Here is a 230,686-nt window from a genome sequence, read left to right as displayed (position 1 = left end):
TGTAATTACAGACACCAATGTTGAAAGCGGCGTAGCAAAGGCGATACATGAAGTAATATAAGTTGTAAGTTGTAAGTAAGGGTGTCAGGCACCATGTGAATATTTCACATGGTGCCTGACACCCTTTAGGTTTTGTTTTTACATAATCTCAATTTTTAATGAATTCACCTGTGAAACTAGGAGTTCTTCGTAATCTTTTTGGGCTTGGTAGTAGATTTCTTGTTCGCCGGCTTTAGGGTTTTCTTTTTTGGCCTTGGTAATTAAGTCTTTTTGGATCTTCTGGGACATGACAATCATTTGATACTGCTGCTTTTCTGTTGCCCAAAATTTTTCTTCTCCGTACTCGTTGATCAGCTTTTTAGCGGACTCAAATTGATTATATTGTCCGCGTGCTTTGCTAAGGGCTGCATCTACTTCCGTCTCCGTTGCTTTATGACCCTTTTCATCCGCGAGTAGAGCCATCGCCCGGAGGCGGATGATTTGTGTTAATAGCTGATTTTTATCTTCAAGTGTTTTTTCCTGTGCCTCTAAATAAGTTAGTTCTTCCTCTAACTGCTCGCCCTTATATTGTTTCTGTGCGCTCTCACGGTTGATGGCCAGCTGCAATTGATTAATGAACTTATAAAAGCTGACATCCTCATCAGTGATCCACTCGCCATTCACCTTGGCAACCCCTTTTGGCTTGGTTACGTTCATTTCAATGACTTTCTCGGTCTTTTTCCCATCCTTTTTAAGCGTAAATACGGCCTCATATTTACCGCCCATCGGCAAATTCACTTTGCCAGTATAGGTGCCATTTTTCCCTTCCTCCAGCTTGACATCATAACTGCCATGATCCATTTCCGTCATTGCTAGGTGGGCAGATACATCTAGCCCTTTTACGGCTTTCTTATTTTCGGTTACTTTTACTTCAAACGGCATGGCTGTATCCTTAACGAAATAAAGATCCTTCGTGACGTCCACTTTATAGTCAGGGTCTGAACTGCATCCTGCTATCACGGCAACCAGAAGAAGGATGGCGAATATTATCCGTATCTTCATGAGCTGATTCCTCCTAAATTATGAGTTTGTAAAAACTCGTCTACTTTATATTTCCTCATTTTTCTATTTTCCAAATATGCTACATGGGTACAAATCTGTTTGATTTCGTCCAGATGGTGCGAAGACAGCAGAATCGTCTTATCCTGAAGGGAATGGAGTACATCTAAAATTTCTTTTCTTCCGAGCGGGTCTATTCCGCTCGTCGGTTCATCAAGAATCAGCAGGCTGGAATCTTGATAAAGGGTGATCGCTAAACCAAGACGCTGCAGCATTCCTTTCGAGTACTTCTTGACTTGTTCATGGCGGTCGTCCCACAGGCTGACCGAGCGAAGTACCTGCTCAATTCGTTCCCGGTTGGCGGTCTTCGTTACCGCCTCGGCAAAGAACGTCATATTTTCCAATCCGGTCAGCATCGGATAAAGCATAAATTTTTCCGGCAGATAGGCGATTGCTCGTTTCCACTCCTCATTTTTCTTGTTCACGGCAATCCCATTTATTAAAATTTCTCCTTGTTTGACTGGCAGTAATCCAAGCAAACTATTGATAAATGTCGATTTCCCGGCACCGTTTCGGCCAACCAGGGCACAAATTTCATTCCGGTGAATGTCTAGATTGATGGAATCCAAGACTGTTTTTTTTCCGAATGATTGGTTTAAATTCTTGACGTTGATCATTCGTATCCCTCCTTACGATTGAATACAATCGCTGTGGAAAATGAAGCGATGAGCCAGAACAATAGATTTCCAAGCAGGAAGAAGGCCGGCTTCGTCCACATAAACGCTTGTAAGAGTCTCGACATATGGCCGAAGGAATATACCCCCGTGCCTGTTTCTAAAAACATTCGAACAGCCTGAAGCGGATTTAAAAAGTAGACGGAAGAAAATAGTTTTACATTTTCATGGGTCACATTCGGTAAGAACGACAGCAAGATAAAATCGTGCAAGAAGAAAAAGTAGAACCAGACGAAGATCGTAAACCCTAATATCTGCATCCTCGAGCGGCTGATACTGCCGATGGCGGCGCCCATTTGCAAGAAGACGAGGCACATGCAAACAATCGCTGCTACAAAGATGAAATAACTTTTCATATCAAGTTGAAAGTTAAATTTTAATAGTAACAAATAGACGAAAAACCAAGTGATCAGCGGGATAAGGACAACGGTATAGAGTCCCAGGCTTTTTTTGATTAGGAAGCTTCCGAAATGGTCTGTCTTTGTCAGCAGCATAATCAAAGTCTTTTGTTCTTTTTCTTGAAAGATCGAGAATGCCCCGATAAATAAGCATAGAATTGGAATAAAATAGATAATCGTATCAAACAGGTTGATTAAGAGCACATAAAAGCCTTTATCAAATGAAAGGGCTGAGGAACGAAATAAAATTGCAATTGAAATCAGAACAATAATACTTAAACTTAGCCAAAGTCCTTTTCCTCTTATATTTTCCTTCCATTCCTTCCAAATGTAATGCATAGTAGGTGTCTCCCCTTTAGTAAAATCCCCACGATAAGCAAGGTGGCAATAAGGATAATTGCTTTCGAATGTGTTCCTTTTGACGCTGATAGCGGGTGTGGGTCATGGAACATGATGGCTTCCTTTGACAGAGTCGCGTTCATTTTTTCATATATCTTCAATGCGGGACTTTTTAAAAATAAATAGGATAATTCTTGGTCTTCAATTAATTGGTATAAAGAAGAACGATAGGTTATTGGAAAATCCCCAATGTGGTCTTGGTCTAAATCGGTTATTGGGAACGCGCTGCCCCAGTCATTCCCTTTGCCATCCTTGCTCCAGGAATTATTCTCACTATTGCCGCCAAGAGTTACAGCAGGAATCGTATTTTCGGTAATTTGGTTTAAGGTAAATACTTGTTCGTTGGAACTCGACCACAGTTCAATTCCGATTTGGTTTTGAACGATTTTGTTGTGGCGAAATTCATTTCTGGTTGCTTGATCAATATACATACCGCGTTGGTTCATATAAAAGGTATTATCGGCAATATCATTGTCATTGGCTTGGAGTAATAGTAATCCAAAGGATTGATTGCCGTAGTTCACGAGAAATTGATTATCCTCGAGTTTCAAATGGTTTGAGTTCATAATCGCGGCCCCGCCGGTATTCATCGTGAATATATTTTTCTTGAAAATGTTCTCGTCGGAATACATGTAATGCAAGCCATATCTTGTGTGGCTAATATTATTTTCATAGCTTTTATTGTTGTTGGCATATTCAAAGAACATCCCGTCCCGGGTGCCTTCAATCGTATTTTTTTCAAGCAGATTATCATTGGCATAATAAACGTGAATCCCATTTCCCTGGGCTGCAATTTCGCCTTTGCCCAGGCCCTTAATCTGGTTGGAACGAATGGTATTATGGTGCGCCTGGCTTAAATAGATGCCGTGAAAGGAGTCGCGGATGCTGATGTGTTCAACGACATTGTTGTTTGTGTAAATCTTAATGGCCGCGTACTCCTCAGCAGAGTTCCGGTTCATCCCTCCATGCATGACGGTTAGATGGCTCAGTTTCACATCAGGGGCTTTTATGGAAATGACATTGCCCGATCCGTCTCCTTTAATTACCGTCTTTTTTGAGCCAATGATTGTTATCGGTTTGTTGATGACAATATTGCCCTGGTACGTTTTATTTTCAAGCTGGAGGACCGCCCCTTCTTTCAGGCTGTCGATAGTTGCTTGTAATGGTTCGGCTGCCAGCTTTTTCTCAGGGCTCATGACTAGCAATAGAGAAAAAATGAAAGATACGAGCGCAAGTTTTTTCATTTACTTTCGATCCTTCCATAACGGAATGAGTAAGAGAATAAACGCAGCGATCACCAAGTATGTTCCGAGGCCAAGCAGGCTGTTGGTTTGGAAATTTGCCACCGTATTATGACCCAAAATAGGCGGAACAAACGGATCCATTTTGATCGGAGCTTCAGGACTTAGATTGGTGCCAAACTTTTTCAATGCATGGTGAAGATCATATACACCGAGTCCGCCGCCAATCACAAATAGGCCAATCAATCCGTAAAGAACGGATTTTTTTCGGAGCAGGGCGGTTAAAAGCGTAAGAGCCGCTAATCCTCCAACTAAATAAGGTAAATACGCTAATTCAGGGAAGTTTTTTTCACTGAAGTTGGCCATCCCAATATAGTGGTTAAGCCCATTCACGATATCAATTTCCCCTGCGAGCTTATTCGGATACACAATGATATTTAACCCTTCTGGATATTGCGGAGCAACAAAGACCATTTTCCACCATGGGAAAAATAGTGAGATGACTATTAAAATAGTTGAAGTAACAAGTAATAATGAAGAAACTACTGATAATTTTTTGGTTTTACCCTTCATGTTAACATCGCCTTTTTAATGAAATCGGTAGTAAACGGAGAAGGGTATCAATCTTTTTCATTGATACCCATCACCAACATATTGCTTAAATTACTGTTTTGGTTTGACAAGGAAGTAACCGGTCATTTCTTGGTGCAGCGCAGAACAGAAGTTTGTGCAATAAAGTGGGTAGGTTCCTGCTTTATTCGCGACAAATTCCATTGTGTTGGTTTGTCCCGGCTGGACTTCCATGTTTAAGTTATAGCTGTTGATGGCAAATCCGTGGGTAATATCTTCATCGAAATCAATATTTGTCAGATGAATCGTCACATGATCTCCTTCATTTACTTCGATCACATCAGGACGTTTTGCTTTGGCATCAAAGATAAATTTCGAACGCATCGCGATACCATATACATCGACTTTGTTACCATTACGAACGATTTTTGTATCGCTCTGCTTGTAAACAGCTTCCTTATTCTTTGTGTCCTTCGGATAGACTTCAATGGTTTTGATTTTATCCGCTTTAATCATTTGGGCATAGTGTGGTTCTGGGTTAACGGGTGCTGATTGAATGATCTTCATCTTACCGCTGATATCAATCAACTGCATCGATTCAGGATGAGAAGGTCCAACGGATAAATAGCTGTCCTTCGCAATCTTATTTAAGGCAATGATATATTTTCCATCTGGTGCAACCGTGTCACCTTCTGCGGCAACAGAGTGTCCTGGAGAATATTGGACAGGGACACGATCTAATGTTTCACCTGTTTTTGGATCCCATTTCACAATTTCCGAAGAAATAAACATCGTTGTGTAGGCCATGCCTTTGTCATCAAATTGCGTGTGCAGTGGTCCTAAGGCATTTTCAGGGTTAACTTCTCTTTCCATCACGGATTTGTAATTAAGGACTGGAATCCCATTGCGTTCACCAGCGAAGTCTTTGTTTGCGACAGCTATAAATGCTTTTTCAAACGAGAAGACGGTCATGGTTGGCGCTAATTTTCCGGAAGCGATAAAGTGCTTGCCATCTGGTGTTACGTCGACACCATGTGGTGATTTTGCGACTGGAATTAAATAAATGCCGCCTTTTTGCTTCTCAGGGAAGATCATTTTCTGACCGCCCACATTTTCGTACTTGCCTTCCTTGACCATTTTCTCAAGCTCTTTCCAGTTGAAAAGAACAATATAGTCACGGTCAGCTTGTGAAGCGTTAATTTCAAGGTTTGTTGTTGATTCTTCGGTATTATAAGTCGTCATAACCGCCCAATCCGCTGATTCTTTTTTACCTGCATCAGAAAGGTCATAGGACCATGGTGGAAGGGCGACTTGGTAACCAATATTTAGCTTTTGTTTGTTTTGATCAAATGTGACAGCAGACATCACGCCGCGATATTTTGTACTGTAATCATCTAGTGATTCGTATTTGTGCTGCAGCGGCACGGCGAAGCGAGTCGGCAGGAACATATACTCGGTATTTTCCGTAACGAAGGCCGCACAGTGTGGTCCGCTTGTATTTGGAACGTTAATGATGTCTTTCACGGTGAATGTTTTTAAGTCCATCGCGGCTGCACGGCTGTTACCAACATCGGTCGCGAACATGTATTTCCCGTCATAGTCACCTTTTGTTTCAGAGAAGGCCGGGTGATGTAGGTCTCCCCATGTATAACCGCCCATTAATTTCTTCGAGTGTTCATCGAATCCGTACCCTGTAGCCGAATCCTGCGAGAAGACCGGAACCGTTCGAATATGACGCATGGATGGCACACCATAAATAAACATTTGACCGGAGTGGCCGCCGGAAGCAAATAGATAGTAATCATCTTTTTGGCCGAATGGGACATATACCTTTTCGGCATCGCTCTTTGTGCTTGGCGCTGCTTGCGTTTCAGTCTTAGCTGAGAAATCTGCAAACGTAATCGTTGCTGCGACAAACCCGGCTAAGAGACCCGATGCAATCGGAATCCATTTTTTCATTATGTACACCACCTTTTTTATTTTTCAGAGGCTTGTTTAAGTAGGTCTAATACTTGCTTACGTTCCTCGTCAGATAATGGGTTTTTCCCAATCACACCTGACATGACAGCAGAAGTAGGCGCTTTTAAAAATTCTTCAATCGGCTTGCCATGCTTGCCTTCTACGTTTACAAACGCTTGGGAAAGATCTGGGCCAACTGCTCCACCCGTAATTTTTAGAGATTCAACACTGTGGCAGCCGAGGCAGCCTTTCTTGTTAAGGATGTTATCCTCATTGGCAGAAACCGTTGTTGCTTCTTTTGAGTCGGTCGTTGTTTCTTCTTTAGCAGCAGAAGTTTCTGTCGTCTCTTTCGTTTCTGTTTGTGCCACTTGAGGCTGTTTTGCGGAATCCCCCATGATCACGCCAAACACTAAGTAACCTAATCCAAAGCCGAGTAATGTACAAATAACAAAACTGATAATGGCTTTATTCATCTTTTTCCCTCCTTTTTTCTCAAATGAACATCTTCATCCTAAACACTTCCATGTCAGAAAAATGTGACCTACCGCACACCTTTGTTATAGTTTTTGAACGTTTTGTGAAAGGGCTTAATATCACGTGATTTGAAAAGATGAACGTTTTGTGAAATTCGTCACTACATCAAGTGACGCAGTTCTTTACAATAAAAGTAAGTGATCATCAAAAGGGGATTTTTAATAAGGGTGGTGAAAAGGATGATTCAAGTCGATTGTTTAAAAGAGCCGAATCTAGCAATCTATCAACAGGTTGCCCAAATGGATTTACTTCGGAAAATTGTTATCTTTAAGGATTTATCGGAGAAGTCGCTAGCGATTATTGAAAAAAGGATTCAAACACTCGAGTTGAAAAAAGGGGAAAGGATCATTTCGGAAGCGGAAGTGGCCAAGGGGGTTTATTTGTTCATACCGGTGCAGTGAAGTTAACGAAGCAGGATGAACAGGGAAATGAAATTATTGTCTGTGTGAAGCAACAAGGGGATGTGTTTGCAGAAGCCTGTTTGTTTACAAAAAGGACAGAGTACTACCCGGCAACTGCGACCATGCTTCAGGACGGGAAAGTCTTATTTTTAGATAAATTGGAACTTGAACGGGATTTGTTCAACCATCCGGAATTATCGATTCAAATGATTAGTTATATGAGTGATGTGCTCCGGGAAATGACCTCGCAATTACGAGACGTGGCTTTGCTCGATGTGTATGCGAAGACTGTTAAGACATTAGAGCGCCTCGGTAATAAATTTAATAATGGCCTGAACAGATGGGATATAGAGATTCCCTTGACCATTCAGGAATTTGCTACCGTGGTCGGAACAACCCGGGAAAGTGTCAGCCGCGTTTTCTCCAGGTTAAAAAAAGATGGCATCATCGAAATGAAATCAAGGAAGATTATTATTCGCGATTGGTGTACGCTGTGCACGCTGCTGCATCGGGAATATTGACATAGAAAAAAGCCCTTCACTATGAGGGGCTTTTCGTTTACTTAGTAAATTTATACGTCCAAAACCGTTCATTATTAATCCACTTCATTACTTGCGGGTCTTGTTTTTTTAATTTCTCTTCCATTCCGATAAACATTTGCTCGGTTTGCGAACGGTGCGCCTGGATGGCGGCCATTTTTGTTTTGGCAACAGGGCTGATGTCATTGAGAATATCTGGTTCCCCGAGCTCATCAACACAATTGTTTGAGAAGGCAACACAGTGTAAGGTTGGCCGTGCGGCTGGGCTCATTTTTTCAACCGCGCGAACGACCGCCGCACCAGTGGCATCATGGTCCGGGTGGACTGAGTAGCCTGGATAAAACGTAATAATAAGAGAAGGATTAACTTCCTCAATCAAGGCTAACATTTGATTGGCAAGTTTCTCTTCATCTTCAAATTCAATCGTTTTATCGCGGAATCCGAGCATGCGCAAGTCTTGAATGCCCAGTACCCGTGCCGCTTCCTTCAATTCTTCTCTTCTAATCTTCGGCAAGTTTTCACGATTGGTAAACAGAGGATTTCCCATGTTGCGTCCCATTTCACCTAACGTTAAACAGGCATAGGTAACAGGGGTTCCGTTCTGCACATGGGTGGCAATGGTGCCTGACACCCCAAATGCCTCATCATCAGGGTGAGGGAAAACAACCAATACTTGGCGTTCTTTTTCCATAAATTCTTCTCCTTTCGGGCCTTGCATTCTTATTCAAAAGGGGTGCTGGAAATCTCCAAGGCAACCGCTAGTTTTCCATCATGGTCGTGACCGGCTAATAAGAGACGATTGTCCTCATCAATTTCGTAATGAGTGATCCCTTCTGCGTAAATCCAGCCAAGCTGAATCTTTAACCCAACCCGAAACGGGCCATTCCCTGTTATTTTCCCTAATTCATAACGGACAAGGGCATTGCGGATGAATGCACCGGCTGAAAAGAAGCTTTGATCGTTATGTGAAGCATAGGCACCGTTGGTCGTTTCAAGGTGAATATAGACATCTTTATTAGCAAAGCTGTTAATGGCATCTTGTGCACCTTTTACATCAATAAGTTCCAAAATGAAGCCTCCTTTCCCATCATTAATTTTGAGATTATGTCTAATGTCTATTTTAGTTAATAATGTAACTATCATACTAAAATCAGGTAAAAAATGCGAAACTGGTGCCTGACACCAACAAATGACCTCAAAAAAGAAGAGTCGATCAAGCGATCGGCTCTTCGTGACTCTTTCTTATTCCACACAATCTTCGCAGTACTCGGTAACAGCTTTCGCTCCACTGCGGTAAGCCCCATGCCAGGTTGGTCCAACGTATTCGTTGAGACGGAAACCTTGCTGGATGGCTGCTGTGATAAATTCCTTTGCGACATCGACCGCATCATAAACGGATTTTCCTTTTGCTAATTCCGCTGTAATTGCTGATGAGTAGGTGCAGCCCGCCCCATGAGTGTAGGTCGTTTCAAATTTTTCCGACTCATAAAGCATAAATTCTTTTCCATCATAAAGCAGGTCAACGGCTTTTTCTTCTGATTCAAGCTTGCTGCCGCCCTTAATCAGCACGAATTTGGCCCCTTGTTCGTGGATTTTTTCTGCGGCTTCCTTCATTTCCGCCACAGTACGCGGGGTTTTCATGCCAGCCAGCTGTCCTGCTTCAAATAAATTAGGAGTCACGACTAAGGCGCGTGGTAATAGAAACTCACGCATTGCATCGGTAGTTTCTGGATTTAGGACCTCATCTTCACCTTTACAAACCATAACAGGGTCAATCACGACACGTTCAAGTTTGTTTTCATCGCTTTTCCGAGCCGCTAATTCAATAATCTCAACAGTGCCAAGCATGCCGGTTTTCATCGCATCGATCCCAACAGAAAGAATGGTTTCAAGCTGAGTCTCAAGCGTATCAACAGCAATAGGGAAAACATTATGGTGCCAATGGTTTTTTGGGTCCATTGTCACGATGGATGTCACTGCAGTCATTCCATAAACGCCAAGTTCCTGAAAAGTCTTTAAGTCCGCTTGTAGGCCAGCGCCGCCGCTTGTATCAGAACCAGCGATTGTCATCACTTTGTTGATGGTCATATGTATGTACTCCTCCTTAAATTTTTACTCTTAATTATTATAGAACATTTTTCAAAAATTAACAGGAGTCACAAAAGGCTTGATCTATATGGTCAGTTTGAAATTCAAGTTTGCGAAGGTTGTAATGGCTATATTAAAATTATTGATACACGTCAATATATTGAAAAGCCAACAGCTGCCTTACTGGATTTAAACTCGATTCATTAGGATTATGTGGCACAGGATAATGGCTATCAAGCTGTGGGCGTGGATATTGATGTAAATGAAGAGGGTGCAGGGTTGATGAAGGCTGGGGCAATTATTTTATCAGGTGGAAAATCAAGCAGGATGGGCACCAATAAGGCCCTTCTAAAAATAAACGAGAAAACGAACATTGAGAGAATGGCTGATGCACTAAACCTTTCGTTTATTGATATAATTCTTGTAACCAATCATCCTGAAGACTACCAATTTTTAGAAGTGAAGATGGTCTCAGATCTGTATCCTGGTCAGGGCCCCCTTGCAGGAGTACATGCAGGACTGCTGGCATCTCCATTTGAAACGAATTTTGTCGTAGCTTGTGATATGCCGTTTGCTTCCGCGGAACTTGCCGAACTGCTTGTCAAAAAAAGCAGCGGTTTTGATGCCGTCATCCCAATCATTAATGGAGTCCAGCACCCATTGTTTGCCGTCTTTCAAAAAAGGGCAGCGGACGTGGCAGCACAAATGATTGAAGCGGGACAACTTCGGATGAAACATTTGCTTGAACGCTTAAATGTCCTGTATGTAACAGAAAAAGACCTTCAGGCATACAGCAGCATCGATTTAGAGCGGGTCTTTTTTAATATGAATCACCCAAGTGAGTACGAAGATGCTAAAAAGTGGGCGGAAGATAGATAAGGTGGAAAAAGGGGACCGACTACACGGTTCACATAATTGGTGAAATTGGTGGATACCAAGTGATCAAAAAATGCAGAGCCTAAGTGCTTAGGGGTAGGGGTGTAAACCGATGATGTACGAAATTTCAAAAGAACCAATCGATATTCAAGCGGTCATAGATAAGGTTGTCCAGCGTAATGCCGGTGCGATTACCACGTTTATCGGCACGGTTCGGGAATTAACCAAAGGTAAAAAAACATTATTTTTAATTTATGAAGCGTACGAAGCGATGGCGGTTAAGAAGTTGGCGCAAATCGGCAAGGAAATTGAACAACGCTGGGAAGGTGCGTGCGTGGCTATCACCCACCGCGTCGGCCGTTTAGATATTACCGATGTGGCAGTGGTTATTGCCGTCTCGACGCCGCACCGTGCTGATGCCTATGAGGCGAACCGCTATGCGATTGAACGGATTAAAGAAATTGTTCCAATTTGGAAGAAAGAACACTGGGAGGAAGGCGAAGCATGGATGGGAAATCAGCTCGAAACAGTTGCCTATCCGAGCGGTAAGCCAGAGGAGAGTGACTTAAATGAATAAGGTGTTATTTTTTGCTCATTTACGTGATGCGGTCGGCGGTGCAGAGTTCCTATCTGTCGATGCCGGTGGTAAAACGGTAGCGGAGTTAAAGGCAGAGTTAGCGGCTAAGTATGATCTGCCAAAGATGGATACGGTGATGACGGCCATCAATGAAGAGTTTGCCGCAAACGATGAAGTGATTCAAGCGGGGGATGAAATTGCCTTTATTCCGCCTGTAAGCGGGGGCTGACCAGCATGGACGAACGGTATTCACGGCAGGTCCTCTTTGCGGGGATCGGCAAAGAAGGACAAGCAAAGATCCGCAGCAAGCATGTGCTGATTATCGGGGCAGGGGCCTTAGGATCCGGAAGTGCGGAGGTGCTGACGCGGGCAGGTGTCGGCAAGATTACGATTATTGATCGCGATTATGTGGAAGCCAGTAACCTGCAGCGCCAACAGCTTTATACGGAAGAAGATGTCGCTGAGAAACTTCCCAAGGCTGCCGCGGCGGAGAAACGTCTGCGTGCGATTAACTCAGATGTGGAAGTGGTCTCGATGATCGGTGATGCTACCCCTGAGTTATTAGAAGAGCTTGTTGTGGACGTTGATGTGATGATGGATGCGACTGATAATTTCGAAACGCGAATGGCGATGAATGATGTCTCGCAAAAATACAAGGTTCCATGGATTTACGGGGCCTGTGTCGGCAGCTTTGGGATGACATTTTCGATGATTCCTGGGAAAACCCCGTGTTTGAATTGTTTGTTGCGCTCTATTCCGCTCCAGGGGATGACCTGTGATACAGGAGGAATCATTTCTCCAGCTGTCCAAATGGTCATTGCTCATCAGACTGCGGAAGCGCTGAAGATGTTGGTGGAGGATTGGGACGCGGTCCGGACTTCCTTTGTCAGCTTTGATTTATGGAGAAATCAGTATACAAGCTTGAAGATGTCGAAGGCGAAGTTTGCCGGCTGCTTATCTTGCGGCGAGGAGCGGACCTATCCCTATCTCGATCAGGAAAATATGACGAAGACGACGGTACTGTGCGGACGTGATACCGTGCAAATCCGCCCATCGTCGGCAGGTGAAATCTCGTTAGAACGCCTCGCCGGTCAGCTTGGTTCACTAGGATATGTGGTGAAGGGCAACCCTTATTTGGTTTCGGTTGAAATGGGCGTAGAGCGGATGGTTATTTTTCAAGATGGCCGCGCCCTCATTCACGGCACCAAGGATTTGACACATGCCAAATCAGTTTACCAGCGGATTTTAGGATAATTTGAACCCGTGCCGTCATTGGTGCGGGTTATTTTTTCAGCGTTCGACTTGTTTCACGTGAAACATTGAAGATCATGTCGAAGTGTGATATCACTTTGCGGGCTAATTTTTCGAAAAAAAGGCGATACTCATGTAGAATAGAATCGAGACTGAAATTAGAGGTGCTAGACAAGTGAATATATCTGTCCAAAAACTATTAGCGAAAATAGAAGCGGAATTGAAACTAGCGAAGAGCAGTACAAAAGAAGAAAGCATGCGTGAAAAAGTCTACTCTATTAAAACATTATGTGAGTTATTGCTAGATGAAACACCCACGCGGAAGAGTGAGGCTCCAGCCGCTCCAGTGCAAGCAGTTCAGCAGGCTGTCTCGTTCCAGGCCTACCAACAGCCTGTGATGAATCAGCCCATCATACAACAAGCACCAACAATACAGCAGCCCAAAAAACTGGATATGGAAGACGAAGCAAACGGAGATTCATTGTTTGATTTTTAAAAGGGGGAAATATTATCATGAAAGCTTTTATCATAGTCGGTGCCATCAATGCTTTTATCGCAGTTGCGCTTGGCGCCTTTGGAGCCCATGGATTAAAGGATAAACTCGATGCATATTATTTGGATATTTGGAAAACAGGGGTCACATATCAAATGTTCCACGCAATCGGGATGTTAATTGTAGGTCTGTTAATTGGAAAAATAGCCACCGCCAGCCCGCAATTCACTTGGTCAGGATGGTTAATGCTGGCGGGAATTATTTTTTTCAGCGGAAGTTTGTATGTGCTGAGTTTAACAAAAATCGGCATCCTAGGAGCAATCACACCAATTGGCGGGGTCTGTTTCTTAGCCGCATGGATCCTAATCGTTGTTGGAGCAGTGAAACATTTATAATTGAAAGACAGGCATTGGGGGCGCCCGATGTCTTTTTTTGTCTCTCAAAAAAATAGGCTATGATGATTTTGGCACCATGTTGATTGGAGCGAAACGCCTGAAGCGGAAATCAACATGCCAATATAACATAACCAAAAAAATAAACACCAATTGATGGTCAATTGGTGTTGGCTTCATAGGATTTACCTTGGCGGGAAAGTCGCTGGAGCGGAACTGCCATATGGATATTCATACTCAATTTCCTCTGGAAATTGAATATAATCGACAGCAACCATTGGGATAAGCCAACGGGTCCCGGCTTGTGGGTCACTTAAAACCACATGATCTCTTCCTGCCGCTTCAATAATCCCCGTAAATTCTTTTGCATTCCATTTGTTATTGCCCTCAAAGGTGGCAAAGACAGTGCACAATTTTCCTTTATTCAAGCGTAAAATATTTTCGATGTATGACTGTTCAAGTGGCAGTTGGCCTGGAGCCATCCCTGCAGGTGCGCCAGCCCCCCCGCCCCCGGCACCGGCTGGCGGAAATTGTGGGAATCCTTGTGCACCTGGTGCTGGATAAAAACTTTGCCCGCCCCCCGGCATCCCTTGAGCTCTCTGTTGTTGCTCTGCTGCTCCAGTATAAGGCTGAAAGCCCTGTGGATTGTAGAATTGATTCATCCTTTTCCCTCCTAAAAAGTGAATAAAACGAGTGGAACAACTTCCTATTAATACTCCTTTTATCCCAAATTGGTTACAAATAGGAAAAATAATAGCTCTGAGATTAATGGAGTTCTTTCTAAGACTCGCTGTTTAAATAGTATGAGCACATGGAGAGAAATATGACTAGCTAGCAGGGGAGGAACAGCAAAAAAAGTCCCCAGCCGCAGCTGAGAACTTTTAAAATTAAACATGTAAGAAATTTGCTACACGTTCTTCCTCTAAGATGTTACCCACAAAGAAAGAACCAAATTCTCCATATCTAGCACTTACTTCATCAAAACGCATTTCGTAGACAAGCTTTTTAAACTGAAGGACGTCATCTGCAAACAAGGTTACGCCCCACTCATAATCGTCAAAACCAACGGAACCGGTGATGATTTGCTTTACTTTTCCAGCGTATGTACGACCAATCATTCCGTGGCTGCGCATTAAATTCTTACGCTCTTCCATCGGCAGCATGTACCAGTTATCGTTACCCTCACGTTTCTTATCCATTGGATAGAAGCAAACATGCTTGGTTTTAGGAAGCGCTGGATAAAGCCGCGCTAGGATTTGTGGATTTTGGTATGGATCCTCCCCAGCAGGCAAATAGTTACTGAGCTCGACAACCGACACATAAGAATGGGCAGGAATCGTAAATTCAGCCAATTTTGTTTTATTGAATTCGGTTTCAATTTGGTTTAGTTCTTCCATCGTTGGACGAAGAATCATCATCATGAAATCGGCTTTTTGACCAACAATTGTATATAAAGCATGACTGCCTTCTTTACGTTCCTGTGTGGCATTCCACTTCTCAACTAGACTTAAAAACTCGTGGATGGCGGCCTGGCGTTCATCACTAGGGAGCATTTTCCAAGTTGTCCAATCAACCGTCCGGAAATCATGGAGGCAATACCAGCCATCTAGCGTTACTGCTGCTTCACTCATTATAATCACTCCTAAATAATCATTCTTCTTATTAACAATCTTTACTATAACATAGTTTGACCCAGTGGCGCGCGAATAAACCTATCTAAGCAAATCAATGGATATTTTTCATGGAAGAAGTAAATCATAAAAACGTGCGCGTAATTTTTTGAAAACATAAACTTTTTTATGAAAACGCTATCTTTGATTCTTATCATTGAAATTTAAAAAGGGTAAAGTATGCTAATTTATGTAGGTTGATTAAGGGAGGATTTAGTAGTGAGTGATTTATTTGAAGGATTAAAGCAAAAAATTTCAGGCCGTGATTTGAGAATTGTTTTTCCAGAAGGATTAGATGAGCGGATTGTCAGAGCGGCAAGCCGTTTAGCAGAGGAAAAACTGATCACACCGATTTTAATTGGCAATATCGAAAAGGTTCAGGCGAAAGCAGCAGAGCTTGGCGTTTCTTTAGATGAGGCAGAAATTTATGACCCAGCAAGCTATGCGGGCATGGACGAGCTGGTTTCAGCTTTTGTTGACCGCCGCAAAGGGAAGGCAACCGAAGAGGATGCACGCAAAATTTTACTTGATGAAAACTACTTTGGCACTATGCTTGTTTATTTAAATAAAGCACACGGTCTTGTCAGCGGTGCGGCCCACTCCACGGCTGATACAGTGCGCCCGGCATTACAGATCATTAAGACAAAAGAAGGCGTCAAGAAAACGTCCGGCGTATTTATCATGGTTCGTGAGGATGAAAAGTATGTGTTCGCTGATTGTGCAATTAATATCGCTCCAGACAGCAATGATTTAGCAGAAATTGCGATTGAAAGTGCGAAAACCGCTCACATGTTTGATATGGAACCGCGCATTGCGATGCTCAGCTTTTCAACGAAGGGTTCAGCGAAATCTCCTGAAACCGAGCGAGTGGCTGAGGCAGTCGCGGAGGCAAAGCGTCGTGACCCATCGCTTGTTTTAGACGGGGAATTCCAGTTTGATGCAGCATTTGTTCCATCGGTGGCAAAAAGCAAGGCACCCGATTCTCCGCTGCAAGGAGATGCGAATGTGTTCATCTTCCCGAGCCTTGAAGCTGGAAACATCGGCTACAAAATTGCACAGCGCTTAGGCGGATTTGAAGCAGTTGGACCGATTCTGCAAGGCTTAAACGCTCCAGTAAACGATTTATCACGTGGATGTAATGAAGAAGATGTCTACAAGCTGGCGTTAATTACAGCAGCACAAGGGGTATAAGAGTTAGTTTGCAAGGAAGGGCTGGTCCATTGTTAAGGTGGATTGGCCTTTTTGGGTTTGTTTTACCAATTTTTGTATAAATGTGCTGAGGCTTTGTAAAATTATCATGATTTTCGTAAATAAAGTATAATACTTTGTATAATAACTACCCAACTTTGTAAAAAAACTATTAAATTCAACTCAAGGAGCCACCGAAATGGAAGGATTACTGCGTCAGCCGCAATGGCGGATTATCGATCAATCAGCGGCGGGCATTCATTTTCAAGCATTGCAATCATTCGGGACCGATGATACCCTGTGTGCCTCCGTTGGTTCGGGTCAGGCACCAGCCACAGCCAGGACGTGGGTTCACCACAATACGATCGTTCTCGGCATTCAGGATACTAAGTTGCCATTTTTACCAGCAGGTATTCAGTTTTTACAGGAGCAGGGCTATCATGTGATTGTCCGAAACTCCGGCGGCCTCGCGGTTGTTCTCGATGAAGGCGTCCTCAATATCTCGTTGATTTTCCCAGAGGCGGAAAAAGGGATTGATATTAATCGCGGCTATGATGCGATGTGGCAGCTCATTCAACATATGTTTGCTGATTTCCCGCATCAGATTGAGGCTCGGGAAATTGTCGGTTCTTATTGCCCGGGAAGTTATGATTTGAGCATTGCGGGGAAAAAGTTTGCCGGTATCTCGCAGCGCCGTCTTAAAAAAGGGGTTGCTGTCCAGATATATCTCTGTGTGAACGGCAGCGGCGCTAGGCGAGCCGAACTGGTGAGGGAATTTTATAAACTAGCAAAACAGGATGCAGAAACGAAATTTGCATACCCAGAAATTGTTCCAGAGGTTATGGCGTCGCTTGCGGAATTGCTCGGAACCGATCTTACCGTTGCCGACGTGATGCTCCGTCTACTAAACCAGTTAAAGGATCACAGCGGGCTCTTGTATGCGGGTCCATTAAATGAGTATGAGCTGGGGTTATTTCCAGGTTATTATCAACGGGTCATTGACCGAAATGAAAAAATTAACGCCATGTAAAAAGCCGTAAATCCCGAATAGTCGGATTTACGGCTTTTTTTCAAAGAGATGTTGCGCTTTTGCTCTTCTCCCTAATGCTCTTTATTCAGCTACCTTTTCTAAATTTCCGTTTCGGTCCATTTTAAATTTCGTAGCCGGTCTTTCTTCTTCTTCAAATAACACAAGCTTGCGGGCGCGGTTCATGATCTTCATTAAGGTCTCGTAATCTTCTTGAATTGTTTCTGTATTTTGCTCAAGACCCTCAATTTTAGCGGCCATTTCTTCATTTTGGCGTCTTACTTCTGCCAACTCTCTTTTTAATCTTTCATTCTCACTTTTTAATGCTTCATTTTGCAGATTGGAATGATGAAAGTTTTGCAAGTAAGTAATAACGGAATCAAGCGAAAGCTCTGTGTTATTTGCCTGACGATAGGTTTGAGCTGGTGTTTGAACCTGTGCTTGGGTATAAACAGGTGCTTGTGATGGTGTCGAAGCAGAAGGGTTTACATACGTTTCCTCTGCCATCTCTGCTGCCATATCTGGCATGTCAAAGCTAGTTTCCAGCGGCATGTCCATTTGAGCTGGGATTGCATCAAACTCCGGTGCTCCAGTGAGCGGCGGGCTATATAACAACTTTTTCTTGCCGCCTTGCTCTTTCCCTAACACTCTTTGTCTTTGTTTTCGCTGCTTTTTCGCTAATTGTAGTGCTTTTTCGTAACGATGACGAACAACAGCATTCCATCTGAATCCACAAGCAGCTGATGTACGATTCAGTTTATCGCCTACTTCTTCAAAAGCGTTTAGCTGCGTACTTCCTTCTCTTACATGCCTAAGGACAGTTTCGGCTAAAAGCAAATCATTCTCATCTGTCCATGCGTCTTGACGAACTTTCATATGTTCAACTCCCTTTTCTAGTTTTTGGATGAACCCGCCCATGCTTCTTGACGAGTTTTTAAAAGTTCTAGTCTTAGGATGGACAAGTTTTTGAACCTTTATACCAAAATGGTTGCAAGGATAGTAGATTTTTTTAACGAGTTTAGTAAAGATTGCAACTTGCATTCGAAAACAAGAAAATGTAAAATACCAGAGGAGTTAATCGGTTGTTTTAAGCTATCCAAGCTGGATAAACTATAGATATAGATTGCAATAGACAGTTATTAAGAAAGGGGTGTCTTACATGTCCAATGAATTTCGCGTATGCGACGATTGTCAGGCCGTGAATTTAAAGACATTGATCCCTCGGTTAAAAGAACTAGATCCTGAGGCTGAAGTCAAAATTGGCTGCCAATCCTACTGCGGACCTGGCCGGAAAAAGACCTTTGCCTTCGTCAATAACCGCCCCGTTGCCGCATTAACGGAAGAGGAATTAATGGAGAAAGTGAATAAAAAGATTAGAAAAGCGGAAGCGCCCGTTTAGAGACGTATGGACTGGAGCGATTCGACCAAGATAAAGGAAACACGAGGAGCGTAGCGATTCGATGTTGACTTATCGAAGGGAGAAGAGTGAAGTCCACTAGTCTCTGGGTGCTGAAGCTAGACAATTATCAAAGTTAATAGAACCTTTCTAATTTACTAAAAAAATCACCTCTGTTTAATAAACGCAGGTGATTTTTTTCCCCATCCATGTCGAAAAATCGTGTAGAATTTTGCTGAAAATAGGGTGGTTTTTGGGATATAATAGAAAATAATAAAGTAAAGGGCATGAGGCTCTTTAACGCCAGGAGCAAGTTTACGAGGGAGAGGGAAGTCTATGGCCTATTCGGCGGAAAAACTTAGTGAAGAGAAAGTCTTTAAAGACCCCGTCCATCGCTACGTCCACGTACGTGACCTGGCCATCTGGGATTTAATCGGAACGAAAGAATTTCAGCGCTTACGGCGCATCAAACAGCTCGGAACAACATTTTTAACCTTCCATGGGGCAGAGCACAGCCGTTTCAACCATTCTCTAGGTGTCTATGAAATTGTCCGCCGCATAATTGATGATGTGTTTGCGGGGAGACCGGAATGGAATGATGATGACCGCCTGTTGACCCTATGTGCCGCGTTGCTCCATGACCTTGGCCATGGTCCGTTCTCCCATTCATTTGAAAAAGTATTTGATTTTGACCATGAGGAGTTCACCCGGCAAATTATTTTAGGGAATACCGAAGTCAATAACGTGCTGCTGCGTGTGGGGCCAGATTTTCCTAAAAAAGTAGCTGAAGTGATCGCGAAAACATCGGAGAAAAAGCTGGTGGTCAGTATGATTTCCAGTCAAATTGATGCCGACCGGATGGATTATTTACAGCGAGATGCCTATTTTACCGGCGTCAGCTATGGTCAATTTGATATGGAACGTATTTTGAGGGTGATGCGGCCGCGCGAAGATCAAGTAGTCATTAAGAAGAGCGGCATGCACGCAGTCGAAGATTATATTATGAGCCGCTACCAGATGTATTGGCAGGTATATTTCCACCCGGTATCGCGCAGTGCGGAAGTTATTTTGACAAAAATTCTCCACCGCGCTAAGCAATTGTTTGAAGAAAACTATACTTTTAAATACGAACCCATCCATTTTACGTCGATTTTCAATGAAAAGGTAACCTTAGAAGACTATGTAAAATTAGATGAATCAGTGATTTTATATTATTTTCAAATTTGGCAGGAAGAGTCAGATCCTGTTTTAAGCGACCTCTGTCGTCGGTTTGTTAACCGCAATCTCTTCAAGTTTGTTGAATTTGACCCAGCAAAGGAATACAAAAAGCTCGCTGAACTAGGTTCCTTATTCAAAAAGGCAGGGTTGGACCCTGAATACTATTTGGTGGTCGATTCCTCGTCGGATTTGCCGTATGATTTCTATCGTCCCGGTGAAGAGGAAGAGCGGCTGCCGATTCATTTGTTGATGCAAAATGGGGAATTGAGGGAGCTTTCTCGCGAATCGGAGATTGTTGATGCGATTTCGGGGAAAAGAAGAACCGACCATAAGCTCTATTACCCGGCTGATTTTGTTCTTGATGATTCGACTAAAAAGAATGTGAAAAAGCAAATCCGTGCCCTTTTAGAGTTATAGATCGATTGGTAATAGGTGATTGGTGATTGTTGTTTGGTGCCTGACACCCAAATGGAGTAGGAGATGACGAACGTTGTTAAATGATCATGCGAAACTGATGCAGGCGGTTATGGTTTCCGGTGAGATTATCGGGCGTAAGAAGCTGCAAAAGATGATATATATTGCGAAAAAGGTGGCATTTCCTTTTCAAGAACGGTTCCAGTTTCACTTTTATGGCCCCTACTCAGAGGAGTTGACGTTACGGGTTGAGGAGCTTTGCAATATGGGCTTTCTCAATGAGGTGAAGGAGAAAAAGGGCGGCTATTTTCAATATCGCTATACCTTGACGGAGCCGGGGAAAGAGTTTTTAAGTTTGAATGAGGTGGACATGCCGTTTTTGCAGGATTGTCTCGTTGATATGAATGAACAGAATGCTAGATTCTTGGAATTGGTCTCGACGGTTTTATATTTTGATAATCTTTCAAAAGAAGAAGTGGCGGGCAAGGTGTTTACGTTAAAGGCAAGCCAGCGCTATACTGAGGCGGAAATTGATGAGGCCTATCAGTATATCGAATCGTTAAAGAGAAAAATTCAATAATAAGGTATATAAACACTGCTTGAACCGTGTGCGTGCGTGATGGTTCAGGTGGTGTTTTTTGTTCTTTTTAATGGTAAGTTTTGTTTTGATTCAATTTTCTGAAAAATAATTATTCTTTTGAATGGAGATTTGTTATGATTTGGATAATGAGGTAAAAAATATACATTTGAGGGGGTTCCCGCAATGACAGGAACGATTGCAGTCATTATGGTATTTGGCATACCGATTACAGCCATTATTACTACCCATTTTCAGAAACAGTCAAAAATCAAGGCAGGTATGCTGAAGGATGAACTCGAGCTAGAAAAACTTAAACACGTGAATTACTTAGCCGAAACCGAAAAAATGAAACTTGAACTAGAGAAACTGAAGCTAGAAAGCCCAAAAGACGAGATGAAGTTTTTGTAGGAACTAAAAAGGTGTCAGGCACCATGTGAAATTTTCACATGGTGCCTGACACCCAATCTTCGCTTTTCTATTTATTGATCGCTTTTTCGTACGCCGGCGATTCCAAGGTTGTTTTTGCTCATTTCTTCGATCATTACATGGATGGCTTCTTTTGGTGCGCCTGTTGTTTCGCTGACTGCATCCGTTACTTTTGTAACTAGGGCACGCTTTTGATCGTCGGTACGTCCTTCAAGCATTTTAACTGTTACATATGGCATGTTTTTTTCCTCCTCCGTTATTATGTATTTAGTGATTAAGCCGCGAAACGAACGCTGCAGCTATTCTATGTTAGTGTTCCATAATTCGACGAAAAGTGCAATAATCGATGACACTTTTGATTTTCTTTTTCTAAACGGTTTCATGTATACTAAAAGGAATATAGATAGATAGAAAACGGAGTCTGCACATGTAAACGTGGCATCCGTTTGAGATGGAAGGAGATATGGTGTTGGAAAATTTTAATTTTCTTGCCTATCCGTTAAGCATGATTCCTTATTTGGCAATTACCCTGATGATTGCCTTTACGTTTCATGAATTTGCCCATGCGTTCGTTGCCTATAAATTCGGTGACATGACCGCACAAAAACAAGGCCGGTTGACGTTAAATCCGCTCAAACACCTTGATCCAATCGGCACGATCTTAATATTTATTGCCGGCTTCGGCTGGGCCCGTCCGGTACCGGTGAATCGCTTTTTCTTTAAAAAGCCTCGTCTTGCTGGAATTCTTGTTTCTGTTGCCGGGCCGCTCAGCAATCTGATTTTAGCTTCACTCGGATTTGTTGTCGCATTCGGGTTAAGCCGTTTCGGTGCAGCCCCGTCTGAAAGTTTTTATGATTTTCTGGAAATCTTTATCCGCCTTAATATTGTTTTGTTTATCTTTAACTTGCTGCCATTCCCGCCGCTCGATGGGTACCGGATCATTGAGGACTTAGCGCCGAACCATGTGCGCGCGAAAATGACGCAATATGAACAGTATGGCGGGTTGATTTTTCTAATTTTAGTGTTTACCCCGCTTGATCGCTATACGATCGAACCTATATTTGCGGTTGTCATTCCGTGGGTATGGGATGGGTTAAGTCAATTCTTCAGGATGTTGTTTTTTTAGGAGGTTTTGAATTTAATGGAAGAAAATAAAAAGAAGCTTGGTTTTAATATCATCAAGAGTGATCCGACCGATGGCCATAAAGGCTTTGGTAAAGGTGCTTTGAGTCTTGATAATGTGTCACCTGTCATCATTGATGTCGACGCTGGCGAAGCGGAGATTGATGTCGGTGCCATGCATGCCCGCAGCGTCGTGGAAAAGGGCATTAAATTTTTGAAAAATCAAGAAGAGGTGCCGAACGGAAAACCGTATTGGCTTGTGTGGGTAACGATTGACCGCAACGAAGAAGGCCCATACTACGCGGGTGTGACGGCCTGCTTCATGACCGTTGACCGCGAAATCCGGCGCGGCTACAAATCCTTGCCCGAGCACGTCAACCGCATGGATAAGTCGCTGAAGCGTCACATCATTGTCGACGATATGGATGAGAATTCGAAAAGGGTATTAGCGGAATTCTTACGTAATCATAATCAAGTTTTGTGGGACAACTCAACGGATGAACTCAAACAGGGTTTATTGGCAAAATAGGAAATTAATGCTTGTAATTTTTTTGAAAATTATAGTATCATATTGAGTGTAAAAACAATGTATTACTAGGACAAGAAAAGCTCCGGAAGTTTCCGGAGCTTTTCTATTTTAATAAAGTATTCTTCTAAGTCCACGGCATAATTTTCTTATACCAAGGAACTTTCTTCGTGCTCTTATGTTTCTCTGGCAGTGCCTCGTGATTGCCTAGATGTTCGGTGCAATATTCCGTTGGTTCGGTACCGCTGACGAAGTAGGTGAAGCGGCGCACCGGGCAATCCTTGGTCGCCAATTTGCCATTCTCGGGGTTGACATATACCCCTTTGACCCCTTCCTTCGGTGCCTTAAACGCCTTGACGGGCTTGCCTTTGAGGGCCTCTTCCATAAAATTGGCCCAAATATTTTTCGCATACGTTTTTTCAGCCACCAGCTCAATCGGTTTTCCCATATCATAGCCTGCCCAAACCGCTGTCACGAGCTGCGGGGAGTAGCCAATCATCCAGCTGTCGGTTTCAGTTGAGCCCGATTTTCCTGCATAAGGCCGGGTAATATCATTGATGACCGTGCTGCCTGTGACTTTTGCATATCCGTTAAGTTTTGGATCAAAAATCCCCGTCAGCATTTGCGTCATCACGTACGCCTTAGCTGGGTCTAACACCTTTTCTGTTTCTTCTTCTTTTTCATAAATCACGTTGCCATTGTAGTCTTCCACTCTCGTAATCAAGGTTGGGTGAACCTTTTTCCCGCCATTAGCAAACAGACTATAAGCATTCGCCATTTCGATGACGCGGACACCAGAAGTCCCCAATGCCAAGGACGGTACATGTGCCATTTTTGAAGAAAGCCCGAATTTCTTCGCCGTCTCGATCAAAGTCTCTTCTCCTAAAAATAAATGCGTTTTGACGGCAAAAATATTATCGGAGACAGCAAGAGCCTGAGCGAGGGTGATTTCCCCGTTGGCATATTTATTGTTAAAGTTATGCGGCGTATAGTCCGGCTGGCCATCATCAAAATGGAAGGTCGTAAACTCACTGCGCATCGTCGATGATGGTGTAAAGCCTTGCTCAAGGGCCGCGTAGTAAAGAAGCGGTTTGATCGTTGAACCAGGCTGCCTGATGGCTTGAACGGCACGGTTAAAGGGACTTTTTTCATAGTCCCGGCCGCCGACCATCGCTTTGACATAGCCGTTTTTGGGATCCATCGCAACAAGACCGACTTGAATTTCTGATAGATTCGCTACATATTTATGAACTTGATTTTCTGCTGCTTCCTGCTGCTTGCGATTCAGCGTAGTATAGACCTTTAATCCGCCGAGGGCAATCGTGCGGTCATCTAAATGCAATTGATTTTTCAAAGCATTTCTGACGGCATCCTGAAAATAAGGGGCAACCTTCACTTTTTGCTTATTGTGAGTACCTGCGATGGTCACAGGCTGCATCGCTGCATCGAGGGCGTCCTTTTTATTGATGTAATGATTGGATACCATACTTTTTAAAATAATCGCTTGACGGCTTTTCGCATGTTCCATTGAGGCCAGCGGAGAGTAAATGCCCGGACCTTTTGGAATCCCCGCCAGCATGCTTGCTTCAGCAAGCGTCAAGTCAGCTGCCTTTTTTCCAAAATAATATTGGCTGGCTGCCTCTACCCCATAGGCACCGTTGCCATAGTAAATCGTATTTAAATAGCCTTCAAGAATTTCTTTTTTGGAATAATTCATCTCGATGCGGATGGTATAAAAAGCTTCGTGCAGCTTCCGCGTCCACGTCTTATCATGTTCGAGGAATAGATTTCGCGCATACTGCTGAGTGATTGTGCTTGCACCCTGTACTTTTGAAAGGGCTTGGACATCGGCTAGCAGCGCACCAGCGATTCTCTTAAAATCAAAGCCATGGTGCTCGTAGAAATTTTTATCTTCAATGGAGATGGTCGCATCAACCAAATCCGGTGAAATATCCTTCAAATTGGTCCAATACCGTTTTTGTCCGCTGTTGCTCTCGCCAATCAATGTCCCGTCATCTGCAAAGAGTAAGGTGGATTGCGGAACAGCGAGCGGTGGTGCTCCTAGAATTTTTGCATAGGCAAGAATTCCGAGGAAGAGAATAAGCATACAAACCATGCCTATCAAACTGATGATAATAACTGCCCGTAAATATTTAATGGTCTTTCGAAACCCTTGATCCGTCATGATTTCCATGATGTTCACCACCCCTTTTTGAAATGCGGAGGCGCTTTTGCCAGCCTCGTTTTTTCCAGTTTTTAAAAAATTAGATAGTAATAGTATTGAAAAAATAGAGTCTTTTTAAACATTTATTGGTTTATTTATTTAAATTTTGCTAGACTTTTTCTTGTGTTTGTAATTCAATGGTTTGGGTACTATAAAATTGAATGATTACTTGGTATGTATAAAACTGAGATCAGTTGAAAGGAAGCGGTAAGCATGTCAATTTGGTTTACAGAAAAGCAAACTGAACATTTTGGAATCACGATGAGAGTAAATAAAACCTTACATACAGAACAAACTGAGTTTCAAAAGCTGGATATGATTGAAACTGAAGAGTGGGGCAATATGCTTCTTTTAGATGACATGGTGATGACATCGGTCCGTGATGAGTTTGTATACCATGAAATGGTGGCACATGTTCCGTTATTTACGCACCCGAATCCGGAGAATGTCCTAGTGGTCGGCGGCGGCGATGGCGGTGTCATTCGTGAAGTGTTAAAGCACCCGAGCGTGAAAAAAGCGACGCTTGTTGATATTGATGGCAAAGTTATTGAGTACTCCAAGAAATTTTTGCCGGAGATTGCTGGCATGCTCGATGACCCGCGTGTCGATGTTCAGGTGGATGACGGCTTTATGCACATTGCGAACAGTGATAATCAGTATGATGTGATAATGGTCGATTCTACTGAGCCAGTTGGTCCAGCTGTGAACCTATTTACCAAAGGTTTCTATGCAGGAATCTCGAAGGCGTTGAAGGAAGACGGAATCTTTGTGGCGCAGTCGGATAATCCGTGGTTCAAAGCGGATTTGATTCGTAATGTCCAACGCGATGTTCGCGAAATCTTCCCGATTACACGTTTGTATGTCGCGAATATTCCAACGTATCCAAGCGGCTTGTGGGCATTCACAATCGGTTCAAAGAAATATGACCCATTAGAAGTAAGCGAAGACCGCTTCCATGAGATCGAAACCAAGTACTATACCAAAGAACTGCACAAAGCCGCCTTCGTGCTGCCGAAATTTGTTGGGGATTTGGTGAAGTAATAGATGGTCTTGACGACCGAAGATGGGAAAAAAGAGGCTTTAAGGTAGCCAATGGGGCTTCTTGACGACCGAACTTGAGAAAAAAGAGGTCATAGGGTCGTCAATAATCATTTAAGGAACCGTAATAGGTACTAGATAGAGAGTGAGGGATACATAGATGCGTTTTGATGAGGCGTATTCAGGAAATGTGTTTATTAAGAGTCATCCGAATTTTGAGGAGAGTCAGGTTGTATTGTACGGGATGCCGATGGATTGGACGGTTAGTTACCGCCCGGGTTCACGGTTTGGTCCGGCCCGCATCCGCGAGGTGTCGATCGGTTTAGAAGAGTACAGTGCCTATCTTGACCGCGAGTTAGAAGAGGTAAAATACTATGATGCAGGCGATATTCCGCTTCCATTCGGAAATCCGCAAAAGAGCATCGACATGATTGAAGACTTTGTTGACCAAGTCCTTGCTGCAGGCAAGTTCCCGCTTGGTATGGGCGGAGAGCATCTAGTTTCATGGCCGGTTATGAAAGCTATGTATAAAAAATATCCAGATTTAGCGATTATCCATTTTGATGCACATACAGATTTGCGTGAGGAATATGAAGGTGAACCGTTATCACACTCGACCCCAATCCGCAAGATTGCGGAACACATTGGACCGAGCAACGTCTATTCGTTCGGGATTCGTTCCGGGATGAAGGAAGAGTTCGTGTGGGCGAAGGAAAATGGGATGCATATTTCTAAATTTGAAGTGCTCGAGCCGTTAAAGGAAATCCTTCCAACACTTGCTGGCCGTCCGGTCTATGTGACAATCGATATCGATGTCCTTGATCCAGCGCACGCACCAGGCACAGGAACGGTGGATTGCGGCGGTATTACGTCGAAAGAGCTGCTAGCTTCTATTCATGCGATTGCCCGTTCCGAGGTGAACGTGGTCGGCGGTGACCTTGTCGAAGTGGCACCGATTTATGATCCATCCGAGCAAACAGCGAATACCGCTAGTAAGTTAATCCGTGAAATGCTCCTTGGCTGGGTGAAATAAACAGAAAAGTGGTTTTTGGTGCCTGACACTTTTGATGTCAGGCATTTTTTGATTTGTTCACCAGCAATGTTTATAATAGAAAAAGTATGCATTAGAGCAGATACGTCAATTATGAGGACTAGAACCATTCCAAAGAATGAATCTGAGTTCCTTTTTAAAAAAGAAAAGTGCAAGCGCCCTGGTCAGCGGCGTATGGCCTGGAGCGCTCCAACCGAGATAAAGGAAACACGAAGAGCGCCAGCGATTCGATGTTGACTTATCGTAGGGCGGAGAGCGAAGGACACTAGCCGCTAGGGCGCTGGAGCTAGATTATCAAAGAAAAAAGGGAAGTGCCATTAGGTTTGTCTACGATTGAAATTCCGATGAAAATTAATGTGAAAACGACGATTCATCAGCAGGGGGGCAAGGAAGTGTATGAGCTGGCGGTGTTTGGCCGCTATCTTGAAAAAGACGGTGCTTCGTTTCTTAAGTATGAAGAAGTGCAGGATGAGGGCACTGTCCGGACGATTGTGAAGGTGGCTGATGATGAGGCACTGATTTTGCGCGGTGGTGCCGTGAAGATGCGCTTGCCGTTTCGCTTGCATAAGAAGCTGCGCGGCAGTTATGAAATGCCGTTTGGGTCCTTTGAGACGATCACGCTGGCTAAACGGATTGAGCATGCTGATGGTTTGATTGACATTCTTTATGATTTTTCGATGCAGGGGAAGCCTGCTGGTACATACCATTTGGAAATTACCTTTCAGGAGGATAACAATGAACATAGTTGAACAAGTACAAAGTAAATTAAAAGAAGAGATTCGGGCGGCAGTGCTGAAGGCGGAACTGGCGTCTGAGGAACAAATTCCGGATGTGATTCTGGAAACACCAAAGGAGAAGGCGCACGGCGATTATTCAACGAATATGGCGATGCAGCTGGCTCGTGTAGCAAAGAAAGCACCGCGTGTGATTGCGGAGGCCCTGCTTGCGAATATCGATCACTCGAAGGCATCGATTGAAAAAATCGAGATTGCTGGTCCAGGATTTATTAATTTTTATATGAATAATAGTTATTTAACTGAACTGATTCCGACAGTGCTGAATGCTGGGGAGAAGTACGGGGAAACAACAGTTGGCGGCGGCCAGAAGATTCAGGTCGAGTTTGTGTCAGCGAATCCAACGGGTGACTTGCACCTTGGACATGCCCGCGGTGCGGCGGTGGGTGACTCGCTTTGTAATATTCTAGACAAGGCGGGCTTTGATGTTTCGCGTGAATATTATATTAATGATGCGGGAAATCAGATTAATAATCTTGCATTGTCGGTGGAGGCGCGTTATTTCCAAGCTCTAGGTTTGGAAAAAGAGATGCCGGAGGGCGGCTACCACGGTGCGGACATTATTGGCATTGGGAAAACGATGGCCGAGGAGTTTGGGGACAAGTATGTGCATGTGTCCGAAGACGAGCGCCAAGAGTTTTTCCGTGAGTACGGTCTGAAATATGAAATGGCGAAGCTGAAGCAGGATCTTGAGGATTTCCGTGTTGGATTTGATGTTTGGTATTCAGAGACTTCGCTTTATAAGAATGGAAAAATTGATGAGGCTTTGGCGGCGCTGCGTGCGAGTGGGTATGTGTATGAGGAAGACGGTGCGACGTGGCTCCGTTCGACGGAATTCGGCGATGACAAAGACCGGGTGCTGATTAAGCAGGATGGTTCATATACGTACCTGACACCGGATATCGCCTATCACAAGGACAAGCTGGACCGCGGGTTTGAAAAGCTAATTAACATTTGGGGTGCGGATCACCACGGCTATATTCCGCGGATGAAAGCAGCGCTTCAGGCGTTGGGTTATGACCGTGAAACTCTTGAGGTGGAAATTATTCAGCTCGTTCACCTTTATAAAAATGGCGAGAAGATGAAGATGAGTAAGCGGACCGGTAAAGCCGTAACGATGCGTGATTTGGTTGATGAGGTCGGCCTCGATGCGACGCGTTATTTCTTTGCGATGCGCAGCTCGGATACGCATATGGATTTTGACTTGGATTTAGCAGTGTCGGAATCGAATGAGAATCCTGTTTATTATGCTCACTATGCCCATGCGCGGATTTCTAGTATCTTGCGTTCCGGAGAGGAGCAGGGTGTTCAAGTGACGGCAAATGCGGATTTTTCGTTGGTAACATCAGAGAAGGAAATGGATTTATTGAAGAAGATTGGGGAATTCCCGGCAGCTGTAGGGGAGGCCGCAGTGAAGCGCGTCCCACACCGGATTACGAACTATATCGTAGAATTGGCGTCGACGTTCCACAGTTTTTATAATGCAGAAAAGGTGCTTGATCTTGAACATATCGAGCGCACTAAGGCGCGCCTCGGGTTGGTGCGGTCTGTGCAAATTACGCTCCGCAATGCGCTGGCATTGATTGGGGTTTCCGCTCCGGAAAAAATGTAAATGTTGATGGCTCTCTTACTTCGGTAAGGGGGCTTTTTTCATGGGTTTGTCCATAAAAATGAATAGTACCAAATTGTTGTCAAATACTAGTAGGGATATGAAAACTAGGGAGTGGATGAGACCAATGAATGTGGGACGAGCCAAGGAAATTGCTGAATCGGCCGATATGATTCATGTTACCTACGAGGGAACGCCAGTGATTATTCAACATGTGGATGAGGCGGCAAAAGTAGCGAGAATTTATTCACGGAATGATCCGGACAATGAGCGTGACGTTCCTGTTATGAACTTAATTGAGGAATAAAAAAAGAGTCTTCGAGCGTGTTCGAAGACTCTTTCTATATGGCCTTTTTATTTAACCTCGACCGCACCGCCGCTTATCCGCTTAAACCCACGAAGCTTACTCAGATCTTCGATTAATTTCAGTGCCGCCTGATCCTTTGCTTTGGCCTCGATCATGAAATCAACATCAGCCCCGATTTCGCGGACCATGTTCAAAAACGGCATGATAAATTCCGGATCCACGAAGTCAGCATGGGAACGGAATTCCTTCTCGTTTTTTGGGGAGGAAATATGGACCTTCGGGATGCCGTGCGGTCCATGCCCATGCTCCCAAGTTCGGAAAATCCGCGGCAGCAGTTCCTCGAGTGAAGTCTTGGACAAGTTGGCCATATGGTGGTGATAGTCGAACACAAACTGGATGGCTTCTTTTTCACAGGCTGCTAACGTTTCTTCGGCATTGTACGTTTTATCGTCATTTTCTAATGTCATAACCTGTTTAATGGGCGCAGGCAGTGTCGTTAAATTTTGATGAAAGCGCGGTAGAGTTTTTTGTTTATCACCATAGGCACCACCAATATGGATATTAATCAGCCCTTCCTGCTCAAGGCCCATTGCTTCAAACATACGATAATGGTAACGCATATCGACCACCGCGTTTTCGGTAATCTTCGTTTGCGGTGAGGTGAACAAGGTGAACTGGTTCGGATGGAAACTGACCCTTAATTTCTTTTTTTTCACCAACTCGCCAATCTCTAGCCATTCCGTGCGAAAAGGAGTCACAAAGTCCCAGTTCACCTCCGGATGGGTCGCGAGCGGGACGATCGAACTCGACATCCGATACAGTTCAAGTTCATGAGCAAGATTGTAGTAGAGCATGCGCAGGGTATGATTCAAGTTCTGCCTCGTCACCTCAAGCAGCTTTTCCATGCGCTCCTCAGGGCTTAGCTGCTGATACCGAGTAAACGTCAGCGTCTTCGCCGGCGAAGCATCCCACAAACTAATCGCATGAGAAACATAACCAAACCGAATCTTCATAAAAATAACTCCTTTAATAAAAGGCATTGTAAAAGGTAATTTGGAACCATGTTGATTGGAGCGGAAATCAACAGACCTTATAGAAAATAGGATACGATCGCTGCAATGCCTTCTTTGATTGTACGGACCGGATTCGGTTTGTTAAGGAACGTTAAAGTCAGCGGAACAGAATCCTCAATATCCTTTTCTAAAATCTCCATCAAACGTCCAATAAAGGCCGGGTCATAAATATAACAATTGATTTCCTTGTTTAAATACATACTTCTTTTATCAAAGTTAGCCGTGCCGATATCGCAAATTTTGTCATCAATCACAAGTGTCTTCGCATGGTAAAAACCCTTTTTATATTGAAAAACATCAGCACCTGCCCGAATCAGCTTACGTAAATAGCGGAACGAGCCTTCCTGGACCAACGGATGGTCAGCTGCATAAGGAACGATCACCTTAAGATGAACGCCGCGCTTTAAGGCAGTGAGTAACGCCGCTAAGATTTTTTGACAGGGGATAAAATAGGGCGAACCAATGATGATCGAATCGTTTGCCTGATGGATGAGGGTGAGATAATTTTGTTCTAACTGCTGGGCTTCTGTCGGAACAAATCGGTGGCGAACCTGACCGTCAGCCAAGACAGGAAAATAAGCTGAATCCTTCATAAGATCCTCACCCGCATATTCGTGCCAATCGATTAAAAACTCCGTCTGCAAAAAATTAACGCTCTGTCCGGTAATTTTCAAATGGTAATCGCGCCAAATCCCCAAGGAAGGATCTTCATCGATATATTCCTTGCCGACATTATAGCCGCCGAGGTAGCCAATTTCCCCGTCAATAATCGTAATCTTACGGTGATTCCTGACCTGAGAAGAATAAAACAGAAAGGGAAGTCTAATATGATTGCTAAAAGCGAAGCGAATGCCTTCCTCACGCAATGACTGGATCACCGCCTTTTTAACCTTCCAGCTGCCAAGGCGGTCAATGAGAAGCCGAACTTCCACCCCTGCACGGGCTCTTTCTTTTAAAATCGAGAAAAATTCCTGACTGATTGCATCATCTTTAACAATATAAAAGAGCACATGAATATGCTTGTCTGCATTCCGAAGTTCATGAAAATAGTCGGCAAACAACTTTTTTCCATGCGTAAAAATATCAATGTCACCATGAATAATGGTCGTTTCCCTTCTACTGACAATGGAAAGATGCTTCTTTCGACCTAAATGAAAATCCAAAACGATCCAAATAATGATGAGAAAAAGGAGTAAGCTCAACATGAGTACCACATTCATCTGGGTTCTTTCCTCCAATCAGTTTCGTTAGTTTTACCGAAAGTATCCTTTTCTATAAGTTAACGCAACTTAACAAAAAATCATTTGACTGAATGCTCATTCATAATATAATAGAGTTAAGTATAGATTCTGAAAATTAATTATTTTCAAAGTCATTTTAGGGGATAACAAGGAAAGGGGCATAACTATGAATGGATTACTTTGGGTTAACTTGATTGCGTTTCTTTTTGTAACCGCTTACGCAATCAGTCTGTTCGTGTATGTAGTCAAGACCCGGATTGAATTTATTAAGCTTGGGAAAAAGGTTGAGTTCGATGACAATGTCAAAGAGCGGCTTCGCAAAATTTGGGTCAATGTGTTCGGCCAAAAGAAATTGCTAAAGGATAAAAAAAGCGGGATTATGCACGTCATGTTCTTCTACGGATTTATTCTCGTCCAATTTGGCGCCATTGACTTTATTATCAAAGGGATTAAACCGGGGGCACATCTTCCACTTGGACCGCTTTATGCCGGGTTTACTTTTTTCCAAGAGCTCGTCACACTGATGATTTTAGTGGCCGTTATCTGGGCTTTTTACCGCCGGTATGTTGAAAAATTAGTCCGCTTGAAACGCAACTTTAAATCGGGTCTGGTTCTTATTTTCATCGGCGGCTTGATGCTTTCTGTGTTACTAGGAAATGGAATGAGCCTTATTTGGCATGGTGAAGGGACGTCTTGGACTGAACCTATTGCTTCGCTGATTTCAGTTATTTTTTCAGGGATTGGTGAAACCGCCTCTATTGTGATTTTCTACATTGCCTGGTGGGCTCACTTATTATTCTTGTTAACCTTCTTAGTGTACGTACCACAATCCAAGCATGCCCACTTAATTGCGGGACCTGCGAATGTATATTTTAACCGTTTAGATAAACCAGGAAAATTGAAAAAGATTGATTTTGAAGATGAAACCCAGGAATCGTTTGGGGTAGGGAAATTAGAGGACTTCACGCAGCTCCAAATGATCGATTTTTATGCCTGTGTGGAATGCGGCCGCTGTACAAATATGTGTCCGGCTACGGGGACAGGGAAAATGCTGTCACCAATGGATTTAATCGTAAAAATGCGTGATCATTTAACCAATCATGGTGCCTCTGTTACCTCTAAGCAGCCGTGGGTGCCAACCTTTGCGTTTGGGAATACGACGGGAAATCAACTGGCCCTAGCGTCAGCGGGCCAAGGCGCCCAGGAATCCGCAGCCGCTGCAGCCTATAGCCCAAGCTTGATTGGTGATGTGATCACGGAGGAAGAGATTTGGGCTTGTACGACCTGCCGAAATTGTGAGGATCAATGTCCTGTCATGAACGAGCACGTTGATAAAATTATTGATTTACGCCGTTATTTAGTGTTAACCGAGGGGAAACTGGACGCCGATGCGCAGCGTGCGATGACCAATATCGAACGCCAAGGCAATCCATGGGGCTTGAATAGAAAAGAACGTGAAACATGGCGTGAAGCCCGCGAGGATGTTCATGTACCAACCGTGAAAGAAATGAACAAAGCAGGTGAGGAATTTGAATACCTCTTCTGGGTTGGGGCGATGGGATCATATGATAACCGCAGCCAAAAGATTGCTTTATCGTTTGCGAAACTGCTTAATGAAGCTGGCATCAAATTTGCCATCCTCGGAAACAAAGAGAAGAACTCTGGCGATACACCGCGCCGACTCGGCAATGAATTCTTGTTCCAAGAGCTGGCAACGAAAAATATTGAGGAAATTGAAAAAGCAGAGGTCAAGAAAATCGTCACGATTGATCCACATGCTTATAATATTTTCAAAAATGAATACCCTGATTTTGGTTTAACCGATGTTGAGGTGTTCCATCACACCGAGGTTCTTTATGAGCTGGTTCGCGATGGGAAGCTCGTACCGAAACACGCGGTAAATGAGACAATTACATTCCATGATTCTTGTTATTTAGGGCGATATAATGATGTCTATGATGCACCACGTGAGATTCTAAAATCGATTCCAGGCGTGAAACTTCTTGAAATGGAGCGGAACAGAGAGAAGGCGATGTGCTGTGGTGCAGGCGGCGGCTTGATGTGGATGGAAGAAGAAACCGGGCAGCGCATTAACGTGGCTCGAACCGAGCAGGCACTGGCTGTGAATCCTTCGGTCATCAGCTCCGGCTGTCCGTACTGTTTAACAATGCTCTCGGATGGAACGAAGGCGAAAGAGGTCGAAGAAAAGGTATCAACATACGATGTAGCAGAGCTGCTGGAAAAAGCGGTTTGTGGTGAAGTCGCATAGGTCTTGATGGAGTGTAGAAGTTGATTTGTTTATTTAATTCGTAAAATTTTTAAAATTTTGTGTAAAACATTTCAACTTCTACGCTTTTTTATGTAAAATATAATTGTAAATAAAACGCTTACATTACCATTTTAAAAAAGCAGAGAACTGCGTTTCTTTTTTGTTTGTGTCCGAGCGAGCGTTCAGTCACCGGAATTATTTTTTATAAAAGTTTATCTGAATATTATGATTAGGGGAGTGTGTGAAAGATGGGAAGAACGGTTATTTTAAGCGGAGTTAGAACGCCTTTTGGAAAATTAGGAGGGGGTTTGAGCAGCTTTACTGCTTCACAGTTAGGAGGAATCGCGGTAAAAGAGGCATTAGTTCGTGCGGGCGTGAAGCCAGAAGAGGTTGAGGAAGTCATTCTTGGAACGGTCTTACAAGGGGGACAGGGGCAGATTCCATCGCGTCAGGCGGCGAAGCATGCGGGACTGCCATGGAAAGTGAAAACAGAAACCATTAATAAGGTTTGTGCATCCGGAATGCGCAGTGTCACGTTGGCTGATCAAATCATCCGCGCCGGCGATGAGGAAGTGATTGTGGCAGGCGGGATGGAATCGATGAGCAATGCTCCATATGTACTTCCAAAAGCACGCTGGGGCTTCCGCATGGGAGACGCACAGGTGAAGGATTTAATGATTCAGGACGGTTTAACCTGCAGCTTTACTGGCGTCCACATGGGGACTTATGGCAACGAAGCGGCTCAAGATATGGAAATCAGCCGTGAGGCACAGGATGAGTGGGCACTTAGAAGTCATCTGCGCGCGATTGAAGCGATAGAGAGTGGGAAGTTGGCGGAAGAAATTGTTCCGGTAGAGGTTCCACAGCGCAAAGGAGCTCCAGTGGTGGTGGCGACAGATGAAGCACCGCGAAAAGATACGTCTTTAGAGCGTTTGGCTAAATTAGCACCGGTATTTAATTCAACGGGAACGATTACGGCAGGGAATGCGCCAGGTGTCAATGACGGTGCGGCCGCCCTCGTGTTAATGAGTGAGGAACGTGCGGCTCGCGAAGGCCGTGATGCTGAAGCTGTGATTGTCGGCCATGCGGCGGTTGCGGTGGAAGCAAAGGATTTCCCAAAAACTCCGGGACTTGTCATTAATGAGCTGTTACGAAAAACAGGCAAAACAGTAGATGAAGTTGATTTATTTGAAATTAATGAAGCTTTTGCGGCGGTTGCTTTAGTCAGTGGGAAAATTGCCGGCTTGGATCCAGAAAAGATCAATGTTAATGGCGGTGCGGTCGCTTATGGTCACCCGATTGGGGCAAGCGGGGCACGCATTATTCTCACATTAATGCATGAATTAAAACGCCGCGGCGGAGGACTTGGAATTGCTGCAATTTGCAGCGGGGGCGGCCAGGGCGATGCGGTGATGATCGAGGTTCCGCGCGGATAATAGTTTTTAAGATTAGTAGATACCAAATAAAAAATGCTAGGCCGGACTCATTTCCGGCCTTCTTGGAGGGAATAGAATCGAATGAAGATTTCAAAGCTGATGGTCATTGGTGCCGGACAAATGGGATCCGGAATTGCTCAAGTTTGTGCCCAGGCAGGGTACATGGTTGTACTTAATGATTTAAAACAGGAGTTTGTGGAACGCGGCCTAGCCGGAATCAATAAACTACTTACACGAAACGTTGACAAAGGGCGCCTCACGGAAGAGCAGAAACAAGAAGTTCTCAGTAACATTACTCTGTCCACCGATCTAAATGATGCCCGTGACGTCGATCTCGTCATCGAAGCTGCCGTGGAAAACATGAACATCAAAACCAACATCTTTGCCCAGCTGGATGAAATTACCCCAGCACACGCGATACTCGCGAGCAATACCTCATCATTGCCGATCACGGAAATTGCGGCGGCCACTAAGCGTCCAGAAAAGGTAATTGGTATGCACTTTATGAACCCCGTTCCGGTTATGAAGCTTGTTGAAATCATTCGCGGTCTTGCAACATCCGATGAAGTCTACCAAGTGATTGAAGATATGACCAAAACCTTGAGTAAGGTACCCGTTGAAGTCAATGACTTTCCAGGATTTGTTTCCAATCGTATTCTGATGCCAATGATTAACGAAGCGATTTATACACTTTATGAGGGTGTGGCTACAAAGGAAGCGATCGATGAAGTCATGAAACTCGGCATGAACCACCCGATGGGGCCGTTAACCTTGGCTGATTTTATTGGTTTGGATACATGTCTTTATATCATGGAAACACTTCACCAAGGCTTTGGCGATGACAAATACCGTCCTTGTCCGCTCCTGCGCAAATATGTGAAAGCAGGCTGGCTTGGCAAGAAATCAGGGCGCGGTTTTTATACGTACGAATAGACACAGCATTTCTTCGAAAAAGGGGTCGTGATAATGATGAGCACCACGATAGTACATTCCTCCAAAGGGGAGACCACCATGAATCTTACATTCACCGAAGAACAAGAAATGATGCGAAAAATGGTCCGCGATTTTGCGAACAGCGAAATTGCCCCATTCATTGAGAATATGGAAAGAGGAGAATTTCCGCGCGAAATTCTCCGCAAAATGGGGGAGCTTGGGTTAATGGGGATTCCTGTCCCAGAGAAATATGGCGGTGCGGCGATGGACTTCACCTCCTATATCCTAGCAATCCATGAACTTTCTAAAGTAAGCGCTACCATTGGGGTAATCCTTTCTGTGCATACCTCGGTCTGCACAAACCCAATCCTTTATTTTGGAACAGAGCAGCAGAAAGAGAAATACGTGCCGAAATTGGCTTCAGGGGAGTATCTCGGTGCATTTTGCTTAACCGAACCGAGTTCAGGATCGGATGCGGCCAGCTTAAAGTCCCGTGCCGTCAAGAAAGGCGATCATTACGTCATCAACGGATCGAAGGTGTTCATTACGAACGGCGGAGAAGCTGATGTGTATATTGTTTTTGCGAAAACAAATCCTGAACTAGGCAGCAAGGGGATTTCAGCGTTTATTGTTGAAAAAAATACTCCTGGCTTTATCGTCGGCAAAGATGAGAAGAAAATGGGCTTGCATGGCTCGAGAACGGTCCAACTTACGTTCGAGGATATGCATGTTCCGGCTGAAAACCTGCTGGGTGCTGAGGGCGAAGGCTTTAAGATTGCAATGGCCAACCTTGATGTCGGCCGCATCGGGATTGCGACCCAGGCGCTTGGGATTGCTGAGGCCGCACTGTCAGCCGCAACCACCTATGCTGGGGACCGCCACCAATTTGGAAAGCCGATTGCCGCTCAACAAGGGATTGGCTTTAAATTAGCGGACATGGCGACCAGTGTGGAAGCAGCGAAACTATTAGTCTATCGTGCGGCGTATTTACGGACGCATGGAAAAAAATGTACGTTGGAAGCGTCAATGGCGAAATTGTTCGCGACGAAAACGGCGGTGGAAGTCACCACCGAAGCGATTCAAGTTTTCGGCGGCTACGGATACACCGAAGACTATCCGGTCGAGCGCTATTTCCGAGATGCAAAAATCACGGAAATTTATGAAGGAACAAGTGAAATTCAACGGATTGTTATTAGTAAGCATGTATAAATTTGGCTCTTATATGCGAAAACAGCCTTAAACATATCCACTAGGAGGACTTGAAATGAACTTTAAACTCTCTGAAGAACATGAAATGATTCGGAAAATGGTTCGTGATTTTGCCCGGAATGAAGTGGCTCCGACGGCAGCGGAGCGCGATGAGGAAGAACGCTTTGACCGTGAGATTTTTGACAAAATGGCGGAGCTGGGTTTAACCGGGATTCCGTGGCCGGAAGAGTACGGCGGCATTGGCAGTGATTATCTGGCGTACTGTATCGCAGTAGAAGAGCTTTCCCGCGTTGACGCATCAACGGGCGTTATGCTCTCAGCCCATACTTCTCTAGCGGGCTGGCCGATTTATAAATTTGGCAGTGAGGAGCAAAAACAAACCTACCTGCGCCCAATGGCAGAAGGGACAAAAATTGGCGCCTACGGCTTAACAGAGCCTGGCAGCGGTTCGGATGCCGGCGGAATGAGAACGACTGCTCGTCGTGAAGGCGATCATTATGTTCTCAATGGCTCGAAGATTTTCATTACGAATGGTGGGGTAGCGGACATTTATGTGGTGTTTGCATTAACCGACCCTTCAAGCAGACAAAAAGGAACCACCGCATTTATTATCGAGAGCGACTTCCCAGGCTTTTCAGTTGGGAAAAAAGAAAAGAAACTCGGAATTCGTTCTTCACCGACCACTGAAATTATTTTTGAAGATTGTAAGGTTCCAATTGCTAACAGACTCGGAGAAGAAGGCGAAGGCTTTAAAATTGCTATGATGACGCTTGATGGCGGCCGCAACGGTATTGCTGCTCAAGCAGTGGGGATTGCTCAAGGGGCGCTTGACGCAGCCGCAGACTATGCCAAGGAACGTCATCAATTCGGCAAACCAATCGTCGCAAATCAAGGGATTGCCTTTAAACTCGCAGATATGGCCACAGGGATTGAGGCCTCACGACTATTAACGTATCAAGCCGCATGGCTCGAGTCGCAAGGTCTGCCGTACGGCAAGGAGTCGGCGATGTCGAAGTTATTTGCAGGCGATACGGCGATGAAGGTAACAACCGAGGCTGTTCAGATTTTTGGCGGCTATGGCTATACAAAGGATTATCCAGTGGAGCGCTTCATGCGCGATGCAAAAATTACGCAAATCTATGAAGGCACACAAGAAATTCAACGACTTGTGATCTCGCGGATGATCACGAAGTAAGGCGGGTTAGAACATGATAAAAAAACGAGAAGTACTGGCTTCTGTAAAGGATGAACGTCTTGTTCAGAAACGGCGGGACCAAATGATTAAAGGGGCCGTCAGCCTTTTTAAAGAAAAAGGCTTTCACCGGACGACAACGAGGGAAATCGCCAAAGCCGCAGGATTCAGTATTGGGACCCTTTACGAATACATCCGCTCGAAGGAAGATGTCCTGTACCTCGTCTGTGACAGCATTTATGAACATGTGAGTGAACGCCTTGAGCAGGATTTGGAGCAGAAAAAAGGCACCCTTTCAAGTCTGAAGCTTGGGGTGGGGCATTATTTCCGGGTTATGGATGAGATGCAGGATGAAGTGCTGGTCATGTATCAAGAAGCCAAATCGCTGACGAAGGACGCCCTTCCATATGTGCTGAAAAAAGAAATTGAAATGGCGGCGATGTTTGAGAGCCTAATGGTCCGCTGTGTCGAAAATGGAGAACTGGAGTTATCGGAAAAACAGATCGCACTGATTTCCCATAACATTATTGTTGAGGGACAAATGTGGGCGTTCCGGCGCTGGGCCCTTCAAAAATTATATACGCTAGATGAATATATTGAACTGCAAACAGAGCAATTGTTTCACGGGATTCATACGTCAACACAGGCTAGGTCGTAATGTTGACCAGGTGACGATGCTGATTGGAGCGGAAATCAACATCCAAGTTTAATACAGCCTATAAAAAGGGGGAGAACGATGGGGAATTATCAACCGAAACATCATATTCGCTTTGTCACAGCTTCAAGTTTGTTTGACGGGCATGATGCTTCCATCAATATTATGAGGCGGATTCTGCAGGCGAGCGGGGCGGAGGTCATCCATCTCGGCCATAATCGCTCGGTAGAGGAAGTCGTAAACGCGGCGATCCAGGAGGATGTGCAGGGAATTGCGATCTCTTCATATCAAGGCGGGCATGTCGAGTATTTCAAATATATGTACGATTTGTTGAAAGAAAAGGGTGCGCCGAATATTCGTATTTTTGGCGGCGGCGGCGGGGTAATTATCCCGCGCGAAATCGATGAGCTCCATGAGTATGGGATTTCGTGGATCTTCTCCCCTGAGGATGGCCGCAGGATGGGGCTGCAGGGCATGATTGACCGGATGATGGAGGAGTGCGATTTTGCGACGGTCCCGCACGATGTAGCCAATCAAATCGAGAAGCTGCCGAGTGGGGATGTCAATGCGGTGGCAAAGCTGATCACGATTGCGGAGCTTCATGTCGATGGGACAAATGAAGCAGCGGCAACGGCTGAGCGAGTGCTCGATCAAGTGAAGTCACTCGAGAAAGAGATTCCTGTCGTTGGGATTACGGGAACGGGCGGTGCCGGGAAAAGTTCATTGACCGATGAATTAATCCGCCGCTTTATTAATGAACTGCCTGATAAAAAGGTAGCAATTCTGTCAGTTGATCCGACGAAGCAAAAGACGGGGGGCGCCCTGCTTGGGGACCGAATCCGCATGAATGCGATTTTTTCCCCGAACGTGTATATGCGCTCGCTGGCTACAAGGAGTTCCAAAAGTGAACTTTCACTGGCAATTAAGGATGCGGTTGCTGTTACGAAGGCAGCTGGCTTTGATCTCGTCATTGTCGAGACGAGCGGAATCGGCCAGGGAGATGCGGGAATTACGGAGATTTGCGATGTTTCTTTGTATGTGATGACGAGTGAGTTTGGGGCGCCGTCCCAGCTCGAGAAGATTGACATGATTGATTTTGCGGACCTGATTGTTATCAATAAGTTTGAGCGCAAGGGCTCGGAGGACGCGAAGCGCCAGGTGCAAAAGCAATACCAGCGCAGCCATATGCTTTTTGAAAAAGACATTGATGACATGCCGGTATATGGAACGATTGCGAGTCAGTTTAATGATCCGGGAACAAATGGCTTGTTTGCAGCGCTGATTGAAAAAATTAACGATAAAATGGGTACGGGCTGGGTGACCAATTTTACTAAAGATGCCTTAGTGGAAAAACAGAACGTGATTATCCCAACCGACCGCCGTTATTATTTACGGGAAATTTCTGAAACGGTGCGCGGCTATCACCGGAAAGCGGAAGAACAGGCGGGGATTGCCCGGAAGTTATTCCAGTTAGAAGGGGCGATGGAAGCGGTCAGCGATGCGGCAGTGATTGCAGCGTTAGAGGCGGTTATGCAAGAGACGGAAGCGAAACTGACACCTGAATCTCGGAAAATTCTTGAGGGCTGGGCAAAAACGCGGGAGGCGTATTCCGGCGACAAGTTCGTGACGAGAATCCGTGATAAAGAGATTATTACCGTGTTGAGATCGAAAAGCTTATCAGGGCTCGATATTCCGAAAGTAGTGCTGCCAAAGTATAAGGATTACGGGGAAATCCTCCGCTGGGTTTACCAGGAAAACGTCCCGGGTTCTTTCCCATATACGGCTGGGGTATTTCCGTTTAAGCGCGAAGGCGAGGATCCAAAACGCCAGTTTGCTGGGGAGGGGACACCGGAGCGCACGAATCGCCGTTTCCACTATTTATCGAAGGATGATGAGGCGAAACGCTTAAGTACGGCGTTTGACTCCGTGACCCTGTATGGTGAAGACCCGGATCACCGTCCGGATATTTTCGGGAAGGTCGGCGAAAGCGGCGTTAGTGTTTGTACATTAGATGATATGAAAAAGTTGTATGATGGCTTTGATTTATGTCATCCGTCAACCTCGGTATCCATGACCATTAACGGTCCCGCACCGATTATTTTAGCAATGTTTATGAATACAGCGATTGATCAGCAGGTGCAGCGGAAGGAAGCCGAGCTTGGCCGGGTGTTAACGGTGGAGGAATTTGCGGAAGTTCGTGCCTATACACTCCGTACGGTGCGCGGTACAGTGCAGGCTGATATTTTAAAAGAAGACCAAGGTCAAAATACATGTATCTTCTCAACGGAATTTGCGCTGCGGATGATGGGCGATATTCAGCAATATTTCATTGACCATCAAGTGCGCAACTATTATTCCGTCTCGATTTCGGGGTATCATATTGCCGAAGCAGGCGCCAATCCGATTTCACAGCTAGCGTTTACGTTGTCTAATGGGTTTACCTATGTAGAGTACTATTTGAGCCGCGGTATGAAGATTGATGATTTTGCACCGAACTTGTCCTTCTTCTTCTCAAATGGCCTGGATCCGGAGTATACCGTAATTGGCCGGGTGGCCCGCCGTATTTGGGCGACAGTGATGCGCGATAAATATGGGGCAAACGAACGAAGTCAAAAATTGAAGTACCATGTTCAGACGTCGGGGCGTTCGCTGCATGCACAGGAAATTGATTTTAATGATATTCGGACGACACTGCAGGCTTTAATGGCCTTGCAAGATAATTGTAATTCCCTTCATACGAATGCTTATGATGAGGCGATTACCACGCCAACTGAGGAATCAGTACGCCGCGCGATGGCGATTCAGATGATTATTACGAAAGAGCATGGCTTATCCAAAAATGAAAATCCGCTCCAAGGATCATTTATTGTGGAGGAGTTAACGGATCTAGTGGAGGAAGCGGTACTGCAAGAGTTTGAACGCTTGAATGATCGCGGCGGTGTGCTTGGGTCCATGGAAACCCAGTATCAGCGCGGCAAAATTCAGGATGAATCGATGTATTATGAAATGAAAAAACACACGGGTGAATTACCGATTATCGGTGTGAATACGTATCTGAATCCAAATCCTCCGTCAGAAGAAGACGTCAATAATATGGAATTAGCGCGCGCGTCTTACGAAGAGAAGGAACTGCAAATTCAAAATCTGCGTACCTTCCAGGAAAGTCATGCAGCGTCGGCGGGAGAAGCATTGCAACGTTTGAAAGAAGCTGCCGTCAAAAATGGCAATATCTTCGCCGAGTTAATGGAAACCGTCCAAGTCGCCAGTCTCGGCCAAATCACCAGAGCCCTTTACGAAGTCGGCGGGCAATATCGCAGGAATATGTAAGTAAGAAAAGCGCAAGTGCCCTGTTCAGCACTGGAGCTGGACAATTTTTAAAGTCGAAAATTATTTCTTATCATTTAGGGTGTCAGGCACACATGGTGCCTGACACCAATTTTTGTAATAAAACTCCTTTTATGAGATATTATTATTTGCGGTGATCTTATATAATGATTTAGCGTACATACTTCGAGGGATTTGGGCAGGTGGAGCAAATGAGGTTTAGTTATATTTTAATCATTTTAGTTGTGTTTGCCTGGCCGTTAAATTATCTCTATCAACGTCAGTTGGGAGCAGTCTCGTTCTTCTTGCTAGCAATCTTCTTTCTAGTGATTGCGCTGAAAGAGATGAAAAAGCAGAAGCAGGCAAAGGAGAAAGATGGAAAAAGACCTCGTCCATAAAAATTCAGATGAAACAACTCACTAGCACTAGCATAAACCGGAAGAATTTGTTTATAATGAAGAATATGCTTATTTTGGGCAGAAACTAGATTAGACAGTTTATATCAATTTATTGATAGTCCGTTATTCACTCATTTAAGAGTGTTAAATAGAGAAAGGAAGTGCCGATATTGAGTTTAGCACAATACTCAAAAGAGGAATTACAAGAATTTTCCCTAATGGAAATGGCTTATGAATACTTGAAAAATAGTAAACAGCCGATTGCCTTTAATGAACTAGTAGAAGAAATTAAACAAGCTTCAGGGATTTCTGATGATGAAGTTCGTTCCCGACTTGCTCAATTTTACACCGACATCAATGTGGATGGCCGTTTCCTTTCATTAGGAAGTAACCGCTGGGGACTTCGTGTCTGGTATCCAGTCGATACAGCTGAAGAAGAAGTGGTTGCCGTTGTGAAACCGAAGAAGAAGAAGGCGAAGAAGGTTGTCGATGAAGACGATCTCGAAGATTTCGATGAAGTCGATGAGATTGAAGATGACTTTGATGACTTTGACGATGAAGATGATCTGCTTGATGATGAAGAAGATCTTGATATCGATGAAGATGATGATCTTGATCTTGACGACGATGATGATGCCATTGAAGATGATCTTGACATTGAATTGGATGAAGAAGATGATCTAGACGATGACCTTGAGGATGAAGAAGAAGAATTTGATGATGAGGAAGAAGTCGAAGAAGATTAATCCACTTGACTTTTTTTCCACGCCCTTGTATTATCTTTTTTGGGCTCCTTAAAAAGAGGACGATACATTATTTACTTATAATACGCTCCCTACCACAAGTAGGCGAGCGTTTTTTATTGTTCAAAAAACTCATGTTTCACGGAGTTTTTTCATTTTTTACGGGCGTAAGGAAAATATTTTTTTACAAAAACCCTTAAACAAACTGAATAATGTACAAACTGTATAAGAGGGGGAAATATTTATGACAAAATATATTTTTGTAACTGGTGGTGTGGTTTCATCACTAGGAAAAGGAATTACGGCAGCATCATTAGGCCGTTTATTGAAAAATCGGGGCGTGAATGTAACCATTCAAAAATTCGACCCATACATTAACGTCGACCCGGGAACGATGAGTCCTTATCAGCACGGTGAAGTGTTCGTAACAGGTGATGGCGCTGAAACCGATTTGGACTTAGGTCACTATGAGCGTTTTATCGACATTAACTTAAACAAGTATTCAAACGTAACAACCGGAAAAATTTATTCAACGGTTTTACGGAAAGAGCGCCGTGGTGATTATTTAGGGGCAACGGTTCAGGTTATTCCGCATATCACCAATGAAATTAAGGAACGTTGCTTCCGTGCCGGGAAAGAAACAAATGCTGATGTCGTGATTACGGAAATTGGCGGAACGGTAGGGGACATTGAATCTCTTCCATTCCTTGAAGCGATTCGCCAAATCAAGAGCGATATCGGTTCCGAAAATGTAATGTATATTCATTGTACATTAATTCCGTACATCAAGGCAGCGGGCGAAATGAAAACAAAGCCGACCCAGCATAGTGTCAAAGAACTGCGCAGTCTTGGTATTCAGCCAAATATTATTGTTGTGCGTACAGAAATGCCGGTTTCACAGGACATGAAGGATAAAATTGCCTTGTTCTGTGATATTGACTCAAAAGCTGTGATTGAATGTATGGACGCAGACACGCTGTATTCGATCCCACTTGCCCTTCAAGAGCAAAACATGGATCAAATCGTGTGTGACCATTTGAAATTATCCGTAAAAGAAGCGGATATGACCGAGTGGAAAGTACTCGTAGACCGCGTAACTCATCTTTCCGGCAAGACACGTATTGGTCTAGTCGGAAAATATGTGGAACTTCAAGATGCTTATATTTCTGTGGTTGAAGCAATGAAACATGCAGGCTATGCGTTTGATGCCGATGTGGAAATCAAATGGATTAATTCAGAAGATGTGACGCGTGAAAATGTAGCGGAACTTTTGGATGATGTGGATGGAGTTCTTGTTCCAGGCGGCTTTGGTGACCGCGGGATTGAAGGGAAAATTGAAGCAACTCGTTATGCTCGTGAGCAGAAGAAGCCGTTCCTTGGTATTTGTTTAGGAATGCAGCTAGCAACCATTGAATTTGCCCGTAATGTGCTTGGATTGGAAGGGGCGCATTCCGCAGAATTTGTACCAGAAACAGCTTATCCAATCATTGATTTACTCCCTGAACAGAAAGATGTGGAGGATTTGGGCGGAACATTGCGTCTAGGTCTATATCCAGCTCGTATTGTTGAGGGTACGAAGGCGTTTGAAGCGTATGACGAAGAGGTTGTTTATGAGCGTCACCGTCATCGCTATGAATTTAACAATCATTTCCGTAAAGACATGGAAGCAGCAGGCTTCATTTTCTCAGGTACGAGCCCAGACGGCCGCTTAGTGGAAATTGTTGAGTTGAAGGACCATCCGTGGTTTGTGGCATCACAATTCCATCCGGAGTTTGTCTCAAGACCAAATCGTCCACAGCCGTTATTCCGTGACTTTATTAAAGCATCTTTACAAAAATAAGGTAGTATTCAGGACCAGTTATCTGGTCCTTATTTTTTTTGATATCATTTTTTGGTGTCAGGCACCAGTGGGTGTATTCCCAAAAATTGTATAATTGTACAAAACACCTCAATATTTGTACAAAAGTATGGAAAACTTGTACATAACCTTGCGAAATATCAACAAAAGGGTCCCGAAATGGTACAAAACTCCTTAAAAGTCGAATAACCCCAAGTTTACCTCCCGGGAAATAATCAAGGGCAATAAAAAAACGGGTTCAAAACCCGCTTTTACTCTTCATATTCTGCCAAAATCTCTTCAATTGTAAATTTCAAGCCGTAATAAACGAACAAAGCTGCCATCGAAGAGGGATATCCGTACCGATTTCCTTCATCATCTGGGAGCAAGGCTTTGGTCAGCCGCAAATCAATCAGGAGATCCGCTGATTCCTGTAAGAGTTCACCACCCGGAACGGAGGTCGCCACCGCAACAAATGGAATTCCTTTTTCGCGAAGCTGTTCGGCAAGCTTAAGTCCAGACTCATCATTAGAATAACGCGTGAACATCAATACACGATCGGATTCGGTTAATTCCTCAACACTGTTAAAAATCTTGGCACCCGAAAACGGTTCTGCCCCTTCCAAAGCCTCGAACTCGACCGCTTTCATTTCCTTTGTAGTAAAAATATATATAGACCCATCGCCAACCGGTGCCTGGGCAAGCAATCGGGCTCCGTCTTCAAACGAATATTCTTCTTTTTCTTCAAGCCGTTTAAACAAACCGGTTAATTGGGTAGTAAACATTTTTAACATAAAAACCCTCCTTTTCACCCTTTTATTATAAGCGTTTTTTCGATATTGCAAAAATATTAACAAAATCCGAGAAATTTTGCAGGAGATTATTTTCCAAATAGAGAAATATAACAAGTGATAAATAGTGGGATAATAAAAGTGCATCAAGTAAACAAGGAAGAGGTGGAGTTATGAAAGAGAAAATTTTAATCGTTGATGATCAGTTTGGCATTAGAATTTTACTAAATGAAGTGTTTCAAAAAGAGGGGTATCAAACATATCAGGCAGCCAATGGCATTCAGGCCCTTGAAATTGTGACAAAACATGACCCCGACCTTGTCCTATTGGATATGAAAATCCCTGGAATGGATGGAATTGAAATTTTAAAACGAATGAAGGTAATTGACCCGGATATCCGCGTCATTATTATGACAGCTTATGGTGAACTGGATATGATTCAAGAGGCCAAGGATCTTGGTGCGATTACCCATTTTGCGAAGCCGTTTGATATTGATGATATACGCGCAGCTGTTAGGAAACACATTCCCCAAAAAATGAATTAAATTTTGTTTTTTGGCCTTGAAATATAAGGAAAGTGCTTACATAGAAAATGGGCGCGCTTTCATTATGACAGTTTACAAAACTGCATTTAAATAATGGCATTTCGCCCCCTGGTTTGATATGATACATATGAACTTTTTACTGGTTGTTTATCTTTTTAAGGAATACATAATCCGTAAAATTGAGGGAAAACCTTAATATGGAAGACCGAATTGAAAAGATATCTGCCTAATTTAAGGAGGAATAGAAATGCCATTAGTTTCCATGAAAGAAATGCTCATTAAAGCCAAAGCTGAAGGCTATGCGGTTGGGCAATTTAACTTAAATAACTTAGAATTTACTCAAGCGATTCTTCAAGCTGCACAAGCTGAGAATTCACCTGTAATTCTTGGTGTTTCTGAAGGGGCAGCTCGTTATATGTCCGGCTTCAAAACAGTTGTAAAAATGGTTGAAGGCTTAATGGAAGATTTGAAAATTACCGTTCCTGTAGCAATTCACCTTGACCACGGTTCAAGCTTTGATAAGTGTAAAGAAGCGATTGATGCAGGTTTCACATCTGTTATGATCGATGCTTCCCACCATCCATTTGAAGAAAATATTGAAATTACTTCAAAAGTAGTTGAATATGCACATTCAAAAGGTGTGTCTGTTGAAGCGGAATTAGGAACTGTTGGCGGCCAGGAAGACGACGTTGTTGCTGATGGCGTTATCTACGCAGATCCTAAAGAATGTGAAGAATTAGTAAAACGCACAGGTATCGACTGTCTTGCACCAGCTTTAGGTTCTGTTCATGGTCCTTACAAGGGTGAACCAAACCTTGGATTTGCTGAAATGGAAGAAATCGGAAACATTACTGGTCTTCCATTAGTCCTTCACGGCGGAACTGGTATCCCATTAAAAGATATCCAAAAATCTGTTTCTCTTGGAACAGCGAAAATCAACGTGAACACTGAAAACCAAATCGCATCTGCAAAAGCAGTACGTGAAACATTAGCTGCGAAGCCAGAAGAGTACGATCCACGTAAATATTTAGGACCAGCTCGCGATGCAATCAAAGAAACAGTTATCGGCAAAATCCGCGAATTCGGTTCTGCAGGTAAAGCTTAATCGAACAATGGCAAATGTCTAACCACATTTCATATTTGTTCTAGAATATGATAAAATGTAAACCGTCCTGGTAGTACTATTAGGACGGTTTCATTCTGTAAAAAGAAATTTGAATATTTAGTCGGAAAATGGAGGGATTAATTATGAAGTTTTTTATTGATACAGCTAATTTAGACGAGATCCGCGAAGCCCATGACCTTGGATTACTTGCAGGTGTAACTACTAATCCATCATTAGTCGCTAGAGAAAAAGGTGTTTCTTTTCACGACCGCTTAAGAGAAATTACGGCACTTGTGCCTGGTTCTGTTAGTGCAGAAGTTATTGCGCTTGATGCAGAAGGCATGATTCGAGAAGGAAGAGAGCTTGCAGCAATCGCTCCGAATATTACCGTAAAAGTTCCAATGACTCCAGATGGGTTAAAAGCAACTCATGCTTTTACACAAGAAGGAATCAAAACAAACGTAACCCTCATTTTTAGTCCGAACCAGGCCTTACTTGCGGCAAGAGCTGGAGCCACCTATGTTTCTCCATTTCTAGGCAGATTAGATGATATCGGCCAAAACGGTTTAGATCTAATTTCAACTATTTCAGACATCTTCAACGTGCATGGCATTGAATCAGAAATCATTGCAGCCTCCATTCGTAATCCAATTCACGTCACAGAAGCAGCGTTACGAGGCGCTCATATTGCAACCATTCCATACAAAGTATTAATGGGATTATTCCATCATCCATTAACAGATAAAGGGATTGAAGGCTTCTTAAAAGATTGGAATTCCCGAACAGAAGCATAATTATTCCCATTTCGTGTAAATTTTTTTAATTGCCATACATGAAAATAAAAATTTGGTGTAAACTAAAGGATAGACAAGTTGTCGGATTTTGACTTTTAATGCAGGAAAAATATACCTAGAGCCTCATTTCGTAATAAGCGGATTGTACCGTTTGACTTACAGGGCTTAGAAGGGAGTCGAATATGGAAAAACTTAAAATTGCGGGTGGCTATCCGTTAAAGGGAACGGTTCGGATCAGCGGGGCGAAAAATAGTGCCGTTGCGTTAATCCCTGCAACCATTTTAGCGGAATCACCAGTGACAATTGAGGGATTGCCGGACATTTCAGACGTTGAAATCTTGAAGGACCTCCTTGAAGAAATCGGCGGTAACGTTCAGCTTTCTGATAACGAGATGACGGTTGACCCATCGACCATGATTTCCATGCCCCTGCCAAACGGGAAAGTAAAAAAGCTCCGTGCTTCTTATTACTTAATGGGTGCTATGCTTGGCCGTTTTAAAAAGGCAGTCATTGGCCTTCCTGGCGGATGCTATTTAGGTCCAAGACCGATTGATCAGCATATTAAAGGTTTCGAAGCACTCGGGGCTCAAATTACCAATGAGCAAGGTGCGATTTATTTACGTGCGGACGAGCTTCGCGGTGCCCGTATATACCTTGATGTGGTCAGTGTGGGTGCGACGATTAATATCATGCTGGCAGCGGTTCGCGCCAAAGGGCGGACGGTCATTGAAAATGCGGCGAAGGAACCGGAAATCATTGATGTCGCGACATTGTTAACGAGTATGGGTGCGAAGATTAAAGGGGCTGGAACGGACGTCATTCGTATCGATGGGGTGGAAGCGCTTCATGGCTGCCGTCACACGATTATTCCAGACCGGATTGAAGCTGGTACGTATATGATTTTGGGTGCCGCCGTGGGCGAGGGTGTCCTCATCGACAACGTTATCCCGCAGCATTTAGAATCATTGATTGCCAAATTGCGAGAAATGGGTGTCCATGTGGAGTCTGGCGATGACCAAGTGTTTGTGGACGGGTCTTCGAAATTGAAGGCCGTCGATATCAAGACGCTCGTCTATCCTGGATTTCCAACCGATCTCCAGCAGCCATTTACCACCCTTTTGACAAGAGCAACCGGCTCAAGTGTCGTAACTGACACGATTTACGGTGCCCGTTTCAAGCATATTGATGAACTGCGTAGGATGAACGGCAACATTAAAGTTGAAGGTCGTTCTGCCATCATCAATGGTCCAGTTCAATTGCAGGGAGCGAAAGTGAAGGCAAGTGACCTTAGGGCAGGCGCAGCACTGTTCATTGCCGGCCTGATGGCAGAGGGAATTACCGAAGTAACCGGGCTCGAGCATATTGACCGCGGCTACAGCGACCTCGTTGGAAAACTAAATGGCCTCGGCGCCACAGTTTGGCGGGAAGCTTTAACGAAGGAAGAAGTAGAACAGATGAAGAATAATTGATTTTTACCATATGGATAAAGCTTAGGCGTTGACTATAAGCTACTGAAGTTGAAGAGACATCTAAAGAGACTTAAGGGAGATGGAGACGATGGAAAGAAGTTTAACGATGGAGCTTGTCCGTGTCACAGAAGCCGCAGCACTTGCTTCAGCCCGCTGGATGGGCCGTGGGAAGAAAGATGAGGCGGACGGTGCAGCTACATCGGCCATGCGTGATGTGTTTGACACCGTGCCAATGAAGGGAACTGTCGTAATCGGTGAAGGGGAAATGGATGAAGCACCGATGCTTTATATTGGCGAGAAACTAGGGACAGGCTATGGTCCGCGTGTTGACGTTGCGGTTGATCCGCTCGAAGGCACCAATATTTTAGCATCAGGCGGCTGGAATGCCTTAGCGGTTTTAGCGGTCGCAGACCATGGAAATCTTCTTCATGCTCCTGATATGTATATGGAAAAAATTGCGGTTGGCCCTGAAGCAGTCGGACATATTGATATCAATGCGTCTGTTCTTGATAACTTAAAAGCTGTGGCCAAAGCGAAGAATAAAGATATTGAGGATGTTGTGGCGACTGTCTTAAATCGTCCGCGTCATGAGCATATCATTGCCCAGCTTCGTGAGGCTGGCGCACGGATCAAATTGATTAACGATGGTGACGTGGCAGGTGCGATTAATACCGCCTTTGACAATACCGGCGTCGATATTCTTTTTGGTTCTGGCGGTGCCCCTGAAGGCGTTCTTTCAGCGGTGGCGTTAAAATGTCTTGGCGGTGAAATCATCGGAAAATTACTGCCGCAAAGTGATGCGGAACTCGAGCGCTGCATCAAAATGGGACTTGATGTTAATCGTGTCCTCCGGATGGAAGACCTGGTAAAAGGCGATGACGCCATTTTTGCTGCAACCGGGGTCACAGACGGCGAATTACTGCGCGGTGTTCAATTCAAAGGTTCATACGGCTCAACACACTCCATCGTCATGCGTGCCAAATCAGGCACCGTCCGCTTCGTCGAAGGCCGTCACAGCTTAAAGAAAAAACCAAACCTAGTGATTAAATAAACGGTGCCAAAAGTAAGGGTGCCTGACACCAATTGGGTGTCAGGCACCCTTCATGGCATCATCACTTAAATGACAGGCTGTGTTAAAACGCCCGCGAACCGCTCGCGCTTGGAACGGAAATCGACAGACAAGTTTAACGCTGCCAATAACTCCTATTACACTCCATTAGGGATTATCCTTCAAGAAGAAATTCCCAATGAACGAAAATAGAAAAATAAGTTGATTAATTTTTTGCATAGAGGGTAAAATAGTAATTGTTTTATTATGCATTATATCTGCAATTCTATTCATTTCATTTCTACTTCTATCATTATTCCTCAACTCTCTTAATAACATCGGATTGAAAAAAATAAAAGTGTGGTGCACAAATGGAATTAACAATTTCAAGTTTAGAAAATATGAAGCTGAAGGAACTTTATGAGCTGGCACGCGAATACAAAGTGACCTACTACAGCAAATTAACAAAAAAAGAATTAATTTTTGCCATCCTGAAATCCCGCGCGGAACAGCAGGGATACTTTTTCATGGAAGGCGTCTTAGAAATTATCCAGTCAGAAGGATTTGGATTCTTACGACCAATCAATTACTCGCCAAGCTCAGAAGATATCTACATTTCTGCATCGCAAATCCGCCGCTTCGACCTTCGTAATGGGGATAAAGTTTCCGGTAAGGTACGACCTCCGAAAGAAAATGAGCGTTATTATGGACTATTGCACGTAGAAGCCGTGAACGGGGAAGATCCGGAATCGGCGAAGGAACGGGTATACTTCCCAGGCCTGACACCGCTTTATCCTAACCGCCAGATGAAATTGGAGACTACTCCAAAATATCTTTCAACAAGGATTATGGATGTCATCGCACCGGTTGGTTTTGGGCAGCGTGGATTGATCGTTGCACCTCCAAAGGCTGGTAAAACGATGCTCTTAAAAGAAATTGCCAACAGCATTACGACGAATCATCCGGAAGTCGAATTAATTATGCTGTTGATTGACGAACGTCCAGAGGAAGTAACCGATATTGAACGTTCGGTTGCTGGGGATGTGGTTAGTTCGACGTTTGATGAAGTGCCGGAAAACCATATTAAAGTGGCGGAACTTGTGCTCGACCGCGCGATGCGTTTAGTCGAACATAAGCGTGATGTGGTCATCCTGATGGATAGTATTACGCGTCTTGCACGTGCCTATAACTTAGTGATTCCGCCAAGCGGCCGGACACTTTCCGGGGGGATTGACCCGGCAGCATTCCACCGTCCGAAGCGTTTCTTCGGGGCTGCCCGTAATATTGAAGAAGGCGGCAGCTTGACGATTCTGGCGACTGCGCTGGTCGATACCGGCTCACGGATGGATGACGTCATTTATGAGGAATTTAAAGGGACAGGTAATATGGAACTGCATCTCGATCGTTCGCTTGCAGAGCGCCGTATTTTCCCTGCGCTTGATATCCGCCGCTCTGGTACTCGTAAGGAAGAGCTTCTTATTCCGAAGGATCATTTGGATAAATTATGGGCAATCCGTAAATCGATGTCCGATTCACCCGATTTTGCGGAGCGTTTCTTGAAAAAATTACGCCAGACCAAGTCGAATGAGGAGTTCTTTGCCCAACTAGGGGAAGAGCTGAAATCGAGACGCTCGTAAACTGCTTGACGGAGTGCTGGCAAATAAGCCGGACCTAGTTAACTTCGTAGAGGACAAGCATGGTAGAGGGGCTTGGATAGGTTCCTTTTTCAAAGACAATGGTTGTTAATTTGCGCTCCTGTTGGTTGGAGCGGAAGGCACGAAGACTCCTGCGGGAGGACGGGGCAGGGGAGACCCCGCAGGAGCACAGCGACGAGGAGGCTCGCCGGACCGCCCGCGGAAAGCGAAGTGCCTGGAGAGGAAATCAACAGGCATGTTTAAATGAGCTTTTTTTAAAAAAAGAACCAACAAATCCCAACTTGCAAAAATAGGATGCCCTTGTTATAATGGGTGCAGTGTGTTTTTAGTATTTCAGTGCATGTCTTCGGACAGGTGCTTTATATAACTCTGTTTCGAATGATTCAGGGCGGAAGGAGATGAAAAGAATGAAAGCAGGAATTCATCCAAATTATAAAACAGTAACGGTGTCATGTGCATGTGGTAATACATTTGAAACTGGTTCTGTTAAAAACGAAATTCGTGTTGAGACTTGTTCAGAATGTCATCCATTCTACACTGGTCGTCAAAAATTCGCTGAAGCTGGCGGACGTGTTGACCGTTTCAACAAGAAATATGGCATCAAAACTCAACAGCAACAATAATTGTAAAACAGTACAGGCAAGAAGCAACACTTACTTGCCTGTTTTTTATTTAAATAAATTCACTTTTTGAAATAGATTTTATGGATTTGCTAGGAAGGAGACGCCGTTTTATGTATTTAATGAAGCAAAGCGGATGGGTTGAGGTTATCTGTGGCAGTATGTTTTCTGGGAAATCGGAGGAATTGATCCGCCGTGTGAGACGGGCTCAGTTCGCTAAACAAAAAATTGCTGTGTTTAAGCCGAAAATTGATAATCGCTATCACGATCAACAGGTTGTGTCCCATAATGGTTCTTCTTTTCATGCGAAACCAATTGCTCATTCGATGGAGATTCTCCACCATGTGGAAGCCGATATCGATATTATTGCGATTGATGAGGTTCAGTTTTTTGATGAAGGAATTGTGCGGATTGTGCAGCAGCTGGCTGACAGCGGCCATCGAGTGGTTTGTGCCGGTTTGGATATGGATTTCCGCGGAGAGCCGTTTGGTCAAATGCCAGCGTTGATGGCCATTGCTGAATCAGTGACGAAGCTGCAGGCAGTCTGTTCGGTGTGCGGTTCACCATCAAGCCGAACGCAGCGCTTGATTGATGGACATCCAGCTTCTTACCATGACCCAGTCATCTTAGTGGGCGCCTCTGAAGCATACGAGCCACGCTGCCGCCATCACCACGAAGTCCCAAAGACTGCAGTCTCCCGGATAAGCATCGAGCAAGAAGCAACAAATTAATATCAGGGTGTCGTCAGTTTACATAATTAGTGCCTGACACCGTAAATGAGCTAAACACTATGATTAACTACAACTGTCTGAGAAGGGGATTCTCGGGCAGTTTTTTTGTTTGGTTAGGGATTGTGGTTTTTGGTTTTTAAGTGTGATTTTTGGGCGTTGGCGAAATTGTTGGATGGTTTGGCGAAATTGTTTTTGAGTTGTGCGAAATCTCGGGTATGTTCGGCGAGATCCCGATGTTGTTTGGCGAAATTCAGCACAGGTTCGGCGAAATCCCATTCAAACTCAGCCGAATTTTACTGCTTGGAAAGATTTCACTCGTCCAGTTGCAGCAAACTCCGGGCATGATAGTAATGGGAGGTGTAAGATGCAAAAGTTTTTGTTGTTTCTCTCATTATGTATGATGTTTTTAGTCAGCGGCTGTAATGGGAATGAAGGTGGGAATCATGGCAATGAAGCGGCATATGACCTTAAGAATGACCGGTCTGCACCAAATTATATGTCCAACCGTGACGGCAATACGCCAGCAAATATGTCCAACCGCGGTGAAAATAAGCAGCGGATGGTGGAAGATGATATTACCAACCAAAATCCTAATTTCCTCAACCTGAATCGAACGGGTAGCGGCTCTGAAACGGGCGGCGGAAAAGACACAGGCGAAGATATCAACAAGGCCAAACAAGTGATTGCTCATTCAAAGGAATTTACGGCCGATTCGGTCTGGGTCAATGGTGACCGGATGTGGGTATCTGTTTATAAAAAGGGAATACAGTCTGAGCAGGGAAAAGTGAAGGCAGAGGCCCGGCTTCATCACAAACTCATTCAGGCTTTGCCGCGCTATAAAATAGAGGTACGCGTAAAGGAAGATCGTAGGTAGCATGCTCTGAATTTCAGGGCATGTTTTTTTAGTGCTATGACACACTGTCACTTTTTTGTTGACACATGACACAGTGTCATATATAATCAGTTTATGACAAGATGTCACATACGTATAGGAGCGAAGCAATGCCAAAACAAACCTATTTTCACTTACCGAAAGATAAGCAGGATAAATTAATTGAAGCTGCTAAAGAGGAATTCTCCAGAGTCCCATTACATGAAGCATCTATTGCAAATATCATCAAAAGTGCGGGAATTCCAAGAGGGAGCTTTTACCAATATTTTGAGGATAAAGAGGATATTTATTATTTCTTGTTGAACCAACTTGCGCAAAAAAATAGTGATCGATTTATTGGCATCCTTAAAGAAAAGAATGGGGATCTATTTGAGACCTTTATGGAGTCATTTCAATTTTTGATAACATTCCATAAAAATCAAGAACACCAAAACTTTTTTAAATATGCGTTTTTAAATATGAATTATAAAGTAGAGAAAACTTTCGCCAATCATGTTTATGAGCAAAATCAAAAAACTCAGTTTTTAAATACAGTCAGCCTCATCAATAGAGAAAATTTAAACGTCGAAAGTGATGAAGAACTACACCATATTTTAAAAATGATGGGTGCGGTAACCTTTCAAAATTTGATCCAAATGATTGTAAAGGAATGGACGGATGAAGAAGCGCTGAGGAATTATAGAGAGCAAATGGACTTACTAAAAAGAGGATTTTATAAAAAAGAATCTAAATAAAGGACAAGGGGATAGGATAGATGGGTACAACATTACAACAAAGAAAACCACCATATTTAATGATCGCAATTTTATTTATTGGGGCAATGGTTTCTTTTCTCAATAACTCACTTTTAAATGTAGCGCTGCCATCGATTATGGTGGACTTAAAAATAAAAGATTATTCAACGGTTCAGTGGTTATCGACAGGATATATGCTGGTCAGTGGGATATTAATTCCTGCATCAGCCTTTTTATTAACACGTTTTTCAAATCGTCGCTTATTTATTACATCGATGGCAATTTTCACCCTAGGGACTGCAGTGGCGGCCTTTGCTCCGAACTTTGGACTGCTGCTCACAGGGCGAATGATTCAAGCGGCGGGTTCTTCGGTCATGGGACCATTATTAATGAATATTATGTTAGTAAGTTTTCCACGTGAACAGCGTGGGACGGCAATGGGTATTTTTGGATTAGTTATGATTACAGCCCCGGCAATTGGCCCTACATTATCAGGTTACATTGTAGAGTACTATGACTGGCGCGTTCTTTTCGAAATGATTTTACCGTTAGCGGTTATTAGTTTATTATTAGCTGTTTGGAAACTTGAAAATGTAATGGAACAAAACAAAAGTGCAAAACTTGATTATATTTCTGTGGTATTATCTAGTATTGGTTTTGGCGGCTTGCTATACGGCTTTAGTTCGGCGAGTTCAGATGGATGGACAGATACAATTGTGTTAACTACATTAATCGTGGGTGGGATCGCGCTCCTAGCCTTCATTGTTCGTCAATTAAAAATGAAAGAGCCATTATTAGATTTGCGTGTATACAAGTACCCAATGTTTGCGCTTGGATCGGTAATTGCGATTGTGAACGCAGTGGCCATGTTCTCTGGTATGATTTTAACACCGGCTTATGTTCAAAATGTACGGGGGATTTCACCACTTGATTCAGGTTTAATGATGCTGCCTGGTGCCATTGTGATGGGGATTATGATGCCCATTACAGGGAAACTGTTTGATAAATTTGGTCCTCGTATTCTAGCAGTAGTCGGACTTGTGGTTACAGCAATTTCAACTTACATGCTAGCAAACTTGCAAATCGATTCTAGTTACTCCTATATTGTTCTAGTTTACACATTAAGGATGTTTGGTATGTCAATGGTCATGATGCCAATCATGACAAACGGGCTAAATCAATTACCAACACGCTTAAACCCGCATGGGACAGCGATCAACAATACAGCACAGCAAGTGTCTGGTTCGATTGGTACCGCTATTCTGATTACGATCATGAATTCTGTGACAAAAACAGAAGCAACCAGCTTAATGTCTGGGGTCGATCCGACAACGCTGACAGAAGCGTCTACTGCTCTATTAACTAAGCAAGCATTATTAGCGGGTATTCAATATTCATTTTATGTTACTCTTGCCATTAATATTGTCGCGCTTGTATTAGCCTTATTCGTTAAACGTGTGGATACAAGTGAAGCAGTGGTCAAACAGTTAGACCAGCAAGAAAACAACCAAATGAAGCCTGCAGCCCTTCAATAAAAATTGATCTTTTAGGTTGGCTTATCGTGATGACGGTAAGCCAGCTTTTTTATATTTTGATCCAAAAATCTCTTTTTTAAAAATATCTCCCTAGAATTTGGTTTTGACGGTTGTTTTCACCTATACTATAATTAGAATGTTATGGACAAAAAATTGAGGTGAATTGACTGTGTTTGATCGTCTTCAATCGGTGGAAGATCGCTATGATAAGTTGAATGAACTTTTGAGCGACCCAGAGATTATTAATGATTCAAAAAAACTACGTGATTATTCAAAAGAACAATCTGATATACAAGAAACAGTACAAACGTATCGTGAATATAAAGAGGCGCGCTCACAGCTTCAGGATGCGAAAGCGATGCTGGATGAAAAGCTGGATGCTGAGATGCGTGAAATGGTGAAGGAAGAAGTTAACGAACTGGAAGCGCAAATCGTGGATTTGGAAGCGAAGATGAAGATCTTGTTGATTCCGAAGGATCCAAACGATGACAAAAACGTTATCTTTGAAATCCGCGGCGCAGCGGGCGGAGACGAGGCGGCTTTGTTTGCTGGAAATTTATATCGCATGTACAGCCGTTTTGCGGAAGCGCAAGGCTGGAAGATTGATGTACTTGATGCGAGCCCGACTGGTCTTGGCGGATACAAGGAAATCAGCTTTATGATTAATGGCCAGGGTGCTTATTCAAAATTGAAGTTTGAAAACGGCGCACACCGTGTACAGCGTGTTCCGGAGACGGAATCAAGCGGCCGGATTCATACGTCAACGGCGACAGTGGTTTGTTTGCCTGAAGCAGAAGAAGTAGACGTAGAAATCAATGATAAAGATATCCGTTTTGATGCGTTTGCATCGAGCGGCGCCGGCGGACAGTCCGTTAATACGACGATGTCAGCGGTTCGTTTAACGCATATTCCGACGGGGATTGTTGTTTCAATTCAAGATGAGAAATCGCAGCATAAGAATAAGGATAAAGCGATGAAGGTACTACGTGCCCGCATTTATGATAAGTATCAGCAGGAAGCACAAGCGGAGTATGATTCTGTGCGTAAATCAGCGGTTGGTACGGGTGATCGTTCAGAACGGATTCGCACGTACAACTTCCCGCAAAACCGGGTGACGGACCACCGCATCGGCTTAACGATTCAAAAGCTTGATCAAATTTTGGAGGGCAAGCTCGATGATATCATCGATGCGCTGATTATGGATGATCAAGCGCGCAGGCTGGAAGATTCCTCAAATGAGTAAAAAAGTATTCGAAGCTCTTCAATGGGCTTCTTCTTTTTTAGGTCCAGCGGGTAGGGATGCCAATGCGGGTGAGCTTTTGCTGCGCCATTTCACTGGGATGAGCCGGGCGCAGTTGTTTGCGAATATGCGTGACGAGTTAGCGCCGGGTGTGTGGGAGGACTTTGAACAAGCGGTTTTTGACCATGCGAAGGGTGTGCCGGTCCAGTATATTATCGGGACAGAGGAGTTTTACGGACGGCCGTTTCTCGTCAATGAAGAGGTACTGATCCCGAGACCGGAAACAGAAGAACTCGTCTACGGTGCCCTCCAGCGCATCAAGCGGCTGTTTGGCGGCACGAAACAAGTCATCAAGCTGGCCGACATCGGAACCGGCAGCGGCGCCATCGCCATCACCATGAAACTGGAAGAAGCAGAACTTAGGGTGGTGTCAGGCACCAATAGAACTACGGAAGTAGGGTTAATGGTGTCAGGCACCAATAATGGCACCGATAGTACTGCGGAGCCAGTGTTTATGGTGTCAGGCACCGATATTGCGGAGGCGTCTTTGGCTGTGGCGCGGGAGAATGCGGAGCGGCTTGGGGCTGAGGTGGAGTTTTTGCAGGGGGATTTGCTGGGGCCGTTTTTGGAGAGTGGGACTCGGTTTGATGTGGTTCTCTCGAATCCGCCTTATATTCCGCTCGGGGATATCACGACGATGTCGGAGGTTGTGACGGAGCATGAGCCGCATCGGGCGTTGTTTGCGGGGACGGATGGTTTGGATTTCTACCGCCGCTTTATGGTCGAGCTGCCGCAGGTGTTAGAAGCGCGTGCGCTGGTTGGTTTCGAGATTGGGGCCGGTCAGGGCGAAGCGGTAGCGGGGCTTTTGCGAAAGGCCTTTGAAGGCTCCAAAGTGGAGATCGTGAATGATATTAATGGCAGGGACCGGATGGTGTTTGCGGAGATTGGCTTCGGGGCTTAAGTTCCGAGGCTTTTTTGAATTAACGGAAAAATTCCCACACCATAACTCTCTGAAATATATTAAAATTTAATAGTTTAAGATTCTGGCATTTTGTCCAAAATGAAGATATCGAAGGGACGGTGCTAGAATTGAAAAGTAAAATGATTGTTTGGGGATATCTTATCGTTTTATCATTAGGAACGATGTTGAATTTATATATGCCAAAGACGGAAGCAGCTCAGAAGGAATCAATTGTGATTCCCGGGGAAGCGATTCGGCTCAGAATTCTAGCGAATAGTGATTTTGAAAAGGATCAAGCGATTAAGCGGAAGGTACGCGATGCAGTGAATGCGCAGATTACACTGTGGGTACAGGATTTAACGTCGATGGAAGAGGCAAGAAAGGTCATTAATGCGAAGCTTCCTGAGATTCAAACCATTTCGGAAAAGGTGGTTCGTGACCAAGGGTCGACGCAGTCGGTGAAAGTCGAATTTGGTAAGGTTCAGTTTCCAACGAAATTATATGGTCAATTTTTATACCCAGCAGGAGAATATCAAGCGATTTTAATTACATTAGGTGAAGGTGAAGGTGCGAACTGGTGGTGCGTGCTTTATCCTCCATTATGCTTCCTTGACTTTTCAAATGGTGTGGCTGTAAGTGATGGGTTTGAAGAGAAGAAGGCAAAAGCAAAAACAGTGAAAGCAAAAACAGTGAAAGCGGAAAAGCCGCAGGCGAAGGTGGAAAAGGGGAAAGAAAAGGCAAACAAGACGGATGATGAAGAAAAAGTGGCCATGGTTAAGGATGAGTCGGAGAGTAAAGTAGCTAAGGTGAACGAGGAAACCGTGGTAAAGGAAGAAAAAGCGGCTGTGCAACACGAACCTGTTGCAGAGAAGAAAGAAAAAGTGGTTGAGAAAAAAGATCAAGTCGTGAAAAAGCCGGAAAGGCTGATTGAAAAAGAGAAGCCTGTGTTCAATGAGATTTTGATTGAGGACGAGGGAGAGTCAGTGGAAGTGGCTAAGAAGGAAGCGCCTGTGTATACTTCCGAAGATGAAAAGCCGGTAGAAGTGAAGTTTTTCGTAGTAGAGATGTGGGAGAAGATGTTTAACTAGACCAGTTCCAATCGAGGAGCTGGTTTTTTTCGTGTTATGAATAAATTTACTAGATTCCTGAATCTAGCGGTTCTATTTGTTCTAGTTCATCCATATTCATAGAGTAGAATCTTAAAAAGAGGTGGATGATTGGATGCAGGCATTGATTCGCAGGGCTAAAAAAGAAGACTTGGGCAATTTACAGGCATTTTTATCGAGGGCGGGGCTGGGGACGGATGGATTAAATGACGATTCGATTGACTATTTTCTGTTGTTAGAGAGTGAAGATGGAACATTAAAGGGGACGCTTGGGATGGAGGCGTACACGGAATTTGGACTATTGCGTTCCCTTGTGGTGGCACCTGGACAAGCGGAGAAGGAAATCTTCGTCCTATTTGATCAAATGGTCCAATTGGCGAATGAAAAGGGGATGAAAGATTTGTTTTTGGCAACAAATAAGAGTGTGGCTTTACCGTTTTTTGAGCTAATGGGCTTTCAGAGAGTTGAACGGGAGGAATTACCTAGCGAATTTTATCAGTCAGAACATATTCGACACGTTTTAAATGTGGATAACTCATTATTTTTAAAATTTTCATTGTAATTGTGGATATATCCACAAAGTTATCCACTTTTTCACGGAAGTTGTGCACAATTTGTGGATAAAGCTTGTATTTATACACAGCTTCTTTTATACTTTCAAACGTATTAAGTGAAAAATATGAGTCTAGGTGACTAAATTCGCCAAATTTCGCTAGTAGACTCGCTTGAGATAAAGGTGGATAACTATGAACACGAAAGTTTGGAAAGTGGATAAATATGTGGATAAACTTGAAAATAATCCACAAGTTGTGGATGCAGCGAATTTTTTAAGGGATAACGAAGTGGTCGCTTTGCCGACGGAGACAGTCTATGGCCTGGGCGGGAATGCGAAAAGTGATGCGGCAGTGGAAAAGATTTTTGCCGCGAAAGGCAGACCGAGTGATAATCCACTGATTATCCACATTGCGGAAAAAAATCAGTTGAGTGAGTTTGTGGCTGAGGTACCGGAGAAAGCGGAGCGATTAATAGAAGGTTTTTGGCCGGGCCCGTTGACGATTATTTTTAAAAAGAAAGAGGGCGTCCTTTCGGAAATAGCAACAGCAGGCTTAGCGACGGTTGCGGTCAGGATGCCGGACCACCCTGTTGCGCTGGCGCTGTTGAAAAGTTGTGGATTGCCGATTGCGGCGCCGAGTGCGAACAGTTCGGGCAAGCCGAGTCCAACGACAGCCGATCATGTTTTGGACGACTTAAATGGAAAAATTGCTGGTGTGATTGACGGCGGTGCCACAGGAATTGGCGTGGAATCAACAGTGGTTGATTGTACGGAGTCCATACCGGTGATTTTGCGGCCAGGCGGGGTAACGAAAGAACAACTCGAATCCGTTGTGGGTGTGGTTCATGTCGATGCTGCGTTAACCGATGAAGCGGCACGGCCGAAGGCACCAGGTATGAAATACCGTCACTACGCCCCGAATGCCCCACTTTTTATGGTGTCAGGCACCACGGAATTTCTTCAAGGTTTAGTAGAAGAAAAGCGGCAGGAAGGGTTGCGGGTCGGAGTGCTGACGACGGAAGAGAATGCCCGGTTGTTCGAGGCTGATGTGGTGCTTGCGTGCGGGAAGCGGGCAGAGCTGGAAACAGTGGCCGCCGCACTTTATGACACGTTACGAAGATTTAATCAGGAAAAGGTCGACGTTATTTTTAGTGAAATCTTTCCGAACGCAGGTGTCGGACATGCCATCATGAACCGCCTTCAGAAAGCTGCGGGAAATAAATTGATTACCGAATAACACTGCCACCAGGTTCTCCTCTTAGTAGGGGACTGGTGGTTTTTTGATGTCTTTTTTGGGGTGTCATTTTTGGTGTCAGGCACCATTAATCATATGAAGACGATGGAAAGGGTGTCAGGCACCATATGTGACGAAGGTTCCGCTTTCCCAGCTTGACTTCTAAATTTGTTTGGACGTGCATATGCTTAGTTTAGTTAGTCCAAGGGGGCGGGGTCCGAATGTCTGAGATGATTAGTGAATTGATAACTTTGATGTTAATGGCGTTTGCGCTAGGGATGGATGCATTTTCAGTCGGGCTTGGCATGGGAATGTACAAACTTCGGCTTAAGAAAATATTCAATATCGGCCTAACAATAGGCTTGTTCCACGTTTGGATGCCGCTTTTAGGGTTGCTTGCTGGGAAATTTTTATCGGATAAGTTTGGTACGTTTGCAACCTTTATCGGCGGTTTTCTGTTGATTTTGCTAGGTATACAAATGGTCTGGTCAACCCTTAAAAAGGGGGACGAGAAGGTCATTTCCCCTGTTGGCTTTGGCTTGTTGATCTTTGCCTTGAGTGTAAGTCTGGATAGTTTTTCTGTTGGTCTTACTTTAGGTATTTATGGTGCGAAGACAATCATGGTGATTATCTGTTTTGGCATCATGGCAACCGTGCAAACGTGGTTAGGATTACTGCTCGGCCGGAAGATGCAGGGCTGGGTGGGGGCCTATAGTGAAGCGCTTGGCGGCGCGATTCTCCTTGCGTTTGGGATAAAGCTGCTTGCTCCGTTCTTGTAAGGAGGAAATCCTTTGCGTACCTATGGTAAAATCATTACATAAGAATCATGCAAAAAGGAGGCACACACATTGCAGCGCATTTTATTTGTATGCACAGGAAATACCTGCAGAAGTCCAATGGCCGAAGCGATTTTGAAAAATAAACAAATGGACGAGATTGAAGTGAGGTCCGCAGGAATCTATGCAGCGAACGGTAGTGAGGCATCCACACATGCGAAAAAGGTGCTCGAGGACAATGGGATCGCGCATAATCACCGTTCCAGCTTGTTAACCGGTGTCGAAGTCAATTGGGCCGACCTCATCCTCACTATGACGTCTTCACACAAGATGGCGATTCTCCAGCAATACCCAGAAGTGGGCCATAAGGTCTTTACCTTAAAGGAATACAGCGGGGAAGGCTTCAATTCAGATGTGGTCGATCCTTATGGCGGCTCCCTGGCGATGTATGAGCAAACCTTTCGTGAACTAGATGAATTAATTGACAAGGCCATTGGAAAACTAAAGTAATACTTGATGGAATGCTCTCTTTCTTTAGAAGAGGGCTTTTATTTTTGAACAGGGAACTTTCTATTTCAGCGAGGGTATGTCAAAATAAATCAGGAGAGCGGAAGTGTCCATTTGTTGTTGGGCCTGCGCTGGGACATACATAATAGCAAAAGGAAAACAGGAGGGATTTTTCATGAAAGTAGCTTTAGCATCAGACCATGGCGGGGTTAATCTTCGCAAAGAAATTGCCAGCTTACTCGTAGAGCTGGGCATTGAATACCAAGATTTTGGCTGTGAGTGCGAAACTTCGGTCGATTATCCAGATTATGCACTGCCGGTTGCTGAAAAAGTGGCGAAGGGTGAATTTGACCGCGGCATCCTGATTTGTGGGACGGGGATTGGCATGAGCATTGCGGCCAACAAAGTAAAAGGAATTCGCTGTGCATTGGTTCATGATACCTTTAGTGCGAAAGCAACGCGCGCCCATAATGATTCCAATATCTTAGCGATGGGCGAACGCGTCATTGGTCCTGGCTTGGCCCGTGATATTGCCCAAGTTTGGCTGACCGGTGAATTCGAAGGCGGCCGCCATGCTGGCCGGGTTGGTAAAATTGGCGAATACGAGGATAAGCACCTTTAATTCACTTAGATCAAGAGTCGAACGCGAAATCTGTTAGGGGGTAAGGCTTATGATTCAAGAAAGTGAAAAAGAGCTGGAAACAATTTTAGCAGAATTCAAAGAACAGGCTAATTTGAGACCGGGACAGCTGCTTGTGGTCGGCTGCAGTACCAGTGAAGTGATTGGAGAGCGAATTGGAACATCCGGGACAGTCGAAGTCGCGGAAATGATTTTTCGCGGCTTGAAAAAACTTCAAGGGGACACAGGGATTGATCTGGCGTTCCAATGCTGTGAGCATTTAAATCGAGCCTTGGTCGTTGAACGGACGGTGGCAGCTGCAAAACGCTTTGATGAGGTCTCGGTTGTCCCTGTCCGAAAAGCAGGCGGGGCAATGGCAACCTATGCCTTTGGGGAGCTGGAGGATGCAGTCGTGGTGGAGTTCGTGAAGGCAGATGCCGGAATCGACATTGGCAATACCTTGATTGGTATGCACCTAAAACATGTAGCAGTTCCTGTCCGGGTGACCCAAAAAAAGATTGGACAAGCCCATGTAACGCTCGCCAAAGTGCGTCCGAAACTAATTGGCGGGGCGCGCGCTGTCTATGAGCGCAATCAAGAAAACTCAAGCTGTTCATAAAAGACATGGGTGTCAGGCACCATCATTCAGGCTTGTATATACGATGGCAAATTATGATAGAATAATTAGTTTATTACCAAAAACACGAACATTACTGTCAGAAAAAATATTTTTATTCGTGAAATAAGATTGGAGTGCATAGAAACGCTCGCTTTGGGTTAAAAAAATAATTAAAATACGAAAAATGTTTCTCTTTTAATTTATGAGTGTTTCATGCTAAAATAAAAAAGAATTTTTGAAAATGTAAATAGTAGTCACTCACATACAAGGGGGATTTTTTGTCATGAAGCATTTGCCTCAAGCGGATGAACAGGTTTTTCAAGCGATTCAAAAAGAATTAGGTCGTCAACGCTCTAAGATTGAATTAATTGCCTCAGAAAACTTTGTTAGCGAAGCAGTCATGGAAGCACAAGGCTCTGTGTTAACGAACAAATATGCAGAAGGCTATCCTAACCGTCGATATTATGGCGGCTGTGAATATGTCGATATTGTTGAAGACTTGGCCCGCGACCGTGCGAAGGAAATTTTCGGTGCGGAATATGTGAACGTGCAGCCGCACTCAGGTGCCCAAGCCAATATGGCAGTATACTTCACGGTGCTTGAGCAAGGCGACACGGTTCTTGGAATGAACTTATCCCACGGCGGCCACTTAACACACGGCAGTCCGGTTAACTTCAGTGGTGTTCAGTATAACTTTGTTGAATATGGCGTAGATGAAACAACTCAACGCATCAACTATGATGATGTTCGTGCCAAAGCACTTGAACACAAGCCAAAGATGATTGTTGCTGGGGCAAGTGCCTACCCGCGTGCGATCGATTTCGCGAAGTTCCGCGAGATTGCTGATGAAGTCGGCGCGTACTTAATGGTTGATATGGCGCATATCGCTGGCCTTGTTGCGGCAGGTTTGCACCAAAACCCAGTTCCATATGCAGATTTCGTGACTACAACAACGCATAAAACATTGCGCGGTCCACGCGGCGGGATGATCCTTTGCAAAGAGGAATTTGGCAAGAAGATTGATAAATCTATCTTCCCTGGAATCCAAGGCGGTCCATTGATGCATGTCATCGCAGCTAAAGCCGTTGCGTTTGGCGAAGCACTTCAAGACAGCTTTAAAGATTATGCAGGCCAAATTATTGCTAACGCTCAGCGCCTGGCTGATAGTCTTCAAAAGGAAGGCTTGCAGTTAGTTTCCGGCGGTACGGACAACCACCTTTTATTAGTGGACGTAACGACGCTTGGATTAACTGGCAAGGTTGCTGAAAAAGTCCTTGATGAAGTTGGAATCACAGTTAATAAAAACACGATTCCATTTGATCAACAAAGCCCGTTCGTAACAAGCGGTATCCGTATCGGAACGGCGGCAGTTACAAGCCGTGGCTTTGCTGAAGCAGAAATGGACGAAATTGCTTCAATTATCGCGTTTACTTTGAAAAATCATGAAGATGAAGCGAAGCTTGAGGAAGCGGCGGGACGTGTCGAAGCTTTAACAGGCAAATTTACCCTATATCCAGAATACTAAACATCTAAGAATCGGCCTCCTAGCAGGCCGATTTTTTTTGAAAAATCTAACTAGTTATTCTGATTTGCTCATTGGATTGTTTTTCTGTAAAATGAGACGAAGTGTTTGTTAATTTAATAAAAGGGGCGATTATTGTGGCCAAGGTATTCGTTTTCGACCATCCATTAATTCAGCATAAGCTAACTTACATACGTGATAAAAACACAGGAACAAAGGAATTCCGCGAGCTTGTCGATGAAGTTGCCACATTGATGGCATTTGAAATCACAAGAGACATGTCGCTTGAAGATATTGATATCGAAACACCTGTCTGTTCGACGAAATCCAAGGTATTATCGGGTAAAAAAATGGGCGTTGTGCCGATTTTACGTGCAGGAATCGGTATGGTCGATGGTATTTTAAAATTAATCCCAGCTGCAAAAGTGGGCCATATCGGTTTATACCGTGATCCGGAAACTTTGATGCCAGTTGAATATTACATTAAGCTGCCAAGCGATGTCGAAGAGAGAGATTTCATTGTGGTTGATCCAATGCTGGCAACTGGCGGTTCAGCGGTGGAAGCGATTCGCTCTTTGAAAAAGCGCGGCGCAAAACATATTAAGTTTATGTGTCTAATTGCAGCACCAGAAGGCGTAGAGGCAGTCAAGGAAGCCCACCCTGATGTCGATATCTATATTGCGGCATTAGATGAGAAATTGAATGACCACGGCTACATTGTCCCAGGTTTAGGTGACGCCGGGGACCGGTTGTTTGGTACGAAATAGGATCCTTCCTGAAAAAAGTCGAGAAATTACTCGGCTTTTTTTGTTTTTTTGCTAAAAATCCGATATCCATATAAAATTTCAGCTTTTTAATAATAGGTCATCGTTGGATTATGAACGACTTCACTCATTATTGGCGAAGGCTTGATACCTTTTGAGCGAATTCTAGAGTGTAATGAGCGAATCTTAGGAAGTAATGGGCGAATTTAGTGCGTCAATGAGCGAATTTAAAAAATATCCATTTTTGCATACTTTCCCCCCTCAATGAAAACGATATGGAAAAAGGGGAAATCTGCTGATGAAACTTCTACTGGCATTACTGCTAGCTTTTCAAACTCCTAAAATACTCATTCATCCTTCCATTACCGAAAGCATGCAGGAAACCACCGCGATTATTATTCTGGACAAACCGCACACCGACGAGGAAATCCGACAGCTCCTACAACCTTACAAAGGCGTGAAGCTGCGGCGAATATATCACGAGGCACTGGATGGTTTCTCTGTCCAAGGCAGCGCCGCCTCCCTCGCAAAACTCGCAGCGACGAGCCAGAAACAAATCACCAATGTCTCACCGGTCATACAGTATCAGGCTGAGACCGAGGAGAGTGTGGAGATTATTGGCGGGGAGGAAGTCCGCAAATTTTTCGATCATAAAAATCAACGACTTACCGGAAAAGGAGTCACGGTGGGGGTGATTGATACCGGCGTCGACTATACGCATCCGGACCTCAAGCGAAACTATGCCGGCGGCCGCGATTTGGTCGACAATGACCGTGATCCGATGGAGACGCTTGCCCTCGGTAAGGCGACCATCCACGGGACCCATGTCGCAGGGATCATTGCGGCCAATGGAAAAATCAAGGGCGTCGCCCCGGAGGCAAGAATTGTCGCGTACCGGGCGCTTGGACCGGGCGGGGGAGGGACAACAGAGCAGGTACTGGCCGCGATAGACCAAGCCATCAAGGATAAAGTCGATATTGTTAATCTTTCCCTCGGAAATGATATTAATGGGCCAGACCTGCCGATCAGCCTTGCCCTTAACCGTGCGGTCGACCGCGGCATCGTGGCGGTGGCGGCCTCGGGGAATTCTGGGCCCAATGTGTGGAGCGTCGGCTCACCAGGAACGGCCTCGAAAGCAATCTCGGTGGGGGCATCAACGCCTACCCTCGAGACTCCATATATATCTATAGTAGGAAGTCGGGAACAATTCCAAATTGAGCCGATGGAAGGCTCAGCCACGTGGAATCTCGACCGTTCCATAGACTTAGCGGATGGAGGGCTCGGACGGCCTGATGAACTGAAACATGTCGATGGGAAAATTGCTCTCATCGAACGAGGCGTCCTAACGTTCACACAAAAGGCAGAAAATGCTCAAAAGGCGGGGGCAAAAGCGGTGCTGATCTACAATAATGTCAGCGGGGGCCGCTTCATGGGAAACCTGGACTCTCAGCTGACCATCCCTGTCGGAGCACTCGCGAAGGGTGACGGAGTTATTTTACAAAAAGAAATAAAAAAACAAACGACCGCGGCAAGGGTAGTGGTTAGCGAAGAGCGGGATCAGCTCGCCGACTTCAGCTCGCGCGGCCCTGTGACAGGCTCATGGGAAATTAAGCCGGATATTGTTGCACCTGGGGTCGCCATTAATTCGACGATTCCGGGCGGCTACCTGTCTTTGCAGGGGACGAGTATGGCCGCACCGCATGTCGCAGGGGCCTGTGCGTTAATCAAGCAGGCACATCCGGATTGGTCCCCGGATCAGATCAAAGCGGCACTGATGAATACGGCAATACCACTGGCTAAATCGAGCACGGCAACGAACCCTAGACAGAGTTATTACCGCACCTTTGAACAGGGAGCCGGCCGAATTCAAGTGGATCAAGCAATCAAAACGAGCACACTCGTATCGCCTAGCAGTATGCACTTTGGGAAATTTACCGAGCAGAGTGATGTCCAGAAAGTCTCCCTCACTGTGGAAAATACGGGTTCGCGTACCCAGACCTATTCGTTCGATATCCCGCCGCACGTCGATGGGCTCCACTGGCGGCTGCCGTTATCGTTTACGCTGGAACCGAAACAAACAAAGGACATCACTGTGGAGTTAACGGTTGACCCGAACGTGTTTATGGGAAAAATACAAGACGGCTTCCTCAAGCTCCATGCAGGGGCCGCAACCGTTCGAATTCCGTATCTCTATGTGTTGGAGGAGCCGAACTACCCGCGCGTGATGGGCTTTGATTTTACAAATGGCGACAAACCAGGGCAGTATAAGTATGAGGTGTATTTGCCGGGTGGGGCAGAGGAATTTGGAATAGCGTTGTTTAACCCAGAGGATTATCGCTTTGTCGGCTTTTTAGATACGATTACCAATGTGAAAAAAGGACTAATTCATAGGGACATACCGAAGGAACAACTTCCACGGGACGGATCGTATTTGGTGAAAATTTTTGCGAAAAAAGCGAATAAAGAGGATTTTCTCGAACGTATGATAACAATTGAGAAAACACCAGATGAATAATCATGCCCATTATAGGGGAAATTCCTTCTATATTTATGTACCATAATAAAAGTTCATAAAATTGTACCATTAGTATAATTCTAAACGTTCACAAAATAGACACAAAATAGGCAAATATCCTTCACAATTTACAATACAATAGGGATGTTGGATAAAGTTCTGGAATGGAAAATAATTCAGCGAATACTTTGTGGTATAATTCACGTAAATTCATTGACATTGACAGGGTGCTATTGTATGCTAACAAAGGGTGTAAATGATAGGGTTTTCATGTAAAAATATCTATCTGAAGATAGTATTTTGGCTATGAATTTTACCATTGCCCGCTTGACATTCTCTCCAGAGTGAGGATGTGTTTATATGCGTAAAAACAACCGCAATCCATTTCAAGCTATGGCTTTAATGTCCGCAATTGTCTCCCAATTAGTAGGTTCCATTCTAATAGGTATTTTCTCAGGCAGATGGCTGGATCGTCAGTGGGGCACCGAGCCAATTTTCTTAATAATCGGACTGCTCATCGGTCTTGCAGCGGGCACCTATTCCATGCTTTTATCCATCCGCCATTTCTATTCAGGAGAAAAATAACTATGCCAGATTTCAGAGTTATGTACAACAGGCAGCGCAAATGGATTTTTTACTTGTTGTCCATTTATGTTCTTGGCTGGGGCTTCACTTCATATCAAACCGTATTTTTAGGACTGATTCTTGGGACATGCTTCAGTTATCTGAACCTTTGGTTCTTGGTTAGAAAGACGGAGAGTTTTGATAAAAAAGTAACTGAGGGCAAAAAGCCTAAATCCTTAGGGTCGCTCTCGAGAATGGCGATGGCTGGAATTGCCGCATTAATCGCCTTGAGATATCCAGAGCAATTCAATATGATTTCCTTAGTGGTAGGATTGATGACATCCTATATTGTCATTATGATAGATTATTTTTACCATGCTTTGCATGTACATAAATGAAGCGGAAGCGAGGTGAGTTTACATGCATCATGAGGCTCCAGAGTTTGAATTTATGGGTCTTTGGTTTAATGGCGCAAATATGCTGATGATTACGATTGCTAGTTTAATCGTTTTCTTAATAGCTGTCCTTTCTACACGAAAGTTAGCAATGAAACCCACAGGGATGCAAAACTTCTTTGAATGGGTGATGGACTTTGTAAAAGGGATCATTAACAGCACGATGGACTGGAAAGAAGGCGGAAGATTCCACATCCTTGGAATTACATTAATTATGTATATTTTTGTATCCAATATGTTAGGCCTTCCATTTTCAATCGTGGTTGATGATAAGCTTTGGTGGAAATCACCAACAGCCGACCCAATCATTACTTTGACATTGGCCGTTATGGTATTGGGACTATCCCACTATTATGGCGTCAAGTTAAAAGGTGCAAAGGGTTATGGAGAAGGGTTCTTCGCTCCGATGAAATTCTTATTCCCTTTGAAAATTATTGAGGAATTTGCCAATACGCTGACTCTTGGTCTGCGTCTATATGGTAACATTTACGCTGGTGAGTTGCTTTTATCACTATTAGCAGCAGGATTAGCGCATCAAGGTATTGCCGGTACGATCGCAGCGATTCCGCTGACAATGGTATGGCAAGGGTTCTCTATTTTCGTTGGTACGATCCAAGCTTATATTTTCACAATGTTAACAATGGTTTACTTGGCTCATAAAGTGAGTCACGACCATTAATAATACACCGTTCATTTTTATGAACACTATAAAAAAATAATTTATGTTTCATACATTTAAGGAGGAAAAAAAGTAATGACAGGATCAATTGGTGTTTTAGCAGCAGCAATCGCAATCGGTTTAGCAGCAGTAGGAGCAGGTATTGGTAACGGTCTTATCGTAGGACGTACAGTAGAAGGTATCGCTCGTCAACCAGAACATCGTGGTTTACTACAAACAACAATGTTTATCGGGGTTGCGTTAGTTGAAGCATTACCGATTATTGGGGTAGTTATCGCGTTCATGGTATTAAATAAATAATTTTAGGCAAATTTACATTGGCGATGATCAACAAATCTTCGCCATTCATTTATGCGTTTTTTCTATCGTTAAGCAACTCTTGAAAGGAGTGAACCGAGGGTGTTAACAAACAGTTTTGTATTAGCGACTGCTGCGGAAGGCGGCGGCCACATTAATACTGGAGATATCTTCTTCCAGCTCATCGTTTTTATTGTTTTGTTAGCCTTGCTCAAAAAGTTTGCTTGGGGTCCATTAATGGGCATCATGAAACAGCGTGAAGAGCATATTGGTAACGAAATTAGTGCGGCGGAAAACAGCCGTTTAGAAGCACAAAAGATTTTACAAGAGCAGCGCGATCTTTTAAAAGAAGCTCGTAATGATGCTCAAAACCTAATTGAAGGTGCGAAGAAGCAAGGCGATATCCAGCGTGAAGAGATTATCGCAGCGGCCCGCACGGAAGCTGATCGTATGAAAGAATCAGCGAAGCTTGAAATTGAGCAGCAAAAAGAAAAAGCAGTTGCCGCGATTCGTGAGCAAGTTGCGTCCCTGTCTGTATTGATTGCTTCTAAAGTAATTGAAAAACAAATCACAGCAGCAGACCAAGACCAACTGATTAGCGAATATATTAAAGAGGCAGGAGAAGAGCGATGAGCAACTCTATGGTAGCTAAGCGCTATGCGTTGGCTCTTCTAAATATTGCAAAAGAGACGAATTCGCTCGGAGTTATTGAAGAAGAACTTCGTGTAGTGAAGGAAGTTGTACAATACAATCCTGAATTAAAAGCCATCTTAAATTCTTCTAAGCTTTCACTTGAAAAGAAAAAAGAAATTATTAAGACTGCTTTCGCATCAGTTAATGTAAATGTACTCAATACACTGTTGATCTTAATCGACCGCCACCGTGAAGACCAAATCATTGATTTGGCGAATGAATTTTTAGAGCTGGCAAATGAAGAAATGGGCATTGCCGAAGCTGAAGTTTACAGCACACGTGCGTTAACGGATGCAGAACGCGAAGCGATTTCATCTGTATTTGCTGCTAAAATTGGCAAAAAGTCACTAAAAATCGAAAATATCGTAGATTCCAACCTGCTTGGCGGCATCCGCCTCCGCATTGGAAATCGTATATATGACGGGTCATTAAGAGGTAAACTCGATCGTTTAGAACGTAAATTGTTAAGCTAGAACGAAAAGCGGAAGCGACCGTTTAGCGACGTATGGACTGGAGTGGTCCGACTGAGATAAAGGAAACACGAAGAGCGTTAGCGTATTCGTGCTTGACTTATCGCAGGGAGGAACGCGAAGTACACTAGTCGCTGGGAGCTGAAGCTGGACAATTATCGAAGTCGCATGTTGCGACATTTTATGTAAATGTAGATTAGGGGTGAAACTCATGAGCATCAAAGCTGAAGAAATTAGTTCCCTGATAAAAAAGCAAATTGAAAACTATCAGGCGGAAATTCAAGTAACGGATGTTGGTACAGTTATCTCAATCGGTGACGGTATCGCACGTGTTCATGGCCTGGACAATGTCATGGCTGGAGAACTTGTTGAATTTTCAAATGGCGTTATGGGTATGGCACAAAACCTAGAAGCTAATAACGTCGGTATTATCATTCTTGGACCTTTCACTGAAATCAAAGAAGGTGACGAGGTTCGCCGTACAGGACGCATCATGGAGGTTCCGGTTGGTGAGGAACTTATTGGTCGCGTGGTTAACTCCCTTGGACAACCAGTTGATGGTATGGGTCCAATCAACACGACAAAAACACGCCCAGTGGAAGCAGTTGCTCCAGGCGTTATGGCTCGTAAATCCGTTCATGAGCCATTACAAACAGGTATCAAAGCGATTGACGCCCTTGTGCCAATCGGACGTGGTCAACGTGAATTAGTAATCGGTGACCGTCAAACAGGTAAAACATCTGTTGCTATCGATACAATCTTGAACCAAAAAGGTCAAAACATGATCTGTATCTATGTTGCGATCGGTCAGAAAGAATCTACAGTTCGTAACGCCGTTGAAACACTACGTAAATACGGCGCATTAGAATACTCAATCGTTGTTACTGCATCTGCATCACAACCTGCTCCATTGCTTTATTTAGCTCCATATACAGGAGTTTCAATGGCTGAAGAGTTTATGTATAATGGCAAACACGTATTGATCGTATATGATGATCTTTCTAAACAAGCAGCTGCATACCGTGAGCTTTCCTTGCTGCTTCGTCGTCCTCCAGGTCGTGAAGCATATCCAGGGGATGTATTCTACTTACACAGCCGCTTATTAGAGCGTGCAGCGAAAATTAACGATACACTTGGTGCTGGTTCAATCACTGCGCTTCCGTTCATTGAAACACAAGCGGGTGACGTTTCAGCGTATATCCCAACAAACGTTATTTCAATCACTGATGGACAAATTTTCTTACAATCTGACTTATTCTTCTCCGGTGTACGTCCGGCGATCAACGCTGGTTTATCCGTATCACGTGTAGGTGGATCTGCACAAATCAAGGCGATGAAAAAGGTATCTGGTACACTAAGACTTGACCTTGCATCATACCGTGAATTAGAAGCATTTGCTCAGTTTGGATCAGACTTAGATAAAGCAACGCAAGCGAAATTGAATCGTGGGGCGCGTACGGTTGAAGTTCTTAAACAAGACCTGCACAAGCCGCTTTCAGTTGAAAAGCAAGTTGCAATCCTTTACGCATTAACACGCGGCTTCCTTGATGATATTCCATTAGAGGATGTACGTCGCTTTGAATCAGAATTCCTTAATTGGTTAGACCACAACCGCAAAGAGTTGTTAGACCATATTACAAAAACGAAGGATCTTCCTTCTGATGACGATATGGCTTCTGCAATCAACGCCTTCAAAAAGACGTTTGCAGTTTCCGAACAATAGGGTCTGACATTTAGTACGGTAAGGTGAGCGGCACTGTGTGAAGATTTCACATGATGCCGCGCGCCTTCCAGACATTCTTTGAAAAAGGGTGGTGAGAACCTATGGCTTCATTACGTGAGATAAAAACTCGTATTAATTCAACGAAAAAGACGAGTCAAATTACGAAAGCAATGGAAATGACCTCTGCTGCGAAGTGGAATCGTGCCGTCGTGAATGCAAAGCAATTTGTTCCTTATATGGAAAAAATCCAAGAGGTAACGGCGTCAATCGCGCTTGGCTCAGGCGGAGTAAATCATCCCATGCTGACAAGTCGACCTGTTAAGAAAACCGGTTATGTTGTAATGACTTCTGACTCAGGACTTGCTGGTGCATTTAACAGCAACGTGCTCCGTCGTGTGAGTCAAACAATTAAAGAACGTCATAAATCGAATGATGAATTCGCGATTATTGCAATCGGACGTGTAGCTCGTGACTTTTTTGTCAAGCGCGGCATGAATGTGGTCCTTGAGACAATCGGGATCCCAGCGCAGCCAAACTTTGCTGACATTCAAGACATAACCCGTGCAACCGTTGGAATGTTTGCTGATGGCACATTCGATGAACTATATATTTATTACAGTCATTATCTAAGTGCGATTTCACAGGAAGTCCTTGAGAAGAAGCTTCTTCCACTTACGGATTTAACGACTACTCAAAAGACGATTTCCTATACATTCGAGCCATCTGCAGAAGAAATATTAGAAGTTCTCCTGCCTCAATATGCTGAGAGCTTAATTTTTGGCGCTCTCCTAGACAGCAAAGCGAGTGAGCACGCTGCTCGGATGACAGCAATGAGAAATGCAACAGATAACGCAAAAGAACTAATCAATCACTACACACTAGTCTTCAACCGTGCCCGTCAAGCATCGATTACACAAGAAATCACAGAAATCGTCGGCGGTGCGGCAGCGTTAGAATAAGAAAAGCGGAAGCGCCTTGTTCAGGGGCGACAGGCATAAGTCGAGCCGGCGAGAAGGTTGCTCTTTAACCTTCTTGACGGATTGGCTTATGACCCCGAGCCCCTAGGCGCTGCAGCTAGACATTAATAACAAGTCTGGTGCCTGACACCAGTATAACCATTTAGATTCGAGCAGGGAACGATCATACCGTTCCCGACTCATTTTGTTCAGTTTAGAACAATGCGCGCGGGCCACACTGAGGTCATTTTTCAAAAATGCTTAGGGGTGGTTTTCGCGTAAGAGTAAGTTAGGAGGGAAAACGATGAGCAAAGGACGCGTTCTTCAGATTATGGGTCCGGTAGTTGACGTAAAGTTCGAAAGCGGTCATCTGCCTGCGATTTATAATGCGTTGAGAATTTCAAGTAAAGCGAGTAATGCTTCCGAAGTTGATATCAACATTACCCTTGAAGTAGCTCTTCATTTAGGTGATGATACAGTTCGTACAATTGCGATGTCAACAACTGACGGTTTAACTCGTGGAATAGAAGTTGAAGATACTGGTGCACCAATTTCGGTACCAGTTGGTGATGTGACTCTTGGTCGTGTATTTAACGTATTAGGAGAAACAATTGACCTTGATCCTGCAATTCCAGCAAACGAACGCCGTGATTCCATTCACCGCGAAGCACCAACATTTGAAAACCTTTCTACTCAGGTAGAAATTCTTGAAACAGGTATTAAAGTAGTAGACTTACTTGCTCCTTATATTAAGGGTGGTAAGATCGGTCTATTCGGTGGTGCCGGTGTAGGTAAAACGGTATTAATCCAGGAATTAATCAACAACATCGCACAAGAGCACGGTGGTATTTCCGTATTCGCTGGTGTTGGTGAGCGTACACGTGAAGGTAATGACCTTTACCACGAAATGACGGATTCTGGCGTTATCAAGAAAACAGCGATGGTATTCGGACAAATGAATGAGCCGCCTGGCGCACGTATGCGTGTTGCTTTAACTGGTTTGACCATGTCTGAGTATTTCCGTGATGAGCAAGGACAAGACGTGTTGTTCTTCATGGATAACATCTTCCGTTTCACGCAAGCAGGTTCTGAGGTTTCCGCGCTACTTGGCCGTATGCCATCAGCGGTAGGTTACCAGCCAACTCTTGCAACTGAGATGGGTAAATTACAAGAACGTATTACATCTACAAACTTAGGATCAGTTACATCAATCCAAGCGATTTATGTACCAGCCGATGACTATACGGATCCGGCTCCGGCTACAACATTCGCTCACTTAGATGCAACAACAAACCTTGAGCGTAAGCTTTCTGAGATGGGTATTTACCCAGCGGTGGATCCTTTGGCTTCAACATCTCGTGCTTTGTCACCTGATATTGTTGGCGAAGAGCACTATAATGTAGCCCGCCAAGTTCAATCAACATTACAACGTTATAAAGAATTACAAGATATCATCGCGATCCTTGGTATGGATGAACTTAGTGATGATGATAAGTTAACGGTACAACGTGCGCGTCGTATCCAAGTATTCTTATCTCAAAACTTCCACGTTGCAGAGCAGTTTACTGGCCAGCCAGGGTCTTATGTACCTGTTAAGGAAACAGTTCGTGGATTCAAAGAGATTCTTGAAGGTAAGTATGACCACCTTCCAGAGGATGCGTTCCGTTTAGTTGGACGTATTGAAGATGTGCTTGAAAATGCAAAACGCATGGGCGTTGAGGTCTAAACTGAGCCTGGAGGGTAAAAAATGAAGACGATTAAAGTCAGTATTGTTACTCCCGATGGCCCGGTGTATGAATCAGATGTAGAAATGGTAAGTACCAAGGCAACAAGTGGTGATTTAGGGATTTCCCCTGGTCACATGCCGTTGGTTGCCCCGCTGGAGATTACTTCTGTTCGTCTTAAAAAAGGCGGTAAAACGGATTATGTTGCGATCAGTGGTGGATTTTTAGAGGTCCGTCCTGATCAAGTGACGATTTTGGCTCAATCAGCGGAACTTGCTTCTGAAATTGATGTGGAACGTGCCGTAAAAGCGAAGGAACGTGCAGAACAGCGTATGAGAGATCATCAAGCTGAGCATACCGATTTCAGACGTGCGGAGCTTGCTTTACAGCGTGCCATCAATCGCCTCGCCGTATCGGAAAGAAGATAGTAGTATAGATAAAACCCCTTTGGCGGCAATTTTTCCGAAATTGTTGCTGGAGGGGTTTTTTTGGTTGTGATGTATTCTGGGGAATCTTTCTAAAAATAGGGATTTTAAAAGGTATTTCCCGGAAATTTGAATAGTCCATTGACCGTCTTGTTCAGCTGGACTGGTGCTCGATATTGGATTATTTGCATGAAATGGGAGCTTGTGAATATGATGGTAGAGGGACATGTTATTTGTTTTAGAAAAATTGCTTTTTTAGAAGAATAAAAGGGATATTTGAAAAAGAGAGATGAGATATACGCTTTATGACAAATCTCACTGACATTGTTCACATTTTGTTGTTAAATAGAGGTTGTTGTCGAATTTATTAGGTGTTTGACTGGGGACTTCTAGTTGGCACGTTATCTTCTGCTCAAACTGCACTTGCAAAATTCCCGCTTGAAGGTCTCTTTTGGCAGCGACCACTTAAGAGCCTTTCAACCGGGAATTTCGCGGCGGATAGAATCCCAATTTTTATGAAGGCGGCTTGTCGACATGGGTTTGTAACAATGCTATAATGAATTCGGTTACAATATTTACTAGTATGAAAATTTACAACATTGGAGGGGATAGACATGGAACTTCTAAATGTATATCAGAATAATTATCTGATTGTTTTTGCATTTCTGTGTCTTGGGGTGCTGCTGCCTGTGGTGGCGTTATATTTAGGTAAGCTTCTGCGTCCTCATAAACCGAGTGAGGCGAAGTATACCACATATGAGAGCGGTATTGATCCATTTCACGATTCCCGTGTACAGTTCAATGTCCGCTATTATATTTTTGCCCTAATGTTTGTTATTTTTGATGTAGAAACGGTGTTTTTATATCCTTGGGCGGTGGCCTATGATAGATTAGGGATTTTTGCGCTAATCGAGATGTTAATTTTTGTTATTATGTTATTAATTGGCCTTGTATATGCCTGGAAAAAGAAGGTGCTACGATGGAATTAAAACTAGATGGCATTTCACAACAAGAAATGGCAGAGTTACAGCGAAATGTATTTATGACAACGCTAGAGCAAATTAAAGCTTGGGCCCGGAGCAGTTCGATCTACCCAGTGACATTTGGTCTGGCTTGTTGTGCGATTGAAATGATGGGTGTGGGTGGAGCAAACTATGATTTGGACCGTTCAGGTTCGTTTTTCCGGACGTCGCCGCGTCAGTCGGATTGTATGATTGTGTCGGGCACCGTGACAAAGAAGATGGCGCCAATTTTACGGCGATTATATGATCAAATGCCCGAGCCAAAATGGGTCATTGCGATGGGTTCTTGTGCAACAGCAGGTGGGCCGTATGTAAAATCTTATTCAGTCGTTAAGGGAGTCGATCAAATCGTTCCTGTCGATGTATACATACCTGGATGCCCTCCAAACCCAGCCGCTTTAATTTATGGAATCAATAAATTAAAGGAAAAGATTCGCTATGAAGCGAAGACTGGGAAGAAGGTGATCTAACCAATGAGTGGGGAAAAAGATCTGGAACAGTTAAAGAAGGAAGCGGTTGCGAAGGCCAAGGCAGCAGCGGCAGCAAAACGAGCAGCGAAGGATGCTGGGGAAGCGGCACCAGCTCCAAAGCAGGAAGAAAAGCCGGCCGAACCAGTTAAAGCTGAAGCTCCAGCTCCAGCAAATGACGCAGATGATCTTGCGAAGAAAAAGGCCGAGGCTGTTGCGAAGGCGAAGGCGGCGGCCGCAGCGAAACGGAAGGCGATGGAGCAAGGCGGCACTTCAGCTCCAGCGGAAGATACCACGCCAGCAGAACCATCAGAACCAGCAGCGGACGATAGCGATGACCTCGCGAAGAAAAAGGCGGCAGCGGTGGCGAAAGCGAAGGCTGCGGCCGCGGCGAAGCGTAAAGCGATGGAGCTTGCCGGTGGAGAAACTCCAGCCGAAGAAGCGGCGCCAGCGGAACCAGCAGCAGAAGATGGCGACGATCTTGCGAAGAAAAAGGCAGCAGCGGTAGCGAAAGCGAAGGCCGCGGCGGCGGCAAAGAAAAAAGCGATGGAACTTGCCGGTGGAGCCCCAGCCGAAGAAACCGATTCTCCAGCTGGTGACGATGCCAAGGCGAAAGCGGCAGCAGCGGCCAAGGCGAAAGCAGCAGCGGCAGCCAAGGCAAAGGCAGCGGCGGCGGCCAAAGCTAAAGCTGGCGGAGCTGGAGCAGACGCAGCGGGTGTCGATGACGAGAAAGCAAAAGCGATCGCGGCCGCAAAAGCGAAGGCGAAAGCAGCGGCAGCAGCCAAGGCAAAAGCCGCAGGTGCAGGAAAAACGGATGACACGGCAGCACCAGCAGCTGCAGAGCAGCCATCACCAAACCAGCCATACCTAGACAAGTATGTGAGGGTCATAACTGAGCACCTAGGTGCAGATGTTTTAGAAGATTCTTATATTAATAAACTTTCTAAGGATGTTCCCACCCTTGTGGTGAAGCCTGATACCTATTTCAAAGTAGCTCAATTTTTAAAGTACAATGAGCAGTTAGGGTTTGATTATTTATCAGAACTTCATGGGACAGACTTTGTGACACATATGGAAGTATATGTTCACTTATACTCATACAAAAATCGTCAATCGGTTGCTTTTAAAGTGAAGATTGACCGCAGCGAACCAACAATCGAGTCCTTGCAGCCGCTTTGGGCCGGGGCAGAATGGCCTGAGTGCGAAGCCTATGATTTACTTGGAATTAAGTTTCCAGGACATCCGGACTTACGTCGTATCCTGCTTGGCGAAGATTGGGTTGGCCATCCACTGCGCAAAGATTACGAGCCGTACGACGTGGAGGTGTAACCAATGATCAGAACAGAAGAAATGATATTAAACGTCGGTCCTCAGCATCCAAGTACGCACGGAGTGTTCCGTCTCGTCGTTAAAATTGATGGGGAAATTATTACCGAAGCAACGCCTGTCATCGGTTACTTACACCGTGGGACAGAAAAATTAGCTGAAGATCTGCAATATACGCAGATTATTCCATATACAGACCGGATGGACTATTTGTCCTCCATGACCAATAACTATGTCATCTGTCATGCCGTCGAAACGATGATGGGGATTGAAGTGCCTGAGCGAGCTGATTTCTTGCGCGTGATTGCGATGGAATTGAACCGGATTGCCAGCCACCTTGTTGCCTGGGGAACTTATATCCTCGACCTTGGTGCAACCAGCCCGTTCATTTATGCCTTCCGTGACCGTGAAATGATTATCAATATGCTGAATGAATTATCAGGGGCACGTTTGACCTTCAACTATATGCGCGTTGGCGGTGTGAAGTGGGATGCACCTGAAGGCTGGATTGAAAAAGTAGGCAGCTTTGTTCCTTACCTGCGCGGACAGCTGAAAGGCTATCACGAACTGGTGTCCGGCAATGAAATCTTCCTTGACCGGGTAAAGGGAATTGGGAAGTACACGAAGGAAGAGGCGCTCCAGTATTCCTTGAGCGGACCGAATCTTCGCAGTACCGGCGTGAAATGGGATCTCCGTAAAGATGAACCCTATTCTGTCTATAATCGTTTTGAATTTGATGTGCCAACTTCAGAAGAAGGCGATTGCTTGGCCCGCTACCATTTGCGCCTGGCTGAGATTGAACAATCCTTGAATATCCTTGAACAGGCAGTGGAACAATTCCCAGCCGAAGGACCAATTTTAGCGAAAGTGCCGAAAATCATAAAGGCACCTAAGGGAGAGGCATTTGTCCGAATTGAATCACCGCGCGGAGAGATTGGCTGCTATATTTATAGCGACGGTAAAAAAGAGCCGTACCGCTTAAAGTTTAGAAGACCGTCCTTCTATAACCTGCAAATTCTCCCGAAACTATTAAAGGGTGAAAATATTGCAAACATGATCGCTATTTTAGGGGCAGTGGATATTGTCCTTGGGGAGGTTGACGGCTAATGATAGAAGAATTGCTCCAGTCAAGTCCGGGTTGGGCTAACTTTGGAATTTTCTTTTTACTCGGCGCTGTCTTGCTTTTAATTGTATTAGGATTCGTTACCTACGGAATTTTAGCAGAGCGGAAAGTCTTGGGTTACATGCAGCTGCGTCATGGTCCAAACCAGGTCGGCGGTAAATGGGGACTCTTGCAAACCGTTGCTGACGTTCTTAAGCTGTTACTAAAAGAGGACATCATTCCGAAAGCAGCTGATAAACCATTATTTATCATTGCGCCGGTCATTGCCTTCGCACCTTCGTTTATGGTGCTGGCCACGATGCCGTTCACGGATGCCTTTCAGTTCGCTGATATCGGTGTTGGATTACTTTACTATATCGCAGTGAGCGGATTAACCACCTTCGGCATGCTGCTTGGCGGCTGGGCCTCGAATAACAAGTACGCTCTCTTAGGAGGCATGCGTGCATCAGCTCAGATGATTTCCTACGAAATCCCGTTAGTTATGTCGGTACTAGGTGTCATCCTTTTAACAGGAAGCTTAAATCTAAATGATATGGTCGAAGCACAAAAGCATGGCTGGTTTATACTCTTACAGCCAATCGGCTTTATTATCTTTTTCATCGCCTCGATTGCCGAGTTAAACCGGACACCATTTGACTTGCCGGAATCGGAAAACGAGCTTGTTGCTGGATACCACGTCGAGTATACTGGATTCCGCTGGGCCTTCTTTATGCTCGCAGAATATGTGTATTTATTCGCAATGTCTGCCTTGATTACCGTCGTCTTCCTTGGCGGCTGGCTGGCGCCATTTGGTTTCTTGGACTTTATCCCAGGTGCAGTCTGGTTCGCGGTTAAATTCAGCGTCGTTGTCTTTGTTTATATTTGGCTGCGGGCCACCTTACCGCGTTTCCGCGCCGACAAACTCATGGAATTCGGCTGGAAAGTCCTCCTGCCAATCGCACTAGCGAATATATTCTTAACTGCATTAATTAAGTCACTATTCTTTTAATGGGCTATACTGGTGCCTGACACCAAGCAAGGTGTAGACAGTAGAAATGATGGCAACACCATAAATGGTGCCTGACACCAATAACAATCTTTAAAATGTAAAAGGGGTGAAAAACGTGCTTGGATTAGCAAAAGGCTTGAAATATACCCTTAAGAACTTGACGCGCGAAAAGGTTACTTATGATTATCCAAATAAGCCGATTCCACTGCCAGACCGGTTCCGCGGGATTCAAAAGTTTTATCCGGAGAAGTGTATTGTGTGTAATCAGTGCATGAATATCTGCCCGACGGATTGTATTAATTTAACGGGTAAAAAGCATCCGGACCCTGCAAAAAAAGGGAAAATCATTGATACCTATGATATCAACTTTGAAATTTGCATCCTTTGTGACCTATGTACGGAGGTGTGCCCGACAGAAGCAATCATCATGACCAATAACTTCGAGCTCGCTGAATACAGCCGTGACATGTTATTTAAAAACCTAGAATGGTTAGATGAAAACGACGAAAACATGCGGCAGGTGAATAAACCATGACCATTTCGGGGGAATTCCTCGCATTTATGGGGCTTGCACTTGTTGCCATTATCGGCGGTGTGCTGCTTTTAAACCTTACCAAGGTTGTGCATATGGTCGTTTCACTGATTTTCACCTTTGTAGCAATCGCTGGTATTTACGTAGTCCTGTCCGCTGAATTTGTGGCCGCAGTGCAAATCTTAATCTATTCCGGTGCCATTACAATCATTATGCTATTTGGAATCATGTTAACGAAGCATAATGATGAGCATGAACCGAAAACAGGCAAATGGAGAAAAATCCTTGTTTTCTTAGGGATTGTCGGCTTTGCGTTTGCCGTTTATCTTGGGATTTACGATTTCAATATCGAACAGGTTCCGACCACTTTGCATGAAAATAACACGATGCAAATTGGTAAAGCACTTTACTCAAAATACATCATTCCATTTGAGTTAACGTCTGTTTTACTATTAGTCGCCCTAGTTGGTTCGATTATCTTAGCGAAAAACGAGAAGAAGGAGGCGGATGATAAATGAGTTCCGTTCCCGCTTCAGCCTTCCTGGCACTAGCTTTAATCTTATTTTGCATCGGCTTATACGGTGCACTGACAAAAAGAAATACCGTTATTGTCTTGATTTCGATTGAATTGATGCTGAATGCCGTGAATATTAATCTCGTCACCTTCAGCAAATATGGAATGGCGCCGTCGATCACGGGCCAAATCTTCGCTCTGTTCGCCATCAGTGTGGCAGCGGCCGAAGCAGCCGTTGGTCTAGCGATCTTAATCTCGCTCTACCGCGCTAGAAAAACCGTCAACATCGATGAGATGGACACAATGAAAAACTAGACACAAGAAATTGTCTTTCAACAAAATTCGAATGGTGATGTTTGTATCATTCGAAAGGGGATAGTGATAATGATGGAGAATGCATGGCTCATACCGCTTTTCCCGCTATTATCGTTTTTGATCCTTCTTCTTTTCGGGAAGCGACTGAAGGAAGCAAGTGCCTATGTGGGGATTCTTCTCACGCTGGCATCACTTGTCTACTCGATTTTGGTTTTATTCGAGCGCTTCAAAGAGCCGACCTATGTCACGAAATTCGACTGGCTCACGATAGGAGATATGCATCTAACAGCGGGCTTTGAAGTGAATCAATTAAATGCATTAATGCTGTTTATCGTATCGCTCGTAAGTTTCTTGGTACATACCTACTCCAAAGGTTATATGCAAGGAGACGAGCGGTTTCCGGTATTCTATGCCTATTTAGGATTATTTACGTTTGCGATGCTTGGCCTAGTTATATCGCCTAATCTGCTGCAAACCTACATTTTCTGGGAACTTGTCGGTGTCGGTTCCTTCCTATTAATCGGTTTTTATTTTTACAAAGACGAAGCCAAAGCTGCGGCTAAAAAGGCATTCATCATGACCCGGATCGGGGATGTGGGCTTATTTATCGGCATGATTCTGCTATTCTGGGAAACCAAAAGCTTTGAATATAGTGAAATTTTCGCGGCGGTTGATGCCGGTGCGGTGTCAGGCACCATGATTACCTTAACCGCGATCCTAATTTTCATTGGAGCGGTTGGTAAGTCAGGTCAGTTCCCGCTCCACACGTGGCTTCCGGATGCGATGGAAGGTCCGACGCCAGTGTCGGCGTTAATCCACGCGGCGACGATGGTTGCGGCTGGGGTTTACTTGGTTGCGGCACTATTTCCATTGTTTGAGGCGAGCCATACAGCGCTCCTTACGATCGCTGTGATCGGTGCATTTACGGCAATTTTCGCCGCAAGCATTGGTCTTGTACAAACCGATATCAAACGGGTACTCGCGTATTCAACGGTTTCACAGCTTGGCTACATGATGCTGGCCCTAGGATCTGCGGGCTATGTGGCGGGGGTATTCCACTTGATGACACATGCCTTCTTCAAGGCGCTTCTGTTCTTGGCAGCTGGTTCTGTCATTCACGCGGTACATACTCAGAACATCGAAGAAATGGGCGGACTTTGGAAAAAGCTCAAGCTTACTGGACCGCTATTCCTAATTGGAACACTGGCAATCAGCGGTGTCCCAGGGCTTTCCGGATTCTTCTCAAAAGATGAAATTTTAGTAGCGGCCTGGGAAAGCGGACATCCTGTTCTCTTTTTCTTAGCCCTTGCGGCGGCCTTCATGACGGCATTCTATATGTTCCGCTTGTTCTTCCTAGTCTTTACGGGTAAAGCACGCGGCAACCAACAGCATGTCCATGAATCGCCATCCAATATGACCTTACCAATGGTCGTTCTTGGCGTTCTAGCCATAATCGCTGGTTATGTCAATACACCGTGGTTCGGAACATTCCTTGGCGATTGGCTCGTTGATGGCAACGAAGCGTTGGCACACCAAGGCCACGTGGAAGGACCGGCTTGGATTATGATTGCTGCAACGGTCGTTTCCCTAGCAGGAATTTTCCTTGCCTACTTGATGTACAACAAACGTTCCATCGCCCGCGACTGGTTAAGCGGATCGGGCGATACGCTGCATACGATTTTATTAAACAAGTATTACGTTGACGAGTTTTATCAACTGACAGTGGTGGCATTCACAAAAGGTGTCAGCTACTTCTTACGTTTCATTGATGTGTTCCTTGTTGAAGGACTCGTCAAAGGCGTGGTCGGAATTGTTCAAGGACTTGGCGCCGCAGGGTCGAAACTGCAATCCGGACAGGTTCAAACGTACGGTGCGGTGGCCTTTGTCGGACTCGCGGTTCTCGTCGTCATCTTTGCATTAACAGGGGGGTACTTACGATGAATTTAACATCTGTTCTTTCACTCCTAGTATTCTCCCCTTTACTAGGTATCGTGCTTTTAGCGTTTATGCCGAAAACGGCAGAAAAACCAATCAAAGCGGTCGGCTTTCTAGGGACCTTGCCGGCCTTGCTGCTTGCCCTGGCTGCTTACCTTCATTTTCAATTTGGTAAGGATCTAGCCGACTTTGCGGTTACAGCCAAATGGATCCAATTCCATGGGATCAATGCACCTGAACCATATTTTTCCGTTTACTATGAACTTGGCTTAAGCGGTTTTCAGCTTCTGCTCGTTGTCCTGACAGCGGTAGTTGCGACGCTATCGGCGATTGCCGCAGCAAAGTTTGTGAAGAAAGAATGGAAGGGCTATTTTATGCTGTTCCTGCTCCTAGAGATAGGAATGCTTGGCGTGTTTACGGCCGAAAACTTAATTCTGTTCTTCATCTTCTTTGAAATCACGCTCATTCCGACCTTCTTCTTAATCGGAAAATGGGGTTATTTTGAAAAAGAAAAAGCAGCCTACAGTTTCTTAATTTATAATGGACTAGGTTCTGCGATTCTATTAATTGTGATTATGATTCTTTTTGCAAAAACAGGATCAACCAATATTAACTATTTAACCGAATTAATGGCGAATCCAAAAGCACCGCTTTCTAGCGATCTGAAAATGGGCTTATTCATTGGCTTCTTGCTAGCGTTTGGCGTCAAATTGCCGATATTCCCATTACACAGCTGGATGTTAAAAGTCCACGTTCAAGCACCGCCATCCGTGGTTATGATTCACTCAGGGATTCTTTTGAAAATAGGTGCGTACGGATTAATTCGTTTTGGAATGGGCATTTTTCCCGGGCAATTCGGGACTCTTGCGACGCTGATTGCCATCCTAGGAGTGATTAATCTTCTCTACGGGGCGTATCTAGCGTTCATTCAAACAGATTTTAAAATGGTTTTAGCTTATTCATCGATTTCCCATATGGGAATTGTGCTAATCGGACTGGCTGCCATGAATGAGGCCGGGATTCAAGGGGCGATTTTCCAAGTGATTTCGCACGGATTGATTTCCGCGCTGTTATTCTTCTTGGTCGGCGTCCTGTACGAACGCACCGATACGTCACTTATCGAAAATCTCGGCGGAATGGCGAAGGGCATGCCGATTGCAGCTGGCTTCTTGTTGGCTGGCGGGATGGCGTCGCTTGGCTTGCCAGGGATGTCTGGATTTATCAGTGAGTTTATGGCCTTCCTCGGTCTATTCAAAGAAATGCCGGTGATTGCAGCGGTAGGTACGCTCGGCATTATTATGACGGCGGCTTACTTGCTTCGCGCGGTTTTAGGAATCACATACGGCAAGGCGCACCGTGAATTTACAGGCATCCTTGATTTGAAAGGCGTCGAATTCGTGCCTGTGCTGGTACTTATGCTGTTAATCGTAGTAATTGGTGTTTACCCAAGTGTCCTAAGCGCGCCATTAAAAACTACACTTGAAACCATCATGCTAGGGATAGGAGGGTGATGAAGGATGAGTCTTGATACCTTGCAGCAATTTCATTGGAGTGCCATGACACCAGAGTTCATCATCCTTGGTGTATCCGCACTTCTTACACTTTTAGATTTATTTATGCCGAAAAATCAAGACCGAAGAGTTCTCGGCTGGATCGGAATTGTTGCGATTATCGCTGCAACCGTGTCCGTGCTTAGTTTAGTGGGCGGACCTGTGAGGTCGATTTTGGACGATTCGTTCCGCTTAGATAGTTTTGCGATGGGCTTTAAATTATTACTGCTAGTAGGGGCAGGTCTGGTAATGCTTTTGGCCGTCAGCTACCCAGCGAAGGATGGTTTAGAGGAATATCGCGGCGAGTTTTATTATTTGTTCTTATCTGCCTTGCTCGGCGGCATGATTATGACATCGAGCGGCGATTTAATTACGCTGTTCATCGGCTTGGAATTGTTAACTGTTTCTTCTTATATTTTAGCGGGGATACGCAAGTATCATTTAGAGTCGAACGAATCTGCGATGAAATACGTCATCAATGGCGGAATTTCCACAGCGATCACGTTGTTTGGGATGAGCTATATCTATGGATTAACCGGCTCAACCAACTTAGTGAAGATTGCCACTACCTTGACGCAGGTGTCAGATGGCCAACAGGCTTACCTGTTAACATTGGCATTTTTAATGGTACTTGTGGGGTTAGCGTTTAAATTGGGGGCAGCTCCATTCCATATGTGGGCACCTGACGTCTACCAGGGTGCGCCAACACCGGTGACGGCATTTCTAAGTGTTGTTTCAAAAACAGCTGGTTTTGTGATTGTACTTCGGATTTTATTAACCGTCTTTCTCGCCGCTGCATCGGTCGAAGGTCCAGAAAAGCCAATCCTGATTCAAATGCAGGATTACTTGGCCTTGATCGCTGGAGTAACGATGATTATCGGGAACGTCGTGGCATTGAAGCAGTCGAACATTAAACGGATGTTTGCGTATTCTAGTATCGCACATGCCGGTTACATTCTCGTGGCACTAACTACACTGAACTCGAACATCTTTTACTCGATTTGGTTTTATCTGCTCGCTTACTTACTCATGAACATGGGTGCGTTTGCCATCATCCAGGTCGTTACCGAAAAATCAGGTTCAGCGAAGATTGCTGATTTTGCTGGCTTGTACCGCCGTTCACCTGTGCTTGCGGTCGTTATGGGGATCTTGCTTGTATCGCTGGCAGGTTTCCCGGGCACAGCCGGGTTCATTGGAAAATTAAACATTTTTATCGGCGCATTTGCTGGTCAGACACCACATTATGTGCTCGCTTCAGTGATGATTGCGACGACGGTGGTTTCGTACTTCTATTACTTTGGTGTGATGACACAAATGTTTTTCCGTCCGGCGAGTGACGACAGCAAGTTTAAGATTCCAGCGGGGATTTTAATCGTGTTGGTGGTTGCAGTTGTCGGTTCCATATTATTTGGTGTAATGCCGAATTTTGCGTTAGACTTTATGCAAAATAACCTGAATAACCTATCGGACTTTTTCAGTTAGGTTAGGTGCGGTCGGAAAAGCAGGATGCTTTGGGGGAAGCATCCTGTTAAATTAAAGGGGTATTCATACATGAAAAAGGAGAGGCTGGGGGAGCCTCTCCTTTTTTTATTGGCTTTTAAAAGGTGCTTATTACATCATTTTGAGAATTTATCACATATTTTGGGAGACTTATTACATCATTTTGAGAACTAATAACCTATTTCTGGACACTTATGACACATTTTGCGAAACTTACGACATTTGCTGGATATAAATTGGAAAACCCTAGATTGCAGTACCCACTAATGCCAAAAAGCTGCAAACAACATAATCGTTGCTGCAGCTTGTGTATTAGAACTTGGTATTCAAGGCTGGATTTCGATCTCGAATGGTGTCATATCGTGATTCTTCTTTATCAGGTGTTGGTTCCACATCTATTGGAGCCTCTTGCACCATATCCTTATCAGAGTGATCTCGTTTATTAACCAGGACGAGAATTTTTCCTTCTTCAACCGACTCTTGATAATATTTGGCGTCATCGTCTGGAATTCCAAGGCCGATGAGTGCGCCTGCTAGTCCGCCTACACCAGCTCCTGTTATAGCACCCAAGATGCTTGACGCGATAGGACCTGCGGCGACAATCGGGCCAATACCTGGGATGGCCAGAGCGCCAAGTCCTGCTAATAATCCGGTTGCACCACCGATTGCACCACCTGTTAGCGCGCCAGTCGCAGCCGTATCTTCAACAGCAGTGCCTGTTTCTTCTGTGATGGTATCCAAATGATTATGATCCTTACCGATTACACTGATTTCCGACTTATCGTATCCCCATTTTATCAGGTCCTCTATGGCGGCAATCGCCTCTTGTTCCGATTGATACACACCTACAATATTCTTCCCATGCTTGTCCATTTTTTCTCCTCCTCTAATTTAATAGGTTGGATAAATGCTATTTTGATAGTTTATCTTTCACTTCGCCTACGCCTTCTTTTACTTTACCTTTGGCTTTATCGACTTTTCCTTCTACCACCTTTGAATCATCATCTGTTAAGCGGCCCCATTGCTCTTTCGCTTCACCTTTCACTTGGTCAATACTGCCTGAAAATTTATCTTTATTCATATTATTTAGCCTCCTAATATTAGTTATCTAATTCATCTTTCTTTTCGCCATCGCTAACGCCATTATCTTGATCTACTCCATCACCAACACCGTCCTCTTTTAATTTTTCCTCCACATTATTCACTGCTTCTTCAATATTCTGCTTTGCATCGTCCATTGTTGCGTTGGCTTCCTTTTTCGTATCAGTGTCTACTGCATCTTTTTGTTGTCCATCACTGATCCCGTTATCCTGGTCGACCCCATCGCCACATCCAGCTAACCCGCCGAATGTCAGCGATACAGCCAATCCGCCAACTAGTAATCGTTTCTTCCAATTCATTTGCATTGGTAGCTCCTCCTTCTAATTGAACTGTTTAGAAGTGCAAGTCTGCCTTGCATATTGGTTATATTCCCGCTGATAAGGACTTGAAACCTCATTTTTTCCTAAGAGGGCCTTCCGTTGTGTTCCTACTATTAAATGCTTTTTTTGAAAAAATATTATTTTTAAAAACTAGGTTTCGATTCAAAAATACAGGTTATATATCCTATAGAAAAACTGAAAAATCACGAAAAGGAGTTTGATAGGATGGAGATGGATCACATGATGAATGGCTGGTACTCATATTTTCAACAGCTGCCAACCTTGCTGTTTGCTCTATTGGTATTATTGGTTGGCTGGCTCATCGCAAAGTTTATTGGAAAAGGTGTAGAGTCCCTTTTAAAGAAAACGAGCTTTGATGACCGGCTGTTTTCCAACCTAGGAAAGAGTAAATACTCATCTGAAGTGATAATCGGAAAAATCGTGTATTATATTTTACTCGTGTTTGTCTGGATTATCTTTTTCAATATGCTGAACTTAAGCTTCATTGCCACACCTCTTGTGGAAATGTTATCGACGATTACGGCCGCGGTTCCTAATGTTCTAAAAGCGGCCCTGATTTTATTGCTTGCATGGGGAGTTGCCTCGCTGCTGCGCCTCTTGTTTAAAAAAGGGACAGCCATGATTCATGGAGAACGTCTCTTAGTAAAATGGAAGATGGCAACTAATGAAGCGGAGGCCGTACGTAAGGTTAACAGTATCGGCAAAGTGCTTTTCTACTTTGTGTTCTTACTATTTTTACCGGGGGTATTGGATGCACTGCAAATAGAAGGCGTATCAGAACCTTTCGCTAACACCCTATCAACCTTGCTAACCTTTATCCCTAAGTTATTTGCTGCGGCCCTGATTGTGTTTGTCGGCTGGCTGATTGCAAAAATGGTCCGCGATATTCTAACAAACTTTTTAAGCAGCGTCGGTACGGAGCGGCTTGGTCAACGTTTCGGTCTAAACACGGCAGGAGAGGGAACCAGTCTTTCGAGTATGATTGGGAACATTGCGTTTATCTTAATCTTAATTCCTACGATTATTACAGCGCTAGAAAAGCTTGATCTAAAAGGAATTTCTGACCCAGCCATTTCGATGCTTCATCATGTGCTCGCGCTCATTCCAAACATCGCCGTCGCTGTCATCTTAATCTTAGCGGGCTTATGGCTTGGTAGATGGGTTGAAAAATTGGTGTCGCAAATGCTGTGGCGATTACGATTTAACAACATCTTTCACCATATGGGGATTGGGTCGTTAAATCCAGAGCAATCCAAGTATAATCTTTCACAAATCGTTGGTATGATTGCAAAAATTGTAATTGTCCTATTATTTACAGTGGAAGCATTACAAATTGTTCACCTAGAGTTCTTAGTCACTCTAGCAACAGGCGTGATTGCCTATTTACCGATGTTACTGGCTGCACTTGTGATTTTAGGAATTGGTTTGTATGTAGGTCACTTAGTCGAGCGTATTTTACAAAATGTGTTAAAGAACAGCTACTCCCGGACACTAGCCGCTGTAGGGAAATATGCGGTCTTCGCGATCACCGTCTTTATGGCATTAGACCAGCTTGGAGTTGCCCATTCGATTGTTAATGCTGCCTTTATTCTCGTCTTAGGGGGAGCAGCCTTAGCATTTGGACTGGCATTTGGTCTCGGAGGAAAGGAATTCGCCAGCAAATATCTTGATAAGTTAGATAATAAGTTAGACAAGAAAATAATCGAATAAAAGATGATAACAATCCGAAACTTTTCGGATTGTTATTTTTTAAAAAAAGAGAGGGAGTGAAGCTTCTCTTGACGATCATCCATTTACTCTTAATTGCGGTATTAATCGCACTAACCGGATTTTTCGTTGCGGTCGAATTTGCGATGGTTAAAGTCCGTCCATCGAGAATAGATCAGTTAATTGCGGAAGGGAAGAAAGGGGCTGTTTCGGCGAAAAGGGTGGTCACCCACCTGGATGAATATTTATCTGCCTGCCAACTTGGGATAACCGTGACCGCGCTGGGCCTGGGTTGGTTAGGTGAACCGACCGTAGAAAAACTATTGCACCCATTCCTAGCGGCACTAGACCTCAATCAATCCGTGACACATATTTTATCGGTTAGTTTGGCCTTTGTGTTGGTTACCTTTTTCCATGTAGTGGCAGGGGAATTGGCACCGAAAACGGTAGCGATTCAAAAAGCTGAGGCGATTACGCTTTTCTTCGCTGTACCAATTATCGGGTTTAACAAAATCATGTTTCCGTTTATTTGGCTCTTAAATGGTTCAGCCCGGCTGCTAACGGGGATGTTTGGCGTAAAGCATTCATCGGAACACGAAGGAGCTCATTCGGAAGAAGAGCTGCGAATTCTCTTGTCAGAAAGCTATAAAAGTGGTGAGATCAATCAGAATGAATTACGCTATGTGAACAATATTTTTGAATTTGATGAGAGAGTGGCAAAGGAAATTATGGTGCCGCGGCCCGAGATAAGCAGCCTGCCGATGGACGCGACGGTGGATGAGTTCTTAAAAAGGGTGAGGGATGAAAATTTTACCCGCTATCCGGTTATGGATGGGGATAAGGATCACATAATCGGCATTATTAACGTGAAATCACTGTTAACGTCGTTTATGTTGCATACTGATAATCTGGATGAGTTGCAGGTAAGTTCCTTTATCAGTCCCGTGATACATGTGATGGAAACTACTCCCATACATGATTTACTGGTGAAAATGCAAATTGAACGGACGCATATGGCCATTCTTATGGATGAATTCGGCGGGACTTCGGGTTTGGTTACGGTGGAGGACATTATTGAGGAAATCGTTGGCGAAGTGCGTGATGAGTTCGATGCCGATGAAGTGGCCGAGATTCAAAAGATCAAGGAGAACCATTATGTTGTTGATGGGAAATTATTACTTGAGGACGTGAACGATTTACTAGGGGTCAACCTAGCCGACCCGGGTATTGATACCATCGGCGGCTGGTACCTGACGCAAAACTCTAATGCGCCAATCGGCAGTAAAGTGGAATCAGAAGGGTACGTGTTCCAGGCCATTGCCAGTAAGGGGTATCATATTTTGAATGTGGAAGTGAAAAAGATTTAACGTGAAGAAGCCTCGAGACTCGAGGCTTTTTTAGTGGTTTTGGCTACTTCGCCAGTAAAAAGTGGTTATGCGCCAGTAAATTTGTGCTATCCGCCAGTAAGTGGCGGCTATGCGCCAGTAAACGGTGGTTATGCGCCAGAAACTGGCCGCTCCGCCAGTAAACGGCGGCCATGAGCCAGTAATCGACCGCCATCCGCCAGTAACTGACCATCATCCGCCAGTAAATGCAGTCGGTGGTTGCTGATTCTTCAGCTTTTTCTTCATGATTCGAATATCATGTTGAAAGAGCTTGTTTATGGCCTCTTTATCTCCATATAAAAGCAGCTGATCCCCTTCCTGTAATTTTTCGTTGTAGATATTGCACCGTATTTTCGATTGACCTCTTTTAATAAAAAGCACGATAAACTCTGGCCGCTCTTGGTCATTAAACAGCTGGTTAATTGTTTTATAGACAAGCAAAGAGTCGGTATAGATATGCAGATTGAGCAGAAAATCGTTCTTTTCCGTTAAAAACACGTCCCGAATCGGCAAATCGCCGAGTTCCATCTGCTGCTTCATCTCTCTATGAAATAATTTTGATAACAGGTTTTGAATGCAGGCGAGTTTTAATACGCCAAAAACAAGCATGACGCCGCCTGCAATGTAAAAAATATGAATCATCCGTAGGTCGTCCGAAAGGAAATTACTGATTGTTGAAATAATGACGGCAAGGGAGAAGGCCCCAAACAAGATCAGGAATGTAGCGAGTTTCCGGCGAATCGGGTGGCCTAAAATAAGCTCCGATTCCTCCGTTGTAAAGCCCGTGCCGGTCATTAACGAAATTACCTGAAACCTTGACACCTTTAAATTGAGCCCCGTTAATCGAAATAAAACAACGTAAATTTCGATAACCGCTGTAATGATGATGAAATAGACGAGTAAAAAAAGTAAATTCATCCAACCAGCCACCTCAAAAAATTAGTTGGGGTAGTCACCTGCCCCAACTGTTTTATCACTGCATCTTCTCATTATAAAATTGAACGGAATACATGGCCCCTTCACTGACCATGTTATTATCCTCTAAATCACGCGGGTGTGGATGTCCTCCTTTTTCTATCGGGAGTTCTTCACTTTTATCAAACGGAGTAGGTTTAATCTTTCGTTTCCAGTCTCTCAGTACACTTTCCGCTTTTAATCGGTTCGGTTTAGATGATAGCCACATTGCGGCCGAAGCTCCCATTCCAGCAGCGACAATAATCGATGTAACAGGTACCATACGTTTCATATTAAAACCTCCTATTAGTTTCTCTTAAAATAGGACTTTTAAAAAAGTTCTATTTCTAGTTGTAATACCCGCTTCTGTTTCTCTCAAACCATATTTCCGAAGTTTCATTAGTTCCGGATTGGGGGATATAGGTAGAAAACATTTGTGAAAGGAGATCCGATGGCTATCGATTGGAAATGGTATCAGGTTAAAAAAGATGAGGATGAGCACATCCAACCAATTTTCGAACAAAATCGTTCTGGATGTAACGAATGGCTGAATCAAGTGCGCAAGAATAAAACTAATTCCTTAAGGATAAAGCTTCTTGATTCAGGGGAAAAAGTGGTGACGGGTTCGCTTATTTATAAGCAAAATTTTGAAGAGGAAGGGGACTACAAAATTTTCCATTATTATGTAACAGAGGAGCAGCTGATTACGGTCGATCTTAATTTTTCCAACTTAAAACATATCCGTCCTGAGCCGCTTTTTAAGCAAATAAAGAAAGCTGAAAACGCGGTGGATGGATTTTTTATGCTCCTAGGCGAACTGATGCATGAAATGTTAGTTGAAATCGATCAATTCGAAGAAGCGCTGAAAACACTGATCTGGAGTATCCGAAAGCGGAATGGAACGAGCATTCTTGAAGAAATTTATATGCGAAGGCATGAGCTGCTGGTCTGGAAGAGTCTATTGATTCCGATTAACGAGTTAAAAATAGGAATTGAGGAAGTGAAACTGAATGAAGTCAGCAGAGAGGAGATTTTTACGCTTCTTGTTAAACGGATTGAACGAATGACCGCCCTGCTCAACGAGTACGAGCATGAGCTGGATTCGATTATCAATTTAGAAGAGGTCATTTCTTCCCATCGCGGCAATGAAATTATGAAAACCTTAACAGTGATCACGATCCTGTTTACCCCGATTATGGCATTTGGGGCTTTATGGGGAATGAATTTCAAGCAGATGCCTGAACTCGAATGGCGGTACGGCTATCTTCTTTCGGCCATTTTTATCGTGATCTCGACACTCCTGCTCTATGGCTATTTAAAGTTTAAAGGATGGACAGGCGATCTGTTAAAAGGAAAAAAGAAAGATTCCTATTTTAAGTAATGATTCGGCTTGCCCATGGGCAGCCCGTTTTTTTCATAAAAATAACGACCCTGTGAAAGGGCCGTTACGTCTTTGAGCCGCTATTGCTGCGGATCGGGTGTTTGCTTTTCTTCCTTCTTCAGCTCCGTACCGGTTTTCTCCTCCTCCATTTCCTTGCCGAGCTTCTTTATTTCCTCTAGATTCTGTGCCATCGAACTATTGTTGGACTTCTCGACTTTCTCCTTTAATTCTCTTTTTTTAGTCTCCATGTGAACACCTCTCCTTTGTAATCCTGTCATACCCCATTATTTAAAAAATGAAACCTAACAGGTAGATAGGTCGATTCGTCTAATTTGAATATTTTGGTATAATATTGGGACTAGAACTGGTGTCAGGCACCATGTGAATTCTTCACATGGTGCCTGACACCACCAAAAACAGCTTAGTTTAATAGAATTTTTTTATAAAGAAAGGTTTAGACTTTGAAAATAAGGGTATATACACTATAAATCTTTCAGGGGTGATGATGAGAATGAATATAACCATAGATAAACAACAACGTGATGAGGAAATCTTAGTGCTTGTGGCGGGGGAAATTGATGCGTACACGGCACCAAAACTTAGAGAGGAATTATTGGCGCTGGCAGAAGAGGGAAATAAGTCGATTACCGTTAATCTACAGGATGTGTCCTATTTAGATAGTACCGGTCTGGGGGTGTTTGTAGGTTTATTCAAACAGCTGAAGGAAAAGGGCGGCGAATTAAAGCTGATTCAATTATCGGATCGACTAAAGCGGCTGTTTGAAATTACTGGCCTAAGTAAGGTCATGAACATTTCTGCTACGACTGAGGAGGGGAGACGATGAGCCAAGTGATGGATTATATCGAGATGAAAATTCCTGCCAAGCCGGAGTATGTGGGCGTGATTCGATTGACATTATCGGGAATTGCCAGCCGGATGGGTTTTACATATGAGGAAATTGAAGATCTTAAGATTGCGGTAAGTGAAGCTTGTACGAATGCTGTCCATCACGCCTATCCCAAAGACGAAGGCGGAGAGGTGATTATCGGGTTTGGCATTTATGAGGACAAGTTAGAAACGATGGTATCTGATAGTGGAAAGAGCTTTAATTTTACCCAGAAGAAAAATGAATTAGGCCCCTACACGGAAGCAAGTACAGTGGAGCAGCTGGCAGAGGGAGGGTTAGGGCTATATTTAATTGAAACGCTGATGGATGAAGTGAGTGTTGCGAATCATTCCGGGGTGACGGTTTTCATGGTGAAGTATCTAAGTGGGGAGCGTGAAAATCATGACACAACCATCTCAACCCAAGAAACGAACTAGGGAAGAGATTGACGCCCTAATCGTCGAGTTTCAGCAGAACGAGAGCTCGCATTCGCAAACCATCTTAGTCGAACATTACACGGCCCTTGTCGCAAGTCTTGCGCGAAAATATTCAAAAGGGAAATCGTTTCATGAGGACCTTGTGCAAGTAGGGATGATTGGGTTGTTGGCGGCAATCAGAAGATTTGACCCAGGCATGGGAAATCCCTTCGAGTCGTATTTAATTCCAACCGTTATTGGGGAAATTAAACGGTTTCTCAGGGATAAAACATGGAGTGTCCAGGTACCGAGACGGATCAAAGATTTATGGCCAAAGATTAGAACGGTGGCAGACGAGCTGACCAATCAATATCAGCGTTCACCGAAGGTCGAGGAAATCGCGGATTATTTAGAGATCTCCGAAGAGGAAGTATTGGAAGCGATGGAGATGGGGAAAAGTTATCAAACAGCGTCTGTTGATCAAACGATTGAAACGGGATCGGATGGGAGCACGTCGACGACCCTGGACATTGTCGGATCCGACGATGAGGGCTTCGAAAAGGTCGACCAAAAGCTCCTGCTCGAGAGTGCGATGCATGTTCTATCAGAGCGAGAAAAGGAAATTATCCAATTCACGTTTGTAGCAAATAAAAGTCAAAGGGAGACCGGAGAGCTTTTGGGGATTTCGCAGATGCATGTGTCCCGTCTACAAAAAAAGGCGATCGAGAAGTTACGAAAGGCACTCTTGTGTGACGCCTATCAAGGAGTCAACGATGCTTGATAGGATACCTGGTGCCTGACACCGCAAAGTAGATAACTGGTGTCAGGCACCAGGTAAATGAACTGACGCTTGGGAAAGGGGGAATCGCTATGGCCATGAAAATTGCGGTGGTTGACGATAATCAAACTAATCTGATGATTATCGAGAAAATTCTACGGAAGGCTGGTTATAATCGGTTGGTTTTGCTGACATCTGCCAAGGAGTTATATCAATGTTTGCAGCTGGATGAGGTAAATGCCGAGGAGGTTCCGTTCGATTTAATTCTAATGGACTTGATGATGCCGGAAATAGACGGAATGGAAGCATGCAGAAAGGTTCTTGCGGATGAGAGGTATGCTGACCTGCCAATCATCTTCGTTACAGCCATGGGAGATTCCAACAAAATGGCCGAGGCGATGGATGCAGGTGCCCTTGATTATGTCCTGAAACCCATTAATAAAGTGGAGCTGCTGGCGCGGATGCGTTCCGTCCTTCGATTAAAGCAAGAGAAGGACTTACGGAAGGAACGGGATAAACGGCTCCAATATGAGTTGGACCTGGCGAAGCAGGTGCAAGGAAGCATCCTAAGTGATCCGATCGAAGAAGAGGATGTAACGATTTCGGCTATCTATAAGCCTTCCTTTGAGCTGGCTGGAGACTTGTATGCCTGGTATCCAATCAGCGAACATCGGTATGGTGTGATTTTGCTTGATATGATGGGGCATGGAATTTCATCCTCACTCGTATGTATGTACATATATTCGGCATTGAAGGATACGATTACGGGGATGTGTGATCCAGAGCGGGTCATGAGAGAACTGAATCGGCGCATGTATCAGCTGAAGATGCCTGATCATTTGATTAACTATTATTTCACCGCGATTTACCTAGTACTCGACACTGAAACGCAAACGATCGAGTACGTCAATGCCGGTCATCCAGCGGGAATCGCCATCGTGGATGATGAGGTGAAACTATTAACGGACGGGTGCTGTGCTCTTGGTTTTTTTGAAGACATCGATGTAACCAAAGGCGTCATTCCTTACAAGCGGGGCGCGCGGACGCTGCTCTTTACCGATGGCCTGTCGGAATGGCTGGAGGAGGATTATGAGGATGCGATCGCGAAACTCATCAGCACCTTACAAGCGAAAGACATCGACACTCCTGATGCATTTCTTCACCAGCTGCAGCCAAGTCTGGAACCGCACAATGCCCCGAAGGACGACCTTTGCTTGGTGATGATTTCGACGAATGGTTAAAAAATACAAGGGTGTCAGCGGAAGAGCTGGCACCCTGTTTACTAATTGGTGGGTTTTGCTGGAAAAATGGTTGCTGAGGAAAAGGTAGCGTGCTGGTTGTGAAGGGGGCGTTCTAATCTTGCCCGCGAGCCCTTTTTTTTGAAGGCGATGGGAACAAATAGGTACTAATCGTGCCCATCCGCCTGTTTTTTAGAAGGAGAAGGGAACAATTAGCCATTAATTGTGCTGCCCATCCAACCCGCTTTTTAAAAGAGGACGGGAATAATTCCCCGTCCCCCCGTCAAATTCTACTCTGCCAAATACGCTTCGAGCATCCATCTATGCTTTTCCAAGGATGTGCGAACGGCGATGAACAGATCTGCTGTCGGTTGGTCCTCGTTGTCCTCGGCAAGGGTGATTCCCTCTGTAAGCTCAGTGCAGACAGTGTTAAAGTCATCAGCTAGACTCTTGATCATTCCCTCCGCATTTTCGTCGCCCGCGCCTTCCTTGATGGAAGAGATTTGTAATTGCTCCTTCAATGTCGCCGTTGGCAATGCTCCAAGCGACAACATTCGTTCCGCGATGGTATCAAGATGCAGCGCCGCTTCCTTATACAGTTCTTCAAATTTTGGGTGCAGCGTGAAGAAATTCTCTCCTTTAACATACCAGTGGTAGTGGTGCAGTTTCATATAGAGCACGGAAAAATTAGCGACCTGTGTGTTAAGAGACTCTGTTACTAAGTTGTTTTTCTCTTTTACTTTTGCCATGTTTATTACCTCCGTTTGTTGGAATAGTGTTGATATTTATTCCTTACCCTGGACTTTATCGGTTGAAACCTTGGAAAAAATTTTTTCCAAAGAGGTTTCAAGAATAATAGATTCGGGTAATAAAAAGTATTTAGGAAGAAATTTTCAATCTCAAATAAATATAGAGCTATGGTAGAATAAGGATATTTTAATAGACCACTTTTGTCAGGAGGGGATTACAATAAAAGGCTTCAACTACAACATTCGTGCGAAAATTATTACCGGATACTTCTCCATCTTGATTTGCTTGGTGATATCCTTGCTCATCGTGATTAATCGAATGGCCGATTTACAGAACGAGGTGGACTTCATATCGGGACATGATATTGAGGTACACGATCTGACGAACCAAATCCAAAAAAATGTTCTCGACATGGAAACCGGAATGAGAGGGTATGCGCTCACTGGGGATGAGGAATACCTGGAGCCTTATAATCTAGGGAGTCGGAACTGGCTGGATAACTACAATAAACTTCATTCCTTGTTAGAGGATAACAACAGGCAGCAGCGCAGTTTAGAAGAAATAAAACCGCTGATTAGGAGTTGGATGACTAATTCCGGGGAATATGTCATCAATGCTAAAAAGTCCAATAATCAATCGGCCTTAGACCAGCATTTTAAGAAAAGTACAGGAAAAAGAATAACCGACCAGCTCCGCACCCAGTTTGATTCATTTCTGGCCAGTGAAAAGAAACTGATGGCAGGACGGATCAGTCAACTCAAGCAAAATAACCAAAATTTAAAAGTGACGTTGTACGCGCTGATTGGTTTGGTAACACTCATTACCATCGCGGCGGCGCTGTTACAGTCTAATTCCATCGTTCGAACCATCAATCAAGTGGTAAAAACGATTAAAGGAATTACCGATTCTAATTCGGATGTCGACCTGACGACACGGATGAAAGTGAATACGCGTGACGAAACCCGGGAGCTTGCGGAGGCCATGAACAGTCTCCTCAGCAGTCTGGAGAAACAGAGTTGGATTCAGAAAAGTATGGCGGATATCTCAACATTGTATCAAGGGATTACGGATATTAGCGAATTGACGCAATCGTTTATTTCTAGATTGGCTCCATTACTTCAAGCTTCTTTTGGTGTGGTATATCTTCGCAAAAATGAAGGGGGCGAAGTCTATTACGTCAAAGCGGCAGGTTATGCCGCGGTTGCCGATGAGGGAGCTGCCCGGGCGAGTTTCCGATTGGGGGAAGGGCTGATCGGCCAAGCTGCTGTCGATAAACGGATCTTTCTGATTGACCAACTGCCCGAGGAACATATCAAAGTCACCTCTGGCTTAGGTGCTTCTTCCCCAAGGAATCTATTAATTGCTCCGATTTTAGTAGATGGCAAGGTAGAGGCCGTGATTGAGCTTGCTGCGCTTCAGCCGTTTCTCTCACAGCACCTTACCTTAGTCGACCTGCTCCAAGACAAGTTCGGTTCGGCGATTACCAATGTGACCGGAAGAATGGAAGTCGAAAGGCTGCTAGGGGAATCGCAGGTTTTAACAGAAGAACTTCAGGCGCAATCGGAAGAACTCCAAGCACAATCGGAAGAATTGCAAATGCAGCAAGATCAGCTCCAAATGGCCAATGGGTATTTGGAACAGGAGAAGCAATATGCCGAGCAACGAGCGCTGGAACTCAAAAAGGCGAAGGATGAATTGGAAGACTATTCTCGAAAGCTCCAGATGAGTTCACAATACAAGACGGATTTTCTTGCCAATATGTCGCATGAGCTGCGCACGCCATTGAACAGTATTCTGATTCTGTCGCAAATGTTGATGGAGAATAATAATGAGCTGACCATGTCAGAAGTAGAAGAATACGCAGGTGTTGTCCATACGGCTGGCGGAGATTTGCTGCGGCTGATTGATGATATTCTCGATTTATCAAAAATTGAAGCAGGAAAAATTGAAATTTTGACGGACGAAGTCAATGTAACAGAAATTCCACAGACGCTCAGGAATCTGTTTGAGCCAGTGGCGCGAAAAAAGAATTTAACCTTTGATGTGATCACACATCCAGATGTGCCTCCGGTCATTTCGACGGATGGACAAAGATTGCAGCAAATTTTGAAAAATTTATTATCCAATGCCTTTAAATTTACGGAACAAGGCGGCGTTACGGTACGAATTGAATTTGCTCCGCTTGAAAAAGTGGCGGAATTGCCTGACCTGCAAGAGGATGCTGTCGTGCTGTCCATCGCTATCACTGATACGGGAATCGGCATTCCATTAGATAAACAGCAAATTATATTCGATGCCTTCCAACAGGTCGACGGGACCACAAACAGGCAATATGGCGGGACGGGGCTGGGGTTATCGATTTGCCGGGAATTTACCCGTTTGCTTGGCGGGCTGCTTGAAGTCGAAAGCGAGCAAGATAAGGGAAGTACGTTCACCTTATATATACCGAGCCGTCTTGCGCCTGTCAGCCATGATTTGTTCGAAGTCTTGGCGCTGGAGGAAGTGGCGGCAAGTGCCAGTGAGCTGACCGAGGAACAGGAATTTATAGAAGAATCAGAACCGCCGCGCGTTGATCGAACGGAGGCTGAAACTTCAGATGAACGCTTGTTTAAAGGGAAAAAGGTACTTCTTGTTGAGGATGATGGACGGAATGTATATGCGCTTGTGACAACGCTTGAGAAAAAAGGAGTGGTGGTCCAAGTGGCTGAGAACGGAAAGCGCGCCATTGAAATTTTACAAGAACAAGCCGACTTTGACTTGGTGTTCATGGATATCATGATGCCGGTGATGGGAGGCTATGAGGCCATGAAGGCGATACGTCATGACCTGCAGATGGAGCGTCTGCCCATTATTGCGCTGACCGCTAAAGCCATGAAAGGAGAACGTGATAAGTGTATGGAGGCAGGTGCGTCTGATTATATTATGAAGCCATTAAAAATCGACCAGCTATTCTCATTGATGCGGGTGTGGTTGACAGAGCAGGTGGATCAGGATTGACGAGCATGAAAAAATCGGTGAACCCGGTGAACCCGTTAAACCCCACCAGCCCGATACAACCGCTAAACCCAGCAAACCCAGTGAACCCGTTGAACCCGGTAAACCCGGTGAACCCGATAAACCCGTTGAACCCGGTAAACCCGGTGAACCCAGTAACCCCGCAAGATTCCAATGTACACACAGAAACAATAGTGCCAACGGAGTTGCAGAATATCGAAATCAATTTGCTGCTTGAGGGGTTATATCAAATGTACGGATATGACTTCAGGGGGTATGTCCGTGCCTCCTTAACTAGAAGGGTCTTGAATCGGATGAAGGCGGAGCGGCTTCCGTCGATCACGGCTTTATTGGAAAAAGTCCTTCACGATCAAGCATATTTGGAGCGATTATTGAATGATCTCTCGATTCGGATGACGGAAATGTACCGAGATCCTACTTTTTTCGCTGCCTTTCGTAACCAGGTCGTTCCATTATTGCGCGAGCTTCCAGAGATTCGAATTTGGCATGCTGGGTGCGCGACGGGGGAAGAGGTCTATTCGATGGCCATTTTGATGCTGGAAGAAGGGCTCGCGAAAAAAACAACCATCTACGCAACTGATATTAATGAAAAAGCCCTTTCCGCTGCTCAAAAAGGAGCGTTTCCTCTCAAGAAGATGCAGCAATATACGAAGAACTATTTAAAGTCAGGTGGAAAAAAGGCCTTTTCCGAGTACTATACGACGGATCACCAGTTTGCTTATTTTTCTCCTAAGTTAGAAGAGAACCTTATCTTTGCTCAGCATAATTTGGTGGCCGATCGTTCGTTTAATGAGTTTCATGTGATTTTATGCCGTAATGTCATGATCTATTTTGACAATGATTTGCAACAGAAAGTCCATGGCCTATTTTACGACAGTCTTGCTGAAGGTGGATTCATCGGCTTGGGCAGTAAAGAATCCATCCTGTTTATGCCAAAGGGCAAGCAATACGTGGAATTTAATCCACATGAACGAATATACAGAAAAGCATAGGTGCCGACACCCACATTGGGTGTCAGGCACCTTTTTTTTCAATATCAGTATGATTAATATCTGGATAAATCGGGTATTACCCCATATGGGGATCTAGATAAATTGGGGGGGAGAACGATGTGATGAAAAAACGGAGAATGGAATGGGTCTTTATCATTTTTATGGTTGCGCTAGCCTATATAGTGTTTTTTACCGACGTTCCCTTCCTGTCGAAAGTGATTTCCATCGCGCTCTACGGGGGAATGATCTTGATTACTGTATTTTCATTAATGCTTGAAAATCGGACCGCACAAAACACGCTTTTATGGATTTATATTTTAGTGTTCCTGCCCATCCTTGGCTATATCATTTATGTCTATTCAGGACAATTATTATTAAAAGGCTATCTTTTTAAAAGTAAGCGAATCAAGGATCGTGAAGTGTTTGAAAGAATGAGTCATAAACACAAGAAGATCGATTTTTCCCAGTTAAATTATCACCAGCACCATTTTACACACTATTTGGATCGGGCGACTTCCACACCTACGAATTCCCATACTCAAACCAAAATTTTAAAAAATGGTGAGGAAACGTTCCGTGAAATCAAAAACGCACTAATCGAAGCTAAGGACTTTATCCACCTCGAATATTACATCTTCCGAGATGACCGGCTAGGGAATGAGATCATCGACATCTTAACGGATAAAGCACAAGAAGGGGTAGAAGTGCGTTTGATGTACGATGCGGTGGGAAGTATCACACTTTCAAGCGGCGCAATAAATAGAATGAAGGATGCAGGAATCAAGGTCCAGCCTTTTTTGCCGTTGAAAAGCGGTCTGATTAATCAAAAGTTTAACTTTCGGAATCATCGTAAAATCATTGTCATTGACGGGAAAGTCGGATTTGTGGGCGGACTGAATATAGGCGTCGAATATCTAGGGGAAGACGAGAATATTGGATTCTGGTGTGATACCCATGTTCTTGTTGAAGGGGATGCGGTCCAAACCTTGCATGCCGTGTTTTTATTAGATTGGCGCTATGTGAGCGGGAAAATACTGGTGATGGATGAACGCTATATGAAACCAAACCCTGCCCCCAGCGATGGTCTCATCCATGTCGTCGCGACCGGCCCGGAAACAAAACGGATGAGTGACCATTATTATGCAATGATCTCCTGTGCCACAAAATCCATTTGGATAGCGTCGCCGTACTTCGTCCCCAATCCAGCCATTCGAACCGCACTACGGATTGCCGCCCATAAAGGGATTCAAATACGAATCATGGTGCCTGACACCAATGATGGTTTTCTCACCCAATATGCGACGCGTTCTTATCTACCGGAATTGTTGCGTGCGGGTGTTGAGGTTTATGCGTACCAAAAGGGGTTTCTTCATAAGAAGGTGATGATTGTGGATGGCGATCTTGCCACGATTGGCACAGCCAATATGGATATGCGCAGCTTTCGTCTCAACTTTGAGGTGAATTTATTTTTAATCGGGGCGAAATCCATCCAAGACCTAGTGGCGCATTATGAAGAAGACTTGAAGGAGTGTCTGAGAATCCGCCCAGTGGAATTTTACAAAAGAGGACTGACTGAAAGGGTAAAGGAATCCTTTGCCCGCCTATTTTCCGGTGTTTTATAAAATGGCCAAGATAAAGGGGGAAAAACCATGAAACGAAACCAGACGATGATGCAATTCTTTGAGTGGCATATTGAAGCCGATGGGACCCATTGGAACCGTCTGAAAGAGATGGCGCCTGAGCTGAAAAGGAAAGGAATCGATTCGGTATGGATTCCACCCGTAACGAAAGGTCAATCGGCAGAAGATACGGGCTATGGGGTATACGATCTTTATGATTTGGGTGAATTCGATCAAAAAGGGACAGTTCGGACGAAATATGGAACGAAGCAAGAATTATTAGACGCGATTGCCGCATTGTCTGCGCATGGGATTCATGTCTATGCAGATGTGGTCATGAATCATAAAGGCGGGGCGGATAAGACCGAGAGATTTCAAGTCGTTGAAGTGAGCAAGGAGGACCGAACCGAAGAGATTTCTGAGCCGTTTGAAATAGAGGGGTATACCAAATTCACCTTCCCGAATCGGAAGGAAAAGTATTCAGCGTTCAAATGGGGAGTTGAACATTTTAATGGTATCGACTATGATGCAAAATCGAAGAAAACCGGAATTTTTCGGATGGTCGGCGAGGATAAAAAGTGGAATGACCATGTCGATAAGGAATTTGGTAATTACGACTATTTAATGTATGCCAATATTGATTACCATCAACCAGATGTACAGGCAGAAATGATCCAGTGGGGAATCTGGCTTGCCGATACTTTACAATGCAGCGGTTACCGCTTAGACGCAATTAAACATATGGATTCTCGTTTTATTAAAAAATTTATCGATGCTGTTCGGAAGCAGCAAGGAGAAGACTTTTATTTTCTAGGCGAATTTTGGGTCGCGGAGCTTTCTGCCTGCCAAACGTTTTTGAAAAATGTTGAGCACAAGCTCCAGTTATTTGACGTTCCCCTTCATTATAAATTTCATGAAGCAGCAATGGCCGGGGCTGATTTTGATTTGACGACCATTTTCGATGATACGTTGGTTCAAACGAATCCGGAACATGCAGTCACTTTTGTGGATAATCATGACACCCAGCCAAACGAGGCTCTGGAATCCTGGGTGGAGGATTGGTTTAAGCAGTCTGCATATGCGCTGATTCTGCTCCGCAAAGATGGGCATCCATGTATTTTTTACGGAGATTATTTTGGCATTGGAGGAAAAGAACCATTTGAAGGAATGAGGGTGGCGATTGATCCGCTGCTATATGCTCGTTTTCATAAAGCTTATGGCGAACAAGAAGATTATTTCGACGACGCCAATTTGATTGGCTGGGTCCGTCGCGGCCAGGCGGAACTGGAGCGTTCAGGCTGCGCGGTCCTCATTTCAAATCAGGATGATGGTGAAAAGAGAATGTTCGTCGGTGAAGACCGGGCAGGGGAAGTGTGGGTGGACCTCACAGGATCACGCGACGAGCCTATTCAAATAGAAGAAGATGGATTTGCCACTTTCCTTGTTAACGGCGGCAGCGTGTCAGTGTGGGCACTACCAGAAGAGGAGTTATTTTAAAATAGAGTCAAACCAGAAGCACCTTGTTTGTTGAGGTGTTTTTCTCATGTGAAAAAATAAGTTGTTTTCGTAAATAACGGGTGTAGCAAATCACAAAAAATGGAATTTTGTGTAAAATTACACTTCGACCATTGAACACTCAAGATTAATTAAATGATTTTCTTTTCAATGAGCGAATTTTAGAGCTTTATGAGCGAATATCGGGTTTCAATGAGCGAATACCGGTCTTTTATGAGCGAATTCAATGATTCAATGAGCGAATCAAAAAAGCAACTATTTTTTCCGAAAAGAGTGAAAGCCATAAAAAGAGACTGCGTGGCGGCAGTCTCCCTGAGTTATTTAAGCTTCCCGTCTCATGCCTTTCATAAGGAAGCCGACGATTAATGTGAGTAGAATCGCGCCCAAGATGGCTGGAATCAGATAAAATCCTCCGACTTCCGGACCCCAATCTCCTAATATCAAGGATCCGAGAAAAGCTCCAATGAATCCGGCGATGATATTTCCAATGACACCTCCTGGAATATCACGTCCGATGACGAGACCTCCTAACCACCCGATAATTCCTCCGATAATTAAAGACCAAATAAATCCCATGAAAACTCATCCCTTTCTAATAAGTAATGTAGAACTTAATCATGTAATACCCGCTCCTGCAATGGCCAAACATTTTTTGATAAAAAAATCATTTTTTCAGCATAAAGGTTTCAATTTTTTAAAAAGGGTTATACACCCAGTTAACATCACGTAGCATTTCAACTTACTAACGAAATTTATTTAGGAGGTAGTTAGAATGAGACAAGTCAAACTAGTGGAAAATGGTCTTCAAGCCAAACAAGAAATTGAACAATTTTTAAATCAAGGGTTCAGCAAAGATGAAGTTTATTTGTTGGCCCACAGCAAAGAACGTTCCGAGGATTTGACGGAGGCGCTGGATACTAATGAGATTGGGGTAAACGAACAAGGATTCTTGGATTCCATCGCAAATGTGTTTCGTTCCCGCGGGGACGAGCTTCGTTCAAAAATGGAATCATTAGGATTATCCGATACGGAAGCGCAGCAATATGAAAAGGAATTAGACAAAGGTCGAGTCGTGGTTGTAGCAGCCAAATAAAATTCAAGCTTAAGGCGGAGAACAAAAGGATCTCCTTTTGTTTCTCTTACATACAACAAATGGAAAGGAGTTATGGTGATGAAAATTTCAAAAGTGAACCTGGCTGATTTTTTTGGAGGGAACGTTCGAGCACGCCGCAAAGTGCGAAAGGAACAATGTCCTGATACGAACTTTGAAAATCCAATCGTGCACAAGCAAATACACGGCGACAAGGTATATGTCCCATTAAATATCGGCAGGGTTTGGAATCAGGTTAATTAGGTAAATATGTGGGTCGTGTCGCCTAAAATTCGCCTTCTAATCGTGCAGTGGAAGGCGAATTTTTTATTAAAAAGTATTTTTTGAAAAATGGATAGAAAAGGAAACTATTAAGGTGAAGTTTGTGATAGAATAAACATTGTGTGAAAAAGGAGGGTGTAGGGTGATAAATGATTTTGGGCAAATGGCATTGTTAAGTATTGTTTCACATTTAATTTTCATAGCGATTTCCTGGTGGGCCCTGCAAGCGATTCGGTTGGATCAATTGCTGAAAGCGGGTCACGTATTTCAGGCGCGGTTACTTTACATATTATTAGCCATCATCATTGGTTCATCTGTTAGTAACTTTTTCCTTGATTATCTCCAATGGTCTAGACAACTGCCTTTGATCATGCAAAATAGTTAATTGGAAAAATTTTAGTTCTTCGTACATGTTCCTATTTGTCTTGAAATTGAGTACAATCGTCATTGTGTGGAAAAATAACATCAATAAAGCATGGAACTTTGTCTAAAAGTGACGACATTTCCCAAGTATGCTACTCCTCTACCTGGTAACAATGGTAGTAAGGGGGAGTAGAGATGAAGAGAAAGAGTCAAATCCTTTTGAGCGTAGTTATCATACTTAGTGTAATTTTGGTTGTTATGGGGAACCAAACAAGTGAAGCAAATAGCGGCGGAACTAGTTCTTTTTTTGAAAAAGAAAGGGACTTAATTAAAATCGGCTCGATGTTACAAGCCGAAAATATTTTGCTCGATGAATGGACTTTTTATGCAAGAGAGCATTTGGATGGCATGGAAAGTTTGCAGGAAGTAAAGGACTACGCTAAAAAGCTTCAAGCTAAGTTTCCTGATTGGGAATGGTCTGTTAAAAATACCAGCCAAAAATGGGAATTAACAGCAGTATCTCCAACATCTAAACACCACAACGAAATGCTTCAAATTATGGCAACCCACACAAAACAACCTGTTAATGCGTATATAGTATATAGTATCTCTGGTAAGGAGTGGAATTCGGCGACAAAGGCCTTTTTCACTACTAGTCAATTTAAAACTAGGCTAACTGACATATTTCGAGGAAATCCAACAGTTTTCTCTTGTATGAAAGGTACAGTCGGTGATAAGATTGATAAGTCTTTACCTAAGACAATGAATCAAATGATGTCAAGATTTAAAGCAAAAGAAATCGAAGCGTTAAAAGAGGAGACTTTCATGTCTGTTTCGGCGAATTCGCCGATGTTTACAGGCTCCATAGAGAATCAACGAGAGAACATGAATTTACAAATTGGCATACGCTCCGAAGGATTGGGCGCTAAAACTACCATCGTAGTTGGCACACCAATCATTACGATTGAATATTAATATAGAGAAAATGGACGCGGAGGGGAATACTCTTGGAAAAGATCATCGTCCGCGGCGGAAAAAGGCTTGATGGAACGGTTAAAGTTGAAGGCGCAAAAAATGCCGTTCTGCCTGTACTCGCTGCAACATTATTAGCAAGTGACGGAAAAAGTGTATTACGTGATGTACCTACACTCTCCGATGTATACACAATTAATGAAGTTTTACGCAACCTAAATGCTGAAGTGTCGTTTGAAAACAATACAGTCGAAGTAGATGCATCCAAAGCGTTAAAAGATGAGGCGCCATTCGAATACGTTCGAAAAATGCGCGCGTCTGTGCTTGTCATGGGATCATTACTCGCTCGTAATGGCCGTGCTCGTGTGGCCTTACCGGGTGGCTGTGCCATTGGATCCCGTCCTATCGATCAGCATCTCAAGGGCTTTGAAGCCATGGGAGCAACGGTTAAGGTAGGAAACGGTTTTATTGAAGCGGAAGTAAACGGCCGCTTACAAGGTGCAAAGATTTATTTAGACTTCCCAAGTGTTGGGGCTACTGAGAATATCATGATGGCTGCCACTCTTGCGGTAGGTACGACAATTATTGAGAATGTGGCAAAAGAACCGGAAATCGTCGACCTTGCCAACTTCTTGAACAAAATGGGCGCTAAAGTTCGCGGCGCCGGTACCGGAACTCTTCGTATTGAAGGGGTAGACGTGTTATTTGGTGCAGACCACAATATTATTCCTGACCGAATCGAAGCTGGTACCTTTATGGTAGCTGCAGCGATAACAGGTGGTAATGTATTGGTAAAAGGCGCTGTTCCTGAACATTTATCATCTTTGATTGCAAAAATGGTAGAAATGGGTATCACGATTCGTGAGGAAGAAGATGGCGTCCGTGTCATCGGAACTGATCGTATGAAGGCTGTTGACATCAAGACGATGCCGCACCCTGGTTTCCCTACAGATATGCAATCACAAATGATGGCATTGCTGCTTCGTGCGAATGGTACTTCGATGATAACTGAAACGGTCTTCGAAAACCGTTTTATGCATGTCGAGGAATTCCGCCGTATGAACGCAGACATCAAGATTGAAGGCCGTTCTGTTATTTTAAATGGTTCTTCAAACTTACAAGGTGCAGAAGTATCAGCAACAGATCTTCGTGCCGCCGCTGCATTAATTTTAACTGGTTTAGTTTCTGAAGGCATGACTCGCGTGACTGAGTTGAAACACTTAGACCGCGGTTATGTAGACTTCCACGGCAAACTAGCAAGACTAGGCGCTGACATCGAACGAATCAACGAAGCTGACGAAACGTTCACGGAAGTTCAGAACCTTGTATCGGATATGAATGCGTAAATGATTTCAGATCTGATTGATTTTCCAATCAGGAAAGTCTGAAATCCACGTAACAACGTGCAATCGCAAAACAACGGGCCCTGATGTAGAATTGGGCCTTTTTTGCGTTTAGTGGTTTTTTTGTGGTGTATTTTGATGGTGTGTAGTTTTGATGGTGTCTGCACTAGTATGGGTGGTGTCAGGCACCACAAAAAGACATTTAACCATGATTTGTCCACGGATGGTGTCAGGCACCACAAAAAGACATTTAACCATGATTTGTCCGCGGGCGGTGCCTGACACCATGTTTTATACCACGTTTACTACCCTGTTCAGTTTTATGAAAAAATCCGTAATAAATGCTTGTCCGCCTCCATATGTATTAATTGAGACGCATCCCGCCTTTGTATGTTTTGGTGTGGCTGTGAATTTGCAAACTGGAGGCACTATCATGATAAAAATCAAACCATTCGTCGTAGCAGCAGCAGTCCTTATTGCCTTGACACTGATTATTCCCGCAGTCCTTGTTTTACCGTTTTCTGATGAACATCAAGCGAGCGGAAAGTTAGGGGAGGATTTAACGAAGACCCCCGCAAAAGAAGCAAAAGTGGTGCCGGCTTCTTCTGACCCTGATGTGGATGTTGCCGTCTTCCGGACTGCAAGATCAACCATTGAAAGTGTCCAATTAGAAGATTACCTCGTTGGCGTGGTAGCAGCTGAAATGCCCGTTGATTTCAAAGAGGAAGCACTCAAGGCCCAGGCATTAACAGCGAGAACGTATATCGTTAACCGATTAATTAATAAAGATACGCTGGGCGTTCCCAAAGGTGCTCAAGTGACTGACACCGTAATCCACCAAGTTTATATGAATGATGCAGAGCAGAGGCGGGACTGGGGCGCAAATTATGAATGGAAAAAGAAGAAGATCGAAGATGCTGTTCGGGCTACTGCGGGTCAAATATTGACCTATGACGGCAAGCCAATCGATGCTTTGTTCTTCTCCACAGGGAATGGCTATACGGAAAATTCGGAAGATGTCTGGGAAGGAAAATTTCCTTATTTAAGAAGTGTATCCAGTCCGTGGGATAAAAAGTCCCCGAAATATAACAGTCAAAAAGTGATGTCTGTTCATGAGTTTGAAAGACGGCTTGGTGTGAACCTTGGCTCCGGATCAACAATTGGCAAGATAGTGGACCGAACGGCTGGCAAGCGTGTGGGTAAGGTCGATTTCAACGGGAAAGTCCTATCAGGGATACAAATTCGTGAAAAACTGGAACTGCGCTCGTCTGATTTCTCGTGGAAGCGCAAGGGCGACAATATTGTGATTACGACGAAGGGATTTGGCCATGGCGTCGGAATGAGCCAATATGGGGCGAATGGGATGGCTAAAGAAGGAAAGAACTATCAGGAGATCGTGAAGCATTACTACAAGGGCGTGAAGATTACAGTGGCGGATCATATGCTTGATACTGTTACGGCGAAGAAATAGTAGTTATGAATGGACCAGGCTGAGATGCCTGGTTTTTTTGTATTTTGGGAGGATACAATAATGATCTCCTCCCAGGTGTGCCTTGTCCAGCATGTAACTGTTTAGCGGCATGAAATATGTATACGGAACATGGGTGTGCCCGAATTGCGAGTGCAAATCAAAAACAGCCCATATCCAAGCTATCACGATATTTTCTTGTAATCAAGCCCTCGATTACAAACTCAGAATTGAGAGGTTATCTGGGGATTGTCCCCTAAAAGTGCCAATCAAATTCTTAAATCTATGAACTTAACCTTTACGGGAAGAATTTATTTTCCTAAAACTATACACGGCCTAGTACCTTCCCAAGTCCCTTAAATTTCCCCTTAAACAATGCCCCTCGGATAAAGTAAAAACAAACCAAGATCCCGGTGAAGTCTTTGACTAAGTCGAACCAGGACGCCGAGCGGTAGGCGTAGAAGGACTGATGGATTTCGTCGCTGATTCCATAGAGGCCAGCGATAACAGCGCAGGTTATGTTTAAGGCAGGCGTGAACGCCCCTCGGCGGGTTAACATCGCTAGCACGAGCAATACATACAAAATGGCAAACTCTATTAAATGTAACGATTCCTTAATGGTGTGGTCGATTTTGGAATCAGGCAGTTTCACAAAATGGTCCGCAGGCAAGCTCGACATAATAAAAATGGCCGCCATATAGGCAAACGGGAGCACCCGCAATACCCATTTAAAAATTTTCATATTAAATTCCTCCCAATATGCTCGAAAAAATTTTTTCCAACTTCATGCATAAAAATTAAATCATTGTTGAAAAATAAGTTCAAAAAAATTTTTTTCACTAGTGTATATAATTCTACTTATCTGTTCAGAATGATTGCTGAGGTGATGAAAATGAGAGAGGAAGAAAACAAACGATCTTCTCAAAGTTCCAGCGTAAAACGCTTTTTCAAAAAGCGTTGGGTATTTCCAGCCATCTATATTGCAAGTGCAGCAATCATTTTGACCGCGGTACTATGGTATCAAACAAGCAACAACGCAACAGACAAGTACGATTACAAATCCACGGATATTGCTGGTAAAAAGGGTCAAGAACCAGCTGTTGAAGTTAGCAAAACATTTGAAGACTTCAAGATGCCAGTGGAAAATGCGGATGCAGCTGTTGTAAAAACGAAATTCTATGATTTCAATGGAAAAACGGAAGACCAGGAAGCGGCTTTGGTATTCTACAACAATACCTACCAACCAAATACTGGTATCGATGTGACCGTGAAAGACGGCGAATCGTTTGATGTTGTTGCATCACTAAGCGGTACTGTCACACGTGTTGAAGAAGATGCAGTCCTTGGGAACGTCATTGAAGTGGAACACGACAAAGGTATTGTAACACAATATCAATCCGTTAAAGACATAAAGATCAAGGTTGGCGACGAGGTAAAACAGGGACAAGTGATTGCCAAGGCTGGACAAAGCTTGTTCAATGAAAAAGCTGGAACACATGTACATTTTGAAATTCGTAAAGATGGTATTGCTGTAAACCCTAGTGACTATTTTAACAAATCGTTAAGCACTTTACAGGAAGCAAAACTTTCGAATGAAAATGCAAGCGAATCAGTAGAAACTCCACAAATGAAAGAAAAAGAGCAAATGATTGAGGATCCAGACAATTCCCTTGATCAAGAAAAATCTTCCGACGAAGATAAAAATGCGGATGACAATTCTACTAACTCAATAGAAAAAACAAACTCATAATTATAACGTTACAAAGGGGAAGGGGAATTCTTTCCTCTTTTTTTTGCACTCATTTCACATTAATTCGCACAAGCTCGAACTAATTCACAGTTCATTTTACTCATAATAAATGGACAAAACACCATTTTTTGTATATACGCGGTATAATGATAAATATCGGTTATTGGTGCCTGACACCAGAAGTAATTAACAGTGGTGTCCGCCACTGGTGTACAAAATGGAGAAAGTGTCTTTGGGTGGTGCCTGACACCGTAAACCAAACTTTTTAAGGGAGGGATTTTGTTGAGGAAGTTAGTAGGGGCCATGCTGGTGGTGCTGCTGATGATGGCGGTTTTGGCTGGCTGCAGTAAGGAGCCGACGCCGCAGGATCGTTTGGCGAAGTACATAGCGTTATGGAATGGGCAGAAGTTTGACCAGATGTATGATTATCTTTCTACTAATGCGAAGAAAAAAATCACCAAAGAGGAATTTACAAGCCGCTATCAAAAAATCTACAAAGATCTTCAGATAACAGACCTCAAGATTGACTTTAAAAAACCAAAAGAAGATAAACAGGGGGAAAAAGAACAAGCCCAATATTCATTTAAGGCAAGCATGAATAGCTTGGCGGGTCCGATTCAATTCACCCACAAAGCTAACTTAAAGAAAGAAGAGCGAGCCGACAAGAAGAATTGGTATATAGACTGGAATACAGGGTACATTTTTCCGAAATTGCAAGAAGGAGATAAAATTGGCATTAATACGACTGCCCCAAAAAGAGGAGAGATCCTTGATCGCAATGAAATCGGGCTGGCTGTGAATGGCCAAGTGTACGAGGTCGGTGTGGTGGCAGGGAAGGTGACGAACCAGATGCTTGAGCCGTTATCCTCGCTTTTAAAAATGAGCCCTGATCAGATTAAGAAGGCAATAAGTGCAAGTTGGGTAAAGCCGGAGCTGTTCGTGCCGTTGAAGCGGGTGTCGATGGAGGATGAGGCCCGGATTGCCCAGTTGATTGCCCTCGAGCCGGTGCAAACGCGAAAGGTGGAAGCACGTATCTATCCGTATGGCAAAGCCGCAGCACAGCTTATTGGATATGTTGGGGCGATCACGGCAGATGAGTTGGAGAAACTCAAAGATAAGGGCTACACAAGCAGTGATATGATTGGCAAAAGAGGCCTTGAACAAGTGTATGACGAGCAGTTAAGGGGCAAGCCTGGGGTGACGATTACCATTAACAAAAAGAATGGCGGCAAGGAGGTGCTCGCTGAAAAGCCAGTGGAGGATGGAAAAGCGGTGAAGCTGACGATTGATGTGGATGTTCAGACAGCAATCTATGACCAACTTGGCAAGGAAGCGGGCGCGGGAGCTGCTATGAATCCAGTAACAGGAGAAACGCTGGCGCTTGTCAGTACGCCTTCATTTGACCCGAATCAAGCGATGCTCGGCTTCTCGGCGGCTGAATGGAAGGCACTGCAGGAAAGCAAGAAAAAGCCCCTCTCAACGCGATTTAAACAAACCTTTGCACCGGGATCTGTCATGAAGGCAATCACGGCAGGGATAGCATTGGAAAACGGAGCGATCACTCCGGAGCAGGCGGTACCGATAGTAGGGAAGAAGTGGCAAAAGGATAAGTCGTGGGGCGGTTATTTTGTAACGCGAGTCCACGCCGGTTCAGCTCCTGTTAATCTGGAAAAGGCGTTTGTGTTTAGTGATAATATTTATTTTGCCCAAGCGGCGTTAAAAACGGGGAAAGCCGCGTTCGCGGATGGGCTGAAGAAATTTGGCTTTGAAGAAGAGCTGGCGTTTCCTTTCCCGCTCGAGAAATCCACGATTGGCGCGCTGGACCGAGATATATCGCTTGCCGATACGGGGTATGGTCAAGGGCAGATTCAAATGAGCATCGTGCATTTGCTGTCAGCATATACACCATTTATCAATAATGGCAATATGATTAAGCCAATCCTCTTGGCGGATGAGCAGCAGGGTCAGATTTGGAAGGCGGTAGTCTCAGCAGAACATGCCGGAGTGATTGCGGCGGATTTGCGGAAGGTGGTTAGCGATGCCGCTGGAACAGCACATGCCGCCGATATGAAGGAGTACCCGTTGGCGGGCAAGACGGGGACCGCAGAGATTAAACAGAAGCAAGGTGAAACCGGCACGGAAAATGGCTGGTTCATTGGATATAACAGAAATTCACCAAATTTGATGGTCGCGATGATGGTCGAGAATGTCCAGAAGCGGGGCGGGTCGCAGATCCCGGTTAAGAAAGTGAAAAAGGTTTTTGAGTTGGTACGGTAGATGAGTACTGTGTGGTGTCAGGCACCGGGGTTGGTGTCAGGCACCACAATAAAGGCACCACAATAAATAATTGGGAGTTAACACCAAGGGGCTTGGTGTGTTTTTTTGTTTTGTGGTCTTTTTTTTGTTGATTTTACTATAAAGAAAGTAGAAAAAGTATATTGTAATTTCGGATACTGCCCATGATAATGAATATTATAAAACTATTAGTGGAGAACAATCGGATGATATTTTACAAGAAATTTCTGCCAATCTTTTTTTCTACCCTTTTAATTCTTACCTTATTCCCGATGAAGAACCATGCGGAATCTACTAGCAGCGGCAGCATGATATCAGGCGTAATTAGTGAAGATAAAGTGTTAACTAAAGAAGACTCCCCCTATTATCAAACGGGTATGATCGAAATCAATTCAGGCGTCACCCTTACGATTGAGCCGGGAGTAGAGTTGATTGGGCAAAATGGATCATGGATTACGGTGCGAGGCCAATTGAAGGCGGTTGGGACCGAGCAAGAACGCATCCGTTTGCAGGATGTGTATGTACAAGGAACGACATTTAATGGAAGTTTGATTCAAATTGAATATGCGGACCATTATCGTCAACCAAAGTCCAATGGCGGGTTTCTTGTGACGACCATGGGCAAAAATGCCATTCTCCGCCATAACCAATACAAAAATGGCTTGATTTCTATCTCCTCATCGAATTTGGACTCAGCTATTGAACATAACTTTTTTAGTGAAAAGGCGGACTTAAGTGTTGCGAACGGATCAGGGAAAATTTTTATCAAAAATAATACCTTTATGAATCCAATCGACTCTTATTATGACCTGACTGTAAGAGGTGACTATGGGGATGGCGGGATTCCCAATATCCACATTAACCAGAATAACTTCTTTGGATGGCCGCACACGAAAGTGATGGTGCAGGTCTCAGGGTATAATCGCTTGCTCTTTGATGCGAATGATAATTATTGGGGCGTAACTGACCCCCTTCGAATCGAGCGTGGAATTACGGACGGGAATGATAATAGTAACTTTTTGGGGAAGTTAGACATTGGAACGGTGGCTTATAAACCGTTTGAAAACAGTTATCCACTTGGAACGCTAGAAAAGCCGTTGGTTGAAAAAATAAGTGACCGGGATACAACGGTGAGCGGGATTACCGACCGGGATAGTCAGGTGGAGGTATACCGGGGAGCCGAGAAAATGGGGGAAGGCGCATCGAGCGAAACAGGAAGATTCCAGATTCCAATTCCTCCGCAAAAAAGTGGAGTGGAGCTGACAATCAAGGCGACGGATAGCTACAGCCGGATCAGTCCAGAGACCGTTGTCACGGTTGAAGATGAAACCCCGCCTGAAGCGCCTGTTGTCGATGCAGTGACCGAGCATTCTGAAGTCATCACCGGTATTGCCGAACCATTTTCCACGGTTGAGGCCAAAACAGCCGTTTCCCTTGGAAAAATCACGGCAGATGAACAGGGCCATTTTTCAATCGGAATTGAAAAACAGACTGCAGGAACGATGATTCAAATCACCGCTACGGATGTAGCAGGAAACATTAGTCCAGCTGCGACAGTCATAGTGGCGGACACAACCCCGCCCGCCGCACCGCAGTTAAATCAAGATTCGATCACGGACCAGACGGATTCCATTAGTGGATACGCAGAAAAAGGGGCACTCATTCGCGTGATGTCAGGACAAACCATCCTCGGTTCATGCTATGTGTCTTCCGACTATTTTTGGATTATTTTTGAGAAGCAGCCTGCAGGAACGGAAATCGAAGTTAGGATAGAAGATGCCTCCAAGAATCAAGGGGAATCGATTTTCTTTACGGTACAAGATGTAACCCCTCCATCGCTGAAACTCTTGCTGGACACGCCAAATCAGTTGACCAAGGAAGAAATAACCGGCGTGGCAGAAGCAGGTGCTCATATTTCAATTTTTAATGGGAGTGTCTTGATTGCCGAGGGCGATGCCAGCTCAGTGGATGGTCAATTTACGATTCCGATAGGCAAGCTGGTGTCAGGCACTTACCTGCGTATGATCGCTTCGGATGCTGCGAACAATGTCAGCGCACCTGTAGAGGTCCAATTCATTGACATAACCCCGCCGCCAATTAAGATAAATACGGTGACAAATCGAACAACCCAAATTACTGGTGTAACCGAAGCCGGCGCCTCTGTGACGATTGCTATGGTTGGCCATACTTATTTCGGTTATGCGGGTCCTGACGGGAAATTTTCCTTTCAGATTACTCCGCCAACACCAGGTTCCACTTTTTACGTGACGATCGTGGATGGTGCGTCAAATCGAAGTTTACAAAAGTTCGTGGTCGGAAAAGTACCGCCCAATAGCCCGACGGTGAATTCTGTTACTAATAAAGCTACTACCGTGACAGGTGTAACGGTAAAATCCGCTGTGATTTCGGTAAAAGCAGGAGCAACCACCTATAAAAGTAATGCCGATGCGAATGGAAAGTTTACGGTGACAATTCCTGCCCAAAACAGCGGAACGGTCTTAAGCGTGACTGCGACGGATGCAGGGGGAACGAGCGCACCAAAGACAATACAGGTGACGAGAGTGGCTCCTAACATCCCAGTGGTCAATGCCGTTAATAACAAATCAGCGGTGGTAACTGGCAAGTCGGAAAAGTATGCGCGTATTGCTGTTCAAATTGGTAGTAAGATTTATAGTGGAAAGGCCGATAGCGTCGGTAATTTCAAGGTGACGATACCGATACAATACAGCGGGACAGCGCTCAAAATTACAGCAAAAGATACAGCTGGGAAGGTAAGCAATGCAAAATCACTCACGGTCGCACGTGTGGCCCCTAATCTTCCTGTTGTGAATGCGGTCAAGTATACCGCAACCTCTGTTACTGGAAAAACAGAAAAGCTGGCCGTCGTGAAGGTGAAGATTGGAACGAAAACCTATTCGGCGAAGGCAAATAGTTATGGGAGTTTTAAAGTAAGGATCCCGAGGCAAAAACGAGGAACGAAGGTGTCGGTAACGGCAAAGGATGCTAAAGGATTCATTAGTGCTATCCGAACGGTAAAAGTGTATTAAACTTTATGAAAGTGGGAAAGGGGCGGATCGCCCCTTTTTTCTTTTGTTTTTCTTCAGGTGGAGGTTGGGGCAGGCCGCCACTGGTACCTCTCCAAATCAATTACTCCATTCAAGCCGATCTCCACGCCTTCCGCTTCCAACGACAACCGTTGCTCCTGATACGATTCGTCATCCTGAAGGGCTATTTGCCCCTTAGCATTGATGACGCGGTGCCAAGGGAGATGGTACTTCTTGCTCATAGAGTGTAGGGCGCGGACGACTTGGCGGGCCGCACGCGGGCTTCCAGCGAGCCGGGCGATTTGTCCATAAGTCGCTACCTTGCCTTCAGGGATACTGCGAATAATTTCCACCACATTTTCAGTAAAAGGTGTCATAGTTTCCTTCCTTTCAAAAAACACATACCAAAAAAGTATCAAAGATATAATAATTTTAACAATACTTTTAGAAAAAACTGCCCAAAATTATGAAAAGTACTGGCTTCCAAACCATCTTTTACCCTCCATTCCAATCATAATCGCCATTTTTGAATAATTTTTTTCTCGACAAATTTCTTGGGAAATAAAATAAAGCTCCGGATATTTCCAATTCAAAACCGCATAACGGAGGGATTCTGGACCGATACTAGCGTCTGTCGAAAAAAAGTAAGAAGTCCAATTATCAAAAAACTTTGAATAACACCTTGTCCCGATTGAGTATTTCTAGCATATTCCCGTATCCAAGCTAATAAAATGGTTACAAACCTTTACAAAGAGAGTGTTTGAGGTGAAGAGTCGTTTGAAGTTAGCGGACATTCAGTCGGGGACATGATTATTCATCGTATAGACAGAAGGTAACTTACTTTCTGCCGTTTGGTGCCTAACACCATCAAGGAAAGTGTCCTCCACTAATGGACAAATGTCTTTTAGTGGTGCCTGACACCAAAAAAAAACAGACACCAAAACGGAAGCAGAATTCGTCGAAGTGATAAGCGGGTCTCATTTCACACTTCTCACATCCAATTTAGGGAGGGCGAGAGTGTGCACGATTACATCAAAGAGAGAACTATCAAGATTGGAAAGTATATCGTGGAGACGAGGAAAACGGTTCGCGTAATCGCGAAGGAGTTTGGCGTATCCAAAAGTACAGTCCATAAGGATCTTACAGAGAGACTTCCTGAGATTAATCCAGAGCTGGCAAACGAGGTTAAAGGTATTTTAGACTATCATAAATCAATCCGTCATCTCCGAGGGGGAGAGGCAACAAAAATGAAATATCAGAAAGAAGAAAAGGAAGGTGAAACTGTAAAATAAACATCCATGACTCGACTGAAAAAGGAATAGGCAACAAGGCATTCTCTGGAAATCCTCCTATCCGACATCCATCTGCAAGATTTTACAACTTTTCTATGCTAAAAGTATGGAAATCTTAATGAGTGTGGTACAATATACAATTAGGAAAAGTATGTGGATTCCGTTTTAAGGAGGAAAGAAAAGAGAATGTTTGCAAGAGATATTGGGATAGACTTAGGAACGGCTAACGTGCTAATTCACGTAAAAGGCCGTGGAATCGTATTAAATGAGCCGTCCGTAGTGGCAATTGACAAAAATACAAATCGCGTACTTGCTGTTGGTGAAGAAGCTCGCCGTATGGTTGGTCGGACACCTGGGAACATCGTCGCGATCCGCCCGCTAAAAGATGGCGTGATCGCTGACTTTGATGTAACCGAAGCAATGTTAAAGCATTTTATTAATAAGTTAAATGTTAAAGGGTTTTTATCGAAGCCGCGCATTCTGATTTGCTGCCCAACGAATATTACAAGTGTGGAGCAGAAGGCAATCAAAGAAGCAGCTGAAAAGAGCGGCGGGAAAAAGATTTACTTAGAAGAAGAACCAAAGGTGGCAGCGATTGGTGCGGGAATGGACATATTCCAACCGAGTGGAAATATGGTAGTGGACATCGGAGGGGGAACGACGGATGTAGCAGTTCTTTCAATGGGCGATATCGTGACTTCTTCCTCCATCAAAATGGCCGGTGACAAGTTCGACATGGAAATTCTCAACTACATTAAGCGCGAATACAAGCTCTTAATCGGTGAGCGTACAGCAGAAAATATTAAAATCAACATCGGGACTGTATTCCCAGGTTCACGGTCGGAAGAAATGGAAATCCGCGGACGTGACATGGTAAGCGGTCTGCCGCGCACCATTACAGTTCGTTCGGAAGAAATCGAAGGTTCATTACGTGAATCAGTTGCGGTAATCGTTCAGGCTGCAAAAAGCGTGCTGGAACGTACTCCTCCAGAACTATCAGCTGACATTATTGACCGCGGCGTTATTTTAACAGGAGGCGGTGCATTACTGCACGGCATCGACATGCTGCTCGCGGACGAATTAAAAGTTCCCGTCCTAGTGGCCGAAAATCCAATGGATTGTGTTGCAATTGGAACAGGAATCATGCTTGACAATATCGACAAGATTCCAAGTCGGAAGTTTGGATGATCCTTTCTGAAAAATTGTCCCTGCTAGTGGAATGAAGTTGACAAAGAATCTGAGCGGCCCTTTTAGGTCTAGTGTTGTAAGACATCATACCTTAAAAGAGCAGGATACAAAAAGTCTAATGAAGCAGGCGGGACAAGCCTCAGTCATTGGGCTTTTTTCTTTGGACTACAATTCCTAAAAAGCTTTAGGATATAGTAAATTCTACCTTTTAGTACTATTTCCTGTTAAAATTGATGAGTATTTTGAATTTATTTTTTATAATAGAATAATGAATGACGTATTGTAAAAATAAATCCAAATATCCAGTTATAAGAGTTGAACAGAAAAATTGGATATAATATGTATAATTCACTGAGTCCGGGGTCTCCCATGCAGATAAACATAAATGGGCGGACGTCAGTAAAAGGGGAATTAACAAATGTCTGTAAATAATCCAAACCAAGAATATAGAACAAGAGAAGAATACAAACGGGCCAAGGCGGCCGAGGTGCAGAAACAATCCCAGGACGCTCCGACACAATCCCATAACGCATCTCACAGAGCACAGGACGCAGCGAACTATTCCAGGGACGAAGCACACAGAACACAGGGCACGGCCAACAGAGAGGGACGGCAAATAAAGGATGCTCCTGCGATCCAAGCTAAGGAAGTTGTTCAAGGGACAAAAAAAACGGCAAAACCTGCGGTAGCCATCGCAAAGGGTGCGGTAAAAGCAGTATCAGCAGTTACGAAGACCGCAGCGAAACCAGCAAAAGCAGCCGTAAAAGGTACAAGGGATGCTGCCAAACAGGCGAAAGCCGATAAACGTGAAAAACAGGAGAAATCCAAGGTGAAGAACCAAAGCCGTGAGGCAAAAAAAACGAAAAATGCCACCAAGAGAGACAAAGAAAAGAATGTCTCTGAAAAACATCAACGAGTCAGAATTCGCCTCATTCCCATTTGGCTGCGCCTGATTCTTTTAGTAATCTTTGCTTTTATAAGCATATCGCTAGGCGCTATGGTTGGATATGGGGTCCTTGGCGGCGGGAACGTTAAAGATGTTTTCAAGGAATCCACATGGACACATATTGTTGATTTAGTTGAAAAAGGAAAAAGAAAAGTGGTGGAAGGGAGGTAAATCCCTTCCTTTTTGTATACCTTAAGTAGTAGAATAAGGAATAAATACTTGTTACTAGTAGGAGGTACTAATCCATGTTAGATATCGAACAAATTAAAGAAATCATCCCACATCGGTACCCATTCCTTTTGGTGGATCGAATTTTAGAAGTAGAAGAAGGAAAGAGCGCAGTCGGGATTAAAAATGTTAGTGCCAATGAAGAGTTCTTTAATGGTCATTTTCCTGATTACCCAGTTATGCCTGGTGTATTAATCGTCGAAGCTCTCGCACAGGTTGGGGCTGTCGCCATGTTGAAAAAAGAAGAAAATCGCGGCCGCTTAGCCTTTTTTGCTGGAATTGATGGCTGCCGTTTTAAAAAGCAGGTCAAACCAGGTGATCAGCTTCGTCTGGAAGTAGAAATCATCCGTCTGCGCGGACCAGTTGGCAAAGGAAAAGCCGTTGCAACCGTTGACGGTGAAGTGGCCTGTGAAGCTGAAATCACCTTTGCCTTAGGCGAGAAAAAAGAATAAACAAAACGAAATGAATCGGCCGGAAGGAATTTCTGGTCGTTTTTTTTATGTAAAAAAATGCTAGCCATCATTCGATACACATTGGACATCCTAAAATTAGACCCATAGGTAGGTCAAAATTTGTTTTGGAAGGGGTTTATCATTTTGAAGAAAAAGTTATTTCTTATGCTCGCAGGATCGATTTTATCCGCGGGAATGTTAACAGCATGTAATAATGATAACGATGACCAAAATCCGCCGCCGCCAGCAGTCGATAACAATGTAAATGACAACGATTTAAACCGTAACGATTTAAACAAGTATGATAATGACAACCTTGATTTAGACAACAGAAACAATCATTATCCAAACACAGAGGACAAAAATACGGATACCGACAAAGACCCAATCAAGGACAGCAACACCAAAAAAGAAGAAATAATTGAAGATGATATTGACAGAAGAGACGCGGACAATAAAGACGAGTAATTCACAAGCAATAAAGAAGGGACGGGCCGTTAGCCTGTCCCTTTACGCATGATTTATTTGTTCGACTTCACTTTTAACTTCGGTTTGCTTTGGATCTTTTCTCTAAATTCGGTGAGCAGCGCGGAGCCTTCTAATCCTTTTTGAAGCAGACTTTCGAGCAAAAGCTCAGAATAGTCGCTTTTATTCCGGCGGATTTTTCCCTCGAACAAAACGCTAATATGCTTTTCAAATTTAGTTAACGAGACAATTTTGGTTTGAAAATAAGCAGGTGCGTTTTCCTTCTTGGTAATCACGGCCTCAACAATAATGTCGCGATTTTGCTCGGAAATTTTTTGGAAATAATCATAGAGGGACAAATCAGTATACGCCTCAAGCAGCCATGTGGAGCGCTCGTCTTCCTTATTGAGAATTAAGCCATCTACTAACGGAACTTCAATCGAAGCATCATCTTCCACTACATCTAATGAGTACAACTTAAAAGATTTCATCATAACCTCCTGATTGCCTTTTTCAAAATTATAACATATGTGCACGTAAAGCAAATGTCGAAAAGTTTTTGTCGAAATTTAGAAGATAAGTTTTTTCCGAAAATCCACACGTCTTTTTTGACAAAAATGCCTTTGAAAAACCGTTTATCTCCTAAAAAACAGACGAATAATGGTTGTTTCCCTGTTTTACAACAAGGACACCATAACGCTATGCTAATACCGTCAAACAAAGAAGGAGATGAAGGTATGATCAATCAAGTCACACTGGTTGGCAGGTTGACAAGGGATCCGGAATTAAAACAGACGACAGAAGGGACCTTTGTAACCCAAGTTACCCTGGCTGTGTCGCGTCACTTTCGGAACCAAAACGGCGAAATAGAGGCTGACTTTATCCAATGTACCCTTTGGCGGAAAGCAGCCGAAAATACTTGTCAGTATTGCCGGAAAGGCGCAGTAATCGGAATCACGGGGCGTTTGCAGACGCGGAACTATGAGAACAAAGAAGGAAAAAGGGTATATGTCACAGAGGTAGTCGCGGAAACGGTCCAGTTCCTAAGCTCCAAACCGCAGCCGCATGAAGTGGAAGCTCCTCTAAAAAAGGAGGAAGTGACGATTGGTGTCTAACAATGAAATGACTAGAAACCTCGAGCAATTACTGGAAAGTTTAATCAAAATGGTTGGAAATTCAAATAAAAATCTTGACGGCCTCCAAAAACGTGTCAGCCAGTTGGAATGGATCATTAAGGAACAGCAGCATGAAATCAAGGAAAGAGACGACCTCATCAGAATTTACTCCTCCCATTCACAAGAACCTTCATCAATTACTCCATTTCGTTTATAGGTTTTCAAAAATTTATCCCCGCAACTGCCTTTATGATAAAAAATCAATGCCATCTCCGAATTGATCTCCGTTTATCCGGCAGTTACTTGCCGGAATTTTTTTTGGATTGGCACGTATAAAAATATTCCACCGGGGTAAACTAATAGAAAAACCCCCCTGTTTTTTTAAAAAGAAGCCGCTGAACTCATCAGCGGCTTCTTTGATTTATAAGTGAAATAATCATTTATGAAAAAATAGTGAACGTCCCCAAAAAAAGTTAGGGTGGCATAAAATAACATTAAAGGAAATTGTAGATTATCGTCGAATAATGTTAGAGTATGTAAATTATTGTATTTTATGGAGGTTTGTATCTTTGTGGAGGAAAACTCAATAATATTCATTGTCAATCCATCAAGCAGGAGGAAAAAGAGGTTCAACTACAAACCAAGTTTTTTTGATGCAGTACAGCTCTCAACTCGATCACTCCAAACATATGAAGTTACGCCCTATCAATTTATTCCATTTCATAAAAAAGCAATTATTCCTATCCTTAGCTTTAATTCCGACATTCATATTATGTACGAGAAGCATTCTTTACAAATCTATAAAGAAAACAATGATCTAACCGAGAAAGAAGTCTTTGAGATTCTCACCCACTTTGCCATTAAAGAAGGGAACAGGGTGTCTTTTTTAGCGGACTTTCCGAATGGCAAAAAAAGACAAGCAAAGTCCAAACCAAACGGTACATTGGCAGAAAGTAAAAAAATGAAGTAGAAATGTGATGTTCCACCCCAAAAATATTGACGCTGTTATGCCACAGAATTGACACTAATATGTGTAATATGACAAAAAGTGATGTACTTTTAATCTTTTTGTAACATTACTGGCACATTCTTCTGGTATAAATAGAGTACTAAGGAAAGGAGAAAGTGTATGCAAACGACAAGAAAGCGTATCATTCTCATGTTACTTACAATCGTATTATCGGTATCAGGTTCTATGGTTACATATGCACAAACAAGCACGGAAGCCCTACATAATGCTAAAGAAGAACTAGCTGAAAAACAAAGTTTAGTAGAGCAAAAGGCACAAGAAAAGCAAAATGTTAATCAAGAAATTGCAAAAATTCAACAAGAATTGAATGCCCTGAACAGTAATATTTCAAAAAACAAAGAAGAAATGGCCAAAACGCAACAAAAAATAGATGCTACGAACCAACTCATTGAAAAAAAGAAGCAAGAAATAGTCGTCCTAGAAGACAAAATCCTTGCCCGCAAAGGAATTATGAAGCAGAGAGCTGTCTCACTTCAACAAAATGACAACATCAATGTAATCGTCAATCTTTTCTTCGAGTCTGATAGTATCTCAGAGTTTATTCAACGCGCAAGTGCGGTTTCAACCATTATGGATGCGGATAAAGATATCTTAACGTCCCAAAAGGCAGATCTGCTGCAGATTGAAGAAGACAAAAAAGAGATTGATAGACAAGAACAAATTTTATTAGGTGATCAAAGTGAACTTGCGAAACAACAGCAAACACTTGATCAAAACAGACAAAAAAGTCAACAAACCTTAACCGTAATGCAACAAAAATATAGTCAAATTCTTAAACAAATGGAGCTTGCTGAACAGGAAAAGGCAGGTATTCAATCACAATTGAATGCTATTCAAGCTAAAATGAAAAGTGAACAGGAAGAGGCGAAGTCCGCGAAGCCACGTCCTACAGCTTCAAAAGCAAAACCGGCGCCGGCGCCATCTTCAAATAACGAAACAACTGGTGCCGTCAAAGGGAAGGAAATGTATGTGACCGCGACAGCATACAGCCCGGAAGAGTCAGGGAATATCACGGCTGCAGGCTACAATATTGGGAAGCATCCGAATATGAAATTGATTGCCGTCGACCCAAGAGTCATTCCACTTGGAAAAAAAGTCTGGGTTGAAGGATACGGCGTAGCCATCGCCGGCGATACAGGCGGCGCAATCAAAGGCCATATAATCGACGTATTAATGCCTACCACATCCAAGTGCATCCAGTGGGGCAGAAAAACCGTAAAAATCATCGTATTAGACTAAACATCAAGACCTAACAGGAAACTGTTAGGTCTTTTTTTGTAGGGTTCGGTGCGTTGTGTTGTGGTTCGGTGCAGTGCAAGTGCGCCCATAGCAATATTGTCAGTGGGCTTATCAAATGGTGCCTGACACCGAAAGGACTATAGCTACTGGATTTATATAGCAAATGGTGCCTGACACCGAAAGGACTATAGCCACTGGATTTATGCAGCAAATGGTGCCTGACACCGAAAGCACTATAGCTACAGGATTTATACAACCACCAATGGTGCCAACACCCAAATTTCTTCCTTTGACACGTTGCTGATTTTGTTTTTATGAAATAAAATAAATTCATATTGTTACAAATTGGTAGTATGAGAGAGGGATCGGTTTAGTGATTGAATTAAAACTGCGTTCGATTTTAAAGCAGGTAAAAAGTGAAAATCCGCAAAAGAGATTTGAAGCGCTTGACCAGCTTTTTCAATATAAGCAGGACGAGGGACTCGAGATTCAAATTGATGTGTTAAAGGATATAATCAAAACGGCAGCATCCGGATTCCCAGAGCCTGTCGACCGCTGGGACAACCCCTCCTTTTATCTGATTGACTTTGTTTGTGACTTTCCGATGCCGGAGGTGGTGGAAGGGCTCATCAAGCATTTTGACGGCCTTGACTTGCAGGCCAAAGAGCGGGCAATTGAAATGCTGCTCACAACAGAAGATGAGGATATTTTTTATGTACTCGAGGAAAAAATCGTCGAGTTAATCGAGACCGAAGAATTCCATATTCCAGTCAATGACCTGGACCCCTATCCAATGCTGATTAAGGGAATCCTTGATAAAACCCTCGACAAGCTCCATACAGAGCATTATAAATGGTTGTTTTATCATTTAGTATTATCGCTGAACGACTCCGGTTTAGAAAAAGGTTATAGGAAAGACGTCATCCTCCCGTCATTGCTCAACGATTATCACGTAGAGAAACTGGAGTATCTGAAATTTGACGCAGACTTTTCAAGCAAATATGTTTATACGGCTTGGAAGGACAGCTATTTTGCCGTTCGAACAAAAATGAAATTATTTATTAGCTTGATGGAATATTATTTTTCAGCCGACATCGGTGCTGAGCTGGAGCAGGCCATGAACTTCCGCGATCCGTTGATAAAAACGCAGGCGCTGTTGGTATGTGCGGCCAAAAACCTCCCGTATCAACAGAACACACTCGTAGAAGCAGCGGAGCATATTGAGAGTGCAGAAATGGTTTATTGGGAGTTAAGGGCGAGAAATTTAGAGCATCTGTATCCCATCACGGAAGGAAAGCAGCCGCATTTGGCGAAGACGAGACTCTTTTCAACGATTATCAACCTGCCAGAGGAAGAGGAGGGAGTCATCCGCTATCCGGAGGACATCCAGATCATCGATACAGTCGAAACCGAAAACACATATCGCCAGCCGATACGCTATTATTTACTGAGTTTCGTGCATATCGGGACCCGATACGCGGGCTGGGCAGGCGGCTATGCGCTTGAGGATGGAGACGATACGGCCGAACTATGGGATGGCAGCTATACTGATTTTGTTGAATGGGACTCACTCAGCATCGAAGAACATAAAGCGGCTTTTTTCAAAAAGAGAGCAGAGGAAAAGGAAGAACATGAGTCCAGTATCTACTTTGAAAGCTCGCCGTCGCTAAGTCGAGGTGCCTGGTTCTTCCTGAGCCTCGCGGTGGTTCACTGGATTAAAGAGGCGGTAACAGGATTTCCGAAAGACGGGATTCTTTTCTTAGTAGCATTAACCATTATCGGCGGTGGGATGTGTCTTTATGAACTTACCGCAAATAAGAAAAGAAAAATCAGAGTCGTTGGCCAGCAGCTTGTGATGGAAAACGGATCGAAGCAGCACACCATCGGCTTGCATGAAATCAAAAAAGTAGAACATAACAAAAAACACGTTCTCATCTACAACAAGAAAAACGAAGTCGCGTTTTCATTCCCACTCCGCTGGGTCCGCTACGAACTCTTTCACATGCACATGCTGGAGCACACCGACCATCTAAAAGACCGACCGCATATTCAAGCATAAAAAAAACACGCCAAAGGCCGCAGAATTGCGGCCTTTGACGTGTTTATGAGTGCTGTGGTCAATAGTAAATGCTCCATGGTGCCTGACACCGAAAACACTGTTGCCACTGGGGTTAGTGGGCAAATGGTGCCTGACACCATAAATGACACCATTAACATTATTGCCGCTTACTATTTAAGATGATCATTCAAAACATTTTCCTCAAGAACAGAGAACTTATCCCCGTATACCTTTTCAATATGATGCTCTCCCCATGTACAAAGCGAATTCAGAATTCCCTCCAGACTCCGGCCGTACTCACTTAACTCATACTCAACCTTCGGGGGAATCTGATTATAAATAATCCGATTAATCACACCATCGTCCTCCAGCTCCCGCAATTGCTGCGTCAACATCTTCTGCGTAATATTCGGCATCAGCCGCTTCAATTCACTCGTCCGCTTTTTCCCATGCGTCAAATGGCAGAGAATCACACACTTCCACTTCCCGCCGATTACCTCAAGCGTCGCCTCAACCGATATATTATATTTTTTCTTCTCCATCTATATCTTCCTCCTCATTTCACAAACTGACAGACAGGTAGATAGGTACTAAAAAGTACCTATAGCACTACTAGGTACCTATATCACTTTAAAGTGCGTACTTCCGATAATTCTGTATATCCTCCATAATAACATTTGCCGGATGAAAATAATCATACCTTTTTAAATAAACCTACACAAATGAGGAGGAAAATTTATGTCTTTAAATAAACAGCAAAGCACATTCGCACTACTGGCCTTAGCCATCAGCGCCTTCGCAATCGGAACCACTGAATTTATCAGCGTCGGCCTGCTTCCGCTCATCGCCCAAGACTTGCATATACCCGTCACTACTGCTGGACTGACCGTCTCCCTATACGCCCTCGGGGTAATGGTTGGAGCGCCAGTGCTGACATCAATGACATCGCGCATGTCACGGAAAACCCTATTACTATGGATCATGATTGTCTTCATCATCGGTAACGGAATCGCCGCAAGCGCAACAACAATCAGCGTCCTGCTCGCAGCGCGTGTGATTTCCGCATTAGCACATGGTGTTTTCATGTCAATCGGCTCCACCATCGCTGCCGATCTCGTCCCGGCCAACCGCCGCGCGAGCGCTATCTCAATCATGTTCTCCGGCCTTACCGTGGCCACCGTCACCGGCGTACCATTTGGAACATTCATCGGTCAACAATATGGCTGGAGGCTTGCCTTCATCCTCATCGTCATCGTTGGAATCATCGGCTTCATCGCCAACTGGATTCTCATACCTTCTTTATTGAAAAAAGGGAACCAGACCAGCGTTCGAGATCAATTCAAGCTTCTGACCAATGGCCGGCTCGTACTTTTATTCATCATCACGGCCCTAGGGTATGGCGGCACATTTGTTGTCTTTACTTATTTGTCACCATTACTACAGGAGATAACCGGATTTAACGAGAGTTCGATTGCAATTATCTTACTTGTGTACGGATTGGCGATCGCCGTTGGAAATATGGTCGGCGGCAAGCTGTCGAACCGCAACCCGATAAAATCCCTATTCTATATGTTTATCGTTCAAGCTGTTGTTCTGCTTGTCCTAATGTTCACCGCGCCGTTCAAAATCGCGGGCTTAATCACTATTATTTTTATGGGACTGCTTGCCTTTATGAACGTTCCAGGTCTGCAAGTATACGTGGTTATCCTTGCTGAACGATACGTCCCAAGTGCCGTCGATGTTGCATCCGCCATCAACATCGCCGCCTTCAACGCAGGAATCGCCATCGGCTCCTACCTAGGAGGCGCCATCACTGATTCAATCGGACTCATTCACACCACCTGGATCGGTGCATTAATGGTCCTAGTCGCGGCCATCCTAACAGGGGTGAGCCGAGCGCTCGAAAAGAAAGACCAGGAATCAATGAAATCAATTAAATCAATGAAATCAATGGAGTCAATGGAATCAATGGTGTCAGGCACCACAAAAACACAACTGTCCCCTTGAGGAGGACAGTTGCGCAACTAAACTAAAAACAATTGGAGGATAAAAAAATGTTAAACAATTTACAAAGTACTACAACTTTAAATAACGGAGTAAAAATGCCATGGTTTGGTCTGGGTGTCTTTAAGGTAGAGGAAGGACCGGAGTTAGTGAACGCGGTGAAAATGGCAATCAAACATGGTTACCGGAGCATTGACACGGCGGCCATTTATGAAAACGAAGAGGGAGTAGGACAAGGGATTAAGGAATCAGGCATCGCTAGAGAAGATTTATTCGTCACATCAAAGGTTTGGAATGCCGACCTTGGCTACGAATCAACCTTGGCAGCGTACCAAACAAGTTTAGATAAGCTAGGTTTAGAATACTTAGACCTCTACCTTATCCACTGGCCGGTAGCTGGGAAATACAAGGAGGCGTGGAGAGCGTTAGAGACTCTTTACAAAGAAGGACGGGTGAGAGCCATCGGAGTCAGCAATTTCCAAGTCCACCACCTGGAAGACCTTTTGAAGGATGCAGAGATCAAGCCTATGGTGAACCAAGTCGAATATCACCCGCGCTTAACTCAAAATGAAGTCCAAGCATTCTGCCGCGAGAACGGAATCCAGATGGAAGCTTGGTCACCATTAATGCAAGGTCAATTATTGGACAAAGAAGTATTAGTGGATATTGCTGCTAAATACAATAAATCAGTTGCCCAAATCATCTTACGTTGGGACTTGCAGAACGGCGTCGTCACCATTCCGAAATCAACAAAAGAACACCGGATCATCGAAAACTCACAAGTATTCGACTTTGAACTAACACAAGAGGACATGCAGCAGATTAACGAGCTAAACCAAAACCACCGCGTCGGCCCAGACCCCGATAACTTTGATTTCTAATCATAGAGAACTATTGCCATTCGGCCAATTTTCATTCGAAAATTGGTCGTTTTTTTCTCTCATTTACCGTTTAGGGGAAAAGTCGTCTCTTGCGGTAAAAGGAGTACTGCTACATTTCCCGTTCAAGAGAAAAATCATCTCTTAAGGTAAAAGGAGCCCTGCTACATTAACCGAAACCTGGTGTCAGGCACCGCGCATGGACACATTTTCGGTTATTTTTCCCAATGATTTGTTATAATTATTAAAAAATTAAAAGTAAGGGGTGGAGAAGGTTGTCCAGTAGAGTAAAGAAAGATAATTGGAATGCTGGTTTATATGATCAGGAGCATGGATTTGTTTCGCATTTTGGCGGGGCGCTGCTCCAATGGCTTGAACCAAAGCCTGGTGAAAAAATTCTTGATCTTGGTTGTGGAACAGGGGATCTGGCCAACCAAATGAATCAACAGGGAGCAGCCATAATTGGGATTGATAAATCCGAAAACATGGTCCAGCAGGCACAACATAAGTATCCTGGACTTACCTTTAGGGTGCAGGACGTTGTAGCCCTGAATTACAGGAACGAATTCGATGCCGTTTTTTCTAATGCCACATTGCATTGGGTGAAAACTCCGAAACAAGCCCTGCAATCCATTTACCAAGCCTTAAAACCAGGTGGCAGATTTATCGCAGAATTCGGCGGGAAAGGCAACGTCCAAAAAATCACCGACGAACTAATTCAACAATTAGGAACGAGCTATCAATCTGAGCAATTTCCATGGTATTACCCCAGTATCGGTGAATACACATCTCTGATGGAGCAAGTTGGATTTCGAGTCACTCATGCCCAACACTTTGATCGTCCAACACCACTAAACGGAGAAAACGGGTTGCGTAACTGGATTGAGATGTTCGCCACGAGTATGTTGGAAGGCCTCGCACCCGAAGCCAAAGAGCGTATCATCACAGAATCCACCCAAAATTTAAGAGAAGTTTTATACCATAACGGTGCATGGATCGCGGATTATAAGCGGATTCGGGTAGTAGGGATAAAAGAGTAATCGCGAGGGGGCCAGCAAAAGGTCCTTTTTACTTTGAGCTCCATAGATATTCATGATATTTATGATGCAAAATAACCTTTGGAAATGGATATTTATGTTAAAATAAAATCAGCAAAGGAGGTTAGAAAAAATGACTCTATTAAAAAATAAATGGCTCTGGTTCAGCTTCATTCTCACCTTAGTCGTATGTTCCAACTTCCTGATTTACCGTCTTGAAAGTTTAGGACCACCCCCAACAGGAATGGCCTTAGGTTCCTTATTTGACTTCATCATCACCATACCATTACTCGTGTACTTCTTCATCATCAGAAAACGATACTCCCTAAAATATATACTCCCCGTGATGATTGCCGGATACGGCGTCGCGGTCCTAGTAATTCCGCACCAACTCCTGTCGGCGTATTCCTTTGTAAAATATATTTTATTGGCCGGTGAGGCTGCTTTTTTCCTGCTCGAGCTATACGTCGTCATTCAATTGCTGGCAAGAATCCCTGCGATCGTCCAAAGTTACCGTAAGTCTGAGAGCGAAATTCCTACTTTCTCTTATCGAATGAAACAAGCATGGGATCAGCACCTCAAGCCGTCCAGGGCACAAGAAATTTTTTTCTCTGACGTGAAGATGTATTATTACAGTCTAGTTTCTTGGCATAGAAAACCAGCCACACTTGATGAACGTATGTACACCTGCCATAAAAAATCCGGCACAATTACGTTATGCGTCATGCTGATCCATGCACTAGTCTTGGAATCTGTCGGTTTTCATTTTCTCCTTCATTCGTGGAGTCCTTTGGTTGCCATCATCGCGCTCGTATTAAATGTGTATACCTTGTTATTCTTTCTAGCAGAAATCCAAGCAATTCGGCATTGCCCAATCATGATCACGGACCGGCATCTGTATCTGCAGGTTGGTATCATGAAACAGTTAATCGTGCCGCTAGAGGAAATTAAAGAAATTCACCCGTATGATGGACCTGAAACAATAACAAAAGAGGAGTCAAAACATATTTTCGACGCGGTCCTAATAGATTTTTTCAAGGAAAAACCCCAGTTTGAAGTGGAGTTTTATCATCCAATCGAAGCAAGCTTCATTTATGGCTTTAAGAAAAAAGTAACCAAGGCACATCTCCGTCTCGATGAACCACAGAAATTCTATCAAGCACTCACGAATAAAATCCAAATGTGATTGGGTTTACTAGTCTCTTAATTTTTATAGGATAGGTGATAACTGGTGAATCAAAGGAAGAGTATCGTTAAAAGAGCTTTAATAAAGTCAATTATTTCAACAATTTTTCTCCTATTATGCACAATAGTGGTTTATTCTTTTGTAAAATCTCCTGCACCGAACCTCTTATTTTTTGGTCTTGGAGCTTTTTCTTGCTTCTTTTTAGTAGATTTATTATTTTTTAAGATTCAGCGAAATAGTTAAATGTGGAATTTCAACTTTCGCACCTGAAATTCGGAAAAATAAAACGAAGCCCTCTATTTGGAAGAGGGCTTCGCTGCCGTTTAAGCTGGATTAATGAACACGAATGATTTCATAAATATTCTCATCATGGTGAACCCTGGTATGCTTCGACTCAAGTCGTTCAAATTCCTCAACTTCATCAAATGACTCGCCAAACCACCAGTTTTTGAGCTCAAATAAAAAGTCCGTAAGCATCATTTTTTCCTCCCTAGATTGGGTTATTGGATTCTTATGTCTCTATTATACTTGTGAATCTATTCACATAAAAGCGGTTACAAAATACACGGAATAGCAAAATTATATAGAAAAATAAGAGAGTTTAGGTAAATATCTTACCACCGTTTCAAGCATAAACACCAACAAAAAAAGGACAAAACCATTGCGGCCTTATCCTCTTTATAACATAGTAGTGGTGCCTGACACCAAAATCATTATTGTCACTATCCTCAACAAACAAATGGTGCCTGACACCATCAAGTTGTCCTCCCAGCATGGACAAAAGGGTGGAATGTCCACGAACGGTGCCTGACACCACCACTAACATCACCCCAGATACACCAAGTCCTTAAGTTCATCGGTCGATAATTCGGTGATCCAGTTTTCGCTTTGGATGATCTGGTCATTCAGGAATTGCTTTTTCTCCAGCATTGCGTCGATCTTTTCCTCAAGTGTTCCGGTACAAATCATCTTATGCACGTGGACGAAACGCGATTGCCCGATACGATAGGCGCGGTCTGTGGCTTGATTTTCAACGGCTGGATTCCACCAGCGATCATAGTGGATGACATGATTGGCTGCCGTCAAATTCAGACCGGTTCCACCGGCCTTCAGTGACAGCAAGAAAACAGGGAACTCTTGGTTTTGGAACCGCTCAATCATCTCGTCGCGCTTCGCCTTCGCAACACTACCGTTCAAAAATGGCACCTCGATGCCAAACTTCTTCTTTAGCGCGCTTCGAATCATTTCACCCATTTCGATATACTGGGTGAAAATCAAACAGCTCTCTCCCTGTTCTAAAACCGCGTCAATCAGTTCGACAAGCTTCTCCAACTTATTCGAACGCTCAAGCAGTTCGCGTCCAGCCGACTTTTCCTTCAGATAGAGGGCAGGGTGGTTGCACAACTGCTTCAACCGGCTTAACATTTGTAAAATTAACCCCTTACGCTCAAAACCAGATAGTTTCTCAATTTCTGCAAACGTATCATGGATCAGCTGCTCGTATAGCGACGCCTGTTCAGCCGTAAGCGGACAATATTCCTTTTGCTCCAGCTTGTCAGGGAGATTCAACGCAACTTCCTCATCCTTTTTCGTGCGGCGCAATAAGAACGGCCGAATCAACGATTGCAGCTGCTGCACTTTTTCCTTCTTCTCATCTTTTTCAATCGGAATCACGAACTTTTTCTGAAACTGCCCCAAACTGCCAAGGTAGCCATGATTGGTAAAATCGAAAATCGACCATAGTTCGGATAAACGGTTTTCCATTGGCGTCCCTGTCAATGCAATGTGGTGGCGTCCGCGCAGCTTGCGGACCGCCTTTGACTGCTTGGTCTGGGCATTCTTAATATTCTGTGCCTCATCGATGGCAATCGAACTCCAAATCAGCGATTCAAACTCCGCCAAATCGATATGACTCAGCCCATACGACGTCAAAACAATATCGGCATCTTTTGCCTTCTCGACAAAAGCTTCCTCCTTCAGACGATTCGACCCGTAATGCAGATACACCTTCATCTCCGGCGCAAACCGCTCAATCTCCTTTTGCCAGTTCCCAAGCACAGAAGTCGGGCAAATAATCAGCGCGGCTTTGGTCGGAACCTTCACCGCAACAGGCGCGGCAGTGGCATCTTCCTCTTTTTTGCGGCGCTTTTTCACCTCTTTTTGGGTGTCAGGCACCAGCGTCAACTCATCCCCGGCCACTTCTTTCACCTTCAATAAATAGGAGAGGAGCTGGACGGTTTTCCCGAGTCCCATGTCGTCCGCTAGGGTGGCGCCAAATCCGTACTGGCGCAGGAACCAGAGCCAACTCATACCGAGCTGCTGGTATGGACGGAGTTCACCCTGCAAACCAGATGGCACATCCTCGAGTGGAATTTCGTTCACTTCCGACAACTGTTTGACCATCTGCTTCCATTGGCGGTTCAACTCAATTTGAATTTTGGCAAAGGCCTTTGGATTCTCGAGCTCATCTTCGGCTGCTTCTGACTCCATCAATTCCTGTTCAAGCAAATCGCGGACATGCAAGCCTTCCTTTTCGGCCCGTTTCATCATATCCTGAATTTGTCGAATAAACTGCGGATCCAGCTTCACCCAGCGCCCGCGAATAAAGACAAGTCGTCTTTTCTCCTCGACAAGTTGCCCAAACTCATCTTCGGACAAATCGACACCATTCATCGAAAAGCGCCAGTTAAAATCAAGCATGGCTTGAAGTCCGACAAAGGATGGCCGGTGGCTCGAGGTACCTTTCAGCGACGCCTTCACCTTCAAGTTAGCATTTTTCATCGCCTGCCACCAAGAAGGGAGGAGGATCTCGACATCCAAGGCCACCAGCGTCTCACTCGCCTCCGTCAAAAACATCCACGCTTCTTCCTCACTCAGATGCGTTTTGAAAAAGCCGTCTTCGCCTAACCATGGAATCAAGCGGATCCAGCGTTCCCGCTCACGGTCGACTTTTTCCAAAAATGGCCGCCACTTCGCTGGGATCTTCGCGGAACCCTCAACATCATAAACATCATCAACATTTTTCTTTCCTCGTAAAAATAAATCCAGGCTCCATGCGCCTTCACCATCCAGCGGCTCATCCAGTCGGAGCCCAATGGTAAACGGCGTGTCGCTTTCCTTAATCCCGACCCATTCCAGCCAGCTTTCTTCATCAAAATAACGAGCGAGTTCGCTGCCGGAGATATTTTGCTTGCGAAGCAAGTCGAGCTTCGGTCCAAATAGCTCCTTCATCGCGGCATTCCGCGTCAAGTAGCCATCAAGGGCATCATTATACAAATCGGAAATGTAGTTTTTCGTTGTTCCAAGAGGGGAACCGGCCGTCCCAAGGTTGAGGTCGGTCGATTCATCATCAATATCGGGTTCTTCAATCATTTGCTCCCAAAACGATGAGTCGAACTCGTCCTTGACGCGCTCAGGAAGTTTCCAGCGGAAATCGCCATGCTCCCAAACCGAAAAGTCCGGCAGCCAATCTTTTTCGAGAATCCCCTCATAAAGCTCAAGGCTGGCTGCAAGACAAATCTCAGATTGTTCATTCCAATCCCATTCGATAAATCGATTAAATGACTCCTTGGCAAAAAGCGAGACCAAATGCCAACTGCTCACAACAACACCTTCGACACCGTTCACAGTCTCGGTTTCAAGGAGCGTACCAAAGAAGCTTTCCTCATGACTGCTGAAAACGAGATTCTTCCACCTAAATGGGCTCATCACACGACCTTGTTCATCTTCAGCAGTAATAAGAAAACGCCCTTCCCCGATTTTAGTTGTCAGCAATTTCATAAACCTTGTTTTAAGCATCGATACAAAACTCCTTTTAGTGGGGGAGAGAACATCATAGGCTATTTTACTAGCTGTTTGTTTCCAAATAATGTCTAATTGTACAAAACCCCTTAAAAATCGTACAAAACATATAAAAAATTGCACAAAAGCCCCTAAATTTCGTACAAAACCATAATAAAATTGCACTAAATCCAACGGAAACTGCACAAAACAAAAATAATATATAAATCAATATCCATATACCTAAATAAAATCCATAAAAACCAGAAAACGTCCGTGACATATGGACAAAATTACGAGAAATGTCCACGGGCGGTGCCTGGCACCCACAATGAAATCCACAATGACACCAACAGTGACACCAATAATGTCACAAAGGGGGCACCAATAATTTTCACAGAAAAATCCATATTCCTTTATTATACCCAAAAATGTGTGGTTAGAGGAGGGCGATGCCTGAATTATCTTGCAAGCGGGAGGCTCGGGTTTAAAATAGATCACTTTAAGGGGATACCGAAGCCTAGCTCTAGTAAATAAAAACAAAATAAAAGCCCGCAGCACATTGGCGGCGAACTTCATATATACATCAAGGCATGGCGATCGGTCACTAATCCAACACCTGTTACGATACTAGCCCCTGAATGCTAACCCATTTTCCTTCAAAGCGGACCTAAGTTTAGGCAAAGAAGCTGGCCCCATACCGTGAAATTGCAAAATCTCTTTTTCGGTATATGTTGATAGTTGCTGCAAAGTAGTGATTCCATTGTTTTCTAATGCCCGCCTTGCTGGTGCGGAGAGTACGGAAAGAAATCCATCTGCAGGTTTGCGTTCATTCTCACATGTGGGACAGGTCGGACAGTCACTGCTTTTATAAAATTTGTGTCCTTGATCGCAAGTCCTTAAACTTTTTTCGGAAGTGGCCATTGTAAAATGTCTCCTTTTTCATGAAATTTCGGTTGGTTTTTCAAATCATGCGAACACACAGGGATGAGGAAAACGCCAAAAACAAAAGGTGCCAGCAGGAATCGGCACCTTCTTTTCGCTACCCCTCAATCAACTTGCTCCGCTTACATTCCTCGTGAAACGCCCGCAGCCGTTTCGTCCGCTCCAGTAACGTTTCCAAGAAATACTCCCAATCATCGACCCGCTTCAATTTCTTATAAAGCGTCCGTAGTTTCTTCAAGTGCCGCACGGCCAAGCGGTAACTGGCCCGGTTCTTCTGATCGATTTCCTTCTGCGCCGTCTGATGCAGCATCCCGAGCAGCACCTCGGGCCGCTCCTTCTCAATCAGCTTCAACCGGTCCTTCGGCAACTCATAATAATCCAAACCAATAAACGCCTGCAGCTCGCCCCAGCGGTCATACTGCTTCCGCTCAAACAATACATGCTCATAATCGCCAAAACTATAGGGAAGCATCGCCAGCAGTGCCCGTTCATATAAATCGACCCGGTCACTCTCCGCGCAATATGGCGCCACCGCCCGCAGCGCACTCCGCACAAACGTCGCGCAACTATGATAACCGCCAAGCCACTCCAAATATCCCTTCACTTTTTGCAGAAATAACTCAACCACCGCGCCGACACGCTTCCACGCCTTCTGCCCCGATAAATACTCAATCCAATACACCAGATAGGGAGCAATCTCGGCATCACTAAATGGCCGGACCAACTTCAGGGCCGCCTCATCATCCCCCAGCAAGAAATTCAAATGAATCCCAGCCAGCATCATTGGCGCCGGACTCTCCCAATCCTGCAGCTCCTTCAGGCGTGCCTGAATCTTCACCAACTCTTCTTCACGCCACGCCTTTTTTTTGAAAAAATGAATCCACAACAGCCGGTACAAGAAAATCCGCTCATACTCCAACCCCTGTGTACAGGTCAGCAGTTCAAACGTGTCCGCCCGCAATTTGTCCACAAACTCATCAAAATCAAATGGCAACGACTGCGTACCAATTTTAATCGATAGCTCCTCGGCATCGTCCATCAAATTATGGAACAAATGCAAATAAGCCCGCTTCACCGTATCATCATCATGATCGAGCTGATCACTCAGCCGAGCCAACTTCCGAAACGAAACGACAATCCCGACCAACTCATAAAGCAAGCGCCATTCCTGCTCCACTGGGGCACTCGCATGAATCCGGCGCTCATAAATCCCAAACAACTCCGGAATCACATATGGACTCGTGTACTTCTTCGTTGCCAGCAGCGTATCAAAACTGACCTCAAACGAATGAACCCAGCGCACATAGTCTGGCTTTGATGACCCATTCGCCTTAATCAAATCCTTCGCCGTCTGCAAACCCCAGTCAGTAAAGGACTTCGACTCCTGCATCGGCTCGCGCCACTCGGCTACCCAATCAGTCACACTACCAACCCTGGCATACGCACCAAAAAACACCGCCATCTGATGCCGGCAAAAGCCCTCCGCTGGACACGTACACTCACTCTGTGACAAATACTCAAAATTCAACTTCACATAACACGGCGTCACATCCTGAACCATCGCCGTAATCTGCTTCTCCCATATCTGTACCTGCTTCACCAGCCCTTGCCGGTACAACATCAAACCCTTCTGAACCAGCCGGGCATCCTCCGTCACTGTTGGGTGCAGCAATTCCCGCACCTGATCCCCAAAAAGCTCAATCTTCTCACTTGCAGGCGTCGACTCCAAAGCCACAACCCCCTTTACCAAATCCAGTCAATTATAAATAAAAAACCATATTCCACTATTATACCCAAAAAATCGGTGTCAGGCACCATGTGAAAATTTCACATGGTGCCTGACACCAAATGGACATCCAAAAAGAATCATCACCAAAAAAAGAGCCCCCTCACAATCATGGGGTTGGCTCGATCTTTGCCACTTCGGTTTTGGATAAACTAGAAAAATATTCAAATAAGTGCGTTATATAGCGGTTAAGTTCGAAACCATCCTCATTGGCAAACTCTGATAATAGTAATTTATTCTCCTTCATCCTCGTTCCCCCTTCGATTTTGAATCTATCATCATTATGGCCAAACTATCATTCTCTTATACCTGGAAAAAATATGGGTTAGCATTGAAATTAATAGTGTTCTACAATGGAGGGAAGGAGTGGTTACATTGAAAGACATCATACTCATGCTTACAGAGCTATTAAATAATATCCATGATTTTATTCAATTATATACAAATGATTATTTAAATCTTGGGTTAAATGATAAAGACTTACACTTTTGGATTATGGGGATCATCGGCATTTTTGTATTTGGGGTTGTCCTTATTTTTTCAAAAATTGTCTCTAAAATGCGGTTTGGGATTACGATTCTATCCTTCCTCTATACGTTTACATTTATGGTCGTTTTAGTTTTTGCGATCGAAATACAACAAGCGATCACCAATAGAGGAAACATGGAATTCCAAGATGCGATTGTGGGATTATGGGGATACGTTGTATTTTTCATCGCTTTCGCAGCCATTGCGTGGGTGTTCCTGCTGGCGAAGAGATTTTTAAATAAACTTTTTAAAAAATGATTCAGTTTACCTCTAAAAACCCAGGCTCAGAACACCTGGATTTTTAGAGACTCCCACTAATAATATGGATACCCATAATAAGGGTAACCATAACCAAAGGAATACGGACTGCCATACCATCCCCCTATGAAAAAGGGGCTTCCATAGTGGAAAGGATGGTAACCAAAAAGATGAGGCCGTAAAAATATCCGTCTGACATCATTTGCTTGAAATAACAATGGATTCATTCATAACCATTTCCTTTTTACAATATAGTTTAAGACTAGGGAATAAACTCCTCTTCTTCCGCTTTCCTTATTTCCTCAAGAATGATTTGTGTACCTGCATTTGCTTCCAAAGCGACTCCTACCGATTGCAGCCAATCCCCGAAATTGGTGACTCGCTGCGCTTCCAACGTGAGCGATTTTTCTTCATCCGTATACAGCTGTTTAGTGGTACCCACACCTTCAAAAAGTTGTCCTGCGGTTTGAATCCATGCCCCCAGTAAAATCTGTCTTTCATTGGCATTCTCTCTGACTTCCTCACTAACCAACATGATCTTAGATAAATAAAATGCCTCCATGATTTGACCAATAAATTGAATCCAGACGGCAATGGAAACTTGTTTCTCAAGTTGTGCAATCACTTCTTCATTATCAGATTGACTATTTTCCTTGGCCATGGCTGCCTTTGCCTTTTCTGATTGAGCATTCAATGTATTTCACTCCATTCACTATATCCTTATGCAAATAACTGGGGGAATGCCCTTAAAAAATTCATCAATTTTGCTTGAAAGCGTGCAAAAAGCAGTGTGGAGAATACACACTGCCTCAGCTCAGCGGATCACAATAAATGGCCGCATCATTTCATAATCCTCATGTTCCAGCATATGGCAGTGCCAGACATATAACCCGGTAAAAGGACCAAACTTCATCATTATCCGCGTGACCTGATTCGGGTCCGCACGAACCGTATCCTTCCAGCCGCGTTCATGGGGTTCGGGCGGTATCGCTGGTCCAGTGTAATGGATTATTTTCTCCTTGGTATACCTGTCAACATCAAACCCCCGCCGATCTAAGACCTGAAACTCAACTAAGTGTAAATGAATCGGGTGGGAATCAGGAGATAAGTTAATCAGGTACCATACTTCGGTGGAGCCCAGCTTCGGATTTTCAGAAATCGGGTCATCCCACGTCTTGTTATCCAATAACATCAATGGACGACCGTACTGGTCCATACGGTCATTCAAAGTTAAGTATCGTGACTTGGAAGCGTCCTGTTCATTCATCAACCGATAGGGCATCAGATAAGCCGGAATCACACTTGTATCCACACTAGACAAAGGGAGGGTTACTCGAAACTGCATCACGCTCCCCGTTTGCTCATTGACTGGATGGCCGCTTGGAAAGGCTGCTGGCGCATCGTTAGTCATGATAATCTTCCTGCCCTCCAGATTGGTGAAATCAATGATCACCTCAACCCGCTCGGCAGGGGCTAAGAGGATTTCGTTGACCCCCATCGGCTGCTCCATCAAACCTCGCTCGGCCGCAATCAAATACATGCGCTGTCCCGAATCCAGCTTGATTCGATAGAAGCGGCTGTTAGAGCCGTTGAGGAGCCGAAAGCGATATTTACGGGGCTCTACGTTTAAAAAAGGAGATACTTTGCCATTCACCAAAAGGGTATCGCCAAAAAATTCAGGAACAATCGATGTTTCTACTCCCGGGACAGGTTTTTTCGGCTGCTTTGGATAAAAGAGTGAACCATCGTGATGGAAAGTCTTGTCTTGAATCAGCAGCGGCACGTCAAATTTGCCGGTTGGTAAATTTAATGACCGCTCCCGCTGGCTCCTGACTAAGTAAAATCCGGCCAATCCGGCATAAACATTAAGCCTCGTGATCCCCAGGGTATGGTCATGATACCAAAGCGTACAGGCATGATCGCAATTCGTATAGTGATAGACTTGCTTTTTAAAATAAGGCCCCACTTTTTCGAATCCCCTAGTAAACCAAGCCTCCGGGTAGCCATCGCTTTCCCATTCCACGCAAGCTCCGTGAACATGGACGACCGTGCGGACATCCGGCACATCCTTATGGGCGCCGTGAACCGTGTAGTCGATCGGCAGGAGATGCTTATCCGGGAGATCGTTGATCCATTTGATATACACATTTTCGCCGCTTTCCACCTCAATCGTCGGACCTGGATAGCTGCCCTCATAGCCCCAAACGGTTGTATCATTCAATTCAAGATGGAGTGATTGCTTAAATTCCGTCATCTTCACTTCATAATACGTATAGTTCGGCCCTTTCCATCGGGGTCTTAAAATCGGAGGAATTGGGAGTTCGTCGATAAATTTAGAGAGATTTTTCAAAAGATACACTCCCTTCACTTAATCAGGTTGTCATCACAGTAATTTATGACGCAGATTTTGAGAATATATCAAAATTGGCAGAAATGGCCTAATCCAAAAGGGAAAAAGCATATCATGATCAGTTTGTATGACACGAGTGTGTCACATGTGGTACTCCGCACATATACTAGGTTTGAAATTGGGTTAGATATATGACACATATAGGCATCATCACAATATTGTTCAAAGGGGTAGGGAAAATGGAGCACAAATGGATTTTAGCGATCGATGCAGGCGCCTACGAGGTGAAAGGAAGAACGAGGGACCAGGTGTTTAAGTTTAGGTCAACAGTTGGCCCTTACCGCCATCTCCATTTGGTGAATGGGGAAGCCAACCAAATGGAAGCCGGGGACTACATCGTCGAGTATGAAGACGAGAAGTTGTTCTTGGGGAATATTGCTTGGCGGGAATGCCATGCCATAAGAGAGCCGAGAGATATTTCGAAAGCGCATGAAGAAACAAAGATCAGAGTACTGGTGGCCGTTCATCAATATGGAAGAATAAGAGGGAATTGTATCGTGATTGGGCAGCCAATCCGCGGCATGGTGGATAAGGACAGGGAAATGATGGAGAAAATGCTGAAAGGGACACACACGATCACGGTGAATAATGTAAGGAAAACATTTTTCATCGACGATGTGAAGGTCGCACCTGAAGGGTCAGGGGCATACTTCAGCATGGAGGATCGGCCGGATGACATTGCGAACATTATCGACGCTGGAAGTAGTACCTTTAACTATTTAAGAGTGGAAGATGGTTATTTTATTGACAGAAAAAGCGGGACCCTTGCTTTCGGGGCTGAAACACATATGGACATAACAGAAAAGCAAATGGCAGAGGCGATCTTGGCGGAGATTCGAGGCAAATGGGACTTGTTCGACCCGACCTATCTTTGCGGAGGAATTGCTGAATATCTTTACCCGTATATTAAAAGGCATTTTAAAAATATCGAGCTAATCAAACCCGTCCTCTACCGAGCGAACGGGACCAAAGTATACAGTCCGCAATATGCCAACGCTTTCGGATATTATTCTATGGGGAAAGTGGTCTTTGCCGATGAATGAACTGAATCGCAAGGTCAAGTCAGTCCCTTTCAACCTGGATGATCCCTATGAAAGAGAGCTTCTCGAGCATTGTAACCAGTATATTCAGTTTGCCACATATATCAAACGTCTGATCCAACGGGATATGGAACAAGGTGTTGGTATCATTCGTAAAGAACATGAAAAGGGTATGAAACAGGAAAAGCCAATCGACAAATCGAAGTTGAAAAGTTTCGGTCTATGATCCCCCCCCATAAGGGGTCTTTTTTTTGGGAATCTAAGCATTCTTCATAATGATGGTTTCCAACGTATTTGCCACCGCTTTACAGCTGTTAGCGATTTCTTCTAGACCTTCATAGATTTGTTTGTGTTTAATAATTCGGATCGGGTCCTTCTGGGTGGTAAATAAATGCCTAATGGCATCACGCAGAATGTGGTCGCAATCAGACTCCATTTCTGTAATTTTGATGGTGTGTTCTCTTAAATCCAGCATTTTCTTTGCTGATAGGAGTTCAATAGCTGCATCAATTTCGGTTACACAATTTTTGATCTCATCCACAAATCTAAGCATATATTCGTCTATTTCTATTATAGAGTACATTTCAAATAGAGCCGCTGTATGGTATAAACCGTCCAATATATCATCCATGCTAATGGAAAGAGCTAAAATATCCTCGCGTTCAATAGGAGTGATAAAGGCATTATTTAGTTCACCAATGAGATCATGTACCATGGTATCCCCATAAGTCTCAAATTCTTTCATCTTCTCAGAAAAAATGACAAGATCACTAACATTTTTTAAGTTATAATCCGCAAAGTAGTTCGCACTTGCTTTTAAATTTAACGACATACGAAGTAAATAGTTAAAGAACTTGTCTTTTCTTTTTGCCCTTGCCATCCATTTACCACCCCAAATTGTCCGATTATTGGTTATAAAACCCTTTAACCAAGTACTTTCAAGCAATTACTATATTAAATGCAGCAATTGGACAAGGCGTTCCGGCTTATGTTCTTTATTTATTCGACAAAAAAAGCGACAAACTTTAGTTTCCAAAACTAAAGGAGAATGATCCATCATTCTGAATTTTTAGATGGCGGCATATGTATAGAGTAAAAAGACAGGACAAGGTGATGAATATTTTTCAGAGATTAATGGCTACTATTATTGGCAGCTTGCTGTTAGGAATTGGGGTAAATGGGTTTTTGGTGCCTAACCATTTAATTGACGGGGGAATCCTTGGAATTGCATTAATCCTTCATTACTTTTTTGATTTTCAGGCAGGGATTACAATGGTTGCTTTGAGTCTCCCCATCTGTATATACGCGTCAATGAATAAAAGGGGGTATTTCTTTAGTAGTTTACAAGGATTGTTAGTTTCTTCTTTGTTCATTGATTTGCTTGCTCCACTTCGATTCCAAATTTACCTTTCCCACCTTTTAAGTGCACTAATTGGAGGTGTCATCATTGGAACGGGTGTTGGTTTAATGCTCCGATATCAGACAAGTACTGGAGGGACCGACTTACTCGCTAAAATTATTTCTCGAACTTATTCTGTTAATATAGCTTTTGTCATTATCGCTATTGATGGTCTGATTGTTTTGGCAAGTTTGGTTTTACTATCATTAGACTCCGTTCTTTATTCATGTGTAGCTATTACCACGGTTGGTCTAACAACTTCCTTGATTGGAGGAAAGTAATCATAATTAATCATGTTGTTTTTTTACATATGGGTATATGTCTAAACCCTGGACAATCATGGAACATAGGATGAATTTGTAGTCATGAAAAGCCAGCATAGAAAAAAAGATGTGAGGGGTAAGTGCCGAAATGGAAGATCGAAAACAATACCGTGATGAATTGTTGGAATGGTGTAATAGCTTTAATTCTTATTGGAATACTGTGAAACCGCATGTTTCAGACTGCTTGGACACGGATCGTGTAGAGGAGTGGGAAGGGGCTTGCCGCCAATTACGAGAGAAATTACAGGAAGATGAAACCGTGGAATTCGAGGACTATCTGACAGCAAAAAGCCTTTATGAACAGTGGGAACAGCAATTCAAAGGTATGGATGCCCCTCAAGAAGTGATGGATGTGGATTCCGGGCATCGTTTGGTAGTGGAGGCGCAGCCAAAAAGCCACGACGTATTATTGGACTTGGACGGTACTCAAGAAGATCTTGAAGTTGTTTATGACCATCGCATGGAAATGGGGGAACAAACGGAAATCTACGGTGAACTATGGGAATCGGATGTGACTCAGGAAGAGCTTGCAGTTGGTTCGGAGCACCGTTTGGTAGTGGAGGAGCAGCCACAAATCCAGGATGAATTAATGGCAACCAATGCTTCTCAAGAGATAGTTGGGATGGAAAAATCGAAAGGGATGGCGTTGGATGAACAGCTCTACTACCGTGAAGATTTGTTGGAAAGGTGTAATCACATTTATTCCAATTGGGAAAGTATGAAACCTAGTTTTTCCAAACTTTTTGAGAGCTTAGTGGAGTGGGAGGTATCATACCGCCATTTTAAAGAGAAATTAGAGGCAGATATAAAAGCGGACTTCGATGATTATCAGAAAGCTAAACATCTGCTGGAAAATGGTATGCTTTTGGGGAAGAAATAGAGAGGTAACCCCGATTCCAACCATCTGAGGGTATGCTGAGAATACAAGTTAAGAATAGGAAAAAGGACAGATTACGCCCATCTGTCCTTTTTTCCTTCCATCAAGTATCCTGTTAGATTAGCCCCAGAAAGAAGTTCCTACAATGATCAACAAGATGAAAAGCACAACGATTAAAACAAAAGTGCTGCCGCCGCCATAACCACCGCCATAGCCGCCGCCGTAACCGCCGCCGTATCCAAATCCACAACTCATAGATGTTCACCACCTTTTACTAATAATTTGGATGTAAAAATCATCCTCAAGGTTATTATATTTTTTACTGTAGAAGGTGATTGGACAAGTTACTAATCATTCAAAAAATCCGCAAATATACTATATGCCGCTTCCTATTCAGTTGGGAATAAGAATGATACAGGAAAACCCACTCAAACTAGGCTATAATTTTTTTATCCCATGGCTCTGTTCATTTTCAAGTAGGTTTGAGATTCAATAGGCGGAGAATTTCCGGCTAATGTATATAGAGAAGGCTTTAGAAGCCGATATAAGCGGAGAATTTCCGCTTAACTGCTCGATATAAGACAAAATCCAAAGTTTTGGATAAGATAAGCGGAAAAACTTCCCTTATTTTTAAGGAAATACGGGTATTTCCCAATTTAACCGGAATTTTTCCGTTTATTTTTCAAACACAGTGAAATCAACATTCAGTTAAAATAGGCTCTTTCTCTTATAAAATTCATTCATTGATCAGCGGTTTTATTAGAAAATGCGGCGACCTTTAAAGAAGATAGCAAAGATGACAAAGAACGGTTAATGACGAAAAACAAAAAGAAGCGTATGTATAGGACATACGCTTCACCCAGAGGTGAAAAAATGTTTAGCTTGGCAGCGGATGAGAGATTCCTGTCTCTCCCTAATAAGCTATGCAAAGTGGATAAAAGAGAACTGGACAAGCGTGTAGAAAGGGGTAAAAATTTTTTCAAAATAATAAAATACAAAAACCCGTTCCCGTTGGAAAAATTTTCAATTGAGGTATTATAATTACTATATAAATAGGGATTTCAATAGAGGGGGGATTCTAGAATGCAATTTTATTTTTATCATGAGCGCTTCAAGGATGCAATCAACCAGTATCAATTAGACGAGGAACAACTTCGTTTTACGGGCGAGCCAAAGGATTGTATTAAACTATCTAACGAAGATTCCGAGCGTTCTTCCATCTTAGCCATAGAAAACGATGAACTCGTTACTTTTTTCGTTTTACATAGTAATGAGGGGGTCAAACCCTATTCGGACAATGAATATGCGATTTTGTTAAGAGCTTTTTCAACCGATTTCCGTCACCAACGCAAGGGCTTTGCGAAAAAAGCACTAACGCAGTTACCTGCATTTGTAAAAGAAAATTATCATGAAATCAATGAAATTGTCTTAGCGGTTAACGTGGGAAATGAAGCAGCACAGGCGTTATATGAAAAGTGCGGGTTTATTGACGAAGGCGAACGTCGAATGGGACGAAAAGGTGAGCTGATTATCATGAGTTACTATTTATAAATTTGGGGCATGTATCCACACTTTGATACAGAACGTATCATAGCTTATTTAGAGAGAGGTAGAGAGGAGGAAAATTATTGGAGGATAATGAACGTCAGCGAAAGTCGACAAGAGGCAGGGACCATTTTTCAAAGGTAATGTTTGGCGACCGCCAGCCAAGAGGCACATCTCAATCTAAAGACAGCTCGGAACCTCGAACAAACCGTTACGATAATTGGTTTTTTGGGCGCGGAAAAAAGCAGGATGAGCACAAGCAGCAGGAACAGTCCTTTCATGATAAAGTGGAAAACATCATGAACAATGTGGATCTAGAATTGTTATTTGATACGTATGACACCATTGTGACAACAACCGAACAATATAAACCATTATTTAAAGAAATGGCGCCATTCTTTAGTAAATTTACTGACAAATTTAAAAAGTAGTGGCGGTACAGCAGCAAGTAAAGTGGCGATTTACACTGTCGCGGGATGTTAAGACTTTCTTAAGAATCATCCACTATTATAAAGATAATCTTTTTTTCAAAACCCCCTTTGATTATATGACTTGATGCCCTCGAGGATTGTTTTCCAACAGTCTGGAGGGCTATTTTTTTGCAAATCTTTAATGAAGATGAAATATTAAACCATAGGGTTATGTAATTATTTTAAACTTCTTTGACTAATCACTTTCTTTTTTAGAAATAATTAACATATTGAAAAAAGTTGGGGGGGATAATATGCATCTTTTCCTTGCAATCTTATTTTTACTTGCGGCTATAAGATGGGGGGATTGGAGAAATTGGAAGAGGTATTACCCTACCATCCTATTTTTTATTGGCGGCGACCTTTTGAAGAACGCGATACTTCATGACCATCGTATGTGGGAATATCAAGAAACAGTATTTGCAGAAGAGATATTTTACGGCCATCTAGTGATCAATCTCTCCTTGTCATGGCGGTCATTTATCCCATAACTGTTTGAAATAAGGGGAGTTTATGAGTATATCCGTTATATCATCCATCACTTTACTAATTCTCATTTCTTTTTGTGTGGCACCCAAAAAAATGCACATATTTGAGATCATTTTTAATTGGCTTGTTGTATGGCTTCTCATACACCCGTTATCTTGGATTATATATGTTAATTTAATGTGGTTAAAAGTATCGACAAAATTAGTGGATTTTTGGACGTATGCTTTTGATCGATTAATTCTTATTCCGCTTCTGATAATCATCTTTTTTGAGATTTCGTTGAGGTTCGAGCGAAAGGTAGCAAAATATATCACTCTAACCGTGGCGATTTTTATTTTAATGATGGATGAATACGCTTTAATCCAAATGGGAGTTCTTCTTAAATTGAATTGGAATATTTACTATTCTTTTATTGAAAAGGCCTTTATTCTTCTTGTTTCATATTTTTTATGGACGAAATTTAGGAGAAAAATTTTTTAAGGGGAGTTTAGGGGAGCATGTTTTTATATTTACCAAAACACTTTGATGAAAATGAATGGTTCATAATCATTGCCTTGGTTTTGAGTATATTCTTGGTGAGGCTGCCCAAAAGAATGCCAACGGAAGTTTCTTACTTAATCGTGCTATTAAGTCTGGCTATTCCTAATATTATCGACCATAGCATTGCTGCCATCTCTCCTTTTGATGCCTATCAAATCACGGATTCGGAGAAGTATGAGGTATTTGATATTCTACTAAGCGGAGTTTATATTCCATTTGGATATCTTTGTGTGTATTTTTATGAATGGTTTAGACCGAAGAAACTGAAGATTGCACTTTATATTCTTTGCTGGGCACTCTTTGCTCTTTGTTTTGAGTTTGTCCTAGTAAAATTGAATGTCTTTACTTACCGTGGTTGGAAATTGATCTATTCGTTTCCTACCTATTTGCTGGTCGTATCTCTATTCTTAATTTATTATGAGTTCCTGCTTTCTCAGCATAAAAAAAAGATGGAATCTGAATTTAATGAGAATACCTAAATCGTAAAGCGACCGATAAAATTACCTCGAGGGTGAAAAGGGGCTGGATTACAACCCAACCCCAAACAACCTCAATTCCTCCGCATCATGCGGCAGCTGAATCATCCCTTCAAACTTCATTCCAATCTTCTCAAGAACCCGCGCGGACCCGACATTGTCCTCAGAAGTGATGGCTACAACCCGCTTCAGACCGAGTCCATCTCTTGCATACCCAAGCGTGGCGGCTGCCGCCTCAAAGCCATACCCCTTTCCCTGGAACCTTGATAAAAAGGCAAAGCCAAGATCCACATCATCCAACCCATCTCGTTTGATCAATCCGCATATCCCAATCGGCGTCCTAGCTTCATCCTTTAATTCCGTCAAAAATAGTCCAAATCCCAGTCGGGAATACATTTCCATCGGCCCGGTTACGATATAGTTTCTAGCATCTTCTATCGTCCGCACCCCGCGATCACCGATGAAACGCAACCACGAGGGATCATTCAACAGTTCGAGAATAAACTCGGCATCATCTGGTGTTAACCAGCGGAGTACTAATTGATCCGTTTCCATTACTTTCATTAAAACGCACCTCATCTCATGTGAATTTCTATCTAAATCATACAATATCATGTATTCTGAAAAGGAAGATAGTGACAAATGATAGGGTCAGTTCCTCCTGATGGGAGGAAACATCAAAGGGGAGATCGCAATGACAACGACGTTTATAAAATTAACAAAACCTACTGCAAGTATTGTAGAAGCAATGAATCGCTGGGAAAACGATCCGGCCATAATTGCGTTAACGCGCCACAACCAAAACCAAGCCGATTTGGATCGCCGCGAAACCTTGTCCCTTGAGGAGCTAACGAAACGGATGGAAGACCATCACATCTATCTAATTTACCACGATGACCAGCTGGTGGGGGAATTGAATTATATGATCGATCCGCCGCACCTCTTCCAAAAAGAGCCGGGAACCGCCTGGCTGGGCATTACGATTGGTGAATCCGCAGGGCAAGGCAAAGGGATTGGTCATGCAGCCATTCGATATTTAGAGGAACAGGTTAAGGCGCAGGGAATGAAGCGAATGGAATTAGGCGTGTTTGAATTCAACGAGCGGGCAAAGAAACTCTATCAAAAGCTGGGTTACACTGAAATTGGCCGCATCGACAATTTTACCTATTGGCAAGGAAAAATGTGGACGGATATTCGTATGGAGAAGTATCTATGATACATAGCTCGAATGAATCAGAAAAGAAGGCACCAGATAAATTATTTTGGTGCCCCGGGAGGATAGTAATAAGGCGGTAACCGTTTTAATACTTAACCCATTCTATCAGTTTTGTCCCTAAATAAAAACTATGTAGAAAGGGAGGAATCAATTGGAATCTTTGTCTATTATTTTTAATCGAAAAATTCCCAATAAAAAAAGAGCTTACTTGCCCTTGCATTAGTAGTGGCCATCAGGAACATCCCCCTGGTTCCACTTAAAGTCAAACGCAAAAGGGGTTGATCCATGCTGGAGATAATAGTTGTATCTTTTAAAAGCCTCCTCCCAGGATACATCGTCCGCCTTCTCCGTGCACCACACCACATAGGTAGGTTGTTTCTCCTGATGAGATTCAAACCACTTATTCCTGTTTCGTAAGGCTTGCATATGTTGTTTCGAATAGGTGAAACGGGATAAAGATTGAAGGCTTTTCCATACCGTTAGTGTAAGAATAGGAAACCCCTCTCCTTTGATCACTTCCTCAGGGAATGGAACTCCGTCAGAAGAAAACTCCTTTATAAGCTGCCCAGATCGATAAGCCTGTCGCATGACTTCGTATCCCACTTCAAAAAACTCACGAGAGGCAGGATGTTCATACGGATGTTTTAGCCTGCCAACCGTATAAATCGCCACAAAAGACATAATAATCTCTCCTTTTATCCTTTTAACCTACATATATTCAAGAATGACTGGACTAATTCCGGTGCAGGAGTAGAAGAAGGATGTTCTTCTATTTCATCGAATTAGTGATAAACCAAAATTAAAAGGGTGATTGAAATAGAAAAAACAGTAGGCAACAATACGGTCACATATATTGTCAACAAGCTCCGGAGTGCGGGGTGTGTTTTTGCGGAAGAAGAGGCTCAGATACTCGTTTCAGAGGCGCAATCATTAGAGGACCTCTTGAAAAAGGTGGAATGGCGGGCAGATGGTTTCCCGCTTGAATATGTAATTGGATGGGCTCAGTTTTGCGGCCTTCGGATCGAGGTGGAACGAGGAGTGTTCGTACCGCGGCAACGGACCCAATTTCTTGTTCAGCAGGCCCAAGAGCTAGCTTGTTCTGGTGATATCGTCGTTGACCTCTGTTGTGGTTCAGGGGCGATAGGTGCCGCGCTGGCAGCGGCTAGGGGAGAAATTATGTTGTATAGTTCGGACATTGACCCCATTGCCGTACGATGTGCACGAAGAAACGTAACGAAATTCGGCGGTCAAGTTTTTGAAGGGGACTTGTATAAGGCCCTGCCACAATGGATGAAAGGTCACATAAATATCCTTGTTGCTAACGTACCTTATGTTCCCACGAAAGCGATCGAGCTGCTTCCTCTGGAGGCTCGCCTTTATGAACCACATCTGGCTCTGAACGGAGGGGAGGATGGCTTAAATATTTTACGAAGAGTGGTAACAGAAGCCCCTTATTGGCTCGCGCCGGGAGGACATCTATTAATCGAGACGAGCGAAAGGCAGGCACCACAATCATTTGAGATTTTTACAAATATAGGATTGACTACGAAAATAGTGAGAGACGTAGAATGGGACGCTACTGTTGTGATTGGGACTCATACATCATTTGTATGACAAAAACCGCCCATAAAAGGCGGCTTAGTTGAACAGCCTAGAACGTTGTTAAGGAACTGTCCATATCTTATTAGTAAAATCGTTTAAAGCTCTCGAAGTGGTCTTGATAATACTTGCTTTGTAAATTGGAAATCATTACACCGCCATCGTTAGCGTGGATGAATTGGTTGTTTCCTAGGTAGATTCCTAGATGAGAAATACCTTTTTTATATGTATTTTCAAAAAAGACAATGTCGCCGGCTTTCGGTGTGTTGACATAATAGGTGCGGTCATAGAAACCTTCCGCTGAAAAACGGCCAATTTTCATCCCAGCTTGATTAGCCACGTAATAGACGAAGCCGCTGCAGTCAAATCCCTTGGGCGTGCTGCCGCCCCAGACATAAGGAATCCCAATCAGTTTCTTGGCACTTTCGATCATCTTCGCAGAGACATTCGTAGTAACGGTTGGTTCAGTCTTTGTCCCAGGAACTTTTAGCCTTTGGGCGACGAAGATATTGTCGGAAGTAAGTTTATTGAGCGCCTTCAACTCATTGACGGTCAGCTTATATTTGCCAGCGATCTTTCCCAGTGTATCCCCACTTTGAACGACGTAATCTGTCGTCCCCTTGACGTTTGTTGCTGGAGTCGTTGTTTTCGGCGGTGTGGTTGCCACAGGTTTCGTTATTGCTGGAGTCACAGCTGCTTTTTGGGCAGGAACCTTCAGTTTTTGACCGACATAAATCATATCGGATTTTAGTTTGTTCAATGACTTTAAGTTCGCCACGGAGGTTGAATGTTTCCCGGCAATCTTGCCAAGATAATCGCCTTTTTGGACAGTATACACACTAGTCGCTGTCTTGGTTGTCTGCGGCTTGGCTGGAGTCGTTGTTATCGGTTTGGTTGTTGTCGTGGTTTGTTTCGGTGCGGACACCTTTAGCACTTGCCCGACATAGATAACCGTATTACTCAGTTTGTTCCACTGTTTTAGTTCTGCCACGGTCACATGATAACGGTTGGCAATCTTAATCAAGGCATCCCCTTTTACAACGGTGTAAGTGGTGGGTTGTGATGCTTGGGTCATTTTCCTCGCTACCGTGATCTGGAGCATTTGATTGACAGAGATAAAATCCGACTTCAACCCATTTGCTGTTTTGATTTCTTTGACACTCGTATGGTATTTTTGTGCGATTTTCCCTAAGGTATCGCCTTTTTGAACCTTATATGTATCGGCCATGGCAGTGCCTGCAAATACAGTCGAAAGCAGGGCAGTTGTCGATAAGGCTCGAACAATCGTTTTCTTCACTAGCAAATCACCTCTATTTTTTTCACAGTTTTATTAATTTTACCATAGTTTGCTAGTGTTACGAAGAAAAAAATGTAAATATTTCCTGAATTGTTAGCGAAAATTGATGTATTTCCTGAATTATTAAAATAATCAAGACGGAAACTCGACTATTTCTTCACCAATTAGAACAAATCCTTACAAAATTCATTAAATTATAACAAAATTCGCTGGAAATACATTTACATCTTTCTGCTAATCTAGTAAAATTGTCAATTAGATTAAACTAAAGGAGGAAAAAATAGGTGGATCGGTCGATGGAAGCTAAAAGCTCCAAAATAAATAATTTCTCGGAAATCGTGAGAAGAGCTTACGAAACGGGCGTTAACGAGCATGAAATCACCCTAGAAAAACTAATCGCAGACCTAAAAGCAGACTTGAAAAACTTAATGGTCGGTTAAATATATATATAAATATAAGAATGATATAGGCCACCGAGGGTATCTCGGTGGCCATTTGTGTGTTTTAGGGAGAATGGTGCCCGTGAGTCAGAAAAAAAGGGTCCCACGGTAACCAAAGGAGTCGAATGGTGCCCGTGAGCCACCAAAAAAAAGCTTCAACGGTAACTAGAGAAATTTATAATATAAATCAGACCATTTATGACACATTTCTTGAGATTTATAACATAAATCAGAACTCTTATGACCTATTTCAAGAAACTTACGACAATTCCTGGATAAAATTAGGATCCGAATCAAACAAGAATGATTGGTATAAACTATGAAATTATTGTCTATCCTTATACTATAAAACTAGTTTTGTAGGGGTGGAGATCAATGAGTATAGAAGAATTAAATAAAATCATTGCGGTCAAAAAGATGGATTTAGAGGAGTGTGAGCAAGAACTTAATAGTCGTTACTATCCCTCGATAGTCAGAATGGCAATGACGAATTACATATTAATTTTACAAGAACAATTAGAAAGGTATAATAACGATCGGATTAATTTGTAGTAAGGCATATTATCTTTTTTACTGGTAATCATAAACATTATTACCGATTTAAAAGGATGATAAAATTGTCAGACCCGCGAATAATTCAATTTGATAAAGCCGTAAAACTGAGAGAAGAGTCTACGAATGCTTTTATCGATTATTGGAGAGACCATGCACTATATACCTCTTTAGAATATTGGATAATGGTCGCTTTACTTGTGGTACCACTCATCTTTCTAGTCTTCAAAATTGATAAGAGCAAGCTGTTCTTAATTGGATTTTATGGGTATAGCATTCATATGTTAGCTGCGTACATAGACTTATTTGCGATAAATAGCGGGAAATGGAATTATCCATTTCCACTAATACCGTTTCTTCCTAGTATTTCTATCGATTCAAGTATTGTGCCGGTTACTTTTATGCTTGTCTATCAATGGACGCTAAATCATAAAAAAAATTTCTACGTGTATTCTACAATTACAGCAGTATTTTTCTCACTTGTTTTTAAACCGCTGCTTGCCGGGCTAGGCTTGTTCCGGATGTATGGAAATATGAATTACTTTTATCTTTTGATTATATATGTGTTAGGATTTATAGCAGCAAAATTGATTACTAACGTATTTTTATGGCTTCAGAAGAAATTCACCAAAAGATGATAAGGATCGCTGCGGCGGTCTTTTTCTATGGCCAAAAACTTGGAAATAATCACCTTATATTGGGAGATAATAAATATGAGGTGATTTGTGTGAGTTCTGTGATAAAGAATCTGGATTTACATGCTCAAGGGAATTGGCTGCCGATCAGTGTATCGTTGCTATTGTTTTTATTTGCTCTTTTTATGCCCAAGAAAGAAATCGGGTGGAGAGAATGGTATATTACATTTGGAGTCGTTGGATATATTGCCTGGATTGGTGATTCTTTAATTGGAAGAATGTTGGATCTAGTTGATTTTGGCCATCCGAACGTAACAGGAATAGGTGAGTTTTTAAGCTACAGTTTCATTCCTTCGGCGCTGTCTGTTATGTATTTAAACTATTTAAAGAAAACAAATAAATGGACACTAGTGATTATTTTTACCATCATAGCTACGTTAATTGAATGGGGAATGAGGAAAGTGGGATATATAAAGCCTCATGGCTGGAGTTTCTACATCTCAATACCGTTGTATTTTGTGGTATTTAGCTTTTTCCTTCCTTTACACAGGAAAATAATAAAGGACCGAAACCTGGAAAAGTAAAATAACCGGAAATTTTCCGGTTAAGTGCAGAATGGAGCTCGGTTCGGGGTGGAATAAGCGGAGATTTTCCGCTTATGCAAAGAAAAACCCCCCATTTTCACGTTTTCTGATCCAATAGGCGGAATTTCTCCGTCTATTTTTGCCTTTTTTAATAAAAAAAACAAAATAAGCGGAATTTTTCCGTCTATTGATCAGCCCGGGTGCTTAACCTATCTCCATTAAAAGGTTTCATAAATTACTTTCCCTGTCTGGGATGTATCATAGTCCCCTAAAGAGTTAATTTCAGACTGAAAGTGACTCGATGATAGAATTTCCTTGACTGTGTGGATTAGTGGTTCCGTTTTGGGGGTTTTTATGATAACCAGGTCATACTGTTCTGTTATTAATGGAACAAAATCAACTCCAACTATTTTCGCGGCCTTTTCAATTCCCACGCCTAAATCGGCTGCGCCAGTCGAGACAGCGGAAGCCACACTTAAATGGTTGCTCTCTTCGTGGTCATAACCTTTTATGTTCCTAGCAGGAATTTCGTTGATTCTAAGTTGTTCATCCAGAAGGATTCGTGCACCGGATCCTTTCTCGCGATTAATAATTTTCACATCTTCTCGTTTTAAATCCATCCAAGAGGTCAGATGTAAAGGGTTGCCTTGTTTAACGTAAAAACCTGCTTTTCTCGAAAGAAGGTTGATTAAAATAAAAGGAAAGCCCACTAATATTTTTTTTATATAGGGTAGATTATACCCGCCGGTATCCCCATCAAACAGATGTAAGCTAACGATGTCACCATCACCATTGTACATGGAGATGAGGCTGTTTAAACTTCCCGTAAAAGATCTTAATGGTTTATAGACTGATTTTGTCTCGATGTGTTTCCCTAAGATATCTAAAACGAGGTCTTGACCGCTAATGACAATGTTAGGGGATTCCTTTTTATGAGAATCGGCACCAGAGGGTGGGAAGGTAGTAGTCTGATTCGTTTTATGATTATTTATATAATTGTCCAGGTCATTTGAATCAATTCTCATCTGTCTGCCTACGCGGAATGCAGGTAGCTGCCCTTTTTTCACCAGGTCATAAAGGGTCAATTTCGAAACCTTTAATAGCTGCGATACCTCTTCAATCGTATAGGAATGTTCCTTTGACATTTGCATCCCTCCATCAATTATTTTAACTGAAACTGATAAAAAAACCATTCATTATCTATTTATTTTAGTTATAACTAATTATAATAAGTTATAACTAAATATAATCAATTAAAAAGGAGAGGGAAAGTGAAAAAAACTTTAATTTACTCATTGATTCTATTGTTACTGGTTTTATCTGGGTGTTCAGCGAAGCCAGAAGAGCAGAATCAAAAAGTTTCAGATAAGAAAGTGGAGTTGACGATTTCAGCAGCTGCTAGTTTACAAGATGCCTTAAATGAGATTACAGCCACCTTTGAGAAGGAACACCCTAATGTGAAAGTAAACTATAACTTTGGAGCATCAGGGGCACTCGCGCAGCAAATTTCTCAAGGAGCGCCTGTCGATCTTTTCTTCTCTGCCGCTGAGGATAAATTTGATCAGTTGGTTCAAGACGGGCTAATTGAGGAGTCAAAAGGGACGGATCTAGTTGGAAATGAACTCGTATTAGTGGTGCCAAACGATGCAAAAAAAGAGATTAAAGGATTCGAGGACCTGACCACAACAGATAAAATTTCCATCGGTACCCCTGAAGCAGTGCCGGCAGGACAATATGCGAAAGAAACATTAGAAAACGTAAATGTGTGGAAAGCTGTGGAAGGCAAAGTGGTATATGCCAAGGATGTCAGACAGGTGCTAACATATGTAGAGACGAACAATGTGGACGCAGGAATGGTCTATAAAACAGATGCTTTGGTATCTCAAAAAGTAAAAGTGGTAGCAACGGCAGCGGAAGATACTCACGCTCCCATTATTTATCCATTAGGTGTGATTAAGAACAGCAAGCATCCTAAAGAAGCCCAACTATTCTATGATTATCTTCAAAATGAAACAGCGATGAAAACGTTCGAGAAGTTTGGATTCAAAGGAGTAAAAGAATAGACAATGACAACTGAGTTTTGGTCACCAGTCAAACTATCCATCGAGATCGCAACCGTTTCAGGGGTATGGGTATTAATTTTAGGATTATTTTTTGGGAAGGTGATGGCTCATACGAAGTTTAAAGGGAAGACCTTGGTGGAAACGGTATTCCTTTTACCCTTAGTATTGCCTCCATCTGTCGTTGGCTTCTTGTTAATTGTGATATTTGGAAGGAATAGTCCCATCGGACAAATCATAGAAGAATTGTTGAACCAACCTGTGATGTTTACGTGGGGGGCGGCTGTCATTGCTTCTTCTGTTGTCGCTTTTCCTCTTATGTATCAATCGGCTAAGACAGGGTTTGAAGCAATTGATGGAGAAATTGAGCATGCAGCTCGGGTAGATGGGGCAAATGAGTTCAAATTATTTATGCTTATTTCGATGCCGCTTGCACGGAAAGCGATCCTTTCGGGTGCCATATTGAGTTTTGCGAGAGCGTTAGGGGAGTTTGGCGCGACTTTAATGTTTGCTGGAAACATCCCAGGCAAAACCCAAACCATTCCAACCGCTATTTATGTCGCCATTGACTCCGGTAATATGGAATTGGCGTGGCTATGGGTATTGAGTATGATCGGTATTTCATTTTTCATGTTGCTATTCGTCCACAACATGAAATCTTGAAGGTACAAAAAGAAGGTGACTGAATTCAGCACCTTCTTTTTGTATGAATAACTATTGCATGGAAATCCAGACACTCTTAACTTCTGTGTAGTTATTAAGGGCATAGGATCCCATTTCACGTCCAATACCGGATTGCTTATATCCGCCAAACGGTGAAGCAGCATCAAATGCATTGTAGCAGTTGACCCAAACCGTTCCAGCGCGGAGTTTGTTGGCAATATAATGGGCATTCGCAACATCGCGTGTCCACACGCCAGCTGCTAGTCCATATTCGCTATTGTTCGCACGATTAATTAGTTCATCCAAATCGTCATACGGCATAGCGGAAATAACAGGTCCAAAGATTTCTTCCTTGGCAATCGTCATTTCATCGCGTACATCAGCAAAAATAGTAGGGGAGACAAAGTAACCCTGCTCTTGCGGACGATCACCGCCCACTACAAGCTGTGCACCTTCGTTTAGTCCCTTCTCGATATAACTTAGGACACGGTTTTGCTGCTCGGAAGAAACAAGCGGTCCAATTTCTGTATCCGCATGAATACCAGCACCTTGTCTAATTGATTTCGCATGGGAAGCCATATCAGCAACCACATTATCAAATTGTTTCTTTTGAATGAACACGCGGGAACCGGCACAGCAAACTTGCCCTTGGTTGAACATAACACCGTTAAGCGCACCTGGAATGGCTTTGGTTAAATCAGCATCAGGAAGGATGATGTTTGGTGATTTTCCTCCAAGCTCAAGTGTCACGCGCTTCAATGTTTTAGAAGCATTGGACATGATTGCTTTTCCGACTTCAGTGGAACCAGTGAAAGCAATTTTATCCACTAAAGGATGGTCAACAAGCGGTTGACCTGCCGTTTCTCCAAATCCAGGAACGATGTTGACCACACCTGCAGGGAATCCGGCTTCCTGAATTAATTCAGCCAAGTAAAGCGCTGATAGCGGCGTTTGCTCCGCTGGCTTTAGAACAATGGTACAGCCTGTTGCAAGTGCGGCTCCAAGCTTCCACATGGCCATTAAGAGAGGGAAATTCCAAGGGATAATTTGCCCAACTACGCCCACAGCTTCATGACGGGTATAGTTTAAGAATGGTCCATTAACAGGGATGGTTTGTCCAACAATCTTCGTGGACCAGCCTGCATAATAGCGCATATGCTCGACTGCCAAAGGAATATCTGCATTAGTTGTTTCTCGAATCGGCTTCCCGTTATCCAAGGTCTCTAACTGGGCTAGCTCTTCACTGTTTTCTTCCATCAAATCAGCAAGCTTGTACATAAGCCGGCTTCGATTAGCCGCGCTCATTTTCGACCATGGACCTTCATCAAATGCTTTACGTGCCGCTTTTACAGCAAGATCAATATCCGCTGCACCTGCTTCATAAACATTTGCTAGTACTTCACCGGTGGCCGGGTTATATGTATCGAAGGTTTTTTGTGACTGACTCTCAACAAATTCACCATTAATAAATAATTTTTTCTTCCCGCGTAGGAACTTTTCTACCTTTTCTTTTAATGCTACTGCTAATTGAGTCATATAATTCCTCCTTAAAAATAAGTTTTTTTCGCTTAATGGACGGAATGGAAAGCGTTTCCATGGAAAATGATAACACTATGAAAATATGAAAACAACTATTAATTACATAAATATTCTGATAATTTTTGATAAAAACAGTCAATTGGGGCGTGTTTTACCGCCAAAACTCTCCATATATAGATAAATATCAACAAAACCTTATGAAACTCAACAAAACTTAACAAAAACCAAAGTAACCAGCAGTAGGAAAAATAAGCGGAAAATTCTTAGCTAAATGCAAATGGGGCTCGGCTTAGGGAAAATAAGCGGAAAATTTCCGGCTAAATGCAAAATGGAGCTCGTTTCATGAGGGAATAAGCGGAAATTTTCCGGTTATGCAAAGGAAAATCCCCCATTTTAGAACTTTTCGAGTAAATAGGCGGAATTTCTCCGTCTATTAAGGCCTTTTTTAATCAAAATTACAAAATAAGCGGAATTTCTCCGTCTATTTACCCAGACCGCGAGCTCCACCTGATCTCCTAACGGATTCTTAGTTCTCATTCCCTGGCTTGTAGGTATTAATACTCTTATCATGTTCCTTTTTAATATCAAACTCAACGTCACCTTTTTGATTATAGGTAGCTAATGTGATTTTATGTAGATCTTCTTTCCCGAGTTGATGATTCATCATTTGAGAGTACAGCCAATCTAGGCTTTTATGCACAAACTTTAAATTATGCTGGATGATATCCCCGTCCATAATTAAGGGAATCGATATAAAAGTAGGGCTTGGTTGAATATTTAGGTCGCTGGGCTGTAAGGGTCTTTTATCCGACATTGGGATAATACTGACCTGTCCAGACTCCTCCATCACAGCTATCTCCACATCTAGTATATCGGTATATCCCTTTGTCCGGAGAATACCTTGAAGTTCATCCACCGTTAATCGAACTCTGGCTAACCCATGTTCGTCAATATCCCCCTTGCGAATCAAAACGGTAGGGCTGTGTGAAATCCAATACTTCAACTTATTGACTAAAGCCAGTCTCGATAAAATGATATATAAAAGTGCAATTGAAAAAGAGTACCAAGCAGCGGACCAGTTGTTTTTCGAAACAATTGGCTCAGTTATAGCAGTTCCCATGATCTGTATAAACATCAGGTCGAAGGCTGTCATTTGTGCGACTGACCTCTTTCCAGCAAATTTGACCAATAAAAATCCTAAAGAAAACACCATAAAAGGTGTCCATAAATAATCATTTAAAAATGTCACTTTTTAATGCTAGCCTCCTCCCTTAATCCTTATTACCATTATTCCTTGTCTAACCAGGAATAAACTTAGAAATTAAATAAGGGAGGATCCCCATTGTTTCACTGTTAGCAGAAAAAATAAAGCCAAAGGAATAATCCTCAGGCTCTTTTTAGTATCGAAATTGTTCCATTTCTTCCTTTGTTAATTCGAGTGGTTTCTTTCCGACTTGTTTGCAATAGTTGTGCATATCACGGAATCGGATTCTAGGTGGGCCATCACTTGGTTCAACATACTTTCCATCTGGAAATGCGGCATCCATGTCATCTATGAAATGATTACTAGGCATGATATCATCACGTTCCTTTCTTACAGCCGTTATCCCACTTGGGCTCTTACGGAAGATAAAAGGGCTTAACTTGGACATATCGTGACACCTCCTGGTAAGTATTCTTTAACAAGTAACTCGGAAACACTTGTTTCAAAGAAGTAATAGGGTTTTCCCTCTATGTAATTTGAAAGTTCAGCATCGAGTTTAGTATGAAATTCTTCATATGTCTATTTTACCATAAACTTGCGTACGATTTTTTATGTGATAAACTTTTGTTTTTGCTTATTTACCCTCTTTTGGGTCATCCATCCTCATCATTTGTTTGCGAAACTACGGATTCATTCGTGAATCATAGAAATTAATAGTTTGATGGGTCCTTGGCTAAAAATTGCTTTCCAGAAAACTCCAGTGACGGATCTTGGGCTTTTATGGGGGAGAGTGACCACTAAACAAAAAAAGGATAGCCCTGTATGCTATCCAGTCTTCTTAATGAGCGAATTATTGCACTCAATGAGCGAATCTATCAATTCAATGGGCGAATCTTCGCATTCAATGAGCGAATCTATCAATCCAATGAGCGAATTCTATTAAGCTTCAATTGCTCGAGGCTGTTGGTAGACTTCATTCTCTAATTCACCTGTGATTTTACCAGTTAACACGCCGGCGGTCATGCTTCCGCTGACATTCAAGGCTGTACGGCCCATATCAATTAATGGCTCAACAGAGATTAATAGTCCGACAATGGCGATTGGCAGGTTTAATACGGATAAAACAATCAGTGCGGCAAATGTAGCGCCGCCGCCAACACCTGCAACCCCAAATGAGCTAATCGCGACTACCAGAATAAGCGTAATAATAAACGATGGGCTGAATGGATTGATGCCTGCAGAAGGCGCAACCATCACGGCTAGCATTGCTGGGTAAATACCAGCACATCCGTTTTGACCGATGGAAAGTCCGAACGATGCGGCGAAGTTAGCAATCCCTTCCGATACACCAAAGTCCTTTGTTTGTGTTTTAATATTTAAAGGTAATGTTCCCGCACTTGTACGAGAAGTAAAGGCAAACGTTAGTGCCGGCAATGCTTTTTGCACGTAGTTTACAGGACTTAATTTAGCAAGGGAGAGGAGCAGTAAATGCACGATAAACATCGCAATTAATGCCACATAAGATGCAATCACAAACTTCCCTAGTTTTGCAATCGCTGCATAATCACTCATTGCCATTACTTTTGTAATTAACGCAAGAACCCCATATGGAGTAAGGCGAAGAATCAGGGTGACGACACGCATGATAATCGCGTAAAACGTATCAATAATTTTAGCAAAAAATTCTCCATGTTCCGGATCTTTTCTCTTTACTCCAAGGTAGGCCATCCCCACAATCGCGGCAAAAATAACAACGGCAATTGTAGAAGTTGGGCGGGCACCCGTTAAATCCGCAAATGGATTACTTGGAAGTAACTCGATGATTTGCTGTGGAATCGTCATATCTTGAACGCCAACCACTTTTTGTTCCAATTCAGCATTTCGAGCGGCTTCGGCATCCCCTTGATTTAATTGAATTCCATCCAGGCCAAATCCTAGCGCGGAGCCAATTCCGATCGCTGCTGAAATAGCGGTCGTTCCAAGAAGAATAGCAATCACAAGAAAACTAATTTTCCCGATGTTTTTAGTCAACTTTAATTTCGTAAACGCTCCAACAATCGAGATAAACACAAGCGGCATAACAACCATTTGCAATAGTTTTACATACCCGGTTCCAACGATCGCAAACCAATCAATAGACTTTACCGTAACGTCGGATGTTGTCCCATAAATCAAATGAATGATAAATCCAAAAACAATCCCTAAACCCAGTGCAGTAAAGACACGTTTAGAAAAAGACACATGCTTTTTCTGCATCGCGAACAATCCAAGAACAAGCAGTAGGAAAACGGCAATATTAATGATAATTAAAAATGTATCCACTATAAATCCCCCTATAAATATTATTCTTTATATAATAACAATACTATAATTCTATTATTCCAATCGGTCAAGTCGGAATTGAAAATATAATCGATGTTTCCTATCGCTTTTTTAAAAAATAGTCCAAAATTTTCATGTATCGCTAAATTATGGACAGAAAATGTAGGATAGTGTCGAATTTTACAGAGGGGGGTATAATGTCATGGGTCACATTCAGTGCCAGACAGGATCATCCCGTTAAAACATCGATAGAGGGAATAGGAGAAAATAGTGAAGATGACGAACCAATTATTTGTGAATGGTGAATTAGCTATGAATCGGAAAGAGACTCATGGAAAAAGCAAGCAGACAAAAAGTGCACCAGAGTTCACTTCGAGGATGGAAAAACGCGAATATGAGCAGCGAGTCAATTATTTTGATATTCGCAATGTATTAGATATCAAAGGATTCCTAAAAGATATTCGTGCCAATTGGAGTACATATGTATCACAGGTTAACCAAATGATTCAAAAAAGCCCTGTAAAAAATCTAGTCGTGACAGGGATTTTTACCATTGTCCTTAGCTTTATTGCCAGCACAGCCCATGCGGCATTTATTGGGGAATATACTTATCAGGTAAAAAGTGGTGAAAAAATCGAAGCGATTGCGGCTGCACATGGAGTAACCCCGCAGGAAATTTTAGAAGCCAATGGGCTGACGTCCATTAACGGGAAAAAAATTCTTTTACCAAAAGTACATAATCGATCAGTGAATGCGACAACCTTAAATGTTCGCTCCCAGCCTTCGACAAAAAGCGGTATCGTAGGAACTTATAAAAAAGGGGAAATTGTCAAGGTTTCATTCGTTGAAAACGGTTGGGCAGGCATTCTGATCAAAGGAAGAGTTTGTTTTGTGAGTGCTGCGTATCTTACCACACCAGTGGAAACAACGAAGCCAGCAGTTACTCAAGCGAAAACCTTGTATGTCAATGCGACAACATTAAAAGTGAGAGACGCTGCCTCTACGAGTGGTACGGTCATAGGGATGTTAAAGTTAAACGATCGTGTGTCGGTGAGATCGTCTACTAAAGGCTGGGCTCAGATTGAATTCAACGGCAAGAAAGCATATGTTAGTGAAATCTACTTAACTATAAACAAACCAGCCACAGCCATTCCAAGTTCAGTGACGTATGTGATCAAGCCTGGGGATACGTTTGTAAAAATCAGTAAGGCCTTGAATATCTCAGTCGCATCCATTCAAGCACTCAATCCAACCGTGGACCCAGCCAAGTTGAAAATCGGGCAAAAAATTAACATCCCTGCCACTACGAATCAAATAACAGTATCAGCACAACTTCAAGCCGTAGACACGAATGGAACCTTTCGTTTTAGTACGGATAATGGAACCACGTATACGGCCAAAGCATCAGGAAAGTTGATAAAGGAATTAGCAGGACATTTTGGGCAAAAAGTATCCCTAACTCTTGAAGGGAAACGGGGTCAACAAATGACTTTACTTTCTATTCAGTAAATAAAGTTGAAATTAATAGGCGGAGAATTTCCGGTTATTGTTGAAAGAGGATGCTCAAGAAGCTAATATAAGCGGAGATATTCCGCTTATCTGCTCAAAATAAGGCAAAATCCAAGGGTTTGGATCAAATAACCGGAAAAACTTCCCTTATTCTTAAGGAAATATAGGTATTTCCCAATATAGGCGGAAATTCTCCGCTTATTTCCATATGGGTCTGTTGATCTCCGCCGCCGCTCCACCAGCCCCGAACCCGCCACCATTCCTCACTCCCGCCGCCTAGCCATAACAGCTCGATTTCTTCCCAGTTGTTTCGCACGATATAACGCTTCATCAGTGACCTTAACCAGTTCTGAGAACTGCTGGGCGGTCGTGGGGAAATGACCAATCCCGATCGACACAGTCAGTGGTTCTCCAATCGGACTACTGGCATCCTCTGCTGTTTTTCTAATCCGTTCGGCAATCGTTTGCGCGACCGATGGACCCGTTTCGGGAAGAACGATTAAAAATTCATCTCCGCCTAAACGGAAACACCAATCACTTTCCCTAGTTGCTTTCTTCACTAATTCGGAAAGGTATATTAACACTTCATCTCCCATTTGATGCCCATTTTGGTCATTTACCGTTTTAAAATAGTCAACGTCAAACAAAATAATCGAGTACATGTCTAACTCACTGACCCTTTTTTCTAACGAGCGTCGATTATAAAAACCAGTCAATGGATCCAGATTCGATTCGCTCTCCGCAGAAGTAAGTTTCTTTTGATAAAAATCAACAGCTACCAAAAGTGCCCGTTTTAACTCCTTTAACTCAAAATACCAATTCGGAATACGAGGGGGAGGGATGGACGGATGGCTGGTCATTTCTTTGGCGTAGACCGCTAAATTTCGTATCGGATTCACAATTTTATTCAAAATGAACAGGGATAGGGCAAATACTAAAATGAAAATGGGAACTGCATTGATACCTACTTGTTTAGCCATTTGAATCGTTGGTTTGATAACGGCTGTTTTAGGCGTTTGGGAGATAATGCCCCATTTACTCGCCGATGTAGAGGAAGCGTAGCCCGCTAGCATCGAAATGCCTTGTGTATTCGTCACTTCTTGACTGCCGTTTTTCCCCTCCAGGACTTGCTGCACCACTTTGTTTTCTTTTACGTTTTCATTTATTCGATCCTGATCGGGGTGATAAATGATATTCCCTTCCGAATCAACGACATAGACATAGGAATCGTTTTCGTGTTTGGGATGCTGACCAAGAACTCTTTTCAGGCTGTTTTCCTTTTGTAAATGGATGGTTCCAGACAGAAAGCCCTTATACGACCCATGCTCATCAAAGACAGGGGCAGAGATAAGCAAAATTAAATTCCCCGACACACCCACATAAGGTTTAGAGATAAAGGGTGCCTTCTGTTTCAAAGCCTCCTTTGAGCCAACGCTCTTCAATCTTTTCCCCTCTAATGTCCGATCGGGTGCGGAGGCTATGATCAGTCCGGTATCATCCACAAAGATTGTCGAATTAAAAAAGGTGGTCGAATCCAATATCCGCTTGATCTCATGGTAAATGGCTTCCGAATTTGTTGTTACGTATTCTTTTCCATGGGACTCGGTCGATAGGATTTGAAGCATATTGGTAAAAAGATGATCTGTGGTAGTCGCCAATTTTTGAGCGTAATATTGATTCTCGATTAAATAATTTTCCTCTAAGTTGTTTTTACTGACAATTACACTCGAAATCACACTGGCGGCGATGGTGCCAATCATCGCAAAGGCCAGCAAGCTTAAAAAAAGAAGTTTTATACTTAATCGAAACGGTTTCCTCATATCTCTTCACCACTATATAAAGTGTCATTTATCGTCGAAATAACCTACTAAAATATAGCATATTGTCTTTATCATTCCGGTAGGGGGAATTTGTATACACGAATTCTTTTTATAAAAAAATATCTCGAAAATAACCGAGTTTCTTCTATTATAAATGTGATCAACTGGTATCGTTTTCATCCGCAAATTTCCCTCACTAGTCCGTATAACGTATTCCTTTCACACAGCTGGAATCATTTTTCACGACGATGGGGAAAATATAACCTAAATTCGTCGATTGGATGGGAGGGGAGCTATGCACGCACTATTAGCGGTTGTCCTAATTAGTATGGCCCTTTGGAAGGGCGATTGGAGACATTGGCAGAAATACATGACCACCATTTATTATGTGAGCGTATGCAACCTCCTTTACAATGTATTGTGCAAAGATCATATGCTCTGGGTTCACCACCCGGATCTAATACCGGACTCACATACAATGGTTGATTTAATTTACACCTTTATCATTCTCCCGGCGATTACCTTGTTATTCCTAAGCCATTACCCATTTAAAAAAGAAATAGGAAAGCAAGTTCGCTATATTCTTTTCTGGGTCGTTGGTTCGCTTATGGTTGAATTTCTATTTCATAAAATGAACCGGATTATTTTGCAAAATGGCTACCGCTATTGGATGGAGCCGTTCTTTTATACCGTGATGTACTCGATGATTCGTCTTCACTATTCTCGGCCGTTTCTTACATATGGTATCTCAATAGTTATCATTGTATTTCTCCTTCGTTACTTTCACATTTCGATTGAATAAGGGCAAAATCAAACTTGCAGTAACTACGATAAGAGAGGTCATAGGGAATGTCAGTCGATTACGCGGTAATAATTCTTATGTGGGTCATTGGGATCTTTATGTATATTTTCTTTACGCCAAAAAAGCGGTACAGAAAAGTGGCAGTTACCGCCCTGATCTGTCAGTCACTGCTGTGGCTAAATTCACTGGTCCATGTCGAATTCGATCTGATTGCCTTTCCGGTTCGTGAGTTTCCGAAAGCGACACACCTGCTAATTACGACGGAGTATTTCTTCTACCCGCTCCTTTGTGGGTTCTATATTGCTTATGAGCCCAAACATTCACTCCGGATTCGGCTCATCTACTTGTGTAGTTGGATTTCGATCATCACGCTTTATGATTTCATCCTAGTGACCTATACAAATCTGATTGAATACGTTCATTATGCCTGGTATTTTACCTGGATTGATTTCTTTTGTATCTTTGCGGTCACGAATTTCGTCTATCAATGGTTTTTTAAAAATAAGAAGCTTTTTCGAATGGAACAGGAGGCAGTGGAATGAAACTGGAATGGTGGATTTTACTTGGTGTTTGGCTGCTTTCCAGTGGTCTGCTCTTTCTGATTCCGAAACAGAAACTCCGCCTGGCCGTAACCTCCTTTGTATTTATGCAGGCGGTCACCTGGATGTTTGGACTCATCGTGGTGGAATATGGTCTGCTAACGTATCCCGTCAGATTATTTGCAAAGGCCAACCGTGCGAGCTTTACGTATGAGTTCTTTGCCTACCCAGCGGTTGCGGTCATCTTTAATGTGTTTTACCCGCACTTCAGCAGGAAGGTCGTAAAGTTCTTTTATTATGGTGCCTATTGCACGGCCTTGACCATACCTGAGGTTTTGATCGAAAAATATACAGACTTACTTGAGTATCACCATTGGACATGGTTTTGGACATGGATTACGCTGTTTCTCACCTTCATGATCTCACGCGGGTTTTGTGTCTGGTTTTTCAGGGGGATTGTAAAGGAAATGGATTAAATAGCCATCGTTAAGCAACACGGTTGATACTCAAAAATAACCACTTTTATTGTAGCCCACTCTCAAAATATATGAAAAAAGCGAATCATCACTCTGATTCGCTCTTACTAATTAAGAATTGAAGAATGTAATCACTCCACACTTTGTCACCTTTTTCGTTAGGAGCACTTTGATCGGGGAGCAGGTAATTTTTAAGCTTCTCATTATCTGTTTCAGGCCATGCAGACCAATGATCGAGATAGGGTATTTCCTTATCAGCAGCATATTCTTTGAGCGCTTCCACCTGTTTAGGATAAATTTTGGCATTGTAAAGCGGGTACGAGGGCTGTAGGATAAACTCAGTATCTGGATTCTTTGTTTTAATATCATCGATGATTTTCGATGTGTTTTTTAAGGTATCCTCTATTAATACCACCCCGTTATTCATAAGTATAAATGGTTCAAGGATAATTAAATCCGCCTTTTCTGCAGAAATTTCGACTTGTTCCTTCTTTTTAAGGAATTCAGTTGAATTTGAATCAAAGGTTTTAATTGCAACTTGGATATTTTTCTCACCAAATGTGTCAATTAGTTGTTCTTTTATGAAAGGGAAAGCCCCTTTATTTTTAGTACCGATTGCACGAGATCCGACAAAGAGGACATTAAACGACGTTTTCTCATGTAATGATTCTTTAAATCTATCAACGGAGTGAGCGGGCCAATTACTAGTATATGCTAGTAAATCGGTATCACTATCATCATTCTGAGAAGTAACCTCTAACGATTGTTGATCGGATGTACTTGAAACTGCGGTGTTTGATGCAGAGGCAATTCGTTGCTTCCAATAATTATGTCCATAGAAGAGTACAGTAACACAAGCTAATCCTAGTAGTATAGTAAGGAACTTCTTCATTATTAATATAACCCCCAAATAGTTTTGCATTCTCATTATATCAGATAGCATTTTGAAAATTAATTCCAATTTTAAAAAATACCTACAAAAATTTACAAAAGGGTGTAAAATGAATAACGGGTCAAGGAAAAAATGTAAGAAATTTGTCGTAACTCGTAAACAAAATGAAATATATGTTATAATACATTTTGTGTCTATTTTGGATAATTAGTGGGAGGGCATCATGGAAGAAACAATAAGTTTAAAAGAGTTGTTGCAAACATTGCGCAAGCGACTTAGTTTAATATTGAGCATAACATTCATCGCCGTATTGATAAGTGGTGTGGTTAGTTACTTTTTTTTAACACCAATTTATCAGGCATCCACGCAATTGCTCGTCAATCAATCAAAAAACGATCAATCCACCTATCAATATAATGAAGTACAAACCAATCTTCAATTAATCAATACCTACAATGTGATTATAAAAAGTCCAGCAATCCTTGAAAAAGTTATTAAAGACCTTAATCTAGACATGACAGTTAAAGAACTTAATGAAAAGATTACGGTTCAAAATGAAAAAGATTCGCAAGTGGTTAACCTATCTGTACAAGACATGAGTGCCTCTAATGCTGCGAAAATTGCAAATAAAACCGCTGCGGTATTCCAAGAGGAAATTGTCAAAATTATGAATGTGGATAATGTTAGTATTCTAGCAAAAGCTACTGTAGTTGATGATTCGTCACCAATTAAGCCAAGACCGTTATTAAATATAGCAATTGCTTTAGTAGTTGGTTTGATGGCGGGTGTAGGATTAGCATTCCTACTTGAGTACTTGGATAATACCGTAAAAGATGAACAAGAAATAGAAAAATTGCTTGGTTTACCTGTGCTTGGTGTGATTGCAACGATGGATCATTCACAAATGAAGGTTAAACAGAAAAAATTTGCGAAGCAAAATGCTAAATTAAGAGGTGAGAGAATTGGCTCTTAAAAAGAATAATAACAAAACGATCACTAATAAAAGAAATCTAGTTGCCATGATTGATTCCAAGTCACCAATTTCGGAACAATATCGTACAATTAGGACAAATATTCAATACTCTTCTGTCGATCATGATGTAAAATCGTTAATGGTTACGTCTACAGGTCCTGGCGAAGGAAAATCAACAACAGTGGCAAATTTAGCCGTAGTGTTTGCACAGCAAGGGAAGAAAGTATTATTGATTGATGCGGACTTAAGAAAACCAACCGTACATTATACCTTTAATCAATCTAATACGTCTGGATTAACAAGTGTATTAACGAAGCAAGTAGACTTAGTTAAGGCTGTTTTAGGTACAGAAGAAGAAAATCTATATATTTTAACTAGTGGTCCGATCCCGCCAAATCCCGCTGAATTATTGAGCTCGCGTGCCATGGAACAATTCTTCCATGATGCAGAGGCCCTATTTGACATCATATTGTTTGACACGCCACCAGTATTAGCAGTAACAGACGCACAGATTTTAGCTAATAAATGTGAAGGCACCATTTTAGTTGTATCTAGTGGTAAGACTGAAAAGGAAATGGTGGTTAAGGCAAAAGAGCTTCTTGATGCGGCACAAAGTAAGCTGCTTGGTGTAGTATTAAATAATAAGAAGTTACAAAACAATAATTATTATTATTACTATGGCGCCAAATAAATTTAATATAGAATTGACAATTTAAGAAAGAGGGGTGTGCTAAATGATAGATATTCATTGTCACATACTACCTGGAATTGATGATGGGGCAAAAAGTGTTGAAGATAGCCTATCAATGGCAAGAGCAGCGGCAAAAGAGGGGATTCATAAAATCATTGCCACCCCTCACTTGAATAACCAATATGATAATCGAAAAGAATTGATCATTGCTAAAGTTAGAGAGTTAAATCAAGCACTACAAGATGCTAGAATCGACGTATCAATTCTTCCGGGACAAGAGCCAAGGATATATGGTGAAATCCTAGAAGATATTGAAAAGGATGAAATTCAAACTTTAAATGATAGTCAATATATATTTATCGAATTCCCATCCAACCATGTTCCAAGGTATACCGAAAAGCTCCTTTTCGATCTACAAGTCAAAGGAATGACACCAATCATTGTTCATCCTGAGAGAAATTCAGAGTTGATCGAAAGGCCTGAGGTTCTCTATAGCCTTGTGGAAAAAGGCGCATTGACACAAGTAACGGCTTCAAGTCTTGGTGGATACTTTGGTAAAAAAATCAAAAACTTCTCCATTCAATTAGTTGAAGCGAATTTAACACATTTCATTGCATCAGATGCCCATAACATTATTAATCGTTCATTCAAGATGGAAGAAGCTTTCAACTTAATCGAATCTAAGTTTGGGAATGATTATGTCTATTTATTTCAGGAAAATGCGGAATTATTAATAGCGCGGAAAAATGTCATGAAAGAAATTCCGGTTCCAATAAAAAAGAAAAAGAAGTTTTTAATTTTTTAGCCGACCAAATCAATAGGATTGGCCGGGTTTCATCTACATCTATTTCAGGTCTATACTCCTAAACGGTGAGGCTCCCTAACCGTTATCGATGGGGACACTCGATTGTGCTGTGGGTACTTTCTCCAGTGGGGTCCTTAGACGCATGTCGTCAAGAGCATGATGTGAGGCCGGGTTAGATGCCCGATTTTCAATAAAATAATAAATACCTAATGAAAGAATAGGTGTGAAAGCACTTGCAATTCCGTTAGGTATTTATTTTTTGCCCCTTTGCTTTAGCGAAGGAAAGTGTTCATTAGATAAACGAAAAAACTTTAAAGGGGAATTGGATAGTGAAACGAGTAAGAAAAGCAATTATTCCTGCTGCAGGGCTGGGGACAAGATTTTTACCAGCAACAAAAGCAATGCCGAAAGAAATGTTACCAATTGTTGATAAGCCTACTATTCAATACATTGTGGAAGAAGCTGTGGCAGCCGGGATTGAGGATATAATCATTGTAACAGGTAAGGGGAAACGTGCAATCGAAGACCATTTTGACAATGCGATCGAGCTTGAACAGAATTTAATAGAGAAAGAAAAATACGATCTACTAGAAAGAGTTCATTACGCTACAAATCTAGCAGATATCCATTACATCCGTCAGAAAGAACCAAAAGGACTTGGACACGCGGTCTGGTCTGCTCGAAACTTTATTGGCAATGAGCCTTTTGCCGTTCTTTTAGGTGATGACATCGTTCAGAGCGAAACACCGTGCTTACGTCAATTGATTAATCAATATGAAGAAACTTTCTCTTCTGTGATTGGTGTTCAGCAAGTAGCTGAAAATGAAACACACCGTTATGGGATTATCGATCCTTCTTCGAAAGAAGGGCGTCGTTACCAAGTGAGTAACTTCGTTGAAAAACCAAAACAAGGAACAGCGCCTTCTAATTTAGCAATAATGGGTCGTTATATCTTAACCCCGGAAGTCTTTATGTTCCTTGATCGTCATGAAAAAGGGGCAGGTGGAGAAATCCAGTTAACCGATGCAATTCAACGACTAAATGAGATTCAAAGAGTGTTTGCATATGACTTTGAAGGAAAGCGTTATGACGTCGGTGAAAAGCTTGGCTTCATACAAACAACAATCGAATTCGCTTTACAGCGCAAGGATCTAAAGCCTGAGTTACTTAAATATATGGAACAAATCGTAAATAACGAAAAAATAACAATATAAATAGATACAGGGTGGGAGACAATTGGAATCCGTAAGAATAGAAAAAAATAGTAAAACGAATCAAAAATATGCAGTATTAAAAAGTAAAGATACCAAAAGCGAGTTCATTTATTTATTTACTAAACGTTTGATAGATATTATTGGTGCATTATGTGCACTTGTTATACTCTTTCCTACTTTTTTGTTAATCATAGTACTTATTAAGTTAGAAGACCCAACAGGACCTGCAATTTTTAAGCAAAAAAGAGTTGGACATAATGGTCGAGTATTCTACATCTATAAGTTTCGTTCAATGGTTATAGATGCTGAAAATAAGTTAAAAGCTAATAGAGAGCTGTATAAAAAATATTTAAATAATAACTATAAATTAGAACCACATGAAGATCCTCGTATTACTAAGATAGGTGGATTTCTTAGAAAAACCAGCTTAGATGAAATTCCTCAGTTCATTAATATCCTAAAAGGAGAGATGAGCTTAGTTGGTCCAAGACCTGTTGTTCAAGAGGAATTACGGGAGTACGGAGAAAAAACAGGAGAATTCTTATCAGTAAAACCTGGTGCGACAGGTTTTTGGCAGATAAGTGGTAGAAGTGATGTTGGGTATCCAGAACGAGTAGATTTAGAATTATTTTATGTATATAATAAGTCACTTTTCTTTGATATCAAGATTTTAATCATGACAATTGTAAATGTTCTTTTAAGGAAGGGTGCATATTAATTTGTAAGTAACTAAATGCTAGGGTTAGAGGAAGATCTTTGTAGTACAATAAGGAGAATTTGACATGATTTCAGTTATCATACCTATTTATAATGGGGAAGAATATTTATTTAAATTAGTCGAGGCTATAAGAAGTCAAATCGTAGGTCAAGAAATAGAAATTATTGCCGCAGTAAGTAAATCAAATGATAGAAGTTTTATATTAGCAAAAGAATTATGCGATTTAGCCTATAGTGTTGAAGAGTTTAACCATGGTCTTACGAGACACGAAGCAGCACAAAAGTCTAATGGAGAATACCTTGTGTTTATTACTCAAGATATTCTTCCCTTTAATAATATGTGGTTAAATGAATTAATAAAGCCATTGATAGAAAATTCTAATATTGTTGCAACATATTCTAGACAAATTGCCTATCCTGGGGCCTCCAAAACAGAGTCCTATATTAGAGAATATAATTATCCGCCTTACAACCGGTTATGCAATAGTTACACCATTGAAAAGTGGGGAAGAAAGAATATATTTTATTCAGATGCGGCTTCTGCAACGAAAAGAGAAGATTTTTTCGGACTTGGTGGTTATAATTTTGAAGTCATTACAAATGAAGATGTATATTATGCATTAAATGTTATAGATAGTGGAAATTCGATTCTATATAACGCTAACAGCATAGTATATCACAGTCATGACTTTAGTTTGAAGGAAAATATAAAAAGGTATGAATCTATTGGTGCTTTTGAAACAACTATTAGCAGCAGATTAGAAAAGTATAGCTCTAATGGTGAAGGATTAAAATTAGTAAGAGATGTTAGCTGGAAATTATTAAGGGATTTTAATGTTAAAGAATTAATGATATTTTTGCTTCTAGATGTGCCAAGTAGACTTTTTGCATATAATAAAGGCAAAAAAAGTTTTTTAAGAAGATTTAACTAAAAATTATAAGGAAATTGATATGAAGAAAAGTAATAATGCTGTATTTTTAATAATTGCTATTATAGTTAATGTTCTGACATACACAATAAATTTATTTGGCGGAAGTAGCATTAGTTTTTATCATCTGATATCAATTAACTTAATATTTATATCTATAAGTTCCTATTATTTTTTTTCACGAAAAGACTTTTTAAACCCAGTAGGTTTATTCTTTATTAGTTGGCTCTTATTAGTAGGGATATCTCAACTAAAATTAAGCTACTTTCAGCACTATTGGTCAATTAAAGCTTGGGTTGTGATACTAGGCTCATTCATGTCATTTTTATTAGGATATATGTATATAAAAATATTTTTATTAAAAAGTAAGAAAAAGAATGACCAAGGAATAAACACGGAGCGCCTATTTTGGGTTATTGTCACATTGGTTGCATTGTGCATATTAAGTTTATTGATTGAAATTAATGCATTGAAATTCATTCCATTATTTAGTGAAGATCCTAGTGCTTATAAAATGTTTAGCTACAAATTCTTTCATTTCATTGTGGTATTAGTAGCAATAGTTCCCCCTTTAACTATTCTTTATAAATCTAATAAGGGAAAAAGGAATATTTGGTATTTTAATATTATATCTATAATTATACCTATACTGATTGTATCAAGACAACTTATTATATTTGAAGTAGTAACAATGTTGATTGTGTATCACTATTGTATAAAACCATTTAAATTAAAAACAATATTTGTGATAAGTATTTGTGCAATAATTTTATTTTCAGCAGCTAGTGTTTTAAGACAACAAGATAGTGAGTTTATGTTTGAAGCTTCTAATTTTAAGGATGCTCAATTTTCTTTAATAGCTCAACCATATATGTATTTCACTATGGGATTTGATAATGTTAATAATTTAGTTAATTACAATGTCCAGTTTGATAATGGTAAAAGGCTATTAAAAGGACTAGAGCTATTTACAAGAATTGAAATTAATATTTCGAGTGGCGAGGAGTACCTAGTTACACCAACGTTTACTGCGCCAACCTATCTGTATTCTTTATATTTAGATTTTGGTGTACTTGGAACACTTATAGCTCCATTTTTAATAGGAGTGATAATTAGTTTGTTATATGAAAAAAGAGAATCAAATAATTTAAATATAGTTATTTACTCTATGATGTTATATTGTTTATTATTTTCATTCTTTGTTAACTGGTATTATAATACAACGATGATTTTATTTTTTGTTGTAACAATACTTATAAAATTTCTTGTAACGAAAAATAGAACTAGAATAAGTATTAAAAAATAATGAGGTGAAAATAATGAGTAAAATATGTATAGTTGGTGCATTTGACAGATACAATTACGGAGATATCTTATTTCCAATTGTTATCGAAAAATATATTAAAGATAACTTAAAGGATGAGTTGAAAGATTCTCCTATTGAATTTTATGCCCTAAAGGATACTGATTTAACAAATATAAAGGGTGTAAAGACGAAAAATATAAAACATTTAAAGAACGATGTAAAGGATGGAAATAATATTATTATTATTGCAGGTGGAGATGTATTACCTGTGAGAATTTTCCACGCTTTTTCTGATTTAATTGAGAATAAAATTATAAATAAATTAATGAATCAGACAATACGAGTTTTTGGCACTAGTATTTATGATAAGTTTTTAATTAATTATTATGATTTATCTAGTAAATTTCCATGGATCATAAAAAATGATGATAGTAATATAAAAAATTACGTATTTTACAATGCGGTAGGAGCATCTAGTATTTATAAATTACCTCACAATGATTTAGAAGTCATGAAAGGTTTACTTGAAAAAAGTGATTACATTTCTGTGAGAGATCTAAAATCTAAGGAAAATCTAAATAATATTGGGATTAAACCTTTGGTGTATCCCGATTCTGCTATCATAATGTCGGAATTGTTTAGTGATGAATTTTTATTAGAAAATACCACTCAAGAAGTAAAAAATTATATTAGTGAAAGTTCTGGATTCATATGTTTACAGTTGAACATGTATTCATTAAAAGGTAACGAAGAGCGTGTAGTTAGTGAAATTGAACAATTAATTAAAGAAACAAAATTAAAATTAGTCCTATTACCTATTGGTAAAGCAAATAATCATAATGATTTAGATGCATTAAGGATAATTAAATCAAAGCTTAATTTAGATGCTTATTTACCAGAGAATTTAAATATATATGATGTAATGTATTTGATTGCAAAATCAAATCTATTTATTGGAACTAGTCTTCATGGGAATATTACGGCAATTTCGTTTGGTGTTCCACACATAGGTTTGAATAAAGATATAGAAAAACTGGATTATTTTCTAAAATGTTGGGATATAGAAGAAATTGATGGATGTATAAATATAGATGAGATAAACAAATCTGCTCAAAAGATTTTAAGAATTGATAGAAAAAAATTATTAAAAAAACGAGACGATTTAATTAGATTATCAAACGAGAATTTTCAGAAAATGTTTTCAATCAAAAGGTAATCTATGAATAGGGAAAGTACACTTCTTAAAAATACTATAATATATGCATTAGGTAATATTTCATCTAAAATGGTGGGATTTGTATTACTACCACTTTATACAACTTACTTGACTGTTTCAGATTTTGGAATTTGGGACATAATTACAACAACGGTCCTATTTTTAATGCCCATTATTATATTCCAGTTAAATGATGGTATATATAGACATATCTTAGAAGAAAATGATCATGTAAAGATACAAATTGTTATAAGTACAGCAATGTTTGTAGTTATAAGGAACATATTACTATTTACTTTGGGATATTTATTAATTTTCTTATTCATTGATTTTAAGTATGAATGGATAGTAATTTTTCAAGTATGTATTATGTCAATTTATGAAATATTTCTCCAAATTGTTAGGGGCTTGAAGAATAGCCAGACTTATGCATTTGTAGGAATAATAAATAGCATAGCAATACTTGTGTTCAGCTTATTATTTTTAAAAATATTTCACTTAGGGTTAAATGGGTTGTTTATCTCAACGATTTTAGCCATGGTAATTAGTATCATTTACATGCAATATAAAATTAATATTATTCAATACATTAATATTAATTTCTATAATAAAAAACTAAAAATAGAATTAATAAAATATTCTATTCCGTTAATTCCAAATGTTATTAGCTGGTGGGTAATGAATTTATCCGATAGATATTTTATTGGTTTTTATTTAGGAACGGAAGCAAATGGACTATATGCAATTGCTAATAAATTACCTACTATAATGTTTTTGGCGAACACTATATTCTATTTAGCATGGCAAGAAAGCGCAATAATGAATTTCAATAATAAAGATAGAGATAGATACTATAGCAAGATGTTTAATGGCTACTTGAAATTTCTAATATCTTTTTCAATTGTTTTACTATCATTTTCTGAGATTGCATTTATGCTATTAATAGACAATAAGTACCACCACGCCTTGCAATTTGTACCTTTATTATATTTAGGGACAATTTTTTCAGCATTTTCATCTTTTTATGGTACTGGATACCAGAGTGCTAAAGATACAAGAGGTGCCTTTACGACATCTGTTTATGCAGCAGTAATAAATGGTGTATTAAATTTATTATTATTACCAATCATTGGGTTACAAGGTGCTTCAATTTCAACCATGTTAGCTTTTTTAATAATGTGGTTATTAAGAATTAAACAAACTAAAAAATATTTTAATATATCCATTGATTTTAAGAGCTTGTTTATTCTCTTATCGATGTTTGTTATTGTTTTATGTTTATTTAATTCAAAACACATATTTGCAACTTACTTAAGTATAATAATCGCATTAATTACATTTTTAGTTTCAAATAAGATGATATTAGTTAATGTAGTTAGTAAAGTAAAGAGGAGATAAAGCATCTGAATTTTTAATAGGAGTGGTGGATAAATGGAAGAAGTAATTATCTTGTTATCTACGTATAATGGTGAGAGGTATTTACCAGAACAATTAGATTCACTTTTAAACCAAAGTTATAAAAATTGGAAATGTATAATAAGAGATGATGGATCTTCTGATAACACATTAAAAATAATAGAGAGTTATATAGTTAAATATCCAAATTATTTTAGTCTGGTAAATGATGGCGAAAATTTAGGTGCCTGTGAGAGTTTTATTAAACTTTTTTCTGTTTCAGAGGGTTCTTACTTTATGTTTTGTGATCAGGATGATGTATGGAAAACTAATAAAATTAAAAAAACCATCTTAAAGATGAAAGAATTAGAATCAAAGTTTTCAAGTGATATTCCACTTTTAGTACATTCTGATTTAGAGATAGTAAATGATTCTTTACAAACTATAGCTCCCTCTATGTTTCACTATCAAAAACTTAATAGTTCATCGAAAAAGTTAAATCAATTGTTAGTTCAAAACAATATTACAGGCTGTACTATGATGATAAACAGTGCATTCAAGAATTACATTAGAAATAGTAATGTAAATGAAATTATAATGCACGATTGGTGGTTCGGCCTTATTGCAGCAGCCTTTGGTCAAATTGGTTTTGTAAGTGATTCCTTAATTTTGTATAGACAGCATGGTGCTAATGTTGTTGGTGCTAAAAAGATAGATTTAGTAGGGTCGATCAAAGGCTTTAAAATGTTTGTTAAAAAGGAAAATAAGTTTGTATCTATTTCTCATACATTTAAGCAAGCAAACTGTTTTTATAATTTATATGAGACAGTACTTGGAGGTAAACAAAGAAATATACTAACTTCATATATTAATTTTAGTACTTTTAATTTTGTGGAAAAACTTAGGATTATGAATAAATATAGATTTAAAAAAAATTACTGGGTTAAAAACTTTGTTTTTCAATATTTAATGTTAACCATGAAATCTTAAAGTTAAAAAAATTAATGCGAACAAAATTTACGAAAAGAGGGTTTAGATATGAAAGGAATTATTTTAGCAGGTGGTAGTGGCACACGTTTGTACCCATTAACAATGGTAACAAGTAAACAGTTGTTACCAATATACGACAAACCAATGATTTATTACCCACTATCAACCTTAATGCTAGCGGGTATTCAAGACATACTAATTATTTCAACCCCGGAAGATACTCCTCGATTTGAAGCATTGTTAGGGGATGGTTCTCAGTTTGGAATAAATCTTGAATATAAAATTCAACCGAGTCCGGATGGATTAGCACAGGCTTTTTTAATTGGGGAAGAATTTATAGGCGATGATTCAGTCGCTATGATTTTGGGAGACAATATTTATTATGGTAGTGGGATGAGAAAAATCCTACAAAGAGCTGCGCAAAAAGAGATTGGGGCAACGGTCTTTGGGTACCATGTACATGATCCAGAGAGGTTCGGTGTGGTTGAATTTGATGAAAATGGAAAGGTTTTAAGCGTTGAGGAGAAGCCGGAATTTCCAAAATCAAATTATGCCATTACTGGTTTATACTTTTTTGACAATCGAATTGTCGAGATTGCGAAAAATGTAAAACCATCTGAACGTGGAGAACTGGAGATTACATCGGTAAATGAAGCTTATTTACGTATGGGACAGCTTGAAGTAGAATTACTAGGTCGTGGCTTTACATGGTTGGATACAGGTACACATCAAACTTTAGTAGAGGCAACTAATTTTGTTAAAACAGTCGAGGAGCATCAAGGGATTAAAATTGCTGCGCCAGAAGAGATTGCCTATATTAATGGATGGATTGGAAAAGAAGAGTTGTTTGAATCTGGAGAAAAATTCTCAAAAACAGGTTATGGGCAATATCTATTGAAAGTAGCAAGTGGCAGTATAAAGTATTAAATAGGAGTGGTTTGTAGTGAATGTAATTGAAACTTCCCTACCAGGGGTAAAAATTATTGAACCAAAAGTATTTGGCGATCATCGCGGTTGGTTTATGGAAACATATAGTGAATCAATGTTTATAGAAGCAGGAATTAATATAAAATTTGTTCAAGACAATCAGTCGTTTTCTGCTGCTAAAGGAACATTAAGAGGATTGCACTATCAATTAGCACCTAAAGCACAAACAAAGTTAGTGCGATGTACTAGAGGCGCTATCTTTGATGTAGCGGTTGATATTCGCAAAGGAAGCCCGGCCTTTGGAAAGTGGTTTGGATTGGAACTGAGTGCAGAGAATAAAAAGCAGTTATTAGTACCAAAAGGATTTGCTCATGGTTTTATGACTATTACAGATGATGTAGAGGTCCAATATAAAGTGGATGAGTTGTATGCGCCTGATTGTGATCGAGGAATCATCTGGAATGACCCGGAAATTGGAATTGAATGGCCGATGGAAATTACCCCTGTATTGTCAGATAAGGATGCAAAAGCACCATTCCTTGCAAGTACTGATAATAACTTTATCTTTGGAGAGTAATCAATGAAAATAATTGTAACGGGTTATACAGGACAACTCGGGTTTGATGTTGTCCGTGAAGGGTTGAACCGTGGCTTTGATATGGTTGGTGTTGGTTCGAAAGATTTGAATATTACTGATGAACGTTCAGTTTATCAGTACGTTGAAAAAATTAACCCTGATGCCATTATACATTGTGCAGCCTATACTGCGGTTGATAATGCAGAGGATGATAAGGAAAACTGCTGGAGTGTGAATGTTGATGGTACCAAGTACTTATCAAATGCATCGAAAGAAATAAAAGCTAAATTTATGTATATTAGTACGGATTATGTGTTTGATGGATTAGGTGAAGCGCCTTTTATTGAAACAGATAAGCCAAACCCAGTGGGGTACTATGGGCAGACTAAGTATGAAGCGGAAAAAATAGTGCAGTCATTATTATCAGAACACTTCATTGTCCGGATCTCTTGGGTTTTTGGAAAAAATGGAAACAATTTTATCAAAACAATGTTGCGCTTAGCTGAAACTCGCGATGAGTTAAATGTGGTTGGTGATCAAATTGGTTCCCCTACCAATACGTTTGACTTATCTCGTCTTTTACTAGATATGGTTCAAACAGATAGATATGGAATATATCATGCCACAAACGAAGGATATTGCAGCTGGGCTGAATTTGCACAAAAAATTTTCCAGCTAGCTGACAAAACTGTGAATGTGAATTCAATTACAACGGAAGAATATCCTACGAGAGCAGTTCGACCTAAAAACTCCCGGTTGTCCAAGCAAAAATTAATTGACAATGGATTTACTCCATTACCGTCTTGGCAGGATTCATTAGAACGTTATTTAAATGCATTAAAACATGAGGTGAAATAATGGCAAAGAAAAAGATACTTGTAACTGGCGGTGCAGGATTTATTGGTGGGAACTTTGTTCAATATATGGTGAATAAGTATCCACAGTATGATATTTATAATTTAGATTTATTAACGTATGCGGGTGATTTAGCCAAGCACCGTGCTATTGAAAAGAAAGAAAACTATCAATTTGTTAAGGCGGACATTGCAGACAGAAAAGCCATAATGACACTTTTTGAAAATGAAAAGTTTGATTATGTAGCGCATTTCGCAGCTGAAAGTCATGTTGACCGCTCTATTACTAATCCGGAAATTTTTGTAATGACTAATGTTTTGGGTACACAAGTGTTACTTGATGCTGCAAAACAGATTGGGGTTTCAAAATTCGTTCATGTATCCACGGATGAAGTATATGGTGAATTAGATTTTGACCCAACGACATTCTTTACTGAAGAAACACCATTACAGCCTAATAGCCCATATAGTGCAAGTAAAGCATCATCTGACTTCTTAGTACGTGCTTATCACGAAACATTTGGACTACCGATTAATATTACCCGATGCTCTAATAATTATGGACCGTTTCATTTTCCAGAGAAGTTAATTCCATTAACCATTTCCCGGGTTCTAAATAATGAAAAAGTACCGGTATATGGTGACGGCAAAAATATCCGTGATTGGTTGCATGTACTCGATCATTGTGCAGCAATCGATCTAGTAATGCATGAAGGTGTTACTGGAGAAGTATATAATGTTGGTGGTCATAATGAACGGACTAATTTAGAAGTAGTTAAAACCATCATTAGCACCTTAGACAAATCTGAAGAGTTAATTGAATTTGTAACTGATCGTTTAGGCCATGATAAGCGCTACGCTATAGATCCTACTAAATTGGAGAATTTAGGTTGGGAACCAACTTACACCTTCGAAACAGGAATTGCACAAACCATTAAATGGTATTTAGAGAATAAATGGTGGTGGGAGCAAATTATTAGTGGGGAATATAAGAACTATTTCAATAAGCAGTATTCAATAAATTAGTAAGAGTAAAACCCTGCCCCACGTTCACGATTATGAATGTGGGGGTTTTTGGTTTTGGAAATCTTGATAAAGAATCATTTTTAGCCTGATATAAATTGAGAGAATGTCCAATTAAAGCCTACCATTCTAATAAGGTTAAAAAGATCTATGTTTATTAAGTAAAGTCTATGAAAAAGTAACTAAGAATAAAAGGGAAAAATACACAAACAAGTCAATTTACATAAGTTGAATAGCTATTTTTATCAACCTAAGAACGCGGATCTAGTGTTATGTAATATTAATTACAATTGAAAGTGGTTCCATAAAATAATGGAAAATAACTCCAATCTTACTATTGGAAGTCTATCGACTTTATATGAACATGTCATCAAAATAGCATGTTTTACTTTTAAGAAAGTATAACCATAAGGTTCACATTTTTATGTTAATTAAATACATAATAATCAGGAGTGATTAAATGAATAATAACAAAAGAAATTTTTTGTTAGGTTTAGTTTTTTGGTTTCTAGCTTTCTTTTTTGGCTATACATTCAAAAAGGAAGGTGGACTTATGGCAATACAACCAAAAAAAAATAATTCGTTTATAAATAATGAAAATGAAGTTACACAAAGACTTAAGGAACTTGATAAGCAGTTCGCGAAAAAGGCCAACAAAGATACTAATGTTTTTGCAAAAAAGACCTATGGTACGTATGAATCTGCCGCTGTATTGTCGGCTATTGGAAACCAAGAAAATCCTAGACCCGAAGTTATCGGCTTCCATCAAACAAATGAGGCAACAAAGTATGAAGGAAGAGATTCAGTAGCATTTTATACGTCAAACAAAGGTACGAATCCAACGGTTGTTGTAAATTCAGGAATTATTCAATACAGTCCTTTATCGGTCCACGTAATAGGGATAACTGTAGCTAACTTCAATAAAATTTTACCCGGAATGTTGATAGATACATACCATACACCAAACCGTTATACTTCAATTGTCGATCATATTGATGTATCTACCCAAACCATCTTTATAAAAGATGGTTGGTATGAAGTGAAAGAAGGAGGTAGTAAGATTGCGGTTATTCCACCGAATGGCGCTGGCTTTGATGTTAACCGAATTACTAAAATATGGGGAATTAACAACAATGTCTATCTAAGGAAAGGAGAAAGTACTGAGGCTGGGATAGCCGAAGAGATTGGTTTATTCAATGAAGCGGGTGCAGACCTTAGTGGGATTGATGTTGTAAACTTTAAAGCCCAATCAAATTTTGGAATTAAAGTAAGAAAAGCAAAAAGTGCACCAAGTGGATTTGTTTATGGGTATTACGCCATGGACAGTGGAATATCCTTTATGTCAGAAGCAACAAACGAAGACCAAAACTTCTTGCGTTCTGAGGTAAAAGGGGATGTACACAAGGGTTTTTTAGTACATGCAAATGGTACACAATCCAAACTACGTTTGAAAGCAGCAATCTTTGTAAATGGAAATGTTAAATTCTCATCTGAATCCCAAAGGGTCTTTATTCTCAATAAGACAGTTGAAGAGTTATTTAGAATCCCTAGCCCTAAAGGTAAGTCAGGAGAACTTATCTTTTTGATGAATGTTGGTACTGCTACATCGATAATAAGAATCAATAATGACGATGGTTCAATTGTATCTGGCAAGGGGAATCCTAGTTTTAATCTTTCACCAAACTCAAGTGCGGTACTCATTAGTGATGGCAACTCATGGTATCAACAGAATTTTAATAATACAATTGTGAAGTCAGGAACACCTAATGTTGCCCCTCAATTTATCGGGCAAGAGTATTTAGATGCAACTAATAAGAAAGTATATAAAGCATTTGGTACTTCAAGTACCTCTGATTGGGTAGTACTAAATTAATACAACTACAGAGTATTATTCTAGGATAAATTGAAACTACAACATAAAATAGAACGAATTTGTGTTCTGTCATCTGCCGATAGGAAACGGGAAATAATCAGAAGACTATTAGTGTTTGAATTAGATGGGGAATGTTAGGTCATCTTCTCGCATACCTAAGATGGAATCTAAAACCTCCCGACTTATGATAGATAATAAAAATCTTTCATAAGTCGAGAGGTTTTATTATTAATCTAGTGTTCAAATTCATCTGACGTAAACTGTTCTGTTCATCATTTTATTATATTGATATTTACTATACTAATGAATCATTTGAATAACTAATTTAATCCAACCGAAAAACGCAAACCACAAAGGAACACTTAAAGACGTCCCCCACAATACTCCTAATAAAAGATTTCCTTGCTTGTCCATGAAATCCACTCCTATTGTTAGTTGTAGATAAATCTGGTGCTGCACGGTTCTGTTACTTAGTTCGTGTAAACGTTTTCAATTATTTTTTTATATGATACCCCAATAAGGATGGAGAAAAAAGTAGAAATATGCAGGTTATACACTAAATATTCCGACAATTATATTTGGTAGACTAATACAACTAGAGAGGCTGAAAACCTATTATTCAATATAGTTTTTCTCAATATGAATAAATTTGCTACTCCATTAATGAAAGATTTTATATAATATAAAATAGACGATTACCCATAAAGGAATGGGAAAAAGGAACCCCAAAGGCAACCTACACCGAAATTTCTCCCATTTTCTTTTTCCGCCATATGTACCACTCCACTTCTGAAACGGGTTGCTTATCACTATTTAATCATGTATGGATGAACTGTTATCATTAAATCGTTCGATGAATAATTACAAATTATTAACATATAAATATAGGTTAATAGTCTATTTATTACTATAAATAATTGGTATACTATCATTATAAGCACATATTTCGTACGAAAGGGCAAATCCATTGAAAAATGGAGGCGCAAAACTAAAGGGGCTAAGGTTTTTTCATAACTATGCTAGCCAGTTGCCGAAAATGATCACCTTACTACGGATTATGAATATACTCTGGGAGGTTACACTATGTTTCTTTTTATTGCAGGATTAGTTGTTGGATCTTTCTCGATGCTTACGACTATGAGTCTTATGGTTGCTGCTAAAAAAGGAGATCAACTGCTTGAACAACAATAAAATGAAAGCGTTTACCATATAATCTGAATTTAGGTTAAACGAATCTTTAATTTAGATGTATTAACAATTGTCAGTCAGTTAAAGTGATAATCATGTTCAAAAACAGCTACAAAAATACAGAGTTTTAACATATTAAAAGGATAAATAAAAGGAGAACTGAAATCAGTTCTCCTTAATAGTAAATATTTAAATAATCATTTAAAAATGAGTGGAAATTAAATCCTTGATCTTATCCTGATCAATAACCAGTTGATAGTTATTAGCCTTTAAAATGTCATCATACATTCTTTTCCCAACACCAGGAATCTGATGATATTCCAATTGTGTATTTGGTTCAAAGTCTTTTGCTGAAAGTCCAAGACTTAACATATCGGATGTAGACATATTGCTGGCTATCACAAAGTCAGGAATAGATTTTACGAGTGAAGGCAAATTGTTGATATTACTTGGACTAAGAGCCTTTTTAGCAATTCCTTTTAAGGCTTCCTCTTGGAGTTTTTGACGACCATATTCTCCGTTTTTTAGAGAATAGCGTTCGTGGACAACTTCTGCTACCATTTTTCCATCAAAAGAATGTGTACCAGTACTTATTACTTTATTTATATTTTCACTGTACCAAGGATGGGTCAATTTAACATCAAATGGGACATTCATATCAATCCCACCAACTGCGTCCACCATTGCTTGAAAACCGCCATAATTGGTTTCAACGTAGTAATTGATCGGAACACCTGTTAATTCCCCAACTGCTTTCACAGCAGCTTCTACCCCTTTTTTAGCCCCTTTTGTTGCCTGCATAATATATTGGACACTCGTAATTTTAGTATATCCATAGCCATCTAAATGGACACGGGTATCACGTGGAATGCTTATTGCATCATATTCATGCTTGGTTAAATCCACATGAACAAGCATCATTGAATCCGAATGCCCTATTTTTTGACCTTTTCTTTCATCTGAACCAATTAATAATAAGTTAAATACAGGTTCTTTTATATCAACATTCTTATTTACTTGCTGCTCATTGTTCCCAGAACTTACAACTGGAACTGATGTAAAATGATTGTCTGGCTGTAATTGATAATATCCGTACCCTAGGCCAGCGATAACGAGTATAATGATACCCAAAAAGCTAAAACCTACAATTTTCCATTTACTTTTACCCTTTTTTTTCATATTTCCTCCGATGTTGTAGAGTGATTCCTCTAAAATTAACTAGGTTAATAGTCATGAAATTATTTTACTGTTTTTGGATATTGGATTCAATATAAATTATTGGAAGAAACACGAATTTTGTAGAAAAAACTACTGCTAAGCCATATCTGAATCCTGCACCAATAACACTCCCGATAATCAAAAAAAGGAAACAAATGCTCCTATTTTGAAGGTATATCTGTTTCCTCTTATTGTCTTTAAATTTTTAGTTTAACTCTAGTTGTGCTTTTAATTCGCTTTGGATCTTTTGTTTTTCTTCGGCCGAAACCAATCCATAATAGATTTTATTAATTTTCGTGCCCGTTTCTTTGATCTCCATTTGCTGGATGTTTGTACCAACTGTTTGATAATTCTTTTGTATATCTATCAATTGATCAAAAGTAAGATTTGTTTTTACATTTTTACCGATAGCGGTGAAGATATCTGAGAAATTAGTAATACTTGATATACTTGCGCCTTCTTTAATGACCGCTTGAATGATTTGGCGTTGTCGTGTTTGACGGCCAAAGTCACCTCTAGGATCTTCATACCGCATTCTAGTGTAAGCCAAAGCCTTTTCTCCATTTAAAGTTAATTCCTTTTTGGCAAAATGGAAACCATCTGATGTAAAGTCTAAATCATTCCTTACAGTAACTCCACCCACAGCATCAACAATATCCTGAAAACCTTCCATGTTCACTTGCATGTAATAATCGATCGGGATATCAAGGAAGTTCTCAACGGTATCCATTGCCATCGGCACTCCACCAAAGGCATAGGCATGGTTTATCTTATCCTCTTTCCCTTTACCTACTATTTCAGTACGTGTATCACGTGGGATGCTGAGCATTTTTACTGAATTATTGTTTGGGTTCACTGTGAGGACGATGATCGTGTCAGATCTGCCACGGTCACCTTTCCGTTCATCGACACCTAACATCAGCACGGAAAAAGGATCCTTTTCCTTAAAAGCTACTGGTTTCTCCCGTTTTTCTGATTGTTTCCGTTCAATGGGCTGATGCATGGTTTCAACTGCACCTTTTAAAGAATTATAGACAGTAAAAGCATAGGCTCCACCAGCAACTAACAGGATTAATAGAATACCACCGGTTATCTTTAACCACTTTCTACTCTTTTTCTTCGTTTTCATCGACCAATCCTCCAATCAATATACAACTTTTTACAAATTATATTAATAGTACCATAATCATAGGATAATAGATATCAGAGGATATTGGAATAAAATAGTGGAAGTAGTGTGATTGGTATCCGCTGCTCAGGAGAGTCAGGGGTAACAACACTCTGATTCAAAAGGTATGCCCTGATTAGTAATTAGTGAAGAGTGTGGTTCAGCTCCACAGCTCTTACCAAATAACTCTTAGAGTAAAATCCCCTTCAGCCGATGTGGAGGGGATTTTCACTGAATTTACCGGTTTAATTCCTCATATTTAATATTAAACTCCTTAATTATATTATTAAACTTGTTCCTATCGCTTTTTTGAGGCTCTTTTATTGGTGTAAAAGTTCCATTTACTAAATTTGTACTTCCGCACATTTGGCATTTTGTTGCTGAATTACTGCATAAATAATCACAATCATCACATATCTTCAATTTTATAGTCATCGTCATTAATATCAGTCTCCAATTTAAGTCTTAATAGTATCTCAATCTTAATGGCTATAGGTGAACATTATGCCCCTTTTCGAGGATCTTTCTTAAAGGAAAAGGGATCCTGTTCTATACCAAGCATCATTTTCCTGAATTGGTCGGCCGTTTGCAGTTTATGGTTAAAAGAATAAAGTTTCATAGGAACTGTTATCGTTAATCCATTCGCAAACTCTACCAGTGCTTGTTGATTTGAGCTGAGTGTTCTTGTGATATGAATGGGATTAAACCATTTCGTATCGTCATGTTTTGATGACTTATCAGGAAAAACACAAATTCTATGTATGGGATTAACCATGATCGGACACATATATTTAGTACCAAGAAGAAATTTGGCTGTTTCCATAGCGCCCCGTAAATCAAAGCCAATGCATCTAATACTATCATTTAGAATTTCTAGAGGTGATTTGTCTACGATAAGGGTTCTATTCAGTTCCGTAACAATTGTGCAAAGCTTAGCGTTTCGATCATACTGACCAGCCATATACATAAAATGCGGATTGATAATATACTCTTTTTGAATAAACAAGATTTCAACTCCCTAAATTGGTTTGACAGGGCACCTTCAAAAATGGATTTACAACTATAGGCAGCCTGTGAATATTCTTCACTTTTTTACATTAAACTAGATGTTATCTGATGCGGGACATTTAGAAGTTGGATGATCTGTTGTTTTTTTTTTAAAAATAATTAAGTCTGTGGTTTATAATGGATTCATTTATCTATTGGAAAATCGTATATTCAAGCCATCATGACTTTTTTAGTGGAGAAAATGTTTATTCATCAATATTTGTTATTTCCACGATTTCACGAATATCGTCTATTCCAAGTGCTTCAGCGATTTGCTCTATATGTTTAAAGTTAATATTTTGTCTCTGGTGATTGGCCAACTCAATAAGTGCCGCTAATCTCACACCTGATCTACGGGATAATTCTCGCATTGAAATACCCATCTTACTTAGTAAACTATGAAGTTTCACAACAACCTTTTTCCCCATTTGTCTCATTCACCCCCTTATTAATACCTAAACAAAAGCTAACATATATAAATAAACAAGGCGAACACAAAAGCGGTTCATTTTAACTATTTTGTGGATAGTGTTGATAACTTTACTAAATTTGTCATATTTAGGGGAAATTACGGGTAATTTGTAGGTGGATTAGGGAATCTAGTCGAAAAAAATTAGGTGTAAGGGACTAAAAAGTTGCTAGAAAAGGTTCCTTGCTATAATAAGCTGAAACTCTAAAGCAGAGTGACAATAATAATTAATAACATCGAACCCGAGTGTTATTCTTTTCTAGAATTACGCTTCTTTGCTAAAAATGCAAAAACACCCCCGCGTCGTAGAAGTATAATCATCTACGAGCGTGGGGGTGTTTTCATATTAAACCATTATCTCTTTTCAGCAGAAAATGTCTTCTTCACTTTAGCACTTTCATGCATTCCGATTCGTTTTACAGTAATATAGACACTTCCGGATTTTGTCCCAAGTTGTTTCGTACTAATGGTTGCGGAAGTAGACGTCACTGATTTAGATGTTGCTAGTAGTTTTCCTTTGGATGTGTAAACTTTTACAATATCACCTTTTTTCAGGCTGCTTACGTAAATCTTATCGTATTTCCCTTTATAATTCGTTATTTTAATTTTTGAGGTTGATGGTTTAGGAGTGACTGGCTCTGCATAATAAGCTACTTTTACTTTTGCACTTTCATGCATTCCGATTCTCTTTACGGTAATATAGACACTTCCGGATTTTGTCCCAAGTTGTTTCGTACTAATAGTTGCGGAAGTAGACGTCACTGAACTAGATGTTGCTAGTAGATTTCCTTTGGATGTGTATACTTTTACAACATCCCCTTTTTTCAGGCTGCTTACGTAAATCTTATCGTAATTCCCTATAAAATTCGTTATTTTAATTTTCGATGCAGATGGTTTAGGAGTGATTGGCTCCGCATTATAAGCTACCTTTACTTTTGCACTTTCAGACATACCGCTTCTAGTAAGGGTAACATAAATATAACCTGACTTTGTTGAAAGCTGACTTACGGCGACACTAGTGTAAGTAGATGCTGCAGGCTTAGAAGAAGCCAGATACTTTCCTGATGCAGAGTAGACCTTTACGATATCACCCTTCTGGATTGAACTAGTTGTAATGATATCAGATTTACCCACGTAATTAGCTACTTTTACAGATGAACTTCTTACCGTTGGGGAAAGCCCTTTAATAAGCAGATTGTATTTTTTATCGATAGAATTGTAGTCATTATCAATAGAAACATAGTATTGGCCGGCTGCTAAATTAAATCGTGCCGTTTCCCATCCCTTTGCAAATTGGTCATTCTTTGTTGTGAATGTCCCTTTTTCATTTCCATACTGATCATAAATGGTAACATCCCAAGATACATTTGGCATTCTGCTCAAGAAGAAATCTACTGTGGATGAACCCGCTACCTTAAAGGTATAAAAGTCGACATCGCCATAAGATTGGAGGTGTCCGGTGTATGTTGTGCCGATGGTAACGGGATTGGCTGATTGGGAGTTATTATTAAACTCTTTCTCGAACACTTTCGACTTTGTATAATTCACCCGAAACTTATAAGGTTTTTGACTAGCATTATAATCATCATCAATAACTACATAGTATGTCCCTTTTGGCAGTCCTACGGTTGTTTCCATTGGGAGCATAACATACGAAGAGGAGTCTGTGGTCATTTCCTTATAAACTTCACCGTACTGGTTAAGGATTGTTACATCCCATTGAACATCAGATTTTTGATCCATTTTAAGTGTAATGGCTCCATCTTCAGGTAGTGTAAATTTGAAATAATCATAGTCACCTGATGATTGCATTTCCCCAATAATGTCTTGGTTTGTATTGATCGGATTTGCTGAGGCTAGGACATTATTAAACTCCGTTTCGATATTTTGCATGGAGGTAAAGTTAACAGCAAAATGGTAAGTTTTATTGTATGAATTATAGTCATCATCAATCTTTAAATAATAAGTTCCTACAGGAAGTCCGACCCGTCTTTCTGTCACGCCTAGCGCAGTATTGCTGTTATCCGTTGTACCATCAGTATAAACATTTCCATACTGATCAGTAATCTGAAAGTCCCATGAACTATCACTAATATTATTAATATTAAATTTTACTTGTCCTGGCATTGTTAAGGTGAATTTATAGTAATCTTCATAATCGTCATATCCCTTTAACATGCCGCTATAAACGGTATTAACATTAATTGATTGCGCGGTTTGGTAGGTATCATCCCCTACATTCGCAAAAGCACTCGTGTTTCCCATTAACACGGCAAATAATAAGAATAATACTGATACTATCTTCCTCTTCATTTCTACTCTTTTCCCCCTACTATAATGAAATTCAGGTATATTATACCATAATCTAAAAATTGTAAACTTGGAGAGGCTTGGATTTTTTAGTGGTATCTATTGATTTGGGGACCGTCCCTTTAAGTAGTTGGGACTAACATCCTTTAAGTCCATAAGACGACCAAGAGAACAGTACCTGTACTTCAAAGGTAATATACTAAAACGATATAACCTGATAGTATTTTCCTGTAATAATGATGGATAGGGGCAGGGAATTTTGCGAAGGATGGTAGTTTTATTACTAGTATTGCAGCTGTTAGTTTTACCCGGAACGGTTTTTGCGCAAGGGAAGGAAGCTGCTTCTCTACAACCGGAGAAGAGTTTGAATGCGAATATTTCGGTTGGAAAAGAGCCTAAGCAGGCGAATGAAAATGAAGCTGATTATCGTGATCCATCAAATTATCCGTTAATCGGTGAGGAGGGATATATTGCTGTTTATTTAAATTCCTATTTGTCAAAAAGCGATTACGCAAATCAGCCTTATATTTATATGAGAGTAGGAGTTTCAAGATCTCCTGCTGATACCTATTATTCGGGAGTTACTATTTTTAGAGTGGTGAATCCTTTTTATTCAGGCAGTCCTGAATCAGATGTTGCATATGCAGTCATTAGCAATGAATCTACTAATGGGGATTCGACAGAGCCTACCGGATGTGAAGGGGATTTTTCATTGAAATTTAAAAAAGGAATTCCAGAATATTTAGTTAAGCTCAAATCATCTTTCGTTACTAACCTAGATTTCTATTTAGACCAGTAATCTTTGAAAACAGCTCTCGACATTCTTTTCGGGTAAATGCAATGGGAAAGGCAGGAATGGTGAAGGCTGAGGTTCCATTTAACCAAACGTTTGATTAGTTTCGAAAAGGCGGAGTTTTAATAGAATAATGGAAGTTTGTAAGAATCTGATCTGATTTTGTGGAAAGTTGGAATATTTCCTGCGGAATTTTCAAGCGCATCTCGACAATTCTCTTATGTTATTTGGAGAGGAAACTATTAGATTTTCAGTTCTTGCAGCTGATTTAACCATACGTTTGATTAGTATAACTTATCTGGAATTTAGTCGAATGGGTGTCGTTTAATGCAATATAGGTTACATCGGTTAAGGGGATTTGGTTTATAGAATGCATCTGATTTGTACGATATAAAATTTTTACAGAAAAACTTAGGTTTTTATGGAAAATAGAGGATATATGCAAGCAAAAGATATCTTATTAATCTAAGAAACTATTGGAAAGGATATGAGAAAATTATTTCATTTTTTGATTACGACCATTGTCTTTCTAAGTATTGCTCCTCCTTATAAAGAAGCGGCAGCGATTGCTGCAGAGCCAAACATTCAGGTAAAGTTAGTCAATTTCTTAGGTAATCAGTCAAGTGTTTCATTAAAGATAAAGGGAAGTTACTACTTAAACGGAAATTCTTCGAATCTATTAAGCGCTAATAAAAGCTATTCGGTAAAGGTAGAGAACGGGGCTCTAGGTTTATATGATGGAGATACGATATTAGCCTCCAGGGTCGATCTATCGATTAAGCCGGTTCATCACATTGATCATGCGATCATTAACAACCGTGAATACACCGGCAGTATTCGTTTTACGATTGAAAATAATCGATATGTCAGGCCAATTAACACTATCAATCTCGAAGATTATGTAAAAGGTGTGGTTCCATTTGAGATGTATGGATTTTGGCCAATAGAAGCTCTGAAGTTGATGCAGGAATTTTATACAAGGACATAATATCCTTTTACTACCCAGGAACGGCTTTAGTTACGTATTACCAATCGGTACCTGAACCTGCGATTGTAAACGAAGTAACCGATAAAGATACTTCTGTAACAGGCGAAGCGGAACCGGGATCTACAGTAGAGGTAAAAGTTAGTAGGGTCACTATTGGATCAGCAACTCCCGGTACAGATGGGAAATTTACAGTAGTCATTCCGGTTCAAGTAGCAGGAACAGAATTGGCAATCACAGCAACTGATAAAGTAGGTAATTAAAGCTCAAAAGAAGAGAACAGTTTTAAGCTTGACAGCAACTGATAAGGCAAAGAATTTTAGTAAGGCAGTGGCAGTCAAAGTAAAATAATAGTTCAAAAGAAATCCTCTTCGCTTTTAGTGAAGGGGATTTCTTTTGAAGGTAAAAATGGAATTCTTAATGTTAAGTTGGACCCATGCTCTCATGTAGTTGCTAACTAATGTCCCATTTAAGTGAGCTTGTCCCATTTAAGTGAGCTTTATGGGGGTCTTTTCGACATAATCTGGAATCGCATCATACACTGCAGGATCTGCATTTTCAATTGAGCCATCAGCTAATCTGTTTAAAACCGCCATGACAGGCACTTTCGCTGTTTCTTTTAACATTCCATTTTGCTCTACATACGGGAAAACCTCCGTTTATTTTCCGTCACTCTGATTCCTTCATTTACCTAAAAGCAATGCAGCACCATGGGTCTACCCCCATGGTGCTGCATTGCTTCAACCACTTAGTTTTTTAGAAATTATCCAAGCTGAAGATCAATTCCCCGTTAATATAGGTTTGTTCGACCTTGCTCCTAAGGTCAAACGGGTCTCCGCTCCAAAGGACGAAGTCAGCGTCTTTCCCCACTTCAATGGAACCCACATTTTCTTCCACACCTAAATGTTTTGCAGCGTTGATGGTGATGGCTTGTAATGCTTGTTCTTCACTTAGTCCATATTTAACTGCTAAGATCGCACTTGTTGTTAAATGCTCGATGCCTACGACAGGATGATCTGTGGTTAAAGAAAACGGTACACCGGCTTCAGAAAGAGCCGTTAGTGTTTGCCAGCCTTTGTCGGCAAGCTCTATTTTCGAACGAGTAGACATCGTGGGACCGACTGATACCCTTACGTCATGCTTTGCAATGAATGGGGCAATAAAGTGACCCTCGGTGCAATGTTCAATCGTTAGGTCAATGTTAAATTCACGCTTGAGACGAAGGACTGTTACGATATCATCGGCACGGTGCGCATGAACACGTAATGGGATTTCTTTATTTAAGACTTTTGCAATGTTTTCTAAATCAAGCTTGCGTTCTGTTTTGCCTTCTTTTCTTTTTTCCTGATACTCCTGGGCTTCGATGAACTTTTGACGAAGCAGTGAGGCGGTTCCCATTCGTGTAACAGGAAGTTTCCCTTTTGCTCCATAGAAACGTTTGGGATTTTCCCCAGTGGCTGCTTTTAACCCAGAAGGGCTTTTTAATAGCATTTCATCGACGATATGTCCAGCTGTTTTTAAAACGACCATCTCCCCGCCGATGACATTTGCGCTGCCAGGCATAATCTGAACTGTTGTCACACCTGCGCGCCGGGCATCTTCAAAGCCCTTCTCCCGTGGGTTAATGCCGTCTAATGCACGTACCTCTGGTGTAGTCGGCGAACTGATTTCATTATAATCATGACCTTCTGCTCCTATTCCTTCTTCGTGAATGCCAAGATGTGTATGTACGTCAATTAATCCAGGGGTGACCACTTTTCCTTGAGCGTCAATCACAACAGCCCCTGCCGGGATCGGAAGGTTTCTTCCTATTTCCTTAAATTTCCCCTCTTCAATCAGAATGGTTGTTTGATTCAAGCGATTTCCTTGGCCATCAAAGCCTTTTACATTGGTTAGAGCTAACACGTACCTCATCCTCCTCTTAAATCTTTGCGAAAATTGTTGCATTATGAAAGTTCTTTCTCTATAATATCCTTAAATTCCTAATTCAGATAATAAAGTAAACTTCGAATAATGTAAATAGATAATAAATTACATAACTAATACTCGTTTGGGGAATGTTATTTAAAAAAACGACTGAAATGAGGAAATGCTTTGAGATACGAAATAGATGAACTGGACCGTGGGATTTTACAGTACATTTCGAAGGATGGAAGGATGTCATTCACGGAGATTGCCGCTGGCCTCAATGTTTCCGAAAAAACAGTGCGGCTTCGCTATAAGAACCTTCTGGACAATGGGGTAATGGAAGTTGTTGGGGTGGTTAACCCAGTTGCACTTGGGATCAAATCTGGTGCGATTATTCAATTAAAGGTTACTCCTCAATCATTAAATCTAGCCATTGAAGCGTTGAGGGAATTTCGCGAAATCCGTTATATTACGATGACGACAGGACCCTATTCCTTACTCGCCCAAATAGCGGTACCAGGTCAGGATGATTTTACAGCTGTGATTCAGAAGATTAATGAATTACCTTACATTACGGAAATGAATACGATCATCCAGCTAGATGTTTATAAAAACACCTACGACTACTTTTAAGGGAGGTTTGGATAATGATTGATCTGTTAAAGACCCTAACGAGCTTGTCAGGTCCTTGTGGGTATGAGCATTCGGTGTCTTATTTTTTAAAAGAGTATCTAGAAGATCAAGTGAATGAGGTAACCATTGACCCGATTGGTAATGTGATTGCCAAAAAACGGGGGGATAAGGCTGGTCCGACCGTTCTCTTAACCGCCCATATCGATGAAATCGGCTTTATTGTCAAAAAGATTGAAGCGAATGGGTTACTGCGGTTTGAAAAGCTCGGGGGAAACGATGATCGGATCTTGCTGGCGCAGCCGGTCAGGGTAATGGGGGCAGATGGTGAGGTTCCCGGTGTCATTGGAACGATCTCCGCTCATTATGCAAAGTTCGATGATGCTTCTAAGGTAAGAAAACACAGCCAGATGTACATCGATATCGGCGCCTTATCTAAGGATGAAGTGCTGGAGATGGGCGTTGATGTAGGGACGCCGGTTACATGGGGGACCGAGTTCGAATCGTTTGGTCCGCCATCGTCTCCAAAAATTCGAGCCAAATCGTTAGATGACCGGGCGGGTTGTGCTGTCTTGTTACAGACATTGAGGGAGCTTCAGGAGGAATCTTTTGCTGGAGAACTCATCTTCCTTTTTGCGGTACAGGAAGAGGTAGGCTTAAGAGGGGCGAAAACAGCAGCCGAACATTTGAATGCCGATGCAGCCATCGCCATTGATACAACTGCCGTCAGTGATACGTTAGAGGAAACCATGGATCAAAGCTTGGCCCTCGGCGCCGGCACAGGCATTAAGGTCATGGATTTCAGCTTAATTGTACATAAGACGATGAAAGATCTGCTCATTAAGTTGGCAAAGGATCACAAGATTCCCTACCAGCTTGAGGTCTTTCCGGGAATTGGGACGGACGGAGGGGCAGTAAATTATGCCAATAAGGGAATTCCAACAGGGGTTCTATCCATCCCATCCCGCTATGCCCACTCCCCGGTGGAGGTCATCGATGTCGGTGATCTCGAAGCAACGAAAGATTTGATGAAAGCCTTTATCTTACACTTGCACGAGAATCAGACATTTCCATTTTAGTAGAATGCTAGGGGACTAAGTCCCTGATCATATGATTCAACATATTAAATCAAAAAAGGAGCTTTAATGATGAAAATTTTTATCTCAGCAGACATGGAAGGTATTTCAGGAGTTGCCACTAATCAACAGCTTAAAACCAATTCGGAGTATCAGCGTTTTCGTAAGCTGATGACAGCCGATGTGAATGCGGCGATAGAAGGAGCATTTAACGGGGGAGCAACCGAGGTGGTTGTGGCTGATGGTCATGGCAATATGTCTAATATTTTAATCGAAGAACTAGACTCCCGTGCCCGCCTTGTTTCTGGAAACAACCGTGTAATGTGTCAGTTGGAAGGGCTTGACGATACCTTTGACGGAATTATGTTTGTCGGGCACCATGGACGGGAAGGCGGCTCTGATGTCACGTTGATCAGCCATACATTGGCAGGCATTTGTGTCAATGAAATGAAAATCAACGGGAAAGTGGTCGGGGAAACTGAAATGAATTCGCTTGTTGCCGGAGCATTTGGGGTTCCAGCGTTATTCATCAGCGGTGATGATGCCTATGTTAACGAAGTAAAAGAGACGCTTCCGGAAGTAGAAGGAGCCGTTGTAAAAAGAGCGGTTGACCGTTTTGCGGCTGAATTAATTCACCCTGAACTGGCGCGCGCAGAAATCCGTGAGAAAGCAGAAGCTGCCGTCAAAAAAGCAAAGTCGATTAAGCCATTTGTTTTTGAGGGGCCAATTACCTTTGATCTTCAATTTAAAGGATCACAGCAGGCAAAAATGACGACAACGCTTCCGACTGTCGAACTGACTGGTCCGAAAAGCATCCGTTTTACTTGTGAGGATATGGTTACTGCCTATAAGCATATGTGGGGCTGCGTGATTATTGCGATGACTGCCACCAACGGAGTGTTAGGGTCAGTCAATGCCTAAGGAAAACTATGACAACTAGGAGGTGAAGGGCATGTACATTGTAAAAAGATTACTAATGATGGTGCTGACAATCTGGGTAATCGCCACGTTAACTTTCTCCATTATGAAATCTATTCCAGGGGATCCCTTTGCTTCAGATGCAAATGTATTGCCGGAGGAAGTACTTCAAAATATCCGCGCTAAGTACAATTTGGACGAGCCTTTACCAGTCCAATATGTTTTGTATATGAAAAACCTGGTCACTTTTGATCTGGGTCCATCGATCAAGTCAGAAACAAGAACGGTGAACGACATTATTGGTGACGGAATTCCCGTCTCAGCTCAATTAGGGATTCAAGCACTGGTCATTGCACTCTTTTTCGGACTGATATTAGGTATTATCGCCGCCCTTTATCACAATCGGGCGATTGATTTCGCTGCGATGATGCTGGCCATCATCGGGATTTCGGTTCCTAACTTTATCCTCGCACCATTGTTGATAAAGTACTTTTCTGTTCAATGGCACATGCTTCCCGTTGCGTCGTGGGGAACTTGGCAGCACACAATCTTGCCATCGATCGCACTGGCTTCCACGCCTTTAGCTGTGATTGCACGGTTCATGCGCTCAAGCATGATTGATGTGATGAATCAAAATTATATTAAAACAGCAGATGCCAAAGGTTTATCTACTTTTAAACTAGTCGTACGACACGGGATTCGAAATGCAATTTTACCAGTCATTACATTTATCGGTCCGCTGGCAGTAACCTTGATCACCGGTACCTTCGTTATTGAAAAAATCTTTGCCATTCCTGGCTTGGGTAAGTATTTTGTGGATGGGATCTTTAACCGTGACTATCCTGTCATCATGGGAACGACGATCTTTTTTAGTACGATTCTTGTCACCATCCTTTTCTTGATCGACATATCGTACCGTTTAATTGATCCAAGAATTAAATTAACGAGTGGGGGGAACTGACCATGCAATCCAAAACCATTGATGACAAGCGGTTTAGGCCGGTTTCTCCTGAAAATAGAGTGGTTGAAGTCGTTCAGCGGCCTTCCCTTAGTATTTGGAAAGAAACCGTGATTAACATTTTAAAAAATAAGCTGGCTGTTGTCGGATTTTCATTATTGTTACTCATTGCAGCCCTTGCGTTATTTGGGCCTTATACGGTTCCATTTAGCCCGACGGATCAAGACTTAATGAAGGGAAACATCCAGCCGGATGGTAAACACTGGTTCGGAACGGATGATTTAGGCCGCGATATGTGGTCAAGAACCTGGTATGGGGCACGTGTTTCCCTCACGATCGGAATTGTCGCCGCACTGATAGACCTTTTATTAGGGGTAACCATTGGCGGTATTTCGGGGTATATGGCAGGAAGAAGCAAACTAGGGGACAGAGTGGACAACATCATCATGCGATTGATGGAAATCCTCTATGGTATTCCTTATTTACTGGTTGTCATTTTATTAATGGTTGTGATGGAACCGGGCATGACCACGATTATTATCGCTTTAACGGTAACAGGCTGGGTGGGAATGGCGCGGATCACCCGCGGACAAATTTTACAATTGAAATCACAGGATTATGTTCTTGCAGCTGAGAAATTGGGTACTTCTCATGCGAAAATTATCCTCCGCCATTTGCTGCCGAATACACTTGGAATTATTATCGTAAATTTAACGTTTACGATCCCTCAGGCAATTTTTGCGGAAAGCTTCCTAAGCTTTCTAGGTTTAGGAGTTCAAGCACCGTTTGCGAGCTGGGGCACCATGGCCAATGATGCGTTAGGGGTCATCTTAAGCGGCCAATGGTGGCGCTTATTCTTCCCAGGATTTATGATTTCCCTCACGATGTTCGCATTTAATGCCTTTGGTGACGGATTACAAGATGCATTAGACCCGCGAAACCGCAAATAGGAGGTGTGACCATGGCTCATTTACTTGACGTGAAAAACTTAGAAGTTAACTTTAAAACTTACGGGGGAGAGGTTCAAGCCGTCCGCAATGTCTCCTTTCATGTGGATAAAGGAGAAATTGTCGCCATTGTTGGCGAAAGCGGCAGTGGAAAGAGTGTCACTGTCCAAACCATTATGGGCTTGATCCCCACTCCTCCGGGAAAAATAAAAAACGGGGAAATCCTGTTTGAAAATCAAGACCTTCTTAAACTATCAAAACGTGATTTACAGAAAATAAAAGGTTCGAAGATTAGTATGGTTTTCCAAGACCCGATGACCTCCTTAAATCCTACCATGAAAATTGGACAGCAAATTGAGGAAGGGCTGATCATCCATCAAAAACTGAGTAAATCAGAAGCAAAAAAGCGGGCGGTTGAAATGATTCGCCTCGTTGGAATTCCCAATCCTGAAGAACGGTACAGTCAGTATCCGCACGAGTTTAGTGGCGGGATGAGACAACGGGCCATGATTGCGATCGCACTTGCTTGCAATCCGGCGCTGCTCATCGCGGATGAGCCGACAACGGCGCTTGACGTAACCATTCAAGCCCAGGTGCTTGATTTGATGAAGGACTTAAGAGAAAAAATGAACACCGCGATCATTCTAATTACCCATGATTTGGGTGTAGTAGCTGAAACAGCTGAACGAGTGATGGTTATGTATGCCGGTATGATGGTAGAAAGAGGAACGGTACAGGAATTGTTTGAAAATCCGAAGCATCCCTATACGTGGGGTTTAATGGAATCGATTCCGGATTTAGAGTCGGAACATAAATCCCGCTTGATTCCGATTGAGGGATCTCCACCCGATTTATTCTCGCCGCCAAAGGGCTGCCCGTTTGCACCAAGATGTAAATATGCCATGGAGATCTGCTTAGAGGAGATGCCTCCTGCTTTCGAAGTAGGGACAGGCCATTCTGCTAAATGCTGGTTAAATGATCCCCGTGCTCCAAAAGCAGAAATTGAAGTTGCAGCAGGGAGGGTGACAGAATGAGTGACACGATTCTTCAAGTAGAAGGTATGAAAAAATACTTCAACATCAAAAAGGATCAAACGGTTAAATCCGTTGATGATATTTCGATCACCATCAAGAAAGGGGAAACCTTTGGACTTGTTGGAGAGAGCGGCAGCGGAAAGTCTACACTTGGTAAAACGATTGTCGGACTTCAAAAGCCATCTGCAGGGAAGATCCTCTACAATGGGGTGGATGTAGAAACGCTTGGCCGAAAAGAAAAGGCGATCGTTAATCGTGAAATGCAAATTATTTTCCAGGATCCTTATGCCTCATTAAATCCAAGAATGCGAGTGGGTGATATTATCGCCGAAGGAATGGACGCTCATGGGTTGGCAAAGGGAAAAGAGAGACAGGAGCGGATTTATGACCTTCTCAGCAGGGTAGGTCTCCGGCCTGAACAAGCCAAACGATATCCGCATGAATTTAGCGGCGGACAGCGCCAGCGGATTGGGATTGCCCGTGCCCTCGCCGTGAATCCAAAGTTCATTGTCGCCGATGAACCGATCTCGGCCTTGGATGTTTCCATCCAGGCCCAGGTGATCAACTTGATGGAAGATTTAAAAGAGCAGGAAGGGTTAACGTACTTATTTATTGCCCATGACCTCGGCATGGTGAAGCACATCAGCGACAGGATTGGGGTTATGTACCTTGGAAAAATGATGGAGTTGACCACTAGCCAAGATTTATTTGCTGAGCCGCTTCATCCTTATACTCAGGCATTATTATCTGCCATCCCAGTGGCGAATCCCGGCGCAGCCAAACGAGAGCGAATTGTCCTGCAGGGAGATCCGCCAAGCCCGGTCAATCCACCAAGCGGCTGCCGGTTCCGTACAAGATGTCCACATGCTATGTCCATTTGCGCCGAAGCTGCTCCCGTTTGGAGTGAAGTAAAGGCGAATCATTGGACCGCCTGTCATCTATATAATTAATAACTTTTAGGGGGAAATGAAATGAAAAAGTGGTTATGGTCACTTGCAGCCGTTCTTATGCTGAGTTCCATCCTTGCCGGATGCAGCGGCGGGAACGATGAAAAAGCTTCAGGCACAAGTGCAAAAAATGTAAAACAGGAACTCACGTTAAACGCCTTAAGTGAGCCGCCGGCAATCGACCCGGCCATGGCAACTGATACGACTTCAGGGTGGGTATTGGATCATATTTTTGAAGGATTATATACAAAGGATAAAGAAGGAAAGCCAGTACTTGGTGCAGCAAAGGAAGCAAAAGCTTCTGAAGATGGAAAAACGTATACATTCATCCTTCGTGATGATGCCAAATGGTCTGATGGATCAGCTGTAACAGCGCAGGATTTTGAATATGCGTGGAAGCGTGTATTGAATCCTGAAACAGGAAGCCAATTCGCCTTTTATCTATACTATATTAAGGGTGCAGAGGAATACAACAAAGGAAAAGGTCCTGTTGAAAATGTTGGTGTAACAGCAAAAGACGATAAAACGCTTGTAGTAGAATTAAATGCACCGCTTGGCTACTTGAACGAATTATTAACCATGTGGACTTTCTACCCAGTTAAGAAAGAGCTTGTCGAAGGAAACAAAAATTGGGCAGCAGAAGCAGCAGGATATATCAGCAATGGTCCATTCAAAATGACAGAATGGAAGCATGACAGTCAAGTAGTAGCGGAAAAGAATGAAAACTATTGGAACAATAAAGAAGTGAACTTAACCAAAGTAACTTGGAAGATGGTAACCGACGCAACGACGTATTATCAGATGTATAAATCAGGTGAACTTGATTTAATTCAAACCTTACCAACAGACGTAGTAGCACAAGAAGAAAGCAACAAAGAATTTAAAAATGTTCCATACTTCGGAACGTATATGTACATGTTTAATGTAGAGAAAGCTCCGTTTACCAATGCGAAAGTTCGTCGTGCCTTTGCCATGGCTCTTGACCGTGAGGCGTTAACCAAAAACATTACGAAAGCTGGCGAGGCTCCTGCCTATGCATTCGTTCCACCTGGCGTGGAAACATCTAAAGGCGATTTCCGTAAGGCTGGCGGAGAATATTTCAAAAAAGATGCTGCCGAAGCGAAGAAACTACTAAAAGAAGGTATGGCTGAAGAAGGCTGGACCACATTACCTGAAGTAACATTATTGTATAACACAGCAGAAAACCACAAGAAAATCGCGGAAGCAGTTCAAGAAATGTATAAGAAGAACCTTGGTGTTAATATTAAATTAGCGAACCAAGAATGGAAAACCTATCTCGATACCACTGCGCAAAAGAACTACCAAATGGCTCGTATGGGATGGATTGGGGTACTGCTTGATCCTGCTGTTATTCTTGACTATTACCTAGGTGAAAGTCCGAATAACCGTACCGGTTGGAAGAGTGAAAAGTATGATAGCTTAATTGCTCAAGCAAAGGTAGAACAAGACCCGGACAAGCACTTCCAGTTGATGCATGATGCAGAAAAAGTATTAATGGAAGCCATGCCTTTTGTACCAGTCTACCATTATACAAATACGTACCTAACATCACCTAAATTTGCCGATGTCGTTTATCCATATAACCGTTATCCAAATGTGAAATGGGCAAAAAAAGTTTCTGAATAAGAAGTAGTTTGTTAGAGAGCAGGCAGGATTTCGTTTGATCCTGTCTGTTTTACTCTTTTAAAATCCAGATTCATACATATTTTTTTCAATCAGGAGGAAGAGAGGGCATGAAAAAACTTATTCCATTTCTATTAACTATTTTGGTATGGATCGTAATAAAAAAGGCAGCGGACCTTTCTCAGGTTGATTTTATTAACCATTCTTTCCTGGTTGGAATCATCAGCCTCTCAGCAGGTGCATGCTTTGTAATCTTTCAATCTGGGTTTCTATCCTTATTTTTCAAAGGATTCCGGATGCTTGGTTCGTTTGCAGCGCCAAAGTCAAGGGCCATGGAGCGGGTTGACCAACTAGTTTCCGAGGATGAAGGATGGCAGTATTTTAAAAATAAGCTGACTGGACAATTGGCGTTGTCCACCTTCTTGATTGGCTGCAGCTCGTTGGCCGTTTCTTTGGCCGGACTTGTTTTATACTATTAATTAGATAAGGTGGAGATGAAAATGACAACTAGTGTCACTGTCGATTTGACCCATTTAGCGGAGGAAGTAAAAGAGGATGTCATCCGCTGGAGAAGATATTTGCATGAAAATCCAGAATTATCTTTTCAGGAAGAAAAAACGGCTCAGTTTGTGTATGAAAAACTACAATCCTTTGGCCAGTTAGAATTAAGCCGTCCGACGAAAACAAGTGTCATGGCCCGGTTAATCGGCGGGCAGCCAGGGAAAACATTGGCCATTCGCGCGGACATGGATGCTCTTCCGATTGAAGAAGAGAACAGCTTTGAATTTGTTTCCAAAAATCCTGGCGTGATGCATGCCTGTGGGCATGATGGTCACACGGCGATGTTGCTGGGTACGGCCAAAATCCTTTCGGGTATGAAGGAAAAGATCAAAGGAGAAGTTCGTTTCTTCTTCCAGCATGGAGAAGAACTATTCCCTGGCGGTGGTGCTGAAATGGTTGAAGCAGGCGTCATGGATGGAGTCGACCTTGTTATTGGTACGCACCTTTGGTCTCCATTAGAAAAAGGAAAAGTAGGTATCACGTACGGGGCGATGATGGCATCACCGGATGCTTTTTATCTGACCATTAAAGGAAAAGGCGGCCATGCCGCATTGCCACACCAAACGGTGGATTCCATCGCAGTTGCCGCCCAGGTTGTCACGAATTTACAGCACATTGTCTCACGGAACACGGACCCGTTGGACAATTTAGTTCTCTCAGTGTGTAAATTTGCGGGGGGAACCACCCATAATGTCATCCCCGGTTCCGTAGAAATTTGCGGTACGGTCCGTAGTTTTGACCAAAAACTCCGTGAATCGATGCCGGTTAAGATGGAACGGGTGATTAAAGGAATCACGGAAGCTCATGAAGCCACATATGAATTCAAGTATGAATATGGCTACAACCCTGTCGTGAATGATGATGAGGTAACAAAAGTACTGGAAGAAACTGTTTTAGAGGTCTTCGGGGAAGAAGGTCTCGAGTTGATGAAACCAAATATGGGCGGAGAAGATTTTTCCGCGTTCATGCAAAAAGCACCTGGTGCCTTCTTCTATGTGGGAGCTGGCAACGAGGAAAAAGGAATTACCTATCCGCACCACCATTCCCGTTTCACCATTGATGAAGATGCACTTGAAATTGGCGTAAAAATGTTTTTACAGACCACTTTTAAATTTCTTGGATAAGTATTTTTTAAAAGATAAGAAAGTATAAGTTTATTAACTTAGTATCATGTCTAGCGCAAGCGCTCCGGGCCATACGACGCTGACCAGGGTACTTGCGCTTTTCATTCATAGAATAGGAGGAAGAATTGTGGCAATAAAAAGAGGGGTAGTAGCAGAAGATTTATACCAATTAAAATCAGTAGTAAACCCTCAGTTTTCTCCTGATGGTCAATCGTTTGTTTATGTTCAAACCACGATTGAGAAAGAAACCGATGAGTACCAAGCCCATATTTTTTATCTGTCAGTTGAAAGCAGTGGCCAGCCCTTCCAATGGACGTTTGGAAAAGGGAGAAACCATTCACCAAGATGGTCCCCTGATGGGTCGCAGATAGCCTTTGTTTCCAATCGAAGCGGAAAAAACCAACTCTATCTGTTACATGTGAAGGGTGGAGAAGCAAGACAGGTGACGTTTTTGCCTAGTGGGGCAAGCAGCCCTGTATGGTCCCCGGATGGAACCCAATTGGCATTTACGACTTCGTTAACTTCTGATCAGACGATTTTTGATACGGAAGAAGAGAAAAAGCAGGAAAAGCTCGTACCGCTTGAAGTATCAAAAATGAAATATAAATCCGATGGGGAAGGTTTTTGGCGAGGGCATTACAAACAAATCGCTCTGGTTAATGTTGAGACGGGTGAATTAACTCAACTTACAACCGGTCATTATGATGTAAGCCTTTATGGCTGGTCCCCGGATGGAAAGGTGCTGGCCGTTGGTACAGACCAGGCGGAAGAAAATGATTTATCGTTTAACGAGGATGTTTATATAGTAGATATTGATCGTAAAGAATTAAAGGCTGTGACTGATGGAACGGGCTATTTTGGAAACGCATCCTGGTCCCCGGACGGGAAGTATCTGGCCATGTTTGGCCACGAGCGGGAATTTGAAAATGCGACCCATCCAAAGATTTGGCTTTATGAAATCGCAACGTCGACGCTCGGGTGCCTGACACCAGAGTGGAAAGGCCTCACCGGTGATTATATGGTAGGAGATTTCCATCAAGGTGCGGTTTCTCCTGGTTTATTATGGACAAGTGATAGCAAGGGATTTTATTTTATCGGAACGGACCATGGAAGTACCAATATTTATTTCGGGGATATCAGCGGTGAGATTCGTCCCGTTTATGTGGGAGAGCAACATGTGTATGGGCTATCCATTCATTCGGAATCGCAAAAGGCACTAGTGGCTATTAGTAAGCCGGAGGAGATCGGTGATCTATACTTGTTACCGCTGAATGATGAGGGAAAGATTGAGAAGTTGACCATTGTTAATGAACGGGCTCTAAACGAGTTACTTCTATCTAAACCTGAAATGTTCGAATATAAAGGGGCAAATGGCTGGGATGTTCAAGGATGGCTGATGAAGCCAGTCCACTTTGAAGAGGGGAAAAGATATCCTTTAATCCTTGAAATTCACGGCGGTCCGCATGCCATGTATGGAAATACGTATATGAATGAGTTTCAAATTTTAGCAGGAAAAGGCTATGCCGTATTGTATGTGAATCCGCGGGGCAGTCATGGTTATGGCCAGGAATTTGTCAATGCCGTTCGCGGCGATTACGGCGGGAACGACTATCAGGATATCATGCTGGCAGTTGATTATGTTTTAGACCAGTATGATTTCATTGATGAAACCCGTCTGGGCGTAACGGGCGGAAGCTATGGCGGCTTTATGACGAATTGGATTGTCGGCCATACGAATCGATTCAAAGCAGCTGTCACCCAACGTTCCATTTCGAACTGGATTAGTTTTTATGGTGTGAGTGATATTGGCTACTATTTTTCAGAGTGGCAATTAGGCACTGATTTAAGTGACGTGGAGGCTCTCTGGAAGCAGTCACCGCTTGCCTATATTAAAAATGTAGACACACCGTTATTGATTCTTCACAGTGAAAAAGATTACCGGTGTCCCATCGAACAGGCGGAGCAATTATTCATTGCCCTGAAACGACTTGGCAAAGAAACCAAATTTGTGCGGTTCCCGGAAGAAAATCATGAACTATCCCGAAGTGGAAAACCAAACCTTCGTAGAGAGCGGTTGAACTACATTGTGGATTGGTTTGAAGGACATATGTAACTTGGAACCACCCTTTCGATGCAAAGGGTGGTTTTCTGATTTTGGGTCAGTCAGTGCAATTTGTGGGGCATGTGGGGCTTCCATATGCAAATCTCAAAAAGTTGGGGAATCAGGTTAAGTACCCAATCTTATGAATAGGGGAAGGAATTCCGCTTAATTATCAATAAAACTCGCTTAAATAGAGGGAGAAATTCCGCCTATGAACCACAAAAACGTGAAAAAGGGGGATTTTTCACTACATTAGCGGAAAACCTCCTCTTATTTAACCCCAAACGAGCTCCATTTTATAAATAAAAGGAAAACCTCCGCTTATTTTACTTTCGGTAAATACTATATATTTGGACAACCCTACACCTGCCCAGATTTGGGTAGGTGTAGGGTTGCCTTATTTAAAAGAGTGAAGAGTTGTTGCAGAGAACGGCACTTATTTTATATTTATGCCAGTCACGAATTGCGCAGCTTATTTTACAGTTATACTAGCCGCTTTTTTGACATTTTTCTCAGGTATATAGAGTGGGGAATTTAGGAATAGTCCGGGTTGAAGTAACTTTAATTAAACGTTTGTATAGTTTCGAAATTGTGGGAGATTAATAGAATAATGTAAGTTTACGAGAAACCGATCTGATTTTGTTGAAAGATGGGATATTTCCTGCGAAATAAATCGACATTCTTCTTATCCAGTTTGTAGTCGGAATTCATATATATTAGTACTTGCAGAAGTTTTAACCAAACGTTTGAATAGTATAGCCTATATGTTATTTTGTCGATAGGGTGTCGGAAGGTGACGATAATGGCATAAACGACATCTTTCTCTTATTTTTCGGACATGTTTCAACAATTTACTTTTTCATAGTGGAGGACTAAGTAAGATCTATCAATGGCTACAGGGAAACTAATCAAACGTTTGATTAGAAGGGAAACTTGTGGGAGATGGTCGATGGTTGTCACTGAACCCCGTGTTTAGTCATCGCTGAAGGAGGATCTATTAGTGCACCATGTATTCTTCATTGAAATGAATTTTCTAATAAATGGGAGGGAAATATTGTACAATTATCTCAACCACTTTTATAAATGATTAGAAATAGAGTAGAGAGGAAGTTTGGTTACATGATTCAAACTATTATGGCAACCCTTTTTCAAGTGATTGTTCCACTTTCTATTCCTGTGATCGCGTTTTCACTGCTTAATCTTGTCCTGTTGTGGCTGCCTGCTAACGGGATTGGGAAACTCTTTAAATTTCCGGCGAATGAATTTCCGGTTTAACACTGATTTCTTCCTTGACTAACTGTTTCAATTGTGGGCTTCCACTTGTTTTGCTTGCGTTCGGAAGACTGGGGCTGGATAAGGCGTCTGTGTATGTGATCATCCAAATGGTCATTGTTAATACAATTGGAATTTACTTATCGGCACGCTCGCATTTTTCAATAAAAAATGCCATTAAAGCCGTGTTTTCTCTTCCAGCCATTTATGCTGCATTGCTAGTCTTAGTGTTTCGTAGTTTTAGTCTTTCCTTGCCCGATGGAATGGCCAAAGGGGTGGCCATGATTGTAGAAGCCTACTCGCCAGTTGTCAAGGCCTTTTTAGGGGTACAGATGGTGAATGTGACAACCTCCAAACGGGAACTGCAATCTCAAAAAATATTTTGGACAGGGAGGACTGTTCAATTGGCTTGAAACGTGTGAAAATGGGGGATTTTACTTGGGATAGTCGGAAAACCTTCCCTTAATTACCCCCTAAACGAGCTCCATTCTGCATCTAACTGGAAATTCTCATCTTATTTTACTTTCCCTGGTTACTCCTCATAATTTTCGCTGTCACGCTTCCTATGAAGAGACGGCTTTTTACTAATAAATGAATAATTATTCTGCCTTTGGATATCAATAACCTTATGTTTATGACAAAGGAGAGAAGCATAATGGAAAAGGAAAGAAATTCGAATGGAGTAAAAGGTGAACAACAGAAAGTAATTGCAGTTCAAAATCAAGCCAACCAATTTAATAAAGGTGATACAGAATTTTCAATAGATGAAAATGTACAAGAAGGTTTAGTGAAAAGTCAACAATACCAGGCAGAAAATCAGCAGCCTACATACGAACCCAATAAAGCATTTTAAACTTTTTCTAAAGAAAGAACCTCACAGATCCAATAAATCCCCTTCGCGTTATGTGGAGGGGATTTTCTCAGCCCGCTGTAATCAGTTAGGGTACAGGACAGGTTAAGCACCCGAATGATCAATAGACGGAGAACTTTCGCTTAATTAGAAATTATCCTTAAAAATAACTAAAATAGAAGGAGCGATTCCGCCTATTGACTTGAAAAGTGTGAAAATGAGGGAGTTTTACCTTGCATAATCGGAAAACCTTCCCTTATTTACCTTGTAACGAGCTCCATTCTACATTTACTGAATCTCTCCGTTTATTTTACTTGCTGGTTACTCTTTTCAAAGGGAGCGTTTAGTTCCACGAGAAAATCAATTATAATTAATTTAGTACATAAATGAAGAGGATATAAGTGGAAAAATAACACCGTTTTTAATGTTCCAAGATAGCAATGCAGAAGAAGCGATGAATTTTTATATTTCCATCTTTGAGGATTCTCGAATTAAAACATTATAAGATATGGGGCTAATGAAGCTGGACCAGAAGGCACTGTCATGCAGGAAATAAAAGTAAAGAGTTATATGTAAAAGTAAAATAATATTTTTAAAAAAGAGCTAAACTTTTTCAGGTAGTATCCGATACTACTAATGTAACGGGTAACTCCCAAAAGTTACATTTTCTCTCATAGTAATATTGTCTTGGCTGTCCTTTTTGTGGACAGCTCTTTTTTTGAAGTAAAATAGATTATTTCATATCGGATAAACTGGGGACGGTTCTTAAGGTTTGGTTTATAGCTTTTACCGCATCTGCCTCGATTGGTATGATAATTTAGGAAAGGATAAGAGTAAAAAAGTGGCCATTTTAAAATAGTAAAATTCATAATGTTTATCGCCATTTCGGCTGGTTACTGAAAGGAGAGTAATAAATGAGTTTATTTGCTTCCAAGATAAAAGTTATTATATTGTTAATGATCCTTGTCTCTATACTTGATACGTTTGATGATTATCTTTTAACATATTTCGGTTATAAGGACGATGGGTCATTGGAACAATTGTTTGATACGGGACTTTCAATCGTGGAGTTTTTCTTAATATATCAGGTGCTGCTGAAAGCTAGAAAAATCATTCACCAGTTGAATGAAAAAGAAAACCGCTATCAACGCTTGGTTGAGTTTAGCGCGGAACCTATCTTTATTCATAATGGGGAAGAAATCATTTATTCCAACCATGCCTTTGTTACGGCAATGGCGGCAAGTAATGTAAAAGAGCTCCTAGGGAGGTCTGTAATGGATATTGTCCATCCCCAATTTCATGAAGTTGTTGCAAAACGAAAACAGCAGGTAGAGATGTACGGTGAATTGGCGCCTATTGAATATAAGATCATTCGATTAGATGGTGAAGTTAGGGATTTTGAAATGTCAACAATTGCAGTTATGGATAATACACAACAAGTATTTCAGGTCTTCGGGAAGGACATAACGGATCGGAAAAAGGCTGAAGAAGAGTTAAAGCGAACGAAAGAGCAGCTGGAAAATATTATGGATAGTGTGGATGTAGCTATTTGGGCAATGGGTCTTCAAGATGACATTATATTTGTTTCACAGGGGATTGAAAAAATATCGGGATACAAGCCGAGTGAGTATTATGATCAACCAATGTTACAAAGAGAGATCGTTATACCTGAGGACAGACATATCCCTGAGCAAATATATCAAGATGCCTTACTGGGGTTATCTTCGAAAAGGGAATACCGTATATTAGACCGATCTGGCAAAATGCGCTGGTTTTACAAGTGTGGGTACCCAATATTCGATGATAAAGGCAATATTATTCAAATAAATGGAGTGACGATCGATATCACCAAAAGGAAAGAAGCAGAAATTGCCGTAAAAAACAGCGAACAATTACATCAGCTTCTTCAGACAAGCTTGGAGCATTTTTCACGCGATGTATTTGACATGATGAAAGTATCAGAAATGGAAGAGCATCTGATTAAGGTAATGGAAGATGTTATTCATCACTCTTCCGTGGGTATCCTGGAAGCGGCTCAGGATATTAAGTTGAAAAAGGGCAATTGTAATGTATCTCAAGAGACCCTGAGTTCATCATTGGATTCTGAAACGGGTATCGGCGAGCTTATTGTGATCTCACAAGGAACACTAATTAAAATGGGTGAAAGAAATCAAACCACCATTTGGTTATGGATCGGAAATAGGCCAGATCTCATCACAATTTTTCCAAAAAAAGTCTGGCTTGAAACGATCACTCGTTATGTTAGCGTTTGGTATGAGAATCTCTACCGAATTGAAGACCTTACGAAAGAACTGGAACAGCTGGCACATGTTAAACAGGCTCCGACCTGGCTTTTACGATTACTCTTTCAAATCTCAGAGCGGGAACGAATACGTTTGGCGATTGATTTGCACGATTCTGCCCTTCAAGAACAGATTATTTGGTACCGTAAAATGGAACCTTATTGTGTAGAAGCTTCTATACCAGCAGGGATTCGCGAAGAGCTCGAGCAAATCCGTCAAGGGATGAAAAATGTAATGGAACAAATCCGCGCAACCTGTAATCAATTACGTCCACCCTTCATTAAACGGTTAGGTCTTTTTAATTCTTTAAAAGGTTTGACTAGAGATATTGGGGCACGATCGGATTATGAAGTCTATTTCCACGCTAGTCAATTTCAGGCTGTACTAAATGATGAGCAAGAACTAGGTATTTATCGTATCGTGCAAGAACTCTTAAATAATGCAACGAAACATTCGCAAGCTACAAGAGTAGACATCGCGTTGTTAAGTGACACAGAAAAAGTTGAGATACGCTATGAGGATAATGGAATCGGTTTTGGTGATGTTACGAAAGTTTCGCATCATAACCACATGGGCTTATTTGGAATAAAGGAACGAGTAAGGAGTTTAGAGGGAGACATTAAGTTTTCGTCCACAAAAGGAGAAGGGCTTCAAGTTTTTGTAACCATTCCTGTAAGGTCGAGTGATTCGATGCCGATTATTAGTTAATTATTAACCCAATAAGTTAATTTCAGATGGGTTGCAAGAAATCAAAGCTAATTTTGAATTTAAAGAAGCAACTGATTGGAATATTTCCAATCAGTTGCTTTTGCCAGTTTAATTCTAGCTGGGTCTTTAATACATTTTGAATCTCCCTCATTTGATCAAATCTCCGGATCATTTACCCTATCTTGAACCACTATATGTTGTTGGCTAAAAATGTAAACAAAGCACTAAGCACAATGGTGCCAATGATAAGGGAAACATTAAGTAAAAGTTTGTTCCTCTTTTTTTTGCTCATTGCTTCTTCAGGCGTTAGCCAATATTTTGACATCTGTATCTTCCCCTTTGTTGTTGATCATAATTGAATTTTGATCGTAATGGATTGACTTTGTCATTTCGACAGAGGCCTTTCGTTTTACGTTTTTGAGTTATCATTTAAATAAATCCCTATCAGGCTATATGAACGTTTATACCTTTCACTTAGCAGTGTTAATTGATCCCTAGTACTAAAGTCCTTCTGCTATATATTAGCTCGTTAGGTACAGATTGGTAAACGAAAAACATTTTTCGTGATAACGCAAAAAAAAACGAATACTACCGAAACAATACACGCTTGTCACGAGAGAATTTGATGAAAACTTTAGATCTCAAAAATATGTCAGTCAAATTCGAATATTTCATGAAAACTTGCTATTAGTAGTTATTTTTTTAGGTGATTTGGACCATGATTATGGTAGGGGGTGTAGATATGCATAATCTACTTGAAACCATCATGAGAATAGTCAATACAGTAGTCGAGGAGGAACCGCTACCCTTAAACATAATTGAAGCATCACACTTTTGGACGTACTATATCGCAGTCATGGATTCAATAGCGTTTGAGGAAGCTGGATTAAATATATCAGATGATACTGAATTAAAACAGCTGCTTAAGGAATCAGAATCGCTTTGTTTAAAACAGGCACATCACATCGAACAAATTATGAGAGAAAATGGAATAAAGTTACCTCGGGTCTCGGAGCCCAAACCATTTACAGATTCTAAATATATTCCCGAAGGAGTTAAACTTACGGGTGAAGAATTAAGTAACGGTCTGGCGATTAAATTTGCTTCCATGGCATCTTTTGGTGCAACTGCGGCAACCATGTCCATACGTGCGGATGTAAGAAAAATGTGGATGGGATTTTTAGTCGAGGTTCTAACGTTTGATATAAAGTTAAAAAGCACAATGAGAAAAAGAGAATGGTTGAATATGCCTCCAGCTTACAAACCAGCTTAACATGGATCATGCAGTCATAAACTTATATATACATAAAAAGGGGACGAAGAAGTATTCGGAATCCTTTTTTTGTGTTTTTATACTGCGTTTTCCTATTGACACAAACTATCAAAATGAGTCAAAAAAACTATGAGTATCAAAGAATTTGGATATTAAAATCCAATTAATTATTAATCAGACATAAAATTTTCATTTGACGAAAAACTTTTTATCTAGTAATTTTATACTAAATAAAGGGAAAGAGGTTGTTTATCAAAATACTTTTAACAAAAGCGGTTTTTGATGATCTGGAATAATCAAACAAACACCCGCGTTAATCAAACTTAATTATCCGAATATTGCGGACACTAAGATTTTAACACTTGAATCCGCTTACAAATGGTCAAAAAATTTAGTTTTTTTTTAATCAGGAGGAAATATAATGTCATTTAAACAAAAACTCGCTGTTAAATTTATCAAGGACTCTCATCTTTCGTCTGATCTTGCCAACGTTAAAACCACATCAGAACGGATCGATGTAAAGATAAAAGATCTCTCGCAATTAACCGAACAAATTTCTAAAGGATCAACCGAACAATCTGCAGGGATTGAATCGGCTGGAGTCATGTTAACTGACATGAGTAATTCCATACATAACGTTTCCAAAAACGCAGAAGACATTACCAAAAAGGCGGGCACGGCATCGAAATCATTAGAGGGCATTGCTTCCTCTATTAAACTAGCAGCTGGTAATGCGGAAAGCAGCAGCAATTCTGTGGAACAGATTTCGGCTTCGATTGAACAGATGGGCCACTCACTTAAAGGTGTGGCGGGGAATGCTGAAAGTCTAACGGCATCGGCGGAGGAAACTTCTGCTGCGATGGAGGAAATGGCAGCATCGATTCAGCAGGTGGCAGGTAATGCCGAAAGCAGTGCGAGCTCCGTAGAACAAATTTCAGTATCCATTGAACAAATGGCGACTTCAATTACCGCAGTTGCTGGTAACGCCGAAAGTTTAACGGCATCGGCGGAGGAAATGTCAGCAGCAATGGAGGAAATGGTGGCCTCCATTCAGCAGGTGGCTGGAAATGCGGAAAGCAGTGCAAGCTCCGTCGATTAAATTTCAGTATCCATCGAACAAATGGCGACTTCCATTAAGGGAGTTGCAGGGAATTCAGAAAGCTTAACTTCATCAGCAGAAGAAACGTCAGCAGCAATGGAGGAAATGGCAGCATCCATTCAACAAGTGGCTGGTAATGCCGAGAGCAGTGCGAGTTCAGTCGAACAAATTTCCGTATCCATTGATCAGATGGCAACATCCATTAAGGGTGTGGCGGGAAATGGGGAAAGCTTAACGGCTTCTGCCGAAGAAACATCAGCGGCAATCGAGGAAATGGTCGCATCGATTGAACAAGTTGCGGGTAATGCAGAGAGCAGTGCAAGTTCGGTCGAACAAATTTCTGCATCGATTGAACAGATGGCAACATCGATTAAGGGTGTTGCGGGGAATGCGGAAAGCTTAACGTCTTCTGCGGAAGAAACATCGGCAGCGATTGAGGAAATGGTCGCATCCATTCAGCAGGTTGCGGGGAATGCCGAAAGCAGTGCGAGTTCAGTCGAAGAAATTTCCGCATCCATTGAGCAAATGGGCCAATCCATTAAAGGAGTAGCGGGCAACTCCGATAGTTTAGCGGCATCTGCAGAGGAAACATCGGCAGCGATTGAAGAGATGGTCGCATCGATTCAGCAGGTAGCTGGAAATGCGGAAAGCACCGCGAGCTCTGTAGAGCAAATTTCCGCGTCAATTGAGCAAATGAGCCAATCCATTAAAGGGGTTGCCGTAAATGCGGAAAGTTTAACGGCATCGGCTGAAGAGACTTCTGCTGCCATTGAAGAAATGGTTGCCTCCGTCCAGCAGGTTGCAGGGAACGCCGAAAGCAGTGCGAGTTCGATTGAACAGATTTCAGCTTCAATCGAGGAAATGGGGGAATCGATAAGAGGTGTAGCACAAAATGCGGATGAACTGCAAAAAAGTGCGGATCATACATCTTCTTCGATTCAACAAATGGCGGCATCCATTGAACAGGTTTCGCAAAATGCTCAAAATGTAAATAAATTAAGCGAAAAAGTAGATAGTGATGCTTCTGAGGGACAAAAGGCGGTTTCGATGTCCGTTTCCGGCATGCAGGAAATTGCGAAAGTGATTCAAGGTGCATCCTCAGTGATGAAAAATCTTGGGAAGAGCTCCGATGAAATTGGCAGCATTATCGAAGTGATCGATGATATTGCCGAACAGACCAATTTGCTTGCACTAAATGCTGCAATAGAAGCCGCTAGAGCCGGGGAGCATGGAAAAGGTTTTGCCGTAGTCGCAGATGAAGTTAGAAAATTAGCGGAACGTTCGGCTCAAGCAACAAAAGAAATTGCCACCTTAATTAAGGGAATACAAGGCGAAACAGTACAAGCAATCAAAGCGATTGAAGATGGAACAGAAAGGGTAGAAGAAGGGAATAAACTGGCATTAAGAGCAGGAGAAGTCATCGACCAAATTGTTGTTGGCATCAAAGAAATTAACCAAGAAATTGGTCAAATTACCACAGCTACCGGTGAACAGACCAAAGGCAGTCAGGAAATTATTAACGCTGTCGGAAATGTGACGGGGCAAGCTGCTTTAGTTACCCAAGCAACGAAAGAGCAGGCTTTGGGAGTAGAGGAAATTATCAAGGGTGTGATCAATGTCCGTGAGCAGGTTCGACAAGTGAATGTTGCTACCTCGGAACAAGCGAAACAAGGGCAAGAGATTGTGAAAGCTGTAGAAAGTGTATCGGATCAAGCTAATATGGTTAACCAAGCTACGAAAGAACAGGCTTCTGGAGTAGAAGAAATCATGAAAGGTGTCCTCAATGCACGGGAGCAAGTTCGTCAAGTAACTTCCGCAACAGCAGAACAAGCCAAACAGGGACAAGATATTGTACAATCAGTAGAGAATGTGACATCACAGGCAGTGATGGTAAACCAGGCCGTCAAAGAACAAGCAGCAAGTGCAGAGGAAATAATCAAAGGTGTAGGTAACGCACGGGAGCAAGTTCGCCAAGTGATGGTTGCTACAGGGGAACAAGCGAAACAAGCCCAAGAAATTGTTAAGGCAATTGAGAACGTAACGGGCCAAGCGTCATTAGTTACCCAGGCGGCAAGAGAACAAGCCTCAGGTGTAGAAGAAATTATTAAAGGCGTGGTGAATGCCCGGGAACAAGTCCGTCAGGTGACGGTGGCTACGGGAGAACAAGCGAAACAAGGCCAAGAAGTTGTCAAAGCCGTAGAAAATGTAACATCACAGGCAGCAATGGTCACCCAGGCCGTCAAAGAACAAGCTTCAGGTGTAGAGGAGATCGTTCGTGGTGTGGTGAACATGAGAGAACAGATTCGCCAAGTGACGGCGGCTACAGGCGAGCAAGCGAAGCAAGGCCAAGATATTGTAAAATCGGTTGAAAACGTGACATCCCAGGCGGCGATGGTCACCCAGGCCGTCAAAGAACAAGCCTCAGGTGTAGAAGAAATTATTCGCGGGGTAGTAAACACACGTGAGCAGGTTCGCCAAGTATCGGTCGCTACGGTAGAACAAGCAAAACAAGGCCAAGAAATTGTGGTATCTGTAGGGAACGTGACAGCGCAAGCGGCATTGGTTACTCAAACAGCCAAGGAACAAGTAACTGGTGTTGAGGAAATAATCAAAGGAGTAGTAAACGCACGTGAGCAAGTTCGCCAAGTAACATTGGCAACGAGTGAACAGGCAAAACAGGGCCAAGAGATTGTAAAAGCGATAGAGAATGTAGCATACCAAGCAGCCCAAGTGACAGAGGTTACGAAAGAGCAAGTCACTGGGGTAGAACAGGTTGTCAAAAGTGTTGTTAATACCCGTGAACAGGTTCGTCAAATTACCGATTTGGCTAAAAAACAAGCACATGAAATTGAAAATGTTGTGGGTCTTGTAAGGGATGTATCAGAAGAATCTGCAAAGGTTACGGAAGCAACGAAAGAACAGGCTCTTGAAGTTGGGAAGATCACCAAAGGAGCTAAAGTGATTGAACGGGCAGTAAATAAAAATGTGGAGGGCATTGAACGTACCGTTGTAACAACACGTGAACTATCGAGCCATTCATCGGAAATTCAACGATTACTAAAGTCTTTTCAATAAATTTAAATCAATGTGATGAACAAAGAATATCAAGCCTCTCCTCTTGGAGAGGCAGTACAAGGTGATAATCATGCAAGATAACATACTACTTGAATTAAGCAAAACTATTTATGATTATTGTGGATTACGTTATTCTGATCGACTCCCAACATTAAAAGAAAAAATTTCGAAACGGGTCAAGGAACTGGATCTCACATACTGGGAATATTGTGGATACTTGAAAATGGCACCTATGGAATGGGATGTTCTTGTCGAGTTGTTAACGGTGAATGAAACCTACTTCTACCGGGAAGAGAATCAATTAAACGAGTGTAGTTCAATGGTCTTACCCCTTATCAAAGAGAAAATTAAGGATCGTCCAATAAGGATATGGAGTGCAGCCTGTTCTACCGGGGAAGAACCCTATACACTTGCTATGCTCATACAGGAAACCGGGCTTTTTCCCCTAGGAACCATCGAGATTATGGCAACTGATATCAACAAGAAGGTTCTTCAAAAAGCCGAAAAGGGATGGTACAATCAAGGCTCGTTTGCATTTCGCAGAATTCCTAAAAAACTTTTGGAGAAATATTTCTCCGTTGAAGAAGGCGGATACCAAGTTAATAAATCCATTCGAAACATGGTTCAATTTCAGCATCTAAACCTTCTTCATGAAGAAAAGATCGCTCAAATTGGGAGGGCAGATGTAATCTTCTGCAGGAATGTATTAATCTATTTTGATGAGGAGACGACCAAGCGTGTTATTCGTAATTTATACGATAATTTAACAGCAGGCGGGTACTTGTTTCTTGGTCATGCTGAATCCATTACAGATTTTCATTTAGGGTTTCAAAAAGTGGACACAGACAAGACTTTTTATTATCGAAAGGAACTTGATCAAAATGAAGCAGTACGGCGTATTAGTGGTTGATGATTCCGCCTTTATGAGGAGGGCGATCAGTCTTATACTGGAAAAAGACCCCCAATTTTTTGTGGTCGGTATTGCACGGAATGGCGTGGAGGCCATTGAAAAAGTGCAACGGCTCCGACCCGACCTTGTTACCATGGATGTGGAGATGCCAGAAATGAACGGACTGAGAGCACTCGAGCAGATTATGAAAGCATCCCCTGTTCCCGTAGTCATGTTAAGTTCTCTTACTGGAGAGGGAGCAAAGGAAACGTTACAGGCGCTAGAGTTAGGTGCCGTAGATTTCTTTTTAAAGGAAAATCTAATCAAGAATCGCGATGACATTGAGCAGCTTCAAGATTTTTTACTTCGTTTAAAAGGGATCGCGGAAGCAAAACTACCCCGTGCAACCCCTGAGGTTCAACTGCAACGAAAAGTAAAAACAAAACGGAATCATCGGCAAACCGACCTCATTTTCATAGGTTGTTCCACAGGAGGGCCTTCCGCTTTACAATCGATTCTACCTCGATTCCAAGAAGATTTTCCGATTCCGATTGTCGTTGCCCAGCATATGCCTCCAGGTTTCACTAAACCATTGGCTGACCGGTTTAATACCTTGTGCCAGCTGCGTGTGAGAGAAATCCAAAATGACCAGGTTATGCAGGCAGGATCCATTTATATAGCACCTTCGGGTTTTCAAACTCAATTTGAAAAAAAACAGGACGGAACTGTCATATTCAAAGTAGATAACCCGATAGGAGTTAAATCTTTATATAAGCCATCTATTGACGTAACACTTACTTCCGCTGCGCCTATTTTCACCGATCGGCTGTTATCTGTAATCTTAACCGGGATGGGTATAGACGGGATGCAAGGGAGCGGTTTAGTGAAAAAATATGGAGGTAATGTGTTTGTGGAGGCAGAGGAGTCCTGTATTGTTTATGGAATGCCAAAGGCGGTCAAAGAAGCAGGGCATGCAGACGGACAGCATCTCCTGTCACGAATGTACCAGGAAATCATATCTTTTGTATAGTGATTAGGGGGAAAAAGAGACTGCCTAATTAGTAATGGAACCGAACTTGGTTCCATTTTTTTATATCTAGAAAAATAAAGTTTGATAGATGTTTTTGTTAACCATAAATGATTTTATAAAAAATAATCAAAAAAACATCAAACATTCATCTAGTAAAAAAATACTAATTGTACTAAAATATTCAATATAATGAATGGATAAGTAAATACCATTCCAATAAATAGAAACCGATCAAGAGGCAGGAACTGACTGTCGCACTATAAAAAATAGAAAAAAAGTTTACCGAAAAACTTGAGACATCTACATCAGAAGTAATGTCCCCCTTGTTCGAGGTAGACATTTTATTCTGAACGGGAGGGAAACGTTATGAGACTAGCCCAGACTGATATTATTGATTTTGTTACAGAGGATGATTTTTACCATTTTTTCCAGCCCATTTATTGTCTAAAAACGGGTGAAAGTCAAGGATTAGAAGCCCTTTTACGGGCAAAAGGGGGCACACCTGAGGCAATCTTTGAACAAGCAAAAAAAACACAAGTTCTTTATCAATTGGATACGCAATCTATACATAAAGCTTTATCTACATGGTATTCTGCTGATGGTATAAAGAACCGTGGGCTGCTGTTTTTAAACGTACTTCCTTCAACTATTTTAAATGCTAATTTCCCCATTTTTATCAACCAAGTGGTTCAAGATTTTAAGTTGCCCAATCAACAGATTGTGTTTGAATTAAATGAAACGGAGCAAACATTTCGATCCGATCAGTCCAAACTTTTAAAACAAAGAATTTCTCTATTGAAACGGTATGGCTTTTTAATTGCTATTGATGATATAGGAAAAGGTTGGTCATCATTAAGTACACTGATTGATTTTGATCCTCATTTCGCGAAGCTAGATCGATATTTTTCAAAGAATTTATCAACATCAAAGAAAAAACAGATGATGATTGAAGCAGTCATCCAATATTGTAACAGGAATAATATTCAACTGGTATTAGAGGGAATTGAAAGACAAGTTGATTTAAAAATGGCAAAAACATTAGGAATTCCATTGGTACAGGGGTACTTATTTGGAAAACCGCAAATGCTAAAGGAGATCAAGGCGAGTGGAATATAATATGGTAATGAAATAGAAAAATAAGGAGAAGAGGGAAAGTATATGTCAACCGCAGATACAAAGACAGCAACAGAAGATAATGATCAGAAGCGACCTGGATTTTTTTCAAAAATTCTCCTTCTAGGGGTGCTTCCATTCCTGTATACCATCGGGTTAGGGATCATGATTTTACACTTTGCGGGGGTCAATATGATTACTCAAGTGAAATGGATAGAGGAGCACACTAAACCTCTCTTTGCCAAAAAAGAAGCGCCAGTAAAACCAGCAACTTCACCGAAGGGACAGGCCCAATCTGCCAAATCAAACACTAATGCAGGTTCCAGCCCAAATAAAAGTGAATCTGTTAAAGAACAATCAAAGCCAAACACAGACAAAAGGGCTTCCATAACAAAGCAGAATAACGCTGTGGATGGAAGTAGTTCAACAACTGAACAATCACAAAATACTCCAACCGTAGCTGAAACCTTAGCAAGTATGGATCCTAGTAGTGCAGCTAAGCTGTTGAGTAATATGAATGAGGCTGATGCTCTGAGGAACTTGAAAAGACTGGAACCAGATGCACAAACTTTAATTATTGCTGAAATGCCAGCGGAGGCGGGGGCAAGATTAACCGTTGCATTGGCAAATGGAAATGATATACCAACAACAACAGACTCTTCAGTTCAGTTGTTTGAGAATATGAAGCCTGATCAAATTGCCGCGGTTTTAAAGGGAATCAAAAACAATGCGGAGGTATTAAGGCAAATTAAAAAGTTGGATCCGATTACCGCATCAAAAGTAATTTCCCAGCTGGATCCAGTAGTAGCAGGCTGGATTGTGACTCGAATGAATTAGTCTTTCTAACAATTCTTCTTTTTTGCATTTACATTCATAGAAAAAAGATAGGTAAAAAACAGGCGGTGTTTTGTAAACACTGCCTGTTTTATTTTTACAAAAATAATCAAAATAAAGACAAAAAACACTATAAAAATTTTGACAACTATCAAAAAATATCATGACGAAAACTAGTTTTTGAGTTATAATGTAAAATAATTGGAGAAAGATATCCAAGTGAAACGGAGGTAACCCTTCTGGATATAACTCAAACCAACATCAAAATAAATCAAACAAATCAAATGAACGGGGCTAAATCAAAGTCAACAACCTTTAACGAAGACCCCGTACGTTCCTTTGATCAGATAATTGCTATGTTTAAATTTTTAGGCCGTTCACCTGAAACTGTTGGATTGTCAGCGGTACCAACTTTGCAAAACGTATCTGAAAAGTCAGATCGTGAACTGACAGACCCGGCAAATCTTTGTGAAGAAGACTGGGTACAATTAGACTCTATTTTGTCGGCGTGGTTAGGAGGATTCCAGCAAGCACAACTTTCACCGGAAATACCTCAACAACCACCCGTAAACAGTTCTCCAGCAAGCGAGTTGCCATCATCGGTTGTGTCCGCTACATTAAGTCCACACCAACACCAACAGGTCAGTTCCGCTGTAAGTCAGGGATTAGCCCAGTGGCTGCAAAAGGTGGAAGGATTTAACCAAACGTCAGATTTAAATCAGAGTGAATTGGTACAAGAATTAACAAAGTTTCTTGATATATTACAGTCACAAGGAAAACTAAACTCATTTGAAGTACCTAAGAATATTGTAAGCAAAATACAAATGATTTTAGATGACTTAACATCAGAAAAAGAAGTCGGTGTTAGAATACCGTTTAAAGACCAGACACATAAAAATGAATCGCTATTTGCTGACAAAAAACAAGAGAGCAGCGTTAATCCGAAACCAAGGTTGAGTCTGGATAAGAACCAAGTAATTCTATCATTTATACCCAATCAGAATATAGATGTCCATGAGGAAAAAAAATCTATTCAAGAACCATTACCTGCTCAGGTGGAAAATTCAAATAAGTCTAATGGACTAACGTCAATAGTGAATCATCAGCTGCCAGGACCTGACGGATGGAATGCAGTGAAAACGGCAACACCAACACCAATACCAACACCTGTTTTTACAGTGTCCGAATTTGTTCCGGAAGCGAGCGATTGGATTGGACGATTTATGAGAATTGAGGACGGCCATTTAGGAAGCACGGAGGCGAAATTCTCTTTATACCCTGAGCATTTAGGACATATTGAGATCAAAATTACCTCCCAGCAAGGACAAGTGTCAGCACAAATTGTGACGGATACCCCCATGGCGAAAGAAGCGTTAGAAGGACAGCTTCAACACCTTAGGCAGGCACTGCAACAGCAGGGATTACAGGTGCAAAAGCTAGATATTGTACAGCAAACACCGATAACCTTGGATTCGAACCAAACAAATCTATCTTTTTCTCAAGGGGGTTCAAATTTTTCCCATGAGCACCAAACCTTCGCTTCAGGTCAAGATGTAATAAAAAAAAACAAGAAGGCTGATCAAACAGAAATAGAGAGTGAGATCATATCGAATTCATATGGAGGAGCTGCAACAAGGGCTTCATCAAAGATCGATTTCATCGCATAGAATGGAGCCGAGGTAATGAGTAATTGGGTGGATATAACCACAGTTTCCAAGAACAATTCTATATACAAAAATAGTAAGCCTTTCGAAGAAAAAAGCAAGTTAGGAAAGGATGATTTTCTTCGAATTCTTACGACACAATTAGCACACCAGGATCCATCTAACCCTCTTCAGGATAAGGACTTTATTGCGCAGATGGCAACATTTAGTTCCTTAGAACAAATGACCAATCTAAATAAAACCATTGATACGCTTGCAGGTCGCCAAATGAGTCAATATGCGGGTACGATTGGCAAAGAAATTAGCTGGACACTAGAAGGATCCACATCTCCTGAAACGGGTGTGGTAACGGGGGTATCAACCCAAAATGGAGACTACTTTTATCTAGTTGGGAATGAAAAAGTTCCTATGGAAAAGGTAACTGAAATTAAACAAATAACTACTGAGTCAAAATAATCTATCTAAATTTAGGAGGAACACACGATGTTAAGGTCTCTTTACTCTGGGGTTTCAGGTATGAAGGGGTTTCAAACGAAACTTGATGTGATCGGAAATAATGTTGCCAATGTCAATACGGTCGGATTTAAGAAGGGCCGTGTTATGTTTCAAGATATACTTAATCAAAATATCGGGGGAGCAACTGCACCTGCCAACCAAAGTGGCGGGGTGAATCCGAAGCAAGTTGGTCTAGGAACAAAGATCGGATCTATTGACACCATTCATACTCCTGGAAGTCCAATGACAACGAATGTAGGTACAGATTTAGCTATTGATGGAGATGCGTTTTTTGTGGTAACCAACGGGGGGGTAGATTACTTAACCAGAGCCGGTAATTTCACACGAGATGCAAATGGGGATCTAGTCAACTCCAATGGATACTCTGTGTCAGGGGTCGCACTACAAAATCCTCCTGCTGGTTCACCGGCGGGAACGCCTGGGACTTTGCATTCGTTTCCAATTAACATATCAGTGGATGAAAGAAGTAATCGAGATGCTGCTGGTAATGTAATTACCCAAAATGGTATTCCGATGGAACCGTTAAAATTCACATCTTACTCAATCGATTCCAATGGTTATATTAACGTTGTGGCAGAGGATGGACGAAGTGGGAAATTAGCAAAGGTTATGGACCCACAAAGTCCCTATTATAATTTACTTTATATGAACACTGCAACAGGGAATCAAAATGAAAACATTTCATTGGAAACGGCTGTTGTTCCAAATCCAGGTGGATTAAAAAAAGTTGGTAACACACTTTTTCAGGAAACCGCAAACTCGGGACTTGTTGACAATGGTCGAATAGCAGACAATAACGGTGGAGAAATCAATTCGGGTGTTCTTGAGATGTCCAATGTGGACTTAACTGAGGAATTCACTGAAATGATCGTAGGCCAACGTGGTTTCCAAGCAAATGCTAGAACCATCACCACTTCCGATTCCATTTTGGAAGAAATAGTGAATTTGAAACGATAGTAATTGGGTAGATCACCTACCATCCAACGTTAAAAAGGCAGGAGAAGTCATGAAGTTAAAACCGATCATTCTCATTGTCGTTGCTGCAGTACTTTTGTTAGGAGGCGTATGGTTTTTCTTACATCTATCGACAGCAAAAGATGAGACAAAAGAGGATACCAACAAGTTATCAGCAGATGACATTTTAGCAACCATGGTTGAAACCGAACCGATGACCACTAATTTGAATTCCGGCGGCTTTATTCAATTCCGTTTTAAAATTCAAACCAGCTCCGAAGATGCTAAAGAGGAGTTAACCAAACGCGATTTTCAAGTCCGTAATGCTGCCATCCAATTCATGTCATCTATGACAGAAGAACAGGTAAAAAGCCCTGATGGAATGAGCAAGTTTGAAAAGGATATGAAGACAGAATTAAATAAACAAATGGAAAATGGAAGTATTATCCGGATTTTCACCACGAATAAAATGGTTCAATAACTCATGGAAGAGTTAGGGGGATGCCTTTTGGCAGATGTATTATCGCAACAAGAAATCGATGCCTTATTATCGGCCATCAATAATGGCCAATTGCAAGCATCCGAAGTAACAGAGACACAGGAAAAAGTAAAAGTATATGATTTCAAACGAGCAATGCGGTATTCCAAGGAGCAATTACGCAGTATCACAAGAATTCATGAGAATTTTGCACGATTACTGACTTCCTATCTTTCAACTCAACTTAGAACGTTTGTTCAAGTTGAAATCGACCTGGTAGACCAAGTAACCTACCATGAATTTATCGCGTCCATCCCCTCGCGAACGATTTTGAACGTTTTTGATGTGAAGCCTATGGATGGAAAAATGGTCATGGAAATTAATCCGCCTGTGGCCTATGCAGTTCTAGAACGTTTGCTAGGGGGACAAGGAGATCAGTCTGCCCGGAACGGAACGTTGACGGAGATTGAAACAGTACTCATGCAAAGGACCCTTACACGTGCCTTTGATATGTATCAAAATGCTTGGGAAAACATTGAAAACATTCAGGTGAATTGGGAAGCGATTGAAGCCAATCCGCAATTTATTCAAATCGCGTCCCAAAATGATACAGTCATTATTATAGTTCTCCGTACGACAATTGGAGAAATTACAGGCAGGATGACACTTTGTCTGCCGCATTTAACAATAGAACCGGTGCTGCCGAAATTATCTACGCATCAAATGTTGTCTTCTATGGGGAAAACAAGTGTTCCACAGCAGGTAAACCTGCAGCAAAATCTAGATACAGTAAGTGTTCCTGTAATCGCTGAACTAGGCAGGGCGACGATACCGGTTTCCGATTTGCTTGGCCTTCAGATTGGGGATGTGATTGGAATTAAAACAGGAAAACTACAAGTCAAGGTCGGTCAATTGACCAGGTTTTTAGGAAACCCAGGTCTCCAAAAAGGACGTTACGCAGTTCAAATTGATCAAGTAAACCATACGGAAGGAGATGATCTATAAAATGAGTGAAGGATCATTATCTCAAGATGAGATAAATGCACTGTTTAATCAAACAGAATCAAAATCAGCTTTATCTCTCGATGTTTTTTTGAGCTCGATGGAGCAAGATGCACTGGGGGAGATTGGGAATATATCATTAGGCAGTTCGACCACGGCTCTTTCTACACTGCTGAACCAACGGGTGGAAATCACTACGCCTACCCTTTCCGTTATTGAACAAGATCGGGTGGAAGAGGGGGCAAAAGCAAAGCATGTTGCTGTTTACGTGGATTATACAATAGGCATCCGTGGTAAAAATCTTTTAA

At 42.1% G+C, this 230,686-nt stretch carries 234 protein-coding genes, 2 pseudogenes and 1 riboswitch (2 of these 237 only partly in view); of the genes and pseudogenes, 178 read left to right on the top strand and 58 right to left on the bottom strand.

What is annotated here, in order from left to right; genetic code table 11:
- Positions 1-61 carry the final stretch of a Cof-type HAD-IIB family hydrolase gene (locus COJ96_RS03435; protein ID WP_098571589.1) on the top strand. It extends 794 nt beyond the left edge of the window, so only the last 61 of its 855 coding nucleotides appear in the window; its start codon lies off the left edge, out of view; the stop codon is at positions 59-61.
- A gap of 77 nt (positions 62-138) precedes the next feature.
- Here the strand turns inward: COJ96_RS03435 and COJ96_RS03430 are convergent, their stop codons facing one another.
- The 7 genes from COJ96_RS03430 to COJ96_RS03400 form a co-directional block, all read right to left on the bottom strand.
- Positions 139-1,041, bottom strand: a complete 903-nt coding sequence (locus tag COJ96_RS03430) for a FixH family protein (RefSeq protein WP_098571588.1) — start codon at positions 1,039-1,041, stop codon at positions 139-141.
- Entirely contained in the window at positions 1,038-1,715 is a 678-nt protein-coding gene (locus COJ96_RS03425; protein WP_098571587.1) for an ABC transporter ATP-binding protein, read from the bottom strand. Before COJ96_RS03425 ends, COJ96_RS03430 begins: the two co-directional genes overlap by 4 nt.
- The gene (locus COJ96_RS03420) at positions 1,712-2,509 is read right to left on the bottom strand and encodes an ABC transporter permease (RefSeq protein ID WP_098571586.1); all 798 of its coding nucleotides are present in this window, start codon (positions 2,507-2,509) and stop codon (positions 1,712-1,714) included. Before COJ96_RS03420 ends, COJ96_RS03425 begins: the two co-directional genes overlap by 4 nt.
- Positions 2,473-3,813, bottom strand: a complete 1,341-nt coding sequence (gene nosD, locus COJ96_RS03415; protein ID WP_098571585.1) for a nitrous oxide reductase family maturation protein NosD — start codon at positions 3,811-3,813, stop codon at positions 2,473-2,475. The genes COJ96_RS03420 and nosD overlap by 37 nt, the downstream gene beginning before the upstream one ends.
- On the bottom strand, positions 3,814-4,383 hold the full coding sequence (locus COJ96_RS03410) for a hypothetical protein (protein ID WP_098571584.1): 570 nt from the start codon (positions 4,381-4,383) through the stop codon (positions 3,814-3,816).
- A 90-nt stretch (positions 4,384-4,473) separates the two neighbouring features.
- A complete protein-coding gene (gene nosZ, locus COJ96_RS03405; RefSeq protein WP_098571583.1) occupies positions 4,474-6,339 on the bottom strand; it encodes a Sec-dependent nitrous-oxide reductase in 1,866 nt (621 codons plus the stop codon).
- Positions 6,340-6,356: 17 nt separating this feature from the next.
- Positions 6,357-6,812, bottom strand: coding sequence for a cytochrome C (locus tag COJ96_RS03400; RefSeq protein WP_098571582.1), 456 nt, complete (start codon positions 6,810-6,812; stop codon positions 6,357-6,359).
- A gap of 240 nt (positions 6,813-7,052) precedes the next feature.
- Between COJ96_RS03400 and COJ96_RS29110 the strand changes: the two genes are divergently transcribed.
- Complete coding sequence (locus COJ96_RS29110; RefSeq protein ID WP_257148406.1) at positions 7,053-7,274, top strand: hypothetical protein; 222 nt, start codon at positions 7,053-7,055, stop codon at positions 7,272-7,274.
- Positions 7,271-7,795 (top strand): Crp/Fnr family transcriptional regulator, encoded by a 525-nt coding sequence (locus COJ96_RS03395; RefSeq protein WP_257148405.1) that lies wholly within the window; start codon positions 7,271-7,273, stop codon positions 7,793-7,795. The genes COJ96_RS29110 and COJ96_RS03395 overlap by 4 nt, the downstream gene beginning before the upstream one ends.
- A gap of 37 nt (positions 7,796-7,832) precedes the next feature.
- Here COJ96_RS03395 and bshB2 read toward each other — a convergent pair whose 3' ends face one another.
- The 3 genes from bshB2 to pdxK form a co-directional block, all read right to left on the bottom strand.
- Complete coding sequence (gene bshB2, locus COJ96_RS03390) at positions 7,833-8,504, bottom strand: bacillithiol biosynthesis deacetylase BshB2 (RefSeq protein WP_098571659.1); 672 nt, start codon at positions 8,502-8,504, stop codon at positions 7,833-7,835.
- A gap of 29 nt (positions 8,505-8,533) precedes the next feature.
- Entirely contained in the window at positions 8,534-8,881 is a 348-nt protein-coding gene (locus COJ96_RS03385; RefSeq protein ID WP_251459603.1) for a YojF family protein, read from the bottom strand.
- 174 nt (positions 8,882-9,055) lie between these two features.
- On the bottom strand, positions 9,056-9,901 hold the full coding sequence (gene pdxK / locus COJ96_RS03380) for a pyridoxine/pyridoxal/pyridoxamine kinase (RefSeq protein WP_098571580.1): 846 nt from the start codon (positions 9,899-9,901) through the stop codon (positions 9,056-9,058).
- Between the two features lie 213 nt (positions 9,902-10,114).
- Here pdxK and mobA point away from each other — a divergent pair, with 213 nt between their 5' ends.
- The 6 genes from mobA (at position 10,115) to COJ96_RS03345 (ending at position 13,493) form a co-directional block, all read left to right on the top strand.
- Complete coding sequence (mobA, locus tag COJ96_RS03370; RefSeq protein ID WP_251459599.1) at positions 10,115-10,780, top strand: molybdenum cofactor guanylyltransferase; 666 nt, start codon at positions 10,115-10,117, stop codon at positions 10,778-10,780.
- Between the two features lie 109 nt (positions 10,781-10,889).
- Entirely contained in the window at positions 10,890-11,354 is a 465-nt protein-coding gene (locus COJ96_RS03365; protein WP_098571579.1) for a molybdenum cofactor biosynthesis protein MoaE, read from the top strand.
- Positions 11,347-11,583: a molybdopterin converting factor subunit 1 gene (gene moaD / locus COJ96_RS03360; protein ID WP_098571578.1), complete on the top strand. Its 237-nt coding sequence runs from the start codon at positions 11,347-11,349 to the stop codon at positions 11,581-11,583. The genes COJ96_RS03365 and moaD overlap by 8 nt, the downstream gene beginning before the upstream one ends.
- A 5-nt stretch (positions 11,584-11,588) precedes the next feature.
- Complete coding sequence (locus COJ96_RS03355) at positions 11,589-12,608, top strand: thiazole biosynthesis adenylyltransferase ThiF (protein WP_098571577.1); 1,020 nt, start codon at positions 11,589-11,591, stop codon at positions 12,606-12,608.
- 172 nt (positions 12,609-12,780) lie between these two features.
- A complete protein-coding gene (locus tag COJ96_RS03350) occupies positions 12,781-13,101 on the top strand; it encodes a YwdI family protein (protein WP_098571576.1) in 321 nt (106 codons plus the stop codon).
- Between the two features lie 17 nt (positions 13,102-13,118).
- On the top strand, positions 13,119-13,493 hold the full coding sequence (locus COJ96_RS03345; protein WP_098571575.1) for a DUF423 domain-containing protein: 375 nt from the start codon (positions 13,119-13,121) through the stop codon (positions 13,491-13,493).
- A 182-nt stretch (positions 13,494-13,675) separates the two neighbouring features.
- Here the strand turns inward: COJ96_RS03345 and gerQ are convergent, their stop codons facing one another.
- Both gerQ and hemQ read right to left on the bottom strand, forming a co-directional pair.
- Complete coding sequence (gene gerQ, locus COJ96_RS03340) at positions 13,676-14,152, bottom strand: spore coat protein GerQ (protein WP_251459595.1); 477 nt, start codon at positions 14,150-14,152, stop codon at positions 13,676-13,678.
- Between the two features lie 225 nt (positions 14,153-14,377).
- Positions 14,378-15,121, bottom strand: a complete 744-nt coding sequence (gene hemQ, locus COJ96_RS03335) for a hydrogen peroxide-dependent heme synthase (protein WP_098571574.1) — start codon at positions 15,119-15,121, stop codon at positions 14,378-14,380.
- A 258-nt stretch (positions 15,122-15,379) separates the two neighbouring features.
- On the opposite strand from hemQ, the gene pta reads away from it, so the two are divergent.
- Together pta and lipL are read left to right on the top strand one after the other, a co-directional pair.
- Positions 15,380-16,351, top strand: coding sequence for a phosphate acetyltransferase (pta, locus tag COJ96_RS03330; protein ID WP_098571573.1), 972 nt, complete (start codon positions 15,380-15,382; stop codon positions 16,349-16,351).
- 196 nt (positions 16,352-16,547) lie between these two features.
- Positions 16,548-17,378 (top strand): octanoyl-[GcvH]:protein N-octanoyltransferase, encoded by an 831-nt coding sequence (gene lipL / locus COJ96_RS03325; protein WP_098571572.1) that lies wholly within the window; start codon positions 16,548-16,550, stop codon positions 17,376-17,378.
- Between the two features lie 81 nt (positions 17,379-17,459).
- Here the strand turns inward: lipL and COJ96_RS03320 are convergent, their stop codons facing one another.
- Positions 17,460-18,251 (bottom strand): RsfA family transcriptional regulator, encoded by a 792-nt coding sequence (locus COJ96_RS03320; protein WP_098571571.1) that lies wholly within the window; start codon positions 18,249-18,251, stop codon positions 17,460-17,462.
- A gap of 283 nt (positions 18,252-18,534) precedes the next feature.
- Between COJ96_RS03320 and COJ96_RS03315 the strand changes: the two genes are divergently transcribed.
- The 4 genes from COJ96_RS03315 to COJ96_RS03300 all read left to right on the top strand — a co-directional run bounded on the left by COJ96_RS03315 (position 18,535) and on the right by COJ96_RS03300 (position 21,391).
- Positions 18,535-18,774, top strand: coding sequence for a YuzB family protein (locus COJ96_RS03315; protein ID WP_098571570.1), 240 nt, complete (start codon positions 18,535-18,537; stop codon positions 18,772-18,774).
- A gap of 333 nt (positions 18,775-19,107) precedes the next feature.
- Positions 19,108-20,406: an HD domain-containing protein gene (locus tag COJ96_RS03310; protein ID WP_098571569.1), complete on the top strand. Its 1,299-nt coding sequence runs from the start codon at positions 19,108-19,110 to the stop codon at positions 20,404-20,406.
- Between the two features lie 73 nt (positions 20,407-20,479).
- Entirely contained in the window at positions 20,480-20,983 is a 504-nt protein-coding gene (locus COJ96_RS03305) for a YwgA family protein (protein ID WP_098571568.1), read from the top strand.
- A 183-nt stretch (positions 20,984-21,166) separates the two neighbouring features.
- Positions 21,167-21,391, top strand: coding sequence for a hypothetical protein (locus tag COJ96_RS03300; protein ID WP_098571567.1), 225 nt, complete (start codon positions 21,167-21,169; stop codon positions 21,389-21,391).
- Between the two features lie 71 nt (positions 21,392-21,462).
- On the opposite strand, the gene COJ96_RS03295 is transcribed toward COJ96_RS03300, so the two are convergent.
- A complete protein-coding gene (locus tag COJ96_RS03295) occupies positions 21,463-21,669 on the bottom strand; it encodes a 2-hydroxymuconate tautomerase (RefSeq protein ID WP_257148412.1) in 207 nt (68 codons plus the stop codon).
- Positions 21,670-21,914: 245 nt separating this feature from the next.
- Between COJ96_RS03295 and COJ96_RS03290 the strand changes: the two genes are divergently transcribed.
- Positions 21,915-22,535 carry a site-2 protease family protein gene (locus COJ96_RS03290; protein ID WP_251459741.1) on the top strand — a complete coding sequence of 207 codons (621 nt, stop codon included), beginning with the start codon at positions 21,915-21,917 and terminating at the stop codon, positions 22,533-22,535.
- Positions 22,536-22,550: 15 nt separating this feature from the next.
- Positions 22,551-23,060, top strand: a complete 510-nt coding sequence (locus COJ96_RS03285; RefSeq protein ID WP_098571564.1) for a YwhD family protein — start codon at positions 22,551-22,553, stop codon at positions 23,058-23,060.
- Positions 23,061-23,184: 124 nt separating this feature from the next.
- Here COJ96_RS03285 and COJ96_RS03280 read toward each other — a convergent pair whose 3' ends face one another.
- Entirely contained in the window at positions 23,185-25,251 is a 2,067-nt protein-coding gene (locus tag COJ96_RS03280) for a transglycosylase domain-containing protein (RefSeq protein ID WP_098571563.1), read from the bottom strand.
- A 243-nt stretch (positions 25,252-25,494) separates the two neighbouring features.
- Between COJ96_RS03280 and speE the strand changes: the two genes are divergently transcribed.
- The 5 genes from speE (at position 25,495) to COJ96_RS03250 (ending at position 30,080) form a co-directional block, all read left to right on the top strand.
- Complete coding sequence (gene speE / locus COJ96_RS03275; RefSeq protein ID WP_098571562.1) at positions 25,495-26,322, top strand: spermidine synthase; 828 nt, start codon at positions 25,495-25,497, stop codon at positions 26,320-26,322.
- A 157-nt stretch (positions 26,323-26,479) separates the two neighbouring features.
- The gene (gene speB / locus COJ96_RS03270) at positions 26,480-27,352 is read left to right on the top strand and encodes an agmatinase (protein WP_098571561.1); all 873 of its coding nucleotides are present in this window, start codon (positions 26,480-26,482) and stop codon (positions 27,350-27,352) included.
- Between the two features lie 341 nt (positions 27,353-27,693).
- Positions 27,694-28,119 carry a YwiB family protein gene (locus COJ96_RS03260; RefSeq protein ID WP_257148404.1) on the top strand — a complete coding sequence of 142 codons (426 nt, stop codon included), beginning with the start codon at positions 27,694-27,696 and terminating at the stop codon, positions 28,117-28,119.
- Entirely contained in the window at positions 28,106-29,776 is a 1,671-nt protein-coding gene (gene argS, locus COJ96_RS03255; protein WP_098571559.1) for an arginine--tRNA ligase, read from the top strand. Before COJ96_RS03260 ends, argS begins: the two co-directional genes overlap by 14 nt.
- Before the next feature lie 124 nt (positions 29,777-29,900).
- Complete coding sequence (locus tag COJ96_RS03250; RefSeq protein ID WP_098571655.1) at positions 29,901-30,080, top strand: H-type small acid-soluble spore protein; 180 nt, start codon at positions 29,901-29,903, stop codon at positions 30,078-30,080.
- A 47-nt stretch (positions 30,081-30,127) separates the two neighbouring features.
- On the opposite strand, the gene uvsE is transcribed toward COJ96_RS03250, so the two are convergent.
- Together uvsE and cls (COJ96_RS03240) are read right to left on the bottom strand one after the other, a co-directional pair.
- Complete coding sequence (gene uvsE / locus COJ96_RS03245) at positions 30,128-31,093, bottom strand: UV DNA damage repair endonuclease UvsE (protein ID WP_098571558.1); 966 nt, start codon at positions 31,091-31,093, stop codon at positions 30,128-30,130.
- A 77-nt stretch (positions 31,094-31,170) separates the two neighbouring features.
- Entirely contained in the window at positions 31,171-32,373 is a 1,203-nt protein-coding gene (cls, locus tag COJ96_RS03240; RefSeq protein ID WP_098571557.1) for a cardiolipin synthase, read from the bottom strand.
- A gap of 187 nt (positions 32,374-32,560) precedes the next feature.
- Here cls (COJ96_RS03240) and COJ96_RS03235 point away from each other — a divergent pair, with 187 nt between their 5' ends.
- From COJ96_RS03235 to COJ96_RS03190, 10 genes are all read left to right on the top strand, one after another.
- Complete coding sequence (locus COJ96_RS03235; RefSeq protein WP_098571556.1) at positions 32,561-34,663, top strand: 4Fe-4S dicluster domain-containing protein; 2,103 nt, start codon at positions 32,561-32,563, stop codon at positions 34,661-34,663.
- Positions 34,664-34,911: 248 nt separating this feature from the next.
- Positions 34,912-36,099: an acetyl-CoA C-acetyltransferase gene (locus tag COJ96_RS03230; RefSeq protein WP_098571555.1), complete on the top strand. Its 1,188-nt coding sequence runs from the start codon at positions 34,912-34,914 to the stop codon at positions 36,097-36,099.
- 81 nt (positions 36,100-36,180) lie between these two features.
- Positions 36,181-37,032 carry a 3-hydroxybutyryl-CoA dehydrogenase gene (locus COJ96_RS03225; protein ID WP_098571554.1) on the top strand — a complete coding sequence of 284 codons (852 nt, stop codon included), beginning with the start codon at positions 36,181-36,183 and terminating at the stop codon, positions 37,030-37,032.
- 78 nt (positions 37,033-37,110) lie between these two features.
- Positions 37,111-38,241 (top strand): acyl-CoA dehydrogenase, encoded by a 1,131-nt coding sequence (locus tag COJ96_RS03220; RefSeq protein ID WP_098571553.1) that lies wholly within the window; start codon positions 37,111-37,113, stop codon positions 38,239-38,241.
- A 55-nt stretch (positions 38,242-38,296) separates the two neighbouring features.
- On the top strand, positions 38,297-39,436 hold the full coding sequence (locus COJ96_RS03215) for an acyl-CoA dehydrogenase (protein WP_098571552.1): 1,140 nt from the start codon (positions 38,297-38,299) through the stop codon (positions 39,434-39,436).
- 16 nt (positions 39,437-39,452) lie between these two features.
- Positions 39,453-40,091: a TetR/AcrR family transcriptional regulator gene (locus COJ96_RS03210; RefSeq protein WP_098571654.1), complete on the top strand. Its 639-nt coding sequence runs from the start codon at positions 39,453-39,455 to the stop codon at positions 40,089-40,091.
- A gap of 78 nt (positions 40,092-40,169) precedes the next feature.
- Positions 40,170-43,415 (top strand): fused isobutyryl-CoA mutase/GTPase IcmF, encoded by a 3,246-nt coding sequence (gene icmF / locus COJ96_RS03205; RefSeq protein ID WP_098571551.1) that lies wholly within the window; start codon positions 40,170-40,172, stop codon positions 43,413-43,415.
- A 209-nt stretch (positions 43,416-43,624) separates the two neighbouring features.
- Positions 43,625-43,810, top strand: a complete 186-nt coding sequence (locus tag COJ96_RS03200) for a hypothetical protein (RefSeq protein WP_098571550.1) — start codon at positions 43,625-43,627, stop codon at positions 43,808-43,810.
- A 170-nt stretch (positions 43,811-43,980) separates the two neighbouring features.
- Positions 43,981-44,556, top strand: coding sequence for a DNA-directed RNA polymerase subunit delta (gene rpoE, locus COJ96_RS03195; protein ID WP_098571549.1), 576 nt, complete (start codon positions 43,981-43,983; stop codon positions 44,554-44,556).
- A gap of 241 nt (positions 44,557-44,797) precedes the next feature.
- The gene (locus COJ96_RS03190) at positions 44,798-46,393 is read left to right on the top strand and encodes a CTP synthase (RefSeq protein WP_098571548.1); all 1,596 of its coding nucleotides are present in this window, start codon (positions 44,798-44,800) and stop codon (positions 46,391-46,393) included.
- A gap of 269 nt (positions 46,394-46,662) precedes the next feature.
- Here COJ96_RS03190 and COJ96_RS03185 read toward each other — a convergent pair whose 3' ends face one another.
- Positions 46,663-47,184 (bottom strand): DUF2529 domain-containing protein, encoded by a 522-nt coding sequence (locus COJ96_RS03185; RefSeq protein WP_098571547.1) that lies wholly within the window; start codon positions 47,182-47,184, stop codon positions 46,663-46,665.
- Positions 47,185-47,354: 170 nt separating this feature from the next.
- On the opposite strand from COJ96_RS03185, the gene COJ96_RS03180 reads away from it, so the two are divergent.
- The 44 genes from COJ96_RS03180 to nuoN all read left to right on the top strand — a co-directional run bounded on the left by COJ96_RS03180 (position 47,355) and on the right by nuoN (position 89,965).
- Positions 47,355-47,726, top strand: coding sequence for a response regulator (locus COJ96_RS03180; protein WP_026568193.1), 372 nt, complete (start codon positions 47,355-47,357; stop codon positions 47,724-47,726).
- A 247-nt stretch (positions 47,727-47,973) separates the two neighbouring features.
- Positions 47,974-48,831 (top strand): class II fructose-bisphosphate aldolase, encoded by an 858-nt coding sequence (locus COJ96_RS03175; RefSeq protein ID WP_098571546.1) that lies wholly within the window; start codon positions 47,974-47,976, stop codon positions 48,829-48,831.
- Between the two features lie 143 nt (positions 48,832-48,974).
- Positions 48,975-49,625, top strand: coding sequence for a fructose-6-phosphate aldolase (gene fsa / locus COJ96_RS03170; RefSeq protein WP_098571545.1), 651 nt, complete (start codon positions 48,975-48,977; stop codon positions 49,623-49,625).
- 182 nt (positions 49,626-49,807) lie between these two features.
- Positions 49,808-51,094, top strand: coding sequence for a UDP-N-acetylglucosamine 1-carboxyvinyltransferase (locus COJ96_RS03165; protein ID WP_098571544.1), 1,287 nt, complete (start codon positions 49,808-49,810; stop codon positions 51,092-51,094).
- Positions 51,095-51,182: 88 nt separating this feature from the next.
- Positions 51,183-52,145, top strand: a complete 963-nt coding sequence (gene glpX / locus COJ96_RS03160) for a class II fructose-bisphosphatase (RefSeq protein WP_026568197.1) — start codon at positions 51,183-51,185, stop codon at positions 52,143-52,145.
- Positions 52,146-52,513: 368 nt separating this feature from the next.
- Positions 52,514-53,779, top strand: coding sequence for a transcription termination factor Rho (gene rho, locus COJ96_RS03155; RefSeq protein WP_098571543.1), 1,266 nt, complete (start codon positions 52,514-52,516; stop codon positions 53,777-53,779).
- Between the two features lie 425 nt (positions 53,780-54,204).
- Positions 54,205-54,420: a 50S ribosomal protein L31 gene (rpmE, locus tag COJ96_RS03145; protein ID WP_026568199.1), complete on the top strand. Its 216-nt coding sequence runs from the start codon at positions 54,205-54,207 to the stop codon at positions 54,418-54,420.
- Positions 54,421-54,530: 110 nt separating this feature from the next.
- A complete protein-coding gene (locus COJ96_RS03140) occupies positions 54,531-55,148 on the top strand; it encodes a thymidine kinase (protein ID WP_098571541.1) in 618 nt (205 codons plus the stop codon).
- 364 nt (positions 55,149-55,512) lie between these two features.
- Positions 55,513-56,022, top strand: a complete 510-nt coding sequence (locus COJ96_RS03135; protein WP_098571540.1) for a hypothetical protein — start codon at positions 55,513-55,515, stop codon at positions 56,020-56,022.
- A 128-nt stretch (positions 56,023-56,150) separates the two neighbouring features.
- Positions 56,151-56,774 (top strand): TetR/AcrR family transcriptional regulator, encoded by a 624-nt coding sequence (locus COJ96_RS03130; RefSeq protein WP_098571539.1) that lies wholly within the window; start codon positions 56,151-56,153, stop codon positions 56,772-56,774.
- A gap of 20 nt (positions 56,775-56,794) precedes the next feature.
- Positions 56,795-58,309: a DHA2 family efflux MFS transporter permease subunit gene (locus COJ96_RS03125; RefSeq protein WP_098571538.1), complete on the top strand. Its 1,515-nt coding sequence runs from the start codon at positions 56,795-56,797 to the stop codon at positions 58,307-58,309.
- Positions 58,310-58,478: 169 nt separating this feature from the next.
- Positions 58,479-59,552, top strand: a complete 1,074-nt coding sequence (gene prfA, locus COJ96_RS03120; RefSeq protein ID WP_098571537.1) for a peptide chain release factor 1 — start codon at positions 58,479-58,481, stop codon at positions 59,550-59,552.
- The gene (gene prmC, locus COJ96_RS03115) at positions 59,545-60,510 is read left to right on the top strand and encodes a peptide chain release factor N(5)-glutamine methyltransferase (protein WP_098571536.1); all 966 of its coding nucleotides are present in this window, start codon (positions 59,545-59,547) and stop codon (positions 60,508-60,510) included. Before prfA ends, prmC begins: the two co-directional genes overlap by 8 nt.
- Positions 60,511-60,629: 119 nt before the next feature.
- On the top strand, positions 60,630-61,598 hold the full coding sequence (gene spoIIR, locus COJ96_RS03110) for a stage II sporulation protein R (RefSeq protein ID WP_306460576.1): 969 nt from the start codon (positions 60,630-60,632) through the stop codon (positions 61,596-61,598).
- 133 nt (positions 61,599-61,731) lie between these two features.
- On the top strand, positions 61,732-62,178 hold the full coding sequence (locus COJ96_RS03105; RefSeq protein ID WP_098571535.1) for a GNAT family N-acetyltransferase: 447 nt from the start codon (positions 61,732-61,734) through the stop codon (positions 62,176-62,178).
- A 184-nt stretch (positions 62,179-62,362) separates the two neighbouring features.
- A complete protein-coding gene (locus tag COJ96_RS03100) occupies positions 62,363-63,406 on the top strand; it encodes an L-threonylcarbamoyladenylate synthase (RefSeq protein ID WP_098571534.1) in 1,044 nt (347 codons plus the stop codon).
- Positions 63,407-63,624: 218 nt separating this feature from the next.
- On the top strand, positions 63,625-64,182 hold the full coding sequence (locus COJ96_RS03095) for a manganese efflux pump MntP (RefSeq protein WP_098571533.1): 558 nt from the start codon (positions 63,625-63,627) through the stop codon (positions 64,180-64,182).
- A gap of 69 nt (positions 64,183-64,251) precedes the next feature.
- Positions 64,252-64,689 (top strand): low molecular weight protein arginine phosphatase, encoded by a 438-nt coding sequence (locus COJ96_RS03090; protein ID WP_098571532.1) that lies wholly within the window; start codon positions 64,252-64,254, stop codon positions 64,687-64,689.
- A 172-nt stretch (positions 64,690-64,861) separates the two neighbouring features.
- A complete protein-coding gene (gene rpiB / locus COJ96_RS03085) occupies positions 64,862-65,308 on the top strand; it encodes a ribose 5-phosphate isomerase B (RefSeq protein ID WP_098571531.1) in 447 nt (148 codons plus the stop codon).
- Positions 65,309-65,357: 49 nt separating this feature from the next.
- Entirely contained in the window at positions 65,358-65,924 is a 567-nt protein-coding gene (locus COJ96_RS03080; protein ID WP_098571530.1) for a TIGR01440 family protein, read from the top strand.
- 283 nt (positions 65,925-66,207) lie between these two features.
- Complete coding sequence (glyA, locus tag COJ96_RS03075) at positions 66,208-67,449, top strand: serine hydroxymethyltransferase (protein WP_098571529.1); 1,242 nt, start codon at positions 66,208-66,210, stop codon at positions 67,447-67,449.
- A 134-nt stretch (positions 67,450-67,583) separates the two neighbouring features.
- A complete protein-coding gene (gene upp, locus COJ96_RS03070) occupies positions 67,584-68,213 on the top strand; it encodes a uracil phosphoribosyltransferase (RefSeq protein ID WP_098571528.1) in 630 nt (209 codons plus the stop codon).
- Positions 68,214-68,508: 295 nt separating this feature from the next.
- Positions 68,509-70,725, top strand: coding sequence for a S8 family serine peptidase (locus tag COJ96_RS03065; protein WP_098571527.1), 2,217 nt, complete (start codon positions 68,509-68,511; stop codon positions 70,723-70,725).
- Between the two features lie 360 nt (positions 70,726-71,085).
- Positions 71,086-71,310 carry an AtpZ/AtpI family protein gene (locus COJ96_RS03060; RefSeq protein WP_098571526.1) on the top strand — a complete coding sequence of 75 codons (225 nt, stop codon included), beginning with the start codon at positions 71,086-71,088 and terminating at the stop codon, positions 71,308-71,310.
- 2 nt (positions 71,311-71,312) lie between these two features.
- Positions 71,313-71,687 carry an ATP synthase subunit I gene (locus tag COJ96_RS03055; RefSeq protein ID WP_098571525.1) on the top strand — a complete coding sequence of 125 codons (375 nt, stop codon included), beginning with the start codon at positions 71,313-71,315 and terminating at the stop codon, positions 71,685-71,687.
- Positions 71,688-71,709: 22 nt separating this feature from the next.
- Positions 71,710-72,423 (top strand): F0F1 ATP synthase subunit A, encoded by a 714-nt coding sequence (gene atpB, locus COJ96_RS03050; protein ID WP_098571524.1) that lies wholly within the window; start codon positions 71,710-71,712, stop codon positions 72,421-72,423.
- An 87-nt stretch (positions 72,424-72,510) separates the two neighbouring features.
- On the top strand, positions 72,511-72,723 hold the full coding sequence (gene atpE, locus COJ96_RS03045) for a F0F1 ATP synthase subunit C (protein WP_373561650.1): 213 nt from the start codon (positions 72,511-72,513) through the stop codon (positions 72,721-72,723).
- A 99-nt stretch (positions 72,724-72,822) separates the two neighbouring features.
- Entirely contained in the window at positions 72,823-73,353 is a 531-nt protein-coding gene (locus COJ96_RS03040; RefSeq protein WP_098571523.1) for a F0F1 ATP synthase subunit B, read from the top strand.
- Positions 73,350-73,886: a F0F1 ATP synthase subunit delta gene (locus COJ96_RS03035; RefSeq protein WP_098571522.1), complete on the top strand. Its 537-nt coding sequence runs from the start codon at positions 73,350-73,352 to the stop codon at positions 73,884-73,886. Before COJ96_RS03040 ends, COJ96_RS03035 begins: the two co-directional genes overlap by 4 nt.
- 208 nt (positions 73,887-74,094) lie before the next feature.
- Positions 74,095-75,606, top strand: coding sequence for a F0F1 ATP synthase subunit alpha (atpA, locus tag COJ96_RS03030; protein ID WP_098571521.1), 1,512 nt, complete (start codon positions 74,095-74,097; stop codon positions 75,604-75,606).
- A gap of 101 nt (positions 75,607-75,707) precedes the next feature.
- Positions 75,708-76,565: an ATP synthase F1 subunit gamma gene (gene atpG / locus COJ96_RS03025; protein ID WP_098571520.1), complete on the top strand. Its 858-nt coding sequence runs from the start codon at positions 75,708-75,710 to the stop codon at positions 76,563-76,565.
- A 301-nt stretch (positions 76,566-76,866) separates the two neighbouring features.
- The gene (atpD, locus tag COJ96_RS03020; protein WP_098571519.1) at positions 76,867-78,288 is read left to right on the top strand and encodes a F0F1 ATP synthase subunit beta; all 1,422 of its coding nucleotides are present in this window, start codon (positions 76,867-76,869) and stop codon (positions 78,286-78,288) included.
- Positions 78,289-78,309: 21 nt separating this feature from the next.
- On the top strand, positions 78,310-78,714 hold the full coding sequence (locus COJ96_RS03015; protein ID WP_098571518.1) for a F0F1 ATP synthase subunit epsilon: 405 nt from the start codon (positions 78,310-78,312) through the stop codon (positions 78,712-78,714).
- Between the two features lie 611 nt (positions 78,715-79,325).
- On the top strand, positions 79,326-79,700 hold the full coding sequence (locus COJ96_RS03010) for an NADH-quinone oxidoreductase subunit A (RefSeq protein WP_098571517.1): 375 nt from the start codon (positions 79,326-79,328) through the stop codon (positions 79,698-79,700).
- Complete coding sequence (locus COJ96_RS03005) at positions 79,691-80,203, top strand: NuoB/complex I 20 kDa subunit family protein (protein WP_088090195.1); 513 nt, start codon at positions 79,691-79,693, stop codon at positions 80,201-80,203. The genes COJ96_RS03010 and COJ96_RS03005 overlap by 10 nt, the downstream gene beginning before the upstream one ends.
- 3 nt (positions 80,204-80,206) lie before the next feature.
- A complete protein-coding gene (locus COJ96_RS03000) occupies positions 80,207-81,529 on the top strand; it encodes an NADH-quinone oxidoreductase subunit C (protein ID WP_098571516.1) in 1,323 nt (440 codons plus the stop codon).
- Between the two features lie 3 nt (positions 81,530-81,532).
- Positions 81,533-82,633, top strand: a complete 1,101-nt coding sequence (locus COJ96_RS02995; RefSeq protein WP_098571515.1) for an NADH-quinone oxidoreductase subunit D — start codon at positions 81,533-81,535, stop codon at positions 82,631-82,633.
- Entirely contained in the window at positions 82,633-83,637 is a 1,005-nt protein-coding gene (gene nuoH, locus COJ96_RS02990) for an NADH-quinone oxidoreductase subunit NuoH (RefSeq protein ID WP_098571514.1), read from the top strand. The genes COJ96_RS02995 and nuoH overlap by 1 nt, the downstream gene beginning before the upstream one ends.
- Positions 83,638-83,752: 115 nt before the next feature.
- Positions 83,753-84,172 carry an NADH-quinone oxidoreductase subunit NuoI gene (nuoI, locus tag COJ96_RS02985; RefSeq protein WP_098571513.1) on the top strand — a complete coding sequence of 140 codons (420 nt, stop codon included), beginning with the start codon at positions 83,753-83,755 and terminating at the stop codon, positions 84,170-84,172.
- Positions 84,169-84,687 carry an NADH-quinone oxidoreductase subunit J gene (locus COJ96_RS02980; protein ID WP_098571512.1) on the top strand — a complete coding sequence of 173 codons (519 nt, stop codon included), beginning with the start codon at positions 84,169-84,171 and terminating at the stop codon, positions 84,685-84,687. Before nuoI ends, COJ96_RS02980 begins: the two co-directional genes overlap by 4 nt.
- Complete coding sequence (gene nuoK, locus COJ96_RS02975; protein WP_026568243.1) at positions 84,684-84,998, top strand: NADH-quinone oxidoreductase subunit NuoK; 315 nt, start codon at positions 84,684-84,686, stop codon at positions 84,996-84,998. Before COJ96_RS02980 ends, nuoK begins: the two co-directional genes overlap by 4 nt.
- Before the next feature lie 69 nt (positions 84,999-85,067).
- Positions 85,068-86,939 carry an NADH-quinone oxidoreductase subunit L gene (gene nuoL, locus COJ96_RS02970; RefSeq protein ID WP_098571511.1) on the top strand — a complete coding sequence of 624 codons (1,872 nt, stop codon included), beginning with the start codon at positions 85,068-85,070 and terminating at the stop codon, positions 86,937-86,939.
- Positions 86,936-88,444 (top strand): NADH-quinone oxidoreductase subunit M, encoded by a 1,509-nt coding sequence (locus COJ96_RS02965; RefSeq protein ID WP_098571510.1) that lies wholly within the window; start codon positions 86,936-86,938, stop codon positions 88,442-88,444. The genes nuoL and COJ96_RS02965 overlap by 4 nt, the downstream gene beginning before the upstream one ends.
- A 6-nt stretch (positions 88,445-88,450) precedes the next feature.
- Positions 88,451-89,965: an NADH-quinone oxidoreductase subunit NuoN gene (gene nuoN / locus COJ96_RS02960; protein WP_098571509.1), complete on the top strand. Its 1,515-nt coding sequence runs from the start codon at positions 88,451-88,453 to the stop codon at positions 89,963-89,965.
- Positions 89,966-90,295: 330 nt separating this feature from the next.
- Here the strand turns inward: nuoN and COJ96_RS02955 are convergent, their stop codons facing one another.
- From COJ96_RS02955 to COJ96_RS02945, 3 genes are read right to left on the bottom strand one after another with little or no spacing between them, the layout of a single operon-like run.
- Positions 90,296-90,856 carry a general stress protein gene (locus COJ96_RS02955; protein ID WP_098571508.1) on the bottom strand — a complete coding sequence of 187 codons (561 nt, stop codon included), beginning with the start codon at positions 90,854-90,856 and terminating at the stop codon, positions 90,296-90,298.
- A 37-nt stretch (positions 90,857-90,893) separates the two neighbouring features.
- A complete protein-coding gene (locus COJ96_RS02950) occupies positions 90,894-91,064 on the bottom strand; it encodes a CsbD family protein (RefSeq protein WP_098571507.1) in 171 nt (56 codons plus the stop codon).
- 19 nt (positions 91,065-91,083) lie between these two features.
- Positions 91,084-91,389, bottom strand: a complete 306-nt coding sequence (locus COJ96_RS02945) for a hypothetical protein (protein WP_098571506.1) — start codon at positions 91,387-91,389, stop codon at positions 91,084-91,086.
- A gap of 240 nt (positions 91,390-91,629) precedes the next feature.
- Between COJ96_RS02945 and COJ96_RS02940 the strand changes: the two genes are divergently transcribed.
- Positions 91,630-93,135 (top strand): mechanosensitive ion channel, encoded by a 1,506-nt coding sequence (locus tag COJ96_RS02940; RefSeq protein ID WP_142332955.1) that lies wholly within the window; start codon positions 91,630-91,632, stop codon positions 93,133-93,135.
- A gap of 68 nt (positions 93,136-93,203) precedes the next feature.
- Positions 93,204-94,499: a hemolysin family protein gene (locus COJ96_RS02935; protein ID WP_098571505.1), complete on the top strand. Its 1,296-nt coding sequence runs from the start codon at positions 93,204-93,206 to the stop codon at positions 94,497-94,499.
- A gap of 210 nt (positions 94,500-94,709) precedes the next feature.
- Here the strand turns inward: COJ96_RS02935 and COJ96_RS02930 are convergent, their stop codons facing one another.
- Positions 94,710-95,435 (bottom strand): TrkA C-terminal domain-containing protein, encoded by a 726-nt coding sequence (locus tag COJ96_RS02930; protein ID WP_098571504.1) that lies wholly within the window; start codon positions 95,433-95,435, stop codon positions 94,710-94,712.
- A 55-nt stretch (positions 95,436-95,490) separates the two neighbouring features.
- A complete protein-coding gene (locus COJ96_RS02925) occupies positions 95,491-95,763 on the bottom strand; it encodes a hypothetical protein (RefSeq protein WP_098571503.1) in 273 nt (90 codons plus the stop codon).
- Positions 95,764-95,922: 159 nt separating this feature from the next.
- Here COJ96_RS02925 and COJ96_RS02920 point away from each other — a divergent pair, with 159 nt between their 5' ends.
- Positions 95,923-96,852, top strand: coding sequence for a magnesium transporter CorA family protein (locus COJ96_RS02920; RefSeq protein WP_098571502.1), 930 nt, complete (start codon positions 95,923-95,925; stop codon positions 96,850-96,852).
- A gap of 80 nt (positions 96,853-96,932) precedes the next feature.
- Here COJ96_RS02920 and COJ96_RS28420 read toward each other — a convergent pair whose 3' ends face one another.
- Complete coding sequence (locus COJ96_RS28420; protein ID WP_180229968.1) at positions 96,933-97,100, bottom strand: hypothetical protein; 168 nt, start codon at positions 97,098-97,100, stop codon at positions 96,933-96,935.
- Between the two features lie 263 nt (positions 97,101-97,363).
- Here COJ96_RS28420 and COJ96_RS02915 point away from each other — a divergent pair, with 263 nt between their 5' ends.
- The 4 genes from COJ96_RS02915 (at position 97,364) to COJ96_RS02900 (ending at position 100,173) form a co-directional block, all read left to right on the top strand.
- Positions 97,364-97,696, top strand: a complete 333-nt coding sequence (locus COJ96_RS02915) for an anti-sigma factor antagonist (protein WP_098571501.1) — start codon at positions 97,364-97,366, stop codon at positions 97,694-97,696.
- Positions 97,693-98,175: an anti-sigma B factor RsbW gene (gene rsbW, locus COJ96_RS02910; RefSeq protein ID WP_098571500.1), complete on the top strand. Its 483-nt coding sequence runs from the start codon at positions 97,693-97,695 to the stop codon at positions 98,173-98,175. Before COJ96_RS02915 ends, rsbW begins: the two co-directional genes overlap by 4 nt.
- Entirely contained in the window at positions 98,141-98,935 is a 795-nt protein-coding gene (gene sigB, locus COJ96_RS02905; protein ID WP_098571499.1) for an RNA polymerase sigma factor SigB, read from the top strand. The genes rsbW and sigB overlap by 35 nt, the downstream gene beginning before the upstream one ends.
- A gap of 95 nt (positions 98,936-99,030) precedes the next feature.
- Positions 99,031-100,173 (top strand): PP2C family protein-serine/threonine phosphatase, encoded by a 1,143-nt coding sequence (locus COJ96_RS02900; protein WP_098571651.1) that lies wholly within the window; start codon positions 99,031-99,033, stop codon positions 100,171-100,173.
- A 287-nt stretch (positions 100,174-100,460) separates the two neighbouring features.
- Here the strand turns inward: COJ96_RS02900 and COJ96_RS02895 are convergent, their stop codons facing one another.
- On the bottom strand, positions 100,461-100,919 hold the full coding sequence (locus COJ96_RS02895) for a Dps family protein (protein WP_098571498.1): 459 nt from the start codon (positions 100,917-100,919) through the stop codon (positions 100,461-100,463).
- Between the two features lie 319 nt (positions 100,920-101,238).
- On the opposite strand from COJ96_RS02895, the gene COJ96_RS02890 reads away from it, so the two are divergent.
- The 4 genes from COJ96_RS02890 (at position 101,239) to COJ96_RS02875 (ending at position 108,043) form a co-directional block, all read left to right on the top strand.
- Entirely contained in the window at positions 101,239-103,917 is a 2,679-nt protein-coding gene (locus tag COJ96_RS02890; protein WP_257148411.1) for a CHASE3 domain-containing protein, read from the top strand.
- A complete protein-coding gene (locus COJ96_RS02885; protein ID WP_257148400.1) occupies positions 103,914-104,927 on the top strand; it encodes a CheR family methyltransferase in 1,014 nt (337 codons plus the stop codon). Before COJ96_RS02890 ends, COJ96_RS02885 begins: the two co-directional genes overlap by 4 nt.
- Positions 104,928-105,049: 122 nt before the next feature.
- Positions 105,050-106,549, top strand: a complete 1,500-nt coding sequence (cls, locus tag COJ96_RS02880; protein ID WP_098571496.1) for a cardiolipin synthase — start codon at positions 105,050-105,052, stop codon at positions 106,547-106,549.
- A 27-nt stretch (positions 106,550-106,576) separates the two neighbouring features.
- The gene (locus COJ96_RS02875; RefSeq protein WP_098571495.1) at positions 106,577-108,043 is read left to right on the top strand and encodes an alpha-amylase; all 1,467 of its coding nucleotides are present in this window, start codon (positions 106,577-106,579) and stop codon (positions 108,041-108,043) included.
- 339 nt (positions 108,044-108,382) lie between these two features.
- Here COJ96_RS02875 and COJ96_RS02870 read toward each other — a convergent pair whose 3' ends face one another.
- On the bottom strand, positions 108,383-108,637 hold the full coding sequence (locus tag COJ96_RS02870) for a GlsB/YeaQ/YmgE family stress response membrane protein (RefSeq protein WP_098571494.1): 255 nt from the start codon (positions 108,635-108,637) through the stop codon (positions 108,383-108,385).
- A gap of 196 nt (positions 108,638-108,833) precedes the next feature.
- Between COJ96_RS02870 and COJ96_RS02865 the strand changes: the two genes are divergently transcribed.
- The 6 genes from COJ96_RS02865 (at position 108,834) to spoIID (ending at position 113,582) form a co-directional block, all read left to right on the top strand.
- Positions 108,834-109,154, top strand: coding sequence for a YflT domain-containing protein (locus COJ96_RS02865; RefSeq protein ID WP_098571493.1), 321 nt, complete (start codon positions 108,834-108,836; stop codon positions 109,152-109,154).
- Between the two features lie 78 nt (positions 109,155-109,232).
- Positions 109,233-109,415 carry a hypothetical protein gene (locus COJ96_RS02860; RefSeq protein ID WP_098571492.1) on the top strand — a complete coding sequence of 61 codons (183 nt, stop codon included), beginning with the start codon at positions 109,233-109,235 and terminating at the stop codon, positions 109,413-109,415.
- Positions 109,416-109,575: 160 nt separating this feature from the next.
- Positions 109,576-109,818 (top strand): DUF1146 family protein, encoded by a 243-nt coding sequence (locus tag COJ96_RS02855; protein ID WP_026568263.1) that lies wholly within the window; start codon positions 109,576-109,578, stop codon positions 109,816-109,818.
- 173 nt (positions 109,819-109,991) lie between these two features.
- Entirely contained in the window at positions 109,992-110,771 is a 780-nt protein-coding gene (locus tag COJ96_RS02850; RefSeq protein WP_098571491.1) for a YwmB family TATA-box binding protein, read from the top strand.
- 32 nt (positions 110,772-110,803) lie between these two features.
- A complete protein-coding gene (gene murA / locus COJ96_RS02845; protein ID WP_098571490.1) occupies positions 110,804-112,114 on the top strand; it encodes a UDP-N-acetylglucosamine 1-carboxyvinyltransferase in 1,311 nt (436 codons plus the stop codon).
- A 430-nt stretch (positions 112,115-112,544) separates the two neighbouring features.
- Positions 112,545-113,582, top strand: a complete 1,038-nt coding sequence (spoIID, locus tag COJ96_RS02840) for a stage II sporulation protein D (RefSeq protein WP_098571489.1) — start codon at positions 112,545-112,547, stop codon at positions 113,580-113,582.
- Between the two features lie 322 nt (positions 113,583-113,904).
- Here spoIID and COJ96_RS02835 read toward each other — a convergent pair whose 3' ends face one another.
- Positions 113,905-114,321 (bottom strand): VanZ family protein, encoded by a 417-nt coding sequence (locus COJ96_RS02835; protein ID WP_098571488.1) that lies wholly within the window; start codon positions 114,319-114,321, stop codon positions 113,905-113,907.
- Between the two features lie 150 nt (positions 114,322-114,471).
- Between COJ96_RS02835 and spoIIQ the strand changes: the two genes are divergently transcribed.
- The 3 genes from spoIIQ (at position 114,472) to COJ96_RS02820 (ending at position 120,671) form a co-directional block, all read left to right on the top strand.
- Positions 114,472-115,329 carry a stage II sporulation protein SpoIIQ gene (spoIIQ, locus tag COJ96_RS02830; protein WP_098571487.1) on the top strand — a complete coding sequence of 286 codons (858 nt, stop codon included), beginning with the start codon at positions 114,472-114,474 and terminating at the stop codon, positions 115,327-115,329.
- A 282-nt stretch (positions 115,330-115,611) separates the two neighbouring features.
- Positions 115,612-117,606 carry a penicillin-binding transpeptidase domain-containing protein gene (locus tag COJ96_RS02825; RefSeq protein ID WP_098571486.1) on the top strand — a complete coding sequence of 665 codons (1,995 nt, stop codon included), beginning with the start codon at positions 115,612-115,614 and terminating at the stop codon, positions 117,604-117,606.
- Between the two features lie 224 nt (positions 117,607-117,830).
- On the top strand, positions 117,831-120,671 hold the full coding sequence (locus COJ96_RS02820) for an Ig-like domain-containing protein (RefSeq protein ID WP_098571485.1): 2,841 nt from the start codon (positions 117,831-117,833) through the stop codon (positions 120,669-120,671).
- Between the two features lie 53 nt (positions 120,672-120,724).
- Here COJ96_RS02820 and COJ96_RS02815 read toward each other — a convergent pair whose 3' ends face one another.
- Complete coding sequence (locus COJ96_RS02815; protein WP_098571484.1) at positions 120,725-121,045, bottom strand: MGMT family protein; 321 nt, start codon at positions 121,043-121,045, stop codon at positions 120,725-120,727.
- A 642-nt stretch (positions 121,046-121,687) separates the two neighbouring features.
- Here COJ96_RS02815 and spoIIID point away from each other — a divergent pair.
- The 5 genes from spoIIID to COJ96_RS02790 all read left to right on the top strand — a co-directional run bounded on the left by spoIIID (position 121,688) and on the right by COJ96_RS02790 (position 125,242).
- Positions 121,688-121,960 (top strand): sporulation transcriptional regulator SpoIIID, encoded by a 273-nt coding sequence (spoIIID, locus tag COJ96_RS02810; protein ID WP_088090148.1) that lies wholly within the window; start codon positions 121,688-121,690, stop codon positions 121,958-121,960.
- 186 nt (positions 121,961-122,146) lie between these two features.
- Positions 122,147-123,148 carry a rod shape-determining protein gene (mreB, locus tag COJ96_RS02805; protein WP_098571483.1) on the top strand — a complete coding sequence of 334 codons (1,002 nt, stop codon included), beginning with the start codon at positions 122,147-122,149 and terminating at the stop codon, positions 123,146-123,148.
- A 418-nt stretch (positions 123,149-123,566) separates the two neighbouring features.
- On the top strand, positions 123,567-124,265 hold the full coding sequence (locus COJ96_RS02800; RefSeq protein WP_098571482.1) for a DNA-directed RNA polymerase subunit beta: 699 nt from the start codon (positions 123,567-123,569) through the stop codon (positions 124,263-124,265).
- 74 nt (positions 124,266-124,339) lie between these two features.
- Positions 124,340-124,774: a 3-hydroxyacyl-ACP dehydratase FabZ gene (fabZ, locus tag COJ96_RS02795; protein ID WP_098571481.1), complete on the top strand. Its 435-nt coding sequence runs from the start codon at positions 124,340-124,342 to the stop codon at positions 124,772-124,774.
- 144 nt (positions 124,775-124,918) lie between these two features.
- Complete coding sequence (locus tag COJ96_RS02790; protein WP_098571480.1) at positions 124,919-125,242, top strand: hypothetical protein; 324 nt, start codon at positions 124,919-124,921, stop codon at positions 125,240-125,242.
- A gap of 53 nt (positions 125,243-125,295) precedes the next feature.
- On the opposite strand, the gene COJ96_RS02785 is transcribed toward COJ96_RS02790, so the two are convergent.
- Positions 125,296-125,733 carry a YwpF family protein gene (locus COJ96_RS02785; RefSeq protein ID WP_306460575.1) on the bottom strand — a complete coding sequence of 146 codons (438 nt, stop codon included), beginning with the start codon at positions 125,731-125,733 and terminating at the stop codon, positions 125,296-125,298.
- A gap of 243 nt (positions 125,734-125,976) precedes the next feature.
- On the opposite strand from COJ96_RS02785, the gene ssb reads away from it, so the two are divergent.
- The 5 genes from ssb (at position 125,977) to COJ96_RS02760 (ending at position 130,682) form a co-directional block, all read left to right on the top strand.
- Positions 125,977-126,354: a single-stranded DNA-binding protein gene (gene ssb / locus COJ96_RS02780; RefSeq protein ID WP_098571478.1), complete on the top strand. Its 378-nt coding sequence runs from the start codon at positions 125,977-125,979 to the stop codon at positions 126,352-126,354.
- A complete protein-coding gene (locus tag COJ96_RS02775) occupies positions 126,347-126,571 on the top strand; it encodes a hypothetical protein (RefSeq protein ID WP_142332953.1) in 225 nt (74 codons plus the stop codon). The genes ssb and COJ96_RS02775 overlap by 8 nt, the downstream gene beginning before the upstream one ends.
- Positions 126,572-126,925: 354 nt before the next feature.
- Positions 126,926-127,324, top strand: a complete 399-nt coding sequence (locus COJ96_RS02770) for a hypothetical protein (protein ID WP_098571476.1) — start codon at positions 126,926-126,928, stop codon at positions 127,322-127,324.
- A gap of 159 nt (positions 127,325-127,483) precedes the next feature.
- Positions 127,484-128,623, top strand: coding sequence for a 3D domain-containing protein (locus COJ96_RS02765; RefSeq protein ID WP_098571475.1), 1,140 nt, complete (start codon positions 127,484-127,486; stop codon positions 128,621-128,623).
- 373 nt (positions 128,624-128,996) lie between these two features.
- Positions 128,997-130,682 carry a hypothetical protein gene (locus tag COJ96_RS02760; RefSeq protein ID WP_098571474.1) on the top strand — a complete coding sequence of 562 codons (1,686 nt, stop codon included), beginning with the start codon at positions 128,997-128,999 and terminating at the stop codon, positions 130,680-130,682.
- Between the two features lie 170 nt (positions 130,683-130,852).
- Here the strand turns inward: COJ96_RS02760 and COJ96_RS02755 are convergent, their stop codons facing one another.
- On the bottom strand, positions 130,853-131,224 hold the full coding sequence (locus COJ96_RS02755; protein WP_098571473.1) for a winged helix-turn-helix transcriptional regulator: 372 nt from the start codon (positions 131,222-131,224) through the stop codon (positions 130,853-130,855).
- Between the two features lie 196 nt (positions 131,225-131,420).
- Between COJ96_RS02755 and COJ96_RS02750 the strand changes: the two genes are divergently transcribed.
- The 4 genes from COJ96_RS02750 to COJ96_RS02735 all read left to right on the top strand — a co-directional run bounded on the left by COJ96_RS02750 (position 131,421) and on the right by COJ96_RS02735 (position 135,787).
- A complete protein-coding gene (locus tag COJ96_RS02750) occupies positions 131,421-132,689 on the top strand; it encodes an MFS transporter (RefSeq protein ID WP_098571472.1) in 1,269 nt (422 codons plus the stop codon).
- A gap of 47 nt (positions 132,690-132,736) precedes the next feature.
- On the top strand, positions 132,737-133,567 hold the full coding sequence (locus COJ96_RS02745) for an aldo/keto reductase (protein WP_098571471.1): 831 nt from the start codon (positions 132,737-132,739) through the stop codon (positions 133,565-133,567).
- A 272-nt stretch (positions 133,568-133,839) separates the two neighbouring features.
- Positions 133,840-134,604 carry a class I SAM-dependent methyltransferase gene (locus COJ96_RS02740; RefSeq protein WP_098571470.1) on the top strand — a complete coding sequence of 255 codons (765 nt, stop codon included), beginning with the start codon at positions 133,840-133,842 and terminating at the stop codon, positions 134,602-134,604.
- A gap of 130 nt (positions 134,605-134,734) precedes the next feature.
- The gene (locus COJ96_RS02735) at positions 134,735-135,787 is read left to right on the top strand and encodes a hypothetical protein (protein ID WP_098571469.1); all 1,053 of its coding nucleotides are present in this window, start codon (positions 134,735-134,737) and stop codon (positions 135,785-135,787) included.
- A gap of 333 nt (positions 135,788-136,120) precedes the next feature.
- Here COJ96_RS02735 and COJ96_RS28410 read toward each other — a convergent pair whose 3' ends face one another.
- The 6 genes from COJ96_RS28410 to COJ96_RS28400 all read right to left on the bottom strand — a co-directional run bounded on the left by COJ96_RS28410 (position 136,121) and on the right by COJ96_RS28400 (position 142,545).
- Positions 136,121-136,267, bottom strand: a complete 147-nt coding sequence (locus COJ96_RS28410; protein ID WP_180229965.1) for a hypothetical protein — start codon at positions 136,265-136,267, stop codon at positions 136,121-136,123.
- Positions 136,268-136,412: 145 nt separating this feature from the next.
- A complete protein-coding gene (locus tag COJ96_RS28405) occupies positions 136,413-136,616 on the bottom strand; it encodes a hypothetical protein (protein WP_180229964.1) in 204 nt (67 codons plus the stop codon).
- Positions 136,613-139,585, bottom strand: a complete 2,973-nt coding sequence (locus tag COJ96_RS02730; protein WP_098571468.1) for a DEAD/DEAH box helicase — start codon at positions 139,583-139,585, stop codon at positions 136,613-136,615. Before COJ96_RS02730 ends, COJ96_RS28405 begins: the two co-directional genes overlap by 4 nt.
- A gap of 612 nt (positions 139,586-140,197) precedes the next feature.
- The gene (locus COJ96_RS02725; protein ID WP_098571467.1) at positions 140,198-140,491 is read right to left on the bottom strand and encodes an RNA polymerase alpha subunit C-terminal domain-containing protein; all 294 of its coding nucleotides are present in this window, start codon (positions 140,489-140,491) and stop codon (positions 140,198-140,200) included.
- A gap of 118 nt (positions 140,492-140,609) precedes the next feature.
- Positions 140,610-142,241 (bottom strand): hypothetical protein, encoded by a 1,632-nt coding sequence (locus COJ96_RS02720; RefSeq protein ID WP_098571466.1) that lies wholly within the window; start codon positions 142,239-142,241, stop codon positions 140,610-140,612.
- 166 nt (positions 142,242-142,407) lie between these two features.
- Positions 142,408-142,545 carry a hypothetical protein gene (locus COJ96_RS28400; RefSeq protein WP_180229963.1) on the bottom strand — a complete coding sequence of 46 codons (138 nt, stop codon included), beginning with the start codon at positions 142,543-142,545 and terminating at the stop codon, positions 142,408-142,410.
- 119 nt (positions 142,546-142,664) lie between these two features.
- Between COJ96_RS28400 and COJ96_RS02715 the strand changes: the two genes are divergently transcribed.
- Complete coding sequence (locus COJ96_RS02715; protein ID WP_251459471.1) at positions 142,665-143,084, top strand: hypothetical protein; 420 nt, start codon at positions 142,665-142,667, stop codon at positions 143,082-143,084.
- A 262-nt stretch (positions 143,085-143,346) separates the two neighbouring features.
- Here the strand turns inward: COJ96_RS02715 and COJ96_RS02710 are convergent, their stop codons facing one another.
- Positions 143,347-143,778, bottom strand: coding sequence for a hypothetical protein (locus COJ96_RS02710; RefSeq protein WP_098571465.1), 432 nt, complete (start codon positions 143,776-143,778; stop codon positions 143,347-143,349).
- Positions 143,779-143,898: 120 nt separating this feature from the next.
- The gene (locus COJ96_RS02705) at positions 143,899-145,434 is read right to left on the bottom strand and encodes a multicopper oxidase family protein (RefSeq protein WP_257148398.1); all 1,536 of its coding nucleotides are present in this window, start codon (positions 145,432-145,434) and stop codon (positions 143,899-143,901) included.
- Positions 145,435-145,673: 239 nt separating this feature from the next.
- On the opposite strand from COJ96_RS02705, the gene COJ96_RS02700 reads away from it, so the two are divergent.
- Both COJ96_RS02700 and COJ96_RS02695 read left to right on the top strand, forming a co-directional pair.
- Positions 145,674-146,537, top strand: coding sequence for a ParM/StbA family protein (locus COJ96_RS02700; RefSeq protein WP_098571464.1), 864 nt, complete (start codon positions 145,674-145,676; stop codon positions 146,535-146,537).
- On the top strand, positions 146,530-146,760 hold the full coding sequence (locus tag COJ96_RS02695) for a hypothetical protein (RefSeq protein WP_098571463.1): 231 nt from the start codon (positions 146,530-146,532) through the stop codon (positions 146,758-146,760). Before COJ96_RS02700 ends, COJ96_RS02695 begins: the two co-directional genes overlap by 8 nt.
- A 33-nt stretch (positions 146,761-146,793) precedes the next feature.
- Here the strand turns inward: COJ96_RS02695 and COJ96_RS02690 are convergent, their stop codons facing one another.
- Positions 146,794-147,414 carry a DUF47 domain-containing protein gene (locus COJ96_RS02690; protein ID WP_098571462.1) on the bottom strand — a complete coding sequence of 207 codons (621 nt, stop codon included), beginning with the start codon at positions 147,412-147,414 and terminating at the stop codon, positions 146,794-146,796.
- A 203-nt stretch (positions 147,415-147,617) separates the two neighbouring features.
- Here COJ96_RS02690 and COJ96_RS02685 point away from each other — a divergent pair, with 203 nt between their 5' ends.
- Positions 147,618-148,214, top strand: coding sequence for a YitT family protein (locus COJ96_RS02685; protein ID WP_180229962.1), 597 nt, complete (start codon positions 147,618-147,620; stop codon positions 148,212-148,214).
- A gap of 130 nt (positions 148,215-148,344) precedes the next feature.
- Positions 148,345-149,136 (top strand): hypothetical protein, encoded by a 792-nt coding sequence (locus COJ96_RS02680; RefSeq protein ID WP_098571461.1) that lies wholly within the window; start codon positions 148,345-148,347, stop codon positions 149,134-149,136.
- Positions 149,137-149,253: 117 nt separating this feature from the next.
- On the opposite strand, the gene yjcZ is transcribed toward COJ96_RS02680, so the two are convergent.
- Positions 149,254-149,388, bottom strand: a complete 135-nt coding sequence (gene yjcZ / locus COJ96_RS02675) for a sporulation protein YjcZ (RefSeq protein WP_098571460.1) — start codon at positions 149,386-149,388, stop codon at positions 149,254-149,256.
- An 828-nt stretch (positions 149,389-150,216) separates the two neighbouring features.
- On the opposite strand from yjcZ, the gene COJ96_RS02670 reads away from it, so the two are divergent.
- The 4 genes from COJ96_RS02670 (at position 150,217) to COJ96_RS02650 (ending at position 152,656) form a co-directional block, all read left to right on the top strand.
- Complete coding sequence (locus COJ96_RS02670; RefSeq protein ID WP_098571459.1) at positions 150,217-150,684, top strand: GNAT family N-acetyltransferase; 468 nt, start codon at positions 150,217-150,219, stop codon at positions 150,682-150,684.
- A 77-nt stretch (positions 150,685-150,761) separates the two neighbouring features.
- Entirely contained in the window at positions 150,762-151,109 is a 348-nt protein-coding gene (locus COJ96_RS02665) for a hypothetical protein (protein ID WP_098571458.1), read from the top strand.
- 293 nt (positions 151,110-151,402) lie between these two features.
- Positions 151,403-151,639, top strand: coding sequence for a hypothetical protein (locus COJ96_RS02660; RefSeq protein ID WP_098571457.1), 237 nt, complete (start codon positions 151,403-151,405; stop codon positions 151,637-151,639).
- Between the two features lie 495 nt (positions 151,640-152,134).
- On the top strand, positions 152,135-152,656 hold the full coding sequence (locus COJ96_RS02650; RefSeq protein ID WP_098571455.1) for a hypothetical protein: 522 nt from the start codon (positions 152,135-152,137) through the stop codon (positions 152,654-152,656).
- A 48-nt stretch (positions 152,657-152,704) separates the two neighbouring features.
- On the opposite strand, the gene COJ96_RS02645 is transcribed toward COJ96_RS02650, so the two are convergent.
- Entirely contained in the window at positions 152,705-153,217 is a 513-nt protein-coding gene (locus COJ96_RS02645) for a GNAT family N-acetyltransferase (protein ID WP_098571454.1), read from the bottom strand.
- 130 nt (positions 153,218-153,347) lie between these two features.
- Between COJ96_RS02645 and COJ96_RS02640 the strand changes: the two genes are divergently transcribed.
- On the top strand, positions 153,348-153,869 hold the full coding sequence (locus tag COJ96_RS02640) for a GNAT family N-acetyltransferase (protein WP_098571453.1): 522 nt from the start codon (positions 153,348-153,350) through the stop codon (positions 153,867-153,869).
- Between the two features lie 219 nt (positions 153,870-154,088).
- Here COJ96_RS02640 and COJ96_RS02635 read toward each other — a convergent pair whose 3' ends face one another.
- Positions 154,089-154,550, bottom strand: coding sequence for a DUF3291 domain-containing protein (locus tag COJ96_RS02635; protein ID WP_098571452.1), 462 nt, complete (start codon positions 154,548-154,550; stop codon positions 154,089-154,091).
- Positions 154,551-154,685: 135 nt separating this feature from the next.
- On the opposite strand from COJ96_RS02635, the gene COJ96_RS02630 reads away from it, so the two are divergent.
- Entirely contained in the window at positions 154,686-155,483 is a 798-nt protein-coding gene (locus COJ96_RS02630) for a putative protein N(5)-glutamine methyltransferase (protein WP_098571646.1), read from the top strand.
- A gap of 70 nt (positions 155,484-155,553) precedes the next feature.
- Here the strand turns inward: COJ96_RS02630 and COJ96_RS02625 are convergent, their stop codons facing one another.
- Positions 155,554-156,765, bottom strand: a complete 1,212-nt coding sequence (locus COJ96_RS02625; RefSeq protein ID WP_098571451.1) for a C40 family peptidase — start codon at positions 156,763-156,765, stop codon at positions 155,554-155,556.
- A gap of 296 nt (positions 156,766-157,061) precedes the next feature.
- On the opposite strand from COJ96_RS02625, the gene COJ96_RS28395 reads away from it, so the two are divergent.
- The 4 genes from COJ96_RS28395 (at position 157,062) to COJ96_RS02610 (ending at position 158,976) form a co-directional block, all read left to right on the top strand.
- Positions 157,062-157,205 (top strand): YwzD family small protein, encoded by a 144-nt coding sequence (locus tag COJ96_RS28395; RefSeq protein ID WP_180229961.1) that lies wholly within the window; start codon positions 157,062-157,064, stop codon positions 157,203-157,205.
- Between the two features lie 375 nt (positions 157,206-157,580).
- Positions 157,581-157,757: a hypothetical protein gene (locus COJ96_RS28390; RefSeq protein WP_180229960.1), complete on the top strand. Its 177-nt coding sequence runs from the start codon at positions 157,581-157,583 to the stop codon at positions 157,755-157,757.
- A gap of 56 nt (positions 157,758-157,813) precedes the next feature.
- A complete protein-coding gene (locus COJ96_RS02615) occupies positions 157,814-158,395 on the top strand; it encodes a hypothetical protein (protein WP_257148397.1) in 582 nt (193 codons plus the stop codon).
- Between the two features lie 89 nt (positions 158,396-158,484).
- Positions 158,485-158,976: a CBO0543 family protein gene (locus COJ96_RS02610; protein WP_098571645.1), complete on the top strand. Its 492-nt coding sequence runs from the start codon at positions 158,485-158,487 to the stop codon at positions 158,974-158,976.
- A 218-nt stretch (positions 158,977-159,194) separates the two neighbouring features.
- On the opposite strand, the gene COJ96_RS02605 is transcribed toward COJ96_RS02610, so the two are convergent.
- On the bottom strand, positions 159,195-160,121 hold the full coding sequence (locus COJ96_RS02605) for a substrate-binding domain-containing protein (protein ID WP_098571448.1): 927 nt from the start codon (positions 160,119-160,121) through the stop codon (positions 159,195-159,197).
- Positions 160,122-160,247: 126 nt separating this feature from the next.
- Between COJ96_RS02605 and modA the strand changes: the two genes are divergently transcribed.
- Both modA and modB read left to right on the top strand, forming a co-directional pair.
- On the top strand, positions 160,248-161,039 hold the full coding sequence (modA, locus tag COJ96_RS02600; protein WP_098571447.1) for a molybdate ABC transporter substrate-binding protein: 792 nt from the start codon (positions 160,248-160,250) through the stop codon (positions 161,037-161,039).
- A 3-nt stretch (positions 161,040-161,042) separates the two neighbouring features.
- Positions 161,043-161,699 carry a molybdate ABC transporter permease subunit gene (gene modB / locus COJ96_RS02595; protein ID WP_098571446.1) on the top strand — a complete coding sequence of 219 codons (657 nt, stop codon included), beginning with the start codon at positions 161,043-161,045 and terminating at the stop codon, positions 161,697-161,699.
- Positions 161,700-161,750: 51 nt separating this feature from the next.
- Here modB and COJ96_RS02590 read toward each other — a convergent pair whose 3' ends face one another.
- The 4 genes from COJ96_RS02590 to COJ96_RS02575 form a co-directional block, all read right to left on the bottom strand.
- Positions 161,751-163,235 (bottom strand): aldehyde dehydrogenase family protein, encoded by a 1,485-nt coding sequence (locus COJ96_RS02590; protein WP_098571445.1) that lies wholly within the window; start codon positions 163,233-163,235, stop codon positions 161,751-161,753.
- Between the two features lie 529 nt (positions 163,236-163,764).
- Positions 163,765-164,487: a DUF421 domain-containing protein gene (locus COJ96_RS02585; RefSeq protein WP_098571444.1), complete on the bottom strand. Its 723-nt coding sequence runs from the start codon at positions 164,485-164,487 to the stop codon at positions 163,765-163,767.
- A 148-nt stretch (positions 164,488-164,635) separates the two neighbouring features.
- Positions 164,636-164,890: a hypothetical protein gene (locus COJ96_RS02580; RefSeq protein WP_098571443.1), complete on the bottom strand. Its 255-nt coding sequence runs from the start codon at positions 164,888-164,890 to the stop codon at positions 164,636-164,638.
- A gap of 491 nt (positions 164,891-165,381) precedes the next feature.
- A complete protein-coding gene (locus COJ96_RS02575; RefSeq protein ID WP_098571442.1) occupies positions 165,382-166,764 on the bottom strand; it encodes an L-cystine transporter in 1,383 nt (460 codons plus the stop codon).
- A 276-nt stretch (positions 166,765-167,040) separates the two neighbouring features.
- On the opposite strand from COJ96_RS02575, the gene COJ96_RS02570 reads away from it, so the two are divergent.
- Positions 167,041-168,273: an SH3 domain-containing protein gene (locus COJ96_RS02570; RefSeq protein WP_098571441.1), complete on the top strand. Its 1,233-nt coding sequence runs from the start codon at positions 167,041-167,043 to the stop codon at positions 168,271-168,273.
- A 263-nt stretch (positions 168,274-168,536) separates the two neighbouring features.
- Here the strand turns inward: COJ96_RS02570 and COJ96_RS02565 are convergent, their stop codons facing one another.
- Positions 168,537-170,093: a sensor domain-containing diguanylate cyclase gene (locus COJ96_RS02565; protein ID WP_098571440.1), complete on the bottom strand. Its 1,557-nt coding sequence runs from the start codon at positions 170,091-170,093 to the stop codon at positions 168,537-168,539.
- Positions 170,094-170,388: 295 nt separating this feature from the next.
- On the opposite strand from COJ96_RS02565, the gene COJ96_RS02560 reads away from it, so the two are divergent.
- From COJ96_RS02560 to COJ96_RS02550, 3 genes are read left to right on the top strand one after another with little or no spacing between them, the layout of a single operon-like run.
- Positions 170,389-170,895 (top strand): CBO0543 family protein, encoded by a 507-nt coding sequence (locus tag COJ96_RS02560; protein WP_098571439.1) that lies wholly within the window; start codon positions 170,389-170,391, stop codon positions 170,893-170,895.
- Positions 170,896-170,942: 47 nt separating this feature from the next.
- Positions 170,943-171,437 (top strand): CBO0543 family protein, encoded by a 495-nt coding sequence (locus COJ96_RS02555; protein WP_098571438.1) that lies wholly within the window; start codon positions 170,943-170,945, stop codon positions 171,435-171,437.
- Complete coding sequence (locus tag COJ96_RS02550) at positions 171,434-171,910, top strand: CBO0543 family protein (protein ID WP_098571437.1); 477 nt, start codon at positions 171,434-171,436, stop codon at positions 171,908-171,910. The genes COJ96_RS02555 and COJ96_RS02550 overlap by 4 nt, the downstream gene beginning before the upstream one ends.
- An 88-nt stretch (positions 171,911-171,998) precedes the next feature.
- Here the strand turns inward: COJ96_RS02550 and COJ96_RS02545 are convergent, their stop codons facing one another.
- Positions 171,999-172,802, bottom strand: coding sequence for an SGNH/GDSL hydrolase family protein (locus COJ96_RS02545; RefSeq protein ID WP_098571436.1), 804 nt, complete (start codon positions 172,800-172,802; stop codon positions 171,999-172,001).
- Between the two features lie 223 nt (positions 172,803-173,025).
- On the opposite strand from COJ96_RS02545, the gene COJ96_RS02540 reads away from it, so the two are divergent.
- The 15 genes from COJ96_RS02540 to COJ96_RS02470 all read left to right on the top strand — a co-directional run bounded on the left by COJ96_RS02540 (position 173,026) and on the right by COJ96_RS02470 (position 188,292).
- Positions 173,026-173,775, top strand: coding sequence for a YveK family protein (locus tag COJ96_RS02540; protein ID WP_098571435.1), 750 nt, complete (start codon positions 173,026-173,028; stop codon positions 173,773-173,775).
- A gap of 46 nt (positions 173,776-173,821) precedes the next feature.
- Positions 173,822-174,466 (top strand): CpsD/CapB family tyrosine-protein kinase, encoded by a 645-nt coding sequence (locus COJ96_RS02535; RefSeq protein WP_098571644.1) that lies wholly within the window; start codon positions 173,822-173,824, stop codon positions 174,464-174,466.
- A 43-nt stretch (positions 174,467-174,509) separates the two neighbouring features.
- Positions 174,510-175,271, top strand: a complete 762-nt coding sequence (locus tag COJ96_RS02530) for a tyrosine-protein phosphatase (RefSeq protein WP_098571434.1) — start codon at positions 174,510-174,512, stop codon at positions 175,269-175,271.
- A 329-nt stretch (positions 175,272-175,600) separates the two neighbouring features.
- Positions 175,601-176,485, top strand: coding sequence for a UTP--glucose-1-phosphate uridylyltransferase GalU (galU, locus tag COJ96_RS02525; RefSeq protein WP_098571433.1), 885 nt, complete (start codon positions 175,601-175,603; stop codon positions 176,483-176,485).
- A 37-nt stretch (positions 176,486-176,522) separates the two neighbouring features.
- Complete coding sequence (locus tag COJ96_RS02520; protein ID WP_373561649.1) at positions 176,523-177,203, top strand: sugar transferase; 681 nt, start codon at positions 176,523-176,525, stop codon at positions 177,201-177,203.
- 64 nt (positions 177,204-177,267) lie between these two features.
- A complete protein-coding gene (locus tag COJ96_RS02515; protein WP_098571432.1) occupies positions 177,268-178,134 on the top strand; it encodes a glycosyltransferase in 867 nt (288 codons plus the stop codon).
- A 19-nt stretch (positions 178,135-178,153) separates the two neighbouring features.
- Positions 178,154-179,437, top strand: coding sequence for an O-antigen polymerase (locus COJ96_RS02510; protein WP_098571431.1), 1,284 nt, complete (start codon positions 178,154-178,156; stop codon positions 179,435-179,437).
- Between the two features lie 13 nt (positions 179,438-179,450).
- On the top strand, positions 179,451-180,653 hold the full coding sequence (locus COJ96_RS02505; RefSeq protein ID WP_098571430.1) for a polysaccharide pyruvyl transferase family protein: 1,203 nt from the start codon (positions 179,451-179,453) through the stop codon (positions 180,651-180,653).
- 3 nt (positions 180,654-180,656) lie between these two features.
- Positions 180,657-182,051 carry a lipopolysaccharide biosynthesis protein gene (locus COJ96_RS02500; RefSeq protein WP_098571429.1) on the top strand — a complete coding sequence of 465 codons (1,395 nt, stop codon included), beginning with the start codon at positions 180,657-180,659 and terminating at the stop codon, positions 182,049-182,051.
- Between the two features lie 33 nt (positions 182,052-182,084).
- Positions 182,085-183,038, top strand: a complete 954-nt coding sequence (locus COJ96_RS02495; RefSeq protein WP_098571428.1) for a glycosyltransferase family 2 protein — start codon at positions 182,085-182,087, stop codon at positions 183,036-183,038.
- A 48-nt stretch (positions 183,039-183,086) separates the two neighbouring features.
- Positions 183,087-183,965 (top strand): glucose-1-phosphate thymidylyltransferase RfbA, encoded by an 879-nt coding sequence (gene rfbA, locus COJ96_RS02490; protein WP_098571427.1) that lies wholly within the window; start codon positions 183,087-183,089, stop codon positions 183,963-183,965.
- Between the two features lie 16 nt (positions 183,966-183,981).
- Positions 183,982-184,542: a dTDP-4-dehydrorhamnose 3,5-epimerase gene (gene rfbC / locus COJ96_RS02485; RefSeq protein WP_098571426.1), complete on the top strand. Its 561-nt coding sequence runs from the start codon at positions 183,982-183,984 to the stop codon at positions 184,540-184,542.
- Positions 184,543-184,545: 3 nt separating this feature from the next.
- Positions 184,546-185,400: a dTDP-4-dehydrorhamnose reductase gene (gene rfbD, locus COJ96_RS02480; protein ID WP_098571425.1), complete on the top strand. Its 855-nt coding sequence runs from the start codon at positions 184,546-184,548 to the stop codon at positions 185,398-185,400.
- Positions 185,400-186,422, top strand: a complete 1,023-nt coding sequence (gene rfbB, locus COJ96_RS02475) for a dTDP-glucose 4,6-dehydratase (RefSeq protein ID WP_098571424.1) — start codon at positions 185,400-185,402, stop codon at positions 186,420-186,422. The genes rfbD and rfbB overlap by 1 nt, the downstream gene beginning before the upstream one ends.
- Positions 186,423-186,879: 457 nt before the next feature.
- On the top strand, positions 186,880-188,292 hold the full coding sequence (locus COJ96_RS02470) for a hypothetical protein (RefSeq protein WP_098571423.1): 1,413 nt from the start codon (positions 186,880-186,882) through the stop codon (positions 188,290-188,292).
- A gap of 947 nt (positions 188,293-189,239) precedes the next feature.
- Positions 189,240-189,327, top strand: a riboswitch (cyclic di-GMP riboswitch).
- A 354-nt stretch (positions 189,328-189,681) separates the two neighbouring features.
- Here COJ96_RS02470 and COJ96_RS02465 read toward each other — a convergent pair.
- The 5 genes from COJ96_RS02465 to COJ96_RS02440 form a co-directional block, all read right to left on the bottom strand.
- A complete protein-coding gene (locus COJ96_RS02465) occupies positions 189,682-190,659 on the bottom strand; it encodes an LCP family protein (protein ID WP_098571422.1) in 978 nt (325 codons plus the stop codon).
- A 244-nt stretch (positions 190,660-190,903) separates the two neighbouring features.
- Entirely contained in the window at positions 190,904-191,827 is a 924-nt protein-coding gene (tagU, locus tag COJ96_RS02460; RefSeq protein ID WP_098571421.1) for a polyisoprenyl-teichoic acid--peptidoglycan teichoic acid transferase TagU, read from the bottom strand.
- A 541-nt stretch (positions 191,828-192,368) separates the two neighbouring features.
- Positions 192,369-192,872: a competence protein ComK gene (locus COJ96_RS02450; RefSeq protein WP_098571419.1), complete on the bottom strand. Its 504-nt coding sequence runs from the start codon at positions 192,870-192,872 to the stop codon at positions 192,369-192,371.
- 247 nt (positions 192,873-193,119) lie between these two features.
- Positions 193,120-193,341 (bottom strand): helix-turn-helix domain-containing protein, encoded by a 222-nt coding sequence (locus COJ96_RS02445; protein WP_098571642.1) that lies wholly within the window; start codon positions 193,339-193,341, stop codon positions 193,120-193,122.
- Positions 193,342-193,736: 395 nt separating this feature from the next.
- Positions 193,737-195,695: a hypothetical protein gene (locus COJ96_RS02440; RefSeq protein ID WP_098571418.1), complete on the bottom strand. Its 1,959-nt coding sequence runs from the start codon at positions 195,693-195,695 to the stop codon at positions 193,737-193,739.
- Positions 195,696-195,960: 265 nt separating this feature from the next.
- Here COJ96_RS02440 and COJ96_RS02435 point away from each other — a divergent pair, with 265 nt between their 5' ends.
- The 3 genes from COJ96_RS02435 (at position 195,961) to COJ96_RS02425 (ending at position 197,733) form a co-directional block, all read left to right on the top strand.
- On the top strand, positions 195,961-196,491 hold the full coding sequence (locus COJ96_RS02435) for a hypothetical protein (protein WP_180229958.1): 531 nt from the start codon (positions 195,961-195,963) through the stop codon (positions 196,489-196,491).
- 481 nt (positions 196,492-196,972) lie between these two features.
- On the top strand, positions 196,973-197,473 hold the full coding sequence (locus COJ96_RS02430) for a SpoIID/LytB domain-containing protein (protein ID WP_098571416.1): 501 nt from the start codon (positions 196,973-196,975) through the stop codon (positions 197,471-197,473).
- Positions 197,422-197,733 carry an Ig-like domain-containing protein gene (locus COJ96_RS02425; protein WP_098571415.1) on the top strand — a complete coding sequence of 104 codons (312 nt, stop codon included), beginning with the start codon at positions 197,422-197,424 and terminating at the stop codon, positions 197,731-197,733. The genes COJ96_RS02430 and COJ96_RS02425 overlap by 52 nt, the downstream gene beginning before the upstream one ends.
- 225 nt (positions 197,734-197,958) lie before the next feature.
- Here the strand turns inward: COJ96_RS02425 and COJ96_RS28385 are convergent, their stop codons facing one another.
- Both COJ96_RS28385 and COJ96_RS02420 read right to left on the bottom strand, forming a co-directional pair.
- The gene (locus tag COJ96_RS28385) at positions 197,959-198,096 is read right to left on the bottom strand and encodes a hypothetical protein (RefSeq protein ID WP_180229957.1); all 138 of its coding nucleotides are present in this window, start codon (positions 198,094-198,096) and stop codon (positions 197,959-197,961) included.
- A 130-nt stretch (positions 198,097-198,226) separates the two neighbouring features.
- A complete protein-coding gene (locus COJ96_RS02420; protein ID WP_098571414.1) occupies positions 198,227-199,384 on the bottom strand; it encodes an amidohydrolase in 1,158 nt (385 codons plus the stop codon).
- Between the two features lie 180 nt (positions 199,385-199,564).
- Between COJ96_RS02420 and COJ96_RS02415 the strand changes: the two genes are divergently transcribed.
- From COJ96_RS02415 to COJ96_RS02345, 16 genes and pseudogenes are all read left to right on the top strand, one after another.
- Positions 199,565-200,011 carry an Lrp/AsnC family transcriptional regulator gene (locus tag COJ96_RS02415; protein WP_098571413.1) on the top strand — a complete coding sequence of 149 codons (447 nt, stop codon included), beginning with the start codon at positions 199,565-199,567 and terminating at the stop codon, positions 200,009-200,011.
- 14 nt (positions 200,012-200,025) lie between these two features.
- Entirely contained in the window at positions 200,026-201,087 is a 1,062-nt protein-coding gene (locus tag COJ96_RS02410; RefSeq protein WP_098571412.1) for a M42 family metallopeptidase, read from the top strand.
- 66 nt (positions 201,088-201,153) lie between these two features.
- Entirely contained in the window at positions 201,154-202,005 is an 852-nt protein-coding gene (locus COJ96_RS02405) for a M55 family metallopeptidase (protein WP_257148394.1), read from the top strand.
- A gap of 31 nt (positions 202,006-202,036) precedes the next feature.
- Positions 202,037-202,963 (top strand): ABC transporter permease, encoded by a 927-nt coding sequence (locus COJ96_RS02400; protein ID WP_098571410.1) that lies wholly within the window; start codon positions 202,037-202,039, stop codon positions 202,961-202,963.
- 2 nt (positions 202,964-202,965) lie between these two features.
- Positions 202,966-203,910, top strand: a complete 945-nt coding sequence (locus COJ96_RS02395; RefSeq protein ID WP_098571409.1) for an ABC transporter permease — start codon at positions 202,966-202,968, stop codon at positions 203,908-203,910.
- 11 nt (positions 203,911-203,921) lie between these two features.
- Positions 203,922-204,941 carry an ABC transporter ATP-binding protein gene (locus COJ96_RS02390; protein WP_098571408.1) on the top strand — a complete coding sequence of 340 codons (1,020 nt, stop codon included), beginning with the start codon at positions 203,922-203,924 and terminating at the stop codon, positions 204,939-204,941.
- A complete protein-coding gene (locus COJ96_RS02385; protein ID WP_098571407.1) occupies positions 204,938-205,891 on the top strand; it encodes an ABC transporter ATP-binding protein in 954 nt (317 codons plus the stop codon). The genes COJ96_RS02390 and COJ96_RS02385 overlap by 4 nt, the downstream gene beginning before the upstream one ends.
- Positions 205,892-205,912: 21 nt before the next feature.
- Positions 205,913-207,535 carry a peptide ABC transporter substrate-binding protein gene (locus tag COJ96_RS02380; protein ID WP_098571406.1) on the top strand — a complete coding sequence of 541 codons (1,623 nt, stop codon included), beginning with the start codon at positions 205,913-205,915 and terminating at the stop codon, positions 207,533-207,535.
- Positions 207,536-207,642: 107 nt separating this feature from the next.
- Positions 207,643-208,011 (top strand): DUF3899 domain-containing protein, encoded by a 369-nt coding sequence (locus COJ96_RS02375; RefSeq protein WP_098571405.1) that lies wholly within the window; start codon positions 207,643-207,645, stop codon positions 208,009-208,011.
- A 21-nt stretch (positions 208,012-208,032) separates the two neighbouring features.
- The gene (locus tag COJ96_RS02370; RefSeq protein WP_098571404.1) at positions 208,033-209,217 is read left to right on the top strand and encodes a M20 family metallopeptidase; all 1,185 of its coding nucleotides are present in this window, start codon (positions 208,033-208,035) and stop codon (positions 209,215-209,217) included.
- Between the two features lie 127 nt (positions 209,218-209,344).
- Positions 209,345-211,330, top strand: coding sequence for a S9 family peptidase (locus tag COJ96_RS02365; RefSeq protein ID WP_257148392.1), 1,986 nt, complete (start codon positions 209,345-209,347; stop codon positions 211,328-211,330).
- 1,107 nt (positions 211,331-212,437) lie between these two features.
- Positions 212,438-212,593 (top strand): hypothetical protein, encoded by a 156-nt coding sequence (locus COJ96_RS28380; RefSeq protein WP_180229956.1) that lies wholly within the window; start codon positions 212,438-212,440, stop codon positions 212,591-212,593.
- Positions 212,594-212,688: 95 nt separating this feature from the next.
- Entirely contained in the window at positions 212,689-213,003 is a 315-nt protein-coding gene (locus COJ96_RS02360) for an AEC family transporter (protein WP_098571402.1), read from the top strand.
- Between the two features lie 242 nt (positions 213,004-213,245).
- The gene (locus COJ96_RS02355; protein WP_098571401.1) at positions 213,246-213,443 is read left to right on the top strand and encodes a hypothetical protein; all 198 of its coding nucleotides are present in this window, start codon (positions 213,246-213,248) and stop codon (positions 213,441-213,443) included.
- A gap of 421 nt (positions 213,444-213,864) precedes the next feature.
- Positions 213,865-213,989, top strand: a pseudogene (locus COJ96_RS29550) (VOC family protein); the annotation flags it as partial.
- Positions 213,990-214,354: 365 nt separating this feature from the next.
- The gene (locus tag COJ96_RS02345) at positions 214,355-216,451 is read left to right on the top strand and encodes a PAS domain-containing sensor histidine kinase (protein WP_098571400.1); all 2,097 of its coding nucleotides are present in this window, start codon (positions 214,355-214,357) and stop codon (positions 216,449-216,451) included.
- A 190-nt stretch (positions 216,452-216,641) separates the two neighbouring features.
- Here COJ96_RS02345 and COJ96_RS29105 read toward each other — a convergent pair whose 3' ends face one another.
- Positions 216,642-216,776 (bottom strand): hypothetical protein, encoded by a 135-nt coding sequence (locus COJ96_RS29105; protein WP_257148391.1) that lies wholly within the window; start codon positions 216,774-216,776, stop codon positions 216,642-216,644.
- A gap of 393 nt (positions 216,777-217,169) precedes the next feature.
- On the opposite strand from COJ96_RS29105, the gene COJ96_RS02340 reads away from it, so the two are divergent.
- The 13 genes and pseudogenes from COJ96_RS02340 to fliY all read left to right on the top strand — a co-directional run.
- Complete coding sequence (locus COJ96_RS02340; protein WP_098571399.1) at positions 217,170-217,724, top strand: DUF3231 family protein; 555 nt, start codon at positions 217,170-217,172, stop codon at positions 217,722-217,724.
- 421 nt (positions 217,725-218,145) lie between these two features.
- Complete coding sequence (locus COJ96_RS28990) at positions 218,146-218,823, top strand: methyl-accepting chemotaxis protein (protein ID WP_218936492.1); 678 nt, start codon at positions 218,146-218,148, stop codon at positions 218,821-218,823.
- Between the two features lie 519 nt (positions 218,824-219,342).
- Positions 219,343-220,965: pseudogene (locus COJ96_RS30110) on the top strand (methyl-accepting chemotaxis protein); the annotation flags it as partial.
- A gap of 1,003 nt (positions 220,966-221,968) precedes the next feature.
- A complete protein-coding gene (locus tag COJ96_RS02330) occupies positions 221,969-222,808 on the top strand; it encodes a CheR family methyltransferase (RefSeq protein WP_098571398.1) in 840 nt (279 codons plus the stop codon).
- The gene (locus tag COJ96_RS02325) at positions 222,780-223,817 is read left to right on the top strand and encodes a protein-glutamate methylesterase/protein-glutamine glutaminase (protein WP_098571397.1); all 1,038 of its coding nucleotides are present in this window, start codon (positions 222,780-222,782) and stop codon (positions 223,815-223,817) included. Before COJ96_RS02330 ends, COJ96_RS02325 begins: the two co-directional genes overlap by 29 nt.
- 366 nt (positions 223,818-224,183) lie before the next feature.
- Positions 224,184-224,933 carry an EAL domain-containing protein gene (locus COJ96_RS02320; protein WP_098571396.1) on the top strand — a complete coding sequence of 250 codons (750 nt, stop codon included), beginning with the start codon at positions 224,184-224,186 and terminating at the stop codon, positions 224,931-224,933.
- Positions 224,934-224,975: 42 nt separating this feature from the next.
- The gene (locus COJ96_RS02315) at positions 224,976-225,767 is read left to right on the top strand and encodes a magnesium transporter MgtE N-terminal domain-containing protein (RefSeq protein WP_098571395.1); all 792 of its coding nucleotides are present in this window, start codon (positions 224,976-224,978) and stop codon (positions 225,765-225,767) included.
- Positions 225,768-226,120: 353 nt separating this feature from the next.
- Positions 226,121-227,431 (top strand): flagellar hook-length control protein FliK, encoded by a 1,311-nt coding sequence (locus COJ96_RS02310; protein ID WP_180229955.1) that lies wholly within the window; start codon positions 226,121-226,123, stop codon positions 227,429-227,431.
- A gap of 15 nt (positions 227,432-227,446) precedes the next feature.
- Positions 227,447-227,884 carry a flagellar hook assembly protein FlgD gene (gene flgD, locus COJ96_RS02305; RefSeq protein WP_098571393.1) on the top strand — a complete coding sequence of 146 codons (438 nt, stop codon included), beginning with the start codon at positions 227,447-227,449 and terminating at the stop codon, positions 227,882-227,884.
- Positions 227,885-227,911: 27 nt separating this feature from the next.
- Positions 227,912-228,901: a flagellar hook-basal body complex protein gene (locus tag COJ96_RS02300; RefSeq protein WP_098571392.1), complete on the top strand. Its 990-nt coding sequence runs from the start codon at positions 227,912-227,914 to the stop codon at positions 228,899-228,901.
- A gap of 49 nt (positions 228,902-228,950) precedes the next feature.
- On the top strand, positions 228,951-229,379 hold the full coding sequence (locus tag COJ96_RS02295) for a flagellar basal body-associated FliL family protein (RefSeq protein ID WP_098571391.1): 429 nt from the start codon (positions 228,951-228,953) through the stop codon (positions 229,377-229,379).
- 27 nt (positions 229,380-229,406) lie between these two features.
- On the top strand, positions 229,407-230,381 hold the full coding sequence (gene fliM, locus COJ96_RS02290) for a flagellar motor switch protein FliM (RefSeq protein WP_098571390.1): 975 nt from the start codon (positions 229,407-229,409) through the stop codon (positions 230,379-230,381).
- A gap of 1 nt (position 230,382) precedes the next feature.
- Positions 230,383-230,686: the beginning of a flagellar motor switch phosphatase FliY gene (fliY, locus tag COJ96_RS02285; protein WP_098571389.1), read on the top strand. Its footprint extends 818 nt past the window's final position; 304 of the gene's 1,122 nt are visible here — the first part of the coding sequence; the start codon lies at positions 230,383-230,385; the stop codon falls past the right edge of the window.

The organism is Bacillus sp. AFS073361 (genome assembly GCF_002567005.1).
Taxonomy (GTDB): Bacteria; Bacillota; Bacilli; order Bacillales; family Cytobacillaceae; genus Neobacillus.
The sequence above is the reverse complement of the archived record's forward strand: the minus strand, read 5'-3'. Positions and strand labels throughout refer to the sequence as shown.

Coding starts and splice junctions, on each gene's coding strand:
- COJ96_RS03430 (WP_098571588.1), bottom strand. CDS start 1,041: ATGAAGATACGGATAATATTCGCCATCCTTCTTCTGGTTGCCGTGATA.
- COJ96_RS03425 (WP_098571587.1), bottom strand. CDS start 1,715: ATGATCAACGTCAAGAATTTAAACCAATCATTCGGAAAAAAAACAGTC.
- COJ96_RS03420 (WP_098571586.1), bottom strand. CDS start 2,509: ATGCATTACATTTGGAAGGAATGGAAGGAAAATATAAGAGGAAAAGGA.
- nosD (WP_098571585.1), bottom strand. CDS start 3,813: ATGAAAAAACTTGCGCTCGTATCTTTCATTTTTTCTCTATTGCTAGTC.
- COJ96_RS03410 (WP_098571584.1), bottom strand. CDS start 4,383: ATGAAGGGTAAAACCAAAAAATTATCAGTAGTTTCTTCATTATTACTT.
- nosZ (WP_098571583.1), bottom strand. CDS start 6,339: ATGAAAAAATGGATTCCGATTGCATCGGGTCTCTTAGCCGGGTTTGTC.
- COJ96_RS03400 (WP_098571582.1), bottom strand. CDS start 6,812: ATGAATAAAGCCATTATCAGTTTTGTTATTTGTACATTACTCGGCTTT.
- COJ96_RS29110 (WP_257148406.1), top strand. CDS start 7,053: ATGATTCAAGTCGATTGTTTAAAAGAGCCGAATCTAGCAATCTATCAA.
- bshB2 (WP_098571659.1), bottom strand. CDS start 8,504: ATGGAAAAAGAACGCCAAGTATTGGTTGTTTTCCCTCACCCTGATGAT.
- pdxK (WP_098571580.1), bottom strand. CDS start 9,901: ATGACCATCAACAAAGTGATGACAATCGCTGGTTCTGATACAAGCGGC.
- COJ96_RS03365 (WP_098571579.1), top strand. CDS start 10,890: ATGATGTACGAAATTTCAAAAGAACCAATCGATATTCAAGCGGTCATA.
- moaD (WP_098571578.1), top strand. CDS start 11,347: ATGAATAAGGTGTTATTTTTTGCTCATTTACGTGATGCGGTCGGCGGT.
- COJ96_RS03355 (WP_098571577.1), top strand. CDS start 11,589: ATGGACGAACGGTATTCACGGCAGGTCCTCTTTGCGGGGATCGGCAAA.
- COJ96_RS03345 (WP_098571575.1), top strand. CDS start 13,119: ATGAAAGCTTTTATCATAGTCGGTGCCATCAATGCTTTTATCGCAGTT.
- gerQ (WP_251459595.1), bottom strand. CDS start 14,152: ATGAATCAATTCTACAATCCACAGGGCTTTCAGCCTTATACTGGAGCA.
- hemQ (WP_098571574.1), bottom strand. CDS start 15,121: ATGAGTGAAGCAGCAGTAACGCTAGATGGCTGGTATTGCCTCCATGAT.
- lipL (WP_098571572.1), top strand. CDS start 16,548: ATGGAAGGATTACTGCGTCAGCCGCAATGGCGGATTATCGATCAATCA.
- COJ96_RS03320 (WP_098571571.1), bottom strand. CDS start 18,251: ATGAAAGTTCGTCAAGACGCATGGACAGATGAGAATGATTTGCTTTTA.
- COJ96_RS03315 (WP_098571570.1), top strand. CDS start 18,535: ATGTCCAATGAATTTCGCGTATGCGACGATTGTCAGGCCGTGAATTTA.
- COJ96_RS03310 (WP_098571569.1), top strand. CDS start 19,108: ATGGCCTATTCGGCGGAAAAACTTAGTGAAGAGAAAGTCTTTAAAGAC.
- COJ96_RS03300 (WP_098571567.1), top strand. CDS start 21,167: ATGACAGGAACGATTGCAGTCATTATGGTATTTGGCATACCGATTACA.
- COJ96_RS03290 (WP_251459741.1), top strand. CDS start 21,915: ATGATTCCTTATTTGGCAATTACCCTGATGATTGCCTTTACGTTTCAT.
- COJ96_RS03285 (WP_098571564.1), top strand. CDS start 22,551: ATGGAAGAAAATAAAAAGAAGCTTGGTTTTAATATCATCAAGAGTGAT.
- COJ96_RS03280 (WP_098571563.1), bottom strand. CDS start 25,251: ATGGAAATCATGACGGATCAAGGGTTTCGAAAGACCATTAAATATTTA.
- speE (WP_098571562.1), top strand. CDS start 25,495: ATGTCAATTTGGTTTACAGAAAAGCAAACTGAACATTTTGGAATCACG.
- speB (WP_098571561.1), top strand. CDS start 26,480: ATGCGTTTTGATGAGGCGTATTCAGGAAATGTGTTTATTAAGAGTCAT.
- argS (WP_098571559.1), top strand. CDS start 28,106: ATGAACATAGTTGAACAAGTACAAAGTAAATTAAAAGAAGAGATTCGG.
- COJ96_RS03250 (WP_098571655.1), top strand. CDS start 29,901: ATGAATGTGGGACGAGCCAAGGAAATTGCTGAATCGGCCGATATGATT.
- uvsE (WP_098571558.1), bottom strand. CDS start 31,093: ATGAAGATTCGGTTTGGTTATGTTTCTCATGCGATTAGTTTGTGGGAT.
- cls (WP_098571557.1), bottom strand. CDS start 32,373: ATGAATGTGGTACTCATGTTGAGCTTACTCCTTTTTCTCATCATTATT.
- COJ96_RS03235 (WP_098571556.1), top strand. CDS start 32,561: ATGAATGGATTACTTTGGGTTAACTTGATTGCGTTTCTTTTTGTAACC.
- COJ96_RS03230 (WP_098571555.1), top strand. CDS start 34,912: ATGGGAAGAACGGTTATTTTAAGCGGAGTTAGAACGCCTTTTGGAAAA.
- COJ96_RS03225 (WP_098571554.1), top strand. CDS start 36,181: ATGAAGATTTCAAAGCTGATGGTCATTGGTGCCGGACAAATGGGATCC.
- COJ96_RS03220 (WP_098571553.1), top strand. CDS start 37,111: ATGAATCTTACATTCACCGAAGAACAAGAAATGATGCGAAAAATGGTC.
- COJ96_RS03215 (WP_098571552.1), top strand. CDS start 38,297: ATGAACTTTAAACTCTCTGAAGAACATGAAATGATTCGGAAAATGGTT.
- icmF (WP_098571551.1), top strand. CDS start 40,170: ATGGGGAATTATCAACCGAAACATCATATTCGCTTTGTCACAGCTTCA.
- COJ96_RS03200 (WP_098571550.1), top strand. CDS start 43,625: ATGAGGTTTAGTTATATTTTAATCATTTTAGTTGTGTTTGCCTGGCCG.
- COJ96_RS03190 (WP_098571548.1), top strand. CDS start 44,798: ATGACAAAATATATTTTTGTAACTGGTGGTGTGGTTTCATCACTAGGA.
- COJ96_RS03185 (WP_098571547.1), bottom strand. CDS start 47,184: ATGTTAAAAATGTTTACTACCCAATTAACCGGTTTGTTTAAACGGCTT.
- COJ96_RS03180 (WP_026568193.1), top strand. CDS start 47,355: ATGAAAGAGAAAATTTTAATCGTTGATGATCAGTTTGGCATTAGAATT.
- COJ96_RS03175 (WP_098571546.1), top strand. CDS start 47,974: ATGCCATTAGTTTCCATGAAAGAAATGCTCATTAAAGCCAAAGCTGAA.
- fsa (WP_098571545.1), top strand. CDS start 48,975: ATGAAGTTTTTTATTGATACAGCTAATTTAGACGAGATCCGCGAAGCC.
- COJ96_RS03165 (WP_098571544.1), top strand. CDS start 49,808: ATGGAAAAACTTAAAATTGCGGGTGGCTATCCGTTAAAGGGAACGGTT.
- glpX (WP_026568197.1), top strand. CDS start 51,183: ATGGAAAGAAGTTTAACGATGGAGCTTGTCCGTGTCACAGAAGCCGCA.
- rho (WP_098571543.1), top strand. CDS start 52,514: ATGGAATTAACAATTTCAAGTTTAGAAAATATGAAGCTGAAGGAACTT.
- rpmE (WP_026568199.1), top strand. CDS start 54,205: ATGAAAGCAGGAATTCATCCAAATTATAAAACAGTAACGGTGTCATGT.
- COJ96_RS03140 (WP_098571541.1), top strand. CDS start 54,531: ATGTATTTAATGAAGCAAAGCGGATGGGTTGAGGTTATCTGTGGCAGT.
- COJ96_RS03135 (WP_098571540.1), top strand. CDS start 55,513: ATGCAAAAGTTTTTGTTGTTTCTCTCATTATGTATGATGTTTTTAGTC.
- COJ96_RS03130 (WP_098571539.1), top strand. CDS start 56,151: ATGCCAAAACAAACCTATTTTCACTTACCGAAAGATAAGCAGGATAAA.
- COJ96_RS03125 (WP_098571538.1), top strand. CDS start 56,795: ATGGGTACAACATTACAACAAAGAAAACCACCATATTTAATGATCGCA.
- prmC (WP_098571536.1), top strand. CDS start 59,545: ATGAGTAAAAAAGTATTCGAAGCTCTTCAATGGGCTTCTTCTTTTTTA.
- COJ96_RS03105 (WP_098571535.1), top strand. CDS start 61,732: ATGCAGGCATTGATTCGCAGGGCTAAAAAAGAAGACTTGGGCAATTTA.
- COJ96_RS03100 (WP_098571534.1), top strand. CDS start 62,363: ATGAACACGAAAGTTTGGAAAGTGGATAAATATGTGGATAAACTTGAA.
- COJ96_RS03095 (WP_098571533.1), top strand. CDS start 63,625: ATGTCTGAGATGATTAGTGAATTGATAACTTTGATGTTAATGGCGTTT.
- rpiB (WP_098571531.1), top strand. CDS start 64,862: ATGAAAGTAGCTTTAGCATCAGACCATGGCGGGGTTAATCTTCGCAAA.
- COJ96_RS03080 (WP_098571530.1), top strand. CDS start 65,358: ATGATTCAAGAAAGTGAAAAAGAGCTGGAAACAATTTTAGCAGAATTC.
- glyA (WP_098571529.1), top strand. CDS start 66,208: ATGAAGCATTTGCCTCAAGCGGATGAACAGGTTTTTCAAGCGATTCAA.
- COJ96_RS03065 (WP_098571527.1), top strand. CDS start 68,509: ATGAAACTTCTACTGGCATTACTGCTAGCTTTTCAAACTCCTAAAATA.
- COJ96_RS03060 (WP_098571526.1), top strand. CDS start 71,086: ATGCGTAAAAACAACCGCAATCCATTTCAAGCTATGGCTTTAATGTCC.
- COJ96_RS03055 (WP_098571525.1), top strand. CDS start 71,313: ATGCCAGATTTCAGAGTTATGTACAACAGGCAGCGCAAATGGATTTTT.
- atpB (WP_098571524.1), top strand. CDS start 71,710: ATGCATCATGAGGCTCCAGAGTTTGAATTTATGGGTCTTTGGTTTAAT.
- COJ96_RS03035 (WP_098571522.1), top strand. CDS start 73,350: ATGAGCAACTCTATGGTAGCTAAGCGCTATGCGTTGGCTCTTCTAAAT.
- atpA (WP_098571521.1), top strand. CDS start 74,095: ATGAGCATCAAAGCTGAAGAAATTAGTTCCCTGATAAAAAAGCAAATT.
- atpG (WP_098571520.1), top strand. CDS start 75,708: ATGGCTTCATTACGTGAGATAAAAACTCGTATTAATTCAACGAAAAAG.
- atpD (WP_098571519.1), top strand. CDS start 76,867: ATGAGCAAAGGACGCGTTCTTCAGATTATGGGTCCGGTAGTTGACGTA.
- COJ96_RS03015 (WP_098571518.1), top strand. CDS start 78,310: ATGAAGACGATTAAAGTCAGTATTGTTACTCCCGATGGCCCGGTGTAT.
- COJ96_RS03010 (WP_098571517.1), top strand. CDS start 79,326: ATGGAACTTCTAAATGTATATCAGAATAATTATCTGATTGTTTTTGCA.
- COJ96_RS03005 (WP_088090195.1), top strand. CDS start 79,691: ATGGAATTAAAACTAGATGGCATTTCACAACAAGAAATGGCAGAGTTA.
- COJ96_RS03000 (WP_098571516.1), top strand. CDS start 80,207: ATGAGTGGGGAAAAAGATCTGGAACAGTTAAAGAAGGAAGCGGTTGCG.
- COJ96_RS02995 (WP_098571515.1), top strand. CDS start 81,533: ATGATCAGAACAGAAGAAATGATATTAAACGTCGGTCCTCAGCATCCA.
- nuoH (WP_098571514.1), top strand. CDS start 82,633: ATGATAGAAGAATTGCTCCAGTCAAGTCCGGGTTGGGCTAACTTTGGA.
- COJ96_RS02980 (WP_098571512.1), top strand. CDS start 84,169: ATGACCATTTCGGGGGAATTCCTCGCATTTATGGGGCTTGCACTTGTT.
- nuoK (WP_026568243.1), top strand. CDS start 84,684: ATGAGTTCCGTTCCCGCTTCAGCCTTCCTGGCACTAGCTTTAATCTTA.
- nuoL (WP_098571511.1), top strand. CDS start 85,068: ATGATGGAGAATGCATGGCTCATACCGCTTTTCCCGCTATTATCGTTT.
- COJ96_RS02965 (WP_098571510.1), top strand. CDS start 86,936: ATGAATTTAACATCTGTTCTTTCACTCCTAGTATTCTCCCCTTTACTA.
- nuoN (WP_098571509.1), top strand. CDS start 88,451: ATGAGTCTTGATACCTTGCAGCAATTTCATTGGAGTGCCATGACACCA.
- COJ96_RS02955 (WP_098571508.1), bottom strand. CDS start 90,856: ATGGACAAGCATGGGAAGAATATTGTAGGTGTGTATCAATCGGAACAA.
- COJ96_RS02950 (WP_098571507.1), bottom strand. CDS start 91,064: ATGAATAAAGATAAATTTTCAGGCAGTATTGACCAAGTGAAAGGTGAA.
- COJ96_RS02945 (WP_098571506.1), bottom strand. CDS start 91,389: ATGCAAATGAATTGGAAGAAACGATTACTAGTTGGCGGATTGGCTGTA.
- COJ96_RS02940 (WP_142332955.1), top strand. CDS start 91,630: ATGGAGATGGATCACATGATGAATGGCTGGTACTCATATTTTCAACAG.
- COJ96_RS02930 (WP_098571504.1), bottom strand. CDS start 95,435: ATGAATTTACTTTTTTTACTCGTCTATTTCATCATCATTACAGCGGTT.
- COJ96_RS02925 (WP_098571503.1), bottom strand. CDS start 95,763: ATGAAACGTATGGTACCTGTTACATCGATTATTGTCGCTGCTGGAATG.
- COJ96_RS02920 (WP_098571502.1), top strand. CDS start 95,923: ATGGCTATCGATTGGAAATGGTATCAGGTTAAAAAAGATGAGGATGAG.
- COJ96_RS28420 (WP_180229968.1), bottom strand. CDS start 97,100: ATGGAGACTAAAAAAAGAGAATTAAAGGAGAAAGTCGAGAAGTCCAAC.
- COJ96_RS02915 (WP_098571501.1), top strand. CDS start 97,364: ATGAATATAACCATAGATAAACAACAACGTGATGAGGAAATCTTAGTG.
- rsbW (WP_098571500.1), top strand. CDS start 97,693: ATGAGCCAAGTGATGGATTATATCGAGATGAAAATTCCTGCCAAGCCG.
- sigB (WP_098571499.1), top strand. CDS start 98,141: ATGACACAACCATCTCAACCCAAGAAACGAACTAGGGAAGAGATTGAC.
- COJ96_RS02900 (WP_098571651.1), top strand. CDS start 99,031: ATGAAAATTGCGGTGGTTGACGATAATCAAACTAATCTGATGATTATC.
- COJ96_RS02895 (WP_098571498.1), bottom strand. CDS start 100,919: ATGGCAAAAGTAAAAGAGAAAAACAACTTAGTAACAGAGTCTCTTAAC.
- COJ96_RS02890 (WP_257148411.1), top strand. CDS start 101,239: ATGGCCGATTTACAGAACGAGGTGGACTTCATATCGGGACATGATATT.
- cls (WP_098571496.1), top strand. CDS start 105,050: ATGAAAAAACGGAGAATGGAATGGGTCTTTATCATTTTTATGGTTGCG.
- COJ96_RS02875 (WP_098571495.1), top strand. CDS start 106,577: ATGAAACGAAACCAGACGATGATGCAATTCTTTGAGTGGCATATTGAA.
- COJ96_RS02870 (WP_098571494.1), bottom strand. CDS start 108,637: ATGGGATTTATTTGGTCTTTAATTATCGGAGGAATTATCGGGTGGTTA.
- COJ96_RS02865 (WP_098571493.1), top strand. CDS start 108,834: ATGAGACAAGTCAAACTAGTGGAAAATGGTCTTCAAGCCAAACAAGAA.
- COJ96_RS02860 (WP_098571492.1), top strand. CDS start 109,233: ATGAAAATTTCAAAAGTGAACCTGGCTGATTTTTTTGGAGGGAACGTT.
- COJ96_RS02850 (WP_098571491.1), top strand. CDS start 109,992: ATGAAGAGAAAGAGTCAAATCCTTTTGAGCGTAGTTATCATACTTAGT.
- spoIID (WP_098571489.1), top strand. CDS start 112,545: ATGATAAAAATCAAACCATTCGTCGTAGCAGCAGCAGTCCTTATTGCC.
- COJ96_RS02835 (WP_098571488.1), bottom strand. CDS start 114,321: ATGAAAATTTTTAAATGGGTATTGCGGGTGCTCCCGTTTGCCTATATG.
- spoIIQ (WP_098571487.1), top strand. CDS start 114,472: ATGAGAGAGGAAGAAAACAAACGATCTTCTCAAAGTTCCAGCGTAAAA.
- COJ96_RS02820 (WP_098571485.1), top strand. CDS start 117,831: ATGATATTTTACAAGAAATTTCTGCCAATCTTTTTTTCTACCCTTTTA.
- COJ96_RS02815 (WP_098571484.1), bottom strand. CDS start 121,045: ATGACACCTTTTACTGAAAATGTGGTGGAAATTATTCGCAGTATCCCT.
- mreB (WP_098571483.1), top strand. CDS start 122,147: ATGTTTGCAAGAGATATTGGGATAGACTTAGGAACGGCTAACGTGCTA.
- COJ96_RS02800 (WP_098571482.1), top strand. CDS start 123,567: ATGTCTGTAAATAATCCAAACCAAGAATATAGAACAAGAGAAGAATAC.
- fabZ (WP_098571481.1), top strand. CDS start 124,340: ATGTTAGATATCGAACAAATTAAAGAAATCATCCCACATCGGTACCCA.
- COJ96_RS02785 (WP_306460575.1), bottom strand. CDS start 125,733: ATGATGAAATCTTTTAAGTTGTACTCATTAGATGTAGTGGAAGATGAT.
- ssb (WP_098571478.1), top strand. CDS start 125,977: ATGATCAATCAAGTCACACTGGTTGGCAGGTTGACAAGGGATCCGGAA.
- COJ96_RS02765 (WP_098571475.1), top strand. CDS start 127,484: ATGCAAACGACAAGAAAGCGTATCATTCTCATGTTACTTACAATCGTA.
- COJ96_RS02755 (WP_098571473.1), bottom strand. CDS start 131,224: ATGGAGAAGAAAAAATATAATATATCGGTTGAGGCGACGCTTGAGGTA.
- COJ96_RS02750 (WP_098571472.1), top strand. CDS start 131,421: ATGTCTTTAAATAAACAGCAAAGCACATTCGCACTACTGGCCTTAGCC.
- COJ96_RS02745 (WP_098571471.1), top strand. CDS start 132,737: ATGTTAAACAATTTACAAAGTACTACAACTTTAAATAACGGAGTAAAA.
- COJ96_RS02735 (WP_098571469.1), top strand. CDS start 134,735: ATGACTCTATTAAAAAATAAATGGCTCTGGTTCAGCTTCATTCTCACC.
- COJ96_RS28410 (WP_180229965.1), bottom strand. CDS start 136,267: ATGATGCTTACGGACTTTTTATTTGAGCTCAAAAACTGGTGGTTTGGC.
- COJ96_RS02730 (WP_098571468.1), bottom strand. CDS start 139,585: ATGCTTAAAACAAGGTTTATGAAATTGCTGACAACTAAAATCGGGGAA.
- COJ96_RS02725 (WP_098571467.1), bottom strand. CDS start 140,491: ATGGCCACTTCCGAAAAAAGTTTAAGGACTTGCGATCAAGGACACAAA.
- COJ96_RS28400 (WP_180229963.1), bottom strand. CDS start 142,545: ATGAAGGAGAATAAATTACTATTATCAGAGTTTGCCAATGAGGATGGT.
- COJ96_RS02700 (WP_098571464.1), top strand. CDS start 145,674: ATGGAGCACAAATGGATTTTAGCGATCGATGCAGGCGCCTACGAGGTG.
- COJ96_RS02695 (WP_098571463.1), top strand. CDS start 146,530: ATGAATGAACTGAATCGCAAGGTCAAGTCAGTCCCTTTCAACCTGGAT.
- COJ96_RS02690 (WP_098571462.1), bottom strand. CDS start 147,414: ATGGCAAGGGCAAAAAGAAAAGACAAGTTCTTTAACTATTTACTTCGT.
- COJ96_RS02685 (WP_180229962.1), top strand. CDS start 147,618: ATGTATAGAGTAAAAAGACAGGACAAGGTGATGAATATTTTTCAGAGA.
- COJ96_RS02680 (WP_098571461.1), top strand. CDS start 148,345: ATGGAAGATCGAAAACAATACCGTGATGAATTGTTGGAATGGTGTAAT.
- yjcZ (WP_098571460.1), bottom strand. CDS start 149,388: ATGAGTTGTGGATTTGGATACGGCGGCGGTTACGGCGGCGGCTATGGC.
- COJ96_RS02670 (WP_098571459.1), top strand. CDS start 150,217: ATGCAATTTTATTTTTATCATGAGCGCTTCAAGGATGCAATCAACCAG.
- COJ96_RS02660 (WP_098571457.1), top strand. CDS start 151,403: ATGCATCTTTTCCTTGCAATCTTATTTTTACTTGCGGCTATAAGATGG.
- COJ96_RS02650 (WP_098571455.1), top strand. CDS start 152,135: ATGTTTTTATATTTACCAAAACACTTTGATGAAAATGAATGGTTCATA.
- COJ96_RS02645 (WP_098571454.1), bottom strand. CDS start 153,217: ATGAAAGTAATGGAAACGGATCAATTAGTACTCCGCTGGTTAACACCA.
- COJ96_RS02640 (WP_098571453.1), top strand. CDS start 153,348: ATGACAACGACGTTTATAAAATTAACAAAACCTACTGCAAGTATTGTA.
- COJ96_RS02635 (WP_098571452.1), bottom strand. CDS start 154,550: ATGTCTTTTGTGGCGATTTATACGGTTGGCAGGCTAAAACATCCGTAT.
- COJ96_RS28395 (WP_180229961.1), top strand. CDS start 157,062: ATGGAAGCTAAAAGCTCCAAAATAAATAATTTCTCGGAAATCGTGAGA.
- COJ96_RS28390 (WP_180229960.1), top strand. CDS start 157,581: ATGAGTATAGAAGAATTAAATAAAATCATTGCGGTCAAAAAGATGGAT.
- COJ96_RS02615 (WP_257148397.1), top strand. CDS start 157,814: ATGATAAAATTGTCAGACCCGCGAATAATTCAATTTGATAAAGCCGTA.
- COJ96_RS02605 (WP_098571448.1), bottom strand. CDS start 160,121: ATGTCAAAGGAACATTCCTATACGATTGAAGAGGTATCGCAGCTATTA.
- modB (WP_098571446.1), top strand. CDS start 161,043: ATGACAACTGAGTTTTGGTCACCAGTCAAACTATCCATCGAGATCGCA.
- COJ96_RS02590 (WP_098571445.1), bottom strand. CDS start 163,235: ATGACTCAATTAGCAGTAGCATTAAAAGAAAAGGTAGAAAAGTTCCTA.
- COJ96_RS02580 (WP_098571443.1), bottom strand. CDS start 164,890: ATGTCCAAGTTAAGCCCTTTTATCTTCCGTAAGAGCCCAAGTGGGATA.
- COJ96_RS02570 (WP_098571441.1), top strand. CDS start 167,041: ATGACGAACCAATTATTTGTGAATGGTGAATTAGCTATGAATCGGAAA.
- COJ96_RS02565 (WP_098571440.1), bottom strand. CDS start 170,093: ATGAGGAAACCGTTTCGATTAAGTATAAAACTTCTTTTTTTAAGCTTG.
- COJ96_RS02560 (WP_098571439.1), top strand. CDS start 170,389: ATGCACGCACTATTAGCGGTTGTCCTAATTAGTATGGCCCTTTGGAAG.
- COJ96_RS02555 (WP_098571438.1), top strand. CDS start 170,943: ATGTCAGTCGATTACGCGGTAATAATTCTTATGTGGGTCATTGGGATC.
- COJ96_RS02550 (WP_098571437.1), top strand. CDS start 171,434: ATGAAACTGGAATGGTGGATTTTACTTGGTGTTTGGCTGCTTTCCAGT.
- COJ96_RS02545 (WP_098571436.1), bottom strand. CDS start 172,802: ATGAAGAAGTTCCTTACTATACTACTAGGATTAGCTTGTGTTACTGTA.
- COJ96_RS02540 (WP_098571435.1), top strand. CDS start 173,026: ATGGAAGAAACAATAAGTTTAAAAGAGTTGTTGCAAACATTGCGCAAG.
- COJ96_RS02535 (WP_098571644.1), top strand. CDS start 173,822: ATGATTGATTCCAAGTCACCAATTTCGGAACAATATCGTACAATTAGG.
- COJ96_RS02530 (WP_098571434.1), top strand. CDS start 174,510: ATGATAGATATTCATTGTCACATACTACCTGGAATTGATGATGGGGCA.
- COJ96_RS02515 (WP_098571432.1), top strand. CDS start 177,268: ATGATTTCAGTTATCATACCTATTTATAATGGGGAAGAATATTTATTT.
- COJ96_RS02510 (WP_098571431.1), top strand. CDS start 178,154: ATGAAGAAAAGTAATAATGCTGTATTTTTAATAATTGCTATTATAGTT.
- COJ96_RS02505 (WP_098571430.1), top strand. CDS start 179,451: ATGAGTAAAATATGTATAGTTGGTGCATTTGACAGATACAATTACGGA.
- COJ96_RS02500 (WP_098571429.1), top strand. CDS start 180,657: ATGAATAGGGAAAGTACACTTCTTAAAAATACTATAATATATGCATTA.
- COJ96_RS02495 (WP_098571428.1), top strand. CDS start 182,085: ATGGAAGAAGTAATTATCTTGTTATCTACGTATAATGGTGAGAGGTAT.
- rfbA (WP_098571427.1), top strand. CDS start 183,087: ATGAAAGGAATTATTTTAGCAGGTGGTAGTGGCACACGTTTGTACCCA.
- rfbD (WP_098571425.1), top strand. CDS start 184,546: ATGAAAATAATTGTAACGGGTTATACAGGACAACTCGGGTTTGATGTT.
- rfbB (WP_098571424.1), top strand. CDS start 185,400: ATGGCAAAGAAAAAGATACTTGTAACTGGCGGTGCAGGATTTATTGGT.
- COJ96_RS02470 (WP_098571423.1), top strand. CDS start 186,880: ATGAATAATAACAAAAGAAATTTTTTGTTAGGTTTAGTTTTTTGGTTT.
- COJ96_RS02465 (WP_098571422.1), bottom strand. CDS start 190,659: ATGAAAAAAAAGGGTAAAAGTAAATGGAAAATTGTAGGTTTTAGCTTT.
- tagU (WP_098571421.1), bottom strand. CDS start 191,827: ATGAAAACGAAGAAAAAGAGTAGAAAGTGGTTAAAGATAACCGGTGGT.
- COJ96_RS02445 (WP_098571642.1), bottom strand. CDS start 193,341: ATGGGGAAAAAGGTTGTTGTGAAACTTCATAGTTTACTAAGTAAGATG.
- COJ96_RS02440 (WP_098571418.1), bottom strand. CDS start 195,695: ATGAAGAGGAAGATAGTATCAGTATTATTCTTATTATTTGCCGTGTTA.
- COJ96_RS02435 (WP_180229958.1), top strand. CDS start 195,961: ATGGTAGTTTTATTACTAGTATTGCAGCTGTTAGTTTTACCCGGAACG.
- COJ96_RS02430 (WP_098571416.1), top strand. CDS start 196,973: ATGAGAAAATTATTTCATTTTTTGATTACGACCATTGTCTTTCTAAGT.
- COJ96_RS28385 (WP_180229957.1), bottom strand. CDS start 198,096: ATGTTAAAAGAAACAGCGAAAGTGCCTGTCATGGCGGTTTTAAACAGA.
- COJ96_RS02420 (WP_098571414.1), bottom strand. CDS start 199,384: ATGAGGTACGTGTTAGCTCTAACCAATGTAAAAGGCTTTGATGGCCAA.
- COJ96_RS02410 (WP_098571412.1), top strand. CDS start 200,026: ATGATTGATCTGTTAAAGACCCTAACGAGCTTGTCAGGTCCTTGTGGG.
- COJ96_RS02405 (WP_257148394.1), top strand. CDS start 201,154: ATGATGAAAATTTTTATCTCAGCAGACATGGAAGGTATTTCAGGAGTT.
- COJ96_RS02400 (WP_098571410.1), top strand. CDS start 202,037: ATGTACATTGTAAAAAGATTACTAATGATGGTGCTGACAATCTGGGTA.
- COJ96_RS02395 (WP_098571409.1), top strand. CDS start 202,966: ATGCAATCCAAAACCATTGATGACAAGCGGTTTAGGCCGGTTTCTCCT.
- COJ96_RS02390 (WP_098571408.1), top strand. CDS start 203,922: ATGGCTCATTTACTTGACGTGAAAAACTTAGAAGTTAACTTTAAAACT.
- COJ96_RS02385 (WP_098571407.1), top strand. CDS start 204,938: ATGAGTGACACGATTCTTCAAGTAGAAGGTATGAAAAAATACTTCAAC.
- COJ96_RS02380 (WP_098571406.1), top strand. CDS start 205,913: ATGAAAAAGTGGTTATGGTCACTTGCAGCCGTTCTTATGCTGAGTTCC.
- COJ96_RS02375 (WP_098571405.1), top strand. CDS start 207,643: ATGAAAAAACTTATTCCATTTCTATTAACTATTTTGGTATGGATCGTA.
- COJ96_RS02370 (WP_098571404.1), top strand. CDS start 208,033: ATGACAACTAGTGTCACTGTCGATTTGACCCATTTAGCGGAGGAAGTA.
- COJ96_RS28380 (WP_180229956.1), top strand. CDS start 212,438: ATGATTCAAACTATTATGGCAACCCTTTTTCAAGTGATTGTTCCACTT.
- COJ96_RS02355 (WP_098571401.1), top strand. CDS start 213,246: ATGGAAAAGGAAAGAAATTCGAATGGAGTAAAAGGTGAACAACAGAAA.
- COJ96_RS02345 (WP_098571400.1), top strand. CDS start 214,355: ATGAGTTTATTTGCTTCCAAGATAAAAGTTATTATATTGTTAATGATC.
- COJ96_RS29105 (WP_257148391.1), bottom strand. CDS start 216,776: ATGTCAAAATATTGGCTAACGCCTGAAGAAGCAATGAGCAAAAAAAAG.
- COJ96_RS02340 (WP_098571399.1), top strand. CDS start 217,170: ATGATTATGGTAGGGGGTGTAGATATGCATAATCTACTTGAAACCATC.
- COJ96_RS28990 (WP_218936492.1), top strand. CDS start 218,146: ATGTCATTTAAACAAAAACTCGCTGTTAAATTTATCAAGGACTCTCAT.
- COJ96_RS02330 (WP_098571398.1), top strand. CDS start 221,969: ATGCAAGATAACATACTACTTGAATTAAGCAAAACTATTTATGATTAT.
- COJ96_RS02325 (WP_098571397.1), top strand. CDS start 222,780: ATGAAGCAGTACGGCGTATTAGTGGTTGATGATTCCGCCTTTATGAGG.
- COJ96_RS02320 (WP_098571396.1), top strand. CDS start 224,184: ATGAGACTAGCCCAGACTGATATTATTGATTTTGTTACAGAGGATGAT.
- COJ96_RS02315 (WP_098571395.1), top strand. CDS start 224,976: ATGTCAACCGCAGATACAAAGACAGCAACAGAAGATAATGATCAGAAG.
- COJ96_RS02310 (WP_180229955.1), top strand. CDS start 226,121: ATGTTTAAATTTTTAGGCCGTTCACCTGAAACTGTTGGATTGTCAGCG.
- flgD (WP_098571393.1), top strand. CDS start 227,447: ATGAGTAATTGGGTGGATATAACCACAGTTTCCAAGAACAATTCTATA.
- COJ96_RS02300 (WP_098571392.1), top strand. CDS start 227,912: ATGTTAAGGTCTCTTTACTCTGGGGTTTCAGGTATGAAGGGGTTTCAA.
- COJ96_RS02295 (WP_098571391.1), top strand. CDS start 228,951: ATGAAGTTAAAACCGATCATTCTCATTGTCGTTGCTGCAGTACTTTTG.